Source organism: Pseudomonas hunanensis (assembly GCF_013393325.1).
GTDB classification, from domain to species: Bacteria; Pseudomonadota; Gammaproteobacteria; order Pseudomonadales; family Pseudomonadaceae; genus Aquipseudomonas; species Aquipseudomonas putida_P.
Genome location: NZ_QJRC01000098.1, coordinates 228297 through 458703 on the forward strand (window position 1 = coordinate 228297; position 230407 = coordinate 458703).

Genomic DNA, 230407 nt, shown 5'->3' on the forward strand with positions numbered 1-230407 from the left:
TCAAGCGCGCCAGCACTGGGGCATCACCACCGCTGGAAACCGCAATCACCAGCGGCGAGCGGTCGACGATCGCTGGGAAGATCACCGTGCACAGGGCCGGCGCATCCACCACGTTGACCGGCAGGCTGAGGGCCTGCGCATCGGCCGACACCTGGGCATTGAGCCCAGGGTCGTCGGTAGCCGCGATCACCAGCCGGCAACCGACAAGGTCGGCTGCCTGATAGCCACGCACCAGCACCTCACCGCCACCTTCCCGGGCCAACGCGGCCAACTGGCCGTCGACGTCCGGCGCCACCACGCGCAGCACACCGCCGGCATCGGCCAGCAGGCGCGCCTTGCGCAAGGCGATCTCACCGCCGCCGACGACCAGCACGCGGCCGCCCTGCAGCTTGTGGAACAGCGGCAGGTAATTCATTTAGCGGATGACCTCGACGCCGCCCATGTACGGCTTCAGCACTTCCGGCACCAGGATCGAGCCGTCGGCCTGCTGGTAGTTTTCCAATACGGCAACCAAAGTACGGCCTACGGCCAGGCCAGAGCCGTTGAGGGTGTGCACCAGTTCTGGCTTGCCGGTTTCCGGGTTACGCCAGCGGGCCTGCATGCGGCGCGCCTGGAAGTCGCCGCAGTTGGAGCACGAGCTGATTTCGCGGTACTTGTCCTGGCTCGGCACCCACACTTCCAGGTCGTAGGTTTTCACTGCACCAAAGCCCATATCGCCGGTGCACAGGGCCAGCACGCGGTACGGCAGCTCCAGCAACTGCAGCACGCGCTCAGCGTTGGCAGTCAGGCCTTCCAAGGCTTCCATCGATTTGGCCGGCTCTACCACCTGGACCATCTCGACCTTGTCGAACTGGTGCTGGCGGATCATGCCGCGGGTGTCGCGGCCGGAAGCACCGGCTTCGCTGCGGAAGCATGGGGTGTGGGCAACCAGTTTCAGCGGCAGTTGCTTGGCGTCGAGGATTTCACCCGCTACCAGGTTGGTCAGCGACACTTCGGCGGTCGGGATCAGGTAGAAGTCAGCCTCGCCTTCGCGGGTGATCTTGAACAGGTCTTCCTCGAACTTGGGCAGCTGGCCGGTGCCCTGTAGGGCCGGAGCCTGCACCAGGTAAGGGGTGTAGTGTTCCTCGTAGCCGTGCTCGCCGGTGTGCAGGTTGATCATGAATTGCGCCAGGGCGCGGTGCAGGCGGGCGATCGGGCCACGCAGCACAGCGAAACGGGCGCCGGACAGCTTGGCAGCCGCTTCGAAGTCCAGGCCACCGCTGACTTCACCAAGGGCGACGTGGTCCTTGATTTCGAAGTCGAACGCCTTCGGCGTGCCCCAACGGCGCACTTCGACGTTGTCGTCTTCGCTGGCACCGACCGGTACGCTCGCGTCCGGCAGGTTGGGGATGGTCAGCAGAATGCCGTCCAGCTCGGCCTGGATACCGTCCAGCTCAAGCTTGCCGGCGGCCAGTTCATTGGCCATGCGCTCGACGTCGGCCATCAGCGGCGCGATGTCTTCGCCCTTGGCCTTGGCCTGACCGATGGACTTGGAGCGGGCGTTACGCTCGGCCTGCAGTTGCTCGGTGCGGGTCTGCACCGCCTTGCGGCGTTCTTCCAGTGATTCGATGCGCGCGACATCCAGGCTGAAGCCACGGGAGGCCAGGCGATCCGCCACTTCCTGAAGTTGGCCGCGTAACAGTTTGGAATCGAGCATATCGTTCTCTCGTTATATGTAAGTGTTGGTTCAGAATCGGGTCAGGGACAGGCCAGCCCAGGTTGCAAGCAGCCCACCCACCACGCTGATACTGGTATAGCCCAAGGCAAGGGGCACTTGCCCGCTTTCCATCAGGCGCACGGTATCGAGCGAGAAAGAGGAAAAGGTTGTCAGGCCACCGAGGAAGCCGACAATCAAGCCAGCGCGCAATTCGATCGGCGCCAGCGGCTTGTGCAAGAACAAGCCATAGAGCAGGCCGATCAGCAGGCAGCCAACCAGGTTGACCGCCAGCGTACCGGCATAGAAGTGCCGTGGCCAGTGGGCCGCGACCCAATTGGCGGTAGCGAAGCGCAACAAAGTGCCAGCAACACCGCCCGCGCTGACCGCGGCAATGAGTGCGATCATGGTTTTCTCCGCTGACGGGGGCTGTTTCGGTCCAGGTCGGCCAAGTGGCGCAGTTTCTCGCCAATTTTCAGTTCCAGGCCACGGGGCACTGGCTGGTAGTACTGGCGTGGCTCCAGCTCATCGGGGAAGTAATCCTCACCGGCGGCGTAGGCGTCGGGTTCATCGTGGGCGTAGCGGTACTCGTCACCATAGCCCAGTTGCTTCATCAGCTTGGTCGGGGCATTGCGCAGGTGCAGCGGCACTTCCAGCGACCCATGTTCGGCGGCTTCTCGCAGCGCCGTCTTGAAGCCCATGTACACCGCGTTGCTCTTGGGCGCACAGGCCAGGTAGGTGATGGCCTGGGCCACCGCCAGCTCACCCTCGGGGCTGCCAAGGCGCTCCTGCACGTCCCAGGCTGCCAGGCACAGGCTGAGCGCGCGCGGGTCGGCATTACCGATGTCCTCGCTGGCCATACGCACCACGCGGCGGGCGATGTACAGCGGGTCGCAGCCGCCGTCGAGCATGCGGGCGAACCAATACAAAGCACCATCGGGGTTGGAGCCGCGCACCGACTTGTGCAACGCGGAAATCTGGTCGTAGAACGCCTCGCCGCCCTTGTCGAAACGGCGACGGCTGTCACCCAGCAGGCTCTGCAGCATCTCGACGTCGATCTCGCTGCCATCTTCGGCCAGGTCCGAAGCGTTCTCGAGGAAATTGAGCATGCGCCGGCCATCACCGTCGGCGGCGGCCATCAGCATCTTGAAAGCTTCGTCACCCACCCGCAGGTTGCGCTTGCCCAGGCCACGCTCTTCGGTCAGCGCACGGTTGACCAACTTGCGCAGGGCCGCCTCGTCCAGGCTCTTGAGCACGTAGACCCGCGCCCGCGACAACAACGCGTTGTTCAGCTCGAACGACGGGTTTTCGGTGGTGGCGCCGATGAACAGCAGTGTGCCGTCTTCCACATAGGGTAGAAAGGCGTCCTGCTGCGACTTGTTGAAACGGTGCACTTCGTCAACGAACAAGATGGTGCGGCGGCCATATTGACCAGCCTGCTGCTTGGCCACCTCCACCGCCTGGCGAATCTCTTTCACCCCAGCCAGCACCGCCGACACCGTTTCGAAGTGCGCATCGCAGAACTGCGCGAGCAGCCGCGCCAGGGTGGTTTTGCCCACCCCAGGTGGCCCCCAGAAAATCATCGAGTGCAGCGCACCCTGCTCCAGCGCCTCGCGCAGCGGTTTACCGCGCGCCAGCAGGTGCTCCTGGCCAACGTATTCATCCAGGTTGGACGGGCGCAGGCGGGCGGCCAGGGGCTGGGCGACGGGTTCGCTTCGAAACAGGTCCATGACGGGCTCTGGTTACTCCTTGATCACGTCGGCGCCTTTGGGGATGTCGAACGTGAACTTGCTGTCCGGCACCGCCTGGTTGGCCTTGACGCCATTGAACAGGATGTTGGTGCGCTGACCAACACTGTCGATCAATTGCATGTCATTGATCAGGCCCTTGCGGAACGAGACGCGCAGCGAATCGAACAGCGTGTCCTTGGTCTTGGGCTTGAGGGTGAAGTCCATTACTTCGCCCTGCTCCTTCGAGGCGATATCGAAGCTCTGGCTGATCTTCGACGCGTCACCGGACAGCAGCAGAGCCGGGGTCTGGTTCAGACGCACGTCGAGCTTCTTGATGGTGGCCTGCTCCAGGTCCGGGTCCCACAGGGTGACGTTCTTGCCATCCGACACCACCACCTGCTCCTGCGGCGCATCGGTGTGCCAGTAGAACAGGCCTGGGCGCTTGACCGTCATCTTGCCCGAGGTTTCCTGCAGGCTGGTGCCATCGGCGCCCAGGGTCAGCTGGGAAAAGTTGGCCTCGATGGTCTGCGACTTCTCCAGCAGCTGGGTCAAGCGTTGTACATCTTGCTCACCGGCATAAGCCGTAACAGTGCCCAGAGCCAGGGCAGAAACCAACAGCATGCGAATCGCGCGCATGGGAATCCTCATTGAGCGTTGAAAAGGCCGGGCACCACCGTTGGCGCCCGACAGGGTGTTCATCAGTCGCGCGGGCCACCTGGGGCAATCACTTCCCGCGAGCCGTTACTGTTCATCGGGGTGACGACGCCAGCCATCTCCATCGACTCGATCATGCGCGCAGCACGGTTGTAGCCGATCTTCAACTTGCGTTGCACTGCAGAAATGGAAGCACGACGGCTCTCAAGCACGAATTGCACCGCTTCATCATACAGTGCATCGGTTTCGGCATCGTCACCATCGCCACCACCGCCGCCGCCATCGAAGCCGCTGCCGGCCTCTTCGACGCCGTTGAGGATGTCGTCGTTGTAGTCCGGGGCGCCGCGCAGCTTCCACGCTTCGACCGTGCGGTGCACTTCGTCGTCGGAAACGAACGCACCGTGCACGCGGATTGGCAGGCTGGTGCCCGGCGGCATGTACAGCATGTCGCCGTGGCCCAGCAACTGCTCGGCGCCGCCTTGGTCGATGATGGTGCGCGAGTCGATCTTGCTCGACACCTGGAACGCCATACGGGTCGGGATGTTGGCCTTGATCAGGCCGGTGATCACGTCCACCGACGGGCGCTGCGTGGCGAGGATCAGGTGGATACCGGCTGCCCGCGCCTTCTGCGCGATACGGGCAATCAGCTCTTCGACCTTCTTGCCGACGATCATCATCATGTCGGCGAACTCGTCCACCACCACCACGATGGTCGGCAGGGTTTTCAGTGTAGGCGGCTCGTCGTCCATGCTCTCGCGGCGATACAGCGGATCATGGATGACTTCACCGGCTTCCTGGGCGTCCTTGATCTTGCGGTTGAAGCCGGCCAGGTTACGCACGCCCATGGCCGCCATCAGCTTGTAGCGCCGTTCCATCTCGGCCACGCTCCAGCGCAAGGCGTTGGCGGCGTCCTTCATATCGGTGACCACCGGGCACAGAAGGTGCGGGATGCCTTCGTAGATGGACAGTTCGAGCATTTTCGGGTCGATCATGATCAGCCGCGCGTCTTCCGGGCTGGATTTGAACAGGATCGACAGAATCATCGCGTTGACACCCACCGACTTACCAGAACCCGTAGTACCGGCCACCAGCAGGTGCGGCATCTTCGCCAGGTCGGTGATCACCGGCTTGCCGCCGATGTCGTGGCCCAAGGCCAGGGTGACCGGCGATTTCTGCTCGTCGAACTGCGGCGTGGCCAGCACTTCGGAGAAGCGCACCATCTGGCGGTTTTCGTTGGGGATCTCGATACCGACGGTGGTCTTGCCAGGGATGACCTCGACCACCCGCACGCTGGTCACGGCCAGCGAACGCGCCAGGTCCTTGGCCAGGTTGGCGATGCGGCTGACCTTCACACCGGCGGCCGGTTGGATTTCGTAGCGGGTAATCACCGGGCCCGGGTGGATCGAGTCCACCGCCACTTCCACACCGAATTCCTTGAGCTTGATTTCCAGCAGTTGACCGACACCGGCCAGAGACTCCGGCGAGTACTCGATCTTCTTCTGCTCGGCCGGGTCGAGAATGGAAATCGACGGCAAGGTGCCTTCCACGGCGCTGTCGACGAACAGCGGCGCCTGCTTCTCCTTCATCACCCGCTTGCTCGGTTCCGGCGCCTTGTCGGCTGCCGGAGGTACGATCATCGGGGTTGCAGGCTGCGCACGGGGCACCACCGCGTCACGCGGCACGACCGGCTCACGGGCGAGGGTTGGCTCGCGCGGCGGGGCGGCAGGCTCGCGGCCAAGGGTTGGCTCACGGGGTTCAACCACCGGGGCGGGCGACGCTTCACGCTTGAAGATACGTTCACGCAGCGCCGGTTTGGCCGGTTCCCGCTTCTCGGTGGCCATGGGTGCAGCCCTGACCACTGGCTCATCCTCGCGCAGCTGTGCCTCGAGGCGCTTGCGCTCGTTGCGCGCTTCCCACCAGCGATTGGCCGCCCCTTGCACCAGTTCGAACAGGTCGAGGGTGATCTTGCCGGTCAGGTCCATCACCTTGAACCACGACAGATCGGTGAACACGGTCAGGCCGAACAGGAACAGGGCAATGAACATCAGCGTGCTGCCCTGCACGTTCAGCAGGTTGCGCGCCAGGTCGCCGAGGCTTTCGCCCAGTGCACCACCGGCGGAGAACGGCAGGCTCGCCGGCGGGTGGAAGTGGATATGCGCCAGCGCCGCCCCCGACAGCACCAGGAACACCAGGCCGATCAGCCGCCAGGAGAACAACCAGCCGCTCCAATCCCACGGCTGGTGGCGCTCACGGAATATCTGCCAGGTCTTGACCGCCAGCAGCAGCGGGAAGATATAGGCGAAGTAGCCCAGCACCATGAACAGGATGTCGGCGAAGTAGGCACCGGCACGCCCGGCAGCATTCTGCACCTGGTCGACGTTGCTGGTGTGGCTGAAGCCTGGGTCCGAGGTGTCGTAGGTCAGCAGCGCCATCCACAGGTACAGGCACAGGGCGCCGACAGCGATCAACGCACCTTCCTTGAGGCGATAATGCAGCTGCTGCCGCCACAGAGGCACAGGCAAGGGAGCTGGGGTTGCGGTGGATTTCTTCAAAACGCGTCTATTCCTGCGCGTGGTGCGCGTCCAATAGTGATCGGCCGCTGCGCGACCAATGAACCACTACTTTTAACATTACTGCCCGCCAGCCGCCATGACGGCACGCCGTATGGGTGTTTGAGCGGGGGCGAATCATATAGCTGCAATTTGAGCACGCATTTTCTTTTGTGACAAAGGCTTATGCTGTGTTTTTGCACAGGTGTGACAGCAAATGTAGCGGATGGTGCCTGCGGCTTGATGAATGTGTCTTAAATTGCCTGTTTTCATCGCCCGCGAAGAAGCCAAAGAGATTGACCCTGCATTTCACCCGCGCCATGCTGCCCTCTCCCCTCCCCCACCGCACGATAGACCATGCTTACCTGGCTGACTCGCGACTCGCTGACCTTCCCACCCCTGGAAAAGGCCCTGCATGACCCCAACGGCCTGCTGGCCGCTGGCGGTGACCTGAGCCCCGAGCGCCTGGTACAAGCGTATCGCCATGGCTGCTTCCCGTGGTACCAGGACGGCCAGCCGATCCTGTGGTGGTCACCCGACCCACGTACAGTGCTGCTCCCCGACCAGTTGCACGTGTCGCGCTCGCTGGCCAAGCTGATGCGCCAAGGCCGCTACCAGGTCAGCTTCGACACCGACTTTCCGGCCGTGATCGCCGCCTGCGCTGCGCCACGCGACTACGCCGACGGCACCTGGATTACCGACACCATGCGCAACGCCTATTGCGAGCTGCACCGCCGCGGCATCGCCCATTCGGTGGAGGTACGCCAGGACGGTAAGCTGGTCGGCGGCCTGTACGGCCTGGCCATGGGCCAGCTGTTCTTTGGCGAATCGATGTTCAGCCGCGCCGACAACGCCTCCAAGGTCGGCTTCGTCACCCTGGTCAACCACCTGCGCGATGCGGGCTTTGCGCTTATCGACTGCCAGATGCCCACCAACCACCTGCACAGCCTGGGTGCCCATGCCATCAGCCGCGCCGAGTTCGCCGATTACCTGGCACGCCACCTCGACCAGCCCAACAGCGCTACATGGGTTGCCTAGGCGAGTTGCCGTAGCTGGCTTACACTTAAATCAAAGTCTCACCGAGGGGGTTGATCATGACAGAGCTGGCGCGGTTGAAGTTCTATGCCACTCAACCCCACTCCTGCAGCTACCTGCCAGACGAGCAGGCGACCACGCTGTTCCTCGACCCCAGCCAGCCGATGGACGTGAATGTGTACGCCGACTTGTCGGAAATGGGCTTTCGCCGCAGCGGCGACCACCTGTACCGCCCGCATTGCCAGAACTGCAACGCCTGCGTGCCGGCGCGCATCCCGGCGGCGCGCTTCATCCCCAACCGCCAGCAGCGGCGCATCCTCAAACGCAACGCCGACCTGACCGTGACGGCAGCTCGCCCGGCGTTCAAGGAAGAGTACTTCGAGCTCTACCGGCGCTACATCGAAACGCGCCACGCCGACGGTGACATGTACCCACCCAGCCGCGACCAGTTCTCCACTTTTCTGGTACGTGACCTGCCGTTCTGCTGGTTCTACGAGTTCCGCCTCGAAGGCCACCTGATGGCGGTGGCCGTGTGCGACCTGCTGCCCAATGGCCTGTCAGCGGTGTACACCTTCTACGAGCCGGACGAGGAACGCCGCAGCCTTGGCCGCTTCGCCATCCTCTGGCAGATCACCGAAGCCCTGCGCCAGGACCTGGAAGCGGTGTACCTGGGTTACTGGATCAAGAACTGCAAGAAAATGAACTACAAGACGCAGTATCGGCCTATCGAGCTGCTGATAAACCAGCGTTGGGTCACCCTCAACTGAAAGACATTGGCTTGACACGCAGTTTTCCGGCATAATCCACGCCACTTTTTTGCCCGGTGCGGTTATGCGTCGGGCCAACACTGGATCCGAGGGCTCTACTGCATGTCGAAAGAAGACAGCTTCGAAATGGAAGGTACTGTCGTCGACACCCTGCCCAACACCATGTTCCGCGTGGAGTTGGAAAACGGGCACGTCGTAACCGCGCACATCTCCGGAAAGATGCGCAAGAACTACATCCGTATTCTCACTGGCGACAAGGTCCGCGTCGAGCTGACGCCTTATGACCTGAGCAAAGGCCGCATCACCTACCGTGCGCGCTAAGCTCCAGCCATGAAAAAGCCCGGCCATGTGCCGGGCTTTTTTGTGCCTGCCAGATTACAAGGGGGCTGCTTTGCAGCCCCCCCTGCATCACGCGACCTCAGCCGTGGTCTCGAAGTCGAACACCAGTTCGCCATCGCGCAGGTCGACGTGCACCACGCCGCCATGCTCGGCCAGCTCGCCGAACAAGATCTCCTCGGCCAGCGGCCGCTTGATCTTGTCCTGGATCAGCCGCGCCATCGGCCGCGCACCCATCTGCGCGTCGTACCCCGAAACCGCCAGCCAGCCGCGCGCATCATCGCTGACTTCCAGCAGCACACGCTTGTCTTCCAGCTGCGCCTGCAGTTCGATAAGGAACTTGTCGACGATGCTTTTGATCGTCTCTGTGCTCAGGCGGCCAAACTGGATGATGGTATCCAGGCGGTTGCGGAACTCTGGCGTGAAGCTCTTGCGGATCACTTCCATGGCATCGGACGCGTGGTCCTGATGAGTGAAGCCGATCGACGCCCGCGCCGCGGTTTCGGCACCGGCGTTGGTGGTCATGATCAGGATCACGTTACGGAAGTCGGCCTTGCGCCCGTTGTTGTCGGTCAGGGTACCGTGGTCCATCACCTGCAACAGCAGGTTGAAGACTTCCGGGTGAGCCTTCTCGATTTCGTCGAGCAGCAACACGCAGTGCGGTTGCTTGGTAATCGCCTCGGTCAGCAAACCACCCTGGTCGAAACCAACATAACCAGGCGGCGCACCGATAAGGCGCGACACGGTGTGGCGTTCCATGTACTCGGACATGTCGAAGCGCACCAGTTCCACGCCCAGCGCTTTGGCCAGCTGCCGCGCCGCTTCGGTCTTGCCGACACCAGTGGGGCCAGCGAACAGGAACGAACCAACCGGCTTGTCTGGCGACTTGAGGCCGGCACGAGACAGCTTGATCGCGGTAGACAGCGAGTCGATTGCCTGGTCCTGGCCGAACACGGTCAGTTTCAGGTCGCGCTCAAGGTTACGCAGCAGCTCCTTGTCGGAACTGCTGACATGCTTCGGCGGAATCCGCGCGATCTTGGCGACGATATCCTCGACTTGCGGCACATCGATGCGCTTGACGCGGTTGGCCTCCGGTTGCAGACGCTGGTAGGCGCCGGCTTCGTCGATTACGTCGATGGCCTTGTCCGGCATGTGCCGGTCATTGATGTAGCGCGAGGCCAGTTCAGCGGCGGCGCGCAGGGCTTCGTCACTGTACTCGATGTTGTGGTGGCTTTCGAAACGCCCCTTCAGGCCGCGCAGAATGCCCACGGTGTCTTCGACCGATGGCTCGCTGACGTCCACCTTCTGGAAGCGCCGTGCCAGCGCACGGTCCTTCTCGAAGATGCCGCGAAACTCCTGGAAGGTGGTCGAGCCGATACAACGGATTTCACCCGACGACAGCAGCGGCTTGAGCAGGTTGGAGGCATCCATCACCCCACCCGACGCTGCACCGGCACCGATGATGGTGTGGATTTCGTCGATGAACAGGATGGCCTGCGGGCGCTTGCGCAGCTCACCGAGCAGCGCCTTGAAACGCTTCTCGAAGTCGCCACGGTATTTGGTACCGGCCAGCAGCGCGCCCAGGTCGAGGGAATACACCACGCTCTGCGCCAGCAGGTCGGGCACCTGGCCGTCGACGATGCGCTTGGCCAGGCCTTCGGCGATGGCCGTCTTGCCCACGCCTGCCTCACCCACCAGCAGCGGGTTGTTCTTGCGCCGACGGGCAAGGATTTGCGCCACCCGCTCCACTTCCTGCTCGCGGCCGACCAGTGGGTCGATGCGGCCGGCACGCGCCAGCTCGTTCAGGTTGCTGGCATAGGCGTCCAGTGGGTTGCTCGAAGAGGAGGTTTCACCGCCCTCTTCGTCCTGCATTTCCTGGTCGCTTTCAGACTGCGAACCATGCCCTGGCACCTTGGAGATACCATGGGCGATGTAGTTGACCACGTCGATACGGGCCACGCTCTGCTGCTTGAGCAGAAACACGGCCTGGCTTTCCTGTTCGCTGAAGATCGCCACCAGCACATTGGCGCCAGTCACTTCGCGCTTGCCGGAGCTTTGCACGTGGAACACGGCACGCTGCAGCACACGCTGGAAGCCCAGGGTCGGCTGGGTTTCCCGGTCTTCGTCGTTGACAGGAATCAGCGGCGTTGTGGAGTCGATGAACTCTTGCAGGTCATGCTTGAGTTTGTCGAGATTGGCGCCACAGGCGCGCAGAACGGTCGCAGCAGCCTCATTGTCAAGGAGTGCCAGCAGCAGATGTTCGACAGTCATGAACTCATGACGCTTCGAACGGGCCTCCTTGAAGGCCAGATTGAGGGTGACTTCGAGCTCGCGGTTTAACATAGCTTCACCTCATACCCAAGTGGTCGGCGATTAACCGTCCTTCTCGATTTCACAGAGTAGCGGATGCTGGCTTTCCCTGGCGTATTGGTTGACCTGCATAGCCTTTGTTTCGGCGATGTCACGGGTAAACAATCCGCACACTGCCCGCCCTTCTGTATGGACGGTCAGCATGATCTTGGTCGCCAGCTCGCGGTTCAGACTGAAGAACGTCTCGAGCACTTCGACGACGAAATCCATTGGCGTGTAGTCATCGTTGAACAAAACCACCTTGTACATCGGTGGCGCCTGCAGGATCGGCTTGGCTTCCTGAACTGCAAGACCCGAGCCGTCGTCCTCATTCGATTGCGGGCGATCCTGATTGAATGTTAGTCGAATCTCACTAGGTGCATGCATGGAAAGAATTTCATCATGAGCGTCAGGTTAAGGTTGTGGGTTGACCGCACAGGCCACCGCCAGCGCAGGCGCCGCGTGACCTTGACTATCGGCAAAACGGTGTTACAACCAATAAGAACCCACCGTGGTCGATAAAGATCCGCGCAGTCAACCAGATTTTTCGCAAGGTTCGTATGCGGATGACGTGGATGATACTCCAGTGATGGAGTCCTTTGCAGAGGGACATAGGGATGGCAAGCGGTAAAGTCAAGTGGTTCAACAATGCCAAGGGCTATGGATTCATCAATGAGGACGGCGGAACCGAAGATCTGTTCGCACACTATTCGGCGATCCAGATGGACGGTTACAAGACGCTGAAAGCCGGACAAGCTGTGACGTTCAACATCATCCAGGGCCCGAAAGGCCTGCATGCGGTTGAAATCAAGGGCATCAACGTCAGCGCTTCAACGGGAGTACCGAACTCGCCCACGACCGCTAATGCGTGAACCCTGCTTTACTGCCGGTATACGAAAAAACCGGCCGCTTCTTTACAGGAAGCGGCCGGTTTTGTATTGCCTTACATGTGCTTGATCATTTCATCGCCAAAACCTGAGCTGCTCACCAGCCGGGCCCCCTCCATCAGCCGCTCGAAATCGTAGGTCACGGTCTTGGCCGCAATCGCGCCGTTGGTGCCCTTGATGATCAGGTCGGCGGCCTCGGTCCAGCCCATGTGGCGCAGCATCATTTCTGCCGAGAGTATCACCGAGCCCGGGTTGACCTTGTCCTGCCCGGCATACTTGGGCGCGGTGCCGTGGGTGGCCTCGAACATGGCCACGGTGTCGGACAGGTTGGCGCCCGGCGCAATGCCGATACCACCCACCTCCGCCGCCAGGGCGTCGGACAGGTAGTCACCGTTGAGGTTGAGCGTGGCAATCACGTCGTACTCGGCCGGGCGCAGCAAAATCTGCTGCAGCATGGCGTCGGCAATGGCGTCCTTGACGATGACCTCGCGGCCACTCTTGGGGCTCTTGAACTTCATCCACGGGCCGCCATCGAGCAGTTCGGCGCCGAACTCGTCCCGCGCCACCTCGTAGCCCCAGTCCTTGAAGGCCCCTTCGGTGAACTTCATGATGTTGCCCTTGTGCACCAGGGTCAGCGACTCGCGGTCATTGTCCACCACGTATTGCAGGGCCTTGCGCACCAGGCGCTTGGTGCCCTCGCGGGATACCGGCTTGACGCCGATGCCGCAGTCCTGGTCGAAACGGATCTTGGTGACGCCCATTTCCTCTTTAAGGAACTTGATCACCTTGTTCGCCTCGGGCGAGCCGGCCTTCCACTCGATGCCCGCGTAAATGTCCTCGGAGTTCTCGCGGAAGATCACCATGTCGACGTCGCCCGGCTTTTTCACCGGGCTCGGCACACCCTGGAACCACAGCACCGGGCGCAGGCACACGTACAGGTCGAGCTGCTGGCGCAGCGCCACGTTGAGCGAGCGGATGCCGCCACCGACCGGGGTGGTAAGCGGGCCCTTGATCGACACCACGTAATCTCGCACGGCATCGAGGGTTTCCTGCGGCAGCCAGGTGTCCTGGTCGTATACCTGGGTGGCTTTTTCGCCGGCGTACACCTCCATCCAGGCAATCTTGCGCTTGCCGCCATAGGCCTTCTGCACGGCGGCGTCGACCACCTTGATCATCACGGGCGAGACATCGATGCCGATCCCGTCGCCCTCGATGTACGGAATGATCGGATTGTCAGGCACGTTGAGCGAATGGTCTGCATTGACGGTGATCTTGGCGCCGTCGGTCGGAACCTTGATTTTCTGGTATCCCATGCTTGCACTACTCCGCTGTCGGGTGTGGTTTGGACATCATGCGATGCAATGAGCCTAAACCACATCTGCCGACCTGCAAGGCGTGCGACAACCCGCCACATTGCCGCTTAGTCTTTGGTCTTATAAATGGGCCGATATCACTTGGCCTTGCTGATTAGCCCGAATGGTTTGGTATACTCCGCCGCGACCGAAGGGTCATCGGGGCGAATCCCAGGAAAATGCGGACCGCCCTAGGCCATGAATGGCCACTAAGCCTGGGTTGTTACCGCAGCCCAGCACTTGACGCTCGACTGATGCATCCACCATCACCGCTCGCAGCCTCTCGACTTTCCGCTCATGGCGCTGCCAGGGCGATGCGCCTACCCTGCGCACCACGAGACTCGAGCACGCTCAGCACACAGAGAGTTAACCCGCATGCCCACCCGTTCCAAGATCATCTATACCTTCACCGACGAAGCCCCCGCCCTCGCCACCTACTCGCTGCTGCCGATCGTCGAAGCTTTCACAGCTTGCGCTGACATCGCCGTCGAAACTCGCGACATCTCCCTGGCTGGCCGTATCCTTGCCGCCTTCCCGGAGCAACTGGGCGCAGAGAAGCGAGTAGGCGATCACCTGGCGGAACTGGGCCAGCTGGCTACCACCCCTGAAGCCAACATCATCAAGCTGCCGAACATCAGCGCCTCGGTACCGCAGCTCAAAGCCGCGATCAAGGAACTGCAAGGCAAGGGCTTCAACATCCCTGACTACGCCGACGAGCCGGCCACCGCGGACGAGAAAGAGTCCCGCGCCCGCTACGACCGCATCAAGGGTTCCGCCGTGAACCCGGTGCTGCGCGAAGGCAACTCCGACCGCCGCGCGCCGCTGTCGGTCAAGAACTACGCCCGCAAGCACCCGCACAAGATGGGCGCTTGGGCCGCCGACTCCAAGTCGCACGTTGCCCACATGACCCAAGGCGATTTCTACGGCAGCGAGAAGGCCGCACTGATCGAAGGTGACGACAGCCTGCGCATCGAGCTGGTCGGCAACGATGGCAGCACCACCGTGCTGAAAGAAAAGACCGCCGTCAAAGCCGCCGAAATCATCGACTGCGCCACCATGAGCCGCAAGGCCCTGAAAGCCTTCATCGCCGAGCAGATCGCCGATGCCAAGGCTTCTGGCGTGCTGCTGTCGGTTCACCTGAAAGCCACCATGATGAAGGTCTCCGACCCAATCATGTTCGGCGTCATCGTCGAAGAGTTCTACAACGACGTGCTGGCCAAGCACGCCGCAGCACTGGCCGAAGTGGGCTTCAACGCCAACAACGGTATCGGTGACCTGTACGCCCGCATCAAGGACCTGCCAGCTGACAAGCAGGCCGAGATCGAAGCCGACATCCAGGCCCTGTACGCCGACCGCCCAGCCCTGGCCATGGTCAACTCCGACAAAGGCATCACCAACCTGCACGTGCCGAGCGACGTTATCGTCGACGCCTCGATGCCAGCCATGATCCGTGACTCGGGCAAGATGTGGAACACCGCTGGCGAACTGCAAGACGCCAAGGCCGTGATCCCGGACCGCTGCTACGCCGGCATCTACCAGGCCACCATCGAAGACTGCAAGAAACACGGCGCCTTCGACCCGACCACCATGGGCAGCGTGCCGAACGTTGGCCTGATGGCGCAAAAGGCCGAAGAGTACGGCTCCCACGACAAGACCTTCCAGATCAAGGCCGACGGCGTCGTGCGCGTGGTCGATGGCAAGGGCAACGTCGTGCTGGAACAGAACGTCGAAGCCGGTGACATCTTCCGCATGTGCCAGACCAAAGACGCTCCGATCCAGGATTGGGTCAAGCTGGCCGTCAACCGCGCCCGCCTGAGCGACACCCCGGCGGTGTTCTGGCTGGACCCGGCTCGCGCCCACGACGGTGTGATGATCGAGAAGGTACAGAAGTACCTGAAAGATCACGACACCACTGGCCTGGACATCCGCGTACTGGCCCCGGTCGACGCCATCAAGTTCTCCCTGGCCCGCATCCGCGAAGGCAAGGACACCATCTCGGTGACCGGCAACGTGCTGCGCGACTACCTGACCGACCTGTTCCCGATCATGGAACTGGGCACCAGCGCCAAGATGCTGTCGATCGTGCCGCTGATGAACGGCGGTGGCCTGTTCGAAACCGGCGCCGGCGGTTCGGCGCCCAAGCACGTACAGCAGCTGGTTGAAGAGAACTTCCTGCGTTGGGACTCGCTGGGTGAATTCCTGGCCCTGGCCGCTTCCCTGGAGCACCTGGGCAACACCTACGACAACCCGCGCGCCAAGGTTCTGGCCAACACCCTGGACCAGGCTACCGGCAAGTTCCTCGACACCAACAAGTCGCCGTCGCGCAAGGTCGGTGGTATCGACAACCGCGGCAGCCACTTCTACCTGACCCTGTACTGGGCTGAAGCCCTGGCCGCTCAGGCTGACGACGCTGCCCTGCAGGCACGCTTCGCACCGCTGGCAAAAACCCTGGCCGAGAACGAAGCGACCATCGTCGCCGAGCTCAATGCCGTTCAGGGCAAGCCAGCCGACATCGGTGGTTACTACGCCCCGGATGCCGAGCTGACCGCCAAGGTGATGCGCCCAAGCCAGACCCTGAACAGCGCCATTGCCGCCCTGTAAGGTTCGCTTGAAGTAACAGCAAAAACCCCGGCCACGCACCGGGGTTTTTGCTTTCTTAAAGTGCGTACACGGCTCCCTGTAGGAGCGGCCTTGTGTCGCGAAAGGGCTGCGAAGCGGCCCCAGATTTTCGGCTTCGCAGCGGATATCGTCGGGGCCGCTTTGCGGCCCATCGCGACACAAGGCCGCTCCTACAGGACCCGCGCCAACCCTAGGAAATACTCATGTCCTGGCAACCCCACATCACCGTCGCGACCATCGTCGAACACGAAGGCAAGTTCCTTTTCGTCGAGGAGTTCAAAGCCAACCAGCACGTCTTCAACCAACCCGCCGGCCACCTCGAACCCTTTGAGACCCTGCCCCAGGCCGCCCTGCGCGAAACCCTGGAAGAAACTGCCTGGGAAGTCGAGCTCACCGGCGTTGTCGGCATCTACCTGTACACCGCCCCCAGCAACGGCGTGACCTACCAGCGCATCTGCTTCGCCGCCCGCCCTGTGCGCCACCACGAAGACCTCGCCCTGGACAGTGACATCGTCCGCGCCGTATGGCTGACCCGCGACGAGCTGCTGGCCGACCCCGCCCGCTGGCGCAGCGAGCTGGTGCCGCGCTGCCTCGACGACTATTTGAACGGCCCGCTGCATAGCCTCCAGCTGCTGCGCGACTGACGCGGCGCCACGGGTTTGATAGAATCGGCGTTTTTCCCCCTTGATCTACACCGGTACCCATGACCAGCCCAGCACTCAAAGACCCCGCCAAGACCCGCGTCATCGTCGGCATGTCCGGCGGCGTGGACTCTTCCGTCTCCGCCCTTCTGCTCATCGAGCAGGGCTACCAGGTGGAAGGGCTGTTCATGAAGAACTGGGAAGAAGACGACGGCACCGAATACTGCACCGCCCGTGAAGACCTGGCCGACGCCCAGGCCGTGTGCGACCGCATCGGCATCAAGCTGCACACCGCCAACTTCGCCGCCGAATACTGGGACAACGTGTTCGAGCACTTCCTTGAAGAATACAAGGCCGGCCGCACGCCCAACCCGGACATCCTCTGCAACCGTGAAATCAAGTTCAAGGCGTTTCTCGACTACGCCCTGTCGCTGGGTGCCGACCTGATCGCCACCGGCCACTACGTGCGCCGCCGCGACACTGGCGACCTCACCGAACTGCTCAAGGGCCTGGACCCGAACAAGGACCAGAGCTACTTCCTGCACGCCGTTGGCGGCAAGGAAATTGCCCGCACCCTATTCCCGGTCGGCGAGCTGGAAAAACCCGAAGTGCGCGCCATCGCCGAACAACACGGCCTGGCCACCGCCAAGAAAAAGGACTCCACCGGCATCTGCTTCATTGGCGAGCGTCGTTTCAGCGATTTCCTCAAGCAGTACCTGCCAGCTCAGCCGGGTGACATCGAAACCACCGAAGGTGAAGTGATCGGCCGCCACCACGGCCTGATGTACCACACCATCGGCCAGCGGCAGGGCCTGGGCATTGGCGGCCTGAAGGATGCCGGTGACGAGCCGTGGTACGTGTTGCACAAGGACCTGACCCGCAATGTGCTGGTGGTTGGCCAAGGCAACGAACACCCATGGCTGTTCTCCCGCGCCCTGCTGGCTTCGGAGATTTTCTGGGTGAACCCGATCGACCTCAGCAGCCCGCGCCAGCTCACCGCCAAGGTGCGTTACCGCCAGAGCGACCAGCAGTGCACCCTCGAACTGACCGAAACCGGCTACCGCGCCGTGTTCGACGAGCCACAGCGCGCCGTCACCCCAGGCCAGTCGGTGGTGTTCTACGACGGCGAAGTGTGCCTGGGCGGTGGTGTAATCGAAGCCGCCGAGCCGTGGAGCCCGCGCGCATGAGCAACCTGCAGGAGCAATTGATTGCCCTGGGCGGCGTATTTCAGGCCGCTGTGCTGGTCGACCGCATTGCCCGCACCGGCCAGGCCAGCGAGGCCAATATCGGCTGCATGCTGGGCAGCCTGCTGGTACGTGACCCCAAGGACACCCTGGAGGTGTTCGGCGGTGACGACCTGAACCTGCGCGACGGCTACCGCGCGCTGGTCGGCGCCCTGGAGCGTGACCCCAGCAGCCTGCAGCGCGAGCCACTGCGCTACGCCCTGTCGATGCTGGGCCTGGAGCGCCAACTGAACAAACGTGGCGACCTGCTTGACACCATCGGCAATCGCCTGCCGCAAATCCAGTCGCAGGCCGAGCATTTCGGCCTGGTTCACGAAAACGTCATCGCTTCCAGCGGAGCCTTGTACCAGGACACGCTTAGCACCTTGCGCCAGCGCATCCAGGTGCACGGCGACATGCGTTTCCTGCAGCAGGCCAGCAACGCGTCGAAGATTCGCGCCCTGCTGCTGGCCGGCATCCGTGCCGCGCGCCTGTGGCGCCAGCTGGGTGGACACCGCTGGCAGTTGGTGTTCAGCCGTCGCAAGTTGCTGAACGAACTGTACGATATGATGCGCACACCGTCCTGAAGAAAAACGCCGGACTTGTAGGAGCGGCCTTGCGTCGCGAAAGGGCTGCGCGGCAGCCCCAGAATCGCCGCCCCAGCATAGGTTGCCGGGGCCGCTGCGCGACCCTTTCGCGACGCAAGGCCGCTCCTACAGGCATTTTTCATGTATGATATGCGCCCTTCCAAAAGCCTGACTGTCCGAGAACACCCCATGCAGCTTTCTTCGCTCACTGCGGTTTCCCCTGTAGACGGCCGTTATGCCGGCAAAACCCAGGCCTTGCGCCCCATCTTCAGCGAATTCGGCCTGATCCGTTTCCGCGCCCTGGTCGAAGTGCGCTGGCTGCAGCGCCTGGCCGCCCACCCGCAGATCGGCGAAGTGCCGGCGTTCTCCGCCGAAGCCACCGCCCTGCTGGACAACCTGGCCAGCGATTTCAAGCTGGAACACGCCGAGCGCGTGAAGGAAATCGAGCGCACCACCAACCACGACGTCAAGGCGATCGAATACCTCCTCAAGGAGCAGGCCGCCAAGCTGCCTGAGCTGGCCAAAGTCAGCGAATTCATCCACTTCGCCTGCACCAGCGAGGACATCAACAACCTGTCCCACGCCCTGATGCTGCGCGCCGGCCGTGACGACGTGCTGCTGCCGCTGATGCGCCAGATCGCCGACGCCATCCGCGCCCTGGCCCACGCCCACGCCGATGTGCCGATGCTGTCGCGCACCCACGGCCAGCCGGCTTCGCCGACCACCCTGGGCAAAGAGCTGGCCAACGTCGTGTACCGCCTGGAGCGCCAGATCGCCCAGGTTGCCGCCGTGCCGCTGCTGGGCAAGATCAACGGCGCCGTGGGCAACTACAACGCCCACCTGTCCGCCTACTCGCAAATCGACTGGGAAGAAAACGCCCGCGCCTTCATCGAAGACGAGCTGGGCCTGCAGTTCAACCCGTACACCACCCAGATCGAGCCGCACGACTACATCGCCGAGTTGTTCGACGCCATTGCCCGCTTCAACACCATCCTGATCGACTTCGACCGTGACGTGTGGGGCTACATCTCGCTGGGCTACTTCAAGCAGAAGACCGTTGCCGGCGAAATCGGCTCGTCGACCATGCCGCACAAGGTCAACCCGATCGACTTCGAAAACTCCGAAGGCAACCTGGGTATCGCCAACGCGCTGTTCCAGCACCTGGCCAGCAAGCTGCCGATCTCGCGCTGGCAGCGTGACCTGACCGACTCCACCGTGCTGCGCAACCTGGGCGTGGGCTTTGCCCACAGCGTCATCGCCTATGAAGCCAGCCTGAAGGGCATCGGCAAGCTGGAAGTCAACGAAGCCCGCATCGCCGCCGACCTGGACGCCTGCTGGGAAGTGTTGGCCGAGCCGATCCAGACCGTGATGCGCCGCTTCAACATCGAAAACCCCTACGAGAAGCTCAAAGAGCTGACCCGTGGCAAGGGCATCACCCCTGAAGCGCTGCTGACCTTCATCGACGGCCTGGACATGCCAGCCGACGCCAAGGCCGAGCTCAAGCTGCTGACCCCCGCTACCTACATCGGTAACGCGGCAGCCCAGGCCAAACGCATCTAAGCTGACCGTCGCGTACAACGCCCGGCCTGGCCGGGCGTTTTTATTCCCGGACGAAAATTACGTTTTTTCAATAGGTTGAACATGAATCCTGATACTCCACTGCAGCTGCTCGGCGGCATCTCGGCCCGCGAATTCATGCGCGACTACTGGCAGAAGAAGCCGCTGCTGGTGCGCCAGGCCTTCCCGGACTTCATCAGCCCCATCGACCCCGACGAACTGGCCGGCCTGGCCCTTGAAGACGAAGTCGAGTCGCGCATCGTGCTGGAGCACGGCGCCCACCCATGGGAACTGCGTCGCGGCCCGTTCAACGAAGACACCTTCGCCGAGCTGCCGGAAAAGGACTGGACCCTGCTGGTACAGGCCGTGGACCAGTTCGTCCCGGAAGTGGCCGAGCTACTGGAAAACTTCCGCTTCCTGCCCAGCTGGCGCATTGATGACGTGATGATCAGCTTCGCCGCCCCCGGTGGCAGCGTCGGCCCGCACTTCGACAACTACGACGTGTTCCTGCTGCAGGGCCACGGCCAGCGCAACTGGAAGATCGGCCAGATGTGCAGCAGCGACAGCCCGCTGCTGGAGCACGCCGACCTGCGTATCCTGGCCGAGTTCGAGCAGAGCGAAGAGTGGACCCTGGAACCCGGCGACATGCTCTACCTGCCACCGCGCCTGGCCCACTACGGCGTGGCCGTGGACGACTGCCTGACCTACTCGGTAGGCTTCCGCGCACCTAGCGCCGCCGAAGTGCTGACCCACTTCACCGACTTCCTGGGCCAGTTCCTGCCCGACGAAGAGCGCTACAGCGACGCTGACGCCCAGCCAGCCAGCGACCCGCACCAGATCCAGCACGACGCGCTCGACCGCCTCAAGGCGCTGCTCGACAAGCACATGGGCGACAAGGACCTGTTGCTGACCTGGTTCGGCCAATTCATGACCGAGCCGCGCTACCCGGAGCAGATCGTCGGCGAAGAGCTGAGCGAGGAAGAGCTGATCGACGCCCTTGAACAAGGCGCCATCCTGATCCGCAACCCGAGCGCACGCCTGGCCTGGTCGGAATTCGAAGACGACCTGTTGCTGTTCGCCAGCGGCCGCAGCTGCCCACTGCCGGGCAAATTGCGCGAGCTGCTGAAGCTGGTATGCGCGGCCGACGCCCTGCACATCGACAACCTGGCAGACTGGCTGCAAGACGAAGATGGCCTTATGCTGGTACAGCAGTTGGTCAAACAGGGAAGTCTGGGATTCGCCAATGAATAAGATCAGCGTTCGCCTCGCCGACTGGCAGAAAGACAACGCCGACATTCGCCGTATCCGGGAAGCGGTGTTCATTGCCGAGCAGCACGTGCCACCAGAGCTGGAGTGGGACTCGGATGACCCGACCGCAGCGCACTTCCTGGCCCAGGAAGGCGACTACCCGATCGGTACTGCCCGCCTGCTGCCTGACGGCACCATTGGCCGGGTATCGGTGCTGAAGGACTGGCGCGGGCTGAAGGTGGGTGACGCGCTGATGAATGCGGTTATCGACGAAGCGCAGAACCGCGACCTGAAGCAGCAGATGCTCAGCGCCCAGGTACACGCCACACCGTTCTACGAGCGGTTGGGCTTTCGCGTAGTCAGCGAAGAGTTTCTCGAAGCCGGCATCCCGCATGTGGACATGGTGCGCGACTCGCGCGTCTGATTCATGACGTGTACCGGCCTCTTCGCGGGCAAGCCTGCGAAGAGGCCGGTACACGTCATGTATATCCTTGCTGACAAAAAACCTGTACATCCATCCAGATAAAACTTGCCTCCGCGCCCCTGCTTGCGCATCCTAGGGCCTATCAGCCCCGATAAAGCGTCCCCGGCCATGCGCCTGTTCCTCTGCGAAAAACCCTCCCAGGCAAAAGACATCGCCAAAGTGCTCGGCGCCAACCGCAAAGGCGACGGCTGCTGGCAAGGCACCGACGTCTGCGTCACCTGGTGCATCGGCCACCTGCTGGAAACCGCCCCGCCCGACAGCTATGACGAACGCTACAAGCGCTGGAACCTGGCCGACCTGCCGATCATTCCCGACAAGTGGAAGATGCTGGTCAAGCCCAAGACTGCCAGCCAGTTCAAGGCGGTCAAGCGCCTGCTCGGCGAAGCACGGGAGCTGGTGATCGCCACCGACGCCGACCGCGAAGGCGAAATGATCGCCCGCGAGCTGGTCGAGCATTGCCGCTACCGTGGCCCGGTGCAGCGCCTGTGGCTGTCGGCGCTGGATGACGCCTCCATCCGCAAGGCCTTGGCGCGCCTGCTGCCGGGCCATGAAACGTTCAACCTGTACCATTCGGCGCTAGGTCGCTCGCGCGCCGACTGGCTGATCGGCATGAACATGAGCCGGCTGTTCACCCTGCTGGGCCGCCAATCCGGCTACCAGGGCGTGCTGCCGGTGGGCCGGGTACAAACACCTACCTTGCGCCTGGTGGTCGACCGCGACCGCAGCATCGCCGATTTCGTGCCGGTGCCGTTCTGGGCCATCGAGGTGCAACTGGAACACGCCGCTCAGCGCTTCAATGCCCAATGGCGCGCCCCCGAAGACGCCTGCGACGACCAGGGTCGCTGCCTGAAGCAGGACCTGGCACAACAGGCCGCCACCGACATCGGCAATGCCGCCACTGCCCGGGCCGTCAAGGTAGCCACCGAGCGCGTCCGCGAAGCCGCGCCGCTGCCCTTCGACCTCGGCACCCTGCAGGAGCTGTGCTCGAAAAAATTCGGCCTGGGCGCCCAGGAAACCCTCGACATTGCCCAGGCCCTGTACGAAACCCACAAACTGATCACCTACCCGCGCAGCGATTGCGGCTACTTGCCGCAAAGCCAGCATGCCGAGGCACCCGCGATCCTCGCTGCACTGCAGCGAGCCGATGCCAGCCTCACGCCGCTGCAACCCTACCTCGAGCCGCAACGCCGCTCACGGGCCTGGAACGACGCCAAGGTCAGCGCCCACCACGGCATAATCCCCACTGCCGCCGCCAGTGACCCGTCGCGCCTGCCGGCCAAGCACAAGGCGGTGTATACCCTGATCCGCGCCCGTTACCTGGCGCAGTTCCTGCCCAACCATGAGTACGATCGTACCCAGGCCGACTTCGACTGCGCTGGCCATGCCCTGCGCGCGGTGGGCAAGCAAATTGTCGAACCGGGTTGGCGCCGTGCCCTGCCCGAAGCGCTGACGCCAACCAAGGGTCGCGAAGCCCCACCGGCCCAGGTGCTGCCAGCGCTGTGCGAAGGCCAGGACTGCACAGTGCATGGCCTGCAGCTGAAAGACCTGTGGACCCAGCCGCCCAAGCCGTTCACCGAAGGCGACCTGATCAAGGCGATGAAGAACGTGGCCAAGCTGGTGGACGATCCACGACTGAAACAGAAGCTCAAGGAAACCACCGGCATCGGCACCGAGGCCACCCGCGCCAGTATTATCCAGGGCCTGCTCGACCGTGGTTACCTGGTGAAGAACGGCAAGGCATTGGCGGCCACGCCAGCAGCCTTCAGCCTGATCGACGCCGTGCCGCGCGCCATTGCCGACCCAGGCACCACGGCAATCTGGGAGCAGGCGCTGGACATGGTGCAAAGCGGCGAGATGACCCTGGAAGAGTTCGTCGCCAGGCAATCAACGTGGATGGGCAAGCTGGTCGAGCGGTGCAGTGGCATGCGCATGACAATCAGCGGGCCGGCGGCCGGGGCGGCTCCCCCCTGGAAAAAGAAGCGTCGCGGTGGCGGAAAAAGCAAAGCGGCTGGAAGCAAGGCTACCGCCAGCAAGCCGCGGCAGCCTCGGAAAAAGGCTTCAACCTGACCGTCACATTGGCACCATGAAATTTACATGCTAAGTTTTCATGAAAATAACCACAATAAATTTCATGGAAGCCCGACATGTTCAAACAGTCCGCTCAGCACGTCGCCAGCTACTACGCCCAGACCTACCCCGCCAACATCCCATTACGCCCTACCCTGCAAGGCACCCACGACACCGACGTACTCATCATCGGCGCCGGCTTCAGCGGCCTGCACACTGCCCTGCGCCTGACTCAGGCCGGCAAGCGCGTCACATTGCTGGAAGCCAGCCGGGTTGCCTGGGCTGCCTCCGGGCGCAACGGGGGCCAGGCGCTGTTGGGTTGGTCGTGCGACATGCCGCCGCTGGAAAAAGCCCTGGGCATCGAACGTACCCAACGGTTGTGGGCCAGCATGTGCTGGGCCGCCGACGAAATGCGCGAACTGCCCCAGCGCCACGGCTTCGATATCGACTACCGGCTGGGCAGCCTGTGGACTGCTGTCATGCCGCGCCGAGTGAAAATACTTGAAGAAGCCCTGCACGAGGCCGAACACAAGTGGGGCTACGACGCCCTGCGCCTGATCGGCCGTGACGAGCTGCCGCAATGGGTCGACAGCCCGCGCTACCAGGCCGCGCTGTACGACGCCAAAGGTGCACACCTCAACCCGCTGAAACTGGCGCAAGGCCTGGCCAGCACCCTCGAGGCTGCTGGCGGGCGCATCTACGAGCAAAGCCAGGTGCTCAGTTACCACCAGGCTGGCGACGGCTTTGTCGCCCGTACCGACCACGGCGAAGTACGCGCCCAGGTGTTGGTGCTGGCCTGCAACGCCTACATCGACCGCCTCGATCGTGGTCTGTCGAGGCGCCTGTTGCCCGTTGGCTCCTACCAGGTAGCTACCGCGCCGCTGGACGCCGACTTGGCCCGTTCGCTGCTGCCGCGCAACAGCTGCGTGATCGACAACCAGTTCGTGCCCGACTACTTCCGCCTCACCCCAGACCACCGGCTGCTGTTCGGCGGTGGCTGCACTTATCTGGGGGGCATTCCCAAGGACGTCGCCAGCGCCACCCGCCCCTACCTGGAGCGGGTGTTCCCGCAACTGGCCGGGGTAGCCATCGACTATGCCTGGGGCGGCCATATCGACTGCAGCATCCAGCGCACCCCGGACGTCGGCCGCGAAGGCCAGCGCTACTGGCTGCAGGGCTTCTCCGGCCACGGCGTGCTGCCGACCCTGGCTGCAGCACGGGCCGTGAGCGACGCCATCCTCGGTGACGACGACCTGCTGACGCTGTACCAAGGGATCGACAACGGCCGGTTCCCCGGCGGCGATCTGCTGGCAGCACCACTGGAAGCTGCCGCCAAGGCCTGGTACAGAATGCGCGATCGCGTCTGAAGACGGCCGGGCGCTTGCTACGCTGAAATCTCTCCTATTCTCAATAGCTCCCTTAGGTGCCTGCACACAGGAGACCCGACCGTGAGCTATGTGACCACGAAGGATGGCGTACAGATTTTCTACAAGGACTGGGGCCCGCGCGATGCCCCGGTCATCCACTTCCACCATGGCTGGCCGCTCAGTGCCGATGACTGGGACGCGCAAATGCTGTTCTTCCTCGCCCAAGGTTACCGCGTGGTCGCCCACGACCGGCGTGGCCATGGCCGCTCCAGCCAGGTATGGGACGGGCACGACATGGACCACTACGCCGACGATGTGGCCGCCGTGGTCGCCCACCTGGGCACTCAGGGCGCTGTGCATGTCGGCCACTCGACCGGGGGTGGCGAGGTGGTGCGTTACATAGCCCGACACCCGGAAGACAAGGTGGCCAAAGCCGTGCTGATCGCTGCCGTACCGCCACTGATGGTGCAAACGCCCGGCAACCCAGGCGGCCTGCCCAAGGCGGTGTTCGACGGTTTCCAGGCCCAGGTGGCCAGTAACCGGGCGCAGTTCTACCGGGATGTTCCAGCCGGGCCGTTCTACGGCTACAACCGCCCCGGTGTCGAAGCCAGCGAAGGTATCATCGGCAACTGGTGGCGCCAGGGCATGATCGGTAGCGCCAAGGCCCATTACGACGGCATCGTGGCATTTTCCCAGACCGACTTCACGGAGGACCTGAAGGGTATCGAGCAGCCTGTGCTGGTGATGCATGGCGACGATGACCAGATCGTGCCGTATGAAAACGCCGGGGTGCTGTCGGCCAAGTTACTGCCCAATGGCACGCTGAAAATCTACAAGGGCTACCCGCATGGCATGCCGACTACCCATGCCGATGTGATCAACGCGGACTTGCTGGCGTTCATCCGTAGCTGATGCACCCAGCCTGTACCGGCCGTTTCGCGGGCGTGCCCGCGAAACGGCCGGTACAGACAACACACTTATCTCTATATGCACCTGGCAAATCTACCAGTTGCACACCTACCCAATTTATTCGAGGGTAATCTCATTCAATCACCTCTCCCGCTAGAGGGCCCTGACCGTGCCAACAACAATTCATCAACAACTCTATACGGCTTACGGATATTGCAACACAGCCCTCGGCACTGCGTCCTTCCTGGGTTTCACAGGCCAACGTCAAGACACCGCTACAAATTGCTATCCTCTTGGCAATGGCTACCGTAATTACAGTCCTGCACTCAAGCGATTTTACTCACCTGACAGTGCAAGCCCCTTCGGGATAGGTGGAGTTAACGCCTACGCCTATTGCACCGGAGACCCAGTAAACCATCAAGATCCTTCAGGCCATGGACTGCTTTCCGCCTTGACATCACGTTTCAGGGGCAAAACAGTAATGCAACGTCGTGACAAGGCACTTGCAGCCATTGAAAAAAATCCAGCACTAAAAACATACCAAAACATCGCGGAATCAAGCGTAACAAAGGCAGAGCTAAAAAATATCTCAGACCTTGGCAAAGCCTTGGATAAATTTAATATCGCCATAGCGAATGGCGACGTCTCCATTGATGGTAACAGCATCAAATACAGCTCGATACTTGATCCCTTCGAACAATTAAGTTTTGATCAGCTTGAGCTCAAGATGCTGGAAAAAGAAATAATGCTGGACAGTCTCTTGTCAGCTTACCCTGCTCAGCAGTCCACATCTGGCACACCCTCTGCCGTGCGCTCACTGGCCAGCCCAACCTCAGCTAACAAATCCGCCAGAACAAGCTAGGTACAGGGTATGCGAAACCCACACTGACAATAACAGTCTAGAGGCTTTAACATAGCCGCTGAAGCACAGCTTTCTCGTGCTGCCTGCCCACTGCCTGAAGCCTCCCATGCCCTTCGAACTCACCGTAGAACCCCTAACTCTGCTGATACTGGCCCTGGTCGCCTTCGTCGCCGGTTTCATCGATGCTATCGCCGGTGGCGGCGGCCTGCTCACCACCCCGGCCCTGCTCACCGCCGGCATGCCGCCGCACCTGGTACTGGGCACCAACAAGCTCAGCTCCACCTTCGGCTCGGCTACCGCCGGTTTCACCTACTACAAGCGCAAACTCTTCCACCCGGCGCAGTGGCGCCCTGCCTTGTTCGCCACCTTGATCGGGGCACTGCTCGGCGCGGTCATCGCCCACTACATGCCCGCCGAATGGCTGAACAAGATGCTGCCGGTCATCGTCTTCGCCTGTGGCATCTACCTGCTGTTCGGTGGCACGCCCAAGGCGCCGCTGGATGCCGATGCCCCCATCAAGAAGAAGTGGCAAGTGCCGCAAGGCTTCACCCTGGGCTTTTACGACGGCGTGGCCGGCCCGGGTACCGGGGCGTTCTGGACGGTCAGCACCCTGCTGCTGTACCCCATCGACCTGGTCCGCGCCAGCGGCGTGGCGCGCAGCATGAACTTCGTCAGCAACATCGCGGCGCTGACGGTGTTCATCATTTCCGGGCAGGTGGACTACATCGTCGGCCTGTGCATGGGCCTGTCGGTGATGGTCGGCGCCTTCTTCGGCGCACGCACGGCGATCAGCGGCGGCAGCAAATTCATCCGCCCTGTGTTCATCACCGTGGTACTGGCGTTGACCGTTCGCCTAGCGTGGCAGCACTGGTTCGGGCAGGCCTAAGCGGCGCGCCACGTAGAGGTCGATCAGATACCGGGCAATGGAGCGCCCGGCCGGCAGCGGCGGCAGGTCGTGGACGCTGAACCACTGGGCGTCCTCGATCTCGTCCGGTTGCATGACGATATCGCCACCAGCGTACTCAGCATGGAAGCCGAGCATCATCGAATGCGGGAACGGCCAGCATTGGCTGCCGACGTACTGAATATTCTGCACCTCAACCGCCACTTCTTCTCGCACTTCACGCACCAGGCAGTCCTCGGCCGATTCACCCGGCTCTGCAAAACCTGCCAAGGTGCTGTACACCCCGGTGACGAAGCGTGGCGAACGCGCCAGCAGGATTTCATCGCCACGGGTCACCAAAACGATCATGCTCGGCGAGATGCGCGGGTAGCTGCGCAGGTCGCAGGGCTGGCAATACATTGCCCGCTCCCAGCGAATTTGCGTCATGGCCTGGCCGCAGCTGCCGCAGAAGCGGTGCTCGCGGGCCCAGGTGCCGATTTGCGCGGCGTAGCCCAGCACCTTGTAGGTGTCGAAGTCGCCTTCGAGCATGAAGGCGCGAAGGCCGCGCCAGCTGCAGCCGGGTACATCGATGGCGCTGCGCAGTTCCAGCAGGAACACCGGCTGGCCGTCAAAATGGCCGATGCCGTGCTCGCACAGCACATCGAGGTCCTGGCGCTTGAGCCAGTCGCGGGGGAACAGCGCGCCGTTGGCGTCCACCAGAAACCCGTCCGGGCTGCGGGCCACGGCCAGCCCCCCGGTGATTTGCGGGTCGAGTACTGCGGTAGTCCAGCGTGCTGACATGTCGGGGGGTTCCTTTACTGCGCGTCCCCCGGCCCGATCAGTCGGCGAACGTCGGTTTTTGTTTGCTCATGTGCGCCGCCACGGCCACGCGCAAGTCTTCGGATTGCAGCATCGCGGCGTTCCAGGTGGCGATGTAGTCCAGGCCATCGTCGATGCGATGGTCACGCATGTAGCTGAGCATTTCCTTGGTGCCGGCCACGGCGATTGGCGATTTTGCGGCAATTTCGCGGGCGATGGCAAAGACACCGTCCATCAGTGCGGCCTGATCATCATAGACCCGGTTGACCAGGCCTATGCGCAGCGCCTCGTCGGCCGCCACATTGCGCCCGGTGAAGGCCAGCTCACGCATCATGCCGTCGCCGATGATACGTGGCAAACGTTGCAGTGTACCGACATCGGCCGCCATACCCATGTCGATTTCCTTGATCGAAAACTGCGCATCAACGCTGCAGTAACGCATGTCGCAGGCCGAGACAAGGTCGATAGCGCCGCCGATGCAATAGCCCTGCACGGCGGCCAGTACTGGCTTGCGGCACTTGTCCACGGCAGTGAACGAGGCCTGCAGGCGCTGGATGGTCTTACGCAGGAAACGCGCATTGCGGCCCACGTCCTTGCCCATCTGCCCGGCCAGGGACGCCAGCATCATCAGGTCGATACCGGCAGAGAAGTGCTTGCCGGCACCGCTGACTACCACGGCCCGCACGGCATCGGTGTCGTCGATCCACTGGAAGATTTCGACGATCTCTTCCCAGAAGGCCGCGTTCATCGCGTTGACCTTTTCCGGGCGGTTGATCTGAACGTGGGCGATGTTGTCGGTCAGTTCGACCTTGAATGCACTGTACTCGGTCACGGGCGGCACTCCTGCGGGTGAAAGGTTCATGGCCCGGATGTTAACCCAGCCCGATGACCGCACTTGTGCCAAAAGCGGGACTGCGCGACTTGCCTAAGTCGTGCTGATACGGCACCGTGCGCCATCGCCGAATTATAAGGATACATATTCATGTCACGCTCCCTGACCGGCGCCCTCGCCCATGGCTTTCTGGGCCAGTCGCCGCTTTGGTACAAGGCGATTATCTGCCTGTTCCTGGTGCTCAACCCGCTGCTGCTGGTAACCGTAGGCCCGGTTGCGGCCGGCTGGGCACTGGTGCTCGAGTTCATCTTCACCTTGGGCATGGCGCTGAAGTGCTACCCGTTGATGCCCGGCGGCCTGTTGCTGGTCGAAGCCCTGCTGCTGCAAATGACCACACCACAGGCGTTGTACGAGGAACTGCAACACAACTTCCCGGTGATTCTGCTGCTCATGTTCATGGTGGCCGGCATTCACTTCATGAAGGAGCTGCTGCTGTTCCTGTTCTCGCGCATCCTGCTTGGGGTGCGCTCGAAGGCAATCCTGTCGCTGCTATTCTGCGTGCTGTCGGCGTTTCTTTCGGCGTTTCTCGATGCGCTGACCGTGACGGCGGTAATCATCAGCGCCGCCGTCGGCTTCTATGCGGTGTACCACCGCGTCGCGTCCGGGGCCAATCCGCGTGAAGACAGTGCACTGGACAGCGACCAGCAGGTCGCCCAGCTGCACCGCGAAGACCTCGACCAGTTCCGCGCCTTCCTGCGCAGCCTGCTGATGCATGGCGCGGTGGGCACCGCCCTGGGCGGGGTTTGCACGTTGGTGGGCGAGCCGCAGAACCTGCTGATCGGCCACGAAATGGGTTGGCACTTCGCCGATTTCTTCTTCAAGGTGGCCCCCGTGTCGCTGCCGGTGCTGGGTGCCGGCCTGCTGACCTGCGTGCTGCTGGAAAAGCTGCGCCTGTTCGGCTATGGCACGTTGATGCCCGAGCCGGTACGCCAGGTGCTGGCCGCCTATGCGGCCGAAGACGACGCCGCGCGCACTCAGGCGCAACGCATCGCACTGTGGGTGCAAGGGATCGCTGCGCTGATCCTGATCATCTGCCTGGGGCTGCATGTGGCCGAGGTCGGCCTGATTGGCCTGATGGTGATCGTGCTGATCACGGCCTTTACCGGTATCACCGACGAACACCGCCTGGGCCGTGCCTTCCAGGACGCCATGCCGTTCACCTCGCTGCTAGTGGTGTTTTTCGCCGTGGTCGCGGTAATTCACCAGCAGCAACTGTTCAGCCCCTTGATCAGCTGGGTGCTGACACTGCCGACCGAGCAGCAACCGGGCATGCTGTACCTGGCCAACGGTTTGCTGTCGGCGATAAGCGACAACGTGTTCGTCGCCACTATCTATATCACCGAAGTGAAACAGGCATTTCTCAATGGCGGCATGAGCCGCGAGCATTTCGAAACGCTGGCGGTGGCGATCAACACCGGCACCAACCTGCCCAGCGTGGCGACGCCTAACGGGCAGGCGGCGTTTCTGTTTCTGCTGACCTCGGCGATTGCGCCGTTGATCCGGCTGTCGTATGGCCGGATGGTGTGGATGGCGTTGCCCTATACCGTAGTGATGGGTGGGCTGGGATGGTGGGCAGTGACCTACTGGCTGTGAGTTTGTAACGGCCCTTTCGCGGGTGAGCCCGTGAAAGGGGCCGGCACAGGTCAACCCTGTCGATTTTGCCTTTTGCCATTCGACTACCCATGAAGGCCGCCACCCCCAGGCTGCCAACCGGAGAGTCCCCATGCGCAAACTCATCGTAGCCGCCTTCATCAGCCTCGACGGCGTCATGCAAGCCCCCGGTGGCCCGCAAGAGGACACCAGCGGCGGTTTCAGTTACGGCGGCTGGATCGTGCCCTACGCCGAAGAAGTCTTCGGCCAGGCCATGCAGGCATTGTTCAGCCAGCCCTTCGAGTTGCTGCTCGGCCGGCGCACGTATGACATCTTTGCTGGCTACTGGCCAAAAATAAAAGACGACTCGCAAGACTTCTCCATCGCCAACCTGTTCAACAGCGTACCCAAGCACGTAGCCACCCACACCCCTGCTACCCTCGAGTGGCACAACAGCCACCCGCTTGGCGGGGACGTAGCCGCAGCGGTAAGCGCACTTAAACAGCAAGACGGCGCCAACCTGCTGACCCAGGGCAGCGCCGACCTTGTGCAGCAACTGCTGGCGGCCGACCTGGTCGATGAACTGCAATTGTTGATCCACCCCTTGCTGCTAGGCCACGGTAAACGCCTGTTCGGCAATGATGCGGCAGCGGCGGCTTTCACCCTGCAGCACTGGGTGGTCTCACCCAAGGGCGTGGTCATCGCCCGCTACGTGCGCGCAGGTCAAGTGCAGACCGGCTCATTCGAATAAAGGTAAACGCGTACAACTTTTGCCCCGCGCCCGCATCGAAACACAGGTAAGCCCCCATCCGCCTCAAGGAGGTTCACCATGGCGCTACGTACCACGCTGCTGCTTTCCTGCATGACCCTGGCCCTGCTCGGCTGCGCTGGCAACGATCACCCGGCACCGCCGCGCACCCAGCAGGTGGACCTGCAACGCTATCAGGGCACCTGGTACGAACTGGCACGGCTGCCCATGTTTTTCCAGCGCAACTGCGTGCAGTCCGAGGCGCACTATGGCCTGCGTACCGATGGCCGCATCGACGTGACCAACCGCTGCAAGGAAAAGGACGGCCAATGGAATGAAGCCAAGGGCATCGCCGAGGCCCAGCAACCGGGCAGCACCGACAAGCTGTGGGTACGCTTCGACAACTGGTTCAGCCGCCTGGCACCGGGCCTGACCAAGGGCGAGTACTGGGTGCTGTACCACGACAAGGACTACCGCGTGGCGCTGGTCGGGCACCCCAACCGTGAGTACCTGTGGTTGCTTTCGCGCACGCCGGCGGTCACCGACCAACAGCGCGAGCAACTGTTGACGATCGCTCGCGAGCAAGGCTATGACACCAGCAAGCTCATCTGGCGCCAGGGCGACTAGCAGGCCGTCGACGGCAGGCGGCAATCGGGCTATGGTGTGCGCCCTTTATCGCCTCGAAGGAACGAGCCCGTGACGCCCCAACCGCTGCCAACACCGCGCATCCGCTTTCTTGCCCTGTGCGTGTTCCACCATCAGGGCAAGATCCTCGTCAACGTGTTCGACGACCCGTCCAGTGGGCAGACCCTGTGCCGCCCGCTGGGTGGCGGTATCGAGTTCGGTGAGCTGGGCCGCGACGCCATCGCCCGGGAAATCACCGAGGAGCTGGGTCAGCCGATCAGCGCGGTAAAACTGCTCGGCACCCTGGAAAGCCTGTTCACCTATGCCGACAAGCCAGGGCATGAGATCGTGCAGGTGTATGACGCGCGCTTCGATGATGCCAGCCTGTACCAGCAAGACTGGCTTGACGGCCAGGAGTCCGACAGCAGCCCGTTCCGTGCGCGCTGGTGCGACAGCGCCGACTTCGCACGCATTGGCCCGCTGGTGCCACAAGGGCTGCAGGCCCTGCTGCGCGACCTGTCGCTGTTGAGCTGAAAAAGGGAACCTGAACCATGGACCTGCTGTTCCTCGGCACCTCCGCCGGGGTGCCGACCAAGGCACGCAATGTCAGCGCCACGGCCGTGATCGAAACCAACGGCAGCCACTGGTACCTGGTCGATTGCGGCGAAGGCACCCAGCACCGGCTGTTGCATACGCCACTGTCGATCCGCGACCTGCGTGCAATCTTCATCACCCACGTGCATGGCGACCATTGCTTTGGCCTGCCCGGCCTGCTGGCCAGCGCTGGCATGAGCGGGCGCACCCAGCCGCTGGAGCTGATTCTGCCCGTCGCGCTGCACGACTGGGTACGCCAGGGCCTGGTGGCCAGCGACACGTTCCTGCCATTCGAACTGCGCTTGTTGGCCGTGGAGGAACTGGCCGAATGGCGCAACGAGGCCCTGCAGGTGACCACCGTGCAACTGTCGCACCGGGTGCCCAGCGTGGGCTTCGTGTTCACTGAACTCAACCCCGAACCCCGCCTGGACACCCAGCGGCTGCAAGCCGAAGGTATCCCCCGTGGCCCGCTGTGGGGCGAACTGGCCAAAGGCCTGACGGTGCAGCACGACGGGCAGTTGCTGGACGGTCACGACTACCTGCGCCCGTCACGCCCGCCACGGCGGGTGATCGTGTGCGGGGACAACGACAACCCCGAGCTGCTGGCCGACGTCGCCAAGGGTGCGGACGTACTGGTGCATGAGGCCACGTTCACCCAGGCGGTGGTCGAACGCACCGGGGTCACGTTCGGCCACAGCACCGCCGCTGCAGTGGCGCGCTTTGCCGAGGGCGCTGGTGTGCGCAACCTGGTACTGACGCATTTCAGCGCCCGTTACCAAAGCGACCCAAGGCGTAGCCCCAACATCGACAACGTGCGCGACGAGGCCCTCGCCCATTACAGCGGGCAGCTGACCCTGGCGCAGGACCTGCAGCGCTATCACCTTGGCCGTGATGGCTGTCTTGAGCCGGTCGGATGATTTAGCATGGCCGGTTTTTTCCAAAAGGACTTGGCCATGCAACGCATCGTGATACTGGGCAACGCCGGCAGTGGTAAATCCACCCTGGCCCGGCAGATTGGCGCACGGTTGGGGGCGCCCGTGGTGCACCTCGACACGCTGTTCTGGGAGGCCGGTTGGGTGGAGGCAGATGCCAAGACGTTCCGCGCCCGCGTGCGCGAAGCGGTTGCCGGGGAAACCTGGGTATGTGAGGGCAACTATGCTCGCCGCACATTCGACCTGCGCTTGCCCCGGGCCGACCTGGTCATCTGGCTGGATACGCCACAGCTGACGTGCCTGAAAAGGGTGATCCTGCGCAGTGTGCTGAACAAGCCACGCCCGGACCTGCCTGCTGGTTGCAGCGAGCGGCTGGACCGGGCGTTTCTGGAGTTTCTCAAGTTTGTGTGGACATTCGATCGGGGCTATCGGCCTGGGATCGAGGCGATGCGCCAGGCTGTCGGGCCGCAGGTGCCGGTGGTGCATGTGCAAGGTAGGCGACAGATTGAGGCGCTGCTGGCAGACCTCAGACAGCCTGTATCAACAGCGCGCGCCCAGTAGAGACGTTCGCCCGAGGTGCTATGCCGCCAACCGCCCGCTGGCAATCGCCTCCGACGCCGCCAGCATCGCCCGCAGCAACACCGCACATCCCGCTGCCAGGTCACCAGGCGTGGCGTTCTCGATCTCGTTATGGCTGATGCCGTTTTCGCACGGCACGAAGATCATCCCCGCCGGCCCCAGCTCGGCCAGGAAGATCGCGTCATGCCCCGCACCGCTGACGATGTCCATGAGCGGCAGGCCCAAGGCCTTGGCCGATTCGCGCACGGCATCGACGCAGCCTTTGTCAAAGTACAGCGCCGGGAAGTCGGCCGTGGGCACCAGCTCATGGCTCAGGCCATGCTTGGCGCAGGTCGCTTCGATCACCGCGCGTACCTCGGCAATCATCGCATTCAGCTGCTCGCCTTCGAGGTGACGGAAGTCCAGCGTCATGCGCACTTCGCCCGGGATCACGTTACGCGACCCTGGGTACGCCTGCAGACAACCTACCGTGCCACAGGCATGCGGTTGGTGGCCAAGGCCGGTGCGGTTGACCGCCTCCACCACGGCGGCAGCGCCTACCAGGGCGTCCTTGCGCAGGTGCATGGGCGTTGGGCCGGCGTGGGCTTCGACGCCGCGCAGGGTCAGGTCGAACCACTTCTGGCCCAGGGCGCCAAGGACCACGCCGATGGTCTTGGCCTGATCCTCCAGAATCGGCCCCTGCTCGATATGCGCTTCGAAATACGCCCCCACCGGATGGCCCAGTACCGCACGCGGGCCAGCGTAGCCGATGGCGTTCAACGCTTCGCCAACGCTGACACCCTGGGCATCGCGCTTGGCCAGGGTGTCCGCAAGGGTGAACTTGCCGGCGAACACGCCTGAACCCATCATGCAGGGCGCAAAACGTGAACCCTCCTCGTTGGTCCACACCACCACTTCCAGCGGTGCTTCGGTTTCCACGCCCAGGTCGTTGAGGGTGCGGATCACCTCCAGCCCGGCCATCACCCCGAAGCAGCCATCGAACTTGCCGCCGGTGGGTTGGGTGTCGATATGGCTGCCGGTCATCACCGGTGGCAGCTTGGGGTTACGCCCAGGGCGGCGGGCGAAGATGTTGCCGACCGCGTCGATACTGACCGTGCAACCAGCGGCCTCGCTCCACTGCACGAACAGGTCTCGAGCCTGGCGGTCGAGGTCGGTCAAGGCCAGGCGGCAGACGCCGCCCTTGGCGGTGGCACCGAGGCGCGCCAGGTCCATCAGCGATTGCCACAGCCGGTTGCTGTCGACGTGCTGGGCGGTGGTCTTCAGGATCTCTTTGACGGGGGTCACGGGTATCTCCTTCAGGCTTTTTTTGTTGTTGGTGCGGGCCTCTTCGCGGGCAAGCCCGCTCCCACTGGGTTGCGTGCCGCCAGGCCGGCGAAGACGTAGTACAGCGCCCCACCCAGCAGCGAGCCGGTAAACCAGCCGTAGTCGTAGAACCAGCTGAAACTGCTGTTGCCAATTGCCAACACCGTCAGCCCCACCGGCAAGGCGAAGGCGGCAAACCCGGCCCAGTTCCACGCCGGGTACACGTCGTCGCGGTACAGCCCAGCCAGGTCCAGCTGCTGCCGGCGGATCAGGAAGTAGTCCACCACCATGATCCCGGCAATCGGCCCCAGCAGGCTGGAATAGCCCAGCAGCCAGTTGGAATACACGCTCTCAAGGCTCAGGTCGGAGACGATCAACCCCAGCTTCTTCAGCAGCTCATGGCCCATCAAGGCCAGGCCGATGAAGCCAGTCAGCCATACCGCGCGGCTGCGCCCGATCAGCCGAGGGGCGATGTTCTGGAAGTCGTTGGTCGGCGACACGATGTTCGCCGCCGTGTTCGTCGACAGCGTGGCGATCACGATCAGCGCCATGGCCAGGGCCACCCAGAACGGGCTGTGGATCTTGCCGATCAGGCTGACCGGGTCGGACACCGTTTCGCCCACCAGCGACGCCGAGGCGGCGGTCAGCACCACACCTAGCGAAGCGAACAGGAACATGGTCAGCGGCAAGCCGAAGATCTGCCCAAGAATCTGGTCCTTCTGGCTGCGGGCGTAGCGGCTGAAATCGGGAATGTTCAGCGACAACGTGGCCCAGAAGCCGACCATGGCGGTAAGCCCGGCGCAGAAGTAGCTGACCACGCTCGCCCCTTCGGGGCGCTTGGGCGGCTGCGCCAGCAGTTCGGTCATCGACATGTGCGGCAAGGCCCAGAACAGCAGGCCGACGCCCACCGCCACCAGCAGCGGTGCCGAGAGGGTTTCCAGCCACTTGATCGACTCGGCGCCGCGCAGTACCACCCACAGGTTCAGGCACCAGAAAATCATGAAGCCAATCACCTCACCGGTGCCCTCCAGGGCCTTCCAGCCGTCGAACACCGAGCCGAGGAACAGGTGAATGGCCAGCCCGCCGAACAGGGTCTGGATACCGAACCAACCACAGGCGACTACCGCGCGAATCAGGCACGGTACGTTGGAGCCCAGGATGCCGAACGACGAGCGCAGCAACACCGGGAACGGTATGCCGTACTTGGTACCGGGGAAGGCGTTGAGGGTAAGCGGTATCAGCACGATCACGTTGGCCAGCAGGATTGCCAGCAACGCTTCGCCGACACTGAGGCCAAAGTAGGCGGTGAGCACGCCGCCCAAGGTGTAGGTGGGTACGCAGATGGACATGCCTACCCACAGGGCGGTGATGTGCCATTTGTTCCAGGTGCGCTGATGCACCTTGGTCGGTGCGATGTCGTGGTTGTAGCGCGGGCTGTCGAGGACATCGCTACCCTCGGACAGCTCGAACAGGCCATTTTGCTCGACCACTTCCGATCTGCTCTGTTGCATGGGGCCTTCTCCAGATTTTCTTGTAGTTGTTTGCTCATCGGGCTAATTCGATGGCCGGAGTACACACGCGCATTGGTGCTTAGAAATCTTGACCAGAATTCCATCTTGTCAAGTAAGTCAAAAACCTCTGAAAGCCCCGCAGTCAGCAGGTCATTAAAAAATAAATGTTAAATATCAAATAGTTAAAGACCACAAATTTAATGGGAAAATTTTCTTGCTGATTTCCAGATCAGCATCTAGCCTCGAATCTTGTCAGGACTGACAGGATTAACCGCCCTGCCTGCCTGCACCCAAGACAATTCCAAGAACCGGCCAAGACCGGTCAGCCTGCGAGGAAAACGGCATGTCCCTGTTGATCCGTGGCGCCACCGTGGTTACCCACGAAGAGAGTTACCCCGCCGATGTCCTGTGTGCCGATGGCCTGATTCGCGCCATCGGGCAAAACCTCGAACCGCCCACCGACTGCGAGATTCTCGATGGCAGCGGCCAGTACCTGATGCCCGGCGGCATCGACCCGCACACCCATATGCAGTTGCCGTTCATGGGCACCGTGGCCAGCGAGGACTTCTTCAGCGGCACCGCTGCGGGCCTGGCCGGCGGCACCACATCGATCATCGACTTCGTCATCCCCAACCCGCAGCAATCCTTGCTTGAGGCCTTCCACACCTGGCGCGGCTGGGCGCAGAAAAGCGCCAGCGACTACGGCTTCCACGTCGCCATCACCTGGTGGAGCGAGCAGGTGGCCGAAGAGATGGGCGAGCTGGTGACCCAGCATGGGGTGAACAGCTTCAAGCATTTCATGGCCTACAAGAATGCGATCATGGCCGCCGACGACACCCTGGTGGCCAGCTTCGAGCGCTGCCTGCAACTGGGCGCGGTGCCCACCGTGCATGCCGAGAACGGCGAGCTGGTGTACCACCTGCAGAAAAAGCTGCTGGCCCAGGGCCTGACCGGGCCAGAGGCACATCCCCTTTCGCGCCCTTCGCAAGTGGAAGGTGAAGCGGCCAGCCGCGCCATCCGCATTGCCGAAACGATTGGTACACCGCTGTATGTGGTGCATATTTCCAGCCGTGAAGCGCTGGATGAAATCACCTATGCGCGCGCCAAGGGCCAGCCGGTTTACGGCGAAGTCTTGCCTGGCCACCTGCTACTGGACGACAGCGTTTACCGTGACCCGGACTGGGCCACCGCCGCCGGTTATGTGATGAGCCCGCCGTTCCGCCCACGCGAACATCAGGAGGCGCTGTGGCGCGGCCTGCAATCGGGCAACCTGCACACCACCGCCACCGACCACTGCTGTTTCTGCGCCGAGCAGAAAGCCATGGGGCGCGACGACTTCAGCCGCATCCCCAACGGCACCGCCGGTATCGAAGACCGCATGGCGGTGCTGTGGGATGCAGGGGTCAACAGCGGGCGCCTGTCGATGCACGAGTTCGTCGCACTCACCTCCACCAACACGGCGAAAATCTTCAACCTGTTCCCGCGCAAGGGCGCCATCCGCGTGGGTGCCGATGCCGACCTGGTGCTGTGGGACCCAGAGGGCACCCGCACCATCTCCGCCCAAACCCACCACCAGCGGGTGGACTTCAACATCTTCGAAGGCCGCACCGTGCGCGGCATCCCCAGCCACACCATCAGCCAGGGCAAGGTGCTCTGGGCCGACGGCGACCTGCGCGCCGAAGCCGGCGCAGGGCGGTATGTGGAACGACCGGCGTATCCGTCGGTGTATGAGGTGCTGGGGCGCAGGGCCGAACAGCAGCGGCCGACGCCCGTTCAGCGCTAAGCCATTGGGGCTGCTGCGCAGCGGCCCCAAAACCCATCGCATTACCTGTCGCCTGCCCCATAAAAAATAGAGAGGCTACACCCGTGATCGACGCCCTGAACCATTTGCCGCGCCCCCGGGCCGGCGCCGACCAGTTGGCCGAGCGCTTCAGCGACCTGGCCCCACCCCTCACCGCCCGCCAGGCCGCCGTCGAAAGTGCACGCTGCCTGTACTGCTACGACGCCCCCTGCGTCAACGCGTGCCCCAGCGACATCGACATCCCCTCGTTCATCCACCGCATCAGCGACGAAAACCTGCAAGGCGCCGCCGAGCGCATTCTTTCGGCCAACATCCTCGGCGGCAGCTGCGCCCGCGTGTGCCCCACCGAAATCCTTTGCCAGCAAGCCTGCGTGCGCAACAACGCCCAGGAATGCGCACCGGTGCTGATCGGCCAGTTGCAGCGCTACGCGCTGGACAACGCCCAATTCAGCGAACACCCGTTCAAGCGCTCGCCCGCCACTGGCAAGCGCATTGCCGTGGTTGGCGCCGGCCCTGCCGGGCTGTCCTGCGCCCACCGGCTGGCGATGCACGGGCATGACGTGGTGGTGTTCGAGGCCAGCGACAAGGCCGGCGGCCTCAACGAGTACGGCATCGCCCGCTACAAGCTGGTGGATGACTACGCCCAGCGCGAAGTGGAGTTCCTGCTGGGCATTGGCGGTATTGAAGTTCGCCATGGCCAGCGCCTGGGCGGCAACCTCAGCCTGGGCGAACTGCGCGACCAGTACGACGCAGTGTTCCTGGGCCTTGGCCTGAATGCCGTGCGCCAGCTGGGGCTGCCCGATGAAGAAGCCCCCGGCGTGCTCGCCGCCACCGAATACATCCGCGAGTTGCGCCAGGCCGATGACCTGAGCCAGCTGCCATTGGCCGACCGCTGCCTGGTGATCGGTGCCGGCAACACCGCCATCGACATGGCCGTGCAAATGAGCCGCCTGGGTGCCCGCGACGTCAACCTGGTGTACCGCCGTGGCCACGCCGACATGGGTGCCACCGGCCACGAGCAGGACATCGCCAAGGCCAACCAGGTGCGCCTGCACACCTGGGCCCGCCCTGATGCTGTGCTGCTCGATGACGCCGGCAAGGTGCGCGGCATGCGCTTTGCCCGCACCGAACTGGCGGACGGCCGCCTGCGCGACACCGGCGAAACCTTCGAGTTGGCCGCCGACGCCATCTTCAAAGCTATCGGCCAGCGCTTCGACGAGGCCAGCCTTGGCGACCCGGTGGCCGCACAACTGGCCCGCGACGGCGAACGTATCCGCGTTGATGAAACGATGCAAACCAGCCTGCCGGGCGTGTACGCCGGCGGCGACTGCACCGCGCTGGGCCAGGACCTCACCGTCCAGGCGGTGCAACACGGCAAGCTGGCCGCCGAAGCCATCCATGCCCAACTCATGCTCAACGTGGAGGCAGCGTAAATGGCCGACTTGTCTATCGTATTCGCCGGCATCAAGGCACCCAACCCGTTCTGGCTGGCCTCCGCACCGCCAACCGACAAGGCCTACAACGTGGTCCGCGCCTTCGAGGCCGGCTGGGGCGGCGTGGTCTGGAAAACACTGGGGGAAGACCCGGCGGCGGTCAACGTGTCGTCGCGCTATTCGGCGCACTACGGCGCCAACCGCATGGTGCAAGGCATCAACAACATCGAGCTGATCACCGACCGCTCGCTGGACATCAACCTGCGCGAAATCACCCAGGTGAAGAAGGACTGGCCCGACCGGGCGTTGATCGTCTCGCTGATGGTGCCCTGCGTGGAGGAGTCGTGGAAATTCATCCTGCCGCTGGTGGAAGCCACCGGGGCTGATGGCATCGAGCTGAACTTCGGCTGCCCGCACGGCATGCCGGAGCGCGGCATGGGCGCGGCGGTAGGCCAAGTGCCGGAATACGTGGAAATGGTCACCCGCTGGTGCAAAACCTACTGCGCGTTGCCCGTGATCGTGAAGCTCACGCCGAACATCACCGACATCCGCCAGTCGGCCCGCGCCGCCCACCGTGGTGGGGCCGATGCGGTGTCGTTGATCAACACCATCAACTCCATTACCAGCGTCGACCTGGACCGCATGGTGGCCCACCCCATCGTCGGTGACCAGAGCACCCATGGCGGTTACTGCGGCTCGGCCGTGAAGCCGATTGCCCTGAACATGGTGGCAGAAATCGCCCGCGACCCAGACACCCGTGGCTTGCCGATTTGTGGCATCGGCGGTATCGGCAACTGGCGTGATGCAGCGGAATTCATGGCCTTGGGCAGTGGCGCCGTGCAGGTCTGCACGGCGGCGATGCTGCATGGTTTCCGTATTGTCGAGGACATGAAGGACGGCCTGGCACGCTGGATGGACCAGCATGGGCACGCCAATATCGAGGCGTTCCGTGGCCAGGCGGTAGGGCACACCACCGACTGGAAGTACCTGGACATCAACTACAAGTCGGTGGCGCATATCGACCAGGAGGCCTGTATCGGCTGTGGGCGCTGCCACATTGCGTGTGAGGATACCTCGCACCAGGCGATTGCCAGCACGCTCAAGGCTGACGGTACCCATGCGTACAACGTGATCGAAGAGGAATGCGTGGGCTGCAACCTGTGCCAAATCACCTGCCCGGTTGAAAACTGCATCGAGATGGAGGCGCAGGATACCGGCAAGCCATACCTGAACTGGACGCAGGACCCACGCAACCCCTACCGCGAGGCCAGTTGAAGCAAGCTGCTACCGCACCGACTACCCCCGTGTAGGAGCGGCCTTGTGTTGCGAAAGGGCCGCAGAGCGGCCCCAGCAATCTTCGCAACGATGCAGAAATCCGGGGGCCGCTTAGCGGCCCTTTCGCGACACAAGGCCGCCCCCACAAAGGACCGAGCCAGCCCGCAACAGCGGTTCACGGCTGTAGCCCAATCCCCCGCAAGATCACGCTGGTCACCGTCTGAACCGCACTCTCGAACGCCATGTCCGACAGCACCTCGCCGCCGTTGAGCAACTGCACCTGGTAGCCAAAGTCGGCATAGTGCTGGGTAGAGGCCCAGATCATGTACAACAGCGCCGACGGCTCCACCGGCAGGATGCGCCCCTCCTCCACCCAGCGGCGGATCTTGGCTTCTTTCAACTTGGCCCAAGGCACAAGGCTGTCATCCAGGTTCACCCCCAGCACCGGCGCCCCGTGCAGCATCTCTTCGGCCCAGATCTTCGAGCCCAGCGGCCGCGAACGCGAATGGCCCATCTTCGCCCGGATGTAGCTGGTCAGCACCACGCGTGGGTCGTCGAAGTTCTCGAAGCACAGTGCATCCTGCTTCCACACATCCAGCAGGTCCTGCAAAACCGCGCGGAAAAGCTCGTCCTTGGTGCTGAAGTAATAATGCAGGTTGGAGCGCGGCAGCTCCGCCTGCTCGGCGATATCGCCCATGGAGGTGGCGCCGTAGCCCTTCTCAGCGAACACCTTCTCCGCCGCCTGCAGGATTTTCTCGATGTTGCGTCGGCGAATTTCGATCTTGTGGTTGGCCATCAGGCTTGGGCCGTCCACACGGCCAGTTCGTAACCGTCCGGGTCGATGAAATGAAAACGCCGCCCGCCAGGGAAGGCAAAGGTCGCCCGGCTGATTTTCGCCCCGGCCGCTTCGACCCGTTGCTGCGTGGCGTCAAGGTCATCGGCGTACAAAATCACCAACGGCCCGCCCGGGCGCACCGGCTCACCCGTGGTGAAACCACCCGTAAGGCGGCCGTCGCTGAACTCGGTGTATGTTGGCCCGTAGTCGGCGAAGACCCAGCCGAACACGCTGCCATAGAAAGCCTTGCTGCGTGCGATGTCGCTGACATTGAACTCGATGTTGTCGATCTGCCGATCCGTACCGCGAATGCCCATGTGTGCTCCGTGCCGAAGGGGTTTGGCCTAGTCTACTCCGGTCGTTTCACACTTTTACATCAGGCGGCCTGAAACAACCGGGTAATCACAGGTTGCTGTCGGTGACGCGCCTGCCAGATATCGTAATCAGCCTGAATGGCCAACCACAGGCGGGCGGTGCTGATACCCGCCATCTCCAGGCGTATCGCCAGGTCCGGAGAAATCGCCGCGCGGCCGTGCAATACCCGCGACAGTGCTTCGCGAGAGAACCCAAGATGCGACGCGAACGCCTTCACCGTCAGACCTAACGCGGGCAGAACATCTTCACGCAGGGTTTCACCGGGATGTGGCGGATTATGCAAAGGCATGATCAGTTTTCCTTTTCAGTGGTAATCAAGGTAATCGACCAGTTCGACATCCGAACCCACGAAGCGAAAAGTCAGCCTCCAGTTACCGGAAACACTGACTGACCAGAAATCCGATAACGCTCCTTTGAGCGGATGCAACTGCCAGCCTGGTACGTTCAAATCCTGCGCAGCCATGGCGCGGTCAAGGAACTGGAGTTGCCGTTTTAAACGCCTTGCGTGAGGGGCCTGAATCCCTCGGGTGTTACCCGTTTCATGAAAAACTCGCAGTCCCTTGTGCCGAAAACTGATGATCATGGGTAGCTCGCCGCGTCCATTTGGGAGACGAACCAAGTGTGACCCCATGCATCACACGAAGCAAAGTATCATATGTGACGCAATGCGTCACACACTGTTTGCCAATGGTAACGACGCTATCCACAACGTGCCCTGTCTCGCACCGGACACTGTGCGCGGTGCAGGTTCAGGGCGGTGTTGATGATGCCAATATGGCTAAACGCCTGGGGGAAGTTGCCGAGCATGCGCTGGCCCGCCGGGTCGTACTGTTCGGCCAGTAGGCCGAGGTCGTTGCACAGGCCGGTCAGGCGTTCGTACAAGGCCTGCGCTTCTTGCTGGCGCCCCAGCAACACGTAAACATCGGCCAGCCAGAACGAACACACCAGGAAGGTGCCCTCACCCGGGGTCAAGCCGTCGCTGCAGCTGTCGCTGTCGTAGCGCAGCAGCAGGCCGTTTTTCAATAGCCGCTGTTCTATCTGTGCCAGCGTGCGCAGAAAGCGTGGGTCATCTGCTGGCAGGAAGCCGGTCAGGGCAATCTGCAACAGGCTGGCGTCCATTTCGCTTGAACCATAAGCCTGGACAAAGTATTTGCCGCTGGCGTCCAGGCCGTTCTCGCACACTTCGCGGTGAATCTCGTCAGCCACCTGGCGGTAATGCTGCCCGCGCTCGCGGCCCTCTTCAGTGGTGTCGGCCAGCCCCGCAGCACGGTCGAAGGCGACCCAGGCCATCACCTTGGAATGCACAAACTGCTGCCGGCCGCCACGCACCTCCCAGATGCCTTCGTCCGGCTCACGCCAGATGCGCTCGACGTAGGGCAGAATCAATCGGGAGATGGCGGCGCTGCGTGGGTGACGCGGCAAGCCGCCTTTGATCGCCTGGCTCATGGCATCGGCCAGTTCGCCATAGATGTCCAATTGCATCTGCTGCGAGGCAGCATTGCCGACTCGCACGGGTTGCGAATGTTCGTAACCGGCCAGCCACGGCAAGGTGTACTCCTGCAGGTCGCGCTCACCGGCCAGGCCGTACATGATCTGCATCTGCTCGGGGTTGCCGGCTACCGAGCGCAGCAGCCACTCACGCCAGGCCTGGGCCTCGTCGAAGTAGCCGAGGTTCATGAAGGCCAGCAGGGTCATGGTGGCGTCGCGCAGCCAGCAGAAACGGTAGTCCCAGTTGCGCTCCCCGCCCACACGCTCGGGCAACGAAGTGGTGACGGCGGCGACGATGCCGCCGGTGGGGGCGTAGGTCATGGCCTTGAGGGTGAGCAGCGAGCGGCGCACCAGCGCAGTGTATGGGCCTACCTCTGGGCAACGGGCGGCGAAAGCCTGCCATTGGTCGACAGTTTGGGCCAAGGCCTGTTCGACATCGCAGTTGGGCTGTACCGACAAGTGCGAGGGTTGGTGGCGCAGACTGAAGACGTGGCGCTGGCCCGGGCCGACGCGAAAGCGGGCAACCGTATGGTGGTCGCGGGCATGCGGGGGCACGGTGCTGCACAGGATCAGCCGGTCCGGGCCTGCCACGGCGCTGAGGGTCAGTGGGTCGAGCCGCTCGACCCAAGGCACGCTGCGACCGTAGTCGAAGCGCATGACCAGGTCCATTTCGAAGTTGGTTTCGCCAGACAGGCCTTCGACGATGCGCACCACCGAATTGACCTCACCCAGGGGCATGAAATCGAGCACGCGGGCCCGGCCAGTGGCCGTCACCCAGGTGGTTTCCAGTACCAAGGTATCGTCCAGGTATTGGCGGCTGCTGTGTTCGATCGGGTCGCAAGGAGATAGGCGCCAGCGGCCATTTTCTTCGTTGCCCAACAGGGCAGCGAATACCGCTGGAGCGTCGAAGCGCGGCAGGCACAGCCAGTCGAGCGAGCCATCGCGGCTGACCAGGGCGGCGCTGCGGCAGTTGCCCAGCAGGGCGTAGTCTTCGATGTGGGCGGGCATTAAGTCTCCTTGGTGTGATCGCCTGTGGCGGCCCTTTCGCGGCTAAAGCCGCTCCCACAGGTATCGCATCGGCCCTAAGGGAAGTGGTATCCCTGTGGGAGCGGCTTTAGCCGCGAAAGGGCCGGCACAGAATTTACAAAAGTCTTACCCCAACCGGTGCCACTCGCGCTTGTCCCGCGCCAGCAATTCATTGCCCGCTTCGGGCCCATCTTCGCCGGCCGGGTAGCCATGCACATCGCCGCCCTGGGCCCAGGCATCGAGAAACGGCTGCACCGCTCGCCAGCCGTTTTCGATATTGTCGGCCCGCTGGAACAGGGTCTGGTCACCGGTCAGGCAGTCGTAGATCAGCGTCTCGTAGCCGGTCGCCGGGGTCATCTTGAAGAAGTCCTTGTAGGCAAAGCCCAGCTCGACATTCTCCATCACCAGCTCCGGCCCGGGCCGCTTTGCCTGCAGGTCGAACCACATGCCTTCGTTGGGCTGGATCTGGATTTTCAGGTAGTTGGGCTTGGGCCGCTCCAGCTCCGACTCGCGAAACTGCGCATACGGCGCGGGCTTGAAGCAAATGGCGATCTCGGTGTCGCGCACGCTCATGCGCTTGCCGGTGCGCAGGTAGAACGGCACGCCGGCCCAGCGCCAATTGTCGATCATCACCTTCAGCGCCACGTAGGTTTCGGTCTGGCTCTCAGGCGCGACGTTGGCCTCCTGGCGGTAACCGGGCAGTTGCTTGCGCCCCTGCTTGCCGGCACTGTACTGGCCACGCACGGAGTTCTTCAGGGCCATTTTTGCCGACCATGGGCGGATGGCACCGACCACTTTGGCCTTTTCACCGCGTACCGCATCGGCGCCGAACGCGGCCGGCGGCTCCATGGCCACCATCGCCAGCAACTGGAACAGGTGATTGGGTACCATGTCACGCAAGGCGCCGGTGCTGTCATAGAACGCACCACGGGTCTCGACGCCGACGGTTTCTGCTGCGGTGATCTGCACATGGTCGATGTAGTGGTTGTTCCAGAACGATTCGAACAGGCCGTTGGAGAAGCGGCTGACCAGAATGTTCTGCACCGTTTCTTTGCCCAGATAATGGTCGATGCGGTAGATCTGCCGCTCGCCCATCACCTTCAGCAGGCAAGCGTTGAGCGCCTCGGCGCTGGCCAGGTCGGTGCCGAAGGGCTTTTCCACCACCACTCGGCGAAAGCCGCCGGCAGACTCGTCAAGCAAGCCGGCCTGCCCGAGGCGCTGCGCCACTTCGGGGAAGAAGCGCGGCGACGTGGCCAGGTAGAAGATGGCGTTGCCGTGGCTGGTCTTTTCGATGCGCTTGGCAATGGCTTGGTAAGTCGCCGGGTCGAGGAAGTCGCCTGTCTGGTAATCCAGGCGCTTGGCCAAGCGGGCCCAGAGCTTATCGTCGAGGCACTGGTCGCCGCCCTCGCGGCCTTTGTCACGCTCGCGCATGAACGCCTGCAGCCGCTCAGCGAAATCCGCGGCGCTGGCCGCGTTGTGGTCGACGCCGACGATGCGCAGGTTACGGTCCAGCAGGCCGTCGCGGCTGAGGTTATACAGCGCCGGCATCAGCAGGCGCTTGACCAGGTCGCCATTGGCGCCGAACAGGAACAGGGTACAAGGGGGTGCAGCGGGAATGGTCTGTTTGGTCATTCGGCTTTCTTCTCGACGTGGCCACCGAAGCCCAGGCGCATGGCCGAGAGAATCTTGTCACCATAAGTACCCTGCTGCTGGCGCGAGCGGAAGCGCGCGAACAATGCGCTGGACAACACCGGCACCGGCACCGCCTGCTCGACCGCAGCGTCGATGGTCCAGCGGCCTTCGCCACTGTCGGACACCGAGCCACTGAACTGCGACAGCTGCGGGTCGGCCACCAGCGCATCGGCGGTAAGGTCGAGCAGCCACGAGGTCACCACGCTGCCGCGCCGCCACACTTCGGCGATTTCGGCCACGTTCAGGTCAAAGCGCTGGTCTTCCGGCAGCTCGTCGCCGCCTTTGCTGCGCAGCAGGTCGAAGCCTTCGGCATAAGCCTGCATCAAGCCGTACTCGATACCGTTGTGCACCATTTTCACGTAGTGCCCGGCGCCAGGTGGGCCGGCGTGGATATAGCCGTGTTCGGCCCGCTGGTGCTCGCCGCTGCGGCCATGGGTACGGGGGATGTCACCCACGCCTGGCGCCAGCGCCTTGAACAGGGGCTCCAGGCGCTCGAACACGTCCTTTTCGCCACCGATCATCATGCAGTAGCCACGGTCCAGGCCCCATACGCCGCCGGAGGTACCGACGTCCAGGTAATGCAGGCCGCGCTTGGCCAGTTCTGCGGCGCGGCGCATGTCGTCCTTGTAGAAGGTGTTGCCGCCGTCGATGATCGCATCGCCCGGCTCCAGCAGCTCGGCCAATTGGGCGATGGTTTGCTCGGTGGGCTCGCCGGCCGGCAGCATCACCCATACGGCACGCGGCGCTTTCAGCTTTTGTACCAGTGCACCGAGGTCGTGCGCGCCCTGGGCGCCCTCGCCCTCCAGCCCAGTGATGGCTTCACGGTTGCGGTCGTGTACCACGGTGCGATGGCCGGCGCGCATCAGGCGCCTTGCGATGTTGCCGCCCATGCGGCCCAGCCCGACGATTCCCAGTTGCATGAGCCGATGCTCCCCTTTCGAAATGGATGACAATACAGTCCAGCTGTTCAGATTAGTCCAGCATGCCGCCCGAGGGTTCAGCGACGAACGGCAAGACCACGATAAACAAAAAAGTTCCCAAGGCCTGCGAAAGAATTCAAAATGCGCCCCGCGTGAAGCGTCTACGCTTTGACTTGTCACCAGCCAAAACCGCGAGGTGTGCTCATGGGTACCTTGATGCCTGCAACCCCACCCCAGACACTCTATGTCTCCGTGCGCCGTGATGAGCTGCGTAAACTGAAGGACGAACGTGACCAACTGCGCCAACAGGTCGCCCAGCTGAACCTGCTGCTGGCGCAACAACGTGATGGCGATAAAGCTGTCAGCCTCTGATCTTCCCTTCCTCCAGTGGGGGCTGTAAGGCTCCCACCTGCTGATCTCCCCGACGTAGCTTTTTAATCCTCCACCAAGCACCAACTTGGTGCACGGCCCCCTGCTGGCCACAAATTGGCGCACCCGCCAAACACCCCCGACAAACCTTTTCACATCCAGTCACATACGCCAACGTTTGCGTCTATTCCGCACATAACAATAGTGACCAGCGGGTCACCTTTTTAGCACTTTCTCTCCTACACTCGGTTTTCGGCCCGCCATTTGCTCATCAGGAAGAGTGACCAAAATAAGTCGAACTTTCAGGAAAGCCGGCGGGTCATGAACAAAGAAGGCCAGACGCATTGGGCTACTCCCAATCCTCAGCCTACAACCCCAACCAGTCCAATCGCCTTCGGCCGGAGCGCCGATCGCGCTGTGCCTGCGCGCACGACCCTGGGGCAAGGAACGCACTACGCAGATTCAAAATTAGAGAGAACCAACACGAAACATCGCCACGGGTGCCAGCACCCGGCCAAGCATAGGGACGGAGAGAAGTATGATCAGTGCCGCTGTCGAGCCTCACGTAGATTCATTCAACCCGGACAACCGCGAGCCGCTCACCCCGGATTTCGCCACGACAGGCAAGGCACCCGGCGCCCAGCGCCAACACAACCCGAACATGCGCAAGATTCTGTTCGTGACCTCGGAAATCGCCGACCTGGTGAAAACCGGCGGCCTGGGCGACGTGTCCGCCGCGCTGCCCCGTGCCCTGGCGCACCTGCACGATGTACGGGTGCTCATCCCCGGCTACCGCCAGGTCATGGAAAGCGACAACCCGATCCATATCGTGGGTGAACTGGGCGGCCACGCGGCCCTGCCGCCGTGCAAGATCGGGCGCATGGACATGGCCGACGGCCTGGTCATCTACGTGCTGATCTGCCCCGAACTGTATCAACGCGACGGCACACCCTATGGTGCCAACAACGGCCGAGACTGGCCTGACAACCACATTCGCTTCGCTCGCCTGGGCCTGGCTGCCGCCGAAATCGCCGCTGGCGAAGGCAAGATCCACTGGACGCCGGAAGTGGTGCACGCGCATGACTGGCCCGCCGGCCTGGCCCCGGCCTACATGCACTGGCGCGGGCTGAGCACGCCCACCCTGTTCACCATCCACAACCTGGCCTACCAGGGAGTATATAGCCGCGGCTGCAGCCCGGAGCTGGCGATCCCCGACCACGCCATGCAGCAGGAAGGCATGGAGTTCTACGGCAAGTTGTCGTTCCTCAAGGCTGGGCTGGCCTACTCCAGCCACATCACCACGGTCAGCGCCACCTATGCGCGGGAAATCACCACCCCGGAATTCGGCTGCGGCCTGGACGGCTTCCTCGCCAGCAAGGCCCAGCAAGGCCTGCTAGGTGGCATCCCCAACGGTATCGACGAAAGCTGGGACTCGGCCACCGACAAGCACCTGCAGCACAACTTCAGCATCAACGATTGGGAAGGCAAGGCGCGCAACACCCATGAAGTGCGCGAGCTGTTCGGCCTGGAAGACTCCGAAGGCCCGCTGTTCGCCGTGGTCTCGCGGCTGGTCTATCAGAAGGGCCTGGACCTGACCCTGGGCGTGGCCGACTACATCGTCGAACAAGGTGGGCAGATCGCGATCATCGGCCGTGGCGAGCCGGAAGAAGAACAAGCCATGCGCGAACTGGCGCTGCGCCACCCAGGGCGTATCGGTGTGCGCATCGGTTTCAATGAAACCGATGCTCGACGGATGTTCGCGGGCAGCGACTTCCTGCTTATGCCGTCGCGCTACGAGCCTTGCGGCCTCAGCCAGATGTACGCGCAACGCTTCGGCTCACTGCCGGTGGCGCGCAATACAGGCGGCCTGGCCGACACCATCGAGTGCGGCGTCACGGGCTTCTTGTTCAACGAATCGACCGTCGAGAGCTACCGCCAGGCACTGAGCCGCGCCTTCTATGTATACGGCAAGAAGGACCTGCTCAACGCCATGCGCTGCCTTTCGATGACCCAGCCATTCAACTGGTGCCAGGCGGTGGAGCCCTACGCCCGCCTGTACGAGGACCTGGTCAAGCAGGCACAACTGAGCCACTACTGAGCGGGGGCTGGAAGATGCACAGGCATGGCGCACACTTGTTGGACGCCACGTCGGCGCGCTTCGCCCTCTGGGCACCCGATGCGCGCAGCGTGAGCGTTGAACTGGAACAGCAACCGGCCATCGAGCTGCTGCCCGGCGACGATGGCTGGTACACCGGCGTGGCCCCATGCCAGGCCGGTGACCGTTACCACTACCGAATCGACGGTGAATTGCTGGTGGCCGACCCGGCCTCACGCTACCAGCCCGACGGCGTACAAGGGCCGAGCCAGGTGGTGAATGTGGCCGGTTACGCCTGGCAACACCCGTGGCAAGGCCGGCCTTGGCATGAAGCGGTGATCCAGGAGGTGCATGTTGGCCTGCTCGATGGCTACGCCGGGGTAGCTCGGCAACTGCCGCGCCTGGCCGAACTCGGCATCAGCGCGATCGAACTGATGCCGCTGGGGCAGTTCCCCGGCGAACGCAACTGGGGCTACGACGGCGTGCTGCCCTACGCGCCGCAGAACACCTACGGCAGCCCCGAACAGCTGTGCGCACTGGTCGACCAGGCCCACGGCGAAGGGCTGATGGTATTGGTGGACGTGGTGTACAACCACTTCGGCCCCGACGGCAATTACCTGCACCAGTACGCCAGCCCGTTCTTCCGCGAAGACCGGCAGACGCCATGGGGCGCGGCCATCGACTTCCGCCGCCCGCAGGTACGCGAGTACTTCATCCAGAATGCCCTGATGTGGCTGTGCGACTACCGCTGCGACGGCCTGCGCCTGGACGCCGTGCACGCCATCGACCAGCCGGACTTCCTCGTCGAACTGGCGCAGCGCGTACGCGCTGCAGTGGAACCTGGCCGCCAGGTGTGGCTGGTGCTGGAAAACGAGCACAACCAAGCCGGCCTGCTGGAACAAGGCTTCGACGCCCAATGGAACGACGACGGCCACAATGCCCTGCACGTGCTGCTGACCGGCGAAACCGAGGGTTACTACGCCGACTACCAGCAACGCCCCATCGACCAGTTGGCGCGCTGCCTTGGCGAAGGGTTCGTGTTCCAGGGCGAACCCAACCGGCATGGCACGCCACGCGGCGAACCCAGCGCGCATCTGCCGCCCAGTGCCTTTGTGTTGTTCCTGCAAAACCACGACCAGATCGGCAACCGCGCGCTCGGTGAACGCCTGACCCGCCTGTGCTCGCCACCGGCCCTGCGTGCGGCCACCGGCCTGCTGTTGCTGGCACCGATGATTCCGCTGCTGTTCATGGGCGATGACGACGGCAGCTGCCGGCCATTTCTGTTTTTCACCGATTTCCATGATGCGCTGGCCGATGCCGTGCGCGAAGGCCGCCGAGGTGAATTCGCCCACTTCACCGCGTTTGCCGACCCCGATCAGCGTGAGCATATTCCCGACCCCAACGCCGAGCAGACCTTCGAGTCTTCGCGCCCGCAAAACAAGGAGGTGATCGCCGGCTGGCACGGCCTGTACCAGCAGCTACTCGACCTGCGCCGCCGCCACGTCATCCCGCACTTGCCCGGCAGCCGTGCACTGGGCGCCGAGGTGCACGGCGACAAGGCGCTGACCGCACGCTGGCGGCTAGGCAATGGCAACACATTGCGCATCGACCTGAACCTGGCCGACACCGCGCAAGCCGTCGAGCTGCCCGCGCCACCCGCTCGGCTGTTCGACAGCAGCGACACCCGGCACCCGGATACCCACCTGGCTGCGTACAGCTGTGTGGTCAGCCTGCTTCCCCCTGCCCAGGAGCGCCTATGAGCGAAACCGCCCTGCACCGTCTGGCGACCCTCGTCGGGCTCAGCCGCGACTGGATCGACGCCAATGCCCGGCCTCAGCGTGTCAGCGACGAAGTGCTGCGCAATATCCTCGCAGGCCTTGGCCACCCAGCCAGCGATGACACGGCCATTGCCGCCAGCCTGCGTGCGGTGGAAGCCGCCGAGGACAGTGAGCACCTGCCGCCCTTGCTGACCGCCGAGCAGGGCCAACCGCTGGCGCTGGCGCGCTACTTCAGCGCCGCCAGTGTCGCCCACTGCACCCTGGAAGACCAGGCCTCGCTTACCCTGAGCCTTGACCAGCAGGCGCGTCTGCCCGGTGATCTGCCGATTGGCTACCATCAGGTAGAAATCGACAGCCGCCGCTTCACTGTGGCCATTGCCCCGCCACGCTGCCACAGCCTGGAGGACGATGTGCAACAACCACCACCACGCTGCTGGGGCCTGGCGGTGCAGCTGTACAGCCTGCGTCGCCCCGGCGATGGTGGCTACGGCGACTGCCTGGCACTGGAGCAGTTGGCACGCTCGGCAGCCGAGCGCGGCGCCGATGCCTTGGCCATCAGCCCGATCCACGCCTTGTCGGCCATCGACCAGGAACACTACAGCCCCTACTCGCCGTCCAGTCGCCTGCTGCTCAACACCCTGTACGCCAGCCCCGCGTCCTTGCTGGGTGAACGGGAGGTGCGCATGGCCATCGAGGCCTGCGGCCTGGAACAGCAACTGGAGGAGCTGGAGCAACGCCCATTGGTCGACTGGCCACGCGCCGCCAGCGCCCGCCTGCGCCTGCTAGAAGCGCTGTACCAGGGCTTCAGCCAAGGCAACCACCCGCTACGCAGCGATTTCGACAGCTTCCGCGCAGCCGGTGGCCAGGCGCTGGAACACCACTGTCGCTTCGAGGTGCTCCAGGCCCAGGCAGTCGAGCATGGCCTGGGCGCCGACTGGCGCAACTGGCCCAAGGCCTGGCACGACCCGTACCACCCGGAAGTGGAAGCCTTTGCCAGCGCCTACCCGGCCAAGGTCGAGTTCCATGCCTTTTGCCAGTGGCTGACCGAACGCGGCCTGCAGCGTGCCCACGAGGCAGCCCGTGGCAACGGCATGGCCGTGGGCCTGATCGCCGACCTGGCGGTGGGCGCCGACGGCGCCGGCAGCCAGGCTTGGAGCCGCCAGGATGAACTGCTGGCCGGCCTGAAAGTGGGGGCGCCGCCCGACATCCTCAACCGCGCCGGGCAGGACTGGGGTATCTGCGCCTTCTCGCCCGAGGGCCTCAAGCGCAACGGCTACCGCGCCTTCATCGAGATGCTGCGGGCCAACCTCGCCCACGCTGGCGGCCTGCGCATCGACCATGTGATGGGCCTGCGCCGGCTGTGGCTGATCCCGCAGGGGGCAAAGCCCAGCGAAGGCGCCTACCTCAATTACCCGCTGGACGACCTGTTGCGCCTGTTGGCGCTGGAATCGGTGCGCCACCAGGCGATCATTCTTGGCGAAGACCTGGGCACCGTACCCGATGGCCTGCGCGAGACACTGGCCGAAAAAGCCGTGCTGGGCATGCGCGTGCTGCCCTTCGAGCAGACCCAGCCCGGCCAGTTCAAGCCGATTCTCGACTGGCCGGACAACGCCCTGGCCACCACGGGCACCCATGACCTCGCGCCATTGGCCGGCTGGCTGGAAAACCGCGACATCGACTGGAGCCAGCGCTTGCAACTGATCGACGCCGCTACCGAGCTGCACTGGCGCCACGACCGCCAGAAAGAACACGACGGCCTGCGCCGCACCCTGGAGGCCAACTATGGCGAGCTGAAGGACAATGACGCGGTAATCGACGCCGCCATCCGCTACGTTGGCCATACCCGCGCACCGCTGGTGCTGGTGCCGCTGGAAGACTTGCTGGGTTGCGACGAGCAGCCCAACCTGCCGGGGACCACCAGCGGCCACCCCAATTGGAGGCGGCGCTTCGCCCAGCCAGTGCGCGAACTGCTCGACGACGAGCATGCCGCTCGCCGCCTGGAGCTGCTGGCCCAGGCCCGCGAACAAGCCTGGGAGCGTGACCGATGAAGCCACTGACCGCGACCCTGCGCCTGCAATTTCACAGTGACTTCACCCTTGATCACGCCGTGCCGCTGGTACCGTACTTCGCTCAATTGGGCATAAGCCACCTGTATGCCTCGCCTATCCTCAAGGCCCGCGCGGGCTCGCGCCATGGCTACGACGTGGTCGACCCTACCTGCGTGAACCCGGAGCTTGGCGGCGAGGCGGCACTGCAGCGACTGGTCGCCGCCCTGCGCCAGCATGGCATGGGGCTGATCCTTGACACTGTGTCCAACCATATGGCCGTGGGCGGTGCCGACAACCCTTGGTGGCAAAGCCTGTTGGCCTGGGGCCGGCGCAGCCCGTATGCGGAGTTCTTCGACATCCAGTGGCACTCCAGCGACCCGCTGCTGGCCGGGCAACTGCTGTTGCCGTTTCTCGGCAGCGACTATGGCGTGGCGCTGAAGAACGGCGACATACCGCTTGAATTCGACAAGCAGCAAGGCACGCTGCAAATCGCCCATTACGATCACCGCTTCCCAATCTGCCCGGTCGACTATGGCTGGATTCTCGCCCTCAGCCCAGAGCCGGCACTCAAGGCCCTGGCCGAGCACTTCACGGCATTGGCCGAATCGACCACCCCACTGGCCGATGCCCTTGCGCTGCACACCGAACTGGCACGCTTGGTGCGCGAAGGTGCCGACTTGGAATCAGCGCTAGTGGCATTCGACAGCCGCGCCGAAAATGGTTTCAAGCGCCTGCACCTGCTGCTGGAGCGCCAGACCTACCGCCTGGCCAGCTGGCGCACCGCCGCCGACGACATCAACTGGCGGCGCTTCTTCGACATCAACGAGCTCGGAGGTCTGAGGGTGGAGCGCGCAGTGGTGTTCGAGGCCACCCACGCCAAGCTGTTCGAACTGATCGAACGCGGCCTGGTGGACGGCCTGCGCATCGACCATATCGACGGCCTTGCCGACCCGCGCGGCTATTGCCGCAAACTACGCCGACGGGTCGATGGCCTGCTGGCACAGCGGCCGCTGAGTGCAGCACTGGAGCACTTCCCGATCTACGTGGAGAAGATTCTTGGCGCTGACGAGCACCTGCACCGCGACTGGCTCACCGACGGCACCACCGGCTACGAGTTCATGAACCAGGTGTCGCTGCTGCAACACGATCCGGCCGGCGAAGCGCCGCTGAGCGAGCTGTGGGCCAACCTCAGCGAGCGCCCGGACTTCCCCGAAGAAGTGCGCCAGGCTCGTCACCTGGTACTCAACGCCAGCCTGGCCGGTGACTGCGAATCGGTGGCCCTGGCCCTGCTGCAAGTGGCACGCAACGACCTGATGACCCGCGACCTGACCCTGGGCGCGATTCGCCGGGCCTTGCAGGCGCTGGTGGCGCATTACCCTGTCTACCGTACCTACTTCAACGCCTGCGGGCGCCCGGCTGAAGACGAAAGGTTTTTCCAGCAGGCGCTGGTCAACGCCCGGCAAGACCTTGGCGAAGCCGACTGGCCACTGCTGGAACAACTTGAACGATGGCTGGGCGGGCAAGCCTGGCGTCACCTGCCACCGGGCCGCGCCCGCAAGCAGCTGCGCCATGCCTGCGTGCGCTTCCAGCAACTGACCGCGCCCAGCGCCGCCAAAGCCGTGGAAGACACCGCCTTCTACCGCAACGCGCGGCTGCTGTCGCGCAATGACGTGGGCTTCGAGGCCGAGCATTTCAGCGCAGCACCTGCGCACTTCCACAACGAAGCCCAGCGGCGCCTGCGCGACTTCCCCGACAACCTGCTGGCCACCGCCACCCACGACCACAAGCGCGGTGAAGACACCCGAGCGCGCTTGGCCGTACTCAGCGAGCGCGGGCCGTGGCTGGCCAGTCGGGTGGAGCATTGGCGTGAATTGGCTGCCCCCTTGCGCACACTACTGGACGACGGCCCAGCACCCAGCCCTGGCGACGAGCTGATGCTCTTGCAGACCTTGCTCGGCAGCTGGCCGCTAGCGCTCGACCTGCAGGACACGGGCGGCCTACGCACATACGCCGAGCGCATTCGCCAATGGCAGCAGAAGGCCCTGCGCGAAGCCAAGTTGCGCAGCAGCTGGAATGCACCGAACGAAGCCTATGAAAGCGCCTGCACCCGCTATGTCGATGGCCTGCTGCTGGACAGCGAGAACCAGCAACTGCGCAAGTCCGTGGCCGATGCCGCACAACTGCTGGCCTGCCCAGGCGCCCTCAACGGCCTGGTCCAAACCCTGCTGCGCATGACAACCCCAGGCGTGCCCGACCTGTACCAGGGCAATGAATACTGGGACTTCAGCCTGGTCGACCCGGATAACCGCCGCGCCGTGGACTACGCTTGCAGGCGTCGTACCCTCGACGACGCCACAGCGCCCGCCGAGTTGCTGACGCACTGGCGCGATGGCCGCATCAAGCAGGCCTTGATCGCCAAAGTGCTGGACTGCCGCCAGGCACACGCCGACTTGTTCCGCCGTGGTGCCTACCTGCCACTGAGCGTGCAGGGCCGGCACGCAGACAACGTGATTGCGTTTGCCCGCCTGGGAGAGGGCGAGCGGGCCGTCATCGTCGCGCCACGCCTGGCCAGTAGCCTGCTCGGTGGCGCCACAACCCCGTTGATCCCGGCACAGAACTGGGACGACACCCGGCTGGTATTGCCGTTTGCCTTGTCAACTGCCAACTCGACGGGACTTTTCCCCTGTGCGGCGGTCAGCTCTTCCAAGGAGCTGATGTTGAGCGCCGTGCTGGCGGAGTTTCCGGTCAACCTGTTGATACAACAATCTTGAGCATCAGGAGCGTCATGATGAGTGTCGATGAAAAGCGTATTCGCGAATTTGCCTACCAGATATGGGAGTCCGAAGGTAAACCCGCCGGCCAGGAAGACCGCCACTGGGATATGGCACGCAAGTTGGCCGAGGCTGAAGCCTTGGCACCCAAGGCGGCGCCACGCAAACGGGCACCGGCCAAGCCCAAGCCACCTGCCGAACCCAAGGTGGCCGCGCTGCCAGGGGTTAAACCGGCTGCGGCGAAAAAGCCCAGGGCGGTGAAAAAGCCTTCTGCTGGTTAAGCCTGTACTGGCCTCTTCGCGGGTAAACCCGCTCCCACAGGTACTGCACGGCTTTCAGCACCGGTGATGAACCTGTGGGAGCGGGTTTACCCGCGAAGAGGCCGGGGCAGGACTGCACAATCCCCTCCACCACGGCCATACGAGGACCGCCATGAGCCCCCGCACCCCAAAGAAAACCCGCTCGGTCGCACCGTCGCGCATCCGCGAAGGCATGCCCTTTCCCCTCGGTGCCACCTGGGATGGCCTTGGGGTTAACTTCGCCCTGTTCTCGGCCAACGCCACCAAAGTCGAGCTGTGCCTGTTCGATTCCACCGGCGAACAGGAAATCGAGCGCATCGAGCTGCCCGAATACACCGACGAGATCTACCACGGCTACCTGCCCGACGCTCACCCTGGCCTGGTCTATGGCTACCGGGTATACGGCCCGTACGAGCCGGAAAACGGCCACCGCTTCAACCCCAACAAACTGCTGATCGACCCCTATGCCAAGCAACTGGTCGGCAGCCTGAAATGGTCCGAAGCGCTGTTTGGCTACACCATCGGCCACCCCGATGGCGACCTGTCGTTCGACGAGCGCGACAGTGCGCCCTTCGTCCCCAAGTGCAAGGTGATCGACCCGGCCTTCACCTGGGGCCGCGACCAACGCGTGCTGATCCCCTGGGAACGCACGATCATCTACGAGGCGCACACCCGTGGCATCAGCATGCGCCACCCGGCGGTACCGGAAGCGCTGCGCGGCACTTTTGCCGGCCTGGCCAATGACGAACTGCTCAAGCACATCAAGGACCTGGGCGTCTCCAGCATCGAGCTGTTGCCGATTCACGCCTTCGTCAACGACCAACACCTGCTGGACAAAGGCCTGAACAACTACTGGGGCTACAACAGCATCGCCTTTTTCGCCCCGCACCCGCGCTACCTGGCCAGCGGCAAGATTGCCGAGTTCAAGGAAATGGTCGCCCACCTGCACGACGCCGGGCTCGAGGTGATCCTGGACGTGGTCTACAACCACACCGCCGAAGGCAACGAGCGCGGCCCGACCCTGTCGATGCGCGGTATCGACAACGCCTCGTACTACCGCCTGATGCCGGACGACAAGCGCTACTACATCAACGATTCCGGCACCGGCAACACCCTGGACCTGAGCCACCCCTGCGTGCTGCAGCTGGTCACCGATTCGCTGCGTTACTGGGCGGGTGAAATGCACGTTGACGGCTTCCGCTTCGACCTGGCGACCATCCTTGGCCGCTACCACGACGGCTACAGCGAGCGTCATGGCTTCCTCGTCGCCTGCCGCCAGGACCCGATGCTGAGCCAGGTCAAGCTGATTGCCGAGCCCTGGGACTGCGGCCCCGGCGGCTATCAGGTGGGTAATTTTGCCCCTGGCTGGGCGGAATGGAACGACCGCTTCCGCGACACCGCACGCGCCTTCTGGAAAGGCGATGAAGGCCAGCTCGCCGATTTTGCCGCACGCTTGACCGCCTCGGGCGACATGTTCAACAACCGTGGGCGGCGGCCGTATTCCTCGGTCAACTTCATCACCGCCCACGATGGTTTCACCCTGCGCGACCTGGTGTCGTACAACCACAAGCACAACGAAGACAACGACGAGAACAACCAGGACGGCACCGACAACAACCTGTCGTGGAACTGCGGCGTCGAAGGACCGACCGACGACCCGGGGATCAATGCCCTGCGCATGCGCCAAATGCGCAACTATTTCGCTACCCTGCTGCTGGCCCAGGGCACGCCGATGATCGTCGCCGGTGACGAATTCAGCCGCACCCAGCACGGCAACAACAACGCCTACTGCCAGGACAGCGAGATCGGTTGGGTGAACTGGGACCTGGATCAGCAAGGCGAAGAGCTGCTGGCCTTCGTCAAGCGCCTGACCCGTCTGCGCCTGGCCTACCCGGTGCTGCGCCGCTCACGTTTCCTGGTGGGCGATTACAATGAGGCGATCGGGGTCAAGGATGTGACTTGGCTGGCGCCGGATGGTAGCGAGATGACTGTGGAGCAGTGGGAAGACCCGCACGGGCGCTGCCTGGGCATGCTGATCGATGGCCGCGCACAGGTCAGCGGCATCGCCCGGCCGGGCGCCGAGGCCACGGTGCTGCTGATCGTCAATGCCCACCATGACATCGTGCCTTTCAAGTTGCCGTCCGTGCCTGAAGGCGAGTACTGGAGCTGCCTGGTGGATACCGACCGGCCAGAGTTACGCAAAGGGCAGCATTTGCAGTTCGACAGCACGTTCGAGGTCAAGGGGCGGTCGATGCTGCTGATGGTGCTGCAGCGCGACGAGGAGTGAACCTGAGTAACTGGCGCATGTCCGTTATCTGTAGAAGCGGCCTTGTGTAAACCCATTGTTCGAGGAGTTACCGTGGACCCCGAAGCCGGCAGTGAAGGTTTCGCCAGCATCAACCAGGCCCCGGCCGTAAAACGCCTGCGGGTGCTGACGGTGAATACCCACAAGGGCTTCACCGCCTTCAACCGGCGCTTCATCCTGCCGGAACTGCGCGAGGCGGTGCGCAGCACCCAGGCCGATATCGTCTTCCTCCAGGAAGTGCTCGGTAGCCACGACCGCCACGCCGCCCGTTACCCCGGCTGGCCACAGACTTCGCAGTACGAATTCCTGGCGGACAGCATGTGGAGCGACTTCGCCTATGGCCGCAACGCGGTTTACCCCGACGGCCATCACGGCAATGCACTGCTGTCCAAATACCCGATCATCGAGCACCGCAACCTTGATGTGTCAATCACCGGGCCAGAGCGCCGTGGCCTGTTGCACTGCGTGCTGGATGTACCGGGGCAAGGCCAGGTACACGCGATCTGCGTGCACCTGTCGTTGCTGGAAAGCCACCGGCAAAAACAGCTGCAACTGCTGCGCAAATTGCTGGACGCGTTACCCGCCGATGCCCCGGTGATCATCGCCGGCGACTTCAACGACTGGAAAACCCACGGCAACCGCACGCTCGGCCTGCAACGCGACTTGCACGAGGCATTCGAGCGCCACCATGGGCACCTCGCCCGCACCTACCCTGCCCGCCTGCCGCTGCTGCGCCTGGACCGCATCTACCTGCGTAACGCCGAAAGCCATGGGCCGCGGATTTTGGGGCACAAACCTTGGTCGCACCTGTCAGATCACCTGCCGTTGGCGGTTGAAGTGCGCCTCTAGCAATCATTCTTCATAGCCAGGGCACGGCAAATAGCGAACCCCGCTATACCCTACTGTTTTGCTCAACAAAACAAGGGGTTGAGCATTACCACACAACATCAACACTTCCTTCACGCTTTCTTGACGCAAGCGGCCACCTCTCCTTAGCTGAACATTACCAAGTAGTAAAGATCTCGCGCCGGGCCTCTAGCTCGCGCCTTCGTGCGCGTTTGCGAAAGCCGGCGTGCTGGTTTGGGTCGCCCACTGTTTTTGCCGTACAGCTCGTGACAACAGGCCAGGTCCTTGGGCTGTACCCCACAAAAACAAAGGAGATCCGCCATGAAAAGCACCTCGAACCCCTTGCGCTTCGACAGCATTTTCTACGCGGTTTCCACGTCGCTGCTTCTGGCAACCCCGGTGGAAACTTTCGCGTACGAACTGCAGGATGACCCTATTTCGCCCGGCTTTCTGCAGCAGACAGCAGTGCCTCAGCTGTCGCTCGACCCGATCAGCGCCAGTGGCTTGAGCATCGGCACCCTGAACGCGTTCTCCCAAGCCATGACTGCACGTCACGGGCAGGCGGCACCGGACCTGGTCGCCAGCCAGTGGGCGCAGTTCTTCCCAACCACCTCGCGCAGTGTTTCACAGCCCCCAGACCAACTGGAGGCACCCAGCCAGCAACTGACAATCGGCCCGGACCTGTTCGTGCGTGAAACTGCAGCGGGCAATGTGCACCGCGCAGGGATTTTCGTGGGGCACAACAACCTGCAAAGCAGCTTCAACGGCATGCGCCCGCTGTTGGGCGACAAGCAGCGCAATGCCGTGAACCTGAGTGGGGAAAGCCTGGGTGTTTACTGGAGCATGACCCATGAACAGGGTTGGCACCTGGACGCCGTGGCCATGGGCTCGCGCATCGATGTGCTGGGCCGTGGTGAAAGCGGCCAACGACTGGACGACAGCGGCCACGCGATGACCTTCTCGGTGGAGGGCGGTTACCCGATCCGCCTGGGCGGCAACTGGGTGATCGAACCTCAGGCACAGTTGATAAATCAACAGTTCTTCCCTGGCAACCAGGTGCAGGAAGAGACCTTGCAGGCATTTGACAGCCAGCCAACCTGGAGCGGCCGTGTGGGTGCCAAATTGTCCGGTCGCTACGAAGTGCGTGGCATGCCCATCGAGCCCTATGTACGGACCAACGTGTGGTATGACTTCAGCAATGCCGATGAAGTGAAGCTGGACCAGGTCGACAAAATCTCCAGCTCGCGCTATTCGACCACGGTGGAACTGGGCTTGGGGCTGGTGGCACGGGTAACACCTTCAGTGGCCTTGTTCGTGAGTGCCGACTACAGCAGCGATGTGGATGACAATGATTTGAATGGGTTGATTGGCAGCCTTGGGGTGCGGATGCGGTGGTAGGCCTGTGCCATTGCTGGGGCCGCTGCGCGGCCCATCGCGACACAAGGCCGCTCCTACAGGGATCGCGTCAGCCTGTAGGAGCGGCCTTGTGTCGCGATGGGCTGCGCAGCAGCCCCAACAATCTCAGGCCGGTTTCAGTATCAGAACCCCAAGCGGCGGCAGGTTCAGCGCCAGCGACAATGGCTGCCCATGGCTGGGCAATGCCTCACTGGCCACTGCCCCCAGGTTGCCCACGTTGGACCCGGCATACAGCCCGGCATCGCTGTTCAGCAGCTCTTGCCAACGCTCGCCAAGCGGCACGCCAATACGGTAGCCCTCGCGCGGCACCGGGGTGAAGTTGGCCACCACCAGCACCGGCTCACCGCTGCTGCTCCAGCGCAGCCAGGCGTAGACGCTGTTTTGCGCGTCGTCACCGATCAGCCACTGGAAGCCCTGCGGCTGGCAGTCCTGCTCGTGCAGCGCCGGCACGTCGCGGTACAGGCGATTGAGGTCACCCACCAAGCGCTGCACGCCCTGGTGCTCGGGGTACTGCAGCAGGTACCAGTCCAGTTCGCTGTCGTGGTTCCACTCACGCCACTGGCCGAACTCGCACCCCATGAACAGCAGCTTCTTGCCCGGGTGCGCCCACATGAAGGTGAGGTAGGCGCGCAAGTTGGCGAACTTCTGCCAGCGGTCGCCGGGCATCTTGTCGATCAGCGAGTGCTTGCCGTGCACCACTTCGTCATGGGAGATGGGCAGGATGAAGTGCTCGGAATAGGCATAGATCAGCCCGAAGCTCATCTCGTTGTGGTGGAAAGTGCGGTGCACCGGGTCGTTCTGGATGTAATGCAGGGTGTCGTGCATCCAACCCATGTTCCACTTGTAGGCAAAGCCCAGGCCGCCCTGCTGGGTCGGCTGGCTGACGCCGGGCCAGGCGGTGGACTCCTCGGCGATGATCAGTGCCCCAGGGGCCTCGTGGGCAGCCACGCCGTTGAGGTGGCGGATGAAGTCGATGGCTTCCAGGTTCTCGCGCCCGCCATGGCGGTTGGGCACCCATTCACCGGCCTTGCGCGAATAGTCGCGGTACAACATCGAAGCCACTGCATCGACGCGCAGGCCGTCGATGTGAAAGTGCTTCAGCCAGTGCAACGCAGAAGCCATCATGAAACCACGCACCTCGTTACGGCCGAGGTTGTAGATGAGCGTGTTCCAGTCCTGGTGGTAGCCCTCCAGGGGGTTATCGTATTCGTACAGCGCAGTGCCATCGAACCGCGCCAGGCCGTGTTCGTCGGTGGGGAAATGCGCCGGCACCCAGTCCAGCAGCACACCAATGCCACCCTGGTGGCAGGCATCGATGAAGGCTGCGAAGTCCTCCGGGCTGCCGTAGCGCGAGGTGGGCGCGAACATCGACAGTGGCTGATAACCCCAGGAACCGCCGAAGGGGTGCTCCATGATCGGCAACAGCTCGATGTGGGTAAAGCCCAGTTCCTGCACATAGGGCACCAGCCGCTCGGCCAGTTCGCGCCAGTTGTAATAGCGCCCGACTTCACCCGCCTCGTCCAGCTCGCAGCGCCATGACCCTGGGTGCAGTTCGTAGATCGACAGTGGCGCGTTGTAGGCATGGCGCTGCGCGCGTTGCGCCATCCAGTCGTGGTCTTGCCAAGCGTGGCCAAGCTCACCGGCCACCTTGGACGCGGTGCTCGGCGGCAGTTCCGTGGCACGGGCCAGCGGGTCGGCTTTCAGCGGCAGTATGCCGTCCTTGCCGAGCACTTCGAACTTGTAGGTTTCACCCACACCCAAGCGCGGAATGAACAGCTCCCACACCCCGGCGCTGTGGCGCAGGCGCATGGGGTGGCGACGCCCATCCCAGTTGTTGAAGTCACCCACCACCGACACCCGCCGAGCGTTCGGCGCCCACACCGAGAAGCACACGCCGTCGATACCATCGACCTGGGTAGGCTGGGCGCCAAAGCGCCCGGACAAGTCTCGATGATTGCCTTCGGCGAACAGGTGAAGGTCCATGTCACCCAATTGTGGGCCAAAGCTGTAGGGGTCTTCGGTAATCTGATCGCCACCGGCCCAACCGATCTGCAACTGGTAGGGTTGTGCCTCATCAAGGTGCGCGCTGAACAACCCGGGCAAGCTGCCCTGCACCATTTCGGCAAGCACGCGCCCATCGTGGCGAGCCAGGATGCGCACATTCAGGGCACTGGGCAGGAAGGCGCGGACCACCTGGCCGCCTGCGCCGTCGCCATGGGGGCCGAGTACCGCAAATGGATCGGCGTGTTCGGCGCGGGCCAGGGCATCGAGGTCCCGTTGCCGAAGGCCACCGTTTTCACGCAATGTAACGTTCATTCTGACTCTCCCCAGGTACTGATCAATCCATGCAGGCCATGCAAAGGCACGGCCAGCCAACTCGGACGGTTCTCGGCTTCGTAGGTAATCTCGTAGGCGGCTTTTTCCAGGCAGAACAGCTCCAGAGCCGCGCGCTCGCCCTCGGCCCGCTGCCAGGCGTGGGGCATGGCGGCGGTGGCCAGGCCATAGGCTTCGACAAAGGCATGCCGCGACTGGTGCAGGTACTGCCGGGCAACCCGTTGCCGGGCCTGCCGCGCCGGGTCTGAAAGGTCCACCGCAGACGCGCTGCGCAAGATCATCGCAGCAGCATAGTCGAAGGATCGCAGCACGCCGCTGACATCCTTGTACGGGCTGTGTTTTGCCCGACGCTCTTCCAGCGGCCGGGCCGGCTCGCCTTCGAAATCGATCAGGTAGGCATCGCCTTGCACCACCAGCACCTGGCCCAGGTGCAGGTCGCCATGCACCCGCATCAACAGGCCGCCCTGGGCCTGGTCGGTCAGATTGTCGATGTGCTGGGCCAGGCCGTCGCGCTGCTGCTGCAGGTCATCGACCAGGGCCTGGCTATCGCGGTCGAGCGTGTCGCGGTGTTGGGCCAGCAGGTCGAGAGCGTGGGTCAGCTCGGCGCTGATCTGCGTGCTCCAACGCTGGCTGTCCTGCGCATTGCTGGGACGTGGCTGGAAGGCCGGGTCTTCGGTTGGCGCGGCCAGCAACAGGTGCATCTCGCCCAGGCGCTGGCCAAGCAAGGCAGCGAAGCCACTGAGCTCGGCCAGTGCGTCGGTGTGCGCCTCGGGGTCGCTGGTGGTGGGCTCCATCTGGTCGCGAATGGCCCGTTCAAGGGTGTTCTGGGTCCAGCCCCAGGCATCGCCCTGGTTGTTCAGGTAACCCTGGGCAATCATCAGCAGGTGCGGTGCCTGCTGCTCATCCACTCGGCTGACCCAGGCCAGCAGCGGCGAGATGTTGGCAAAGCCGGCGGCGGTCAGGTAGGCACTCATTTCCAGCTCTGGATGAACACCTGGGTTGACCCGGCGGATCAGCTTGAGCACCACCCGGTCGCCGATCACTACCGAACTGTTGGACTGTTCGGCGCTGAGGTAGCGCACTTCACTTTCCTCGTCGAGCGCCAGGCCGGCCAATTGCGCCGTGCATTCGAAGCGCAATTCACCCTCAGCGTTGTCGCATGGCAGGCGCAGGCCATCTTGGCAGGCAAGCATCACGGCGCGGATGAACGGCTCCAGCACGAAGGCATCTGTGATCAAGCCAACCTGGTGGGCGCGGCGCACCCGCGACAAGGCCAACTGCTGCGGCAGCGCGGTAGTGATCTGCTCCTCGCGCAGCAGGCCGAACGGCAGTTGGTAGCGGGTGGCCGTGCCGTCGCTGCGCACTTCGATTTCACTGAGCAGCACCGGTGTGGTGGCAGTGCCAAAACGCACGCCGTAACACAGGCGCACGGCGTCGATCGGCCCTTCCTTGCCGGCGAACCAACGCCGCTTGGGCAGGTATTGCGGCAGGATGGTGGCTTGCAGGGTATCGCTTGAAGGTGCTTCCAGTAGTTCTTCCATGCGCTTGCGCAGTACCAGCGTGGTCAATTCAGGTAACCCCTCGGTGGGCTGGATATGCCAGCTGGGCATGCGGTCACGGCTGGCCAGCAGGAACCAGTAGAAGGCATAGGGTGGCAAGGTCAGCAGGAACGGCAACTGGCCAATGGGCGGGAAGGCGCTGCCGCCGAGCATCTCCACCGGTACTTTGTCGGCGAAGTGTGACAATTCCAGTTCTGCGGCCTGGGCAGCGCGCGACACGTTGGCCACGCACAGAATGACCTCGGTGTTGCCGTCGACATCGGTGTACTCGCGGACGTAGGCGAGAATGCGCCGGTTGCTGGGCGTGAGCGTGCGCAGGCTGCCGCGGCCAAAGGCCTTCTGCTGCTTGCGCACCGCCAGCATGCGCCGGGTCCAGTTCAGCAGTGAATGCGGGTCGTGGCTTTGCGCTTCGACATTGACGGTCTGGTAGCCGTACAGCGGGTCCATGATCGGCGGCAGCACCAGGCGCTGCGGGTCGGCGCGGGAGAACCCGCCGTTGCGGTCCGGCGACCACTGCATGGGCGTACGCACGCCATCGCGATCACCCAGGTAGATGTTGTCGCCCATGCCCAGTTCGTCGCCGTAATACAGGGTTGGCGTGCCGGGCATCGACAGCAGCAGGCTGGTGAGCAGCTCGATGCGTCGACGGTCACGCTGCAGCAGCGGCGCCAGGCGCCGGCGGATACCCAGGTTGATGCGCGCGCGGCGGTCTTCGGCGTAGTAGTTCCACAGGTAGTCGCGCTCGCGGTCGGTGACCATTTCCAGGGTCAGCTCATCGTGGTTGCGCAGGAAAATCGCCCATTGGCAGTTGGCGGGAATTTCCGGGGTCTGGCGCAGGATGTCGGTGATCGGGAAGCGGTCTTCCATGGCCAGGGCCATGTACATGCGTGGCATCAACGGAAAGTGGAAGGCCATGTGACATTCGTCGCCCTCGCCTTCACCGAAGTATGGACGCGTGTCTTCCGGCCACTGGTTGGCTTCGGCCAGCAGCATGCGGTCGGGGTAGTTGGCGTCGATTTCGGCGCGGATCGCCTTGAGCACGTCGTGGGTTTCGGCGAGGTTCTCGTTGTTGGTGCCGTCGCGTTCGATCAGGTACGGGATGGCGTCCAGGCGCAGGCCGTCGACACCCAGGTCGAGCCAGAAGCGCATCACGCCGATCACCGCCTTGAGTACTTGCGGGTTGTCGAAGTTGAGGTCTGGCTGGTGCGCGTAGAAGCGGTGCCAGAAGTACTGGCCGGCGACCGGGTCCCATGTCCAGTTGGACTTTTCGGTGTCGAGGAAGATGATGCGCGTGCCGTCGTATTTCTGGTCGTCGTCCGACCACACGTAGAAATCGCGCGCCTTGCTGCCGCGTTTGGCATGGCGGGCACGCTGAAACCACGGGTGCTGGTCGCTGGTGTGGTTGATGACCAGCTCGGTGATCACCCGCAAGCCGCGCTTATGTGCCTCGGCGATGAAACGCCGGGCATCGCCCAGGCTGCCATAGTCGGGGTGCACGGCTTTGTAATCGGCGATGTCGTAGCCGTCATCGCGCCGAGGCGAGGGGTAGAACGGCAGCAGCCACAGGGTGTTGACGCCCAGCTCGGCGATGTAGTCGAGTTTGCTGATCAGGCCGGCGAAGTCGCCGATACCATCATTGTTCGAATCGAAGAACGACTTGATATGCAACTGGTAGATGACGGCGTCCTTGTACCACAGCGGGTCGTCGATGAAGGCTGCCGTGCGGGCACGCTTGGCCATGTGCGACTCCTTGCATTTTCCAGGTTGAGCGGGCACGCCCGCTCCCACTTTCACCTAGCCTTTTCGATACGCCAGATTCCGAATGGCTGGTGCCAAGGCTCGATGCGCATGAACTGGGTCTTGCCGTACCACGACCACCGATGGCCGTTCATCAGGTCTTCGCCATGGGTTTCGGCGTTGTCATCCAAACCAAGCTCCCACAGCGGCAGCTCGAAGTGCGCTTCCTGGGCGTTGTGCGGGTCGAGGCTGATCGCCACCAGGATGTAGTTGTCGCGCTCGGCCGTGCGCTTGGCGAAGTACAGGATGTTGTCGTTCCAGCAGTTGAAAAACGCCACGCCCAGATGCGTTTGCAAAGCACGGTTCTGCCGGCGGATGCGGTTGAGCTGGGCGATCTCGGCAATGATGTTGCCGGGCTGGGTGAAATCACGCGGGCGAATTTCGTACTTCTCCGAATCCAGGTACTCCTCCTTGCCAGGCAGCGGCGTGCCTTCGCACAGCTCGAAACCCGAGTACATACCCCATAGGCCCGAGCCCATGGTCGCCAGCGCCGCGCGAATGAGGAAGCCGGCGCGTCCAGAGGTGTGCAGGAAGTACGGGTTGATGTCCGGTGTGTTGACGAAGAAGTTGGGGCGATAGCACTGGCTCCACGGCGGCTGGTTGAGCTGCTCGTAGAATTCACGCAGCTCCTGCTTGGTGTTGCGCCAGGTGAAGTAGGTATAGCTTTGCGCGTAGCCGACCTTGCCCAGGCGCGCCATCATCGCCGGCCGGGTAAACGCTTCGGCGAGGAAGATGACGTCGGGGTGCTGGCTACGCACATCGGCGATCAGCCATTGCCAGAACGGCAGTGGCTTGGTGTGCGGGTTGTCGACGCGAAAGGTTTTGACCCCCTCCTCGACCCAGCCGATGATCACATCGCGCAGGGCCAGCCACAAACTCGGCACCGCGTCGGGGGCATAGAAGTCGACGTTGACGATGTCCTGGTACTTCTTCGGCGGGTTTTCGGCATAGCGGATGGTGCCGTCGGGGCGCCAGCTGAACCAGCCCGGATGCTCCTTGAGCCAGGGGTGGTCCTGCGAACACTGGATGGCGAAGTCGAGGGCGATTTCCAGGCCGTGCTCCGCCGCAGCGGCGACCAACCGGCGAAAATCTTCGCGACTGCCCAGTTGCGGGTGGATCGCATCGTGGCCGCCTTCGGCGCTGCCGATCGCGTAAGGGCTGCCGGGGTCGCCAGGCTCGGCATGCAGGGCATTGTTGCGGCCCTTGCGGTGCTGCATGCCGATGGGGTGGATGGGCGGGAAGTACAACACGTCGAAGCCCATGTCGCGAATCATCGGCAGGCGTTCGTGCACGTCGTTGAAGGTGCCGTGGCGCTGCGGGTCGTCGGTGATCGAACGCGGGAACAGTTCGTACCAGCTGGCAAATTGCGCCGCCGGGCGGTCGACATCGACCGGAAATTCACGGCTGCGGGCCAGGTAACTGCGGTGTTCGGCTTCGCTCATCAGGCGGGCGGTGGTTGGGTCGAGAAACAACGCCACCTGGTCGTCGGGACCGAGTGTAGCCAGGCGCTGCTGCACGGCCTCAAGTTCCTCGTGCAGGGCGCCGCTGCACAGTTCGAGGCCTTTGCTCAGCAGCAAACGGCCCTCTTCCAGCTCCAGTTTCACCTCGACGCCGGCGTGGTATTTTTTCTCCAGGTCGTGGCAATAAGTGGCAAACGGGTCGATCCAGGCCTCGATACTGAACAGGTGCGGGCCAAGTTCGGTGGGGATGAACTCGGCCAGCCACAGGTCGTTGCCCGGCGAGTGCATGGGCACGCAATGCCAGCGGCGGCTGTTGGCCTGGCGCCAGTTGAGCATCACCGCCAGGCGGTCGTGGCCATCGCAATAGACCTTGCTGCCGACGACCACCGGCTGGCCACTGATGGCCTTGGCGGCGAAGGTGCCGGCTTCGAGCACCGGTTGGGTGTCTTCGATCACGATGCGTGGCGCGAGCAACGCCTGGGATAGGCTGATGGCCTGGTCCGGGTGATCGTTCGCCGTGGGCACGTTTTCAAAGGGCTCGTTACGTGACATCGACCTTGCTCCCTCAGGCTGGTGGCGGTAAGGGTTCAGAGCCAGGCACAAGCGCGGGGTTCAAAAAAATTGAGCGAACGGCAACTGCCAGCGGTCAGAGCCTGCAGCACCTCTTCATTCACCCACGCGAGGTCAGGCCATGAACATTCCCATTCCACCGGAAACCCCCGATCCCAACATCGACGACCCGAGCTTGCCGCCGCCCGTGCCAGAAGAAGAACCGGACGAGCTGCCGATCAAGCCGACCATGCCACCGACGGTGGGCGACCCGCCGAGCCAGGAGCCACCGGTGAAGGCTTAAGGGTAGACCAGGATTGTGTACTGGCAGGACCGGCCTCTTCGCGGGTAAACCCGCTTCCACAGGGATTGCGCCAACCTTGCAAGTGGCGCCGTACTGTGGGAGCGGGTTTACCCGCGAAAGGGCCGGTTGACCCAACCCATCAACCCGCAGATACCGCCGAGATTTCCGCCACACTAATCTCCCGCATGCGGAACTTCTGCACCTTGCCGGTCACCGTCATCGGGTATTCCTCAACAAAACGAATATGCCGAGGCACCTTGAAGTGGGCGATGCGTGCCTTGCACCAACCCTGCAGTTCCTCGACCGTGGCGCTATGCCCTGGGTGCAGCTTGATCCAGGCCACGATTTCTTCACCATAGCGGCTGCACGGAATGCCGATCACCTGCGCATCGGCCACCGCCGGGTGGGTATAGAAGAACTCTTCCAGCTCACGCGGGTAAATGTTCTCACCGCCACGAATGATCATGTCCTTGTTGCGCCCGACGATGCGCACGTGCCCATGTTCATCCATCACCGCCAGGTCGCCCGAATGCATCCAGCCCGCCGGGTCGATGGCGTCCGCCGTGGCCTGGGGGTTGTCCCAGTAGCCGAGCATCACGCTGTAGCCACGGGTGCACAGTTCACCGATCTCACCGCGCGGGACGATGCAGCCGTCGGCGTCCACCAGCTTGTTTTCCAGCTGCGGCTGGGTGCGGCCGACGGTGGTCACGCGCAGTTCCAGGTCGTCGTCCGGGCCGGTCTGCAGCGACACCGGGCTGGTTTCGGTCATGCCGTAGGCAATCTGCACTTCGGCCATGTGCATCTGGTCGATGACCCGGCGCATCACCTCGATCGGGCAGGTGGCACCGGCCATGATGCCACTGCGCAGGGTCGACAGGTCCATCTGCGCACGCGACGGGTGGTCGAGCATGGCGATGAACATGGTCGGCACGCCATAGAGGATGCTGGCGCGCTCCTCGGCCACGGCGCGCAGGGTAAGCTCGGCGTCGAAGGCGTCGTTGGGGTAGATCATGGTGCTGCCGTGTGTGATGCAACCGAGGTTGGCCATGACCATGCCGAAGCAGTGGTACAGCGGCACCGGGATCACCATACGGTCGCGCTCGGTCAGCCCCAGGCTTTCGCCGACCATGAAACCGTTGTTGAGGATGTTGTAGTGACTGAGGGTGGCACCCTTGGGCGCGCCGGTGGTGCCGGAGGTGTACTGGATGTTCACCGGCTGGTCGAACTGCAGGCTTTGCTGGCGAGCGCTGCAGGCCTCTGGCGAGGTCTGCCCTGCCCACTCGGGCAATGCGTGCCAGGGCAGGAAGCCGGCAGGCGGGTTGGCGGCCAGGCTGATCACACCGCGCAACGCTGGCAGGCGCTCACTGGCCAGTTCACCTGGCTTGGCGCTGGCCAATTCAGGCACCAGTTCCTGAACCATGGCATGGTAATCAGACGTCTTGAAGGCATCGGCACACACCAGCCAGCGACAGCTGGACTGGCGCAACACGTATTCCAACTCGCCCACGCGATAGGCAGGGTTGATGTTGACCAGGATGGCCCCGACCTTGGCGCTGGCCAGTTGCAAAATGCACCATTGCGCGCAGTTGGGCGACCAGATACCGACACGCTCGCCGGTGTTCACGCCCAGGGCCATGAGCGCGCGTGCATGGTTTTCGACCTGTGCGGCCAACTGCCGCCAGCTGTAGCGCAGGCCTTGATGGCGCGACACCAGCGCCTCGCTGTCGGCACAGCGGGCCACGGTGGCATCGAAGGCCTGGCCGATGGTCTGGGTCAGCAAGGCTTGGTCCTGGCGACCGCGGGTATAACTCGGTTGACTCATGGGTGTCCCTTCTTGTGGTTGTTCTGGGCACGGCTGAAGCAAGCGGGAATACTCTGGCGCAGATTTACGTTTACGTAAAGGTGATGAGTGGATTGACAGTGATCGCACGCAGGTTTACGTTAACGTAAAGGTGATGAACGACACCGGGTCTCGCAGGGCCGGCGGATTGCCCTGACGCTACGGTGTAACCCCATTTCAAGAACAAGAAGGTGCCCCAGCATGCATTACCCCTCCCTGAACTTCGCCCTGGGCGAGACCATCGACATGCTCCGCGACCAGGTGCGTACCTTCGTCGCCGCCGAACTGGCCCCGCGCGCCGCTCAAATCGACCACGACAACCTGTTCCCCGCCGACATGTGGCGCAAGTTCGGTGACATGGGCCTGCTGGGGATCACCGTCCCGGAAGAATACGGTGGCGCTGGCCTGGGCTACCTGGCCCATGTGGTCTCGATGGAAGAAATCAGCCGTGGCTCGGCCTCGGTGGCACTGTCCTATGGCGCCCACTCCAACCTGTGCGTCAACCAGATCAACCGCAACGGTACCCACGAGCAGAAGCTCAAGTACTTGCCCAAGCTGATCAGCGGCGAGCACATCGGCGCCTTGGCCATGAGCGAGCCCAATGCCGGCTCCGATGTGGTGTCGATGAAACTGCGTGCGGAAAAGCGCGGCGACCACTACGTGCTCAACGGCAGCAAGACCTGGATCACCAACGGCCCCGACGCCAACACCTACGTGATCTACGCCAAGACCGACCTGGACAAGGGCGCGCACGGCATCACCGCCTTCATCGTCGAGCGTGACTGGAAAGGCTTCAGCCGCAGCAACAAGTTCGACAAGCTTGGCATGCGTGGCTCCAACACCTGCGAGCTGTTCTTCGACGACGTGCAAGTGCCGGCAGAAAACATCCTGGGCCAACTCAATGGCGGCGTGCGCGTGCTGATGAGTGGCCTGGACTACGAGCGTGTGGTGCTGTCCGGCGGCCCGACCGGCATCATGCAAAGCTGCATGGACCTGGTGGTGCCCTACATCCATGACCGCAAGCAGTTCGGCCAGAGCATCGGCGAGTTCCAGCTGATCCAGGGCAAGATCGCCGACATGTACACCCAGCTCAATGCCAGCCGCGCCTACCTGTATGCCGTGGCCCAGGCTTGCGACCGTGGCGAGACCACCCGCAAGGACGCTGCCGGCGTCATCCTGTACACCGCCGAACGCGCCACGCAAATGGCCCTGGAGGCGATCCAGATTCTCGGTGGCAACGGCTATATCAACGAATTCCCGGCTGGCCGCCTGCTGCGCGACGCCAAGCTGTACGAAATCGGCGCTGGCACCAGCGAAATTCGCCGGATGCTGATCGGCCGCGAACTGTTCAACGAAACCCGCTGAGCATACAGGGACGGGCGCACATGGCTACCTTGCACACCCAGATCAACCCACGTTCGGCGGAATTCGCCGGCAACAGTGCGGCGATGCTCGAACAGGTCCAGGCCCTGCGCGGCCTGCTCGCCCAGGTCGCCCAGGGCGGCGGCCCCAAGGCCCAGGAACGGCATACCTCGCGCGGTAAACTGCTGCCGCGCGAGCGTATCGACCGCCTGCTGGACCCTGGCTCGCCATTCCTCGAGATCGGCCAGCTGGCCGCCCATGAGGTGTACGGCGAAGACGTGCCGGCTGCGGGCGTGATTGCCGGCATCGGCCGCGTCGAAGGCGTGGAATGCATGATCGTGGCCAATGACGCCACGGTAAAGGGCGGTTCCTACTACCCACTGACGGTGAAGAAGCACCTGCGCGCGCAAACCATCGCGCTGCAAAACCGCCTGCCGTGCATCTACCTGGTGGACTCGGGCGGCGCCAACCTGCCACGCCAGGACGAAGTGTTCCCCGACCGCGAGCATTTCGGGCGGATTTTCTTCAACCAGGCCAACATGAGCGCGCAAGGTATTCCACAGATTGCCGTGGTGATGGGGTCGTGCACCGCTGGCGGCGCCTACGTACCGGCCATGGCCGACGAAGCGATCATGGTGCGCCAGCAGGCGACCATCTTCCTGGCTGGCCCGCCCTTGGTGAAAGCCGCAACCGGTGAAGTGGTCAGCGCCGAAGACCTGGGTGGCGCCGATGTGCATTGCCGTACCAGCGGCGTGGCCGACCATTATGCCGACAATGACGAGCACGCTCTGGCCATTGCCCGGCGCAGCGTGGCCAACCTCAACTGGCACAAGCTGGGCAAGCTGCAACGCCTGGCACCGGTGGCGCCGCTGTATGCCGCCGATGAACTGTATGGCGTGGTGCCAGCGGATGCCAAGCAACCGTTCGACGTGCGCGAAGTGATTGCGCGGCTGGTCGATGGCTCGGTTTTCGATGAGTTCAAGGCCCTGTTCGGCACTACGCTGGTGTGCGGCTTCGCCCACCTGCACGGTTACCCGGTAGCGATCCTGGCCAACAACGGCATTCTGTTCGCCGAAGCGGCGCAAAAGGGTGCGCACTTCATCGAGCTGGCCTGCCAGCGCGGTATCCCACTGCTGTTCCTGCAGAACATCACCGGCTTCATGGTCGGCAAAAAGTACGAAGAAGGCGGCATCGCCAAGCACGGCGCCAAGCTGGTTACCGCCGTGGCGTGTGCCCAGGTGCCGAAATTCACGGTAATCATCGGTGGCAGCTTCGGCGCCGGCAACTACGGCATGTGCGGCCGCGCCTACGACCCGCGCTTCCTGTGGATGTGGCCCAACGCACGGATCGGCGTGATGGGCGCCGAACAAGCCGCCGGGGTTCTGGCCCAGGTCAAGCGCGAGCAAAGCGAACGCAGCGGCCAGCCGTTCAGCGCCGAGGATGAAGCCAGGCTCAAGCAGCCGATCCTCGACCAGTACGAGCATCAAGGCCACCCCTACTACTCCAGCGCCCGCCTGTGGGACGACGGTGTCATCGACCCGGCACAGACCCGCGACGTGCTCGGCCTGGCGTTGTCTGCCGCGCTGAACGCGCCGATCGAACAGAGCCGCTTCGGCATTTTCCGGATGTGACCCATGAGCGACTTCAGCACCCTCGAAGTGACCCGCGACCCGCGCGGTTTCGCCACCCTGTGGCTGAGCCGCGAGGACAAGAACAACGCCTTCAACGCGCAGATGATCCGCGAGCTGATCGTGGCCATCGACCAGTTGGCCGAAGACGCCAGCCTGCGCTTCGTGCTGCTGCGCGGCCGCGGCCGGCACTTCAGCGCCGGCGCCGACCTGGCCTGGATGCAGCAATCGGCGCAGCTGGACTTCAATACCAACCTGGATGATGCCCACGAACTGGGCGAGCTGATGTACGCCCTGCACCGCCTCAAGGCCCCTACCCTGGCGGTGGTGCAAGGTGCAGCCTTTGGCGGCGCGCTGGGTTTGATCAGTTGCTGTGACATGGCCATCGGCGCCGAAGACGCCCAGCTGTGCCTGTCGGAAGTACGCATCGGCCTGGCCCCGGCAGTGATCAGCCCGTTCGTGGTCAAGGCCATTGGCGAGCGTGCCGCGCGCCGCTATGCGCTCACCGCAGAGCGCTTCAGCGGCGTGCGCGCCCGCGAGCTGGGCCTGCTGGCCGAGGTGTATCCAGCCAGCGAGCTGGACGCCCACGTCGAAGCCTGGGTGAACAACCTGCTGCAGAACAGCCCACAAGCGTTGCGCGCCACCAAGGACCTGCTGCGCGAAGTGGACGATGGCGAACTCAGCCCGGCCCTGCGCCGTTACTGCGAAAACACCATCGCCCGTATCCGCGTCAGCGCCGAAGGCCAGGAGGGCCTGCGCGCCTTCCTGGAAAAACGCCGCCCCGCCTGGCAAACCGATGACAAGAAGGAGCCGCGCCCATGAGCCGCCCCGTTTTGACCACCCTGCTGGTCGCCAACCGCGGCGAAATCGCCTGCCGGGTGATGCGCACCGCCAAGGCCATGGGCCTGACCACCGTGGCCGTGCACAGCGCCACCGACCGTGACGCCCGGCACAGCCGCGAAGCCGACATCCGCGTCGACCTCGGCGGCACCAAGGCTGCCGAAAGCTACCTGCAGGTCGACAAACTGCTGGCCGCGGCCAAGGCCAGCGGCGCCCAGGCCATCCACCCAGGTTATGGCTTCCTGTCCGAGAACGCAGGTTTTGCCCGGGCCATCGAACAAGCCGGGCTGATTTTCCTCGGCCCACCGGCCAGCGCCATCGACGCCATGGGCAGCAAATCGGCGGCCAAGGCGTTGATGGAGGCTGCCGGCGTACCGCTGGTGCCGGGCTACCACGGTGAAGCCCAGGACCTGGACACCTTCCGCGCCGCCGCCGAACGCATCGGCTACCCAGTGCTGCTCAAGGCCAGCGCCGGTGGCGGTGGCAAGGGCATGAAGGTGGTCGAGGAAGAAAGCCAGCTGGCCGACGCCCTGGCCTCGGCCCAGCGTGAGGCGCAATCGTCGTTCGGCGACTCGCGCATGCTGGTGGAAAAATACGTGCTCAAACCGCGCCACGTAGAGATCCAGGTGTTCGCCGACCAACACGGCAACTGCCTGTACCTCAACGAGCGTGACTGCTCGATCCAGCGCCGCCACCAGAAAGTGGTCGAAGAAGCTCCCGCCCCCGGCCTCTCGCCAGAACTGCGCCGTGCCATGGGCGAAGCCGCAGTGCGCGCGGCACAAGCCATCGGCTATGTGGGCGCCGGCACCGTGGAGTTTCTGCTCGACGCCCGTGGCGAGTTCTTCTTCATGGAGATGAACACGCGCCTGCAGGTGGAGCACCCGGTCACCGAAGCCATTACCGGCCTGGACCTGGTGGCCTGGCAAATTCGCGTGGCCTGCGGCGAAGCCCTGCCGATCACCCAGGAGCAGGTGCCGCTGATCGGCCATGCCATCGAGGTGCGCCTGTATGCCGAGGACCCGGCCAACGAATTCCTGCCCGCAACCGGCAAGCTGATGTTGTATCGGGAGTCGGCGCCAGGCGAGGGCCGGCGGGTGGACAGCGGGGTCAGCGAAGGCGATGTGGTGTCGCCGTTCTACGACCCGATGCTGGGCAAGCTGATCGCCTGGGGCGAAGACCGCGAGCAGGCGCGCCTGCGCTTGCTGGCCATGCTCGACGAGTTCGCCATTGGCGGGCTGAAGACCAACATCGCCTTCCTGCGCCGCATCCTGGCCCACCCGGCGTTTGCGGCGGCGGAGCTGGATACCGGCTTCATTCCGCGCCACCAGGCGGTTTTGCTGCCGGCACCACAGGCAATGCCAGCAGGTTTCTGGGAGGCGGCGGCCGAGGCATGGCTGCAAGGCCAGGCCGGCCATCACCGCGATGACGACTGCCATTCGCCGTGGGGTGAGTGCAACGGCCTGCGCTTGGGCCTGCCAGCGCGTAGCAGCCTGCATCTGGTGAGCGGCGGGCAGGATCAGGCGGTTGCCTTGGAACGCAGTGCTGCGTCTACCTGGCAGCTAACGGGCGAACAACTGCTGCATGACCAGGACGGCGTACGTCGTCAGCACCTGGCCATCCGCCGGGGTGGCACGCTGTATCTGCAGTGGGATGGCGAGATGCATGCCATCGAAGCCTTCGACCCGATCGCGCAGGCGGAAGCCAGCCACAGTCATCAGGGCGGGCTGGGTGCGCCCATGAACGGCAGCATCGTGCGGGTGCTGGTGGAACCGGGACAGGTGGTGGAAGCAGGCACCGCGCTGGTGGTGCTGGAGGCCATGAAAATGGAGCACAGCATTCGTGCGCCGCATTCAGGCACAGTGAAGGCATTGTTCTGCCAAGAAGGCGATATGGTCAGCGAAGGGACGGTGCTGGTCGAACTGGTGGAATAAGGGTACGGGGGCCGCTTTGCGGCCCCGGCATTCTAGAAGGCGCCATGCACCCGCACGACCACACCGATAAACTCGCATCCCTCTTCACACAGGATTGTCGGATAGCGCGTATTCAGCGGCTTGAGCATCTTGTCGCCACCCTCTTCGACCAACTGCCGCAACACAGCAGGCCGCCCCGGCTGGCGCGCAATCACCAGCCTGCCGGGCTCTACCGGCAGGCCAGTATCCACCAATACGCGCATGCCCTCAGGAACACTCTTGCCGCTGGCTGCATTCATCGAGTCGTTTTCAACCAACAGCCAGAACGCATTACCTGCTGGCATGTAATCGGTCTGCTCGTTGGACTTGGCCGTTTCAGGCAAAGGCCCCTGCAAGTCGGACCAAGCCAACACCGGGAAGCGAAAGCTTGCATAAAGCAGCGCTTCGCCCGACACCGGCTGCTCGACTGCATAACGCCCAGGGGCTTCGCGCACGATGTTGCGCTCTACCACCATGACTTGTGCTTCCAAAAACACCAGGCCGAGTTTCTCGAGCTTTTCGTTGATGGTTTCCACCGTCGGCCGCCGCGTGCCGCGCAGCCAATGCCCCACGCCGCCCTGAGTCATGCCCAGGCGTTCAGCCAGCTTGAGCTGGCTGAGGTTATGTTCGCGCTTGTAGCGCTTGAGAAATGCGTTCCAGTTTTCCATGAGCGGCAACAATACGGACTGTATTACCCACAGCAATACACAATCTGAATTATTTATCTGGTATCTAACAGTACAGATTGACCTATCCTGTATTTCCAGTGTGTTTGAAGGGAAATCAGAAGGTATCGCGATGAAACCACCGAAAAACGACGAAACAGATCTCGACAGCGAAGCGGCCCGCCGCGCTCTCGATTACTACCTCAACCCGAACCCGCCACGGCCCAGCCTGGACAACAAGATCTGGACGCTGCACGAAGGCGTAACCAACGACCAGGCCCAGCAGCATGCCATCGCCCTGCTGCGTTGCGCCGCTGCAACCGCCCAGGAAACCGCAAGCCACCAGCACGGTAGCCAGCGCGAGCTGACCTTCGCCCTGATGCACATGATGGACATGGCGCGGGCACTGCTGGAGCACAAAGGCGCCGGAGAACCGGTTTTCAAGTAATGAAGAAGGGAGAAAACGTGATGGCCTGGAACGGCAAATGCCCCGATTGCCGGGACAAGGAAGCGCATCGGTAAAACTTTTTTACCGAATTAGCGAAAATTCATTTGACTGGCAAATGATAACGATTATTATTGCACTCAGCTGATCGCGAGATCTGCTGGATAACCTGGAGCTTAGGTCGCTCTCAGATTATCTCCTCATCAGGCTAATCACGGTTTTTGACCCGGCTTTTTGCCGGGTCTTTTTTTTGGCTCTTCAGGCTAATGAAGATCGTGATGGCGCGCATGATAGCAAAGGTGTTTCAGGGCGTGAACGCTCATTACAAAACTTTGCGGAATCAGCACTTGAGAATCAATCTCGTTTCGCCTACGCTGATCACGCATCAGGGAAGATGCCCCCACCCCTCCCCTTTATAGAGCAAGGAGCTGTCCATGACCCGTCTGCTGCTGCCCCTTGAACACCCAACCGCTGCCGCCGAACACAATGCCGACGATGCCCTTCTACATGCCCTGAAACGGCTGCCACGGCGCGTGCAGCAGGTGTTTCTGCTCAACCGCCTTGACCAGCTGGACTTTGCCACGATCGCTACCCGCCTTGATCTACCACTGGCAAGCATTGAACGGAACATGGACCAAGCGCTGCAGGTGGGCCGCTCGCGCCGGGATGTACTAGCGAGTGTTGCCGGGCAATGGTATGTGCGCTTGCAGAGCCCACAGGTGACAGCGTGCGAGCGGATCGACTTCCGCCGCTGGCTGGATGCGGACCCGGCTAACTTGCAAGCGTTTCATGAGACAGAGCTACGCTGGCGCAGCCTGCTGGCACCGGCACGACAACTGGGCCACGACGGCTGGTATCGGCAAGGCCGGGCTGCGCTGTCGCTGGGTGGTTGCTCGATTGCGGTGGGGCTTGGCGTTACAGCCCTGGTACTGTTCGGCTTCTGGGCCTGATCCTCGCTTCAGCCGCCCAAACACTGCTCGCATACGCCCAGCAGGCTACTGTACATTGTCAAGGAGCGGCCGCAACCGCTTGCAATTGGGTTGAAACCGGCGCGTAAGACAGCTGCCGATCACGCCCCTGTTTCGCGCCCCCTCCCGGAAACCGCCCCTCCATGCCTGTCAGCGAAAACGCATCGATCATCTGGGTCGTAGCCGCCCTCGCCACTTGCGGCGTCATCCTGCGCCCCTGGCGTATTCCGGAGTACGCCTGGGCCATGGGCGGCGCACTGCTGCTGACCGCTCTTGGCCTGATCACGCCGCACAGCGCGCTGGCTGCGGTGGCCGAAGGCAGCGACGTCTACCTGTTCCTGATCGGCATGATGGTGCTGGCCGAGCTTGCTCGCCAGGAAGGCCTGTTCGACTGGCTGGCCCACTATGCCGTCCAGCACGCGCGAGGATCGGGGCAACGGCTGTTCGACCTGGTGTTCCTGGTGGGGACGCTGGTCACTGTTTTTTTGTCCAACGATGCCACGGCGGTGGTGCTGACCCCAGCAGTCTACGCGGCGTGCAAGGCCGCCAAGGCCGAGCCTTTGCCGTACCTGTTCATCTGCGCCTTCATCGCCAACGCCGCCAGCTTCGTGCTGCCCATCTCGAACCCGGCCAACCTCGTGGTATTTGGCAGCCAGATGCCGCCGCTACTGGACTGGTTAAGACAGTTCAGCCTGCCATCACTGGCGGCAATTGCCCTGACCTACGTGGCCCTGCGCCTGTCTCAGCGCCGACAGATCCGCCAGCCGCTGGCCTTGAACGTTCAAACCCTGTCACTGAGCGCGGGCGCACGGTTGTGCGCAGTGGGTATCGCCTTCACCGCGGTCTTGCTGCTGGGCGCCTCGGCGCTGGACCAGGCGCTGGGGCTGCCGACATTCTGCGCGGGGGTAGCGACCACCGCCCTGATCCACCTGCGCCAGCGGCGCAGCCCGACGCCAGTGTTGCGCCATGTCGCGTGGGGCGTGCTGCCACTTGTAGCAGGCTTGTTCGTGCTGGTCGAAGCGGTCGCCCAAACCGGCCTGGTGGTGCGTCTTGCCCATGCGCTGGCGGCGCTCGCCGAGGGCTCGCTGAACACAGCCAGTTGGGTAGCGGGCACAGGGGTTGCTATTGCCAGCAACCTGATGAACAACCTGCCGACCGGGCTGATTGCCGGGGCCATGGGGTCGGTCGTCGAGTTGCCGCAGCAAACTACCGCGGCTTTGCTGATCGGCGTGGACCTGGGCCCGAATCTGTCGATTACCGGATCGCTGGCCACGCTGCTATGGTTGGTCGCGATCCGCCGTGAAGGAGAGCACGTGGGGGCCTGGCACTTCTTACGCCTGGGGCTATTGGTAATGCCCCCTGCCCTGGCTGCCGCGCTGCTGGCGTTGTGGGTGTAACCCAGCGCACGCCTGGGGCTCTGAAGCGGCGCTTGATCTAACCAGCGCTGAAATTGCCGGGTAAGCAGCCGCCAACCCAGCCATAGGTAAAAAATCCCCAAAAAAAAGAGGCCATTAAGGCCTCTTCTTTTTGATCCCAGCGACGCACTGAGGATCGAATTTGGAGCGGGAAACGAGACTCGAACTCGCGACCCCGACCTTGGCAAGGTCGTGCTCTACCAACTGAGCTATTCCCGCGTCGTGATGGGAGCCATTCTAGCGATTTCTAAAACAGCGTCAACCCCTTGATTCAAAAAAGTTTTATTTTTGTTCCGAGCCTTCGCGCAGGTGCGGCCAGGCAGCCAGCAGGTAATGCACCATAGACCACAGCGTCAGCCCCGCCGCCACCAGCAGCAGGCCGTAGCCCAGGATCACCCAGAAGGTCACTGCCGGCGGGTTGGCCAACAGAATCACCAGGGCGAGCATCTGCGCCGCCGTCTTCCACTTGCCAAGGTTGGACACCGCCACATGTGCCCGTGCACCCAGCTCGGCCATCCACTCGCGCAGTGCCGACACCACGATTTCGCGACCGATGATCACTGCCGCAGGCAGGGTCAGCCAGAAGTTGGCGTGGGTTTGCACCAGCAGCACCAAGGCCACCGCCACCATCAGCTTGTCGGCCACAGGGTCCAGGAAGGCACCGAACGGCGTGCTCTGCTGCAGGCGACGCGCCAGGTAGCCGTCCAGCCAGTCGGTGGCGGCGGCGACGGCGAACACACTGCTGGCGGCCATGTAGCTCCAGTGATAAGGCACATAGAACAGCAGAATGAAGATCGGGATGAGCAGGACGCGTAGAACGGTGAGCAGGTTTGGAATATTCATCGGTACGACTGGCTGCAAGTTGAGCCCGGCATTCTACTCGCTATGCAGGCTGGCATAAATTGATTCGGCAAGCTTTTTACTGATGCCGGGCGCTTTGGCTATTTCATCGATACTGGCGCGGTTGAGCTCTTGCAGGCCGCCGAAATGTTTCAGCAGGTCGCGGCGACGCTTCGGCCCTACCCCGGCTACATCTTCAAGGCTGGACACCCGACGGGCCTTGCCACGGCGGGCGCGGTGGCCGGTGATGGCAAAACGGTGGGCTTCGTCGCGGATCTGCTGGATCAGGTGCAACGCCGAGGAATCGCCTTTGAGGGTGAATTCGTGGTGCACGTCGTTCAGGTACAGGGTTTCGAAACCCGCCTTGCGCGTTACGCCCTTGGCCACACCGAGCAGGGTCAGGTCGGTAAAGCCCAGCTCCTGCATCACGTCGCGGGCCATGTTCAGCTGGCCTTTGCCGCCGTCCACCAGCAGCACATCAGGCAGTTTGCCCTCGCCGTCCTTGATACGCCCGTAGCGACGGGTCAGGGCCTGGTGCATGGCGGCATAGTCGTCACCCGCCGTGACGCCTTCGATATTGAAGCGCCGGTAATCGGATTTCAGCGGGCCTTCGGGGCCGAACACCACGCAGCTGGCCACGGTGGCTTCGCCACTGGAGTGGCTGATGTCGTAGCATTCCAGGCGTTGCGGCACTTCGTCCAGGCCCAGCACTTCGGCCAGGGCTTCGAAACGTGCGGCCATGTGCTGACGGTTGGCCAGGCGGGCATTCAGCGCCTGCTCGGCATTGGTCACCGCCAGCTGCTGCCAGCGGGCGCGGGTGCCACGCACCCGGTGGCTGATGGTCAGCTCGCGGCCACGCAGTGTGTGCAGTGCCTCGGTAATGGCGTCGAAGTCTTCGTGAACAACGTTGACGATCAACTCGCCTGGCAATTCGCGCTCTGCGTTGCCCAGGTAGTACTGGGAAAGGAAGGCGGCCATGACCTCGGCCACTTCCTCTTCGATGCCCACCTGCGGGAAGAAGTTCTTGCTACCCAGCACTCGTCCGCCACGCACGCTGATCAAGTGCACACAGGCACCACCTGGGTTGACGAAGGCCGCGATCACGTCGACATCGCCGTTGCCGCCTTCGATGTACTGCTGGTCCTGCACGCGGCGCAGCAGCGCGATCTGGTCACGAAGTTCGGCGGCTTTTTCGAAATTGAGGGCCATGGCGGCCTTTTCCATTTCGGCATTCAATTCGTTGCCCAGTTGCTGGCTACGGCCCTCCAGGAACATCACCGAATGGCGCACGTCCTCGGCGTATTCCTCAGCGCTCACCAGGTCGGTACAAGGCCCTTTGCAGCGCTTTATCTGGTACTGCAGGCATGGCCGGGTGCGGTTGGCGTAGTAGCTGTCTTCGCACTGGCGCACGGAAAAGGCCTTTTGCAGCAGGCTGAGGCTTTCGCGGATCGCCCCGGCGCTGGGGTAAGGGCCGAAGTAGCGGCCCTTGGCTTTTTTCGCCCCACGGTGAATGCCCAATCGTGGGAACTCACCGTCGGACAGGAACACGTAGGGGTAGGATTTATCGTCGCGCAGCAGAATGTTGTAGGGCGGCCGCCATTCCTTGATCAGGTTCTGCTCCAGCAGCAACGCCTCGGTTTCGTTGGCGGTGATGGTGGTTTCGACCTGGGCGATACGCGCGACCAAGGCGGCAGTCTTGGGCGCCAGGCCGGTCTTGCGAAAATAGCTGGCCAGACGCTTTTTCAGGTTCTTGGCCTTGCCCACGTAAAGCAGCCGGGCCTCGCCGTCGAACATCCGGTAAACGCCTGGGCGACCACTGCAGGTCGCCAGGAATGCGCTGGCATCAAAATCTTGGGACATGGGGGGTTACAGGCTTGCGTCAACCATACCGTGGCGAACGGCCAGCAAGGTCAGTTCGACGTCGCTGGTGACCGAGAGTTTTTCAAAGATCCGATAACGGTAAGTATTGACGGTCTTGGGCGAGAGGCACAATTTGTCAGAGATGATCTGCACCTTTTGGCAGCCGACGATCATCAGGGCAATCTGGATTTCCCGTTCGGACAATGTGTCGAACGGCGAGCCCTGTGGCTGGAACGGTTTCAGCGCCAGCTGCTGGGCAATCTGCGGGCTGATGTAACGCTGGCCGGCAAAAGCCAAGCGAATGGCCTGAACCATTTCATCGAGGCCTGCGCCCTTGGTCAGGTAGCCAGCAGCGCCGGCCTGCAGCAAACGTGTGGGGAACGGATCTTCCTCGCACACCGTCACCGCCACCACCTTGATGTCCGGGTGGCTGCGCAGCAGCTTGCGGGTGGCTTCCAGCCCGCCGATGCCTGGCATTTTCACGTCCATCAGCACCACGTCCGGCTTCAGCTCTCTGGCCAGCTTGAGTGCCGACTCGCCTGAATCCCCCTCACCCACCACCTGCAAGCCATCGATGTCGGCCAGCATGCGGGTAATACCGGTTCGTACCAGATCGTGATCATCGACCACTAAGACCCTAATCAAGCACACACCTCGTAAACAGGGCGATTGGATCCCGCCACCTTAACAAAATTTTTCCCGGTGGGCCTAGCGCATTACTTCCTTCAGAAAAGCCTGACGTTCAACGGTAAGCGGCCTCACTGTTTGCCTAGGCTTGGCGTTGTCGGCCAACCGCCCCAACAGATGCCAGAGCGCCGCCTGATCGTCCAGCGATAATTGTCGAAAAGCCCCCAGCAAACCCGACTCGTCGGTGCTCAAGCCTTGCAGCGGTGCAGGGGTACGCAGGCCGCTGAGCACGTACAGCGCGTCCACACCCCTGGCCGCCAGTGCCGCCAGGTAGTCGACCCGCGGCGTGCGCTCACCGCTTTCGTACTTACCCTGGGCATTGGGCTCGACCCCGCCGATATCGCCAAATACGCGCTGGGTCATGCCCAGCCGTTCACGCTCTTCCCGCAGCCGTGGACCGATTCCATTCATAGGGCTTCTCCTCTTCCCTGATCGCCGTCATGCACGGCCTACCCACCTGCAGGCAGCCGTAAACGTGTGGATCCACTATGCCCCTGCTCTGCAGTCGCGACAAGCCATCATTTAGCTATTGGCCGATTACCCGCTGCATACGTACGAAGCAATCGTCCGCCCCCATTTCGACGAAGCCGTGGCGCTGGTACAGCAAGCGGGCCGGGTTGCTGCGAAACACCATCAGCCGCAGTAGCGCAAGGCGCCGTTGCCTGGCCCACAGCGCCAGCTGTTCCAACACCCAGCCACCGACCCCACGCCCACGGTGCTCGGGCAACAGGTGCAACTCGCGGATGAACAGCGCCTGTCGGTCCTGGCTGAGGCTGCAAAAACCCAGCAGGGTGCTACCTTCGGTCACCAGCCACTGTTCACGCCAGCCCCAGGCTTCGTCGAAGGCCTCTTCGATCCACAGCAGGTCGTATTCGCGGTAGTACGGCAACATGGCCCGGCGAGTGAGGTCACGGGCGAAGGTGCAGTGGGTGTCGTCGGCGGGGGTTAACTGTAAGGGCATCGCTTATCGCTCATCGGGCATAACAGACTGGCGAACTACCAGGCCCACGCCGGTCCAGTTCGTCTTCCAGCCATTCGGCCAGCACTCGGGCATTGTTGTGCTCAGTGTCCTTGCCGGCAAAAAGCAATGTCAGCGTACCCTTGCCAGCCATGTCCAGTAGCGGATACCAGTGCTCGGGGTGGGCCGCCAGCTGTTGCTGGTAGCGCTGGGTAAAACCGGCAAAATCGATCTCACCCTGATGAAATGCCTTGCGCAACTCTGCCGAGGGTGCCACCTCGCGCAACCACTCCCCGTGCAGGTCTTCCTTGCGTTTGTTGCGCGGCCACAGGCGGTCGACCAGCACGCGCTGGCCATCTTCATCCGAGACCGCATCGTAGACACGCTTGCAGCGAATCATGGGTTGCTCCTGCCATTACCGTCCGTCTTGAGCCTAGATAATTCATTGATCGAGGTCACGGCCGACTCGCCAATTGTTTCTATGCTCAAGGCCTTTGGCAACTTCGCCCACGCCAACCGGAGCCCTCATGGCAACCCCGTCAGTGGCCAGCCAGCCGCAACTGGCCCAACGCGATTCCCGCCCGCAGCTCGTCCACAAGCCCGGGCGTGCCACCTTGGTGCTGTTCTTCGGCCTGTTGCTGGCAGGCATCGCCTACACCGCTTGGAGCCTCAAGCAGGATGTAACCGCCAGCGGCACGGTTATCACCACGGTCACACCCTTCCTGCTCCTGGGCCTGGCGCTGGTGATTGCCTTGGGCTTCGAGTTCGTCAACGGCTTCCACGACACCGCCAACGCGGTAGCCACGGTGATATACACCCATTCGTTGCCGGCACCGATAGCGGTGGTATGGTCCGGGCTGTGCAACTTCCTGGGGGTGCTGCTTTCCAGCGGCGCGGTGGCGTTCGGCATCATCGCCCTGCTGCCGGTAGAACTGATTTTGCAGGTTGGCTCGTCAGCCGGCTTCGCCATGGTCTTCGCCCTGCTACTGGCGGCGATCATCTGGAACCTTGGCACCTGGTGGTTGGGCCTGCCGGCGTCGTCCTCGCACACCCTAATCGGCTCGATCATCGGCGTGGGCGTGGCCAATGCACTGATGCATGGGCGCGACGGCACCAGCGGGGTGGACTGGGCCCAGGCCAGCAAGGTGGGGTATGCCTTGCTGTTTTCGCCGCTGATCGGTTTTGCCTGCGCTGCCCTCCTGCTGTTGGCCCTGCGCGCGCTGGTCAAACGCAAAGAGCTGTACCAGGCGCCAGAAGGCCGCACCCCTCCGCCTTGGTGGATCCGCGGGGTGCTGATCCTGACCTGCACCGGGGTATCGTTCGCCCACGGCTCCAACGACGGCCAGAAAGGCATGGGCCTGATCATGCTGATTCTGGTGGGCACCCTGCCGATGGCTTACGCGCTGAACAAGACCATGCCCAATGAGCAGGCCCTGCAGTTTTCTGCCGTCGCCGAAGTAACCCGCCAGGCCTTGCTGCGCAGCGACCCGCATGCGGCCCCGGCCGACCCACGCCAGGTACTCACCCTGTTCATTGCCGAACCCAAGGCCAGCCCGCAACTGGTCCCGGCATTGGCCGCACTCACCGGGATGATCGGCGAACAGGTCAAAGGCTACGGTTCGCTCAAGCGCGTCCCCGCCGAAGCCATGGCCAACGTGCGCAACGACATGTACCTGACCAGTGAAGCCATCCGCCTCATGGAGAAAAACCGGCTGGTGGCATTCGATGCCGACACCCGCAACCATGTGCAGCTGTTCAAGACCCAGTTGGACGACGCCACTCGCTACATCCCGCTGTGGGTGAAGGTGGCCGTGGCCATCGCGCTGGGGCTGGGGACCATGGTGGGCTGGCGGCGCATTGTGGTCACGGTTGGCGAGAAGATCGGCAAGACCCACCTCAGCTATGCCCAAGGGGCTTCGGCCGAAGTGGTGGCTATGTGCACCATTGGCGCAGCGGACATGTTCGGGCTGCCGGTTTCGACCACCCATGTGCTGAGTTCGGGGGTAGCCGGGACCATGGTTGCCAATGGCTCGGGGCTTCAGAAGCGCACGCTGATCAATCTGCTGATGGCCTGGGTGCTGACCCTGCCAGCGGCAATGCTGTTGGCAGGGAGCCTGTACTGGCTGCTGAACCAGATCTTCTAGTCAGCGGGGTGATCAGGCGGGGATTTTCAGGCCGCGCTGCACCGCCGGCCGCTCGAGGAACGCGGCCAGCACCCGCTGCACGTCCTTGAACTGATCAAAACCGACCAACTCCCGGGCGTTGTAACGTTCCACCAGGTTACGCACCCACGGGAAAATGGCGATGTCGGCGATGCTGTATTCGTCAACCATCCACTCCCGCCCTTTCAAGTGCCGATCCAGCACACCCAGCAGGCGCTTGGACTCGTTGACATAGCGGTCACGCGGGCGCTTGTCTTCATATTCCTTGCCAGCAAAGAAGTGAAAGAAACCGACCTGGCCAAACATCGGCCCGATGCCGCCCATCTGGAACATCAGCCACTGCAGGGTCTGGTAACGCTGGGCCGGGTCCTGGCTGAGCAACTGGCCGCTCTTCTCTGCCAGGTACTGCAGAATCGCCCCCGACTCGAACAGCGGCAGCGGCTGGCCGCCCGGCCCGTTGGGGTCGAGGATGGCGGGGATCTTGTTGTTGGCACTGAGTGAGATGAACTCGGCACTCAACTGGTCATCGTTGTCGAAGCTGACCTTGTGCGGCTCATAGGCCAGGCCGATTTCCTCGAGCATGATCGACACCTTGACGCCATTGGGCGTCGGCAGCGAGTACAGCTGCAGGCGTTCAGGGTGTTTGGCGGGCCACTTGCGGGTAATGGGGAAAGCACTGAGATCGGTCATGATCAACCTTGCCTGGGGGATGAACCTGTCACTCTAGAGACATCCCCGGCCGGTGACCATCACCGACCACTCATCAGCGCGGGCAACTCAGGCCTGGCCATGGGCCTTGAGCTTGAGTTTTTCGGTATCCACACGCACGAACACCGAGTCGGCACTCACGGTCAGCACGTCGCCAGCCCAAACTTCGCAGATAACCCGGCTCTTGCGACCCACTTCGCCCTCCACACGCGCCTTGAGCAGCAACTCGACACCCATCGGCGTAGGTTTCAGGTAGGTCAGGTTAAGTGTGCCGGTAACGCAGTCTATACGTGGCAGGCTGCCGGGCTCGCGGCCTTCGTTGCGGTAGTGGTAGGCCATGGCTGTCCAGTTGGAGTGGCAGTCGACCAGCATCGCCAGCAGGCCACCGTAAACCAGGCCGGGCCAGCCAATGAAGGTGCTGTCGGGCGAGTGCCGGCACAACAGGTGAACGCCGTCGGCGTCCCAGTGACTTTGCAGGTGCAGGCCGCTTGGGTGGGAACAGCCGCAGCCGTAGCAGGTACCCTCCGGCGCCGCGAGGGCCTGAAGGGAAAGGGGTTGGTCGTTCATACGCTTCCTGTGCTTATTGATATGGGGGCGCGCAACGCCCCCATTAAAACAGAAACATCAGGCCGTCTGGGCAACCACATTGGCACGCCGCTGGGTCAGCGAAACCAGCAGGATGAACGCAGTAACCCCCGCAGTCATCAGCGTTTCATAGCGGTAGGCATCGCTGAACAGCATGTAGCCCAGCACCATGACGATGGTGCCGATCACCAGCCAGGTCAGCCACGGGAACAGCCACATCTTCAGCTCGAGCGGGCGCCCTTCACGTTCGGCACGGGCACGCATGCGCAGCTGCGATACGGCAATCACCAGGTACACCAGCAGGGCGATGGCCCCCGTGGTGGACAACAGGAAGCCGAACACCTTGCCAGGGAACACATAGTTGACCAGGCAGCCGGCAAAGCCTGCCAGGGTAGAGAAGATCACCGCCACTGTCGGCACGCCGGAACCGGAAATGCGCTTGGTCACGCTCAGCGCCTGACCACGAGCACCCAGCGAGTAGAGCATGCGCGACGCGGTGTACAGCCCCGAGTTCATGCAACTGGTCACCGCCACCAGTACCACCAGATCGACCAGCAGCTTGGCGCCCGGCACGTTCAGCACTTCCAGCACGCGCTGGAACGAGCCGACTGCTTTGAGCGCTGGGTCGTTCCAGGCCACCAGGGACACCACCAGGAAGATCGACGCCAGGTAGAAGATGGCGATGCGATACACCACCAAGTTGGTGGCGCGGCGGATCTTGTCTTTCGGGTTGGCGGTTTCGTCAGCGGCGATGGTGACAATTTCGGCACCGAAGAACGAGAAGATGGTGATCAGTACGCCCCCCAACACCGTCCCGAAGCCATTGGGCATGAAACCACCGTTGTCCCACAGCCGGCTGACTCCAGAGACTTCAGCCAGCGGCCAGAAGCCGAACACCGCCAAGGTGCACACCCCGATGAAGCCGATGATCGCTACCACCTTGACCAGCGCGAACCAGTACTCGAAGGCACCGAAGTTCTTCACGCTGACCAGGTTGGTACCCGACAGCACCAGCATGATCAGGAAGGCGAACAGCCAGGACGGCACGCCAGGGAAGTAGGCGTGCAGGATGTCAGCGCCGGCAATGGCTTCCACCGGAATGATCAGTACCCAGAACCACCAGTACAACCAGCCGATGGTAAAGCCCGCCCAAGGGCCGATGGCCTCCGAGGCATAGGTGGAGAACGAGCCGCTGTTGGGGTTGGCGATGGCCATTTCGCCGAGCATGCGCATCACCAGCAGGACCAGCAAGCCGGTCATGGCGTAGGAAATGAGGATGGCCGGGCCGGCGGTGGCGATGGCGTTGGAAGAACCGATGAACAGGCCGGCGCCGATGATGCCGGCGATGGAGATCATGGACACCTGACGGGAGGTCAGGCCGTGTTGCAGGGAACGCTGTTTCTTGTTGTCTTGCGAAGCCATGAAGAACCCTCGAATGGGTCGGCCGCAGCAAAGCGGCTGAAGGTCGGAGCAGAATTCTTATAAATTTCTGATTGTCGTTGTTGTTGTTTTGCAGATGCCGGAAGCGGGTACTGACCTCCTCTTCGCATGACCGGTTGTAATCGTTGATCCAGGTCAGTATTAATCTATAGGCCGGGGTCAACAAACGACCTTTTCGAACCACATGATTCCGTTTTGGAATGAACTTCATCCTTTTTTGCTCGGTATTTGCCCGTCATGTCCAAACGCCTGATGCCTTCGACCACCGCCCTTCAGTGCTTCGAAGCGGCCGCCCGCCACCTCAGTTTCACCCGTGCGGCCCAGGAACTGCACCTGACCCAGAGCGCTGTCAGCAAGCAGGTGGCGCAGCTTGAGGCCATGCTTTCGCACTCGCTGTTTCAGCGCATTCGACGGCGCCTGCACCTGACCCCGGCCGGCGCGCTGTACCTCACCGAAGTGAACAAGATCCTCACCCAGATCGACATCTCCAGCCGCTACATCCTCAGCTACGGCGACGAAACCGAAGTGCTGCGCATCGCCACCCAACCCACCTTCGGCGCGCGCTGGCTGGTGCCCAAGCTCAAGGGTTTTGGCGACCGCTATCCACGCATTCACCTGGATGTACGCAATGAGTTGGAACCGTTCGACCTGGTACAGGCCAAGGCCGACATCGCCTTTTTCTTCGGTCAGGGCACCTGGCCTGGTGCAACCTGCATCGAGCTGTTCAGCGAAGAAGTGGTGCCCGTCTGCAGCCCACAGCTGCTGGCCAACCACCGATTCGACAGCGCCCAGGCGCTGACCGAGCACCGCCTGCTGCAGTGCGTGTCGCGGCCGGAAGCCTGGCATGAGTGGTTTCTGGGGCTGGGGCTGCACAGCCAGAACAGCTACCACGGGCCGCGCTTCGACACGTTCTACCTGTGCATCCGGGCGGCCATTGCCGGCTGCGGCATTGCCCTGATTCCACGCTACCTGGTGGCCGAAGAACTGAGCGAGGGCAAGCTGGTGGTGGCTTGGGACCACCCGGTGGCGAGCAATGGGAGGCACTTCATTGCCCATGCCGAGCATGCGGCCGAAGTGCCGAAGGTCAGGGCTTTTGTGCAGTGGATTCGCGAACGGGTGGCTGAGGGGGACTGATTCAACCGATACCGGCCAGATCACGAATCCAGGGAATGACCGCAATCGAATAATTCGTTTGCGAAATACCCCCCCGACACGCTTGGATAATAAGAAACTCGAACAAAGGTCCCGCGTGCCCATGAACCAGGAAAGTATCAGCCAATCCATCGCCATCGTTCACCCGATCACACTTTCCCATGGCCGCAATGCCGAAGTCTGGGACACCGACGGCAAACGCTATATCGACTTTGTCGGCGGTATCGGTGTACTCAACCTGGGCCACTGCAACCCGGCCGTGGTCGAGGCCATCCAGGCCCAGGCCACCCGCCTGACCCACTACGCCTTCAACGCGGCACCTCACGGCCCGTACCTGGCGTTGATGGAGCAGCTGAGCCAGTTCGTGCCCGTCAGCTACCCACTGGCCGGCATGCTCACCAACAGCGGCGCGGAAGCAGCGGAAAACGCCCTGAAAGTGGCCCGCGGCGCTACCGGCAAGCGCGCCATCATCGCCTTCGACGGTGGCTTCCATGGGCGCACCCTGGCCACCTTGAACCTCAACGGCAAAGTCGCCCCTTACAAGCAACGGGTCGGAGAACTGCCCGGGCCGGTGTACCACCTGCCCTACCCCAGCGCCGACACCGGGGTGACCTGCGAACAGGCACTCAAGGCCATGGACCGCCTGTTCAGCGTCGAGCTGGCCGTGGAAGACGTGGCAGCGTTCATCTTCGAACCGGTACAAGGCGAAGGCGGCTTCCTCGCCCTGGACCCGGTCTTTGCACAAGCCTTGCGCCGCTTCTGCGACGAACACGGTATCCTGATCATCATCGACGAGATTCAATCCGGCTTCGGCCGCACCGGCCAGCGCTTCGCCTTCCCACGGCTGGGCATCGAACCTGACCTGCTGCTGTTGGCCAAGAGCATTGCCGGTGGCATGCCGCTGGGCGCAGTGGTCGGGCGCAAGGAATTGATGGCAGCGCTGCCCAAAGGCGGCCTGGGCGGCACCTATTCGGGCAACCCGATTGCCTGTGCGGCGGCGTTGGCCAGCCTGGCGCAGATGACCGACGAGAACATCGCCACCTGGGGTGAGCGCCAGGAGCAGGCCATCGTCAGCCGCCACCAGCGCTGGAAGGCTTCGGGCCTGAGCCCCTACATCGGCCGCCTGACGGGCGTGGGCGCCATGCGCGGCATCGAATTCGTCAATGCCGACGGCAGCCCGGCGCCAGCGCAACTGGCCAAGGTAATGGAGTTGGCACGGGCCAAGGGCTTGCTGCTGATGCCTAGCGGCAAGGCGCGGCACATCATCCGCCTGCTGGCCCCGCTTACCATCGAGGCCGAGGTGCTCGAGGAAGGGCTGGATATCCTCGAGCAGTGCCTGATGGAACTGAACTGAGGCTTACAGGCCCAGTTCTTCGGGGGTAAGCATGTCGGACTCGAAGGCGATCCAGCCGCCTTCGAGTTCGGCGTGGCCGTTGACGATCGGGCCGTAGTAGGTCAGGCCGTTCTCCAGGGTCACGCAGATGTGCGTGGCCGGCTTCTCAGGGGCCGCGAGCGTACCGACGAAATGCACCTTCTTCAAGGTTTCGGTCACCGCTTCCAGGCCAACGCGCATCTTGGGGTTTTCCGATGCCTCGGTATCTCCGCCGCGGTCTTCGGCGCTGATGGTCACGGTGGCGGTGTACGGGTACTTGGTGCTCAAGCGGGGTTACCTCTGTGGGTGAGTCTGCGTATGGGCGCGTAGAGTATGGGAGTCTGAGGATGAATGCGAGAGCGGTGCCAACCCTCGCCTCTACCGCTCAAAAACCCACAAGCCAAGGACGCATTCCCTACAGGCACTATTGATAGCCCCTACAGCAATGAATGCGAGCGCCATTTAACGTGGCCACTCGCTTTCAATGCTGGATTTATTTCAATGCACAAACTACTGATTCTTAGCGCTTTTACTACACTGGCCTATGCTGGTGGCGCACTCGCTGACTCTTGCCCTAACGCATCTGACATCACCCAAAAACCCATGGGCCAAGGGTTCGCCTACACGGCACCGGGTGGCTGGAGTGGGGACAACCCAGTTGCAGATGAGGGCGACATCAAATCGTTCAAGTTCACCGCGGTCAAACTCAATACCGAGGTTGCCTTGTGCGACTTCGAGGGCAGTGGCCCGATGGCCGGTGTGCGCCTGGCACTGCGCGAAGCAAAGACGCCGGACCAAGGCGACTGGAAAGACGGGTTCTGTAAATCAGGCAGCAACAACCCTCAGGACTGCACGTTCAAGTAATGGCAGTTGGCGCTTGTAGCGCCACCCGCTGAGGCATTTGCGGCAGGCACAATGCGTAGCCAGCAATGACACTGACTGCTATTGTGCCTGCCGCATTACCTACGAGGACCTCACGTGAGCGCCGAAGAACCCCTGATCGCCGACCTGTTCGATGTCGACAAACGCCTGTCCCTCAAGCCTGTCGTGGACTTCAACAGTTACCTGCGCAACGCCTTCGGCGAAGGCCCGTGCCGCTGCCACCGCTGCCTTGAAGGTGCCGACCCAAGCACCTACAGCCACGCGCACGACTTCACCTTCGAGGGCCGCCAGTGGCACCGCCGCTTCGCCAGCACCGCCGGCAGCGACGTCGGCCAGGTGTTGAAAAAAGCATGGCTGTCCTACACCAAAGCCGACCTCAACCTGATCGGCGTGCTGGACCTGACCACCCTCAAGACCTTTACCGAAGACGCCCTGCACGCGCGCCTGCTGGCCTTGCTGCCGGCCAGCGGCCTGGCCCGTGAAGTGGATGGCCAATGGATGCTGCAAGCCCAGGCCGACTGACGGCCCGGCGGCACGGCAGGATTCCACCGGTCTGCTAACGTGGTGGAATCCGCCCATTCGCAGGTAGTCCGCCATGGCCCGCACAACGCCCATCGAGCTGTACCGCAATATCGGCATCGTCGCCCACGTGGACGCCGGCAAGACCACGACCACCGAGCGGATCCTGTTCTACACCGGGGTCAACCACAAGATGGGCGAGGTGCACGATGGCGCCGCGACCATGGACTGGATGGCCCAGGAGCAGGAGCGCGGCATTACCATCACCTCGGCGGCGACCACGGCCTTCTGGCAAGGCTCGACCAAGCAATTCCCCGACAAGTACCGCTTCAACATCATCGATACCCCCGGCCACGTCGACTTCACCATCGAGGTGGAGCGCTCGTTGCGCGTGCTCGATGGTGCGGTGGTGGTCTTCAGCGGTGCTGACGGGGTAGAGCCGCAGTCCGAGACAGTCTGGCGCCAGGCCAACAAATACCATGTGCCACGCCTGGCCTACATCAACAAGATGGACCGCCAGGGCGCCGACTTCCTGCGCGTGGTCAAACAGATCGACAAGCGCCTGGGGCACCACCCGGTGCCGATACAGCTCGCCATCGGCAGTGAAGAGAACTTCATTGGCCAGATCGACCTGGTGAAGATGAAGGCCATCTACTGGAACGATGACGACCATGGCACGAGTTATCGCGAAGAAGAGATCCCCGACGAGCTCAAGGCACTGGCCGACGAATGGCGCGCGCACATGCTCGAAGCGGCGGCCGAGGCCAATGACGAGCTGACCATGAAGTTTCTCGACGGCGAGGAACTTAGCATCGACGAGGTCAAGGCTGCCCTGCGCCAGCGTACTATCGCCAACGAAATCGTGCCGACCATCCTTGGTTCATCGTTCAAGAACAAGGGTGTGCCGCTGATGCTCGATGCCGTCATCGACTACCTGCCCGCCCCGTCCGAAATCCCGGCGATCAAAGGCACCGACCCGGATGACGAAGCAAAACACCTGGAGCGCCACGCCGACGACAAGGAACCATTTTCGGCATTGGCCTTCAAGATTGCCACCGACCCCTTTGTTGGCACCCTCACCTTCGCCCGCGTGTACTCCGGTGTGCTCAGTTCAGGCAACGCGGTACTCAACTCGGTCAAAGGCAAGAAGGAACGCATCGGCCGCATGGTACAGATGCACGCCAACCAGCGCGCCGAAATCAAGGACGTGTGCGCCGGCGACATCGCCGCACTGATCGGCATGAAGGATGTGACTACCGGCGACACCCTGTGCGACATCGACAAACCGATCATCCTGGAACGCATGGATTTCCCCGACCCCGTGATTTCCGTGGCCGTGGAACCGAAGACCAAGGCCGATCAGGAAAAAATGGGTATCGCCCTGGGCAAGCTGGCCCAGGAGGACCCATCGTTTCGCGTACGTACGGATGAAGAAACCGGTCAGACCATCATCTCCGGCATGGGCGAATTGCACCTGGACATCATCGTCGACCGCATGCGCCGCGAGTTCAATGTCGAAGCCAATATCGGCAAGCCGCAGGTGGCCTACCGCGAAAAAATCCGCAACACCTGCGAGATCGAGGGGCGCTTCGTCCGCCAGTCCGGCGGGCGCGGCCAATATGGCCACTGCTGGATCCGCTTTGCGCCTGGCGATGAGGGCAAGGAGGGCCTGGAATTCGTCAACGAGATTGTCGGCGGCGTAGTGCCGCGCGAGTACATCCCGGCAATCCAGAAAGGCATCGAAGAACAAATGAAAAACGGCGTACTTGCCGGTTACCCGCTGATCAACCTCAAGGCCGCGGTGTTCGACGGTTCCTATCACGACGTCGACTCCAACGAAATGGCCTACAAGATCGCCGCGTCGATGGCCACCAAGCAGCTGTCGCAGAAAGGCGGCGCGGTGCTGCTGGAGCCGGTGATGAAGGTCGAGGTGGTTACGCCCGAAGAGTATCAGGGGGACATCATGGGCGACCTGAGCCGCCGCCGAGGCATGATCCAGGACGGCGACGAGACGCCTGCAGGCAAGGTGATTCGCGCCGAAGTACCACTGGGGGAGATGTTCGGCTATGCCACCTCAATGCGCTCGATGACCCAAGGGCGCGCAAGCTACACGATGGAGTTCACCAAATACGCCGAGGCACCGGCAAACATTGTCGAGACGATCATCAGCAAGAGCCAGGGCAAAACCAAAACCTAACCCTCCGATGGCGCTCCAGTCCTCCAGTTTTCGCGAAACCCCTGGAGGGCTGGCCACCCAACCCTGCAAGCCTCAGTGCTGCTCGCCTGCCCGCTTCAACAGCTTCTTGCACCGCTCCGACAAATGCACCACCCGCAGTTGCTTGCCCGCTTTGGCATAGCGCTCACGCAGTGTTTTCAACGCCGCGATTGCCGAGTAGTCGACAAAGCTCAAATGCTGGCAGTCAAGCGTGACCTTGCCTGGGTCGTTGGCCGGGTCGAACTGGTTGAGGAACGGTGTGGTCGAGGCAAAGAACAGCGTGCCATGCACCTGGTAATGCTTGCCCCCTTCGCCATCCTCATGGCTGTCGGCATACAGCTCTCGCGCATGCTGCCAGGCAAAGTTCACCGCCGCGATGATGATACCGAACAGCACTGCCGTGGCCAGGTCGGTGAATACCGTGACCACGGTCACCGCAATGATCGCCAGCACATCGTTCACCGGCACCTTGTGGAGCACCCGCAGCGACGCCCAGGCGAAGGTCTGCTGAGCCACCACGAACATCACCCCCACCAGCGCCGCCAGCGGAATACGCTCGATCAGCGGCGACAGGAACAACACGAACAGCAAGATCATCACCCCGGCCACTACGCCCGACAACCGGCCACGGCCATTGGAGCTGAGGTTGATCACCGTCTGCCCGATCATCGCGCAGCCACCCATGCCACCGCACAGGCCCGAGACCATGTTGGCGGCACCCAATGCCACACACTCGCGGTCCGGAAAGCCACGGCTCTCGGTGATTTCATCGGTCAGGTTGAGGGTGAGCAGGGTTTCCAGCAGGCCGACCATGGCCATCAACACCGCGTAGGGGGCAATGACCTTCAGGGTGTGCAGATTCCAGGGCACATCCGGCAGCGCCAACCCTGGCAGGCCGCCGGCGATATGCGCCATGTCGCCCAGGGTACGGGTGGGCAGGCCCAACAGGTACACCAGCAGGCCGACACCGAGAATCGCCACCAGCGCCGGCGGCACCGCACGCGTCAGCCTGGGTAGCAGGTAGACCACCACCATGGTCAGTGCCACCAAACCGATCATCAAGTACAGCGGCGCGCCACTGAGCCAGTGATCGCCGTCCTTGAAATGCTCGAGCTGGGCCATGGCAATGACGATTGCCAGGCCGTTGACGAAGCCCAGCATGACAGGGTAAGGCACCAGGCGCACCAGCTTGCCCAGCCTCAACAGACCGAACAGGATCATCACCACGCCACCCAGCAGCACCGTGGCCAACAGGTATTGCACACCGTGCTGCACCACCAACGCGACGATCACCACCGCCATCGAGCCAGCGGCGCCGGAGATCATTCCGGGTCGACCGCCGAACAGCGCAGTCAGGGTACAGATGATGAACGCGCCATACAGGCCCATCAGCGGGTTGAGGTGGGCCACCAGGGCAAAAGCGATGCATTCGGGCACAAGGGCGAACGCGGTGGTCAGGCCGGCGAGCAGGTCGGCGCGTAGTCGGGCGGGCTTCATGGACATCCTGTGGTGCGGTCCGGGCGGACGTTACAAAAACGAGGGGCGCGATGTTACGGAATTTGTCTGACAGCGGCCACCGCTCTCGGCTTTGCAGCGTCAGGCACCCATGCTCGCCTGGCGCGCTGGGCAAACGTAGACAAAAGACAACTTGTGATCTGGAACCGGCACAACCCAGGCAAATTTGCCATCATGATCATTCCACCTGCGGAGATCATGGACATGCCGCTACGCCCCCTTTTCGCTTCCCTGCTGCTCGTTGCCAGCTACGCCGCCCAGGCCGCCACCGAGGTGGTGCCGCTGCAGCACCGCGCCAGCGCCGAACTGCTACCTGCCGCACAGGCATTCATCGGCAAGGACGGTACGGTCAGCGCCTTCGAGAACAAACTGATCGTCAACGCCAGCCCCGAGCGCATCGACGACCTGCGCGCCCTGCTGCAACAGCTGGACACCGCCCCCAAGCGCCTGCTGATCAGCGTCGACAACAACGACAGCAACTTCCAGGATAACCGTGGCAATGCACGCGTCATCCACTACGGCACCAGCAACCGCGACGGCGGCATGCAGCAAGTGCAAGCCAGCGAAGGCCAGCCAGCGCTGATCCAGGTTGGCCAGAGCATCCCGATCACCAGCACCAGCACCGACGGCTACGGGCGCATCCAGAGCAACACCGAATACCGCAACGTGACCCAAGGTTTCTACGTCACACCAAGCCTGAGCGGCGATACGGTTCGTCTGCAAATAAGCACCAATAACGACCGCATCAGCCAGGAACGTGCAGATGTAGTGAAAGTTCAAAGTACCGACACGACAGTCACCGGCAGGCTGGGTGAATGGATCACCCTGGCAGGCTACAACCAGCAGAGCCAAGCCGACCGGAGTACGTCAAGCCGTAGTTACAGCACCCAGCGCGGGGAAAACATGACATTACGTGTCAAAGTCGACCTTCTCGACGGATCCCAGGCAATTCAAGGCCTCGACCAAAGGCCTTGAAACTGACTGCCAAGTCGCATTAGACCAAAGATGTAGTAAGTAGAAAAAACCACTACAAAACATTTGACAGGGTCTTTTTCCCAAGGGCATGATGGCCTCGCTCCCGCTAATCAGGGGCCCTGGCAAGGGCCTTCGAGGCGTGCTCCTCCCCACCCCTGGAGGCGTCTCGTGTCTATACGGCCCACAAGGCGGTTCGACGGGATTGCGACTGCAACGAAGAAGTTGTCCCGAGGGACGGAAGCGCATCACCGCAGTACTGGCAATCGCGTAGCACCGCAGCAAGGCAACCACGAGCCGACCTGCCGGAGCACACCTTCGCCTGGCCTGCCCACCCTTCCCCTTCGAGCCTTCGCGTTCGCCGCCGCACTCCTGCGAACAGGACAGCCGCCAAGCGCCCTGATCTGCACCCGAGCATCAGCACAATTAACCCAAGATCGATGCGACGAGGTTTATTTCCATGGCACTGACACGCGAACAGCAAATTGCAGCCCTCGAGAAAGACTGGGCCGAGAACCCGCGCTGGAAAGGCGTGACCCGTACCTACACCGCCGCTGATGTCGTTCGCCTGCGTGGCTCCCTGCAGCCAGAGCACACCCTGGCCCGTCAGGGTGCAGAAAAACTGTGGAAGCTGGTCACCCAAGGTGCCCACCCATCCTTCCGCCCAGAAAAAGATTTCGTCAACTGCATGGGCGCCCTGACCGGTGGCCAGGCAGTGCAGCAGGTCAAGGCCGGCATCCAGGCCATCTACCTGTCCGGCTGGCAGGTTGCCGCCGACAACAACTCGGCCGAGTCGATGTACCCTGACCAGTCGTTGTACCCGGTCGACTCGGTACCGACCGTGGTCAAGCGCATCAACAACTCGTTCCGCCGCGCCGACCAGATCCAGTGGAAAGCCGGCAAGAACCCAGGCGACGAAGGCTACATCGACTACTTCGCACCAATCGTGGCCGACGCTGAAGCCGGTTTCGGCGGCGTACTGAACGCCTACGAGCTGATGAAGAACATGATCGAAGCAGGCGCCGCCGGCGTGCACTTCGAAGACCAGCTGGCCTCGGTGAAAAAATGCGGCCACATGGGCGGCAAGGTACTGGTACCCACCCAGGAAGCCGTACAGAAGCTGGTGGCCGCGCGCCTGGCAGCTGACGTGTCGGGCGTACCGACCATCATCCTGGCCCGCACCGACGCCAACGCCGCCGACCTGCTGACCAGCGACTGCGACCCGTACGACCAGCCGTTCGTGATTGGCGAGCGTACCCGTGAAGGCTTCTACAAGGTACGCGCCGGCCTCGACCAGGCAATTTCCCGCGGCCTGGCCTACGCGCCGTACGCCGACCTGATCTGGTGTGAAACCGCCAAGCCGGACCTGGACGAAGCCCGTCGCTTCGCCGAAGCGATCAAGAAGGAGTACCCGGACCAGATCCTGTCGTACAACTGCTCGCCGTCCTTCAACTGGAAGAAGAACCTGGACGATGCCACCATCGCCAAATTCCAGCGCGAGCTGTCGGCCATGGGCTACAAACACCAGTTCATCACCCTGGCTGGCATCCACAACATGTGGCACGGCATGTTCAACCTGGCGCACGACTACGCCCGCAACGACATGACCGCCTACGTGAAACTGCAAGAGCAGGAGTTCGCTGACGCCAGCAAAGGCTACACCTTCGTGGCGCACCAGCAGGAAGTGGGAACCGGCTACTTCGATGACATGACCACCGTGATTCAGGGTGGTGCTTCGTCGGTGACTGCACTGACCGGCTCGACCGAGGAAGAGCAGTTCCACTGATAGTGGCTTGCTGCTGAACAAAGGCCCAGGGCTCTCGCGAGCCTTGGGCCTTTCTTTTTGCCGATACCAGTCCGACCAGAAATACACGGAACCTGTAGGAGCGGCCTTGTGTCGCGAAAGGGCTGCGCAGCAGCCCCAGGGTTTCGGCGCAGATGCACAAATTGCTGGGGCTGCTACGCAGCCCTTTCGCGACACAAGGCCGCTCCTACAGGGGTGATCGTGCAGGCCTGCGGTATGTCAGTGCTTCATGCCCAGCTCTGCGTCATCCATCAGCGCCTTGGCCATTGCACTCAGGTAGTGAGCAGCCCAGATCATCATGGGCTTTTCCTCCATCAGGCCAGTGATGATCAGCTCACGGACATAGCCCATCAACTCCGACGACTGCTCACGGGCATCGCGGCAGGGAATGCCGGGTTCGATTCGGAACAGTGGGTGGGTGCCATTTTCGCCTTGATAGAAAGTGGTCTTGCCGACGGTGAGCTGGGTGTCTTCTGTTGTCATTGTTCAAACCCCTGAAAATTCTCTAATGCCTGGGCCGGCCCTTTCGCGGGCACGCCCGCTCCCACAGGTACTGTGCAAGTCTTGAAGCCTGTGGTGATCCTGTGGGAGCGGGCGTGCCCGCGAAGGGGCCGGCCCTCACAACACATTAAGCAGCCTTAGTGCGAAGTCCTGGGCTCTACGGGCATTTGCACCTGAACCAAGGCCGACTCCAGCAAAGCCCGCAGCGCCTCCAGTTCATGCATGGAGGTCATCATCAGGATCGAAGCCGGTGATCTGGGCTGAAGCAGCAACGCCTGATGCACCACGGTGGCCGCGCATAGTGCGTAGTCGGTAGCCTGGATCAGGGTGTCTTCGAGGGAATGGGGGTTGTGGGGTGGGTCGGGGACAATTTTCAGCATGACTCGCTCCTTTCTTTCCTGTTTGGCCGCCATCCGCCCGCTGTCAAACGGTTGGGTGGCAGCTATGCGCGGGTTGACAGACCGGTGGAAAGAAAGAAAGACCGGCGCACGCGAACGTGCCCACACGCACAGCCGCCATTGAGGCAAAGCGAGTGCACCTTCTTTCAATTCCAGCCTGTCAAAGCCGTGTCGTTGATGTGCAACGACAGGCCGAGACTAGAGCGCTGCCAGAGGGGCCGCAATGGAAAAAAGGCGGCAAGAGTATGTTTGGGAAATGACCTACAGGGAAGGGGTTAAATCCGACATTTCAGGTGTTCTGCGCCCGATAGCATCAGGGCGGCGAGGCGCCCGCCTTGATTGTTGCGGCGCTGCTCAAATCGAGCGCCGCCCGCGCGGCGCTCGTTCTCACAGGCGCTGCATTCCTTTCGCCAAGCCCATGGCAGCGCTAACACAATCCAAGGCATCTCCAGCAAATCCCAGGATCAGGTCTATGCTTGAGGCAGCACAGTAGCAAGGACCGCCCATGCCTCGTCCAAGCCACCTGATGATTCTCGCCCTGGCCGCCGCTGCCCTCTATCTATATGCACTGGCCAGTAACAATACCCTGCTCGCCCTGCTGGCCAAGCCCGTTCCCGTCCTGGCGCTTATCGCCTGGCTGCGCGGCGCCCCCGCCACACCGTATGGCAAGTGGATATCGATAGGCCTGGGTTTCTCGGTCATCGGCGACATACTGCTGGCTGTCCCCGCTGACCTGTTCGTGTTCGGCCTGGCCGCCTTCCTCTGTGCCCACCTGGCCTACCTGCGCGCCTATTGCGGCGTTACCCTGCGCCCTGCCCTGCCCGCACTGATAGCCAGCGCCATCACCGGCATCGTGCTGCTCGGCGTACTTGCCAGCCACGGCCTCGGCCCACTGCTGATCCCGGTCGCACTGTATGCCCTGGCCATCAGCGCCATGCTCTGGCGCGCCTTGGCATGTGGTGGAATGGCCGCGCTGGGGGCCTGCCTGTTCGTGCTCTCCGACAGCCTGATCGGCATCGACCGCTTCGTCAGCCCGTTCGCCGCCGCGCCCTACCTGATCATCCTCACCTACTGGCTCGGTCAGTGGGCGATTGCTTCATCAGCCAGTCATCGCTCAAACGATAAAGTATTGACCCAGAGCGGTGCGCACGACGCCAGCAGCTGCTAGAACAGGAGGCTTTCGCATTTGCAAGTAGAGGGAACTGCCAGATGAACTTTACAAGGCACAGTACAGCCAAATTAAAAGGCATCAGGCCAAATGATATTAATTATCATTCCGAAACTTGTAATTCGTTACCAGTCGCAAGAAACATAATTAACAAAAGCGCACGCAATGCCCGAATATCAAGGCTTTCAGCCAGTTACACGCGTGTTTTGTTCTTAATCCTACGAATAAATTTGCGACAGAAATTTTACTTGCACCGGGTTTACCCATAAAATCAGCGCGATTGATTCAGCTGCGACATTTGGTCACTGCACCTGCGACACCACGTCGCCGCTTTACTTATTTCAGACTGCAGAGCTGGGTCTCTGTATAAGGATCTCTAGCATGTCCGATTCGGCAGGACTCATCGCCCACAACTGGGGCTTTGCCATCTTCCTCCTGGGTGTCGTCGGCCTGTGTGCCTTCATGCTCGGCCTGTCCAGCCTGCTCGGTAGCAAGGCCTGGGGCCGCGCCAAGAACGAACCCTTCGAATCCGGCATGCTGCCCGTCGGCAGCGCCCGCCTGCGCCTGTCCGCCAAATTCTATCTGGTCGCGATGCTGTTCGTGATCTTCGATATCGAAGCCCTCTTTCTCTTTGCATGGTCTGTGTCCGTCCGCGAAAGCGGCTGGACCGGGTTCGTCGAAGCTCTCGTTTTCATAGCAATTCTGTTGGCAGGTCTTGTCTACCTATGGCGCGTCGGTGCTCTTGATTGGGCTCCCGAAGGTCGCCGCAAGCGGCAAGCGAAGCTGAAACAATGAGGCTTTGGCAATGCAATACAATCTCACCAGAATCGATCCGGATGCGCCTAACGAGCAGTACCCGGTAGGTGAACGGGAAACCGTCACCGACCAACTGCTGGAGGACCAGGTCCACAAGAACATCTACATGGGGAAACTCGAAGATGTGCTGCGTGGCGCGGTCAACTGGGGTCGCAAGAACTCCCTCTGGCCGTACAACTTCGGCCTGTCCTGCTGCTACGTGGAAATGACCACGGCCTTCACGGCACCCCACGACATCGCCCGCTTCGGCGCCGAAGTCATCCGGGCCTCGCCGCGTCAGGCCGACTTCATGGTCATCGCCGGTACCTGCTTCGTCAAAATGGCGCCGATCATTCAGCGCCTGTATGAGCAGATGCTCGAGCCGAAGTGGGTCATCTCCATGGGTTCGTGCGCCAACTCCGGCGGCATGTACGACATCTACTCGGTCGTTCAGGGGGTCGACAAGTTCCTCCCCGTGGACGTCTATGTGCCTGGCTGCCCGCCACGCCCTGAGGCTTTCCTGCAAGGCTTGATGCTGTTGCAGGAGTCGATCGGCCAAGAACGACGCCCGCTTTCCTGGGTTGTTGGTGATCAAGGTATTTACCGTGCCGAGATGCCAGCCCAGAAAGACCTGCGTCGTGAGCAGCGCATTGCAGTAACCAACCTGCGCAGCCCCGACGAAGTCTGATCCAGCGACCTGCCGCCCGCTCCCGAGGGAGCCGGCGGCCTGGCTTCATTCTTAACGTTGACCCAAAGCGACCGAGACCATGACAGCGGACAACGCTATTTTCATTCCGCCCTACAAGGCTGACGACCAAGATGTGGTCGTCGAACTGAACAACCGTTTTGGCGCCGAAGCATTCGTCGCCCAGGAAACCCGCACCGGCATGCCCGTGCTGTGGGTCAAACGCGCCCAGCTCAAAGAGGTGCTCAGCTTCCTGCGCGGTGTCGCCAAGCCTTACAGCATGCTGTACGACCTGCACGGCGTGGACGAACGCCTGCGCACCCAGCGCCGTGGCCTGCCGGCCGCCGACTTCAGCGTGTTCTACCACCTGTTGTCGGTCGAGCGTAACAGCGACGTGATGATCAAGGTGTCGCTCAGCGAAGGCGACCTGAACCTGCCGACCGTGACCGGTATCTGGCCAAACGCCAACTGGTACGAGCGCGAAGTGTGGGACATGTTCGGCATCGACTTTGCCGGCCACCCGCACCTCAGCCGCATCATGATGCCGCCGACCTGGGAAGGTCACCCGCTGCGCAAGGACTACCCTGCCCGCGCCACCGAGTTCGACCCCTACAGCCTGACCCTGGCCAAGCAGCAGCTTGAAGAGGAATCGGCGCGTTTCAACCCGGAAGCCTGGGGCATGAAGCGTCAGGGCGCCAACGAGGACTACATGTTCCTCAACCTCGGCCCCAACCACCCCTCGGCGCACGGTGCGTTCCGTATCGTCCTGCAGCTGGACGGTGAAGAGATCGTCGACTGCGTACCGGACATCGGCTACCACCACCGTGGCGCCGAGAAAATGGCCGAGCGCCAGTCCTGGCACAGTTTCATCCCCTACACCGACCGCATCGACTACCTCGGCGGGGTGATGAACAACCTGCCGTACGTACTGGCAGTGGAAAAACTCGCCGGCATCAAAGTGCCGCAAAAAGTCGACGTGATTCGCATCATGCTCGCCGAGTTCTTCCGCATCACCAGCCACCTGCTGTTCCTGGGTACCTATATCCAGGACGTGGGCGCCATGACCCCGGTATTCTTCACCTTCACCGACCGCCAGCGCGCCTACACCGTGATCGAAGCGATCACCGGTTTCCGCCTGCACCCGGCCTGGTACCGCATCGGTGGCGTCGCCCACGACCTGCCACGCGGCTGGGACAAGCTGGTCAAGGACTTCGTCGAATGGCTGCCCAAGCGCCTCGACGAATACACCAAGGCTGCCCTGCAGAACAGCATCCTCAAGGGCCGTACCATTGGCGTTGCCGCGTACAACACCAAAGAAGCGCTGGAATGGGGCACCACCGGTGCCGGCCTGCGCTCCACCGGTTGCGACTTCGACCTGCGTAAAGCCCGCCCGTACTCCGGCTACGAGAACTTCGAGTTCGAAGTACCGCTGGCCCACAACGGCGATGCCTACGATCGCTGCATGGTCCGTGTCGAGGAGATGCGCCAGAGTATCCGCATCATCGACCAGTGCCTGCGCAACATGCCGGAAGGCCCGTACAAGGCGGATCACCCGCTGACCACGCCGCCGCCGAAAGAGCGCACTCTGCAGCACATCGAAACCTTGATCACGCACTTCCTGCAAGTCTCGTGGGGCCCAGTCATGCCGGCCAACGAGTCGTTCCAGATGATCGAGGCGACCAAGGGCATCAACAGTTACTACCTGACGAGCGATGGCGGCACCATGAGCTACCGCACCCGGATCCGTACCCCGAGCTACCCGCACCTGCAGCAGATCCCTTCGGTGATCAAAGGCAGCATGGTCGCCGACCTCATTGCGTACCTGGGCAGTATCGACTTCGTTATGGCTGACGTGGACCGCTAAGCATGAACAGCACGCTTATCCAGACAGACCGTTTCGCCCTGAGCGAAACAGAGCGCTCGGCCATCGAGCACGAGATGCATCACTACGAGGACCCGCGCGCGGCGTCCATCGAAGCCCTGAAGATCGTCCAGAAAGAACGTGGCTGGGTGCCGGACGGCGCCATCCACGCCATCGGCGAAGTGCTGGGCATCCCGGCCAGCGACGTCGAGGGCGTGGCCACCTTCTACAGCCAGATCTTCCGCCAGCCGGTCGGCCGCCACATCATCCGTGTGTGCGACAGCATGGTCTGCTACATCGGCGGCCACGAGTCGGTCGTCAGCCAGATCCAGAGCGAGCTGGGCATCGGCCTCGGCCAGACTACCGCCGACGGCCGCTTCACCCTGCTGCCAGTGTGCTGCCTGGGCAACTGCGACAAGGCCCCGGCGCTGATGATCGACGATGACACCTTTGGCGACGTGCAGCCCGCTGGCGTCACCAAACTGCTGGAGGGTTACGTATGACCATCACTTCCTTCGGCCCGGCCAACCGCATCGCGCGTTCGGCCGAAACTCATCCGCTGACCTGGCGCCTGCGTGACGATGGCGAGCCAGTATGGCTGGCCGAGTACGAATCGAAAAACGGCTACGCCGCAGCCCGCAAGGCGCTGGCGCAGATGTCGCAGGACGATATCGTGCAAGCGGTCAAGGACTCCGGCCTCAAGGGCCGTGGTGGCGCAGGCTTCCCCACGGGTGTGAAGTGGGGCCTGATGCCCAAAGACGAATCCATGAACATCCGCTACCTGCTGTGCAACGCGGACGAAATGGAGCCCAACACCTGGAAGGACCGCATGCTGATGGAGCAACAGCCCCATCTGCTGGTCGAGGGCATGCTGATCAGCGCCCGCGCCCTGAAGGCCTACCGTGGCTACATCTTCCTGCGTGGCGAATACACCACCGCAGCGAAAAACCTCAACCGTGCCATCGATGAAGCCAAGGCCGCAGGCCTCTTGGGCAAGAACATCCTGGGCTCTGGTTTCGATTTCGAGCTGTTCGTGCACACCGGTGCCGGCCGCTACATCTGCGGTGAAGAAACCGCGCTGATCAACTCGCTGGAAGGCCGCCGCGCCAACCCGCGTTCCAAGCCGCCCTTCCCTGCCGCCGTGGGCGTATGGGGCAAGCCGACGTGCGTGAACAACGTCGAAACCCTGTGCAACGTGCCGGCCATCGTCGCCAATGGCAACGACTGGTACAAGTCGCTGGCCCGTGAAGGCAGCGAAGACCACGGTACCAAGCTGATGGGCTTCTCCGGCAAGGTGAAGAACCCAGGCCTGTGGGAATTGCCATTCGGCGTCACCGCTCGCGAGTTGTTCGAAGACTACGCCGGCGGCATGCGCGACGGCTTCAAGCTCAAGTGCTGGCAGCCAGGCGGCGCCGGTACTGGCTTCCTGCTGCCCGAGCACCTCGACGCACAAATGTACGCCGGCGGCATCGCCAAGGTCGGCACCCGTATGGGTACTGGCTTGGCCATGGCGGTGGACGACAGCATCAACATGGTTTCGCTGCTGCGCAACATGGAAGAGTTCTTCGCCCGTGAGTCGTGCGGCTGGTGCACACCCTGCCGTGACGGCCTGCCGTGGAGCGTGAAGATGCTGCGTGCGCTGGAGAAAGGTCAGGGCCGCGCCGAAGACATCGAGACACTGCTGGGGCTGGTCAACTTCCTCGGCCCTGGCCGTACCTTCTGTGCTCACGCACCAGGTGCCGTCGAGCCGCTGGGCAGTGCCATCAAATACTTCCGGTCCGAGTTCGAAGCCGGTGTCGCGCCAGCCTCCGCTGGTGACACCCTGCGCCCTAACCTGGCCAAGCCGATCGTGGTCGGCGCATAACAAGATGATTAGGCGGGTGGTCCGTGCCACTCGCCAGCTTGCCGGCAGGCCCGATTCATTCGCGGCGTGTCGCAAGCTCACCGATTTCCATTAGCCACGCCCGCTCACGCGGGCCAACGAAGAACTTTGAACAATGGCCACTATCCACGTAGACGGCAAAGCGCTCGAAGTCAACGGTGCAGACAACCTGTTACAGGCATGTCTGTCGCTAGGCCTCGACATCCCTTATTTCTGCTGGCACCCGGCGCTCGGTAGCGTTGGCGCCTGCCGGCAGTGCGCGGTCAAGCAGTACACCGACGAGAACGACACCCGTGGTCGTATCGTCATGTCCTGCATGACCCCTGCTTCCGACGGCACCTGGATCTCCATCGAAGACGAAGAATCCAAGGCGTTTCGCGCCAGCGTCGTCGAATGGCTGATGACCAACCACCCGCACGACTGCCCAGTGTGCGAGGAAGGCGGTCACTGCCACCTGCAGGACATGACGGTAATGACCGGCCACAACGAGCGCCGCTACCGTTTCACCAAGCGTACCCACCAGAACCAGGACCTCGGCCCGTTCATCGCCCATGAGATGAACCGCTGCATCGCCTGCTACCGCTGCGTGCGCTACTACAAGGACTACGCCGGTGGCACCGACCTGGGCGTATACGGCGCCCACGACAACGTGTACTTCGGCCGCGTCGAAGACGGCGTGCTGGAAAGCGAATTCTCCGGCAACCTGACCGAGGTCTGCCCAACCGGCGTGTTCACCGACAAGACCCACTCCGAGCGCTACAACCGCAAGTGGGACATGCAGTTCGCCCCAAGCATCTGCCATGGCTGCTCCAGCGGCTGCAACATCAGCCCGGGTGAACGCTACGGCGAGCTGCGCCGTATCGAAAACCGCTTCAACGGCTCGGTCAACCAGTACTTCCTGTGCGACCGTGGCCGCTTCGGCTACGGCTATGTCAACCGCAAGGACCGCCCACGCCAGCCACACCTGGCCGATGGCACCAAGCTGGGCCTGGACGCCGCCCTGGACAAAGCCGCCGACCTGCTGCGCGGCCGCACCATCGTTGGTATCGGCTCGCCACGCGCCAGCCTCGAAAGCAACTACGGCCTGCGTGAGCTGGTCGGCGCCGAGTACTTCTACTCCGGCATGGAAGCTGGCGAACTGGCACGCGTACGCCTGGCCCTGAACGTGCTGAACAACAGCCCGCTGCCAGTGCCGACCCTGCGCGACATCGAAGATCACGACGCGGTGTTCGTGCTCGGTGAAGACCTGACCCAGACCGCTGCCCGCGTTGCCCTGGCCGTGCGCCAGGCCACCAAAGGCAAGGCCGAGGCCATGGCCGAAGCCATGAAGGTCCAGCCTTGGCTCGACGCTGCGGTCAAGAACATCGGCCAGCACGCACTGTACCCGCTGTTCATCGCCTCCCTGGCTGAAACCAAGCTCGACGACGTCGCCGAAGAGTGCGTACACGCAGCCCCGGCCGACCTCGCCCGCATCGGTTTCGCCGTGGCCCACGCCATCGACCCGAGCGCACCGGCAGTCGCCGGCCTGGACGACGAAGCCAAGGCCCTGGCCCAGCGCATCGCCGACGCCCTGGTGGCCGCCAAGCGCCCACTGGTGGTTGCCGGTACTTCCCTGGCCGACCCGGCGCTGATCGAAGCCGCCGCCAACATCGCCAAGGCCCTGAAGCTGCGCGAGAAAAACGGCTCGCTGAGCCTGGTGGTGCCTGAGGCCAACAGCATCGGCCTGGCCATGCTTGGTGGCGAGTCCGTCGATGCTGCCCTGGATGCGGTCATCAGCGGCAAGGCCGACGCCATCGTCGTGCTGGAAAACGACCTGTACGCCCGCGTACCGGCCGCCAAGGTTGACGCAGCCCTGGCTGCGGCCAAGGTGGTGATCGTTGCCGACCACTCGAAAACCCCGACTGTCGACCGCGCCCACCTGGTGCTGCCGGCCGCCTCGTTCGCCGAAGGCGACGGCACCCTGGTCAGCCAGGAAGGCCGTGCCCAGCGCTTCTTCCAGGTGTTCGACCCGCAGTACCTGGACAGCAGCATCCAGATCCACGAAGGCTGGCGCTGGATGCACGCCCTGCGTGCCACCCTGCTGAACAAGCCGGTCGACTGGACCCAGCTGGACCACGTTACCAGCGCCTGCGCCGAAGCCGCCCCGCAACTGGCCGGCATCGTCAACGCCGCACCAAGCGCCGCATTCCGCATCAAGGGCATGAAACTGGCCCGTGAGCCGCTGCGCTACTCCGGTCGTACCGCCATGCGCGCCAACATCAGCGTGCACGAGCCACGTACCCCGCAAGACAAGGACACCGCGTTCGCCTTCTCCATGGAAGGCTACTCGGGCTCGGCCGAACCGCGCCAGCAGGTGCCGTTCGCCTGGTCGCCGGGCTGGAACTCGCCGCAAGCCTGGAACAAGTTCCAGGACGAAGTCGGTGGCCACCTGCGCGCCGGTGACCCAGGTGTGCGCCTGATCGAATCGCAAGGCGACCGTCTGAACTGGTTCAACGCCATTCCGGGTGCTTTCAACCCGGCCCGTGGCACCTGGACTGCCGTGCCGTTCTTCCACCTGTTCGGCAGCGAAGAAAGCTCGTCGCGCGCCGCCCCGGTGCAACAGCGCATCCCGGCTGCCTACGTGGCCCTGGCCAAGTCCGAAGCCGACCGCCTGGGTGTCAACGACGGCGCGATGCTGAGCCTGAACGTGGCCGGTGTGGCCCTGCGCCTGCCGCTGCGTATCAATGAAGAGCTGGGCGCTGGCCTGGTCGCGTTGCCGAAAGGCCTGGCCGGCATCCCGCCTGCCATCTTCGGTGCATCCGTCGAAGGCCTGCAGGAGGCAGCACAATGAGCTGGTTCACCCCCGAAGTGATCGATGTGATCATCCAGGTCGTCAAGGCTATCGTGGTGCTGCTGGCCGTGGTGGTCTGCGGCGCCCTGCTCAGCTTCGTCGAGCGCCGCCTGCTGGGCTGGTGGCAGGACCGCTACGGTCCGAACCGTGTCGGCCCGTTCGGCATGTTCCAGATCGCCGCCGACATGCTGAAGATGTTCTTCAAGGAAGACTGGAACCCGCCCTTCGTCGACAAGATGATCTTCACCCTGGCGCCGGTCGTGGCCATGAGCGCCCTGCTGATCGGCTTCTCGATCATCCCGATCACACCGGGCTGGGGCGTTGCCGACCTGAACATCGGCCTGCTGTTCTTCTTCGCCATGGCCGGCCTGTCGGTCTACGCGGTGCTGTTCGCTGGCTGGTCGTCGAACAACAAGTACGCCCTGCTGGGCAGCTTGCGTGCTTCGGCACAGACCGTGTCGTACGAAGTGTTCCTGGGCCTGGCGCTGATGGGCGTGGTGGTACAGGTAGGCTCCTTCAACATGCGCGACATCGTCGAGTACCAGGCGCAGAACCTGTGGTTCATCATTCCGCAGTTCTTCGGCTTCTGCACCTTCTTCATCGCTGGCGTCGCCGTGACTCACCGTCACCCGTTCGACCAGCCGGAAGCAGAACAGGAACTGGCCGACGGCTACCACATCGAGTATGCCGGCATGAAATGGGGCATGTTCTTCGTCGGTGAGTACATCGGCATCATCCTCATCTCGGCGCTGCTGGTAACCCTGTTCTTCGGTGGCTGGCACGGCCCGTTCGGCATTCTGCCGCAAGTGCCGTTCCTGTGGTTCGCCTTGAAGACCGCGTTCTTCATCATGCTGTTCATCCTGCTGCGCGCCTCGATCCCGCGCCCGCGCTATGACCAGGTGATGGACTTCAGCTGGAAGTTCTGCCTGCCGCTGACCCTGATCAATTTGCTGGTGACCGCTGCGATCGTGCTCTACAACACGCCAGCCGTCGCGGCCCAGTGAGGATTTGACCCATGTTCAAGTATATCGGCGACATCGTTAAGGGCACCGGCACACAGCTGCGCAGCCTGGCCATGGTGTTCTCCCACGGGTTTCGCAAGCGCGACACCCTGCAGTACCCCGAAGAGCCCGTGTACCTGCCGCCGCGCTACCGCGGCCGCATCGTCCTTACCCGCGACCCCGATGGCGAGGAGCGCTGCGTAGCGTGCAACCTCTGCGCGGTGGCCTGCCCGGTTGGCTGCATTTCGCTGCAGAAGGCCGAGACCGAGGACGGCCGCTGGTACCCGGAGTTCTTCCGCATCAACTTCTCGCGTTGCATTTTCTGCGGCCTGTGTGAAGAAGCGTGCCCGACCACCGCGATCCAGCTGACCCCGGATTTCGAAATGGCCGAGTTCAAGCGTCAGGACCTGGTGTACGAGAAAGAAGATCTGCTGATCTCCGGCCCCGGCAAGAACCCTGACTACAACTTCTACCGTGTTGCGGGTATGGCGATCGCTGGCAAGCCGAAGGGCTCTGCACAGAACGAAGCCGAGCCGATCAACGTGAAGAGCTTGCTCCCATAAGGACAGAAAGATGGAATTCGCTTTCTACTTCGCATCCGGGATCGCCGTGGTCTCCACCCTTCGGGTGGTTACCGGCACCAACCCCGTGCACGCCTTGCTTTACCTGATCATTTCGCTGATTTCCGTGGCCATGATCTTCTTCTCCCTGGGTGCGCCGTTCGCCGGCGCCCTGGAAGTGATCGCCTACGCCGGCGCCATCATGGTGCTGTTCGTGTTCGTCGTGATGATGCTCAACCTCGGGCCGGCTTCGGTCGCCCAGGAACGCGGCTGGCTCAAGCCCGGTATCTGGGCAGGGCCGGTAATCCTGGGCGCCCTGCTGCTGGCAGAGTTGCTGTACGTGCTGTTCGTCACCCCGAGCGGCGCTGGCATCAGTGGCACCACCGTGGGCCCGAAAGAAGTGGGCATCAGCCTGTTCGGCCCGTACCTGCTGGTGGTCGAACTGGCTTCGATGCTGCTGCTGGCTGCAGCCGTCACCGCCTTCCACCTGGGCCGCAACGAGGCGAAGGAGTAAATCATGGGTGCTATCCCTCTCGAGCATGGTCTGGCGGTCGCCGGTATCCTGTTCTGCTTAGGTCTGGTTGGCCTGATGGTCCGCCGCAACATCCTCTTCGTGCTCATGAGCCTGGAAGTCATGATGAACGCCTCTGCCCTGGCGTTCGTCGTCGCCGGTGCCCGTTGGGTCCAGCCCGACGGCCAGGTGATGTTCATTCTGGTGATCAGCCTGGCAGCCGCCGAGGCCAGTATTGGCCTGGCCATCCTGCTGCAGCTGTATCGCCGCTTCCACACTCTCGACATCGATGCTGCCAGTGAGATGCGCGGATGAACCTTCTCTTCCTGACTTTCGTCTTCCCCCTCGTCGGCTTCCTGCTGCTGTCGTTCTCGCGCGGGCGGTTCTCGGAGAACCTGTCCGCCCTGATCGGCGTCGGCTCGGTAGGCCTGTCGGCCGCGACCGCCGCCTACGTCATCTGGCAATTCAACGTTGCCCCGCCTGAAGGCGGCGCCTACAGCCAGTTGCTGTGGCAATGGATGTCGGTGGACGGCTTCGCGCCGAACTTCACCCTGTACCTGGACGGCCTGTCGGTCACCATGCTCGGCGTGGTGACCGGTGTCGGCTTCCTGATCCACCTGTTCGCGTCCTGGTACATGCGCGGCGAAGCGGGCTACTCGCGCTTCTTCTCGTACACCAACCTGTTCATCGCCAGCATGCTGTTCCTGATCCTTGGCGATAACCTGCTGTTCATTTACTTCGGCTGGGAAGGCGTGGGCCTGTGCTCGTACTTGTTGATCGGTTTCTACTACAGCAACCGCAACAACGGTAACGCAGCACTCAAGGCATTCATCGTCACCCGCATCGGCGACGTGTTCATGGCCATCGGCCTGTTCATCCTGTTCGCCCAGCTGGGTACCCTGAACGTGCAGGAACTGCTGGTGCTAGCACCACAGAAGTTCCAGGCTGGCGACACCTGGATGGTGCTGGCAACGCTGATGCTGCTGGGTGGTGCGGTGGGTAAATCGGCCCAGCTGCCACTGCAGACCTGGCTGGCCGACGCGATGGCGGGCCCGACCCCGGTTTCGGCACTGATCCACGCCGCGACCATGGTGACCGCGGGCGTGTACCTGATCGCCCGTACCAACGGCCTGTTCCTGCTGGCACCGGACATCCTGCACCTGGTAGGTGTGGTCGGTGGTGTGACCCTGGTGCTGGCCGGCTTCGCCGCGTTGGTGCAAACCGACATCAAGCGTATCCTCGCCTACTCGACCATGAGCCAGATCGGCTACATGTTCCTGGCCCTGGGCGTAGGTGCCTGGGACGCGGCGATCTTCCACCTGATGACCCACGCCTTCTTCAAGGCCCTGCTGTTCCTAGCCTCCGGTGCGGTGATCGTTGCCTGCCACCACGAGCAGAACATCTTCAAGATGGGCGGCCTGTGGAAGAAACTGCCACTGGCCTACGCCAGCTTCGTGGTCGGTGGCGCAGCCCTGGCTGCCCTGCCGATCGTGACCGTGGGCTTCTACTCCAAGGACGAGATCCTCTGGGAAGCCTTCGCCAGCGGCAACACCGGCCTGCTGTACGCCGGCCTGGTGGGCGCGTTCATGACCTCGCTGTACACCTTCCGCCTGATCTTCATCGCCTTCCACGGCGAAGCCAAGACCGAAGCCCACGCCGGCCACGGCATCAGCCACTGGCTGCCACTGGGCGTGCTGATCGTGCTGTCGACCGCCGTTGGCGCCTGGATTCACCCGCCGCTGGCAGGCGTGCTGCCTGAAAGCGCCGGCCACGCCGGTGGCGAAGCCAAGCATGCGCTGGAGATCACCTCCGGTGCCATCGCCATCGCCGGTATCCTGCTGTCGGCCCTGCTGTTCCTGGGCAAGCGCACCTTTGTCAGCGCAGTTGCCAACAGCGGCATCGGTCGTGTCCTGTCGGCCTGGTGGTTCGCCGCCTGGGGCTTCGACTGGATCTACGACAAGCTTTTCGTCAAACCGTACCTGCTGATCAGCCACATCCTGCGCAAGGACCCGGTTGACCGCACCATCGGCCTGATTCCTCGGATGGCGCGTGGCGGCCACGTCGCCATGAGCAAGACCGAGACTGGCCAACTGCGCTGGTACACCGCCTCTATCGCCGTGGGTGCCGTGCTGGTGCTCGGTGCCGTGGTAGTGGCTGCGGTATGACTCTGAATCTTGCGACTTTGCCAAAGGAAACCAACCCGTCATGATTTTGCCTTGGCTGATCCTGATCCCCTTCATCGGCGGCTTCCTGTGCTGGCTGGGTGAGCGCTTCGGCGCCACCCTGCCGCGCTGGATCGCGCTGCTGACCATGTCCCTGCTGCTTGGCATCGGCCTGTGGCTGTGGGGCACCGGCGACTACACCCTGGCCCCTGCTCCGGGCGCCGAACCTGCCTGGGCACTCGAATACAAAGTCGAGTGGATCAAGCGCTTCGGTATCAGCATCCACTTGGCCCTCGACGGCCTGTCGCTGCTGATGATCCTGCTCACCGGCCTGCTCGGTGTGCTGTCGGTACTGTGTTCCTGGAAAGAGATCCAGCGCCACGTCGGCTTCTTCCACCTCAACCTGATGTGGATCCTCGGCGGCGTGGTCGGTGTGTTCCTGGCCCTGGACCTGTTCCTGTTCTTCTTCTTCTGGGAAATGATGCTGGTGCCGATGTACTTCCTCATCGCGCTCTGGGGTCACAGCTCGGCAGACGGCAAGAAAACCCGGATCTACGCGGCGACCAAGTTCTTCATCTTCACCCAGGCCAGCGGCCTGATCATGCTGGTGGCGATCCTGGGCCTGGTGCTGGTCAACTACAACACCACCGGCGTGCTCACGTTCAACTACAGCGACCTGCTGAAGGCCGAGCTGCCAGCCGGCGTCGAGTACGTGCTGATGCTGGGCTTCTTCATTGCCTTCGCGGTGAAGCTGCCGGTCGTGCCGTTCCACTCCTGGCTGCCTGATGCTCACGCCCAGGCACCGACCGCAGGTTCCGTGGACCTGGCGGGTATCTTGCTGAAGACTGCGGCCTACGGCCTGCTGCGCTTCGCCCTGCCGCTGTTCCCGAATGCCTCGGCCGAGTTTGCGCCCATCGCCATGACCCTGGGCCTGATCGGTATCTTCTACGGTGCTTTCCTGGCCTTCGCACAAACCGACATCAAGCGCCTGATCGCGTTCTCCAGCGTCTCGCACATGGGCTTCGTGCTGATCGGCATCTACTCCGGCAGCCAGCAGGCCCTGCAAGGCGCGGTGATCCAGATGCTGGCTCACGGCCTGTCGGCTGCCGCGCTGTTCATCCTGTCCGGCCAGCTGTACGAGCGCCTGCACACCCGTGACATGCGTCAAATGGGCGGCCTGTGGCACCGCATCGCTTACCTGCCGGCTATCAGCCTGTTCTTCGCCGCCGCATCGCTGGGCCTGCCTGGCACCGGTAACTTCGTCGGCGAGTTCCTGATCCTGATCGGCAGCTTCGTGCATGTACCGTGGATCACCGTGATTGCCACCACAGGTTTGGTGTTCGGTTCGGTGTACTCGCTGATCATGATCCACCGCGCCTACTTCGGCCCGGCCAAGAGCGATACCGTGCTGGCCGGCATGGACGGTCGCGAACTGATCATGGTCCTGGGTCTGGCGGTATTGCTGATCCTGCTGGGCGTGTATCCGCAGCCGTTCCTCGACACCTCTGCCGCCACCATGAGTGGTGTGCAGCAGTGGCTCGGTTCCGCTTTCACTCAACTCGCTTCGGCCCGGTAAGAGCGCTATGGAATTCACCACTCAACACTTCATCGCATTGGCGCCGATGCTGATCACCACCATCACCACGGTGGTGGTGATGCTGGCGATCGCCTGGAAGCGCAACCACTCGCAGACCTTCCTGCTGTCCACCGTGGGCCTGAACCTGGCCCTGCTGTCGATCCTGCCGGCGCTGAAGGTTGCGCCGCTGGCGGTCACCCCGCTGATCACCATCGACAAGTTCGCCTGCTTGTACATGGCGATCATCCTGGTCGCCACGCTGGCCTGCGTCACCCTCGCTCACGCCTACCTCGGCGAAGGCTCCAAAGGTTTCCCGGGCAACCGTGAAGAACTGTACCTGCTGCTGCTGATGTCGGCCCTCGGTGGCCTGGTGCTGGTCAGCGCCAACCACCTGGCCGGCCTGTTCATTGGCCTGGAGCTGCTGTCGGTACCGGTCTATGGCTTGGTGGCCTATGCGTTCTTCAACAAACGCTCGCTGGAAGCCGGCATCAAGTACATGGTGCTGTCGGCCGCAGGCTCGGCGTTCCTGCTGTTCGGCATGGCCCTGCTGTACGCCGACGCCGGCAGCCTCAGCTTCGACCAGATCGGCAAGGCCCTGGCTACCACCAGCATGCCAAGCCTGGTGGCCCAGCTGGGCCTGGGCATGATGCTGGTCGGCCTGGCCTTCAAGCTGTCGCTGGTACCGTTCCACCTGTGGACCCCGGACGTATACGAAGGCGCCCCGGCACCTGTCGCCGCGTTCCTGGCAACCGCCAGCAAGGTGGCAGTATTCGCCGTGGTCGTGCGCCTGTTCATGCTCTCCCCTGCTGCCAGCAGCGGCGTGTTGAGCACCGTGCTGGCGGTGATCGCCGTGGCCTCGATCCTGATTGGTAACCTGCTGGCGCTGACCCAGAGCAACCTCAAGCGTCTGCTGGGTTACTCGTCCATCGCCCACTTCGGTTACCTGGTCATCGCGCTGGTCGCCAGCAAGGGCCTGGCCCTGGAAGCCATGGGCGTGTACCTGGTCACCTACGTGATCACCAGCCTGGGCGCCTTCGGTGTCATCACCCTGATGTCCTCGCCCTACGGCGGCCGTGACGCCGATGCACTGTACGAGTACCGCGGCCTGTTCTGGCGCCGTCCGTACCTGACCGCGGTACTGACCGTGATGATGCTGTCGCTGGCGGGCATCCCGCTGACCGCTGGTTTCATCGGCAAGTTCTACATCATCGCCACCGGCGTCGAGTCGCACCTGTGGTGGCTGGTCGGTGCGCTGGTGATCGGTAGCGCCATCGGCGTTTACTACTACCTGCGTGTCATGGTGACCCTGTACCTGGTCGAGCCAAACCTGCGTCGCCACGACGCCCCACTGAAGTGGGAACAGCGCACCGGCGGCGTCATGCTGCTGGCCATCGCCATTCTTGCTTTCGTGCTGGGCGTATACCCGCAGCCACTGCTGGAACTGGTTCAGCAAGCGGGCCTGCAACTGATCGGCTGATCGCCCCGGCAGCCTCGGTAAAACAAAACACCCCGCCTAGGCGGGGTGTTTTTTTATCTGCACGTTCTACTGCCTGCACCCAAGAGTGCCTAATCAATCGGGCTGCCCTGGCCCGCGCCCGGCAGGGCGGCTTTGCGCAAATCACCATTGGCCGAAGGCAGGTACACTTCCGGGTTGGGCATACCGCTAGGGGAGAGTTCATGGGTCATTTCGAATTCGGCGCGCACTGACCAGCCACACGCTTCGGTGGTGCATTGCAAATAAGCAATTCGCAGGAAAATATGGCGCCCTTCACTTGTACGTATGCGCATCCGGCTGTGGCAGTGCGGGCAAACCAATTTGTAAGTACTCACGGCAAGTACCTACTAGCATTGCTCAGGCCAACCTTTCTGTCAGAATTGACTGCAACTGCTAGTGTATTCTTTAACTCGATGTGTCTCATTTCAGGAATGCTCCTTAAAACGCAGGGCTGTATTCATAACGAGTAGTTTAAGCCCATGGAATATTAATAAACCAGTCATGGATATTTGTTATGAGTACTCACGTACTTGCTGCGGTGCTCACGCGCCTTAAGCTTCTCACTGGCGCCCAGACAGATGCCGAGCTGTCACGCGCGCTGTCCATCAGCCCACAGACACTGAGCAGTTGGAAGGTTCGCGACAGCGTCCCATACTCACTTTGCATAGAAATTGCCCGGCAGCATGCGTGTTCACTGGACTGGCTATTGCTAGGCCAGGCCGAGCACAACACCGCCGGCCCGGATGACGCAGGCTGGGAGTGCGACATGCTTGAACGGCTGCGCACGTTATCGCCCTGCGATCGTCAAGCCATCTTGTTGTTCGTCAAGGACAAGCAGCGTATCCAGCAACTGGAACAGCAACTGAATGCGCTTGGTGCAGTGGCCAATGGTTAACTCCGACGACGCCAACGCTGCAGCAGTTCTCGCGGGTCCAGCGTATCCACCAGGACCATGACTTTGAGGCTGATGGGAATCACCACCACTGCCGCGACGAATCCAGCCATCCCCCGGGTCAGCAAAGGCACCAATGACGAAACCAGCGGTTCGAACAAGTGGCCCACACCCACGGTCACGAAGACCAGCAACAGTTTCTTGCCCAGTTTCAGGCGCTTGGTCATGTTGGTGATCAAGCGGTCGCGCGCGGCACTCACCAGCAAAGCCCCCAGTAGCGCGGCGAACAGTACATAGCCATCCACACCCAGCAACGCCACCATTGCCGCGGGCAATTGGTCGAAAACAGATTGCTCAGGCATGGGCAAGCCCTCGGCGCGACACTGGCAGGTAGGCTGTAGAACCTAGGCTATGCATGACAGCAGCCTCGACAAAACGGATGTAGCACACCCGTAACGCGCGCCCATGCTCGTGCCCGGCCACATCCTCGAGGCGCTTGTAACCCCGGTCTCGTAATACTGCCCGCCAACGGGCGAATTCACGTGCTGCGTCGATGGCGGCGCAGCGCGCGGCAAGTTCCAGCACAGCTTCACTGACAGACCGCTGCAATTGCAGGCGCTCACGCAACCTGTCCAGGTCTACCCGTGGCCAGAAAGGGTCATGGCAATCGGCAAAGCGCGGTAACCGCAGATCGTTGGTCATGCGTCCCCCTCATTGCTCGGCCAGCAAGCCGTAGCGAATGGCTTTGATCACCGCTACCACGCGGGTAGGCACATCGAATTTGCGCAGGATGTTGGACACGTGGAAGTTCACCGTCGACTCCTTGCAGTCAAGAATCCGGCCGATCTCCCACGAACTCTTGCCGTAGGCACACCACAACAGGACCTGCCGTTCACGAGGCGTCAGACGCACCGGGGCGTCCGCCGGGGGTTGCTGCGAGTATCGAGCGTTGTCAGTCATGTATGAACTCCACAGGTGATTGAACAAGGCATCGCTGCCGATCTGCAGTCACCTTACGAAGCGCAGGCCATCCGCTTCCACTTGCGTGGCTTGTAAAGAACTTTCGTACAAAACCGTCTGACGATGGTTACAAAAGATTTGCTTACTTCCTCGTGCTCCAAGCCGCATTTCGCTCGTCTCAACGCCGTTGTCCATTCGCCTTTCGCCTGGAGTCGTACAATGCGTGCCGATTTACCCCTCTCGCCCTGCCTCGGTCTGCTGGCTGCCTTGGCCGCCAGCCAGCCCGCCCTGGGGGCGTCTTCGGTCGAATTGGGCCAGGTCCTGATCACCGACGAGGAGCAGAACGAGCTGACGGCAGCCAGCGAGCGCCTGCGTGAAATACCGGGGGCCAGCAACCTGGTGGACATGCAGCGCGTGGGGCAAGGCCGAGTGGCCAGCAACCAGGACGTGCTGGCCTACCAGCCTGGCGTGTTCGCCCAATCGGCAGGCAACGACGGCATCAAGCTGTCGATCCGCGGCTCGGGCATCAACCGTGCGCCGGGTGCGCACGGCTCTGGGGTGTACACAATGTTCGACGGCCTGCCGCTGACCGGCCCGGGCGGCACCCCTTACGAGCTGTTCGAGCCGCTATGGCTCAGCCGAGCCGAGGTGTTGCGCGGCGCCAATGGCTTCGACCAAGGCTCCCTGGCCTTGGGTGGCGCGATCAACTATGTCACGCACACTGGCTACGACGCCGCACCGCTGCAAGTACGCTATGAGGTTGGCAGCCGTGGTTACCAGCACCGGCACATCAGCTCGGGCCAAGTGCTGGGCAACCTCGACTACTACGTGGCCCTGACCGATTCGGAATACGACGGCTACCAGACGCACAGCAGCGGCAGCGCCAAGGGTGTTGCCGCCAATGTCGGTTACCGCTTCAACCCGAATCTGGAAACCCGCTTCTACCTGCGTTACCGGGAAACCGAAAACGAACTGGCCGGACGCCTGACCAAAGACCAGATCAAGCACCACCCGCGCGCGGCCAACCCGGCCTATCTGGCCCGCGACGACAGCCGCCCGCAGCCAGGCAGCACCTGGGTGGGCAACAAGACCACCTTCTACCTCGACGACGATGCGCGCCTGGAAGCCGGCCTGGTATATCACGATTACCCGATGGACCTGCGTGAAGGCCCGATGCGCCTGAAGGTCGCCTACACCGATGTCAGCGGCACGCTGAACTATTTCCGTCGCGACACGCTGCTTGGCCACGAAAGCAAGACCACCATTGGCTGGCGCACCACCAAGCACCTGCCCAACAGCGGCGCCTCACAATTTACCCGCATTGGCGATGTGTTCGGCGAGCGCACCCGCGACTTCACCTACCAGGGCTCGGACACCGTACTGCATCTCGGCAACGACCTGGAGCTGGCCCCCAACCTGTGGCTGACCACCGGCCTGGCAATGATTTACACCCGCCGGGAAAGTGACGTGACCTACCCCGCCGAAGGCGGCAAGGTGAGCATGCATGACTGGGACTATGCACCACGCCTGGGGCTGCGCTACGACATTCGCCCGGACCTGCAGGTGTACGGTAACCTGAGCCGCTCGGTAGAACCGCCGCACCCGTGGTCACTGATCTGGAGCGCCCCCAGCACAGGCGACAAGCAGATCCAGCCGATCGAAATGCAGAACCAGACCGCCACCACCCTGGAGCTGGGTGCCCGTGGCGATTCGGCGGTTGGCCGCTGGGACCTGGCCTGGTACTACTCGCAGGTGCGCCACGAATTGCTGGCCGTTGAGGTAGTGCCGAACTTCACCTCAGAATTCAACGCCAGTGACACCGTGCACCAAGGCGTCGAAGCCGGCCTTGACAGCACCCTGTGGGAACGCGCCGGTACCGGCAAACTGAGCCTGCGCCAGGCCTACACGTTCAGCGATTTCCACTACCGTGATGACGACACGTTCGGTGATAACCGCCTGCCTGGCATCCCTATGCACTACTACCAGGCCGAGCTGCGCTATGACTGGCCGAGCGGCTTCTACGCCGGGCTCAACACGCAGATGGCGTCGAAGGTGCAAGTGGACTATGCCAATAGCTACCACGCCGACGAATATGCCTTGCTCGGCGCGCGGCTGGGCTGGGACTCACCTAAGCAGGACTGGCAAACCTGGCTGGATTTGCGCAACCTGACCAACAAGCGCTATGCGGCCACGGTGACGCCGGCCTACAACGACGCCGGCAAGGACAACGCCCGCTCGACGCCGGGCGAAGGGTTTGGCGTATACGCCGGGGTTTCCTATAGCTTCCGCTAGAACTCACCGCGCACGCTTTATGTAGGAGCAGCCTCTTCGCAGCACAAGGCTGCTCCTGCAAAGCACCTACCCAACGACTGCGGATCAGACCGCCCTGTTCAACTTCACCCACGAAGCGAACTTGTCGACAAACGCCTGCAAGAATGGCCGGGTCTTGTCGTTGAGCTTGCCCGAATCCTCGAACAGGCTCGCCGCACCGCCGATATAAGCCTCTGGCATCTGCATGCAAGGCATATCGAGAAACACCAGCGACTGACGCACGGCATGGTTGGCGCCAAAGCCACCAATAGCCCCCGGCGACACACTCACCACCGCTGTCGGCTTGCCACTCCAGGCGCTTTGCCCATAGGGGCGCGAGCCCACATCGATGGCGTTTTTCAGGCAGCCCGGCACCGAGCGGTTGTATTCCGGCGTGACGAACAGCACCGCATCGCTGCGGCGGATCTCCTCGCGAAAACGCTTCCAGGCCTCTGGCGGCGCATCGGCCTCGACATCTTCGTTGTACAACGGCAAATCACCAATCTCGACGATTTTCAGGGCAAGGCTGGACGGCGCCAGCTCTGAAAGTGCGCGGGCGACCTTGCGGTTGTAGGACTCCTTGCGCAAGCTACCAACGACGACTGCTACCGAATACACCTGGCTCATGGCAATTCCAACCTTTGCGGGGTAAAGAGACGTTGTAGTTATAGATGACCGTTCCTCGGCACTTTGGTTTTTTTTCCGCAGGGCGAAAACTTCCGAGGCTGTTTCACGGTCTATGCCTTTAGACATTTCCTACGTAATTCAGAGGTTTCCACCCAAATGGCAGCAGTAATGGTCGGCCAATTCCACGCCCGTGACGCCGAAGGCCGCATCTACCCCGTGCACGAGTTCCAGGAGTCCACCCTGCAACTCGACGGCAGCACGCTGGGCGCCCCCATCACCACCTACCGCCTTGCCATCGGCGACAAGGTCAACCACTTGGGCGAAAACCGTTTCGAACTGGCGCGCTCCGGCGTCGAGATCACTCGCATTCCATGATGCAATCCACGGTGTAGCGGCCATTTTCGTTCTGCAGGCCGTGAACATCCGCGAAAAACCCCGGAAAGCCTTGGTTGAAGGCTCGGGCGAAGGCCAAGTAGTCAAGTATCGAGCGGGTCGCCTCGGTGAACCGCTCTCCCGGCATGATCAACGGAATACCGGGCGGGTACGGCACCAGCATCACCGCGGCCACACGGCCCAGCAAAGCTTCGATCGGCACCGCTTCCACCTCGCCACGTACCATCTGGTCATAAGCCCGAGCGGGGCTCACGGCCACCTCCGGCAAACGCGTGAACACCCGCTTCAGCTGCTTGGCCGTGGCATTGGCTCGGTAGCAGTCATGCAACTGTTCACACAGGTCGCGCAGGCCCATGCCCCGGTAGCGTGAGGCATCGGCAGCCCCCACACTCGGCAGGCAACTGCTCAGCGGTGTATTGCCGTCATAGTGGCGCTTGAACTCCAGCAGTTCGGTGAGCAAGGTGCTCCACTTGCCCTTGGTGATGCCCATGGAAAACAGCACCAGGAAGCTGTACAAGCCGGTTTTTTCCACCACCAGCCCGCGCTCCCAGAGAAACTTGCTGACCACCGCCGCCGGGATGCCATGCTCACCCAGCACACCGCCCGCACTCAGCCCCGGCATTACCAGGGTCACCTTCAGAGGGTCGAGCAACACGTAGCCGTCCGCCACCTCACCAAAGCCATGCCACTGCGCCCCCGGCTGCAGCAGCCAGTCCTGCGCGGCCAAGGGCTGGATGCCTTCAGTGCTGGGCGGCTGCCAAATACTGAACCACCAGTCATCCGCAGCAATGTGCTCGCGCAGGTTGGCCAGGGCACGACGAAAACTCAGCGCCTCATCGAACATTTCTTGCAACAGCGAATGCCCGGCCTGCCCTTCCATCATGGTCGAGGCCACGTCCAGCGAGGCAAGGATGCTGTACTGCGGCGAAGTCGAGATATGCATCATGAACGCTTCGTTGAAGCGGTCCCGGTCCAGCTGCCGCCTGGCCCCGTCCTGCACATGGATCATCGAGGCCTGGCTGAACGCCGCCAGCAGCTTGTGGGTGGAATGGGTGCTGAACACCAACGGGCTGTCGGCTGCACAGGCAGTGCCCATGGCATAGCGCCCGGTGAAGAAGCCGTGAAACGCCGCATAAGCGAACCAGGCCTCGTCGAAGTGCAGTACTTCCACGCTGGCACCCAGGGCCTGCTTGATCATCCCGGCGTGGTAGCACAGCCCGTCATAGGTGGAGTTGGTCACTACCGCCAGCTTGATACGTTGCCCACGGCCATGGGCAAGGGGGTTGGCCTGGATCTTCGCCTCGATTGCCTCGGGGCTGAACTCGCTGAGCGGGATCGGGCCGATGATGCCCAGCTCGTTGCGCTCTGGGCACAGGTACAGCGGAATGGCGCCGGTCATGATGATCGCGTGCACCACTGACTTATGGCAGTTGCGGTCCACCAACACCAGGTCGTCGCGACCGACCATGGCGTGCCAGACAATCTTGTTGGCTGTGGAGGTGCCATTGATGACGAAGAAGGTGTGGTCGGCACCGAAGTTGCGCGCCGCCCTGGCCTCGGCTTCGGCCAAGGGGCCTGTGTGGTCGAGCAGCGAGCCCAGCTCCGGCACTGAAACAGACAGGTCCGAGCGCAGGGTGTTTTCCCCGAAGAACTGGTGGAAGGCCTGGCCTACCGGGCTTTTATGATAGGCCACGCCACCGCCATGGCCCGGGGTATGCCAGGAATAGTTGGACTGCGCGGTATGCTGCACCAGGGCCTTGAAGAACGGTGGCAGCAGACCGTCAAGGTAGGTGTGTGCGGCACGCGCCACCTGGCGGGCGAGAAACGGCACGGTGTCTTCGAACAGGTAAAGGATGCCACGCAGCTGGTTGAGCTCGCTCATGGCTTCGGCAGGGGCGTTTTCCAGGGTCACCTGCTCGCCCAAGGCGAAGATCGGCAAGTCGGGCGCGCGCATGCGCGCCAGGCGGATCAGCTCGGCCATGTTCTGCAGCAGGTGGGTGTTTTCGCCAACTCCTTCGGCGGCAATCAGCATGCAGGCCAGGCCGTGGTGAGTGGCGGCAACCAGGCGCGCTTCGGCGTGGTCGGCGGCGGCCAGAATGGCGAAACCGTCCTGGCGCAGTTCCTCGGCGATGCCCCGCACGCGCTCCCCGGCGACACTGTCAGCCTTGATAGCACGGTGGACGATGAGGATCGGGAACTTGAGGTCCTTGTACATCAGGTGGCTACCTCCGAAGGACATGGCGTCCTTCTCAGGGTAGTAGAACCTGTGTTGTCAGTGCCCGCGAACAGACCGGGGCAGCCGAACGATCAGCCCGCTGGCGTCTCGGTCAAGGCCTGCCACATCGAAGGCCCACCCGCCGACTTGGCGATGGCCGCCAGGCGCTCGGCATGTGCCTCCAGTTCCTCGGCACTGGCCATGATCACCCGCCCCGGCGTACGCCCGGTAATACGGCGGATCTCGCTGCCGCCAGCCTCACTCCCTTCACCCTCGGCGTCTGCGCCATGCCCAGCCAACGACAGGCTGGTCTGGCCACCGGTCATGGCCAGGTAAACGTCTGCCAGCAGTTCCGAGTCGAGCAGCGCACCGTGCAGTTCACGGCCGGAGTTGTCGATGTCGTAGCGTTTGCACAGCGCATCCAGGCTGTTGCGCTGCCCCGGATGGCGCGAACGTGCCAGCAGCAGGGTATCGAGGATGGTGCAGTGCTGCGAAACGTCGGCGCGGTCCTGCTGGCCAATCAAGGCAAATTCGTTGTTGATGAAGCCAACGTCGAACGCCGCGTTGTGGATGACCAGCGTGGCGCCCTGGATGAATTCGAAGAACTCCTCGGCGACATCGCCAAAGCGTGGCTTGCCGACCAGGAAGGCATCGGTGATACCGTGGACGTTGATCGCGCCCTCGTCACTCTCGCGGTCTGGCTGCAGGTAGACGTGGAAGTGCCGCCCGGTCAGACGCCGGCCGATGACCTCGACACAGCCGATCTCGATGATCCGGTGGCCTTCGCCAACTGGCATACCCGTGGTTTCGGTATCGAGAATGACGAACCGTTTATCTTGCTGCTGCTCCACGCGGGGCGCTCCAACTTGCATCAGTTACAAAGGCCGCGATTGTACCCCAGCTCAACGCTGGGCGCGTACCTCATCGACCCCACGGTTGGCCAGCTGGTCGGCGCGCTCGTTGCCGGGGTGGCCGATGTGGCCGCGCACCCACTTCCAGGTCACCTTGTGGCGGTTGACCTGCTCATCAAGCTGCTGCCACAGGTCGGCGTTCTTCACCGGTTCCTTGGCCGCCGTCTTCCAGCCGCGCTTCTTCCAGTTCACCATCCACTCGTTGATGCCTTTCATCACGTACTGCGAGTCGGTGGTCAGCACCACCTCGCATTCGCGCTTCAGCGACATCAGGCCCTGAATCGCGGCCATCAGCTCCATGCGGTTGTTGGTGGTCTCACGTTCGCCGCCCCACAGTTCCTTCTCGACGCCCTTGTAGATCATCAGGACGCCCCAGCCACCAGGGCCTGGGTTGCCCTTGCAGGCACCATCAGTAAACATCTCGACGCTATCGCTCATGTACCACTCTTGAATTCAGTGCTTGTCAGTTTCGGGGTTGGCCGCCGTGCGGTTGACCTTGGCCAGTGGCAGCGGCAGCAATTTGCCCATCGGCTCGCGGCGCTCTGGGCGCAGTGGCCGCAACCCTACCACCATCTTGCGCGCCACCAGCAGGTACACCCCGCCACCGGAGCCCTGCCAACTGCCGGCCAGCCGTTCCCAGCCCTCCAGGCGTTGCTGCCAGGCCGGTGAAGCAAGCGGCGGACGATAGCACCCGAAGCGGCGTTTCTCCAGCGCGAAGCCCAGCAGGTTGAGCCAGTCGCCCACCCGCGACGGCGAGATGCAGCGCGCCTTGCGCAGCGCGCCATGGCTGAAGAAATGGCGCATGCCCCAGCTGCTCCACGGGTTGATGCCGACAATCAGCAGGTGCCCGCCCGGGCGCACGGCACTGGCGGCCTCGCGCAGCAGGCCATGGGGTGACAGGCAGAAATCCAGGCCATGCTGCAGCACGACCACGTCGGCAGCATGCTCGCTCAGCGGCCAGGCCTGCTCCTCGCAGACGATCTCCACCCCAGGCAGCGGCGCGCCGAGGCGCACATTGCGCTGCACCTGGGGCGCGCTCGGTGGCGGCTCGGCGCAAGGCCCGTAGTGCACCAGGTAACCGCCGAAGAAGCGCCCAAGCTCTTCTTTCAGCAGTTTTTCTTCCTCCTTGAGCATCAGCTGGCCGAGTGGCCCATTGAACCACTCACGGGCCAGGCTGATCAGCTCGACCCAGTCCGGGTCGGCCTGGGCAAAGGCTTGGTCGGTCATTGCGCTCTCCCTCGAAGGTTCTCCCACCGCGCCATCGCGGCTAAGATGCCCTCATGTGCCACGCTAGGCGAATCGGATCCGCACCATGATACAGATCGATGCTCTCCCCGCTTTCTCCGACAACTACATCTGGTTGTTACAGGATACTGCCAAACGCCGTTGTGCGGTGGTCGATCCGGGTGATGCCGCCCCGGTGGAACGCTGGCTGGCCGCCAACCCGGAGTGGGTGCTGAGCGACATCCTCGTCACCCACCACCACAACGACCACGTCGGCGGTGTGGAACGGCTGAAGCAACTGAGCGGCGCGCGAGTATGCGGCCCCGCCAACGAGCGTATTCCCGGCCGCGACCTGGCCCTGGACGAAGGCGACAAGGTCGACGTGCTGGGCGTGACCTTCCAGGTTCTGGCGGTGCCCGGCCACACCCTGGGGCACATTGCCTTCTTCAGCGACGGGCCGCCAACCCCCGTTCTGTTCAGTGGCGACACACTGTTCGCCGCCGGTTGCGGGCGCATGTTCGAGGGTACACCCGAACAGATGCAGCCCGCCCTCGCCCGCCTGGCGGCACTGCCAGAGCAGACCGAAGTGTATTGCGCCCACGAATATACCCTCAGCAACCTGCGCTTCGCCAAGGCGGTAGAGCCGACCAATACGCACGTTCAGCAACGCTTCGAGGACGTTACCCGTTTACGCGCCGAAAATCGCATCAGCTTGCCATCAACGATTGGCCTGGAGCGTCTGACCAACCCCTTCTTACGTACCTCTGAAACATTAGTTAAACAAAAAGCAGACGAATGGAAGGGACATTCAAACACCTCGCATGTCGCTGTTTTTGCTGCCTTGAGGTCTTGGAAGGACACCTTCTGATAACCGCAAGATATATCGCAAGTGATGGTCAAAGGTTGACCAGGCCCGGAGCGGTTTCTAGAATCGCCGAAATTTTTCGCCCGGATACCTGTGTCAGCCGATGTCTTCCCGTAGCCGCAGAACCTCTCATTCCGTCGCCCTGACGCGCCTGGCCCAAATCAGTGCGCTGGCCCTGGCCGCCACCTTGGTGGGCTGCCAGAGCACCCGTCAGCTCGACGAATCCGAAAGCGTTCGCGCGCACAACTACCAGGCGCGGATCAAGCACAAACCTTCACCGCTGCTGGCCAAGCCGGCCGAGCAGGCACCACAGGATGTCTGGGAGCGCATGCGCCAGGGCTTTGCCCTGCAGGACAGCATCGACGTCAACCCGCGCATCGAACAACAGCGCCTGTGGTTCGCCAGCAACCCGACCTTCATCGAAAGCGCTGGCGAGCGTGGCAGCCTCTACCTGCATTACATCGTCGAGCGTCTTGAAGAACGCGACATGCCGCTGGAGCTGGCCCTGCTCCCCGCCATTGAAAGCGCCTACAACCCGATGGCCTACTCACGCGCCAGTGCTGCCGGCATGTGGCAGTTCATGCCAGCCACAGGCCGTCACTTCAACCTGCGCCAGACCAACTTCTACGATGGCCGCCGCGACATCACCGCGTCGACCAACGCTGCGCTGGATTACCTGACCCGCCTGCACGACATGTTCAATGGTGACTGGCTGCTGGCCCTGGCCGCCTACAACGCCGGAGAAGGCACGGTCAGCCGCGCCATGGAACGCAACGAACGGCTCGGGCTGCCAACCGACTACTGGAACCTGCCGCTGCCACAGGAAACCCGCGACTACGTACCCAAGTTGCTGGCCCTGTCGCAGGTGGTGCTCACGCCTGAGGCCTACGGCGTGAACCTGAACCCGATCGCCAACGAGCCCTATTTCGAAGCGGTGGCCATCAACGACCGCCTCGACCTGTCGCGGGTGGCGGCATTTGCCAACATCGACGAAGACGAGTTGATCCAACTCAACCCGGCCTTCAAGAAACGCATGACCGTGGACGGCCCGCAGCAGTTGCTGGTACCGACCGCCAAGGCGCAATTGCTGAGCGACAGCCTGTCCAACCTCAAGCCAGAACAGCTGGTCAGCCTGCAACCGAACAAGGCCGTGTTCGCCCGCGCCGTGGCCGAAGCCAAGGCACCGGTGGCCGCGCGCAGCTACCGGGTCAAACGCGGCGACAACCTGGGCGCCATCGCCAAGGCCAACCGTGTTTCGGTCAATGACATCAAACGCTGGAACCGTCTGTCCGGCAACAACCTGCGTGCCGGCCAGGTGCTGGCACTTCGAGGTGGCAGCGGACCGAGCGCCGCCGGCAACCGGGTAGCGGCCTCCGGCAAGCGCTCCACCCAGTACAAGGTACGCAAGGGCGACTCGCTGTACCTGGTGGCCAAGCGCTTCAACGTGGAAATGCAGCACCTCAAACGCTGGAACCCACGCAGCGGCCACGCCCTCAAGCCGGGCCAAACCCTGACCGTCTACCTCTCGCATTGAGATAACGCTCAGGGCCATTGCGCGGCCCTGTGGGGCGGCCTTGTTTCGCGACAGGGCTGCGAAGCAGCCCCGGCAATGCAAGCTGCGAAGCTGAGACCCTGGGGCCGCTAAGCGCCCCTTTCGCGACACAAGGCCGCTCCCACAGGTACCACGCCGCTCACGCCGACCTGTACCACCAACCCCTCCCTCAAAACCTCTCTTTTTCCAACCCCACCAAGCTGTTACTGTACCCGATCAAAGCCCAACGCCTCTGGATCGGATGCCGACTTGATACGTCCCCTCCTGCTATCACTCAGCCTGGCCTTGAGCTTTCCCGCAGCCGCGATGGTGAGCGAAAGCCACGGATACGCGCAGTTCGGCACGCTCAAGTACCCAGCCACCTTCACCCACTTCGACTGGGTCAACCCGCAAGCGCCCAAGGGCGGCATCTTGCGGGCCATGGCTTTTGGCACCTTCGATACCCTCAACCCCTACACCTTCAAGGGGTCGAGCCCTATAACCACGCCCAATTTCCAGCAGTACGGCATCAGCGAGCTTAACGAGCCGCTGATGGTCGGCACGGGCCTGTACGACCCGTCCGGTGACGAGCCCACCTCCAGTTATGGCCTGATCGCCCGCTCGGTGGAGTACAGCGAGGACCGCAGCTGGGTGGTGTTCAACCTGCGCCCGGAAGCCCGCTGGCATGACGGCCAACCGATAACCTCGGCCGACGTGGCCTTCTCCTACCGCACGCTGCTCAAGGACGGCCACCCGATCTACCGCACCAACCTGCAGGAAGTACAACGGGTGGACATCCTGGGCCCGCTGCGCATCCGCTTCGTGTTCAAACGCGCCGGCAACCCGCTGCTGATCCTGCGCCTGGGCGAAATGCCGGTGCTGCCCAAGCACTATTGGCAAAAGCGCGACTTCAAGGCCACCACCTTCGAGCCCCCCCTGGGCAGCGGCCCCTACCGCATCACCCAGGTACAACCCGGGCGCCGGCTGGTGTTCGAACGGGTGAAGAACTACTGGGGCAAGGACCTGGCGGTCAACCGTGGCAAGTACAATTTCAAGCGGGTGGAATACGAGTTCTACCGCGACGCCACCGTGGCCTTCGAAGCGTTCAAGGCTGGTGAATTCGACATCTACATCGAGCACCAGGCAAAAAACTGGGCCAACGGTTACAACTTCCCGGCCGTGCGCCGTGGCGAGGTGATCAAAGCACAAATCCCGCACAGCATCCCCACGCAAACCCAGGGCCTGTTCATGAACAGCCGCCGGGTCACATTCAGCGACCCGCGGGTACGCCAGGCGTTGGGGCTGATGCTCGACTTCGAATGGACCAACCGCGCACTGTTCAGCAGCGCCTACCGCCGCTCAACCAGCTACTACCCCAATAGCGAATTCGCCGCCAGCGGCCTGCCCACCGGCAAAGAGTGGCTGCTGCTGGCGCCATTCCGGGACCAGTTGCCCGCCAAACTGTTCAGCGAACCCTACAAGGTCAGCCACACCGATGGCCGTGGCATCAGCCGCCAGACCCTACGCCAGGCCCTGGGCCTGCTCGCCGAGGCCGGCTGGAAGCTGAACGGCCAGCGCCTGGTCGACAGCAAAGGCCAGCAACTGCGCATGGAGCTGCTGCTGGTAAACCCCAACCTTGAACGCATCCTGCAACCTTATGTCGAAAATCTGTCCAGCATCGGCATCGATGCGCGCTTGCGCACCGTGGACCGTGCCCAGTACAAACAACGCCTGGACCAGTTCGATTTCGACATGATTCTGATGACCCTGAACCAAACCCTGAGCCCCGGCCTCGAACAATGGCTGTACTTCCATTCCAGCCAGGCCGCGACCAAGGGCAGCAAGAACTATGCTGGGGTCAAGGACCCGGTGGTCGACCACCTGCTCGACACCTTGCTCGCCGCCCGCACCCGCGATGACCAGGTCGCCGCCGCCCGTGCCCTGGACCGCGTGCTCTCATGGCAGTACTACATGATCCCCAACTGGTACCTCGACAATCACCGCCTGGCCTACCGCAACCGGTTCGCCTTCGTCACCACGCCGCCCTACACCCTTGGGCTGAACAGCTGGTGGATCAAGACTTCGGAGAAAGCCCAATGACGCCAACGCACCGTCTGCGCCGGCTGGCAGGTAGCCTGTTGCTCGCCTGCCTGAGCCTTCCCGCCCTGGCCGCACCGCAACACGCGCTTACCTTGTACGATGAGCCACCCAAGTACCCCGCCAACTTCAAGCACTTCGACTACGTCAACCCGGACGCGCCCAAGGGCGGCACCTTCCGCCAGTCCAGCTTCGGCGGCTTCGACAGCCTCAACCCGTTCATCAACAAAGGCGTGGCAGCCGAGAACATCGGTAGCATCTACGACACCCTGATGCGCCAGAGCCAGGATGAGCCGTTCACCGAGTACGGCCTGGTCGCCGGCAAGATCGAAAAGGCCCCGGACAACAGCTGGGTGCGCTTCTACCTGCGCCCCGAAGCACGCTTCCATGACGGCCACCCGATGCGCGCCGACGACGTGGTGTTCACCTTCAACGCCCTAATCAAAGACGGCGCACCACTGTACCGGCAGTACTACGCCGACGTTGCCGAAGTGGTCGCCGAGGACCCGCTGAAGGTGCTGTTCAAGTTCAAGCACACCAACAACCGCGAGCTGCCGTTGATTCTCGGCCAGTTGCCAGTACTGCCCAAACACTGGTACGAAAACCGCGAGTTCAACCGCGGCAACCTGGAGATCCCGCTGGGTAGCGGCCCGTACAAGGTCGCCGAGGTCAAAGCCGGGCGCTCGGTGCGCTACGAGCGGGTCAAGGACTACTGGGCCAAAGACCTGCCGATCAACCGTGGCTTCTATAATTTCGATGTCATGACCTTTGACTCCTACCGGGACACCACTGTCGCCCTGGAAGCACTCAAGGCCGGCGCGTTCGACTATGCCCTGGAAGTCAGCGCCAAGAACTGGGCCACCGCCTACAACGTGCCCGCCGTGCGCGACGGCCGTCTGATCAAGGAAGAACTGCCCAACGGCAACCCCACCGGCATGCAGGGTTTCATCTTCAATATCCGCCGCCCGGTGTTCCAGGATGTGCGGGTGCGCCAGGCACTGAGCCTGCTGCTGGACTACGAATGGACCAACAAGCAGCTGTTCAACGGCGCCTACACCCGCACCGGCAGCTACTTCGACAATTCGGAAATGGCCGCCCACGGCCTACCCAGCCCCAGCGAGTTGAAAATCCTCGAACCATTGCGCGGCAAAGTGCCCGAGCAGGTATTTACCGAGGCCTTCCACAACCCGGTCAGCGACGGCAGCGGGATGATCCGCGAGCAGCAGCGCCAGGCCTACAAGCTGCTACAGGAAGCCGGCTGGAAAATCGTCGACGACAAGATGGTCGACGCCCAAGGCAAGCCGGTAAGCATCGAGTTTCTATTGGCGCAGACCGAGTTCGAGCGCATCCTGCTGCCGTTCAAGCGCAACCTCGCCGACCTCGGTATCGAGCTGAACATCCGCCGGGTCGATGTTTCGCAATACATTACCCGCCTGCGATCTCGGGACTACGACATGATCGTCGGCGGCTACCCGCAGTCCAACTCGCCGGGCAATGAACAACGCGAGTTCTGGTCAAGTGCCGCCGCCGACAACCCCGGAAGCCGCAACTTCATCGGCCTGCGCGACCCGGCCATCGACCAGTTGGTGGAAGAGCTGATCAACGCCGACTCGCGCCAGAGCCTGGTCGACCACTGCCGCGCCCTCGACCGTGTGTTGCTGTGGGGCTACTACGTGATACCCAACTGGCATATCAAAACCTGGCGCGTGGCCTACTGGAACCACATCGGCCATCCGAAAGTGTCGCCCAAGTACGACATCGGCATCGATACCTGGTGGATCAAGCCCGGGGTAACCCCGGCGGTCAGCGAAGCCCCTGCGGACGAGGCCAACTAAGATGCTGGCCTACATCCTGCGCCGCCTGCTGCTGATCATCCCGACCCTATTCGGCATCCTCATCATCAACTTCATCATCGTTCAGGCCGCCCCCGGCGGCCCGGTCGAGCAGATGATCGCCAAGCTCGAAGGCTTCGAAGGCGCGACCAGCCGCATCGCCGGTGGCGGCGCCGAGGTTTCCGTTGCCGGTTCCAACTACCGCGGTGCACAGGGCCTGGACCCGGCGCTGATCGCTGAAATCGAGCGCATGTACGGCTTCGACAAGTCGCCGCCCGAGCGCCTGTGGATCATGATCAAGAACTACGCCCAGCTCGACTTTGGCGACAGCTTCTTCCGCGATGCCAAGGTCATCGACCTGATCATGGAGAAGATGCCAGTGTCGATCTCGCTAGGGCTGTGGAGCACGCTGATCATGTACCTGGTGTCGATCCCGCTGGGCATCGCCAAGGCGGTGCGCCATGGCAGCCACTTCGACGTGTGGACCAGTTCGGCGATCATCGTCGGCTACGCCATCCCGGCGTTCCTGTTCGCCATCCTGCTGATCGTGCTGTTCGCCGGCGGCAGCTACTTCGACTGGTTCCCGCTGCGTGGCCTCACCTCCAACAATTTCGATGAGCTGAGTACCACCGGTAAAGTACTGGATTACTTCTGGCACCTGGTGTTGCCGATCACCGCGCTGGTCATTGGCAACTTCGCCACCATGACCCTGCTGACCAAGAACAGCTTCCTCGACGAAATCAACAAACAATACGTGGTCACCGCCAAGGCCAAGGGCCTAAGCCGGTCACGGGTGCTGTACGGCCACGTGTTCCGCAACGCCATGCTGTTGGTGATCGCCGGTTTCCCCTCGGCGTTCATCGGCATCTTCTTCACCGGCTCCTTGCTGATCGAGGTGATCTTCAGCCTTGACGGCCTGGGCCTGATGAGTTTCGAGGCGGCCATCAACCGCGACTACCCGGTGGTCTTCGGCACCCTGTTCATCTTCACCCTGCTGGGGCTGGTGGTGAAACTGATCGGCGACCTGACCTACACCCTGGTCGATCCACGCATCGACTTCGCCAGCCGGGAGCACTGACATGGCCTTGTCCCCCCTCAACCGCCGGCGCTTCGAGCGCTTCAAGGCCAACCGCCGTGGCTGGTGGTCGCTGTGGCTGTTCCTGGTCCTGTTCGGCTTGAGCCTGGGCGCCGAGCTGATCGCCAACGACAAACCAGTTGCCGTGCGCTACGACGGCGAATGGTATTTCCCGGCATTCAAGCGCTACCCGGAAACCACCTTCGGCGGCGAATTCCCGCTGGAAGCCAACTACAAGAGCCCCTACATCCGCGAGCTGTTGGCCAAGAAAGACAGCTTCGTGCTGTGGGCGCCCATCCCGTTCAGCTACCAAAGCATCAACTACGACCTGCGCGTACCTGCCCCGGCGCCGCCCTCGGCGGACAACTGGCTGGGCACCGACGACCAGGGCCGCGACGTGCTGGCACGGGTGATCTACGGCTTCCGCATTTCGGTACTGTTCGCCCTCACCCTGACCGTGGCCAGCTCCATCGTCGGCGTCATCGCCGGCGCCTTGCAAGGCTTCTATGGCGGCTGGGTCGACCTGGCCGGGCAGCGCTTCCTGGAAGTCTGGTCGGGCCTGCCGGTGCTGTACCTGCTGATCATCCTGGCCAGCTTCGTGCAACCAAACTTCTGGTGGCTGCTGGGCATCATGCTGCTGTTTTCGTGGATGAGCCTGGTGGACGTGGTACGCGCCGAGTTCCTGCGCGGGCGCAACCTGGAATACGTACGCGCCGCCCGCGCGCTAGGCATGCGCAACGGCGCGATCATGTACCGGCACATCCTGCCCAATGCCATGATCTCGACCATGACCTTCATGCCGTTCATTCTCACCGGCGCCATCGGCACCCTCACCGCCCTGGATTTCCTCGGCTTCGGCCTGCCCGCGGGCTCGCCCTCGCTGGGCGAGCTGGTGGCCCAGGGCAAATCCAACCTGCAGGCCCCATGGTTGGGCATCAGCGCCTTTGCCGTGCTGGCGTTGATGCTGAGCCTACTGGTGTTCATTGGTGAATCCGCCCGCGATGCCTTCGACCCGAGGAAGTGACATGAGTGAACAGAACCTGATCGAAGTGCGCGATCTGGCGGTGGAGTTCGTCACCGGCGACCAGGTCAACCGGGTGGTGGACGGCATCAGCTTCGACATCCGCAAGGGCGAGACACTGGCCCTGGTGGGCGAGAGTGGCTCGGGCAAATCGGTCACCGCGCACTCGATCCTGCGCCTGCTGCCCTACCCGCTGGCCCGTCACCCCAGCGGCAGCATCCGCTACGAGGGCAAGGACCTGCTGCAGCAAAACGAGAAGACCCTGCAGCGCATTCGCGGCAACCGCATTGCGATGATCTTCCAAGAGCCGATGACCTCGCTGAACCCGCTGCATTGCATCGAGAAGCAGATCAACGAAATCCTCCTGCTGCACAAGGGCCTGACCGGCAAGGAAGCGACTGCCCGCACCCTGGAGCTGCTGGAGCTGGTCGGCATCCCCGAGCCGCGCAAGCGCCTCAAGGCCCTGCCCCACGAACTGTCTGGCGGGCAGCGCCAGCGGGTGATGATTGCCATGGCGTTGGCCAACGAGCCGGAGCTGCTGATTGCCGACGAACCGACCACGGCGCTGGATGTGACCGTGCAGTTGAAGATTCTCGACCTGCTCAAGGAACTGCAGGCACGCCTGGGCATGGCTCTGCTACTGATCAGCCATGACCTGAACCTGGTACGCCGCATCGCCCACCGCGTGTGCGTGATGCAGCGCGGGCAGATCGTGGAACAGGCTGAATGCGCCACACTGTTCAGCGCCCCGCAGCACCACTACACGCAGATGCTGATCAATGCCGAGCCCAGCGGGCTGCCAGCGCACAACCCGGTCGGGGCGCCGCTGCTGGAGGTGGATGACCTCAAGGTATGGTTCCCGATCAAAAAGGGCTTTTTGCGGCGTACGGTCGACCATGTGAAGGCGGTGGACGGGGTCAACTTCAGCTTGCCGCAGGGGCAGACACTGGGCATTGTCGGCGAGTCCGGGTCGGGCAAGTCCACGTTGGGCCTGGCGATCTTGCGGCTGATTTCCAGCCAGGGCGGCATTCGCTTCCATGGGCAGAACCTCGAAGGGCTGAACCAGAAAGCCGTGCGCCCGCTGCGGCGTGAGATGCAGGTGGTGTTCCAGGACCCATTCGGCAGCCTTAGCCCGCGCATGTGCGTGGCGGACATTGTCGGTGAAGGGCTGCGCATTCACGGTATTGGCAACGCGCAGGAACAGGAAACGGCGATTATTGCGGCGCTGGAGGAAGTGGGGCTAGACCCAAGGACTCGGCATCGCTACCCGCATGAGTTTTCCGGTGGGCAGCGCCAGCGTATTGCCATTGCCCGGGCGCTGGTGTTGAAGCCGGCGCTGATTCTGCTGGATGAGCCTACCTCCGCGCTGGACCGCACGGTGCAGCGGCAGGTGGTGGAGCTACTACGCAATCTGCAGCAGAAGTACAACCTGACGTACCTGTTCATCAGCCATGACCTGGCGGTGGTGAAGGCGCTGAGCCACCAGTTGATGGTGATCAAACATGGGCATGTTGTTGAACAAGGTGATGCGCAGGCGATATTCCATGCGCCGCAACATCCGTATACGCGGCAGCTGCTGGAAGCGGCGTTCCTGGAGGTTGAGGCTTCGTAGCAATGAATACCTCACCTTCACTTCGCAGCACCCCCATCGGCCCCCTGCTAAAGCACTGGCGCCTGTTGAACCGGGTCAAACAGCTGCACGCCGCGCAGATGTTCGGGGTGTGCCAGTCGACCATTTCTCGCTGGGAGTCAGGCGCGCAGGACGCCGAGCCCGAGCAACGGGCGCGTATCGAAGCCTTGCTCAAAGCCAAGCTCAGCAGCGCCGCGGATCACGCGTTGGCGCGCCTTGTGTCGGGCAGCTCGCAACCGGTGCACTTGGTGTGCGACCTTACCCACCGCCTGCTGGCCTGCTCGCCTTCCCGCGAAGCTGAGTTCAGTGTGCCCATCAGTGATTTGCTGGGTGTCTCGCTGTGGCCATTCGCGACAGAGGAAATCGCCAGCCAGGAACAGCGCTTGGCAGGCATCGGCTGGCACGACAACCAGGCCTCGCCGGCGCTGGAGTTCACCACCGGCACGAACGGTTCTTCGCTGGTGCCCATCCAGCACAGCCTGTGCCGTTGGACCCGGTTCACCCTGTCGGATGGCTCAACTGCCAGGCTGGTCGAAACCCTCGCGCATATTTAATGCGTGGACGCAGGCCTGCGGTGAGCCGAAGATTCACCTCTGTATCAGCAAGAGGTCACCCGCCGTGCCAAACCACAATCTTGATGGAAAACTCGACTTCCTGCGCCAAGCCGAAAAGCTCAAGAGCGTGACACGCAGCGCCCACACCTCGACAGGCCGGCGTGAAAGCACCGCCGAGCACAGTTGGCGGCTGGCGTTGCTGGCGCTGGTGTTCGAACAAGAACTGGGTGATGTCGATATCTGCAAGGTGCTCAAGCTATGCCTGGTCCATGACCTTGGGGAAGCGCTGAGTGGTGATGTACCTGCGCCGCAAGCGCATGCGGTTCCAGACAAAGGGACGAATGAGCGGCAGGACCTGGTTGCCATGACCTCAATGCTGGAACCCTCGATGCAGGACAGCATCGTTGGCTTGTTCGATGAGTACGAAGCGGCCAGTACGCCAGAGGCCAAAGTGGTCAAGGCCTTGGACAAAATCGAGACCCTGCTGCAACACACCCAAGGCGATAACCCGCCCGGTTTCGACTATGCGTTCAATCTTGAGTATGGCCGACGCTATACCGATGCCATACCGTTCCTGGCCTCGCTGAGGCGAGTAATCGATGAGGAAACACGCAAACGCCTGAATAGCTGACGTGTTGGCGGGGCCGGACTTAAGGCGCGTCACTGGCTGAGCCCCAATTGTCAGAAATTCTGAAAACAATCGTCTTCCATCGTCAGCCGAATCGGGCATAAATTCTCCACCGTCAACCCCCAGCAGCAACGGTAGAGCCTAATGTCCAGCCCACAGCACCCGCCCGCCTCCCCTGCCCTGGCCACGCTGATCCAGCGTTCTGGCCTGCCCAGCCCTTCGCTCAGCGAAACCCAGGCACACGCCGTGCTACAGAAGCACTATGGCATTGCCGGCAACCTGACCGCGCTAGGCAGCCAGCAAGACCTGAATTTCCGCGTGACCACGCCACAAGGCGGCTTTGTACTCAAGGCTTGCCATGGCAGCTACGCGCAACTGGAGCTGGAGGCGCAGCACGCCGCCCTGGCCTTCCTGCGCAATCAGGGCTTGCCGGTGCCGGCCGTACGCCCAGCCCTCGATGACCAGGGGTTGCTGACACTGGACTTGGACGGGCAACCACTGCGCATACGCCTGCTCGAGTACATCGAAGGTCAGCCGCTGACCCGCCTCAAGCACATGGCGCCACGTCTGATGGCTGAACTGGGCGGGCTTTGCGCGAAGCTGGACAAGGCCTTGGTCGACTTCGACCACCCCGGCCTTGCACGCACACTGCAATGGGACCCGCACCATGCCCAGGCGCTGATCCAGCACCTGTTGCCCGTGCTGCAGAATACCGAGCAACGCGCCCGCATCGAACAGGCTACCCAGCTGGCAGCCGAGCATCTGGCGCCCCTGGTCAATCAACTGCCAAGCCAGGCCGTGCACCTGGACATCACCGACGACAACACCGTGTGGGCCCGCGATGGCGAACGCCAGTGGCAGTTGCAAGGGGTGATCGACTTCGGCGACCTGCTGCACACCTGGCGCATCGCCGACCTGTCGGTGACTTGCGCGGCGCTGCTGCACCACGCCGAAGGCGACCCGCTGCGGATCCTGCCGGCAATCAGTGCCTACCAGGCGCTCAACCCACTGACCGAAGCCGAAGTACGTGCCCTCTGGCCACTGGTGCTCAATCGCGCCGCAGTGCTGGTGCTGAGCAGCGCGCAACAACTTGCCGTGGACCCGGGCAACCAATACACCCGCGACAACGTCGCCCATGAATGGGAAATCTTCGACACCGCCACCGCTGTGCCTTTCGCGCTGATGGAAGCCGCTATCCTGCAGGCTGCGGGCCTGCAACCCAAGGCGCCGGACTTGAGCGGTTGCGCCCCCTTGCTCCCCGAACTGGCCGGGCAGGCTGTAACACGGGTAGACCTGGGGGTGCTCAGCACATATTGCGAGGCCGGAAACTGGGAGCAACCCGGTTTCGACCAGCACCTGCTGACGTTGCAGGCCGCTCCGGCCTGCAGCCTGCACGGGCAATATCGCCTTTCGCAAACCCATATTGATCGCCCTGAAGAGCCCGCCACCTGCGCCCTCGGCGTTGAGCTGCACGTGGCCAACGGCTCCCAGGTGCAGGCGCCGGAAACCGGCATCTGGCAGCGCCATGGCGACGGCCGTGGCTGCCTGCGCACCACGCACTGGGCTTTGTGGCTGCAGGGCCTGGAGGACGCTCCGGCAGACGGCCAGGCCGTAGAAAAAGGCCAGTCCCTGGGCCGCAGTTGTGGCTTCCTCAGCGTGCAATTGTGCCTGGACAACGGCGTCCAGCCGTCGTTCTTCGCCACACCGTCCCAAGCTGCTGCCTGGCTGGCCCTGTGCCCGTCGCCAGCCGCGCTGCTAGGCTTCGATTGCGATGCCGATCCGCTGCCCGACCCACAAGCACTATTGGCCCGCCGCGATGCCAGCTTCGCCCGCTCGCAGAAGCACTACTACGCGCAACCTCCACACATCGAGCGCGGCTGGCGCAACTACTTGATCGACATGCAGGGCCGCTCGTACCTGGACATGCTCAACAATGTCGCGGTACTGGGCCACGGCCATCCGCGCATGGCCGCCGAGTCGGCGCGGCAGTGGTCGCTGCTGAACACCAACTCACGCTTCCACTACGCGGCGATCACCGAATTCTCCGAACGCCTGCTGGACCTGGCCCCCGACGGTTTCGACAGGGTCTTCATGGTCAACAGCGGCACCGAAGCCAACGACCTGGCGATTCGCCTGGCCTGGGCCTACAGCGGCGGGCGTGACCTGCTCAGCGTACTGGAGGCCTACCACGGCTGGTCGGTGGCCACCGATGCCATTTCCACCTCCATCGCCGACAACCCGCAAGCCCTGGAAACCCGCCCGGACTGGGTACACCCGGTCGAGGCGCCGAACACGTTCCGGGGGCGTTTCCGCGGTGCCGACAGCGCCGCCGACTACCTGCAGGACGTCGACGCCAAGCTGGCTGCCCTGGACGCCCGAGGCCGCCAGTTGGCGGGTATCATCTGCGAACCGGTGTACGGCAATGCCGGCGGCATCTCGTTGCCCGCAGGCTACCTGCGCGACGCCTATGCCAAGGTCCGCGCCCGAGGTGGCGTGTGCATCGCCGACGAAGTGCAGGTGGGCTATGGCCGCCTGGGCGAGTACTTCTGGGGGTTCGAAGAACAAGGCGTGGTGCCCGACATCATTACCATGGCCAAGGGCATGGGCAACGGCCAGCCGCTGGGCGTGGTCATCACCCGCCGTGAAATCGCCGAGGCGCTGGAGGCCGAGGGTTACTTCTTCTCCTCGGCCGGTGGCAGCCCGGTCAGCTGCCGCATCGGCATGGCGGTACTGGACGTGATGCAGGAGGAAGGCCTGTGGGACAACGCCCGCGACACCGGGCGCTACTTCAAGGCCCGTCTGCAGGCCCTGGTCGACAAGTACCCGCTGGCCGGCGCGGCACATGGCTCGGGTTTTTACCTGGGACTGGAGCTGGTGCGCGACCGCGCAACCCTGGAACCGGCCACCGAAGAAACCATGACGCTGTGCAATCGGCTGCGTGACCTTGGCATCTTCATGCAACCGACCGGCGACTACCTGAACATTCTCAAGATCAAGCCACCGATGTGCACCAGCCGAGCGAGTGTGGACTACTTTGTCGACTGCATCGACAGGGTGCTGGGCGAAGGGCTGTAAGTATCAAGGCGTGGACCGAATCGCCGCGGCCCACGCCTGCAACGCCTCAGTTGCTGCAATGGCAATCTGCTCATCAGTACGCCCACTGAACTGCCGCTCGATCGCATCGGCGGCAATCAGCCCGGCAATGGCAGGCTTGCCCACGGCATCGGTCAGGTCAAGCCATTCGCCCCAGCTGGCAGGTACGTCGTACCAGCGCAGGTAGCCGGAGGGTGAGCATGGCCACCAGCGCTCTTCGAACTGCAAAATCACCTTTTCCAGCATGCCCATCCCCAGATGAGCCAGCGCTTGTCGCTGAGTTACAGGTAGCGCGGGAATGAAATGCAACGCTTTCAATACCCCTACAGGGACTGTGCAAATGCAGAAATCGCATACCTCATCGTTCACCTTGACGCGCGCGCTCGACCAGTCTATCTGCGTGACCGGCGTGTTCAGACGGATATCCAGATCCTTCGCCAGCAAGTCGACAAGCTCGCTGTAACCACCTGGCAGCATCCAATCGCCATGCCCGACACCCTCCTCGTCCAGGGCACTGACCGACAGTTGCTCCACGGGCAAACATGCTTCCAGTACAAGGTTGGCGTCGATGGCGAACTGAGCGGCGCGCGCGTGCACAGGGTCGAGTGTGGCCATGTAGCGATTGATCGCCTCAGACAAAGGCAGTCGCCGGTCAAGCTGCTGGGTCAAGGCGTCCCAGGCCGCGTCGACATCCGGCAACTCTCCACCGCTTGCTGCTGCAAGCGGGAAACTGAAGTCGGTCTCGACACAAGCCAACCCATGTTGCTGCGCAACGGCGGCCAATGGATTCTCGGCGAAATGCTGAAGCCATGCCGCACCTTCATCCGCTTTCACGCCGCCCAACTCGACCGTGTGCGTGCGCCCACCTGTTCGCCCACGTGCCTCCAGCACCGTGCAATCGATACTCCACGCCCGCAAGCGTTGCGCGGCGGCCAGGCCTGCACAGCCCGCACCAATCACGATCACCTTGCGCGCGCCGGCCCTCAAGGCTGCCTCGGCGGCACGCAGCCCATCATCCCAAGCGCCATGTGTCATCGCCGGCGCAGTGGCGTTACAGGCTTCTCCGGCAATGACCAAGCGCTCGTTCAGCACTTGGCCCAAGGCACTCCGATGCTGCGGCGTCCCCCCAGGCAACAGCGCACTGTAGGCACCGAGGCTGAACGGGTCTGTACTCCAGTGAGTGACATGCCAAGCGGTTGGTCTGTGCACGCGCTTCTCCATGAGGGGACTGTCCTGAATGTGCATTAATGTTCATAATTTCTAGCAATAAAAGATGATCATCATCAGGTTTACTGACAATGGCCTTTAGCAGCGACTCCCTGGCAATATTCCTCGCGGTGCTGGATGCCGGCTCGTTCTCCGCCGCCGCCCGCAAACTGGGCCGTGTACCTTCGGCCGTGAGCATGGCGATCGCCCAGCTGGAAGCGGAGCTGGACCTGCCGTTGTTCGACCGCGCCACACGCAAAGCCTTACCCACCAGTGCCGCCCTGGCGCTGGAACCCCAAGCCAGGCAGGTGATCTGCCAACTCAACCTGCTCGACGCCCAAGCCCTGCAATTGCACAAGGGCCTGGAAAAACGCCTGACCATCGCCATGGCGCCCGAGTTGCAGACCGGCCGCTGGAGCCAGCCGCTGGAAGTCCTCGCCCAGGAATTCCCCAGCCTGGAAATCGAAGTGCGCTCCGCCACCCAGACCGAAGCCATTCGCCTGCTGCATGACGGCAGTGTGCAGTTGGCGCTGGTGTTCGAACGGCCCGGCATCGACGAGCGCGAGTCATTCCTCGAAGCCGGCAGCCAATTGCTGGTGGCCGTCGCCTCACCGCGCCATCCTGCCGGGCAAAACAGCGGTACGCCTCTGCCTGAAGAGGCCTTCGCCGAACAACGGCAGATCATCGTGGCCTCGGGCAAGGCCACCGGGTCAGACCCGCGCATGGTGCTGTCGCGGCGCATCTGGCTGACCGACAGCTACCTGGCCACGCTGGACCTGGTGCAATCAGGGCTGGGCTGGGCCTACCTGCCGCAGCCACTGGTTGAACCGCTGATCGCTTCGGGCGCACTGGCCGAGGTACGCTTTGACAACATGGCCAGCCGCCTGCGCTTGTGGGTGGACATCATCTGGATAAAGTCGCGGCCGTTGGGCCTGGGCGCCAGGCGTTACCTGGACGTCATGCGCCAATGCTTTGAAACAGAATCCCCAAGGTCCTGAGCCATACCCAACTACGCTTCGAGCAAACCAAAGGTTACCCAGTAAGGACACTGACATGACCATCACTCGACGCGACTTCCTCAATGGCGTAGCCCTCACCATCGGTGCCGGGCTCACCCCATTGCAAATACTCCAGGCCGCGCCTTCCAGCCGCTACTACCCGCCCGCCCTCACCGGGCTGCGCGGCAGCCACCCCGGTGCATTCGAAGTTGCGCACCAGATGGGCTGGGAAAAGAAAGTATTCGACACCAGCAGCCTGAAGATTGAGGAGCAGTACGATCTGGTGGTGGTCGGCGCGGGCATCAGCGGCTTGTCCGCAGCCTGGTTCTATCGGCAGCAGCACCCAACCGCGCGCGTGCTGATCATCGAGAACCACGACGACTTCGGCGGCCATGCCAAGCGCAACGAATTCCAGGCGGGAAGCCAGATGATCCTTGGCTACGGCGGCAGCGAAGCCTTCCAGTCGCCCAAGCACCTTTACAGCGCTACGGTGAACGGCCTGCTCAAACGACTGAACGTGGACGTGGACCGCTTCCAGACCGCCTTCGACCGCAACTTTTACCCCAGCCTCGGCTTGTCTCGTGGCGTATTCTTCGACAAGGCCGGCTTCGGCGAAGCGAAGCTGGTCAGTGGCGATCCGACGCCCATGGTCGCCGACGACATTGCCCCGGACAAACTCAACGCGCGCAGCTGGCGTGCGTTCATTGGCGACTTCCCACTGCCCGAGGCCGACCGCCAGGCATTGATCGATCTGCACGAAGCACCCAGAGACTACCTGGCGGGCAAAACCCTGGAACAGAAAGAGGCCTATCTGGCCAAGACCAGCTATCAGGACTTCCTGCGCAAAGACGTCGGCCTGAGCGAAGCGGCAGCGCGCTACTTCCTCAGCCGCACCAACGACTTTTCCGCGCTGAGCATCGATGCCGTGGCCGCCGCCGACGCCTATGGCGTGGGCTTCCCCGGCTTTGCCGCCATGGGCCTTGCGCCGGTCAGCGAAGCGCTGAAAGCAGAAATGGAAGAGCCCTACATCTATCACTTCCCCGACGGCAACGCCTCGCTGGCACGGCTACTGGTGCGTAGCCTGATCCCCGCTGTAGCACCCGGCAACGACATGAACGACATTGTCCTGGCGCCCTTCGATTACGCCAGGCTGGACGTGGCACAAAGCCCGGTACGCCTGCGCCTGAACAGCACCGCGGTCAGCGTCGGCAACCGCAACGGTGGCGTCGACATCGGCTACAGCCGGGCCGGCCAGCTGCACCGTGTACACGGCAAGCACTGCATACTGGCCTGCTACAACATGATGATCCCCTACCTGCTGCGCGACCTCACCGCCGAGCAGGCCCACGCCTTGGCGCAGAACGTGAAGTTCCCGCTGGTGTACACCAAAGTGGTGATTCGCAATTGGCACAGCTTTATGAAATTGGGTGTGCACGAAATCTACGCACCGAACCAGCCCTACAGCCGCGTCAAGCTGGATTATCCGGTGGACATCGGCGGCTACAGCCATCCACGCGACCCCGACCAGCCCATAGGCCTGCACATGGTCTACGTACCGACCACGCCCAACGCGGGCATGGATGCTCGCAGCCAGGCCCGCGTCGGCCGCAGCAAGTTGTACGCCATGAACTTCGAGCAGATGGAGGCCATGGTGCGAGACCAGCTACAGGCCATGCTAGGGCCGGCCGGCTTTGACTATCACAAGGATGTTCAGGCCATTACCATCAACCGTTGGCCACACGGTTACTCGTACTTCGCCAACAGCCTGTTCGATGACGAAGAAGAGAGTGAAAAGCTGATGAACCTCGCCCGCCAGAAGGTCGGCAATGTGGCCATAGCCAACTCTGATGCGGCCTGGGAGGCCTATGCGCATGCGGCTATTGATGAAGCGTCGCGTGCGGTGAACGAGTTGTTCGCGTAGCGCCTGCCAGGGGTTGCCTCGTGCTAAAGCGAAATATCCTACAACTCGTTAGGAAGCCGACGCTCCTTGGCCCTGGAGTCGAGAACAGCGCCCTGAATTGGCACTGTCCGCATAATTTCGGTTTATGCGGTCGGCGCCACCAACCTGTACCCCACTCCCGCTTCGGTGATGATAAACCTTGGCGCCGTGGGGTCATCCCCCAGCTTCTGCCGTAAATGCCCTACGACGATCCGCAAGTAATGAGTGTCCTCCACATGCGTCGGCCCCCAGATATCCTTGAGCAGTTGCTGCTGGGTGATCACCCGCCCAGGGTGCCCGGCCAACAGCGCCAGCAAGGCATACTCCTTGCGCGTCAACGCCACTTCCACACCGTCAATAGTCACCCGGCGAAAGGCGAAGTCCACGGTCAGCGGCCCAAAGCTCGCCGCCACCTCCGAGCCGCCGGCCTGTGGCACCTGGCGCAGCAAGGCCCGTACCCGCGCGAGAAACTCCTGGATGCCGAACGGCTTGGTCACATAGTCATTGGCGCCGCCGTCCAGCGCATCCACCTTTTGCACTTCACTGGCACGCACCGACAACACCATCACCGGCACCGCGCTCCACTCGCGCAGCTCACGCAGCACCTGCTGGCCGTCCATGTCCGGCAGCCCAAGGTCGAGCACCACCAGGTCCGGCTTGCCCAAAGCTGCCTGGGCCAGCCCTTCCTCGCCGGTAGCAGCTTCGAGCACTTTGTAGCCTTGCGAAGCCAGGCTGATGCGCAGGAACTTGCGGATCTGCGGTTCATCGTCGATGACCAACAGCGTGGCGGACTGGCTCATGGGGTTTCGCTTTCGGCTTCAGGTTGAGGAGGTAGCGGCAAGCATAGAGTGATGCCGGTGCCCTGGCCATCGATGCCTTCGCCCACCAGAATCTGCCCGCCATGCGCGCCGATCATGCCCTGACAGATCGCCAGGCCCAGCCCGGTGCCCTGCCCGCCTCGGTCGCCCCGAGCAGCGGTGTAGAACATGTCGAAGATCTTCTCGCGGTCGGCGACGGGAATGCCGGGGCCCTGATCGCGGACGGTAAAGCGCAACTGGTCATCCTGCACGGCCACCTGCAGCTCAAGGCGACCCTGGGTCGGGGAGAAGCGTGCGGCGTTTTCCAGCACGTTGACCAGCGCCTGTTCGATCAGCGCCGCATGTACGAACAGCAACGGCAGCTCGGCCGGTACGTCGGTGTGCACCCGCAGCGGTGCCAGCACCACGCGCAGGCGGTTAAGCGCGCTACCGACGATGTCCGCCGGGGCTACCCAGTCGCGGGCCAGCTTGAGGCCACCGTGGCCCAGGCGGGTCATGTCCAGTAGGTTCTGGATGTAGCGGTCAAGGCGTTCGGCCTCGTTACGGGTGCCTTCCAACAGCTCGCGGCGGTCTTCAGCCGGGATCGCCTCGCCCAACGCCAGCAGGCTGTCGATGCTGCCACGCATGGCCGTCAACGGTGTACGCAAGTCATGGGATACCGAGGCCAGCAAGGCGCTGCGCAGTTGCTCGGTTTCGCCGTGCAGGCGCGCGGCTTCCAGTTGTTCGGCCAGGCGAGCGCGGGCCAGGGCCTGGGCCAGTGGCTGGCCAAGGGCGGTGAGCAGGCGCCGGCGTGGGTCGCTGAGCGGCTGCCCGTTGCGCGGGCGCACGCCCAGCAGCGCCAGAGGTTGTTCGTCCACCGCCAGCGGCCACCACCACCAGCGGCCATTGGGCAAGGTGTCGCTGCCATGGCCAGCGGCCTGGCCGTGCTGCCAGGCCCAATCGGCGGCAGCCCGTTCGGTGTCACTGACGGCGTGGGCTTCGCCGCTGGCCACTTCCAGCTGGCCTTCGGCATTGCGCTCAAGTAGGCACACCTGCATGTCCTGCCAGCCGTCCAGGTGTTGGCCGGCGGCATTGAACACGGCTTGGCGATCGGTGGCCACCGTCAGCCGACGCGACAGGTCGAGCAACTGGCTGGTCTGCGCCTGGGTCTCGCGCAGTGCCTGCAACTGGCGGCGCTGGCGCGCGGCCAGGTTGCCGGTGAGTGCGGCCATCAGCAGGAAGAACACCAGGGTCAGCACATCTTCTTCGCGCTGGATGCTGAACGAGAAGTTGGGCGGGATGAACAGAAAATCGTAAGTCAGGAACGACAGCGCGGCGCAGGCCAACGCAGGCCCCAGGCTGCTGCGCACCGCCACCAGCAACACTGCCGCCAGGAACACCAGTGAAATGTTGGGCAGCGCCAGTACGCTCGACACTGCCCAGGCCAGGCCCGCCGCCATCACGGTGGCCAGCAGCGCCAGCAGGTAATGGCGCCACACCCATACCCGCCGCACCGCCGAACGCGGCGCTGGCGGCTGCACGTCGCGGTCCAGCACGTTGATTTCCAGGCCATGGCTTTCACGCAGCAGCCGCGCCGCCACACCGGCCCCGAACAGCCGCCGACGCAGGCGGTCGCGGGACTGCCCGACCAGCACCAGACTGGCCCGCCGCTCGGCAGCATGCTGGATCAACGTGCGCGCCACTTCGCCTGCACGCAGCAGCACCACCTCCCCACCCAGACGTTCGGCCAGTTGCTGCGCGGCCTGCAAACGATGCCGCGCGGTTTCGTCACGCAGGCGGCCGTTGTCCACATGCACCAGGCTCCAGGGCAGGTGGCGGCGCTGAGCCACACGGCTGGCATGACGCACCAGGCGTTCGGCCTGGTCATCGCCGTCCACGCCTACCAGCAACCGCCCGCGCAAGGCCGGGGCTTCCTGGCCGCGCTGGCGATAGCCGTGGGCCAGGTCAGCGTCGACCTGAGCAGCGGCGGTCTGCATGGCCAGTTCGCGCAGGGCGGTGAGGTTGGTTTGCGAGAAGTACGCGTCGATGGCCGCACGCGCTTGCTCGGGCACATACACCTTGCCTTCGCGCAGGCGTTCGAGCAGCTCGCGCGGGGGCAGGTCGATCAGCACCAACTCGAAGGCTTCCTGCAGCACCCAGTCCGGCAGCGTTTCGCGCACTTGCACGCCCGTAATGTCGCGCACCTTGTCGTTGAGGCTTTCCAGGTGCTGGACGTTGACCGTGGTGTACACGTCGATACCGGCGGCCAGCAACTCCTGCACGTCCTGCCAGCGCTTGGCGTGGCGGCTGCCGGGGGCGTTGGTGTGGGCCAGTTCGTCGACCAGGGCCAAGGCCGGTGAGGCTTGGAGCAGGCCGTCGAGGTCCATTTCCTCAAGGGTGACGCCACGGTACTGGCTGCGCAGCAAGGGCTGTTGCTGAAGGCCGGCAAGCAGCGCTTCGGTTTCGGCGCGGCCGTGGGTTTCGACAACGCCAGCCAGCACTTGCACGCCCTGACGCTGCTGGGCGTGTGCGGCCTGGAGCATGGCGAACGTCTTGCCGACACCGGGGGCGGCGCCAAGGAACACCTTCAGCCGGCCCCGGCCGGTTCGCGCAAGGTTAGCCAACAGCGCGTCTGCGCGGGCGGAATCACTCATGTTTCATCCTTCAGGATTTGCCACAGTCGACCAAAACCGGGCCGCAAAGCGGCCCAATTATCAGTGGCTCAGTTGCTCGATCTTCTGGTTCAACGCCAGCACATTGACCACCGGCGGGCCGATCAATGGGTGGAGGGTGGCCTCTTCCTGCAAGGCTTGCAAGCGCTCCACCGGCAGCTGCCGTGCCGCCGCCACACGCGGGATCTGGTAGGCCACAGCCTCCGGCGGCAGGTGCGGATCAAGGCCGCTGCCCGAGGTGGTGAGCAGCGCCTGCGGCACGGGCACCTGCTGTGCCTGGAACAACGTAGCCGCATCGCCCTTCACCCGCTCAGCCAGCGCCGGGTTGCTTGGCGACAAGTTGCTGGCGCTGCTGGCGACGGTAGCGTAAGCACCTGCCGAAGGCCGCGAATGGAACCAGCCATCGCCCTGGAAATCCTGGGCGATCAGTGCCGACCCCCGCACCTGGCCATGCTCATCGCGCACCAGGCTACCGTTGGCCTGGTTCGGGAAGGCGACCTGGGCAACACCCGTCACCGCCAGCGGATACAGCACGCCAGTCAGCAACGTCATCAACAAAGCCAAGCTCAACGCCGGGCGAACATAAGCATTCATGGCGGCCTCCTCAGACCAGGTTCAGTGCATTGAGCAGCAGGTCGATCAGCTTGATGCCGGCAAACGGCACCACGATGCCGCCCAGCCCGTAGACCAGCAGGTTGCGCCGCAGCAGGTGCGCCGCACTGGCGGCCTGCACCCGCACACCTCGCAGCGCCAGTGGAATCAGCACGATGATGATCAGTGCGTTGAACACGATGGCCGACAAGATCGCGCTCTGCGGGCTGGCCAGGTGCATCAGGTTGAGCACGCCCAGCTGTGGGTAAATGGCAGCGAACAGCGCCGGTAGGATGGCGAAGTACTTGGCCACGTCGTTGGCAATGGAGAACGTGGTCAACGCACCACGGGTGACCAGCAACTCCTTGCCAACCTGCACCACGTCCAGCAGCTTGGTCGGGTCGCTGTCCAGGTCGACCATGTTCGCCGCCTCACGCGCGGCCTGGGTGCCATCGTTCATGGCCATGCCGACATCAGCCTGGGCCAGTGCCGGGGCGTCGTTGGCGCCGTCACCGCACATGGCCACCAGGCGGCCGTCATTCTGCTCCTGGCGAATGCGCGCCAGCTTCTTCTCGGGCGTGGCCTCGGCCAACACATCATCCACCCCCGCTTCGGCGGCGATGGCTGCGGCGGTCAGCGGGTTGTCGCCGGTCACCATCACCGTGCGAATGCCCAGCTTGCGCAGCTCGGCGAAGCGCTCGCGGATACCAGGCTTGACCACGTCCTTGAGGTGAATGACACCCAGCAGGCGTTTATCGATGCACACCAGCAATGGCGTACCGCCGCTTTGGGCGATGCGCTCCACTTCGCGGGCCAACGCCGGGGGCATTTCCAGGCGTTGCATGCCAACGAATGCCAGCACCGCATCGACGGCGCCCTTGCGGTAGCGATGCTGCTGGAAGTCGATGCCCGACAGGCGGGTCTCGGCACTGAAGGCCACGGCTTCGAACTGCCCGGCAGGCGGTTCGACAAAGTCATGCAACTGGCGCAGGTATTCGACAATCGACTTGCCTTCGGCAGTGTCGTCGGCCAGCGAGGCCAGCAAAGCGCCCTCCCCCAGCTCGCGGGCGGTAATGCCCGGTGCAGCATGCAATGCGCTGCAGCGGCGGTTGCCGAAGGTGATGGTGCCGGTCTTGTCGAGCATCAGCGTGTGCACGTCACCGGCCGCCTCGACCGCGCGGCCCGAGCGGGCGATGACGTTCAGCCGCACCAGCCGGTCCATGCCGGCGATGCCGATGGCCGATAGCAGGCCGCCGATGGTGGTGGGGATCAGCGTCACCAGCAGCGCGGCCAGGAAGATCAGCGGCAGGCTGCCACCCACGAAGTGAGCGAACGGCTGCAAGGTCACCACCACGATCAGGAAGATCAGGGTCAGGCCGATCAGCAGGATGTCGAGGGCGATTTCGTTCGGGGTCTTCTGCCGCTTGGCGCCTTCGACCAGGGCGATCATGCGGTCCAGGGTCGACTCGCCCGGGTTGCTGGTGATGCGAATCAGCAGCCAGTCGGAGACCAGCCGCGTATTGCCGGTCACCGCCGAGCGGTCGCCGCCGGATTCGCGGATCACGGGCGCGGACTCGCCGGTAATGGCGGCCTCGTTCACGGCCGCGATGCCTTCAAGCACTTCGCCGTCACCGGGGATCATCTCGCCGGCTACCACACGTACCACGTCGTCCTTGCGCAGCGCGCTGGCAGCGACCGTCTCAAAGCTGCCATCACGCTGGCGTCGCTGAGCGGTCAGGCCTTGGCTGCCAGCCTTGAGGCTGTCAGCGCGGGCCTTGCCCCGGCCTTCGGCGAGGGCTTCGGCGAAGTTGGCGAACAGCACGGTAAACCACAACCACAGGGCGATCTGCACGGCAACGCCAGTACTCACGCCACCACCGGGGGCGAAGCACAGCACGGTGGTCAGCACCGCAGTCAGGGCCACCACCAGCATCACCGGCGAACGTTTTAGCTGGCGCGGGTCGAGCTTGACGAATGCCTGCACCAGCGCCGGGCGCCATAGCGCGGCGAAGCGGGTCTGGTCCTTGGCACTGTGCCGGGTGTTCACTTCAGGAATGGGCATGTTCATGATCGGTCCTCAAAAACCCAGGCTCAGGTGTTCGGCGATTGGCCCAAGGGCCAGGGTCGGCAGGAAGGTCAGGCCACCGACCAGCAGGATGGTCACCAGCAGCAGGCCGGTGAACAGCGGGCCGTGGGTGGGGAAGCTGTTCTGCCCCTGCGGCGCGCTTTTTTTCGCCGCCAGGCTGCCGGCCAAAGCCAGGATTGGCAGGATGTAGCCAAAGCGGCCGATGAGCATGGCCAGGCCGATCATCAGGTTGTGGTACACCGTGTTGGCAGCAAAGCCGGCGAAGGCCGAGCCGTTGTTGGCGGTGCCCGAGGTGTAGGCATACAGCAGCTGGCTGAAGCCATGCGCGCCTGGGTTGCTGACCGCCTCCGCAGGGCCAGGCAGGCTGGCGGCGATGGCGCCGAGCACCAGCACGCCGACCGGCATCACCAGCAGGGTTGCCACCAGCAACTGCACCTCACGGGCCTGCAGCTTCTTGCCCAGGTACTCCGGGGTACGGCCAATCATCAGCCCGGCCAGAAACACTGCAATCAGCACAAACAGCAGCATGCCGTACAACCCGGCGCCAACACCGCCGAAAATCACCTCGCCAACCATCATGTTGACCATGGCCACCATTCCGGTCAGCGGGTTGAGGCTGTCATGCATGGCGTTGACCGAGCCGTTGGAGGCAGCGGTGGTGGTTACCGTCCACAACACCGAACCGGTGGTGCCGAAGCGGCTTTCCTTACCCTCCATGGGTGCTGCCTGCTGCACCTGGGCGCTTTCCAGCGCCGGGTTGGGTTGGTGCTCGGACCACAGCGCCGTGCCGCCGCCGATCAGAAACAGCGCCAGCATGCAGGCGAGGATGGCACGGCTTTGGCGCAGGTCCTTCACGTAATGGCCGAAGGTGAACACCAAGGCCACCGGAATGAGGATGATCGACGCCACTTCGAACAGGTTGCTCCAGGCCGTGGGGTTCTCGAAGGGGTGCGCCGAGTTGACACCGAAGAAGCCGCCACCATTGGTGCCCAGTTGCTTGATGGCGATCTGGCTGGCGGCAGGGCCCAACGGAATGGTCTGGTCAGCACCTTGCAAGGTCAGCGCGTGGGCGTAATCGGCAAAGGTCTGTGGCACACCCTGCCATACCAGCAACAGCGCCAACAACAGGCACAGCGGCAGCAAGCCGTACAGGGTAGCGCGGGTCATGTCGACCCAGAAATTGCCCAGCGTCGTTGCGCTGCGCCGGGCAATACCACGACACAAGGCAACCAGCACGGCTAGGCCGGTGGCGGCACTGACGAAGTTCTGCACGGTCAGGCCAAGCATCTGGCTCAAGTAGCTGACCGACGCCTCACCGCTGTAGGCTTGCCAGTTGGTGTTGGTGACGAAGCTGACTGCGGTGTTGAACGCCAGCGACCATTCCTGGCCAGGCAGGTGCTGCGGGTTCAATGGCAGGTAGCCCTGCAACAGCAGCATGGCGAACAACAGCAGGAAGCCGGCCAGGTTGAACACCAGCAGGGCCAGGGTGTACTGCCGCCAGTTCTGCTCCTGGCTGGCGTTCACACCCGCCAGCCGATAATAGACCTGTTCGACCGGGCCCAGCAGCGGCGAAAGCCAGGTACGCTGGCCTTCCATGACCTTGAAGTAGAACCGCCCGAGCCAAGGTGCCGGTAGCAGCACGATGGCGAAGAATGCCAGGAGCAAGGCGAAATCGTAACTGTGCATGGCCGCTCCCTAGCTGCGATCGGCGCGCAGCAGCGCCACCAGCAGGTAAAACGCCAATGCCACCGCCAGCAGCAGTGACAGCCCGTCGAGCATGTTCATGTGTCGTTCTCCCCGTATGCGGCTTGGGCCGCTTTGGGGAAATTGTCCGTGGGAGGGGTGTAAAGGGGCGAGATCGAGGGGTAAGGGTGGGTATAAAGAATGCGTAAAGATCAGCTTCTTTGGGCTACCTGTACCGGCCTCTTCGCGGGGTTATCCACGAAGGGGCCGGTACAAGCTTACTGCTGGGGTGGCTGCTGTGCGGCGTTACGGCTCCAGTCCAGCAGCAGGCTGTAACCGACCGCCAGCAAGGTCGGCCCGATGAACAAGCCAATGAAGCCAAAGGCAAGCAAGCCACCGAACACGCCCAGCAACACGATCACCAGCGGCAGGTTGCCGCCACGGCTGATCAGGTAGGGCTTGAGCACGTTGTCCACGCCGCTGATGACGAAGGTACCCCAGATACCCAGGAACACTGCCATGCCGTACTCGCCCTTCCACACCAGCCAACCGGTGGCCGGGATCCAGGCCAGTGGCGGGCCCATGGGGATCAGGCTGAGCATGAAGGTCACCAGGCCCAGCACGATCGCCCCGGGCACCCCGGCGATCAGGAAGCCGATGAGCGCCAGCAGGCCCTGTGCGGCCGCCGTGCCGATCACCCCGTTGACCACCCGCTGCACGGTGCCGGCAACCAGTTGCAGGTAATACTCGGCACGCTCGCCCATCAGCCGGTGCAGCAAGCGCAATACGAAGGCCGCCAGGCGTGGCCCGTCGCGGTAGAAGAAGAACACGAACACCAGGCTCAGGGTCAGTTCCAGCACACCGCTGCCGATCTGTGCGCTGCGCGCCAGCAACCAGTTGCCCACCTGCCCGAAGTATGGCTTGGCCGAAGCGAGCAAGGCCGCGCCCTGTTGGTCGAGCGATTGCCACCAGTTGACCAGGCGCTCACCGACGAACGGAATGCCTCCCAGCCAGGCCGGCGCTTCGGGCAAGCCGTCGACCTGCACGTCACGTACAAACGCCGTGGCATCGCGAATATGATCGGCCAGGTTGAACCCTAGCCACACCAACGGCAGTGCCACGATCAGGATCCAGGCCGTGGTCAGCAGGCTGGCCGCCAGCGTCTCACGTCCGCCCAGCAAGCGCGTCAGCAGGCGCATCAACGGCCAACTGGCAAAGGCCAGGATGGCCCCCCACAGCAACGCCGAAATGAAGGGCGCCATCACCCAAAGGCCGGCACCCAGCAACGCCAGCAGCAGAATCTGGACCAGCAGGCGATCATTGTTAACCATGGTGGCGCTCGTTCAACGGATCAGTTCAAGGTGCAGGCCGTCTGTAGGCGCACTGCCGACTTCAAGACGGCCATTGCGCACCCCGGCCTTGATCAGCGCCTCGCGCCAGGCTTCGGCCTGGGCGCCGCTGAGGCTGGCGCGCAAGGTGCTGTCGAGGTTCAGGCTGCGGGCCAGCAGGTTCACCCAGGTGTCTTGCGGCGCAGCAAGGTCAGGGTAGTCGAGCTTGCCGGTGTCGCGCATTTCGCGCAGCACCGTGGCGGCGGTGGGCAGCAGCTCGCCCAGCGGGCTGCCGGCGACGAACTCTTCCACATGCAGGTAGGCACGGCGGTTGCCACGGGTAACGCTGTACAGCGCAACCAGGGTGTCGGCCTCGTCCGCGGAGCGGCGTAGCAGGATGAACGCCTGCTGCTCGTCGCCACCGTTGAGGCGGGCATTGGCGAACACGTCGTTGGCCCACAGGCTAGCCTCACCGCAATCGCGCCCCTGGCACCAGAACAATGGGTAGCCACCGTCGCGCTGCAGTTCTTCGCGGGCACTGGTGAAGGCTTCGCGGGCAGTACGCTCGACGGGCAACTCGTAGGTCACCGAGCTGACTTGGCCACGGCTCTCGACCTTGTCGTCGACCCGCAGGCGACCACTGATCTTGCGTAGCGGGCCCATCGGGTAGACGCGCTCCTGCTCCACGGCCGGACGCTGGTCGACAACCTTGGCGTCCTGCGGTACCGGCAAGCCGCCGGCCCACAATAGGGGGCTGGCGAACGCCAGGCAGGCGGTGATGGCGTTACGGATGGCAACAGGCGCGCTCATTGGCGAACCAGGCGGCGCTTAGCGCCGGAAAGAAGCTCCAGGATGTCTGGCAGTTGCATGGTTGTCTCCCTGTTCAACCCGCCAAGCCTCGACACTTGTCCGGTGCAAGTCAAGCAAAGCCAAAGAAGCGATTGATACAGTCTGCGACAAGGGCCGCGCCCTGCTCATCGTTCAGGTGCAGGTGATGGCCGCCGGGCAGCGTCACCTGCTCAAAGGGTAGCTGCTCCAGTAGCGCCGTGTGGCGCGCCAGCATGCCGTCGGCAGCCACCAGCAACTGCGCCGGGCAGCTCACCCGACGCACATGGGCCATGGCCTGTGCTTCACTCAGGCGCACCGGTGATGGCAGTGTCAGGCGGCTGTCGCTACGCCAGCTGTAGCCACCGGGCACCGGCATAAGGCCACGCTGGGCCAGCAGCTCGGCCGCCTCACGGCTGACCGCGACCATGCCTTTCATCCGGGCATGCACACCATCCTCCAGTGTCGCGTACACCGACTTGCGCTTGCCATCCAGCCGCAACTGGGCCTGCAGTGCCATCCCCAAGCGCTCGCCTGCATCCTGCTCGGCGCCGGTCGGGGGGATGACACCGTCGATCAACGCCAGGTGGCTGACCCGGTCGGGCAAGGCACCGGCCAGTTGTACCGAAATGATTGCGCCAAGCGAATGGCCCAGCAGGGCGAAACGCTGCCAACCCAACTGCTCGGCAACGCGCAGCACATCATGGGCATAGTCGGCCAGGGCGTAACCGGCGCCAAGCGGGCGGTGCTCCGAGTAACCGTGCCCGGCCAGGTCCAGGGCGACGATGCGCAGCCCTTTCAGTCGCGGCGCCAGGCGGGCGAAGCTATTGGCGTTGTCCAACCAGCCATGCAAGGCAATCACTGGCAGCCCGTCTTCAGGGCCGAACAAGTGCGCAGCCAGTTCGATATGGCCCAGGCTCAGGCGGATTTCCTCGACCTGCGCGCTCATGCCTGGCTCCAGCGGTCGAACAGCCCCTTGATCAGGCTGGCGGTGTCGGCCGGGCGCTCCAGCGGGAACATGTGCCCACCCGGTACGCTGTGGTATTCACCTTTGAGCATGCCGCGCACTGCCAGGGTATGGTGGCGGCGAATGACATTGCTACGGTCGCCACGCACCATGGCCAGCGGCACCTGCAACTGCCGTGCGGGGGCCGGGCTGGTATGAGGGATGCTGCGGTAGATGCTGATTTCCGTAGCCGGGTCGAAGCGCAACTGCAGGCCCTGCTCCACGGCCTGCAGGCCGTGCTCTACATAAGCGTCGAGGCAGTCGGGATCAAAATGGCGGAACAGTGACTTGCCGGCGAAATAGTCCCGGGCGCTGTCACGGTCCTTGAAGGTTTCGCGGCGCCCCAAGGTGCGCCCGGCGGGGGTGATTCGGTCGATGAAGCCCAAGCGCTTGGCCGTGCGCAGCAGCCACTGGTCGGCACGGGTGAGCACGGGGGAATCGAGCATCACCACCCCACGGTAGTACTCGGGGCAGCGCAAGGCGGCGTGCAGGTGCAGCACCCCACCCAGCGAATGGCCGACGCCCCAGATGGGCTGATCCTGTTGCGCCAGGTGATGCAACAGCTCATCGACCAGGCTTTGCCAGTTTTCGTCCACCGGAAAACGCGGATCATGCGCGTGCTGGGCCAGGTGCTGCACCTGATAGTCCGGCGCCAGCGCTGCGAACAGCTTGCCGTAGGTGGCCGAGGGGAAACCATTGGCATGGGCGAAGAAGATCTGCTGCGACATGGCGCCAGGTCCGCACGGGAGTGATGGCCTATTGTCGGCATCCCGGTGCGGTTCGGCAATGTCCGTAAAGGTCATCGGCGAGGGCTATCAGGTCATGCCGAGCGGTCGAAGCTGCTCAGCGAACGGCGCAGGCAGGCTTGCATGTAGGCCAGTTGGCTCTCCAGCGCTTCGCGGGCCAGGCGCTGGTCGTGATAGTCCAGTTGCAGCCGGCGCAAGGCCAGGCAACTGGTTTGCAACAGGTGGGAGACACGTATGCAGGCGTCCTGCAGGGCGCGCAGGTCCAGCTCGCTTTGCTGCCTGACAGCAGGTTCCAGTTCGAGGTTGCCGTTTACCGTGTGCATCAGGTGGTAAAGCTTGGCGTCGGCCGATTCGCGCAGCAGGCTGTATTGCGCGAAATCCAGCGAAGTACCCTGATCAACCTGGTCTATGGTGGGTTGCAGGTCCAGGGAGCTCAATAGCTCCCGCATCACACCGCTCATTCGCTGCTCCCTGCCTGATTGACTTTGAGCAACGCTAGCAAGAGGCCATAAAGCGCGGCAACTGGCAAAAATACCAGTTGCCTTCTTGATGGCCAGGGCCACCGTGCAACACCAAGCTCAACCCGGTGAGCTGATCACCCGAAGCGTCATGAGCCCTGCCAGTGGCCAATCCCCTTCCAGCTCCGCCAGGCTGGCAGTGCTCATGGCTGCCGGCTGCTGCTTGTGACCATGCTCCAGCACTCCGACCAAGGTGCCCACCAACGGCTGGTGGCTGACCAGCAGTACATGCTCAAGCCCCAGGCGTTCGAGCTCGCCGATGACCTGCTGCACATCACTCTCGGGCGTCAGCCAAGGCACGGTGCGCACCGGCTCGGCGAAGCCCAGGGTGTCATGCACCAGCACCGCCGTCTGCTGTGCGCGCACGTAAGGGCTGGCGATGATGGCCTGCAACGGTTGCCCCAGCAGGCGAGCGGCGCTGTGCAGCACCTGCTCGCGGCCATGGGCGGTCAGCCGGCGCTCGGCATCGGTATTGGCCCGTGGCTCCGCTTCCCCGTGGCGCAGCACCCACAGTTTCACAGCTTGGGTTCCTCGTCACGCACCGGGTGTGGGGCCGGGGCCACGGCATGGGCGGCTTCACCTTCCGGCGCACGCGGGGCCGGCCAGTCCGCGAACGGCCAGGGCTTCTGGTCGCTGTGGAAGCTGCCAAAACGGCCGATTTGCGCCAGGTACTGGCTCAAGCTATCGCCGAAGTTCATCAGGCTGGCACTGGGCGCGCCGTACACCAGACGGTAGATCAGCTGGACCAGCACCAGGCCACCCAGCAGCAGTTCGGCCAGTTGCCAGACCACCAGGAACACCAGCATCCACAGGACCCGCAGGATGATCGACTCGCGCTGGGCGCGTTCGGGCGTATCGTTCATGTGTTGCTCCTTGCTTGTGTCAGAGCCACCAAGGGCTCAGTTGAAACCGCTGATGGAAATGAAGTCGACATCGGTTTTGGGCTCGGCACGCATCAGGTGCTCGATCACTTGGTTCAAGGTGCGCCCTTCGAACAGAATGGCATGCAGGCCAGCCACCAGCGGCATGTACACCTGCACTTCCTGAGCCTTGGCCTTGAGCACCTTGAGCGTGTTGACCCCTTCGGCCACTTCGCCCAGGCGGTTGACCGCCTCTTCCAGGCTGTGCCCCTCGCCCAGCGCGTAGCCAACCTGATAGTTGCGGCTCTTGGGCGAGGAGCAGGTGACGATCAGGTCACCGACACCGGCCAGGCCGAGGAAGGTCATGGGGTTGGCACCTTGGCTGACAGCAAAGCGCGTCATTTCAGCCAAGGCCCGGGTAATCAGCATGCTCTTGGTGTTCTCGCCCATCCCCAAGGCCACGGCCATGCCGGCAATGATCGCGTAGACGTTCTTCAGCGCCCCGCCCAGTTCGACGCCAAAACGGTCGGCACTGGCGTAGACGCGGAAGGTACGCCCGTGCAGCACGGCCTGCACCTGCTGGCACAGCTTTTCGTCTTCACTGGCCACCACTGTGGCAGTCAGTGCGTGTTCGGCGATCTCGCGCGCCAGGTTGGGCCCCGACAACACGCCAATACGCGCCTGGGGGGCGATTTCTTCAAGTATCTGGCTCATCAGTTTGAAGCTTTGCGCTTCGATGCCTTTGGTCAGGCTGACCAGGCCCTTGCCGCGCAGCAACTCGGCATGCGGTGCCAGCACGCTGCGCAACGCGCTCGATGGCAGGGCCACGAAGACCAACTCGCTGGCCTGCAGGGTAGCGAGCAGGTCGTTGACCGGTTCGACGCCATCGTGCAGGCGGATGCCCTTGAGGTAGCGCGGATTCTCGCGATTGACGCGCATGGCCTCGGCCTGCGCCGGGTCGCGCATCCATTGGCGCACTGGCACACCGTTTTCCGCCAGCAGGTTCGCCACGGCGGTGCCGAAGCTGCCGCCTCCCAGAACTGCAACAGGTTGCTGTTCAGTCATATCCAATCCGTTAAAGCCAAAAGTTAAGTGGCGACCCCGCCATTATACGGCTCGCCTGCTACAGAACCAGTACAGGTAAACCAGATCACTGGCAAATACGCCAAGGTCAGTTACCATGCCTGTTTCAACTCTGATACAAGGCTGCTCCGTGTTCCCTGGCACGCCCCCGTACCCGCGCCTGCTCATACTGACTGCCCTGCTCGGTGGCCCAGCCGTGGCCGACGACCTGTTCATCGACACGTCCGACCTGCCACAGGTTCTGACCGCCACACGCCTGAAACAATCCCCGGCGGCGGTCCCGGGCAGCATGACGGTCCTCGACAGCGAGCTGATCCGCGCCAGCGGTGCCCGTGACATCCCTGAGCTGCTGCGCCTGGTACCCGGCATGATGATCGGCTACGGTGCCGGCAACCAGCCCACGGTCAACTACCACGGCAGCAACGTCAACGACGCACGCCGCATGCAGGTTTTGATCGATGGCCGCTCGGTGTACCGCGCAGGCCTGGCCACGGTGGACTGGAGCGACATTCCCCTGGCCATGGAGGATATCGAGCGCATCGAGGTGTTCCGCGGCCCAAACACCGTCAGCTACGGCGCCAACGCCCTGATGGCGGTGGTGAACATCCTCACCCGCAACCCCGCCGACAGCCATGGCACGCGGCTGAAGGTGACCCGCGGCCAGGATGGCATCAACGATTTCTACGCCAGCCACGGCTTTGGCTGGGACGGCGGTGACATGCGCCTGTCGGTGTCGGGCCAGCAAGACGACGGCTTCGATGAAAACCAGTTCGGCCAGGACTACCGCGACAGCCGCCGCCTGACCCGCTTCAACCTCAGTGCCAGCCACAACCTGGCGGTTGACCAGACCCTGGAATGGCAACTGGCGGCAAAGGAAGGTAGCAACCAGCGGCCTTATACCTATCAGCCGGTGTTCGCCAAGTACGAGGCAGGCAACAACGCAGACGTCAATGCCAAGGACTATGCCGGCTCGTTGCGCTGGACCAAGGATTTCAGCTCCGAGCACAGCCTCTATATTCAGGGTTCGGCGCAGCATTTCGATCGCCAGCAGGTATGGCGCGCCTGTGATGCCCTAGAATCGTTCAGCGCCGAACTGACCCAGCTCTGGCAAATGAACCCCGACTTTGCCGAAAAAGTAGCGCGCGGTGTCGCCCTAGGCGACCTGCCAACGACCAGCGACCCAGTGTTGAGTGCCCTCTCGAACAAAGTGCAGGAGCAATGGAAGGCCGGCGGCAACCAGCCGGTCTGCGGCGATGTCGACCAGAGCACCCGCGAAACCCGCTACGACCTGGAGATCCAGGATACCCTGAGCCTGACCGACAGCCTTCGCCTGCTCAGTGGCATGAACTACCGCTATGACCGTGCCGACTCGCAGACCTACTTCAACGGCAGCCTCGACGACCAGACCTGGCGCCTGTTTGGCCAGCTGGAGTGGCGCGCCGACGAGCACTGGATCCTTCAGGGCGGGGCCATGTTCGAAGACTCGCGCCTGTCTGGCAGCTCGCTGACGCCACGCGTCGCGGTCAACTACCTGATCACCCCACGCCATGGCCTGCGTGCGGTGTATTCCGAGGCAGTGCGCTCGCCCGACATGTTCGAGAACAACGTCAACTGGAGCTACACGGTCAAGAACCTCAGCACCAACGCGTTCGGCCAGCAGCACGGTGAATACTTCGTCAAGACCCGTGGCCCCGGCGACCTCGACCAGGAACGCATGCGCTCGCGCGAGCTGGGCTACAACGGCTTTTTCAGCGACATTGGCTTGAACATGGATGTGAAGCTGTTCTACGACGAGATCACCGGCATGATCAGTGAACCGCTGAAGAACAACCAGTACATCGCCAGCAACGCCAACAAGGCCCGGTTCAGCGGCAGCGAGGCACAATTGGATTGGCGCCCGACCCTGCGCGACCGCCTGCGCCTGACCTACGCCTACGTCGATGCCTGGGCCAGCAACCCCGACGACCGCCGCCTCAGCGCCCACAACAGCGGCTCGGCCGGGTGGATGCGCGAATGGGGTGCCGGCTGGTCGAGTGCACTGTTCTACTACGGCGACGATGCTCTCAACCAGTACCGCTATGAACGCCTGGACCTACGCCTGGCCAAGCGCTTTCGAGTGCATGGCAGCAACCTGGAGCTGGCAGCGCTGTGGCAGCAGCGCCTGGACGACGAGCCAACCACGGCAGTCCAGAACCGCTTCGACAGCCGCCACCGCCTGAGCGTCAGCGCGGAGCTGGAGTTCTGATGGCCCTGTTGCTGCGCCTATTGCTGCTGTGCCTGTGGCCGCTGGGGCCACTGTCGGCCAGTGAAATCCTGCTGGTGGGGGCTGAGGACCAGCCCGGTATCCGCAGTTTCGTCGCCGCGCTGGAAAGCCGTCGGCCCCACGATCATGTGCATTTCCAGACCACAGCCGACCTGCCGCGCCCGAGCAAGCTCAAAGCCGACCAGCGTTTGATCCTGCTCGACAGCTCCGCACTGGAGTGGCGGCTGGGCGAAACCGCCGGCCCACCGGCCCTGGCCATGCGGGTCAGCCGGGTACAGGCTGAACAGCGCCTGGGAAAGTCGCGCCCCGCGTTTCTCACCTTGCTGTGGAGTGACGCGCCGTTGGGCCGGCAATTGCGCCTGACGCGCTACCTGCTGCCGCAGGCCCAGCGCATTGGGGTGTTGTACGGTGAGCACAGCAGTTTTCTGCTCGACGAGTTGCGCCATGCCGCACGCCCCCTGGGCCTGGAGATCATCGCCCAGGACTGGTCCGACCCGCGTGACAGCCGGCCGCTGCAGCATCTGCTGGGTAGCAGCGATGTGCTGCTGGGCCTGGACGACCCCAACCTGTACAACTCCAAGACCGCGAAGAACCTGCTGCTGAGCAGCTATGGTCGACAGATGGCCCTGATCGGGCCGAACGCCGGTTTTGTTCGCGCCGGCGCCCTGGCCAGCACCTACAGCGATCAGGACGACTGGCTGGCGGAGCTCGACCAGTTGCTCGATCAGCCGCCTGCGCGCTGGCCGCGCAGCCTGTACCCGACACGCTATGGCGTCAGTGGCAACCAGCAGGTGGCCCGCGCCCTGGGCCTTGAACCGATCGATCCGAACGCCGCCGCCAAGGCCCTGGCCGCAGGAGACCCCACCCCATGACCAAGCGCTTGAGCTGGGACATTCATACCCGCACCCAGATCATCAGCCTCGGCCCTGCCCTGCTGCTGACCTTGCTGTTGATCAGCTTCTTTACCTTCGTGCGTATCCAGGACCTGCGCCAGGAACTCAACCACACCGGGCAACTGATCGCCAACCAGTTGGCACCGGCGTCGGAGTACGGGGTGATTTCGGGCAACAACGAAGTACTTGAAGGGCTGATGCGCGCCACCCTCAGCATCCCGCATGTGCGTTTTCTGGAGGTGCAGGACAGCCGCAACCACATCCTCGTGTACGTGGAGCAGTCCGACGAAAGCGCCAACCGCGCACAACAGGTAGAAGTGTTCCAGGCGCCCATCCGCCTGCAACAGATCCGGCTGGACAACGATTTCCTGCAACAGGGCAAGGCCACCACCCCGGCCATTGGTGACGACTACCTGGGCCGGGTGATAGTCGGCATGTCCGATGATGCCTTCAGCCAGCGGCAACAGGAAATCGTGATCAAGGCCGGGATCCTTGCACTGTTCGCCCTGCTGTTCACCTTTTTGCTGGCTCGCCGCCTGGCCCTGAGCCTGGCCAAGCCGATCAGCGACATGGGGCATGCGGTCAAGGCCATTCAGCAGGGCGAGTACAACACCCCCTTGCCGGTGGTGGACGACAGCGAACTGGGCCACCTGGCGCGTCACATCAACAACCTGGCCAGCGCCCTGGAACAGGCCAGCGATGAACAGAAGCAGGCCATTGCCGAATTGATCCAGGCTCGCGAGGAGGCTGAACAGGCCAACCGCGCGAAATCGGACTTCCTGGCCATGATGAGCCATGAACTGCGCACACCGATGAATGGCGTGCTAGGCATGCTGCAGTTGCTGGAAACCACACCGCTGAGCAGCGAGCAGGCCGATTACACGGCAGTGGCCAGCGAGTCCACCGGGCATTTGCTGAAGGTCATCAACGACATCCTCGACTTTTCGCGTATCGAGCGCGCCGCGCTGCAACTGGAGCACATCGACTTCAATCTCGGCGAGTTGATCACCAGCAGTGTCCAGTCGTTCCAGCACAGCGCCCAGCAGCGCGGCCTGGGCCTGCACCTGGAACTGCCGGCCGGCTTCGAGCAACTGCAGGTGAACGGCGACCCCACGCGCATCCGCCAAATCCTGCTGAACCTGATAGGCAACGCCCTGAAATTCACAGAACGCGGGCAGGTACAGGTCGAAGCACGTTGGCAGGTACTCGATCGGCAACTGATCTGGCTGACCTGCAGCGTGCGCGACACCGGCATCGGCATCGACAGCGACCGCCTGGAAATGATGTTCATCGCTTTCCAGCAGGCCGACAGCTCGATTTCCCGCCGTTATGGCGGCACCGGGCTGGGGCTTTCGATCGCCCGCACCTTGGCTGAGCGCATGGGCGGCAAGCTGCGCGGTGAAAGCCGTGAGGGCCTGGGGTCGACTTTCACCCTGGAAATGCCACTGGCCCTCGCCACCCCTGCCCCCGTCCCACTGAAGCCGCCCACCACTGCGCCAACGATAGTGCCCGACAATGATCAGGTACTGCTGGTAGAGGACAACCCGGTCAACCAAAGCGTCATCGAGGCCATGCTGCGCAGCCTGGGGCTTGCGGTATGCACGGCCGAGGATGGCCTTGAGGCGGTCGACCTGGTTGGCCAGCAGCGCTTCGCCGCCGTGCTGATGGATTGCCGCCTGCCACACCTGGACGGCTATGAAGCCACCCGGCGCATCCGCCAGTTGCCCAACGGCGCCGGGCTACCGATCATCGCCCTGACCGCCAACGCCTTGCAGGGCGACCGCGAGCGTTGCATGGCGGCTGGCATGGACGACTACCTGAGCAAACCCTTGCGCCGCACCGAACTGCAGCGGGTGCTGCAGCGCTGGTTACCCGGTCGGACAACCGCGACTGGCGATAAATGCTAAAGTGCGGCAGTCTTAAACACTGGACAGGACCTTCATCGGACCTGAAAATAGACGTTTCAGTGCACACCTGTACTTCTTTCGGCAGGTGCGCTGTGACTTTCACCACAACGCAATAGTCTACCTGTAGGCTGCCGTCTCGAAGCCATTGGTTTTCGGGCCGGCCGGGAAGATTCATCCCCTGCCACAGGGGGTTATTGAGGAGCTCGCATGACCAAACAACACGCCTTTACTCGGGAAGACCTGCTGCGCTGCAGTCGCGGTGAGCTGTTCGGCCCAGGTAATGCGCAACTGCCCGCGCCGAACATGCTGATGGTCGATCGCATCACCCATATCAGCGAAGAAGGCGGCAAGTACGGCAAAGGTGAATTGGTCGCCGAGCTGGATATCACCCCGGACCTGTGGTTCTTCGCCTGCCATTTCGAAGGCGATCCGGTCATGCCGGGCTGCCTGGGCCTTGACGCCATGTGGCAGCTGGTCGGCTTCTTCCTGGGCTGGCAGGGTCTGCCAGGCCGTGGCCGCGCGCTGGGTTCGGGCGAAGTGAAGTTCTTTGGCCAGGTATTGCCTAGCGCCAAGAAAGTCACCTACAACATTCACATCAAGCGCGTCCTGAAGGGCAAGCTGAACATGGCCATCGCCGATGGCTCGGTCAGCGTCGACGGCCGCGAGATCTACACTGCCGAAGGCCTGCGGGTCGGCGTGTTCACCTCCACTGACAATTTCTAAGGGTTATTCGCATGCGCCGCGTCGTTATCACTGGTCTGGGCATCGTATCGTGCCTGGGCAATGACAAAGAGACCGTCACCGAAAACCTGCGTAACAGCCGTCCGGGTATCCGTTTCAACCCGGAATACAAGGAAATGGGGCTGCGCAGCCAGGTTTCCGGGTCCATCGACCTCAACCTCGAAGAACTGATCGACCGCAAGGTCTACCGCTTCGTCGGCCACGCCGCGGCCTACGCCTATCTGGCGATGCAGGACGCGATCAAGGACGCTGGCCTGACCGAAGAGCAGGTTTCCAACCCGCGTACTGGCCTGGTGGCTGGCTCCGGCGGCGCCTCGACCCTGAACCAGATGGAAGCGCTGGACACCCTGCGCGAGAAAGGCGTCAAGCGCGTCGGCCCGTACCGCGTTACCCGCACCATGGGCAGCACCGTTTCGGCGTGCCTGGCCACTCCGTTCAAGATCAAGGGCCTGAACTACTCGATCTCGTCGGCCTGCGCCACTTCGGCACACTGCATCGGCACCGCCCTGGAGCAGATCCAGTGGGGCAAGCAAGACATCGTCTTCGCCGGTGGTGGTGAAGAAGAGCACTGGAGCCAGTCGTTCCTGTTCGATGCCATGGGCGCCCTGTCGACCAAACGCAACGAAACCCCGGAACTGGCTTCGCGCGCCTATGACGCCGACCGTGATGGCTTCGTCATCGCAGGTGGCGGCGGCATGGTGGTGGTCGAGGAGCTGGAACACGCCCTGGCCCGTGGCGCCAAGATCTACGCCGAAATCGTTGGCTACGGTGCAACTTCCGACGGCTATGACATGGTTGCCCCGAGCGGCGAAGGTGCCATCCGCTGCATGCAGCAGGCGCTGGCTACCGTCGACACCCCGATCGACTACCTGAACACCCACGGTACTTCGACTCCGGTCGGTGACGTGGCCGAGATCAAAGGTGTTCGCGCCGTGTTCGGCGACAAGGCACCGAAGATCAGCTCGACCAAGAGCCTGTCGGGCCACTCGCTGGGCGCCGCCGGTGTGCACGAGGCGATCTACTGCCTGCTGATGATGGAAAACAACTTCATCGCCGGCTCCGCCAACATCGATGAGCTGGACCCAGAGGTCGCCGACCTGCCAATCCTGCGTAACACCGAAGAAAACGCCAAGATCGACACGGTCATGAGCAACAGCTTCGGCTTCGGCGGCACAAACGCCACCCTGGTGCTCAAGCGCTGGGAAGGCAAGTAAGACGCTGCTGCGGTAAATGAAAACGCCCCGACTGGTTCGGGGCGTTTTTATTTTTAACCTGTCGCACTCATTTCTGCCTGGGCAGTACAGCCAGAAAGTTATCGCGGGCCACTTTGTTGGCCACCTCTATCGGCAAGGCATCCAGAAACGGCTTGAACCCGTGCATCTGCTCACCCAGGCTGCCAAACCGCCCCACCACATCCGACCCCAGCATGAACCGCTCTGGATAGCGCTCGACCAGCGCCAGCCATTCCTTGCGCGGCACGCCTTTGTCATCCAGCAGATAAGGCTGCAGCACACTCCACGACAGGTCGACATACAAGTTCGGGTAGTCCTCCAGCAATCGCGTGAGCACCGGCAACAGAAAACCCATCTGCGTCTGGTGCCGGTGTATCTCCATGCTGCTGCCCGCATGCGCCCAGATGAACCGTGTATGCGGGTGATTGCGCAGCGGCTCTTCAATCTCCGCCAGGTACAGCGGGTTGCGCTCGCGCTTGGAGGTGATGTTGGAATGCAGGAGCACCGGCAGGTCACGCTCGGCCGCCAGATGGTAGATACGCGTCATGGCCTCGTTGTTGGCGCGCGGTGTGTCGCCACTGGTCAGCGCGGTCAGGTCATCGTGGCGGGTGAACACCTCGCCAATGCCCTGCCATAACCCCGGGTTCATTTCGAGCATGCGCTCGATGTGGCTGACAGCGTTCTTGTCCACCGGGTTGAAGCCGGTCAAAAACGGATGAAAGCGTTTTCGTTGCTCAATCGGCAACTGCTCCAGGGCCGCTGCCACATAGGTGTCGGTGGCGCTGTACCAATAGGCATCGGCGTCGTCACCGGCGTAATAGCGTGGGCGCTTGGGTTCGTCTTCGTGCCATTTCTTGGCCACTGGAATGCCGGAAATCATCGACTGCTCGATGCCTGCGGCGTCCATGGCCTTGAGCAACGCCGGCATGCCTTCGCTTTCCTGAAAGAAGTCGACGTAGTGCAGGTGGGCGTCGCTGTAGCGGTAGTCGCGCGCGTGTGCCGCCTGGCAAAGCGAGGCAGACAACATTACGCAGGCCAGCGCTCTGGCAATCATGGGCTGCTTCCTTCTACAAATACGAAAACAGTAGACCGGCCGGCAAACGAGACGGTTCAGCCGAAGCGGGCAAACCGCTATGCTGGGTGCACACTCACCTCGCCTGGAACACACCCCATGAGCAGCCCCCTGATCATCCGCCCGCGCGCCGAATCGGTCGAGGGCCAGCCGATCCTGCGCCCGCTGCCTTCGGCCCAGTGCCGCAGCGTCGGCCCGTTCGTGTTCTTCGACCATATGCTCGAAACCGACTATGCCGCCGGGCATGGCATGGACATCCGCCAACACCCGCATATCGGCTTGTCGACCCTGACCTACCTGTTTGAAGGGGCGATCCTGCACAAGGACAGCCTCGGCTCGGCACAGCGTGTGCTGCCGGGTGATGTCAGCTGGATGACCGCAGGCAGCGGCGTGGCCCACGTCGAGCGCACCCCAGAAGATGCCCTGGCCCATGGCTCGCGCCTGCATGGGCTGCAGGTATGGCTGGCATCGCCGCGCGAGCATGAGCAAGGCCCGGCAAGCTACAGCCATCACCCGGCCGCGAGCCTGCCCGTCAGTGACAGCCTGGGGGTGCGCATCTGCATGATTGCAGGCAGCGGGTTCTGCCTGGAGTCACCGGTGCCGGTGCTCTCCCCTACCCTTTATGCCCATGTACGGATGCAGCCGGCAACCACCTTGCCGATACCCACCGAGCATGCGCAGCGAGCACTGTACCTGCTGGATGGCGAGTTGCAGATGAACGACGCGGACGTGGAGCCGTGCAGCCTGGTGGTACTGCCAGAGGGCGAAGACGTGACACTGTACGCGGAGGGTGAGTGCCAGCTGGTGCTGATTGGCGGGGAGCCGCTGGATGGTCCACGGCGGATGAACTGGAACTTCGTGGCCAGTGACCCGGAGCTGATCGAGCAGGCCAGGGCACGCTGGGCGGCGAGGGATTGGCCAGTGGTGCCCGGGGAAACCTCCAGGATCGAGCTGCCACGGTAATGTTGGGGGCCGCGTTACGGCCCCCTGCGATCTCAACGCTGGAACACTTCCGTCAGCAGGTTATGCATCGACCGGAACGCCCGCTCCGAGGTACGGCGGTCGTACTGCATCTTACCCGGCACATTGGCATTCGGGTCGGTGAACGAGTGCACTGCCCCGCCATAGCTCAGCAACTGCCAGTCCACCTTGGCGGCGTTCATCTCGTCCTCGAACGCCGGCAGCTGCTCTTTCGGCACCAATGGGTCGGCAGCGCCATGCAGCACCAGCACCGAGCCCTTGATGCGCTTGGCATCCTCCGGGTTCGGCGTGTCCAGGGTGCCGTGGAACGACACCGCCGCACGCAGGTCGGCGCCGGTACGCGCCAGCTCCAGCGCACAGCAGCCACCGAAGCAAAAGCCGAAGGTTGCGACCTTGCCCGGCTCCAGTAGCGCCTTCGACTGCCCCAGCAACTGCGCCAGGGCTTCCTGCATGCGCTTGCGCAGCTCGCTGCGATCATTCTTCAACGGCATCATCGCCGCACCCGCCTCGTCGGCGTTGGACGGGCGCACCGATTGACCGTACAGGTCGGCAATCAACACCACGTAGCCCTTCTCGGCCACTTCCTTGGCGATACGCTCCGCGCCTTCACCAATGCCCATCCAGTTCGGCGCCATCACCAGGCCGGGCTTCGGCAGCGCACCTGGCTCATAGACCAGGCGGCTTTCATAGGTTTTGCCGGACAGGTGATAAACCAACGATTCGACGATTACCTTGCTCATCAAGCACTCCTTAGCTCACCATGAAAAAAGCCCGCCGAAGCGGGCTTTCCTGTGCATCAACTCAAGCAGACAGCTCGACCAGCAGCTTGTTCAGGCGACGAACGTACGCCGCCGGGTCCTTCAGGCTGTCACCGGCCGCCAGGGCCGCCTGATCGAACAGGATGTGCGACAGCTCGGCGAAGCGGTCTTCGCTCTGCTCGTTGTCCAACTTCTCGATCAGCGGGTGGCTCGGGTTGAACTCGAAGATCGGCTTGGACTCCGGCACCTTCTGCCCGCTGGCTTCCAGAATCTGACGCATCTGCAGGCCCAGGTCCTGCTCGCCAATGGCCAGGATTGCCGGCGAGTCGGTCAGGCGGTGCGACACGCGCACTTCGGCCACGCTGTCACCCAGCGCGCCTTTCAGGCGCTCGACCAGGCCTTCCTTGTCCTTGGCGACTTCTTCCTGGGCTTTCTTGTCTTCTTCCGAATCCAGCTTGCCCAGGTCCAGGTCGCCACGGGCGATGTCAACGAAGGCCTTGCCGTCGAATTCATTGAGGTAGCTCATCAGCCACTCGTCGATACGGTCGGTCAGCAGCAGCACTTCGATGCCTTTCTTGCGGAAGACTTCCAGGTGCGGGCTGTTCTTGACCTGCGCGTACGACTCGCCGGTGAGGTAGTAGATCTTGTCCTGGCCTTCCTTCGCACGGGCCAGGTAGTCGGCCAGGGCGACGCTCTGCTCGCCGCTGTCGTCCTGGGTGGAAGCGAAGCGCAGCAGGCCGGCGATTTTCTCCTTGTTGGCGAAGTCTTCGGCCGGGCCTTCTTTCAACACTTGGCCGAAGTTCTTCCAGAAGCCCTTGTACTGCTCGGGTTCGTTCTTCGCCAGTTTCTCCAGCATGTCCAGCACGCGCTTGGTGAGCGCGGTCTTCATCGAATCGATGATCGGGTCTTTCTGCAGGATTTCACGCGACACGTTCAGCGACAGGTCGTTGGAATCGACCACACCCTTGATGAAGCGCAGGTACAGCGGCAGGAACGACTCGGCCTGGTCCATGATGAACACACGCTGCACGTACAGCTTCAGGCCGCGCGGTGCTTCGCGCTGGTACAGGTCGAACGGCGCACGGGCCGGCACGTACAGCAGCGAGTTGTATTCGAGCTTGCCTTCGACCTTGTTGTGGCTCCAAGCCAGCGGGTTTTCGAAGTCATGGCCGATGTGCTTGTAGAACTCCTGGTACTCCTCGTCCTTCACCTCGGTGCGCGAACGGGTCCACAGGGCGCTGGCGCGGTTGACGGTTTCCCACTCTTCGGCCGGCTGTTCTTCACCTTCAGCGCCAGCCTGCTCTTTGGGCAACTGGATCGGCAGAGCGATGTGGTCGGAGTATTTCTTGACCACGTTGCGCAGGCGCCAGCCATCAGCGAATTCCAGTTCGTCCTTCTTCAGGTGCAGGACGATGCGGGTGCCGCGCTGTGGCTTGTCGATGGTGGCGACTTCGAACTCGCCCTCGCCTTTCGACGACCAGTGCACACCCTCGGCCGCTGGCTGGCCAGCACGGCGACTGTACACGTCAACCTTGTCGGCAACGATGAACGCGGAGTAGAAGCCCACGCCGAACTGACCGATCAGGTGCGAGTCCTTCTTCTGGTCACCGGTGAGGTTCTTCATGAAGTCGGCGGTGCCGGACTTGGCGATGGTACCCAGGTGGGCGATGACGTCTTCGCGGCTCATGCCGATGCCGTTGTCCTCGAGGGTCACGGTACCGGCGTCCTTGTCGAAGCTCAGGCGAATTTTCAGGTCGGCGTCGCCTTCGAGCAGCTCTGGCTTGGCCAGGGCTTCGAAACGCAGCTTGTCAGCGGCGTCGGAGGCGTTGGAAATCAGCTCCCGCAGGAAGATTTCCTTGTTGGAGTACAACGAGTGAATCATGAGGTGCAGCAGCTGCTTCACCTCAGTCTGGAAGCCCAACGTTTCCTTTTGTGTTTCCACAGTCATGGTCTTCGAAACTCCGATCTGATGACAGTTGGCGCCTGGCGGCCAGTTCGGCCAGCGTTAACGGCGGATGTCATTCAGATGGGGGCTGCCCAGATGATTTCAAGGGCTTTTCCGGTTCGATCTTGAAATGCGCACGGGCTGTGGCAATCGGCGTCTGCTTGTCGCCTTGCCAGGCGGTAATGGCCACGTTGGTCACTCGGCGGCCCTGGCGCCACAGTTGGCACTGGGCGTAAGTGTCACGAAAATGCCCGGCGCGCAGGTAGTCGATGGAAAAGTCGATGATCTTTGGAATGCTGGCGCTCTCGCTGTAGATCAGCAGGTACAGCGCTGCCGACAACTCCATGAAGCCGGCGATCACGCCGCCATGGATGGCCGGCAATAACGGGTTGCCGATGTTGTCCGCACTGGCGGGCAGGCGGAACAACAAGTCATCGCCCTGGCGTTCACATTCGATGCCGATCAGCCCGGCATAGGGAATCAGCGCCAGCAATGGCCTGTAGTCGCCCACCGCATGGGCAGCGTTCAGTTGCTGACGAACCGCATGCGGAATCATGCCTCGCCCTCCTTCAGGCTGTTGCCGAAACGGATGCCACCCTTGATCTCCTGGCCCAGGCGCATGAACGTACCCACCACCTGGCAGATTGGCTGTGCGGGGTCATCCTGATAGGCGGTGCCACGGGTGAAGATCACGTCACGGGTAACCCGATAGCATTGTGCATGGCCGTAGATGTCCTTGCCGGCCTCGGCCGGGTGCATGTAGTCGATGCGCAGGTCCAGCGTCGGGCACACTTCGAAGCGCGGCAGCACGCACAGCGTGGCCATGCCGCAGGTGGTGTCCATCAGTGTGGTCAGCGCACCGCCATGCACGGCGCCGGTTTGCGGGTTGCCGACAATGGCCGGTGACCAGGGCAGGATCAGGGTCATGCCATCGCCATCGGCTTGCGCCACGCGCATCTGCAACAGCTGACAATGTTTCAATGCCGAAAGAAAACGCTCGGCCATGGCCATCAAGGTTGAATCACTCATTGGCGCTTCCCACTGGCTGCGCTGCAGCGGCATAAATTCGTTAAAAAGTCTATATAGAACACGGCGTTATATATCTGTAACCTTCGCGGAACTTATTCCGCGTAGTTGCACTCGAAGGAACAAGTCACTTATTCCACCAAGGAGAAACACCCCCATGCGTAAACCTTTTGCTTTTGCTCTGATGCTGGCTGCTGCCATGGGCCTGGCCGCTTGCGATAAAGCGAGCGAAGACAAAGCCCAGGACGCACAGCAACACGCCGAGCAAGCCCAGGAAAAAGCGGGCGAAGCTCAGGATAAAATGAACGAAGCCGCTAAGGAAAACGCCGAAGCCGCCAAAGATCAGGCCGAAGCCGAGCAGAAGGCTGCCGAAGAAGCCGCTCCGGCTACTCCGGCTCCAGAAGCCGCGCCAGCCACCCCGGCACCAGAAGCTACTCCAGCCGAACCTGCCAAGCAGTAATTGGCTAAAACAAAAAAACCCGACTTTGTCGGGTTTTTTTGTATCTACAACATTTGGATTAATCGTTTCAGTTGCTGGCAGCCGTACTTTCTTTGACCGGCTCGTTGGTGACACTTTCGGTAGGTGTGAACACCATCACATCCAGCACATCCGAATGGAACTCTCGCCGGTACAGAATAAGCACTACCCCGACACTCATGGCCATGAACAGCCATGGGCTGATGAACCAACTCAACATCGCCATGCCGAAGTAATACGAACGCAAACCCAGGTTGAATTGGTTAGCTGCCAACGACAATACCCGAGCCGCCCGTGAAGCGAATGCCTTGCGCTCCAGCTCATTGACCAGCCGCTCGCCGATCATCGGTGCCGAACCCACCAGTACGGCGGCGAAGTTGTATTGGCGCATGCACCAGCTGAAGGTGAAGAAGGCGTAGACAAACACCGTGGCCAGGCACAGCAACTTGATCTCCGACATGCCTTGAGAGGTCTGCTGCACCAGCGGCAAGTCGGCCAGCAACGACAGCGCCCGGTCGGACGCCCCAAGCACGGTAAGGATACCGGCGAGAATGATCAGGGTACTGGACGCAAAGAACGAGGCGTTGCGCTCGAGGTTACCGATTACGCTGGCATCGGCAATGCGGTTGTCGCGCAGCAGCATGCGGCGCATCCAGTCTTCACGGTACAGGTGCAGCACGCTGGCCAGGCATGCGGTGTCACGGCCCTTCCAGATGGCATAGCGGGTATAACCTCCCCAGCATAGGGCGAACCAAGCCACGGCCAGCAGGTTGTTGAGGTTGCTTTGGATGAAGTTCATGCAGGGTTCCCGAGAGGGCCAGGTGCCTAGAGAATAGGGACCGGGTTTCGACGCTGGCAAGCGGCAAAAGGCACACACCGTCCTGAATTTTCCTCTGATCATGCCGGCAAACAAAAAGCCCCGCATCCTTGCGGATACGGGGCTTTTCTGCCTAGGCCCTTGGCGAGCACCTTTCGGCTTGTGGCCGGTGCCGCCCTCAGGCTTCGACTTAACAGGTCAGGCCAGCGCCTCGCGCGGCTTGCCGAGCATGCGGTCGCAAGCCACGGCGCCAACCAGGGTCACCACGGAAGGCACAAGCCAGGCCAGGCCCTGGTCGCTCAGCGGCAGATGCGCCATGAAGTCCGGCAGCACATGGGCAATGCTGCTGCCCTTGATTGCGTCAACCATGCCGAACACCAGCGACACCAGCATCACCGGCGCCAGGATGCGGGTCGGCGAGTTCCACAGGTCCTTCACGAAGCTCAGGCCAACCACCACGATGCAAGGCGGGTAAATGGCGGTAAGCACCGGGATCGAGAACATGATCAGCTTGGTCAGGCCAAGGTTGGAGATCAGCAACGAGAAGCCGGCCAGGATCACCACCAATGCACGGTACGACAGCGGCAGGATCTGGCTGAAATACTCGGCGCAGGCACAGGTCAGGCCAACCGCGGTCACCAGACAGGCCAGTGCGATCAATACGGCCAGGAAGCCGCTGCCCAGCGAGCCGAAGGTGTGCTGCACGTAAGCATGCAGAACCGCAGCACCGTTGGTGGCATCAGCCGCGATGTCATGGCTGCCGGCACCCAGACGGAACAAGCTGACATACACCAGCGCCAGGCCAACACCTGCGATCAGGCCGGCGATGATGGCGTAGCGGGTGATCAACTTCGGCGACTCGACACCGCGCGAGCGGATGGCGTTGACGATGACGATACCGAACACCAAGGCACCCAGGGTGTCCATGGTCAGGTAGCCATCGGAGAAGCCCTTGGAGAACGCAGCCGCAGCATAGGCAGGCTGTGCCTCACCAATGGTCCCGGCCGGCAGCGCGAAGGCAGCGATGCCCAGCACGGCCAGAGCGATGATCTTCAACGGCGCCAGGAAGCGGCCCACGGTGTCGAGCAACTTGCCAGGGTACATGGACACGGCCAGTACCACGGCGAAGTACACCAGGCTGTAGATGAACAGCGCCAGCGGGCTTTCACCGGTCAGCGGTGCAACACCCACTTCGAACGACACGGTCGCGGTGCGCGGGGTGGCGAACAGCGGACCGACCGACAGGTAGCACACGGCTGCCAGCAGGCCGCCGAAGAACTTGCCGATCGGGCTGCTCAGGGCATCCATGCCGCCACCGACCTTGGCCAGCGCGACCACGGTGATGACTGGCAGGCCCACGGCAGTGACCAGGAAGCCCAGGGCTGCCATCCACACGTGCGGACCAGACTGCAGACCGACGATAGGCGGGAAGATGATATTGCCTGCGCCAACGAAAAGCGCAAACGTCATAAAGCCAAGCGCCAGGATATCCTGGCCTTTGAGAACTTTCATTTAAGGTAGTACCACACTGCTGAAATCGGGATTCGAGAGGGGATTTCCCTTTGGATGAGGGGAAATGCTGCCCGGCTTGATAGGCCAGACCCGTTTAGCGTGTCGTTCCCTTTTGGGGTACGGGCACAGAGTGAACGCGTAATGTAACTGTTTTGTCAGTTAAACGCACTGGCACAGTGCTGCTTGTCCGATGTGCGTACATGTTTGTCGTCTGTGCGACCGAAGACAGTAAGAATTATCCTCCACTTAAAAACTTCGTCTGTACGAAAATTCCTATCAAACTCATCAAGTTTCCTCGCCGCCCGTGATGCCCCCAGAAACGACAAAGGCCACCCGAAGGTGGCCTCTGTGCGCGTGGGGGGTGTAGCAGTATTACTTCTTGGCTTCCCAGCCAGTCAGCTCGGCCAGGGCCTTGCCGATGTCAGCCAGGGAACGCACGGTCTTCACACCAGCGTCCTGCAGGGCGGCGAACTTCTCGTCCGCAGTGCCCTTGCCGCCGGAGATGATGGCGCCAGCGTGGCCCATGCGCTTGCCCGCAGGTGCGGTAACACCAGCGATGTAGGAAACGACTGGCTTGGTCACGTGGGCCTTGATGTAGGCCGCAGCTTCTTCTTCAGCCGAACCGCCGATCTCACCGATCATGACGATCGCTTCGGTCTTCGGGTCTTCCTGGAACAGCTTCAGGATGTCGATGAAGTTGGAGCCCGGGATCGGGTCACCGCCGATGCCGACGCAGGTCGACTGGCCGAAGCCGGCGTCGGTGGTCTGCTTCACAGCTTCGTAGGTCAGGGTGCCGGAACGCGAAACGATACCGACCTTGCCTGGCAGGTGGATGTGGCCTGGCATGATGCCGATCTTGCACTCGCCCGGGGTGATGACACCTGGGCAGTTAGGGCCGATCAGGGTCACGCCCAGCTCGTCGCACTTGACCTTGGCATCCAGCATGTCCAGGGTAGGAATGCCTTCGGTGATGCAGACGATCAGCTTGATGCCGCCGAAGGCAGCTTCCAGGATCGAGTCTTTGCAGAACGGAGCCGGTACGTAGATGACCGAAGCGTCAGCGCCGGTAGCTTCCACGGCTTCCTTGACGGTGTTGAACACCGGCAGGCCCAGGTGGGTGGTGCCACCCTTGCCTGGGGTTACGCCGCCGACCATCTTGGTGCCGTAGGCGATGGCCTGTTCGGAGTGGAAAGTACCTTGCGAGCCGGTGAAGCCCTGGCAGATGACTTTGGTGTCTTTATTGATCAGGACGCTCATTACTTGCCCTCCGCAGCTTTGACAACTTGTTGAGCAGCGTCGGTCAGGCTGGTTGCCGCAATGATGTTCAAACCGCTTTCTGCCAGTACTTTAGCGCCCAGTTCGGCGTTGTTGCCTTCGAGGCGAACCACAACCGGAACTTTAACGCCGACTTCTTTCACTGCACCGATGATGCCTTCGGCAATCATGTCGCAGCGAACGATGCCGCCGAAGATGTTGACCAGAACGGCCGCGACATTGCTGTCGGACAGAATGATCTTGAACGCTTCGGTAACGCGCTCTTTGGTAGCACCACCGCCAACGTCGAGGAAGTTGGCCGGCTTGCCGCCGTGCAGGTTGACGATGTCCATGGTACCCATGGCCAGGCCAGCACCGTTGACCATGCAGCCGATGTTGCCTTCCAGGGCCACGTAGTTCAGCTCGAAGCTGGCAGCGTGGGCTTCACGAGGGTCGTCCTGAGACGGGTCGTGGAAGGTTTTCAGCTTAGGCTGACGGTACATGGCGTTTGCGTCGATGTTGATCTTCGCATCCAGGCAGTGCAGGTCGCCGTCGGCCTTGATGACCAGCGGGTTGACTTCCAGCAGGGCCAGGTCATGTTCTTTGAACAGCTTGGCCAGGCCTACGAAAATCTTGGCGAACTGTGCAACTTGCTTGCCTTCCAGACCCAGCTGGAATGCCAGTTCACGACCCTGGAACGGCTGAGCGCCGACCAGCGGATCGATAGTAGCCTTGATGATCTTCTCAGGAGTTTCGTGAGCGACTTTCTCGATGTCCACGCCACCTTCGGTGGAGGCCATGAACACGATACGGCGGCTCGAGCGATCGACTACAGCGCCCAGGTACAGCTCTTTGGCGATGTCAGTGCAGGATTCGACCAGGATCTTGGTCACTGGCTGACCGTTGGCATCGGTCTGGTAGGTTACCAGGCGCTTGCCCAACCATTGCGCAGCGAACGCCTTGGCGTCTTCCTTGCTGCGAACCAGCTTGACGCCGCCCGCTTTGCCGCGACCACCCGCGTGAACCTGAGCTTTTACAACCCACTCGGAACCGCCGATCTTGTCGCAAGCTTCTGCTGCAGCTTCAGGGGTATCGACTGCGAAACCCTTGGAAACTGGCAGGCCGTATTCAGCGAACAGCTGCTTACCCTGATACTCGTGAAGATTCATGCTTTTTACCGTCTTCGTTAGGTACTGCGCTTCGGCGCTGCGCCATTACTGGCGCCGCACCACCTGTGACCGTTGACCCCGGGTTTTCCCATGTGATCCGGTCCGGCGGACGTTCCGCGGTGAGTCATGCACGCAAGACTCACGACGGGCTGCCCGCCGTGGTTTCTTATAATTAACGCTTCTTACGGTTGGCCACGTGAATGGCGCCGCCATTCACTGCCAGCGCTGCTTCATGCAACGCTTCGGACAGGGTCGGATGGCTGAAGACCATCATGCCCAGATCCTCGGCACTGGTGCCGAATTCCATTGCGATTGCGCCCTGCTGCACCAGTTCGGCAGCCGATGGGCCAATCACGTGTACACCCAGGACGCGGTCGGTCTTGGCATCGGCGATGACCTTGACGAAACCACCGGTGTCGTTGGCAGCCATCGCACGGCCGCTGGCCGCGAACGGGAAGGTGCCCACGTTAACCTCAACGCCCTCGGCCTTCAAGGCCTGTTCGGTCTTGCCGACCCATGCGATTTCCGGGTGGGTGTAGATAACCGACGGGATCAGGTCGTAGTTCATCTGGGCCTTGTGGCCTTTGATGCGCTCGACCACCATGATGCCCTCTTCCGACGCCTTGTGGGCCAGCATCATGCCGCGTACCACGTCACCGATGGCGAACACGCCCGGAACGCTGGTGGCACAGTGATCGTCGACGAAGATGTAGCCACGCTCGTCGATGGTCACGCCGCTGTCGGCAGCCAGCAGATCGGTGGTCACCGGGCGACGGCCGACCGCGACGATCAGCTTGTCGAAGGTGATCTTCTGCTCGCCTTCGGCGTTGGTGTAGGTGACTTCGACTTCGTTGCCGTTGACTTTCGAGCCGGTGACGCGAGCGCCCAGCTTGATGTCCAGGCCTTGCTTGGTCAGGGTCTTCTGGGCTTCTTTCGACACAGCGGTGTCGGCAGCCATCAGGAAGGTGTCCAGGGCTTCCAGGACAGTGACTTCAGCACCCAGACGAGCCCATACCGAACCCAGCTCCAGGCCGATCACGCCAGCACCGATAACGCCCAGGCGCTTCGGTACGGTCTGGAATTCCAGGGCGCCGGTGGAGTCGACGATGACGTTCTGGTCGACCGGGGCCGGTGGAATGTCGATCGGGCGCGAGCCGGAAGCCAGGATCACGTTCTCGGCTTCGATGACTTCGGTGGTGCCGTCAGCCTTGGTGACTTCGACTTTTTTGCCAGCCAGCAGCTTGCCGTGGCCCTGGATCGAAGTAACGCCGTTGGCCTTGAACAGGGTGGCAACGCCACCGGTCAGGTTCTTGACGATGCCAGCCTTGCGGCCAACCATCGCGGCGACGTCCATCTTCACTTCGCCAGTGGAGATACCGTGGACGTTGAAGCTCTCTTTGGCTTCCTTGTATTTCCAGGAGCTGTCCAGCAGCGCCTTGGAAGGAATGCAACCTACGTTCAGGCAGGTGCCGCCCAGGGCCAGCTTGCCCTCGGCGTCGGTGTACTTCTCGATACAGGCAGTCTTCAGACCAAGTTGGGCAGCCTTGATGGCAGCCACATAGCCGCCAGGACCTGCACCAATCACCACTACGTCGAATTTCTGGGTCATAAAAGATTCCTTATCAGCTACAAGCTACAAGCCGCGAACCGCGCGGCATGGCTTCTTGCGAAGCCAAGGCCGGCACGGTACGCAGCCAGAGGGTTAGATGTCCAGCAGCAGGCGAGACGGATCTTCCAGCAGGTTCTTGATGGTGACCAGGAAGGTTACCGCTTCCTTACCATCGATCAGGCGGTGATCGTAGGACAGTGCCAGGTACATCATCGGGCGAATCACGACCTGACCATTGACGGCCATCGGGCGCTGGATGATGTTGTGCATGCCGAGGATCGCGGCCTGCGGCGGGTTGACGATCGGGGTCGACATCATCGAACCGAAGGTACCGCCGTTGGTGATGGTGAAGGTACCGCCGGTCATTTCTTCGATCGACAGTTTGCCGTCACGGGCTTTCTTGCCGAAGGTGGCAATGCCGTTTTCGATTTCAGCCAGGCTCATCGACTCGGCGTTGCGCAGTACCGGGACCACCAGGCCACGGTCGCTGGAAACCGCAACACCCACGTCAGCGAAGCCGTGGTAGACAATGTCGTTACCGTCGATCGAGGCGTTGACAGCCGGGAAGCGCTTCAGGGCTTCGGTGGCGGCCTTGACGAAGAACGACATGAAGCCCAGGCGTACGCCGTTATGGGTCTTCTCGAACAGGTCCTTGTACTTCGAACGCAGGGCCATGACTTCGGTCATGTCGACTTCGTTGAAGGTGGTCAGCATGGCCATGTTCGACTGGGCTTCGACCAGACGCTCGGCGATCTTGGCACGCAGGCGAGTCATCGGCACGCGCTTCTCGGTGCGGTCGCCAGCGGCGACGACAACCGGTGCAGCAGCGGCAGCAGGCTTGGCAGCCGGTGCAGCGGCAGGGGCCGACTTCTTGTTGGCAACGGCAGCCACCACGTCTTCCTTGGTGACGCGACCGCCTTTGCCAGTACCGGCAACGGTAGCCAGGTCGATGCCGTTTTCTTCAGCCAGCTTGCGCGCGGCCGGGGCAGCAACCGGGTCATCTTCGCCAGCATCAGCGGCAGCAGCGGCCGGAGCAGCAGCAGGCGCGGCAGCTGCGGCTGGAGCGGCGGCAGCACCGCCTTCAACGATCGAACCCAGCACTTCGTCGGACAGGACGGTGTCGCCCTCGCCCTTGACGATGTCGCCCAGCACGCCATCGGCGGTAGCCAGAACTTCCAGGACAACCTTGTCGGTCTCGATGTCGACGATCAGCTCGTCACGCTTGACGGCTTCGCCCGGCTTCTTGTGCCAGGTGGCAACGGTGCCATCGGCAACCGATTCCGGGAAGGTTGGGGCTTTGATCTCGATAGCCATTATCAGTGTTTCCTTAAATTCGGTTTCAGGTGCGCGAAGGCGTTAGACAGTGAAGGCGTCTTGCAGCAGTTTTTCCTGCTGTTCGGCGTGCTTCGAAGCGTAACCACAGGCTGGCGCGGCAGAAGCGTCGCGACCGGCGTACTCCAGGACCAATGCCTTGTTGTGGCGGCCCAGGATACGGCGCATGTGATGCTGACTGCTGTACCAGGCGCCCTGGTTCATCGGCTCTTCCTGGCACCATACGGCGTGCTTGAGGTTGCTGTATTGCGCCAGGATTTCGACCAGGTCGTCCTCCGGGAACGGGTACAGCTGCTCGAGACGCAGGATGGCGATGTCTTCACGGCCTTCGGCACGGCGTTTTTCCAGCAGGTCGTAGTAGACCTTGCCGCTGCACAGCACCAGGCGCTCGACCTTGGCCGGATCGATTGCGTCGATTTCCGGGATCACGGTCTGGAACGAGCCTTCTGCCAGGTCTTCCAGCGTCGAGATGGCCAGTTTGTGGCGCAGCAGCGACTTCGGCGTCAGGACCACCAGCGGCTTGCGCAGCGGACGGATGACCTGGCGACGCAGCAGGTGGTAGATCTGTGCTGGGGTGGTCGGTACGCAGACCTGGATGTTGTGCTCGGCGCACAGCTGCAGGTAACGCTCCAGACGCGCGGAGGAGTGCTCCGGGCCCTGCCCTTCATAACCGTGTGGCAGCAGCATGGTCAGACCGCACAGGCGGCCCCACTTGTGCTCACCGCTGGTGATGAACTGGTCGATCACCACTTGTGCACCGTTGGCGAAGTCGCCGAACTGGGCTTCCCAGATCACCAACGCGTTCGGCGTGGTGGTGGAATAGCCGTATTCGAACGCCAGTACCGCTTCCTCGGACAGGAACGAATCGTACAGGTCGAAACGCGGCTGGCCTGGGAACAGGTTCTGCAGCGGAATGTAGGTGCTGGCGTCCTTCTGGTTGTGCAGCACCGCGTGACGGTGCGAGAAGGTGCCACGGCCGATGTCCTGGCCGGTCATGCGGATCGGGTGACCTTCGAACTGCAGGGTGGCGTAGGCCATGGTCTCTGCATAACCCCAGTTGATCGGCAAGCCACCGGCCTGCATCTTCTGACGGTCTTCGTAGATCTTCGATACCTGACGCTGGACCACGAAACCTTCTGGCAGCTCGAGCAGCTTGGCCGACAGGTCCTGCAGGGTCTTGAGGTCGAAGCGGGTGTCGTGACGCGCGGTCCAGGCATGGCCCAGGTAAGGACGCCAGTCGACGAACAGCTCGCGGTTCGGTTCCTTGACCAGGCTCTTCACTACATGCAGGCCATTGTCCAGGGCGTTGCGGTACTCGTCGATCTTGGCCTGAGCACGCTCGGCATCGATGCGACCGGCCTGGATCAGCGCTTCTGCATACAGCTCGCGAGTGGTGCGCTGCTTGCTGATCTGCTGGTACATCAGCGGCTGGGTGCCGTTCGGCTCGTCAGCCTCGTTGTGGCCGCGACGACGGTAGCAGACCAGGTCGATGACCACGTCACGCTTGAACTGCATGCGGTAGTCGATGGCCAGCTGGGTGACGAACAGCACCGCTTCCGGGTCATCGCCGTTCACGTGCAGGATCGGCGCCTGGATCATCTTGGCAACGTCGGTGGCGTACTCGGTGGAGCGCGCGTCCAGCGGGTTGCTGATGGTGAAGCCAACCTGGTTGTTGATCACGATGTGCACGGTACCGCCGGTCTTGAAACCGCGGGTCTGCGACATCTGGAAGGTTTCCATGACCACGCCCTGGCCGGCGAATGCTGCGTCGCCGTGGATCGAGATCGGCAGCACCTTGTCGCCAACGGTGTCGTTGCGGCGATCCTGACGGGCGCGCACCGAACCTTCGACCACAGGCGAAACGATTTCCAGGTGGGACGGGTTGAACGCCATGGCCAGGTGAACTTCGCCACCGGTGGTCATCACGTTCGAGGAGAAGCCCTGGTGATACTTCACGTCACCGGAGCCCAGCTCGTTCATCTTCTTGCCTTCGAACTCGTCGAACAGCTCGCGCGGGTTCTTGCCGAAGGTGTTCACCAGGACGTTCAGGCGGCCACGGTGAGCCATGCCGATCACGACTTCCTTGGTCCCGTAGGAGCCGGAACGCTGGATCATTTCATCCAGCATCGGGATCAGGCTCTCGCCACCTTCAAGGCCGAAGCGCTTGGTGCCCGGGTACTTGGTGCCCAGGTATTTTTCCAGGCCCTCACCGGCGGTCACGCGCTCGAGCAGGTGGGCCTGCACGTCAGCGGAAAACTCCGGACGGCCGCGCACGCTTTCCAGGCGCTGCTGGAACCAGCTGCGCTGCTCGGAATCGACGATGTGGGTGAATTCGGCGCCAATGGTGCGACAATATGTCTTCTGGAGTGCATCGAAGATGTCGCGTAGGCTCGCCTCCTCTTTGCCGATGAACAGGTCGCCGGCACGGAAGGTCGTATCAAGATCGGCATTGGTCAAGCCGTAGTGATTGATCGACAGGTCTACGGGCGCAGGGCGCTGCCACAACCCCAACGGGTCGAGCTTGGCAGCCTGATGGCCGCGCATACGATAGGCCTGGATCAGTCGCAGAACTTCAACCTGCTTCTTCTCGTGTTCACTGCTCACGCTCCCGGCGGAAACCGGTTGGGCGCGGCGCTGGTTCTTTGCCAGCAGTACGAAATGGTCGCGGATTGTCGAGTGCGATACATCGGTAGCGGTGCTGCCGTCGGCTGGCAACTTCTGGAAGTAAGTGCGCCACTCTTCTGGCACAGCGTTAGGGTCGTGCAGGTAGAGTTCGTAGAGCTCTTCCACATATGCAGCGTTACCACCTGAAAGGTGGGCGCTATCCCACATGCGCTGCATCACGCTTTCTTGCATGCTTGGTCACCCTCGATTAGGGGACTGATCGGCGAGAGCCACAGCAAACCTGGAAAAGTCCGAAAACAGCGACTGAACCACGCCACTTGGATCCTGCTGATTTTCCGGGTACCAGCCCGGAAAGCCCCTGCTGGTCTCATATCTTCATAGGTAATGAACGCGGGCTTTGTGGGCCCTTGTTCGGGTTTTACCTCAGTGCGGGCTCACCACCCGCACCTCGGCTTACTGCAGGTACAACACTTTGTATCAGGTGCCGCTTTGCAGCAGCATGTTACGTACGTGACCGATTGCCTTGGTCGGGTTCAGACCTTTCGGGCAAACGTTTACGCAGTTCATGATCCCGCGGCAGCGGAATACGCTGAACGGGTCATCCAGGGACGCCAGGCGCTCCTGAGTCTTGGTATCGCGGCTGTCGGCCAGGAAACGGTAGGCCTGCAGCAGTGCAGCCGGGCCCAGGAACTTGTCCGGGTTCCACCAGAACGACGGGCAGGAAGTCGAGCAGCACGCGCACAGGATGCACTCGTACAGGCCGTCCAGCTTGTCACGATCTTCCGGCGACTGCAGGCGCTCGATGGCCGGTGCCGGGGTATCGTTCTGCAGGAATGGCTTCACCTTCTCGTACTGCTTGTAGAAGATGCTCATATCGACCACCAGGTCACGAATGACCGGCAGGCCTGGCAGCGGGCGCAGAACCAGCTTGCCGCCCTTCACCACCGCCGACAGCGGGGTGATGCAGGCCAGGCCGTTCTTGCCGTTCATGTTCATGCCATCGGAACCGCAAACGCCTTCACGGCAGGAGCGACGGTACGAGAAACCTTCGTCCTTTTCCTTGATCAGTGCCAATACGTCCAGCACCATCAGGTCCTTGCCGCCGGTATCGACGTCGAACGACTCCATTTTTGGCGCCGAGTCGGTGTCCGGGTTGTAACGATAAACTTCGACTTTCAACATAGCAGCCACCCTTAGTAAGTCCGGACTTTTGGTTCGAAGGCTGGAACAGTCTTCGGCGCAAAGTTGACGCCGCGCTTGGCAACGCGCTTCTCACCCGGGTAGTACAGGGTGTGGCACAGCCAGTTTTCGTCGTCACGGTCTTCGAAGTCTTCACGGGCGTGAGCGCCGCGGGACTCTTTACGGGCTTCGGCCGCGATGGCGGTAGCTTCGGCAACTTCCAGCAGGTTCTGCAGCTCCAGCGCTTCGATACGCGCGGTGTTGAAGGCCTGGGACTTGTCATTGATCTTGACGTTGGCGATACGGTCACGCAGACCCGCCAGCTGCTCGATACCCTTCTGCATGTATTCGCCAGTACGGAATACACCGAAGTAGTTCTGCATGCAGCTTTGCAGCTCGCGCTTCAGGCTGGCAACGTCTTCGCCAGTGGTGCGCTCGTTGAGCTTGTTCAGGCGGTTGAGGGCAACATCGATGTCGGTGTCGCTGGCGTCCAGATGCTCGATGCCGTCGCTCAGCGCCTTCTCCAGGTGCAGGCCGGCAGCACGGCCGAACACCACCAGGTCGAGCAGCGAGTTGCCGCCCAGACGGTTGGCACCGTGAACCGATACGCACGCCACTTCACCAACAGCGAACAGGCCAGGGATGATGTGATCCTTGCCTTCTTCGTCCATGGTGATGGCCTGGCCATGAATGTTGGTGGCAACGCCGCCCATCATGTAGTGGCAGGTTGGAACGACCGGAACCGGCGCGACGACAGGGTCGACGTGAGCGAAGGTTTTGGACAGTTCGCAGATACCTGGCAGGCGGCTGTGCAGCACTTCCTCGCCCAGGTGGTCCAGCTTCAGCAGTACGTGGTCCTTGTTCGGGCCCACGCCGTTGCCGGCGATGATTTCCTTGACCATGGAACGGGCAACCACGTCGCGGCCGGCCAGGTCTTTCGCGTTCGGCGCGTAACGCTCCATGAAGCGCTCGCCGTGGGCGTTGATCAGGTAGCCACCTTCACCGCGGCAACCCTCGGTGACCAGAACACCGGCGCCGGCGATGCCGGTTGGGTGGAACTGCCACATTTCGATGTCCTGCACCGGTACGCCTGCACGCAGGGCCATGCCGATACCGTCACCGGTGTTGATCAGGGCGTTGGTGGTGGAGGCGTAGATACGGCCCGCACCGCCAGTGGCCAGAACGGTGGCCTTGGACTTGATGTACATGGTTTCGCCGGTTTCGATGCAGATCGCGATCACACCGACGAAGGCGCCTTCCTGGTTTTTCACCAGGTCAACGGCATAGTACTCATTGAGGAACGTGGTACCGGCTTTCAGGTTGCCCTGGTACAGGGTGTGCAGCAGCGCGTGACCGGTACGGTCGGAAGCGGCACAGGTACGAGCAGCCTGGCCACCCTTACCGTAATCCTTGGACTGGCCACCGAACGGACGCTGGTAGATACGGCCGGTTTCGGTACGCGAGAACGGCAAGCCCATGTGGTCCAGCTCGAAGACCGCGGCCGGGCCTTCTTGACACATGTATTCGATAGCGTCCTGGTCACCGATGTAGTCGGAACCCTTGACGGTATCGTACATGTGCCAGCGCCAGTCGTCGTTCGGGTCGGCCGAAGCGATGGCGCAGGTGATGCCGCCCTGGGCGGATACAGTGTGCGAACGGGTCGGGAAGACCTTGGTGACTACGGCAGTCTTGTGGCCGCCTTGAGCCAGTTGCAGCGCTGCGCGCATGCCGGCGCCGCCGCCACCGATGATGATGGCGTCGAAGGAAATGGTTGGAATGCTAGCCATGGATCAGATACCCCAGAGAATCTGCACACCCCAGACGAAGTAAGCGAACATCGCAACGCCGCATACCGCCTGGAACAGGAAACGAATCGCAGTTGCCGACTTGCCGAACGACATAGGCGTCAGGTAGTCGGTTGCAATGGTCCACATGCCGACCCAGGCGTGAGCGCCCAGGGCAACGAGGGCCAGCAGACTGAAGATCCGCATCGCGTTGTTGGAGAACAGACCATGCCACTGGGTGTAGTCGATGCCTGGGTGGGCGACCACGTAGCCGATCAGGAAGAGGAAGTAAGCCGCGAGAACGACCGCAGAAACGCGCTGCGCCATCCAGTCATAGAGGCCCGAACGCGACAGGTTCGTGACATTGGTTACCATACCCAAACTCCCACCAGAACGATCAGCACCACGGAGATGACGATCACGATTTTCGAGCCCAGCTTGCCGCCTTCCAGCGTCTCACCGATGCCCATGTCCATGATCAGGTGACGAACACCTGCCACGAGGTGATAAAGCAGGGCGGACAGCAGGCCCCAGGTCACGAACTTGGCCAGCGGGCTGGTCAGACACGCCTTCACCTCGCCGAAGCCTTCCTCGGAACCCAGCGACTTGCCCAGTGCATAAAGCATGATGGCAAGGCCGATGAACAGGATGACGCCGGAGATACGGTGCAGGATGGACGTGTACGCAGTGACGGGGAGCTTGATGGTCCTTAGGTCTAGGTTTACAGGTCGTTGGCTTTTCACGGCTTTTTTCACACTGAAGAGCCCCTAGCGAATCAGGGCAAAGTTGTTGGTAAGTGTACTGGTCAGGTACCCACCACCCAGGGAACGGCGACCCCCAGCAGTTCGGGCTTGCAAGCCCCTGGCGGTCGGGTGCCGAGTATAGACAGTTAGGCTGCTTATGACAACGTGACGGGGTAGCCCAAATAGCGCATTGCCTTTAGCCAACAAAAGGCGTAAATGGGCGAGAATTTCGGGAAAAATCAGGCTTGAATGCCTGATTCAACAAGCCTTTAGGCAAATTGACATCTGAATTTATCCCTCTATAGTGGTGCGGGCCCTGCGTGGGGGGTCTGTCTGATGATTTCAAGCATTAATAGGAGGCCACATGGCTGACAAAAAAGCGCAGTTGGTCATCGAGGGCGCTGCCCCCGTCGAGCTGCCCATTTTAACCGGCACCGTTGGTCCTGATGTAATCGACGTCCGCGGGTTAGGGGCCACTGGTCACTTCACCTTCGACCCTGGTTTCATGGCGACCGCCTCGTGCGAGTCGAAGATCACCTACATTGACGGCGACAAAGGGATCCTGCTGCACCGCGGCTACCCGATCGAGCAACTCGCCGAACAGTCCGACTACCTCGAAACCTGCTACCTGTTGCTCAACGGCGAACTGCCGAATGCCGAGCAGAAGGCCCAGTTCGTCAGCACCGTCAAGAACCACACCATGGTTCACGAGCAGCTGAAGTCCTTCTTCAACGGCTTCCGTCGCGACGCTCACCCGATGGCGGTGATGTGCGGCGTGGTCGGCGCCCTGTCGGCGTTCTATCACGACTCCCTGGACATCAATAACCCGCAGCACCGCGAAATCTCCGCAGTGCGCCTGGTCGCCAAGATGCCGACCCTGGCCGCGATGGTTTACAAGTACTCCATGGGCCAGCCGATGATGTACCCGCGCAACGACCTGTCGTACGCGGAAAACTTCCTGCACATGATGTTCAACACCCCGTGCGAGATCAAACCGATCAGCCCGGTGCTGGCCAAGGCAATGGACCGGATCTTCATCCTCCACGCCGACCACGAGCAGAACGCCTCTACCTCCACCGTCCGCCTGGCCGGCTCGTCGGGCGCCAACCCGTTCGCCTGTATCGCCGCCGGCATTGCCGCACTGTGGGGCCCGGCCCACGGCGGTGCGAACGAAGCCGTACTGACCATGCTCGATGAAATCGGCGATGTCTCGAACATCGACAAGTTCATCGCCAAGGCCAAGGACAAGAACGACCCATTCAAGCTGATGGGCTTCGGTCACCGCGTGTACAAAAACCGCGACCCGCGCGCCACCGTGATGAAGCAGACCTGCGACGAAGTCCTGCGCGAGCTGGGCATCAAGAACGACCCGCAGCTGGAACTGGCCATGCGCCTGGAAGAGATCGCCCTGACCGATCCTTACTTCATCGAGCGCTCGCTGTACCCGAACGTCGACTTCTACTCGGGGATCATCCTCAAGGCAATCGGCATTCCGACCAGCATGTTCACCGTGATCTTCGCCCTGGCACGTACCGTGGGCTGGATCTCGCACTGGAAAGAAATGCTCTCCAGCCCGTACAAGATCGGCCGCCCGCGCCAGCTGTACACCGGCGAGCAGAAACGCGACATCGTTGCACTGAAGGACCGCAAGTAAGCTTAATGGCTGAACGCAAAAAGGCTGCCCTCGGGCAGCCTTTTTTGTTGCATTGTGGGAGCGCCGCGTTAGGCCTCAGTTCTTCTCAGCCCGCTCACGCAACCCTTTCAGGGTATTGAATGGCGCGTCGACCACGAACTTATTGGCCACCATCGCCGGCACACTACCACCGGGCTCGGTGTGCACCTGGTAGGTCACTTCCGTGCTGTCACCCTTGGGCACCAGCTTCCAGAAGCCCTCGACCTTCGCCACCCGCACGAAGCCCTTCTCTTCCGGGACATAGGTCGGCTCTTCGACCAGGTTACGGGTCAGGCTGCCATCAGCGCCCTTGACCGTGGTGACATGCAGCACGGAATCGCGCGGCGTCACTGGCCACGGCGTATTGAACTGGGTGTAGGTCCAGCTTTGATCGCCTTCATGCTTGAGCAGTTTCTGCGACTTGCACTCATGAATCCACGCGCAGGCACCGACCACGTCTTCCTGCAACGCCTGCACCTTGGCCAAAGGCGCCTTGATCAGGGTAACCCCCTGATAAGCCTTGTACTTGGAGCCGACCACTTCACTGAGGGAAACCTTGATCCCCTCCTCGTCCTTGGCCACTTGCCAATTCTCGGCCCAGGCCGCAGGTGACAGCAGAACACCCACACCACACAGCAGTGCAATACGCTTGAACGATCTCATCATGTTTATCCTTGTTGTCGAAGATCCAGCCTGTCACGCCGCCGTCATCTGCTCCCACCAACCAAGAATCCTGATTGCCTCGTCGCGATCGCTACCACACACCTCGACATCCGCCTTGAAACCACCACACACCGCCGGCCGCTCAGGCATGCCAAACAGGTCGCAGAGGTTAGCCTCAGTCAGGTGCAGGCAGCGCTCACCGGCCGGCTTGCCATTGGGCATGCGCGGCATCGCAGAAGTGATGGACGGGGCGATACAGCAGGCACCACAGCCCTCACGGCAATTCATGGCTATTCACCAAAATCAGGACTCCCTGGGACAAAACGGGACGAACGTCCCTGGATAGTAACCGCTCAAACAGGCGTTTGAAATTGCTGGCACGATGAAATCTGCCGTGACCCAGCAGTCAGTTCCACCTATTGGCGATACTCGAAATCGATGGCCGCACCTTCTACATCATGGCGGCTGTCATTGCGCAGTTGCAGTTGCATTTCGTTGTTGATCAGCCGGCCATTGAGCTGGAACGGGCTGTCGCTGGTTTCGGGCTTTTCAGTGAACATGGGCGGCAGCAAAGGTTTGCGTCGCTGGATGGGCGAAGGCGTACCCACATTCGGCTCAAGGCTGTTGACCATGTCGACTGGCAAGCTAAGGTCCAGCTTTGCCTTGGGCAGTGGCTTGCCAACCGCTTTGCTGACCGGCTTGTGTGCAGGCTTGGCCTTTTTGGTATCGGCGCGTTTTGCCGCCTGCTTCTGCGCAGGCTTGGCTGCCGCTTTTTTTGGCACCTGCTTGCCTTGGGCCGCCTGCGCCTGACTTGCCGGCTGCGCAGACAAGGCTGGGCTGCCCAGGTAGCAGAGCGGTGCAAGGCACAAGATCAGAGCAAAATGGCGTAAAGCATTCATGGCAAATGGACAGGCTGGCAGGAAAGGTGCGTATGCTCCCTGTTCCAAAGACGACTGGCAAGCCTTACAAAAGTGTGAGCGCAGGCTCCCTGCACAACTGCTGCGCCAGCAAACCAAGCGTAATCACAGCGCGCTCGGCCTCTTTGTTCCACGGAATGCCGCAATTGAGGCGGATACAGTGGTTGAACTGTTCTGTGTTACTGAATATTAACCCCGGCGCAATGCTGATACCTTGCTCCAGCGCGCGCACATGCAGCTCCTGGGTATTGACCCGCCCCGGCAGGCTCACCCAGAGAATGAAGCCACCCGTCGGCCGGGTCATCTGGGTGCCCTCAGGGAAGTGCTGTTGCACCGCCAACTGATAGGCACTGAGGTTCTTGCGATACTCCTGGCGTATGTAGCGCAGGTGCCGGTCGTAACCGCCATTTTCCAGGTAGGCTGCCACCCCCATCTGCGTCACGCTGCACGCCGAGTGCGTGGTGAAGGTCTGCAGGCGCTGAATCTCGTCCTGATAACGCCCAGCGATCATCCAACCCACGCGCACACCGGGGGACAAGGTTTTGGAGAAGCTCGAACAGTAGATCACGCGGTCCAGTCGGTCGAACGCCTTCAGCGCCTTGGTCTTGCCCTGCTCGAACATCAGCTCGCCATAGATATCGTCTTCGATGATCTGGATATCGAAGTCCGAGGCCAGGCGCAGCAATTGCTTTTGCCGTTCTTCCGGGACCGTGCCGCCCAGCGGATTACTCAGGCGCGCCGTCAGTACCAGGGCCTTGATCGACCACTGATTGGCCGCCAGTTGCAATGCCTCGAGGCTGATGCCAGTGGACGGATCGCTGGGGATTTCGATCACTTTCAGGCCCAGCAGGTCAGCCAACTGCAGCAAGCCGTAATAGGTAGGCGATTCGGCGGCGATCAGGTCTCCCGGGCGGGTCAGCACCCGCAGCGACATCTGCAGGGCATCGACACACCCATGGGTCACGATCACTTCACGCGGGTCAACCAGCACGCCGGCATCGCGCATGCGAATGGCGATCTGCCGGCGCAGCGGCTCGAAACCAGGGCTGAACATGTAGCTGAAGGCGCGAGGGCTATGGAAGCGCGTCACCTTGGCAATTTGCTGATGCAGGGCGCGCACGGGCAAGTAGTCGACATGCGGTACGGCGGCGCCGAACGGGAACACACCATCGCGGCGCGCCTCGGTCAGCACCTGCTGAATGATGCTGGCGCGCGTGACCAGGCCGGGGCGCTCCACCCGGGCAATGTCCGGGGTTTGCGCGGTCAAGGCCGGGGTCTGATGCACATAGTAGCCAGACTGCGGTCGCGCGCGGATAAGCCCCTGATCCTCGAGGTTGGCATAGGCCTGCAGCACCGTGGCATGGCTGACATTGAGCTGGGCGCTCATCTTGCGCACGGAGGGCACCCGCTCGCCTGGCTGGTAGACACCGCGACGGATGTCATCGGCCAGTTGCTGGGCGATACGCTGGTACAGCAGCAGGTTGGTCATGGCGACAGGCTCGTTGTTCTTGTACGGGGCACTGACGGTAGAGGATACCGTAACAGTTGCAAAGTGTACTGGGACAGATTGCAACATAGTCGACAATACAACAGCGTGATAGCTAGCGAAACGATCAGGCCGACAAAAAGCGGGGCCGCAATGCGACCCCTTTTTGGCAAGACTCAGCGCGCTGGCGCGAGCTTGCCCTTGTCGTCAGAAAACACGATCTCGACTCGGCGGTTCTGCGCCCTGCCCCGCTCCGAAGCATTGGCCTCGATCGGGTACTGGTCGCCATAGCCCTCCACCTGCAGGCGCTTCTCGTCGATGCCCAGGTCCACCAGCATGTCGGCCACCGATTGCGCCCGGTCGCGCGACAGCTTCAGGTTGTCCTCGGCAAGGCCAGTGCTGTCGGTATAGCCCTCGATACGCACCACGCGGCGCGGGTTGAGTTGCAGGAACTGCACCAGCTTGAGCACAGTTCGGCTGGCTGAGTTCTTCAGGTCGGCACTGCCGGTATCGAACAGCACGTCACCCAGGGTCATCACCAAGCCACGGTCGGTCTGTTCCGACGCCAACGCGGCAATCTGCGACTCGACCCACTTGCCCTGCTGCTGCACGCTGGCCAGCTTGGCCTCGCGCAAAGCCAGCTGCAGGCGCTGGCGCTCCAGGTCGAGCTTGGCCTGGCGCTCCTGGTTCAACGCCAGCTTGGCGTGCTCGCTGGCAATTTCGCTGTAGCGCTGGCTGAGATAAGCGTAATGGCGCACATCGGAACCGGTGCCGATGTAGCTGGACAAGCGCTCGGCGCGCGCCAGCGACTCGCCGGCACGGATCACGTCGCGCGGCGCACTGCGCAGCACATCGGAATCATCCTTGACCTTCTGGAAGGCAGCGCCGGCCTCATCCAGCGCGGCACTACTGCGCTGACTGGCGCAACCCTGCAAACCTGCCGCCAGCACCAGCATCGCCAGCGCAGCCAAAGGCGTACGACGCATCATGGCTGCACCTCCAGTTGCTTGCGCAGGCGCTTGACCCGCGACTGCAGCAGTTGCAGTTGCTCTTCGCTCTTCTGGTTCAGCACCTGGGCTTCGGCCAGGCGCGCATCCAGCTCGGCCTGCTCGGCGCGCATGCGCGCATCGCGGTAGTCTTCTGTAAGCATGTTGGCCTTGGCACGGGCCAGCTTGTCTTCAGCCAGTTTCAGCGTTTCGACCTGCTCGGTGGCGCCAACGGCTTTGGCCTGTTCCAGTGCCTGTTCGGAAATGCGCATCTGCTCGTCAGGGGCCGGATCATTGGCGCAGCCAGCCAGGCCGAGCACGGCCAGGGCAAGGATTAGTGGTTGGGTTCTCACGCAATCTTCCTAGTGTTTGGGGGCGTCCGCCGGTACCTGCAACTGCGCTTTCCAGCGCTCGACATTACGTTGCAGCACAGCCTCGGACGCACCGGAGATCGGCAATTCTGTCAGTTTTTTTGCCAATTGCCCACGCAACCAGCTGTCATTGCACGCCGAGTTGTGCGAGATCGCCAGGTAAAGCCCGGGCCGATCCACCGGCAGACCGCGGGCGATCAGGTCATTGTTCATACCCAGACTCTGGACCATGGCCATGCCCGAATAACGGCCAGCCAGCACATAATCCACCTGGCCGAGTACCAGTTTCTGAAACGCCTGGGTCAGGTTCTGTGCCGGCACCAGCTTGAGTTGGGCCTTGGCGAATGCCGTGAAGGCGGGGGTCAGGCGCGCACGCTCGGACAAACTGCCCTGATACCTGGCCAGGTCGGCAGGGCCATCGAAGGTCAGCTGCGCGTCATGACGGGTCCACACCAGGTACTCATTGAGTTGCAAAGGTGGATGGATGTAGTCCAGCGCAGTCAGTTGCTCCACCTGCATGGGGGTGTCGAGCAGCAGGTCCATGCGCCCGCTGCGCACCTCTTCCAGCGCCTGCTCACGGCGACCGGCATTCAACACCTCGACCTTCACGCCGAGTTCGCCAGCCACCTGGCGTAGCAGGTCGACGTTGGCACCTATCAAGTGTTTCGGGTCTTTCGGGTCTTGCCACGAATAGGGTGGCGCATCGGGGCTGCCGGTTGCCACCAGGCGCTCGCACTTGCCTGCAGCCATGGCCAGTGGCGACACCAACACCGCCAAGCATGCCAGCACCCTGCCCGTTCCGCGCAACGTCATCCCTCACTCCTTCAACCCATAAAAAAACCCGACCCTCAAAGCGAGGGCCGGGTTCTTTATAAGTGAAGCAGGCGGATCAGACCAGCTTTTCCAGCTCTGGAACCGCTTCGAACAGGTCGGCAACCAGGCCGTAGTCAGCCACCTGGAAGATCGGCGCTTCTTCGTCCTTGTTGATCGCAACGATCACTTTGGAGTCCTTCATGCCGGCCAGGTGCTGGATCGCACCCGAGATACCGACAGCGATGTACAACTGAGGCGCAACGATCTTGCCGGTCTGGCCGACCTGCATGTCGTTTGGTACGAAGCCTGCGTCGACCGCGGCGCGCGAGGCACCGACAGCAGCGCCGAGCTTGTCGGCCAGGCTGTACAGGTGCTTGAAGTTGTCACCGTTGCCCATGCCACGGCCGCCGGAAACGACGATTTTGGCAGCGGTCAGCTCTGGGCGGTCGGACTTGGCCAGCTCTTCACCCACGAAGGCCGAAATGCCAGCGTTGTGCGCAGCGCCAACAGCCTCGACGGCAGCCGAACCACCTTCGGCGGCCACGGGGTCGAAGCCGGTGGTACGCACGGTGATGACCTTGATGGCCGCGCTCGATTGCACGGTGGCAATGGCGTTACCGGCATAGATCGGGCGCTTGAAGGTGTCAGCGGACTCGACCGAGATGATCTCGGAAATCTGGTCCACGTCCAGCAGCGCGGCAACGCGTGGCAGGATGTTCTTGCCGTTGGTGGTAGCCGGGGCCAGCACGTGGCTGTAGCCCTTGGCCAGCTCGACGATCAGCGGCGCGACGTTCTCTGGCAGCACGTGGGCGTAGGCTGCGTTGTCGGCAACCAGCACCTTGGCCACGCCAGCGATCTTGGCAGCAGATTCGGCAACGCCACCGACGTTCTGGCCAGCAACCAGCACGTGCACATCACCACCGATCTTGGCGGCTGCGGCAACAGTGTTCAGGGTGGACGGGGCTACGGCACCGTTCTCGTATTCAGCGACAACCAGGATAGTCATTTAGATTACCTTCGCTTCGTTCTTCAGCTTCTCGACCAGTTCGGCCACCGATTTAACCTTGATGCCAGCGCTGCGAGCAGCCGGGGCTTCAACCTTCACGGTTTTGTTGGTGGAGGCGAGGGATACGCCCAGCGCGTCTGGAGTAACGGTTTCCAGCGGCTTTTTCTTGGCCTTCATGATGTTCGGCAGCGACGCGTAGCGTGGCTCGTTCAGGCGCAGGTCGGTGGTGACGATCGCTGGCAGGTTCAGCGCAACGGTCTGCAGGCCGCCATCGATTTCACGGGTGACGTTCAGCTTGTCGCCAGCCAGTTCGACCTTGGAGGCGAAGGTACCCTGAGCGTAGCCGGTCAGCGCGGCCAGCATCTGGCCGGTCTGGTTGTTGTCGCTGTCGATGGCCTGTTTGCCAAGGATCACCAGCTGCGGCTGCTCTTTGTCGACAACGGCTTTCAGGGCCTTGGCCACGGCCAGGGAGTTCAGCTCATCAGCGGCCTCGACCAGGATGGCACGGTCGGCACCCAGGGCCAGGGCGGTACGCAGTTGCTCCTGGGCAGTGGTCGGGCCGACGGAAACGACGACGATCTCGGTCGCAACGCCTTTTTCCTTCAGGCGCACGGCTTCTTCCACGGCGATTTCGCAGAAGGGGTTCATGGACATCTTGACGTTAGCAAGGTCGACGCCGGAGTTGTCCGCTTTGACGCGAACCTTGACGTTGTAGTCGACCACTCGTTTGACAGCTACAAGAACCTTCATGGATTCCTCGTTACTCTCCGGTGAATAGATAGTCGCCTGGGGCTGAGCCCGGCGATGCGCGTGGGTACAAGGGCACCTCTAAAGACGTGTCGGGAGGCAGTAACTTCACCGTGACCGAACAGTCTTGTTCGGACCATTGCGACAAATACTCACGGGTCATTTTCTGTCGTGGCGTGTAAACTCCACTACAAACCGGCCTAAGCCCGCAAAACCCTGCTCCACACCTGGTCTTTAGAGGTGTACCTGCGCCCGGCTGCAAGCCTACGGCGAACGTAAAACCGCTCGTATCTTGACCGCAACACCCAATCCGGTCAATACGGCAAATCGGTCACCCTCCAGCCGCGTACCTGTGATTTTACTGGCCTGCGGCAAATTCAAACAAACGTTTGTATTGGACCCGCCAAGTGGTGTAGATATAATGCGCGGCCAAGACAAAACGGTGTAGTCCGTCATTTGCGCAGCTACAGTTTCGCTCCCGTGATGAGCCACTGCGCGCAAGCACCCATAAGACCAAGCAACAGCACGAGCCTTGATGAGTAGGAGAGAACCAGTGGAACGCGAATACATGGAATTCGACGTGGTCATCGTCGGCGCCGGCCCGGCAGGCCTGTCCGCCGCCTGCCGCCTGAAGCAGAAGGCCGCCGAAGCCGGTAGCGAGATCAGCGTCTGCGTGGTGGAAAAAGGCTCTGAAGTCGGCGCCCACATCCTCTCCGGCGCGGTGTTCGAACCGCGCGCCCTGAACGAACTGTTCCCCGACTGGAAGGAACTCGGCGCGCCACTGAACACCGAGGTCAAGCGCGACGACATCTATGTGCTCAAGGATGCCGGCAGCGCGACCAAAGTGCCCGACCTGTTCGTGCCCAAGACCATGCACAACCATGGCAACTACATCATCTCGCTGGGTAACCTGTGCCGCTGGCTGGCCCAGCAGGCCGAGAACCTGGGCGTCGAAGTCTACCCAGGCTTCGCCGCCCAGGAAGCACTGTTCGATGAAAACGGCGTGGTGCGCGGTATCGTCACCGGTGACATGGGTGTGGACCGTGAAGGCCACCCGAAAGACGGTATGTATACCCCGGGAATGGAGCTGCGTGGCAAATACACCCTGTTTGCCGAAGGTTGCCGTGGCCATATCGGCAAGCAACTGATCAAGCGCTTCAACCTGGACAACGAGTCCGATGTGCAGCACTACGGCATCGGCCTGAAGGAAATCTGGGAAATCGACCCGGCCAAGCACGAACAGGGCCTGGTGGTGCACACCGCCGGCTGGCCGCTGGATGTGGTGGCCAAGGACAACACCGGTGGCTCGTTCCTCTATCACCTGGAGAACAACCAGGTGGTAGTCGGTTTGATCGTCGACCTGTCCTACGCCAACCCGTACCTGTCGCCATTCGACGAATTCCAGCGCCTGAAGCACCACCCGGTGATCAGCCAGTACCTCGAAGGTGGCAAGCGCATCAGCTACGGTGCTCGCGCCCTGGCCAAGGGCGGCATCAACTCGCTGCCGAAAATGGTCTTCAACGGTGGCGCGCTTATCGGTTGCGACCTAGGCACCATGAACGTGGCCAAGATCAAAGGCAGCCACACCGCGATGAAGTCCGGCATGCTTGCCGCCGAAGCGGTAGCAGACGCCCTGATTGCCGGCAGCGAAGGCGGTGACCAGTTGAACAGCTACGTCAGTGCCTTCAAGGCCAGCTGGCTGTACGAAGAACTGTTCGCCAGTCGCAACTTCGGCCCGGCTATGCACAAGTTCGGCCCGCTTCTGGGGGCCGCGTTCAACTATGTCGACCAAAACTGGTTCGGCGGCAAGCTGCCGTTCACCCTGCACGACACCAAGCCGGACTACGCCTGCCTCAAGCTGGCCGCCGACTCGAAAAAAATCGACTACCCGAAACCGGACGGCAAGCTCAGCTTCGACAAACTCAGCTCGGTATTCCTTTCCAGCACCAACCACGAAGAGGAACAACCCTGCCACCTGAAGCTGACCGACCCAAGCATTCCGATCGCCAGCAACCTGCCGCTGTACGACGAGCCGGCCCAGCGCTACTGCCCGGCGGGCGTGTACGAAGTGGTCACCCAGGAAGACGGCAACAAGCGCTTCCAGATCAATGCGCAGAACTGCGTGCACTGCAAGACCTGCGACATCAAGGACCCGGCCCAGAACATCACTTGGGTCACCCCTGAAGGCGCTGGCGGGCCGAACTACCCGAACATGTAAGGGCTCTGCCCTTGCGCTGACAAATAGCCCCCGGTTCTCTCGAGCCGGGTTTTTTTTGTTGTGAAAATGCGTCTGGGCTGCGAAGTGCTCGCCGTGACAGGTTCTGCGCCTATCAGATCGAACGCCGAGCGGGCGGAGCTCGGTTCATGCCCTGCTACACACTCCGAGATATGCGCCTGCTCATTTGTCACCACACATGATCGGCATCGGCTCCGCCGCAAACGCCAGCGGCTCCCGGCGCCCGAAATACAATGCGGTCAGCAACCCTACCGCGCCCATTACCAGACAAAACCCGGCACACACCCACGGACTCCACGGCATCAATGCAATCAGTGCCAGCGGGGTGGTGCTGGCCCACAGTGCATAGGCCACGTTGTAGGTGAAGGAAATGCCCGACACGCGGATCTCAGCCGGGAACAGCCCGACCATCACCGATGGCACCACCCCTACCACCCCGCAACTCAACCCCGCCAGCGCATAGGCCAGCCAGGTCATGCCCCACTGCCCCACCAGGCTGGCGTACAGCGCGCCGATACCCAGCGGCAACAGCAGGCTGTAGAGCATCAGCGCACGCCAGGCGCCCACACGGTCGACCAGCAGCCCAGCCAGCACGCAGCCGATGTTGAGGAAGACGATGCCCACACTGCTCAAGGCAAAGGTGTGCCCGGCACTCATGCCGAAACGCTGCTGCATCACCGTCGGCGTGATCACTACCAGCACCACAACCGCCGAGGTCAGCACACAGGTCAGCAGCGCGGCCGGGATCAACGCCTGGCGGTGCTCGCTCAGCACCCGCCGCAGCGGGAACTTCACCGGCTGCTCCTGACGCGCGCGCAGGGCAAGGAACACCGGCGTTTCGCTGAGCCAGCGGCGCAGCCATACGCCGATCACGCCAAATACCCCACCCAGCAGGAACGGGTAACGCCAGGCGTAATCGAGGATTTCCTGCGGGGTGAACAGCTGCGCCAGCAGGGTCGCGGTCAGTGCCCCCAACAGGTAGCCGAAGGTCAGCCCGGCCTGCAGGAAGCCAAGGGCATAGCCGCGCCGCCCGGCGGGTGCATGCTCGGCGACGAAGGTCCAGGCACTCGGCACCTCGCCCCCCACCGCCGCGCCCTGCAGAATACGCAGGGCCAGCAGGATCAGCGGCGCGGCATAACCGATGTCGGCGTAGGTGGGCATCACCCCGATCAGCAGGCACGGCAGGGCCATCATCAGGATACTCAGGCTGAAGACCCGCTTGCGCCCCAGATGATCGGCAAAGTGTGCCATCAGGATGCCGCCCAGCGGCCGCGCCAGGTAGCCGGTGACGAAGATGCCAAAGCTTTGCAACAGCCGCAGCCATTCGGGCATCTCGGGCGGGAAAAACAGCTGGCTGAGGGTCAGCGCGAAGAACACGAAAATGATGAAGTCGTAGATTTCCAGCGCGCCGCCCAGCGCCGCCAGGCCCAGGGTCCGATGGTCGCCGCGGCTGAACCGGGGCGGGCGAGCGGTATCGATGGCAGTCATGGCAGGTTCCGCAAATCGGCAAAGGGCAAGAGCATAACAAATAGCCGCCCTGTTGCCCCGACCGCGATGCCGCTAGCGGTTGAACACCGTCTGCGCGAAGTTGGCCCTCGGCCGTGGCCGCAGGGTGTTTGCCTGCAGGGTGCCCGGTAGCGGCAACTTGCCGACCAGCAGCGGTGCGTCGATGATCGCCATGAACGACTCCAGCGCCTCGTTATCGGGCACCTGTGGCAGGCTCAGGCTCACAGCCTGGCGCTCGGTCTGCGGCACCGCAGGCACTTTCAACTGGCTGGAGTGGTAAAGCAGGGCGTGCTGGATCTGAGTGCTGACGCGGCAGAAACGTGCCAGGTCAACCCCGACATGGCTGGCCAACTCGATGTTGCCCAGCAGCAGGTGAAAGGGCTGCAAGGCGCACTGCACCAGCCGCTGCAGCTCCTCGAAGCTGTCCACGGGGGCGATTCGGTAGTAGCCCAGGCCATTGAGCAGCCGCTCCAGCTGCAAGCGCTGACAGGGGTGCGCGTCGGCGATGAGAATGCGCAGGGTCTTGTTTGCCATGATCGGACCTGGGCAGTGGGGTAATGGGTGCATTCCATGACCAAACTGCGCCAATTACGGCTACTGACAGGGCCACGCCCGGCAGCGGTCTTAACTGAATAGAAGTCGGGAAAGCCGCATAAATCAAGTGATTGACTGACGGAATTTTCATTTTCCTTTAACCCGGCAATCACGATTCCCACTCTCGCATGCGCAGCCGGCAGTGCTTCATGGCATTGACGATGTGCTTTTCCACCAGGCTACGGGATATGCCCAAGTGCTCGGCAATCTGCTGGTGCGACAGGCCTTCGAGCTTGCGCAGCAGAAAGCAGTCGCGGCAGATCTTGCTCAGTTCATCCAGCGCGCGCTGCATCAGCGCCAGGCGCTGGTCCAGCTGCATGTCGTGGGCCGGCGCCGGGCTGTGCCAACGTTCGTCGCTGTCCAGCACCTCCAGCGGCTCGGCCTGGCGCACCAGGTGGCGCCGGTGGCGGTCGACCACCAGGTTGAGCGCGGTGCGGTAGAGAAAGGCGCGTGGGTGCTCGATGCGCTCGGCGTCAGTGCGCTCCAGCACCCGCAGGTAAGCATCGTGTGCCACGTCCTCGGCGGCCTGGCGACTGCCCAGGCGCGCGGAGAGGAAACCCACCAGTTCGCGATAGTAATGTTCCACGACGTTACCTGAGAGGTCCTGCCAGCTTTTGCCAGAAAGCCCTTTCAGGCAGCAACGCGGGACCGAGTGATGTCAACGTGCGATCTTACAAATTATAATTATTCTCAGCAACAAGGGCTGCAAGACGCACGTTCACTCACCCTCGCTAAATCCCCCTCTAGCGCTTTCGTCTATCTGGCACCCGGTATGCGCCTGACCCTGGCTACGCATACCCACACCCCTTGGCTGGATGTCTGCATGAGACCTTTAACCAACACCCGTCGCCGTGTGCTGCTCACTGGCCTGGGCCTGCTCGGCCTCGGCAGCCTGCTGGCCTGGAAGGCGCTGCCCTATGGCGCGCAGCCGCTGAGCACCGTCGCCGTAACCCGCGCCGACATCGAAAGCAGCGTGACCGCGCTGGGCACCTTGCAACCGCGACGTTACGTGGACGTTGGCGCCCAGGCCTCCGGGCAGATCCACAAGCTGCACGTTGAAGTCGGCGACAGTGTGCGCAAAGGCCAGTTGCTGGTCGAGATCGACCCTTCCACCCAGCAGGCGCGGCTGGATGCCGGGCGCTTCTCGATCGACAACCTCAAGGCCCAGCTGGCCGAACAACGCGCGCAGTACCTGTTGGCCCAGCAGCAGCTCAAGCGCCAGCGCGACCTGGCCGCCGCCGGCGCCACCCGAGACGAAGACGTGCAAACCGCCGCCGCGCAGTTGAAAGTCACCCAGGCGCGCATCGACATGTTCCTGGCGCAGATCCGCCAGGCCCAGGCCAGCCTGCGCAGCGACGAAGCCGAGTTAGGCTACACGCGCATCTACGCGCCCATGGACGGCACGGTGGTGGCAGTGGATGCCCGCGAGGGGCAAACCCTCAACGCCCAGCAGCAAACCCCATTGATCCTGCGTATCGCCAAGCTTTCGCCAATGACCGTGTGGGCCCAGGTGTCAGAGGCCGACATCGGCAAGGTCAAACCGGGCATGACCGCCTATTTCACCACCCTGGCCGGCGGCAAACGCCGCTGGACCAGCACCGTGCGGCAAGTGCTGCCAATCCCGCCCAAGCCCCTGGAGCAGGCCAGCCAGGGCGGCGGCAGCCCGGCCAGCGTCAGCAATGGCAGCGCCGGCAGCCAGGTGGTGCAGTACAGTGTGCTGCTGGATGTCGATAACCCGGACGGCGCGCTGATGGCCGAGATGACCACGCAAGTGTTCTTCGTTGCAGGCACCGCCAGCCAGGTGCTGACCGTGCCGCTGGCCGCGCTGGATGACGGCGACGGCCTGCGCCTGGCGCGTGTGCTGACCGGCGACGGCAAGGTGGAACAGCGCCAGGTGCGCACCGGGCTCAGCGACCGTTTGCGGGTACAGGTGCTGGACGGCCTGAGCGAAGGCGAGCGCCTGGTCATCGGCGCCCCCGCCGTGAGTGGAGGCTGAATGAGCACGCCTCTGATCGAGCTGATCGACATCCGCAAGTCCTACGGCGGTGTCGATACCCCCAAGGTCGACATCCTGCATGGCATCAGCCTCAGCATCCACCCCGGCGAGTTCGTCGCAATTGTCGGCGCCTCCGGCTCGGGCAAGTCGACCTTGATGAACATTCTCGGCTGCCTCGACCGCCCCAGCGCCGGCAGCTACCGTTTCGCCGGCAAGGACGTGGCCGAGCTGGACAGCGACGAACTGGCCTGGTTACGCCGCGAAGCGTTTGGCTTCGTGTTCCAGGGTTATCACTTGATCCCGTCGGGCTCGGCCCAGGAAAACGTCGAAATGCCTGCCATCTATGCCGGCATCGACGCCCGCGAGCGCCACGCCCGCGCCAGCGCCCTGCTCGGCCGCCTGGGCCTGGCCAGCCGCACCGGCAACCGCCCGCACCAATTGTCCGGCGGCCAGCAGCAACGGGTGTCGATTGCCCGTGCGCTGATGAACGGCGGCCATATCATCCTCGCCGACGAACCCACCGGCGCACTGGACAGCCACAGCGGCACCGAGGTGATGGCCTTGCTCGACGAGCTGGCCAGCCAGGGCCACGTGATCATCCTGATTACCCATGACCGTGAAGTGGCGGCGCGGGCGCAGCGGGTGATCGAAATTCGCGACGGTTTGATCATCAGTGACTCGGCCAGCGAACAGCCTGCGATCGACAGCGGCCAAGGCCTGCAAGCCGAGCAGTTGCGCCAGCGCCTGGACCGCGGCGCCACCTTGCGCGGGGCGTGGAAAGGCGAATTGCTCGAAGCCCTGCAGGCCGCCTGGCGGGTGATGTGGGTCAACCGCTTCCGCACTGCCCTGACCCTGCTGGGTATCGTCATCGGCGTGGCCTCGGTGGTGGTGATGCTGGCCGTGGGCGAAGGCAGCAAGCGCCAGGTCATGGCGCAGATGGCCGCCTTCGGCTCGAACATCCTCTACCTCAATGGCAAGCCGGCAACGCTGGGTGAGCCCGCCGGCACCATCACGCTCGACGATGTAGCGGCCATCGGCCAACTGCCGCAGGTCAAGCATGTAATGCCAGTGATCGGCGACAAACTGATGGTGCGCCATGGCAACAACAGCCAGAAGTTCTATGTGGGCGGCAACAACACCTATTTCCCGGAGATCTTCAACTGGCCGGCGGTGCAAGGCAGCTTCTACAGCGAAGCCGACGAGGCCAATGCGGCTGCCGTGGCGGTGATCGGCCAAAAAGTCCGAGAGAAAATGCTCGACCCTGGCCGCGATCCGCTGGGGCAGTACATTCTGATCGGCAATGTGCCGTTCCAGGTGATCGGTATCCTCGCAGGCAAAGGCGCAAGCTCCGGCGACCAGGACAGCGACGGGCGCATCGCCGTGCCCTACTCGGCGGCCGCGATCCGCCTGTTCGGCCAGCGAGACCCGGACTACATCGCCGTCGCCGCCCTCGACTCCACCCGGGTCAACCAGGCCGAAGCCGCCATCGACCAACTGCTGCGCCAACGCCACAACGGCCGCCAGGACTTCGAGCTGACCAACGACGCCGCATTGATCCAGGCCGAAGCGCGCACGCAGAACAGCCTGTCGCTGATGCTGGGCGCGATCGCCGCCATCTCGCTGCTGGTAGGCGGCATCGGTGTGATGAACATCATGCTGATGACCGTACGCGAGCGTACACGCGAAATCGGCATCCGCATGGCCACCGGCGCGCGCCAGCGCGACATCCTGCGCCAGTTCCTCAGCGAGGCGGTGATGCTGTCGATGGTCGGCGGCCTGGCCGGCATCGTTCTGGCCCTGGCCATCGGCGGAGGCCTGATGCTGGCCGACGTAGCAATCGCCTTTGCCCTGCCCGCCATGCTTGGCGCGTTCGCCTGCGCCGTTGTCACCGGCATCGTGTTCGGCTTCATGCCAGCACGCAAGGCCGCCCGCCTCGACCCGGTCAAAGCCCTTACCAGCGAATAACCCATGACATTGCCTAGCCGCATCAGCCTGTTGACGTTGTGCCTGCCCTTGTGTGCAACCCTCGCCGCCTGCAGCACGCCACCCACCCCCTCCAGCGGCATCGTCGCACCACTCGCCTGGCAAGGTGACGCCCCAGCGCCGTCGGCACATCTACCGACGGTACAGTGGTGGCACGCCTTTGCCAGCCGTGAACTGGACCGCCTGGTACAGCATGCCCTGGACAACGCCCACGACCTGGCCGGCGCCACCGCTCGGGTGCGCCAGGCCCAGGCCCGCGCGGTCATGGCCGGCGCCCCCTTGCTGCCAGAAGTGCAGTTGGGCCTGAACGGCAGCCGCCAGCGCCTGTTGCATGGCGACGGCAATGACCAGCTTGATGTCAGCCGCAGCGAGCGCACCAGCACTTCGTTCGACGCCCAGCTCAGCGCCAGCTACGAAATCGACTTCTGGGGCGGCCTACGCGCAACCCGCGACAATGCCCTGCGTAGCCTCGACGCCAGCCGCTTCGACCGCCAGACCGTGGAGCTGACGCTGGTCAGCGCGGTCGCCGACAGCTACCTGCAGGGCCTGGCCCTGCAGGAGCAGTTGCGTATCGCCCGCCTCAACCTGCGCAACGCCCAGGACGTGCTGGGCCTGGTCGAGGCACGCCAGCGCAGCGGCTCCGCCACGCGCCTGGAACTGGCCCAGCAGCGCAGCCTGGTGGCCACCCAGCAACGCCAGCTGCCGTTGCTGGAACAGCAGTGGCAAGACAGCCGCGTCACCCTGGCAACCCTGCTTGGCGACCCGGTGCAGTCACTGCCCAACAGCCAGGAAGCGATCGATGCCCTGCAATGGCCAGCCATTGGTAGTGGTGTACCCAGCGAACTGCTCACCCGACGCCCAGACATTGCCGCCGCAGAAGCGCGGTTGGCGGCCGCCAGTGCCAATGTGCAGGTCGCCCGCGCCGCCATGCTGCCCAAGCTGACCTTGGGGGCCAACCTGGGTGCTGGCTCCAATACCTTTGCCCACTTGTTGGACAGCTCCTACTACACCCTCACCAGTGGCCTGGTCGCGCCAATCTTCAACAACGGCCGGCTACGCGCAGCGCGTGAACTGGCCGAGGCTGAACAGGCTGAGTTGCTGGAGACCTATCGCAGCAGCATCCTGGCGGGTTTTGCCGATGTCGAAAAAGCGCTCAATGCAATCCAGGGCGTGGACCGTCAGCGGCAATGGCAGGACGAGGAAGTGCAGCAGGCGCGGTTGGCGTTCGACCTGGCACAGCAGCGCTATGGTGCGGGTGCCGAAACCTTGTTGAGCGTACTGGAGACCCAACGCACGTTGTATGTGGCCCAGGACCAGCAGGCGCGACTGCGTTTGGCCCGGCTGCAGGGCAGTGTGGCGTTGTACAAAGCGTTAGGGGGAGGCTGGCAACTCGAACGTTAGGCCGGGTCGCCTTCTGGGGCTGCTGCGCAGTCCAATCTGTGGGAGCGGCCTTGCGTCGCGATTGGGGCGCAACGCGCCCCCAGTCAGCCCGAACGCTTTGCCACCTTGAGGTTACGCGCATACCACGGCCGCTGCGGCACCTTGGGCCGCAGCTTGTCGAACAGGTCTTCATCGCTGTAGATGATGCGCAGCGCCAGCTTCATGGTCTCCGGGTCCATCTCCACGCTACGCCCAGGCCGCAGCCCCGGCACCGTCGAGCAGCCATGGGTGTCCGGCCCCAGCCAAGGGTCCGCCACCTCGACCCAGCGCCCCGGCGCAAACCACGGCACGCCGTTGACTTCAAGGCGCCGCACCTCACCCGGGTGCAACCGCTCATGGGCACGGAACCAGTCCTCGATGCGGTCATCGATCCAGCCGTGAAAATGCCAGAACACCGGGTTCACATGGGAAGAAAACGGGTCCCCGAGGAAGTCGTTGTCCGCCATGAACCAGCGTTCGGCAAAATCGTCCGGCGTGCGCGCCGTCGGCACCGGCATGCCGTTGGAAGGGTCGCGCGGCACCGACGCCCAGCGCATGTGCAACCAGTCGTGCAGGCCCAGCTCAACCTCCGAGCCGAACTGGCCCAAGGTCAGGGTGCTCAGGTACTGGGGGTCGGTGTAGCGCGATTCCCAGACCTGGAAGTTACCGTGAAAGGTGTCCGGGGTCTTGATGTCGCGCACCCACTGGGTGTACTCCTCGTCGCCACTGGCCAGCCAGGTGGGTGGCAGGGCGTTGCCGTCGTGGTTGTCGAAGTACCGGGCAAACCCTGCGCGGTCACGCTCCAGCTCCGGTTGCGGCAATGGGAAGCGCGACCAGGAAGGCAGGTCTTGCAGGGCACGGGCGCTGCCAAGCATGTGCCGGTGCATGAAGAAGAAGTCCTCGCCCGAGCCGTTGCGGTCCTTGTGCCGGCCGCGTGCATCACGCTCGCGGTCACGCGGCCCCGGCTGCCAGCCCAGGCCACGCAAGGCACCTTGCTTGCTCTTGTCCAGCTTGTGCCATTTGTCCCGCGAGGAGTGCCACAACTGATGGAACAGGCGATGCTCCGGGGCAATCAGCCTGGCCAGCAGTTGCGGGTTCAACGGGGTACGTTCGCGCGCTTCGGGGAAGGTGCGCTTCAGGGCCAGGAAGTGGTTGTCCTCAACCGGCAAGGTCAGCGCACGGTCCATGCGCGCGATGCGCCCGTTGAGGGTGGCCGGCCCGGCATTGCCGAAGCGGCCCCAGACTTCATCAAGCACGATATCGCACTCATAGTGCGCCTGGGTTGAAAACAGCCGCCAGCGCAAGGTGCCCGGTTTGTCCGCCAGCAGGTCGCCGACCACCCGGTAGCGCGGCTCCTCGGCCCCGCGCAGGCGTTCGGGGGTGTCCAGGTAACCGCGCAGCGCACGACCACTAGCGGCTACATCCAGAAACAACTCCAGTTCGCCTGCCGGCAGGCCATCCAGCCCCGCATCCTTGCCCTGCAGGGTCCAGCGCCAGATACCGCGCAAGCTGTCGCCCAACTGCTGCAAAGGGGTATCGGCCAGCTCGACCACGGCCTCGCCAGGGGTTTCCGGGAACGCCTCGGCTTCCTCCCGCTGGCGCTGCACATACAGTGCCCCCAGCGCACCCGGCACCACCACACCCGTCAATGCCACGCCGGCGATGAAACCGCGTCGGGAAATCGTCATTGCATACCTGTGCATTCATTGCGGCCATGGAGCACGGCCCGTCCAAGGCTAGAACGTTGCACGGTCGGCGAAATTTAGCGGCGCGCGGCTGCTGGCACTGGCTAAATTTTTGCCTGGCGAGCTCGTTCACTGCAGGTAGCGGCGGCCTCTGTGCCCATCCCTCGACGGTGAACCAACTGAGACCAAGATGACGACTCCACGCTGGAAGAAAGCCCTGTTTATCAGCCTGGCCGCGGCGCTTGTCGCCGGCGCCGGGCTTGCCGCCTGGCACTATTTCGCCACCCCAGCCGGCTATTCTCGCGAGGTGACCCGCCAGGCCAACGACCTGCAGGAACGCATCCTCTCGTTCGACAGCCATATCACCCTGCCGCTGACCTTCGGCACCGAAGGCAGCGAGGCCGACCAGGATGGCGATGGCCGCTTCGACCTGGCCAAGGCCGCACGCGGGCGCTTGTCTGGCGCTGCCCTGACCATCTTTGCCTGGCCTGAATCCTGGACCGGCAATGATGGCCCGCACCGCCCTACTCCAGGCTTCGTCGAGGCCGCCCGGCACACCCAGGAAGTGCGCTACAACGCCATTGCCGCGATGGTCCGCGACTTTCCGCAGCAGGTCGGTATTGCCTATACCTCGCAAGACATGCGGCGCCTGCACGGCGAAGGCAAGTTTGCGGTGTTTCTCAGCATGCTCAACGCCTATGCACTGGGTGACGACATCGACCAGCTCGACCGCTGGGCCGCGCGCGGCGTGCGCATGTTCGGCTTCAGCTACGTGGGCAACAACAGCTGGGCCGACTCCTCGCGCCCGCTGCCGTTCTTCAATGACACCGTCGATGCGCTGGAAGGCTTGTCACAGACCGGCAAGCGCGCCGTGCAACGGCTGAATGACCTGGGCGTGATCATCGACGTGTCACAGATGTCGAGCAAGGCGCTGGCCCAGGTGGCCGCCCTCAGCCGCGCGCCGCTGGTAGCCTCGCACTCGGCGCCACGGGCCATGGTCGACATTAACCGCAACCTCTCCGACAAAGAGCTGCAGTTGATCAAGGACAGCGGCGGGGTGATCCAGTTGGTGGCCTTCTCCACCTACCTCAAGCCGCTGAGCAGCAAGACCCAGGACAAACTCAACACCCTGCGCGCCCGCTACGACCTTCCGCCGCTGGCCAACCTCAACTACGCGTTGATGCCCGGTGACCCGGTGATCGCCGGTTGGCCCGAGCAGAAAGTCGGGCAGTACGCCAACGAACTGTACGGCATTCTCGACGAAGAACCACCCGCAACGCTCAAGGACTATGGCGATGCCATCGACTACACCGTGCGCAAGGTTGGCATCGACCATGTCGGCCTCAGTTCGGACTTCAACGAAGGTGGCGGCATCGATGGCTGGCAGAACGCGAGTGAAGCACGCAACGTCACCGCCGAGCTGATCAGCCGCGGCTACTCCGAAGCCGATATTGCCAAGCTCTGGGGCGGCAACTTCCTGCGCGTGTGGGAGCAGGTACAGCGCGCCGCGCAGCCTGTTGCCACTTCGTCTCCCTGACATTTTCGAGCACCGTGATGAACGACCGTCGAACCTTCCTCAAGCAGGCTGGCCTGCTGGCAGCCGCACTGCCACTGACCGGCCCCGGCCCGTTGCTGCCCGCCGCCCACGCGACACCTGCCAAACCCGTTTCGGCCGATGACTGGTCCGCGTTTCGCGGGCTTTTCGAGCTGGACCCGGCCTACGCCCACTTCGCCAACTTCCTGATCACCTCGCACCCAAGGCCCGTGCGCGAAGCGATCGAGGCCCTGCGCGCCCAGTTCGACCGCCAGCCGGCACGCATGGTGGACTGGGACAGCCAGTCGGAATGGAAGCACGAAGCCGCCGTGCGTGAATGGGCAGCGCGCTATCTTGAAGTCACCCCAAGGCAAATCGCCCTGACCGGCAGCACCACCGAGGGCCTGGGGCTGATCTATGGCGGGCTGAAGATTGCGCCAGGGCAGGAAATTCTCACCACCGTGCACGAGCATTCGGCGGCGCGCCATACCATGGGTTTTCGCACCACGCGCGACGGCACCCCAGTGCGACGCCTGCGCCTGTTCGAAGACCCCGCCAAGGTCAGTACCGACCAGGTACTGACCACGATCTCAGCCGCGATCGGGCCGAAAACCCGGGTATTGGGCATGACCTGGGTGCATTCGGGCAGCGGCGTGAAGCTGCCTGTGGGCGAGATCGGCAAGCTGGTGCGCGAGGTCAATCGCCAGCGCGACGAGAACGACCAGATTATTTATGTGATCGATGGCGTGCACGGTTTTGGTGTCGAAGACGTGCGCTTTGCCGACTTCAACTGCGACTACTTCATTGCCGGCACTCACAAATGGATGTTCGGGCCGCGAGGGACCGGGATCATCTGCGCGGCATCCACCGAACTGAAACAGCTGACGCCGACCATCGCCAGTTTCTCGGAAAATGAAGATTTCGCCACGATAATGACTCCAGGCGGCTACCACGCGTTCGAGCACCGCTGGGCACTGGGCAAGGCGTTCGAGCTGCACCTGCAGTTGGGCAAGGCGGCTGTGCAGGCGCGTATCCATGGGCTCAATGATTTCCTCAAGCAGCGCCTGGAGGCACTGCCGGGGATCGAGCTGGTGACACCGCGCAGCGCCCTCTACTCGGCGGGGTTCAGCTTTTTCCGGGTCAAGGGGCAGGATGCCGACGAGGTGGCCAAGCACCTTAACAGCCAGCGCATTGTGGTGGATGCGGTATCGCGGGATGCGGGACCAGTGGTGCGCACGGCGCCTGGGTTGCTGAACACCGAGGGCGAGATCGAACGGTTGGTGGAGGCATTGAAGAAGCGCGTTCGCGGGTGAGGCCCTGGGGGCCGCTTTGCGGCCCCCGGTAATCTCAAGTCAGAACTGGCCGCCAACCTGCTGCAACCACTCGCCGACATCCCGGTAAATCCCATCCACCTGCCCCACAATCCCCGACATGCGCAAAAAGTCATGGGTCAACCCCTCAACCCGCGCAAAGGTCACCGCCGTGCCCCCTGCCAGCAACCAGTCACGATACGCGATGCCTTCATCATGCAACGGGTCGTACTCGGCCACGAACAGGTAAGCCGGTGCCAGCGGTGTACGCAGCGTCGACAGCAACGGCGATACCCGCCAGTCCAGCCGCTGCTCAGGCTGCGGCGCATAGTGCTGGTAGAACCACTCCAGCGTGGGCGTCTCCAGCAGATAGCCCTCGGCATGCTCGCGGTGCGAAGCCCGTTGGCAGGAAATATCGGTCACCGGGTAGAACAGCAGCTGCCCTAGCGGCTTGAACGCCAGTGCTTCGGGTTGCTCGACCGCCGTGATGGCCAGCACTGCCGCCAGGCTGGCGCCCACGCTGTCCCCCGCCAACACCACCCGGCGGTTATCCAGGCCCAGCGTCGCTGCCTGTTCGGCCAGCCAGTTGGCGACATCCAGCACGTCGTGCAAGGCCACCGGAAACTGCTGTTCCGGTGCCAGCCGGTAATCCGCCGCCAGCACCGCAAATTCGCCCAAGGCCGCCAGGCGGCGGCAAACCGAATCGTGCGAGTCGAGGCTGCCAACCACATAGCCGCCCCCGTGCAGGTAGAAAATCACCGGCTGCAAGGCAGCGCTGGCCTCGCCTTGGCGATACAAGCGCGCACCCAGGCGGGCGCCATCGCGCGCGGTAACCTGCAGTTCGCTGACCGTGACATTGCCCGGCGGGCTCGGGTCGAGCACCTGCGAGCTGCCGGCGAACTCGGCGCGGGCCTGGGCCACGTCCATCGCGTGCATGGGCAGGCTCCTGCCCGTCAGCCGGCCAAACTCGACCAATTCCAGAAATGCCGCCAGATCAGGGTGCAGTGCCATGAGGGTTCCTTGGGTGAACAATGTGACTCGAACATCCCTACGGGACGTAGCAGCGCACCGAAAAATTACCCGCCACACGGCTAAATCGTTGGTGCAGGCGCTCGTTACTCCTGCACAACGAAAGACCGCCAGAGGCACACCGTGGACCTTCAGAGCATCCTCAGCAAACTGTTCGCCAACGCCCATGCCGTCGGCATAGAAGGCGTATTCCAGTTCGTTTTTGGCCAGGACCAGGCCTTCTGGTCGGAGGTGCGCGACAGCAGCCGCACAGGCGCCGGCCGGCACAACGCCCCGGATGTCACCATCGAGGTGGCCGAGCGCGACTTCCTGGGCATCATGGGCGGCACCGCCAACGTCGAGGAACTGTTCGCCAGCGCACGCCTGAAGATCACCGGCAACATGGGCCTGGCCACCCTGCTGCCGCAGATCATCAGTAACGCGCGCCGTGGCGCCACAGCGGCCAAAGTGTCGATGAACCAGCGTTACCCGACCCCGGCCCGCCTCAGCGAGCGGGTGTCGGCCGCGCAGCCAGTACAGCGCGAGGTGGCACGCATTGCCCGCAACGACATGCCACTGTCACGTTTCCAGAGCGAGTACCTGGTGCATGGCACACCGGTGGTCATCAGCGATGCCCTGCAGGACTGGCCACTGTTCACCATGGGCCGCCAGGCATCGCTGGAGCATTTCGCCGAACTGCAGGGCATCACCCGGCACGGTGACTACGTGAAGAAAACCTTCTCCACCGACCGTGACTTCCGCTCTACGTCCATGGCCGAATTCATCGCCTCGCTGGACACCCCGGCCAAACCCGGTGAAACCCCAGCCTACATGGGCAACAACATCGTGCCGGAGAAGCTGCTGACGCTGATCCGCCACCCGCAGTACTTCAGCCGCGACAAATTCATCGCACCGCGCATCTGGATCGGCCCCAAGGGCACCCTGACGCCCCTGCACCGTGACGATGCCGACAACCTGTTCGCCCAGGTCTGGGGGCAGAAGTCGTTCATCCTTGCCGCGCCGCATCACCGCCCTGCCCTGGGCACCTGGTCGACCAGCCCCAAGGGCGGTCTCGATGGCTGTGATTTCAACCCCGACGCACCGGATTACCAGCGCTTCCCGGCGGCGCGCGACGTGCCGTTCCTACGCGTGGTGCTGCAGGCTGGCGACCTGCTGTTCCTGCCCGAGGGCTGGTTCCACCAGGTGGAGTCGGTGTCCACGTCGCTGTCGGTGAACTTCTGGGTGAACTCCGGGCGCGGCTGGTAACTGCAGCGTCGGGGTTAATTTGCGGCGCCAGCGGCTCGTCCCTAGAGGAAACCGCTTGCAAAAGGACCCCCGCATGTCCAGCTCCGCCAGCATCACCCAAGCGCTGCAACAAGGCCTGCGCCGCCTGATCAAAGGCCGCGCACCGGCCACCGGCGCCTACCGTATCTTCGACCTGGTGCTTGCCCGGCGTATCCACCTCAGCCCGTCGCTGACCCGCCTGGTGTTCACCGGCCCGGATGTCGCCCAGATGCTCACCCTGGCGCCGGACCAGCGCGTAAAGCTGCTGTTTCCCGCCCCCGACGGCTCATTGCCCAACCTGAGCAACGAGCTGCACTGGAAGGCCGCGCACAGCGCCTTGCCACCCGCCCAACGTCCACCGATGCGCACCTATACCATCCGCGCCCTGCGTTGCGAGGCACTGGAGGTGGATGTCGACTTCGTTCTGCATGGCGTCAACGGCCCCGCCTCGGCCTGGGCCACCCACGCGCAAGTGGGTGACGGCTTGCAGATGGTGGCGCCCAACCTGGCCTACGCAGGCGACCCCGGTGGCTACGAATGGAATCCGCCGCAAGGTGTACGCAATGTGCTGCTAGTCGGTGATGAAACGGCGTTGCCAGCGATTGCCGGCATTCTTGAGCAGTTGGCCGACAACCAGCCCGACCTGGCGGTGCAGGCGTTCATCGAGGTACCGCTGGAGGCGGATTGCCTGGACCTGCGCCATGGCAACGCCACCGAGCTGCACTGGCTGCCGCGTGAGGTGTTGCAGTGCGAACACGGCCAGGCCATGCAGCATGCCGTGCGTGAGCTGGCCAGCCTGCCGCAGGGGCATGCTGCACCGCGAGCGAAGCTGGAAGAAGTGGATATCGATACGCGCATTCTGTGGGAACAGGCAAGCAGCACCCGCAGTGTGTTCCATGCCTGGGTAGCGGGTGAATCGGCGACGGTGATGGATATTCGCCGGTACCTGATCAAAACGCGCGGGCTGCAGCGGGAGTGCCTGACCTTGATGGGGTATTGGCGGGCCGGGCGGACCTTCGATTGAAGTGAAAATGCCGGGGCCGCTGCGCAGCCCCGGCGCCTGGTCACACCGATGCGATCAGCGCCTGGGCAAAGCGCTGCGCCACGTCGTCGACCTGCTCGTCGCTGATGATCAACGGCGGCAGGAAGCGCACCACCGCGCCATGGCGCCCACCCAGCTCCAGGATCAACCCTCGCTTCAGGCATTCACGCTGTACCTTCGCCGCCAGCTCGCGGTTGGCCACTGGGTGACCCAAGGCATCCAGCTTGCCCTGCGGGTCCACCAGCTCTACCCCGAGCATCAACCCGCGCCCGCGCACATCACCCAACTGCGGATACTCCCGCTGCAGCTGCAACAGGTGCTGACGCAAGCGCAGCCCCATGGCCTCGGCATGCTCGGCCAAGCGGTGCTCGACCAGGTAGTTGATCACCGCAGAACCCGCTGCCATGGCCATCTGGTTGCCACGGAAGGTGCCGGCATGCGCACCTGGCTTCCAGGTGTCCAGCCAGTCGCGGTACACCACCACCGCCAGCGGCAGGCTGCCGCCAATGGCCTTGGACAAGGTGACCACGTCCGGCACGATGCCGGCATGCTCGAAGGCGAACATACGCCCGGTACGGGCGAAGCCGCTCTGGATTTCATCAATGATCAGCGCTACGCCGGCCTGCTCGGTAATCCGGCGCACCCCCTTTAGCCACTCGATATCCGCTGGAATAACCCCGCCCTCGCCCTGTACCACCTCAAGGATCACCGCCGCCGGCAGAGGCACGCCGCTTTCCGGGTCGAGCAGCAGGTTTTCCAGGTAATGCAGGTTGGCCTTGACCCCGGCTTCGCCTCCCAGGCCGAACGGGCAGCGGTAGTCGTAGGGGTAAGGCATGAACTGCACGCCGTTACCGAGCAAGGCGCCCAGCGGCTGTTTCGGCCCGTGGCTGCCCATCAGCGCCAGCGCCCCTTGGCTCATGCCATGGTAGGCGCCATGGAACGCCAGCACCGTGCTGCGGCCAGTGGCCGTGCGCACCAGCTTGAGCGCCGCCTCCACCGCATCGGTGCCGGTCGGGCCGCAGAATTGCACCTTGGCCTCTCGGCGCAGCGCCTCGGGCAGGATGGCGAACAGGTCCTGGACAAAACGGTCCTTGACCGGCGTGGTCAGGTCCAGGGTGTGCAGGGGTAGCTCATCGGCCAGTACCCGCTGGATCGCCTCGACCACCACCGGGTGGTTATGGCCCAGCGCCAGCGTGCCGGCGCCGGCCAGGCAGTCGATGAACTGGCGGCCTTCGACATCTTCCACATAAATACCGCGGGCACGCTTGAGCGCCAGCGGAATGCGCCGCGGATAGCTGCGGGCATTGGATTCCTGTTGCTGCTGGCGTTGCAGCAAGGGCGAATCGGTGAATTCGTACAAGGACTGCGGCACGCTGGCCGGCGGAACCTGGGCAAGGCTGGAAGCGGTGGACATAGGTGAATCCTCGCAAGCAAGCGAATGAGCGGTTATCGCTTGGGAAACGCTTGAGTGCTGGGAGGATTTAGCGGTTGTTACTGAATTTTACTCTGCCTGTGCCGGCCCTTTCGCGGGGTAAACCCGCTCCCACAGGGATCCCACTCCCCTTGAACCTGTGCAACACCTGTGGGAGCGGGTTTACCCCGCGAAAGGGCCGGTACAGGCACTGGAGATCAATGCACCGAACGCGCCGGTACTTGCAACAGTACCCGCAACCCATCGCTACGGCTGTCGAACCGCAGGCTACCGGCACAACGCTGCACGATCGCCTGCACGATCGCCAGCCCCAACCCACAGCCACCACTCTGCCCATTGCGCCAGAAGCGCTCGGTCAGGTGCTCCAGATCCGCCTCGGCAATCCCCGGCCCATGGTCGCGTACCATGAAGCCCACCTGGCCGTCAGCCATCTGAACGTCCAGCTCCACCGCCGCTTCGCCGCCATGGCGCAGGGCGTTGTCCAGCAGGTTGCGCAGCGCTGCCACGGCCAAGGGTGCCGGCATGCCCAGGTAGATTTGCGTCGCTTCTTCCGGCAAGTGCAGCACGATGCGTCGGTTGTCGCCGCCACCGGCATCCTGCACAGCCTGCCGCGCCACCTGTTCGGCGCTGCACTGCACGCCATCCTCGAACGACAGGCTGCCTTCCACGCGCGCCAGCATCAGCAACTGCTCCAGCGTGCGATGCATGCGGTCGGTGCCCTGCTCGGCATGCTCCAGCGCCTGTTCGCGTACGGCACCGTCGGTCATGCGGGCCACCTGCAGATGGGTCTTGATCGCGGTCAGCGGGCTGCGCAGCTCATGCGCGGCATCGTCGGTCAGGCGCCGCTCGCGCTCGATGGTCTGGGCAATACGCAGGAACAACTGGTTCTGGGTTTCCAACAATGGCTGCAACTCGCTGGGCATGCCCGCCACCTGCAGCGGCTCGACACTGTCCGCGCGCCTTCGGCGCAACGCATCGCGCATGCGGTTGAGCGGCTCCAGGCCCTTGCCCAGGCCAATCCACAGCAGCCCCAGGCTGCCGAGCAGGGCCATCAGCACCGGCGCCGAAGCGGCCAGCAGAATCGACTGGTTCAGTGCTTCGCGTTCCATGTGCCGGTCGGCGGTAGTGATGCGCACATCGCCATGGTTGTAGGTGAAGGTGCGCCACAGCGCATCGTCGATGGTCTGGTCACGGAAACCACTGCGCTCGTCGTCCATGGCGCCATCGTGCTTGTGATTGCTGGCGAGGATCTCGCCGCGCAGCGAGCTGACCTGGCAAGCCATGCCGTCCGGTACGCTGAACTGGTCGGCGGAAAAGTGCGCCTCCCCGCCCTTGGCGGTGAGCGGCTGCGGCAGCTGGTCGATCAGCCCGGCGACCATGCGCGCCGAGGCCACCAGGCGCTGGTCGAGGGAAAACATCATTTGCTGGCGCAAGTCCCGCAGCATCCACGCGGCGGCCAGCACCCAGATGATCACGAAGGCACTGCCGAGGATCAGGCTCAGGCGTACCCGCAGGCTCATGATGCAGCCTCGTGCGGTGCCTGCGCCGGGCCCAGGCGGTAGCCCAGGCCGCGCACGGTCTCGACGATGCCGTTACCCAGCTTGCGTCGCAGGTGGTGGATATGCACGTTCAGGGCATTGCTTTCGACTTCGTCGCTGAACCCGTACACGCAGTCTTTGAGCTGCTCGCTGGACAGCACCCGCCCGGGGTTCTGCAGCAGTGCCTGGAGCAACGCCTGCTCGCGGCGGGACAGGTCGACCGGCTGCCCGGCCAGGGTCGCCTCGCAGCTGCTGGGGTCGTAACGCAGCGGGCCGTGTTCGATCACGTTCACCGCCCGCCCGGCCACCCGCCGCAGCAGGGTGTGCAGGCGAGCAGCCAGCTCGCGCAGGTCGAACGGCTTGAGCAGGTAGTCGTCGGCGCCGGCCTGCAGGCCGTCCACCCGGTCGGTGACGGCATCGCGGGCGGTGAGCACCAGCACTGGCAGCGTTTCGCCCTTCTCGCGTAGGCGGCGCAGCAGCTTCAGGCCGTCTTCATCGGGCAGGCCAAGGTCGAGGATCATCACGTCGAACTGCGCGGCCTGCAGCATCGCGCGCGCATCGGCGGCATTGCCCACCCGGTCCACGGTCAGCCCCTGGGCGGTAAGGCCGGCGCAGATACCGGCGGCGATCAGGTCGTCGTCCTCGCAGAGCAGAACGTGCATGGTGGGGCTCCCGCAGTGGTGTGGCTGGCATTGCACTATAGGGCGATTAAGGGGGGATTATGGACTGATGCGGAGTGCATGGGGATGGGCACCCGATTCGCGAATAATCACTGAACGCTGAACTTCGCCTAACACGCAGGCATATGCGTCGAATTTTCCTACAGCCAACACAGAAACCTCCGATGCGAATCCATGATGGTATTTCCCCCTGCACACGCTGTCAGGGAGACACCGCATGTATCTGGATTACCTCGTGCCTTCCTGGCATGAGATCGAGTCAAGCATCACCCATCAAATGGGCTATCAGGGAGGCGCCCATTTTCGTACTTACCTCAATCAGGAAGTGCCCTCGCTAGCACTCAACCTGCGCCGTGTGGACAGCGTCCGGCGGGCCTTTTACCAGGCCGAAACGATGGCAGGTAATTTGCTGTACCAGCGCTTCGCCGACCTTGATGTAAAAAACATCCTCGCCGACCTGCTCGGCATCGCCACGCAAATGGCGATGATCGTCGCCGGCAGCGCCGTCACCGGGGGCATGCTCGGTGCCGGTATCGGCGCCTTTGCCGGAGGAGCCGGAGCCATTCCCGGAGGTGTCGCCGGCACTGCCATTGGCTTCAAGGTAAGCGGTTGGATCCTCGGCACGCTGGGCATCGCCTCACTCGCCGAGTTCTTCGTCGAAGGCCTGCCACGCATCGGCGATTACTACCTGCGCGGTATCGGCATCGCCTGGGATGGCACGCGCGGCGAAGAAGGCTTGAATGCTTTCAGTCAAGACAGCCCATTTGCCATCAGCCAGGCGGCGCATTACATAGCCATCGGCCATGTGGAAATCGTGATGCTGCTGTTGGGGGCAATGGTTTCCTATCTAACACGCGGACGCGGTGACGCAGGTACGCTTGCCCAGCAAATGGCCGCCAGCCCGAAAGGCGCGCGGATCGGGCAATGGATGCTCAAGCATGAAGAGGCATTGAAGCAACGGCCGGACCTGCAAGTGCCGGAGCGGCGCAAAGGAGCAGCGAAAGAGCCGCAACCCATGCAGCCGAATCGGCCGGAGGGAAAAGACAAAGAGCCCCCGACGGGGAAGCCCGGTAGCATGCCGCTGCATACGGTGGCATGTTTCAAGGCAGACAAATTGCCGGCCTCCAAGCATGCCGAGTTTGAACGGCAGTTGAAGGGACAGCAGGATGGGTTGAATCGGCTGACGGTCGAGGAGTTTTTGGAGAACGTTGCCAATCCGGTAAAACGAGACCCACGTGTCGCTAAAGTCGCTAGGCTCAAGCTTCAACGTGAGCTACAAGAACGATTACAGCGAGAGCTATCTCAACATATGTCTCCACTGGAAGCAGAAAAACTTGCCTTCAACCAAGCAAAAGAAACGATGGCATCTATAGCTGCACTACATAATCCAGACCTCGTTGCCGGAGGAAAAGACATCATTTCAGGCTTCGGAGACAAGCAAGTAAACTCAACCATTGGCCCTCAATGGAAAGGCAAGGTTACCGCACTGACATCCGCAGCAAAGCAAGTTCCACTCACAGAAATAAACTCAACCAAAATGAATGTAAAGCTTCATAAATGCTAATTAAACGAGATGAACATGGACGAAATATTTTCCAGATTCCTTGAGAAAAATGGCCCCATCACCAAACGCCAGGAGCCCCCCCCGTCAAGCATTCAACGCTTTACAGGAAAACTACCAGAGCGTTTACTTGATTACTGGATAGAACACGGCTGGTGCGCGTGCGGTAACGGTCTATTCTGGCTTGTGAATCCTCAAGAGTACGAAGGGGTAGTTGCCTCATGGATAGAAGGCACAGACCTAGAAAAACAGGATACCTATCACTTGATAGGTCGTAGCGCTTTCGGTGACCTTTACTTATTCGGTGAAAAGACCGGATTCTCGCTAACCATCGATGCCGCAGTATCCAAATACTCTTTCGCAAGCCATGCATCCGCCCTCAACGACATGGACAAAGAGGTCCAAAACTTCTTCCTTTCAATTGAAAAAACCTACAACGATTTTGATGGCTTATTTACAGCAGCAAAGAAAAAACTAGGCATCCTCGACTGCGATGAAATGTATGGTTTCGTCCCCGCTTTAGCATTCGGCGGCCCCTGCGACCTTGATCACCTTGAGAAAGTCAAAGCTGTCGAGCACTTGCTATTGCTCTCTCAGATTTGCCCACTCGAACCCTACAGCTTCTCCGACTTCTAACCCCACCTAAAAGGACTTAAACAATGGACGCCATTTACAGCCTCTTCCTCGAAACCTTCGGCGAAACCATCGGCCACCAACCCGTACCGTCCTCGGTCTTCGACCATTACCAGAACAAACTCCCAGGCCAACTCCTCGACTATTGGAAGGCGCATGGCTGGTGCGGCTACGGGGGTGGTCTTTTCTGGCTGGTCGACCCGCACAAGTACGAAGCGGTGGTGGATGCCTGGCTGGCCGGCACCCCTTTCGAAGCCCACGACACCTACCACCTCATCGCCCGCAGCGCCTTTGGGGAGTTGTACCTGTGGGGTGAGAGAACCGGCGCCATCCTGACCCTTGCGGCCTATCATTCTCGCTTCTTCCTGAGCGCACCCAGCTCAAGCAGCGAAGAACGCGACAGTAAGATCCAAAGCCTCCTGGTGTGGGCCATGACTGAAAACATCGACCTGGGCCTGTTCGACGAAGCCCGGGAAGCACTCGGCGAACTGACGGTTGACGAGATGTACGCCTTCGTCCCCGCCCTTGTATTGGGGGGGCCTGCCAAACTGAGCCGCCTGCAGCGGCTCGACAGCGAAGTGCATTTGATCCTGCTCTCGCAAATGGCCGACCTCGAACCCTATGAACGCGACGAAGAGGAAGATGAATAGACACAACCCACGCGCTCAGCGATGAAGCGCTTCAGGCTGATCCACATCCTGCAAGATCCCGGCGTCCTGCACTTCAACCCTAATGCAACTCGCCAGGTGCGCCTTCACCACCGAACGCGCGCCCTCATCCCCCATCAGGCCTGAAAGCGCCGGCCAGAAATCGCGGCCAAACAGTACCGGGTGCCCCGGTTGCCCACCATGAAGTGGCAGTACAATGTTCGAGGCTTCGGCCGCAGCAGCGAGCCGGGCAAGGGTCTGCGGGGCTAGCCAAGGCATGTCCCCCAATAGTATCGCCACCGCCTGCGCCTGGCTGTCGACCAGCGAAGCGGCGCCGGCCGCCAGGCTATGGCCCATACCCAGCGTGTAGTCCGAGCTAGCAATGACCCGACAGTTCGCCGGCAGGCCCAGATCCTCACCCCGCTCACCCTCCCGCAACACCACCCGCACATCATCGAACACCGCGCAGGCCCGCTCGACGCTGTGCACCAGCAAACTGCGACCATCGGCCATCAGCGTACGGCGCTTGTCAGCACCGAAGCGCACACTGCGCCCTGCCGCCAGCACCAACGCCACCACGCTCACAGCGCAGCCCGCCCGATGCCGTTGCGCAGGCGCAGGATATCGGCCAGTACCGCCAGGGCGATTTCAGCCGGGGTCTTGCTGCCCAGGTTCAGGCCAATCGGCGCATGAATGCGCGCCAGCTCATCGGAGCACAGGCCACCAATGCGCTGCAAGCGTTCACGACGCTTGTCGGAGGTGGCCTTGGAGCCCATCACGCCGATGTAGAACGCTTCGGTACGCACCGCTTCAAGCATGGCCAGGTCATCGATTTTCGGATCATGGGTCAATGCAACCACCGCCGTGTCGGCATGGCAACCGCCGTTGGCGATAAATTCAGACGGCAGTTCACGGCGCACCTCGATGCCGTCCAGCACCACGCCGTCGAGCACTTCGTCGCGTGGGTCGCACAGGATGACCTCAAACCCCATCCCTTTACCGAATTCGGCGCAAAAATGCGCGACGCTGGAGTAGCCGGCCAGCAGCAGGCGCTGGGCGGCCCCCACGCGCAGGCGCACGCGGTCGCGTTCACGCCCGACACGCGGGCCCTGGCTGTGGTCGTCGGCCAACTGACGCAAGCCCTCGGGCAGGCGTACTTCGCGCAGCACCCGGCGCTGGCCCTGCAGTGCGCTTTCCAGCTCACGCAGGTGCGCCTGCACCTCGCACTCGGCCGGCAGGTTCTCCACCAAAACCTCAAGCACGCCACCACACGGCAAGCGAATGCTCGAACGCGAGTCGCTGCCGTCGCCGTAACGCACGATGGCCACCGGCTCCGGGAATTCACCCAGGGCTACACGTTCCAGGAAGTCGTCTTCGACGCAGCCACCGGACAACGACCCCAGCCACTGGCCGCTGGCATTCACCGCCAGCAGCGAGCCCGGCGCGCGGGGCGCCGAACCATAGGTGGCGAGCACCGTGCATAACCACACCCGCTGGCCGTTGCACGACCACTGCAAGGCCTGCCGGATCACCTGAAGATCGAGATGCTGCACGCGTTACTCCGCCTTCAGCTCGGCGAGCTGCTGTACGTTCAGGTCACCGGGCAATCCACCCCAGGCCTGGCGCAGGTAGTTGACCATGTCCGTCACCTGTTGGTCATCGAGCTTGCCGGCAAAGCCCGGCATCGGCTGCATGTGCTCGAAGCCGGTGAACTGCTGTTCACGAATACCTTCGAGAATGACTTTGACCAGATTGCGCGAATCGCCCTGGCGCAGCACGGTATTGCCACGCATGGCCACGGCGATATGCGGTTTGCCCTCACCATCGACCCCATGGCAGCCGGCGCAGACGTTGAGGTACTGCTGGTGGCCGCGCTTGGCGCTGTCGCTCATCTGCTCCAGGGCAACGGCCTGGATGGCCTTGGCCGGCGGTGGCTGGTCGCCCAGCAGGTAGGTGGCCATGGCCGCCAGGTCGGCGTCTTCCAGGTGCTGGGTGCTGTGGTGCACCACCGGGAACATTTCGTTGAACATGCTGCCTTGAGCACTGATACCGTGCTTGAGGAAGGTAGTCAGGTCCGGCTGGGTCCAGCCGCGCTCGGCCAGGTCCTGGGCCAGCAGGCTCGGCGCCAGGTAGCCACCCAGCAGGCCGCCGGTCAGGCGCTGGTCCTGCTGCAGCGCGCCGATGGGGTTGCGCGGGGTATGGCATTCGCCGCAATGGCCCATGACCTCGACCATGTACTGGCCACGCTGCCAGGCCGGGCTTTTGCCCTCGGTTGGCTGCAACTGCACACTCTTGCCATACAACATGTTCCAGCCGCTCAGCCCCATCCGCACATTGAACGGGAAGCGCAGCGCGGTCTGCGGGGCCGGGCGGTTGATCGGCGGGATGGTCATCAGGTAGGCGAGGATGGCGTCCGAATCTTCACGCTTGATCAGGTGATACGAGGTGTACGGCATTGCCGGGTACAGGTTGGCGCCGTCCTTGCGCTTGCCCTCGGTGACTGCGGCGAAGAACTCGTCGGCGCTGTAGCTGCCAATGCCGTACTGTTTGTCCGGGGTGATGTTGCTCCCATAAATGGTGCCGAACGGCGAATGAATCGGCAGGCCGCCGGCAAACGGTGCGCCGCCTTCGGCAGTGTGGCAAGCCATGCAGTCGGCCGCGCGGGCCAGGTATTCACCGCGTTTGACCTGCGCCTCGTCGGCGGCCAGGGCAAACGAGCTGACGGCCAGAGCCAAGCCCAGCGCCAATGCGCTACGTACGAAGCCCATGCTCATCCCTCCTTGACCAGGCCGAGGTCATTGAGCACCTTGCGGGTGGCGTCGTAATAACGCACATAGCCGGTGCAGCGGCAAATGTGGTGACCGAGGCTGGCCTCGATGCGGTCTTCCACCTCGCTCTTCTTCAGTGGCTGACGCTGGGCGGTTTCCACCAGCACAGTGGCGGCATTGACGAAGCCCGGTGCGCAGTAGCTGCACTGGAAGGCGAACAGGTCGACGAACTTCTGCTGGATCGGGTTCAGCGTGAGGTTGCCATTCTGGTCCGGCTTGGCGTGGCCTTCGATGGTGCGCACTTTCTTGCCCTCGAAATAATGGGCACCGGTGATGCAAGTGCGTACTTCCTCGCTGGTGCCGTCGGGGTTGTCGACGATCACCACGCAGGCGTGGCAGATGCCCTGGCCACAGCCCAGGCGCGAACCGGTGAGGTTCTGGTGTTCGTGCAGGTAGTCGATCATCGCCAGGTCAGCGGGGACCTCGACCGGGCCGACCGGTTGACCGTTGAGGGTCAGTTGCAGTGGACGGTTAGCCATTGAGGGCCTCCTTGATACGGGCTGGGGTAATGGGGAGATCGCGCACGCGCTTGCCGATGGCATGCGCGACGGCATTGCCGATGGCACCGACCACCGGGATCATCACCACCTCGGCGATGCCCTTGGACGGGTCGGTCGGTGACAGCGGCGGGAGGATTTCGCTGGTCTGCTTCCACACCGCCACGTCGCGCGCATGCGGCAGGCGGTAGCGGTTGAAGTTCCAGTCGCCCTCCCCGGGCCCGCCTTCGTACAATGGCATTTCTTCAGTCAGCGCGTGGCCGATGCCCATGGCAATACCGCCTTCGAGCTGGCCCTTGACCAGCTCCGGCACCAGCACCCGGCCGCACTCGATCCAGCTGTGGTGGTTGAGCACCTGTACTTCATGGGTGCCCTTGTTGACCTTGACCTCGACGATGGTCGCCACCGGGCTGTAGTAGGTGACCATGGCGTTGTTCAGCTGGGTGTCGGGATAGGCGGCGTTCTGCCGATCGAGCAGGTGGTAGCCGTGGCTGCTCATCTGCGCCTTCTTGGCATTCACCGCGCCGTCACCGTATTTCACCGCCACCGCGTCGAGCGGGAAGCGCTCGCGCACGCCGTCGATGACGAAGTCGGCCTCGGCCCAGCTCCAGCGGTTGAAGCCGTGCACGCTCACGCCTGTGACCAGGCCCATGTCATGGGCCTTCTGCGCCAGCTGGGCGAACGGGATCGGCGCCAGGCCGTTGCCGGTCAGCTCACCGTTGACCCACACCGCGTTCTCGCGGCGCACCACCAGCGGGTTGGCCTGGCCGCCATGTGGGCCCTGGCTCCAGATGGCCATGGCCGCCGGCCACAGGCCATGGTTGAACAGCACGCGCGCCGCTTCGCGGGTGGCATGGCTGAAGTAGAAGGCCGAGTTGGTCGCCGACGAGGGCGACGCCAGCTTGCCGACCCAGCGCGGGTTGCGCAGCGCAGCATCCTGCTCGGCCTGGCTGATCAGGTACGGGTTACCGCTGGTGCTCAGTTGCAGCTCTGGCCATTCGGTGACCGCCGTCCTGACCTCGTCCGCCGAGCGGCCCATGAAGTCGCTGACCACCAGGGCCTGGGAGGTGGACATGCCGGTGCCCAGTTCGGTGCCGATGTGGCGCAGGCTGATGCGCCCGTCGCGGCTGAATTCGATGCTGGCCATCGGTGCTTCGGAGCCGGTGCCGAAGTCTTTCTGGCAGATCGCAAAGCCTACGCCGTACCAGTGGTCCTGGTCCTGCGCGTCCAACTGCTGCTTGCGCGTGTCGCGATTGCGCCACCATTCATGCACAGCGGCTTTATCGAGAATCTCGTACAGGCGCAATGCACCCGCCGGGACCGCGCCCTGGGTGTTCTTCATACCCGACTTCAGCGCGTTGGCGCGGCGCAGGTCAATGGCATCGACGCCCAGGCGGCCGGCAATTTCGTCGACCATCATCTCAGTCGCCGCCATGCTCTGCAGGGTGCCGTAGCCGCGCATGGAGCCAGCTTCGACACCACGGGAATGGTAGGCGGTAACCGACAGATCGTTCTGCGGCATGTAATAGATCGACTGCGCTGCAGTGGCACCCACCGCCGCCACCGACGGGCTGTAGTTGATGCGCCCGCCGCCATCGCAGCTCATGTCGGCGCGGAAGATCTTGAAGCTGTTGTCCTTCTTGTCCACGGCCAACTGGTAGCGGATATCGAAGGCATGGCGCTTGATGCCGCTCTGGAACTGCTCATAACGGTCGTTGGCCAGGCGGATCGGCACGCCGGCGCCGTACAACGCGGCCACAGCGGCGTAGAAGACGAAGATGTTGTTGTCTTTCGAGCCGTAACCCACGGTGTAGCCAGGGTGCATATTCAGCGTGTTGAGGGCGAAGCGCGACGGTTTGATCATGTGCACGCATTCCTGCGCTACTTCGAACGGGCACTGGGTGGCAACCACGAAATGCAGCGTGCCTGTGGCCGGGTCGTACCAGCCATTGCCGTTGTCCGGTTCCAGTGCGGCAGGTTCGATGGACGGCGTCTTGTAGCGCTCGTCGAACACCAGCCAGTCCTCGGGCGGGTTGTCCAGTTGCTCGGCCATGCGCTTGGCGTAGAACAGCCCCTGCTCGGTCAGGTCGCCGTGCTGGTTGGGCTCTTTGGACCACACCGGTTTGCGGTTGAGGATGGTGGGGAACAACATCGAATTCTTCAGGCTGGAGAATTCATCGTCGTCGAACGGCGTGGCGCCACCCACCCGCACGAAGCGGAAGCTGCCGTAAGGGTCACGCTGATACAGCGGTGCCTGGGCACCGTAACGTATCGCCTGCTCATTGAACTGCAGCTTGCGCTTGGCCTGGCGGAAGCGCTCGAAGTCGTGCCAGATCAGGATCGCCACCGGGTGACCGATGAACATCGGCACCTTGCCGGGCGGCAGCAACGGGTCGGGCGAATGGGCTTCAGGCCAGGCGATGCCATCCTTTTCCAGGTCGGCGGCAGTGACAACCCGGTCCGGCTGCAACTCGGCACCGAGCAGGCTCAGATCATGGCCGGCATAGATACGGTCGGCCTTGGTTGCCTTGAGCAACAGCGCATGCCCCTGCTGGGCGGGCCAGCCGGGCATGTCCTTGGCACGGATGTCACGGGCGAACACTTTGTCGCCACAGACCTTGGACAAGGCATCGTTGCGGAAACGCGCCTTGCCGTCATGGTTCATCCACTTCTGCGGCGAAGTGGTGACGCGTTCCTCCATCAGTGCGGCAAATGCCTGGCTGCCAAGTGGCGCCATGGTCACGCCGACACCAGCGATCAGGCCGCCTTGCAAAAAGGCGCGCCGGGAAATATCACGGTTGGACATGCTTGATCCTCTGGGCAGCAGGGGGTCTGCCCATCTTTTTGATTCTTGTGCGGGGGACTCGGAAGGGTGAGAACCTTGTCACGCGGGTCAGAAAAAATTGACCTGTGCGTCAACTTTACAACAAGAATATGGGCATAAGCAAAGTCAAGCCGACAATATGTCGCGGTGTGTCCAAACTGACGCACGGATCTGTAGGACCGCCGTTGTAGGACCGGGTTAACCTTGGGTTAATCGACCCCAGCCAGCATGGCCCCATTCCTAGATCTGCCAAGGCGAAGACATGCGCGTCCTCCTGCTCTTCCTGACACTACTGCTGGCCGGCCCGTTGCAGGCCAACCCGTTCGAGGTAAAACCAGACTTCCTGCCGGTCAACCAGGCCTTCGTGCTCAGCCACGACCGCCAGGCCGACGGCCAGATGCGCCTGTACTTCCAGATCAAGCCGGGCTACTACCTGTACCAGAAGCGCCTGAAGTTCGACGGCCTGCCTGCCGAGCAGCACCCGCCGCTGCCACCGGCGCTCAACCACCATGACGAGTTTTTCGGTGACAGCGCGGTGTACCGCGACCAGCTCGAACTGCTGCTGCCGGCCAATGCCCAGGGGCAATTGCGCCTAGGGTGGCAAGGCTGCGCCGACGCTGGCCTGTGCTACCCACCGCAAACCACGCTGATCGACCTGGGCGGCAGTGTGACACCCGCTGCCGAGCAAGCCAGCGACCAAGCCTTGGCCAGCGGCCTGCAACAAGGCCACCTGGCCTGGAGCCTGCTGGCGTTCTTCGGCCTTGGCCTGCTGCTGGCCTTTACCCCCTGCTCGCTGCCGATGCTGCCGATCCTCGCCGGGCTGGTGCTGGGCAATGGCGCCAGCGCCCGGCGTGGCTGGCTGCTGGCCGGGGTCTATGTGTTGAGCATGGCCCTGGTATACGCCGCACTGGGTGTGGTCGCCGCGCTGCTAGGTGCCAGCCTGCAGGCTTGGCTGCAACAACCCTGGCTGCTGGGCAGCCTGGCTGGTCTGTTCGTGCTGCTGGCGCTGCCGATGTTCGGCGCCTTCGAATTGCAATTGCCCGCCGCCCTACGTGACCGCCTTGACCGTGCCGGGCAAGGTACCCGTGGCGGCAACCTGTACGGCGCAGCGCTGCTCGGGGCGCTTTCCGGCCTGCTGCTTGGCCCATGCATGACCGCGCCATTGGCCGGCGCGCTGCTGTACATCGCCCAGAGTGGCGATGTGCTGCAAGGGGCGCTGGTGTTGTTCAGCCTCGGCCTGGGCATGGGCGTGCCGCTGCTGTTGCTGGTCACTTTGGGCAACCGTTACCTGCCGCGCCCAGGGGCCTGGATGGACCGGGTCAAGGGCGTATTTGGCTTCGTGTTCCTGGCCATGGCGCTGTACACCGTGCGCAGTCTGCTGCCTGCCACCCTGTTGCTGGCATTGAGCGGTGCCTGGTTGATCGCCATGGCCTGGGCCGCCTGGCCGGCCCTGCAGCGGCTGCCAGCGATGCGCGCGGTACCTGTGCTGGGCGCCCTGTGGGGCGGCCTGTTGCTGGTAGGCGCGGCAGCCGGTGGCGACGACCTCTGGCAGCCGCTGCGCCCGTTCGCTGGCGGTGGTGCTGCACCGGTCGCCATCCAACAGGCCGAAGACAGCTTCGTCACCGTCAGCCGCCCCGAAGACCTGCAACGTGAACTGGATGCGGCCAAGGCCCGTGGCCAGTGGGTGATGCTCGACTACTATGCCGACTGGTGCGTGTCGTGCAAGGTCATGGAAAAGCAGGTGTTCGCCCGCAGCGACGTGCAAGCCGGCCTGGCCGGTGTGCACCTGTTGCGCCTGGACGTGACCGCCGACACGCCGGCCAGCAAAGCCCTGCTGCAGCGCTACCAGGTACCCGGCCCGCCAAGCATCATCTGGATTGGCCCGGAAGGCGAAGAACGCCGTGCGCGGCGCATCACCGGTGAAGTGGACGCCGCCGCGTTCCAGCAACACTGGACCCAGACCAGGAGCCAAGGCTGATGCTGACCGTAACACTTGGGCCACTGACCATGGCCCTCAACCACCTGCTGATGCTCACCGCCCTGGGGATTGCCTGCGTGGTCGGCTGGTGGGTCGCCAGGCGTGGCGGCGAGAGCCCGGAATCGGCACTGTTCAATCTGTTCCTGATCGGCCTGCTGTGTGCCCGCGCCGGGTTCGTGCTGGCTTACTGGCCGATGTACCAGGACGACCTGCTGCAAATCATCGACATCCGTGATGGTGGTTTCCTGTTCTGGTCGGGCTTGGCCGGCATCGTCCTCGGCGCCCTGTGGCAGGGCTGGCGACACCCTGGCCTGCGCCGCCCGCTGGGCTGGGCACTGTTCAGCGGTGCGCTGTTCTGGGCCCTGGCCAGCCTTGGCGGGCACCTGTACAGCAAGGGCACCGAGCTGCCCGAACTGAGCCTGCGCAACGCCGGCGGCCAACCCGTCGCGTTGCACAGCTACCGTGGCAAACCGCTGGTGATCAACATCTGGGCCACCTGGTGCCCGCCCTGCCGACGCGAAATGCCGGTGCTGCAACAGGCGCAAAGCGACTACCCGCATGTGACCTTCCTGTTCGTCAACCAGGGCGAGACCCCGGAAAACGTCAGCACCTTCCTCGCCACCACCGGCCTGAGCCTGACCCACGTGCTGTTCGACGGCACCGGCCTGCTGGCCCAGCGGGTCGGCTCCATGGCCCTGCCCACCACACTGTTCTACGACGCCGACGGGCGGCTGGTCGGCAGCCACCTGGGCGAGCTGTCCCGGGCCAGCCTGCGCCACGCCCTGGAACCTTTCGACCGGGCCATTGCGCCCGCCCCTGCCGCACAAGGAAACTGACATGCGATTGACTGCACTGCTGCCCCTGTCCCTGGCCCTGCTGGCCGCCCCTGCCCTGCAGGCCGAAGAACTGCCCAAAGCGGTTCAGCAACTGCAAGCCAAGGGTGCCGTGATCAAAGGCAGCTTCGATGCGCCAAACGGCCTGCGCGGCTACGCCGCCGAATACCAGAACAACGCCCTGGCCCTGTACCTCACCCCCGACGGCAAGCATGTGCTGGTTGGCAGCCTGTTCGACGAACAGGGTAAGGACCTTAGCGCCGAGCCGCTGGAGAAGCTGGTGTATGCGCCGATGAGCAAGGCAATCTGGGCCAAGATGGAAAAGACCGCCTGGATCGCCGACGGCAAGGCCGACGCGCCGCGCAAGGTGTATCTGTTCAGTGACCCGAACTGCCCGTACTGCAACATGTTCTGGGAGCAGGCACGGCCGTGGGTGGAATCGGGCAAGGTGCAGTTGCGCCATATCATGGTCGGTATCATCCGCGAGGACAGCCCAGGGAAGTCGGCGGCGCTGCTGGCCGCGAAAGACCCGGCCAAGGCCCTGCAGGAACACGAGAAGGCCGGCAAGGCCAGCACCCTGAAACCACTGGAGAAAGTGCCGGAGGCGGTGCAGCAGAAGCTGGCGGCCAACATGGCGTTGATGGAAGAGATGGGGTTGCAGGCGACCCCGGCAATTTTCTATAAAGACGAGCAAGGCAACCTGCAGAGTCAGCAAGGGGCACCGCGGCCGGAGATGCTTGGGAAGATACTCGGCAAACGCTGAGCCCCCATGACCTGAGGGCAAACGCAGATCCTGTAGGAGCGGCCTT

Annotated in this window: 201 protein-coding genes, 1 tRNA gene and 1 pseudogene (1 of these 203 running past the window's edge); 102 read left to right on the plus strand and 101 right to left on the minus strand. The window is 62.8% G+C overall.

The window, feature by feature from the left end; genetic code table 11:
- The 6 genes from cysG to DM807_RS22810 form a co-directional block, all read right to left on the minus strand.
- Positions 1–415 carry the beginning of a siroheme synthase CysG gene (gene cysG / locus DM807_RS22785; protein WP_012273208.1) on the minus strand. 977 nt of this gene lie to the left of the window's left edge, so 415 of the gene's 1392 nt are visible here — the first part of the coding sequence; the start codon lies at positions 413–415; the stop codon falls past the left edge of the window.
- Complete coding sequence (gene serS / locus DM807_RS22790; protein ID WP_012273209.1) at positions 416–1696, minus strand: serine--tRNA ligase; 1281 nt, start codon at positions 1694–1696, stop codon at positions 416–418.
- 30 nt (positions 1697–1726) lie between these two features.
- A complete protein-coding gene (gene crcB, locus DM807_RS22795; protein WP_012273210.1) occupies positions 1727–2101 on the minus strand; it encodes a fluoride efflux transporter CrcB in 375 nt (124 codons plus the stop codon).
- Positions 2098–3423: a replication-associated recombination protein A gene (locus DM807_RS22800; protein WP_012273211.1), complete on the minus strand. Its 1326-nt coding sequence runs from the start codon at positions 3421–3423 to the stop codon at positions 2098–2100. Before DM807_RS22800 ends, crcB begins: the two co-directional genes overlap by 4 nt.
- A 12-nt stretch (positions 3424–3435) precedes the next feature.
- Positions 3436–4059 carry an outer membrane lipoprotein periplasmic chaperone LolA gene (gene lolA, locus DM807_RS22805; RefSeq protein ID WP_179027952.1) on the minus strand — a complete coding sequence of 208 codons (624 nt, stop codon included), beginning with the start codon at positions 4057–4059 and terminating at the stop codon, positions 3436–3438.
- 62 nt (positions 4060–4121) lie between these two features.
- Positions 4122–6689, minus strand: a complete 2568-nt coding sequence (locus DM807_RS22810) for a DNA translocase FtsK (protein WP_370739312.1) — start codon at positions 6687–6689, stop codon at positions 4122–4124.
- A gap of 294 nt (positions 6690–6983) precedes the next feature.
- Here DM807_RS22810 and aat point away from each other — a divergent pair, with 294 nt between their 5' ends.
- The 3 genes from aat to infA all read left to right on the plus strand — a co-directional run bounded on the left by aat (position 6984) and on the right by infA (position 8749).
- Positions 6984–7664, plus strand: a complete 681-nt coding sequence (aat, locus tag DM807_RS22815) for a leucyl/phenylalanyl-tRNA--protein transferase (RefSeq protein ID WP_060493186.1) — start codon at positions 6984–6986, stop codon at positions 7662–7664.
- Between the two features lie 56 nt (positions 7665–7720).
- Positions 7721–8428 (plus strand): arginyltransferase, encoded by a 708-nt coding sequence (locus DM807_RS22820; RefSeq protein WP_012273215.1) that lies wholly within the window; start codon positions 7721–7723, stop codon positions 8426–8428.
- Positions 8429–8530: 102 nt separating this feature from the next.
- Entirely contained in the window at positions 8531–8749 is a 219-nt protein-coding gene (infA, locus tag DM807_RS22825) for a translation initiation factor IF-1 (protein WP_002553999.1), read from the plus strand.
- Positions 8750–8836: 87 nt separating this feature from the next.
- On the opposite strand, the gene clpA is transcribed toward infA, so the two are convergent.
- Together clpA and clpS are read right to left on the minus strand one after the other, a co-directional pair.
- A complete protein-coding gene (gene clpA / locus DM807_RS22830; RefSeq protein ID WP_012273216.1) occupies positions 8837–11107 on the minus strand; it encodes an ATP-dependent Clp protease ATP-binding subunit ClpA in 2271 nt (756 codons plus the stop codon).
- A gap of 30 nt (positions 11108–11137) precedes the next feature.
- The gene (clpS, locus tag DM807_RS22835) at positions 11138–11500 is read right to left on the minus strand and encodes an ATP-dependent Clp protease adapter ClpS (RefSeq protein ID WP_003251220.1); all 363 of its coding nucleotides are present in this window, start codon (positions 11498–11500) and stop codon (positions 11138–11140) included.
- Positions 11501–11730: 230 nt separating this feature from the next.
- Here clpS and cspD point away from each other — a divergent pair, with 230 nt between their 5' ends.
- Complete coding sequence (gene cspD, locus DM807_RS22840; protein ID WP_012273217.1) at positions 11731–11985, plus strand: cold shock domain-containing protein CspD; 255 nt, start codon at positions 11731–11733, stop codon at positions 11983–11985.
- Positions 11986–12056: 71 nt separating this feature from the next.
- On the opposite strand, the gene icd is transcribed toward cspD, so the two are convergent.
- Positions 12057–13313 (minus strand): NADP-dependent isocitrate dehydrogenase, encoded by a 1257-nt coding sequence (icd, locus tag DM807_RS22845; protein WP_179027953.1) that lies wholly within the window; start codon positions 13311–13313, stop codon positions 12057–12059.
- 414 nt (positions 13314–13727) lie between these two features.
- Between icd and DM807_RS22850 the strand changes: the two genes are divergently transcribed.
- The 13 genes and pseudogenes from DM807_RS22850 (at position 13728) to DM807_RS22905 (ending at position 27802) form a co-directional block, all read left to right on the plus strand.
- On the plus strand, positions 13728–15953 hold the full coding sequence (locus tag DM807_RS22850) for an NADP-dependent isocitrate dehydrogenase (protein ID WP_012273219.1): 2226 nt from the start codon (positions 13728–13730) through the stop codon (positions 15951–15953).
- A gap of 221 nt (positions 15954–16174) precedes the next feature.
- The gene (locus tag DM807_RS22855) at positions 16175–16615 is read left to right on the plus strand and encodes an NUDIX hydrolase (RefSeq protein ID WP_060515806.1); all 441 of its coding nucleotides are present in this window, start codon (positions 16175–16177) and stop codon (positions 16613–16615) included.
- 59 nt (positions 16616–16674) lie between these two features.
- Entirely contained in the window at positions 16675–17799 is a 1125-nt protein-coding gene (gene mnmA, locus DM807_RS22860; RefSeq protein ID WP_179027954.1) for a tRNA 2-thiouridine(34) synthase MnmA, read from the plus strand.
- Complete coding sequence (gene hflD / locus DM807_RS22865; RefSeq protein ID WP_012273222.1) at positions 17796–18422, plus strand: high frequency lysogenization protein HflD; 627 nt, start codon at positions 17796–17798, stop codon at positions 18420–18422. Before mnmA ends, hflD begins: the two co-directional genes overlap by 4 nt.
- 189 nt (positions 18423–18611) lie before the next feature.
- On the plus strand, positions 18612–19982 hold the full coding sequence (purB, locus tag DM807_RS22870; RefSeq protein WP_041166755.1) for an adenylosuccinate lyase: 1371 nt from the start codon (positions 18612–18614) through the stop codon (positions 19980–19982).
- 81 nt (positions 19983–20063) lie between these two features.
- On the plus strand, positions 20064–21230 hold the full coding sequence (locus tag DM807_RS22875) for a ribosomal protein uL16 3-hydroxylase (protein ID WP_012273224.1): 1167 nt from the start codon (positions 20064–20066) through the stop codon (positions 21228–21230).
- Positions 21223–21651, plus strand: coding sequence for a GNAT family N-acetyltransferase (locus DM807_RS22880; RefSeq protein ID WP_012273225.1), 429 nt, complete (start codon positions 21223–21225; stop codon positions 21649–21651). The genes DM807_RS22875 and DM807_RS22880 overlap by 8 nt, the downstream gene beginning before the upstream one ends.
- A gap of 168 nt (positions 21652–21819) precedes the next feature.
- Positions 21820–23778 (plus strand): DNA topoisomerase III, encoded by a 1959-nt coding sequence (locus DM807_RS22885; protein WP_179027955.1) that lies wholly within the window; start codon positions 21820–21822, stop codon positions 23776–23778.
- Between the two features lie 77 nt (positions 23779–23855).
- Positions 23856–25145 carry an NAD(P)/FAD-dependent oxidoreductase gene (locus DM807_RS22890; RefSeq protein WP_060493994.1) on the plus strand — a complete coding sequence of 430 codons (1290 nt, stop codon included), beginning with the start codon at positions 23856–23858 and terminating at the stop codon, positions 25143–25145.
- An 81-nt stretch (positions 25146–25226) separates the two neighbouring features.
- Positions 25227–26057 carry an alpha/beta fold hydrolase gene (locus tag DM807_RS22895; protein ID WP_069942322.1) on the plus strand — a complete coding sequence of 277 codons (831 nt, stop codon included), beginning with the start codon at positions 25227–25229 and terminating at the stop codon, positions 26055–26057.
- 166 nt (positions 26058–26223) lie between these two features.
- A pseudogene (locus DM807_RS27810) lies at positions 26224–26478 on the plus strand (RHS repeat-associated core domain-containing protein); the annotation flags it as partial.
- Between the two features lie 57 nt (positions 26479–26535).
- Complete coding sequence (locus DM807_RS27815; protein WP_060515023.1) at positions 26536–26916, plus strand: hypothetical protein; 381 nt, start codon at positions 26536–26538, stop codon at positions 26914–26916.
- Between the two features lie 106 nt (positions 26917–27022).
- Complete coding sequence (locus DM807_RS22905; protein ID WP_012273229.1) at positions 27023–27802, plus strand: TSUP family transporter; 780 nt, start codon at positions 27023–27025, stop codon at positions 27800–27802.
- Here DM807_RS22905 and nudC read toward each other — a convergent pair.
- Together nudC and DM807_RS22915 are read right to left on the minus strand one after the other, a co-directional pair.
- Complete coding sequence (gene nudC, locus DM807_RS22910) at positions 27770–28600, minus strand: NAD(+) diphosphatase (protein WP_179027956.1); 831 nt, start codon at positions 28598–28600, stop codon at positions 27770–27772. The genes DM807_RS22905 and nudC overlap by 33 nt on opposite strands.
- A 37-nt stretch (positions 28601–28637) precedes the next feature.
- A complete protein-coding gene (locus DM807_RS22915) occupies positions 28638–29450 on the minus strand; it encodes a crotonase/enoyl-CoA hydratase family protein (protein WP_069942321.1) in 813 nt (270 codons plus the stop codon).
- A gap of 150 nt (positions 29451–29600) precedes the next feature.
- Between DM807_RS22915 and nhaB the strand changes: the two genes are divergently transcribed.
- From nhaB to DM807_RS22945, 6 genes are all read left to right on the plus strand, one after another.
- The gene (nhaB, locus tag DM807_RS22920; protein ID WP_179027957.1) at positions 29601–31103 is read left to right on the plus strand and encodes a sodium/proton antiporter NhaB; all 1503 of its coding nucleotides are present in this window, start codon (positions 29601–29603) and stop codon (positions 31101–31103) included.
- A 130-nt stretch (positions 31104–31233) separates the two neighbouring features.
- Positions 31234–31851, plus strand: a complete 618-nt coding sequence (locus tag DM807_RS22925) for a dihydrofolate reductase family protein (protein ID WP_069942319.1) — start codon at positions 31234–31236, stop codon at positions 31849–31851.
- Between the two features lie 78 nt (positions 31852–31929).
- Positions 31930–32475: a lipocalin family protein gene (locus DM807_RS22930; protein ID WP_012273234.1), complete on the plus strand. Its 546-nt coding sequence runs from the start codon at positions 31930–31932 to the stop codon at positions 32473–32475.
- Positions 32476–32559: 84 nt separating this feature from the next.
- On the plus strand, positions 32560–33006 hold the full coding sequence (locus DM807_RS22935; protein ID WP_171577258.1) for an NUDIX hydrolase: 447 nt from the start codon (positions 32560–32562) through the stop codon (positions 33004–33006).
- Between the two features lie 17 nt (positions 33007–33023).
- A complete protein-coding gene (locus DM807_RS22940) occupies positions 33024–33983 on the plus strand; it encodes a ribonuclease Z (protein WP_012273236.1) in 960 nt (319 codons plus the stop codon).
- A 36-nt stretch (positions 33984–34019) separates the two neighbouring features.
- The gene (locus DM807_RS22945; RefSeq protein WP_179027958.1) at positions 34020–34559 is read left to right on the plus strand and encodes a P-loop NTPase family protein; all 540 of its coding nucleotides are present in this window, start codon (positions 34020–34022) and stop codon (positions 34557–34559) included.
- 18 nt (positions 34560–34577) lie between these two features.
- Here DM807_RS22945 and DM807_RS22950 read toward each other — a convergent pair whose 3' ends face one another.
- Together DM807_RS22950 and DM807_RS22955 are read right to left on the minus strand one after the other, a co-directional pair.
- Positions 34578–35861, minus strand: a complete 1284-nt coding sequence (locus DM807_RS22950; protein ID WP_179027959.1) for an allantoate amidohydrolase — start codon at positions 35859–35861, stop codon at positions 34578–34580.
- An 11-nt stretch (positions 35862–35872) separates the two neighbouring features.
- Positions 35873–37390 carry an NCS1 family nucleobase:cation symporter-1 gene (locus DM807_RS22955; protein WP_012273239.1) on the minus strand — a complete coding sequence of 506 codons (1518 nt, stop codon included), beginning with the start codon at positions 37388–37390 and terminating at the stop codon, positions 35873–35875.
- Positions 37391–37733: 343 nt separating this feature from the next.
- Between DM807_RS22955 and hydA the strand changes: the two genes are divergently transcribed.
- From hydA to preA, 3 genes are all read left to right on the plus strand, one after another.
- A complete protein-coding gene (hydA, locus tag DM807_RS22960) occupies positions 37734–39173 on the plus strand; it encodes a dihydropyrimidinase (protein ID WP_012273240.1) in 1440 nt (479 codons plus the stop codon).
- Positions 39174–39256: 83 nt separating this feature from the next.
- Positions 39257–40624, plus strand: a complete 1368-nt coding sequence (locus DM807_RS22965) for an NAD(P)-dependent oxidoreductase (RefSeq protein WP_012273241.1) — start codon at positions 39257–39259, stop codon at positions 40622–40624.
- Entirely contained in the window at positions 40625–41899 is a 1275-nt protein-coding gene (gene preA, locus DM807_RS22970) for an NAD-dependent dihydropyrimidine dehydrogenase subunit PreA (protein WP_012273242.1), read from the plus strand. It abuts the gene before it with no gap.
- A gap of 175 nt (positions 41900–42074) precedes the next feature.
- On the opposite strand, the gene DM807_RS22975 is transcribed toward preA, so the two are convergent.
- The 7 genes from DM807_RS22975 to gnd all read right to left on the minus strand — a co-directional run bounded on the left by DM807_RS22975 (position 42075) and on the right by gnd (position 48268).
- Positions 42075–42695 carry a TetR/AcrR family transcriptional regulator gene (locus DM807_RS22975; RefSeq protein ID WP_012273243.1) on the minus strand — a complete coding sequence of 207 codons (621 nt, stop codon included), beginning with the start codon at positions 42693–42695 and terminating at the stop codon, positions 42075–42077.
- Positions 42695–43051: a VOC family protein gene (locus tag DM807_RS22980; RefSeq protein WP_060493999.1), complete on the minus strand. Its 357-nt coding sequence runs from the start codon at positions 43049–43051 to the stop codon at positions 42695–42697. The genes DM807_RS22975 and DM807_RS22980 overlap by 1 nt, the downstream gene beginning before the upstream one ends.
- A 59-nt stretch (positions 43052–43110) precedes the next feature.
- The gene (locus DM807_RS22985) at positions 43111–43398 is read right to left on the minus strand and encodes a HigA family addiction module antitoxin (protein ID WP_012273245.1); all 288 of its coding nucleotides are present in this window, start codon (positions 43396–43398) and stop codon (positions 43111–43113) included.
- 15 nt (positions 43399–43413) lie between these two features.
- Positions 43414–43692, minus strand: coding sequence for a type II toxin-antitoxin system RelE/ParE family toxin (locus DM807_RS22990; protein WP_082425804.1), 279 nt, complete (start codon positions 43690–43692; stop codon positions 43414–43416).
- A gap of 116 nt (positions 43693–43808) precedes the next feature.
- The gene (locus DM807_RS22995; RefSeq protein ID WP_012273247.1) at positions 43809–45605 is read right to left on the minus strand and encodes a glycoside hydrolase family 15 protein; all 1797 of its coding nucleotides are present in this window, start codon (positions 45603–45605) and stop codon (positions 43809–43811) included.
- A 144-nt stretch (positions 45606–45749) separates the two neighbouring features.
- Positions 45750–47255: a glucose-6-phosphate dehydrogenase gene (gene zwf, locus DM807_RS23000; RefSeq protein ID WP_060494001.1), complete on the minus strand. Its 1506-nt coding sequence runs from the start codon at positions 47253–47255 to the stop codon at positions 45750–45752.
- Positions 47252–48268 carry a phosphogluconate dehydrogenase (NAD(+)-dependent, decarboxylating) gene (gnd, locus tag DM807_RS23005; RefSeq protein WP_223296387.1) on the minus strand — a complete coding sequence of 339 codons (1017 nt, stop codon included), beginning with the start codon at positions 48266–48268 and terminating at the stop codon, positions 47252–47254. Before gnd ends, zwf begins: the two co-directional genes overlap by 4 nt.
- Positions 48269–48439: 171 nt before the next feature.
- Here gnd and DM807_RS23010 point away from each other — a divergent pair, with 171 nt between their 5' ends.
- The 9 genes from DM807_RS23010 (at position 48440) to DM807_RS23050 (ending at position 62144) form a co-directional block, all read left to right on the plus strand.
- Positions 48440–48607, plus strand: coding sequence for a DUF6026 family protein (locus DM807_RS23010; RefSeq protein ID WP_012273250.1), 168 nt, complete (start codon positions 48440–48442; stop codon positions 48605–48607).
- A 535-nt stretch (positions 48608–49142) separates the two neighbouring features.
- Positions 49143–50702, plus strand: a complete 1560-nt coding sequence (gene glgA, locus DM807_RS23015; RefSeq protein ID WP_012273251.1) for a glycogen synthase GlgA — start codon at positions 49143–49145, stop codon at positions 50700–50702.
- A 14-nt stretch (positions 50703–50716) separates the two neighbouring features.
- Entirely contained in the window at positions 50717–52459 is a 1743-nt protein-coding gene (treZ, locus tag DM807_RS23020; protein WP_060494002.1) for a malto-oligosyltrehalose trehalohydrolase, read from the plus strand.
- Positions 52456–54525: a 4-alpha-glucanotransferase gene (gene malQ, locus DM807_RS23025; protein ID WP_012273253.1), complete on the plus strand. Its 2070-nt coding sequence runs from the start codon at positions 52456–52458 to the stop codon at positions 54523–54525. The genes treZ and malQ overlap by 4 nt, the downstream gene beginning before the upstream one ends.
- On the plus strand, positions 54522–57296 hold the full coding sequence (locus DM807_RS23030; protein WP_179027960.1) for a malto-oligosyltrehalose synthase: 2775 nt from the start codon (positions 54522–54524) through the stop codon (positions 57294–57296). The genes malQ and DM807_RS23030 overlap by 4 nt, the downstream gene beginning before the upstream one ends.
- Positions 57297–57310: 14 nt before the next feature.
- A complete protein-coding gene (locus tag DM807_RS23035) occupies positions 57311–57577 on the plus strand; it encodes a DUF2934 domain-containing protein (RefSeq protein ID WP_012273255.1) in 267 nt (88 codons plus the stop codon).
- A 151-nt stretch (positions 57578–57728) separates the two neighbouring features.
- Complete coding sequence (gene glgX, locus DM807_RS23040) at positions 57729–59882, plus strand: glycogen debranching protein GlgX (RefSeq protein ID WP_012273256.1); 2154 nt, start codon at positions 57729–57731, stop codon at positions 59880–59882.
- A gap of 72 nt (positions 59883–59954) precedes the next feature.
- Complete coding sequence (locus tag DM807_RS23045) at positions 59955–60749, plus strand: endonuclease/exonuclease/phosphatase family protein (RefSeq protein ID WP_012273257.1); 795 nt, start codon at positions 59955–59957, stop codon at positions 60747–60749.
- A 318-nt stretch (positions 60750–61067) separates the two neighbouring features.
- Entirely contained in the window at positions 61068–62144 is a 1077-nt protein-coding gene (locus DM807_RS23050) for an autotransporter domain-containing protein (protein WP_012273258.1), read from the plus strand.
- A gap of 123 nt (positions 62145–62267) precedes the next feature.
- Here DM807_RS23050 and glgB read toward each other — a convergent pair whose 3' ends face one another.
- Genes glgB through DM807_RS23065 form a run of 3 tightly spaced genes read right to left on the minus strand, consistent with a single transcriptional unit; the run spans position 62268 to position 69864 of the window.
- Positions 62268–64478: a 1,4-alpha-glucan branching protein GlgB gene (gene glgB, locus DM807_RS23055; RefSeq protein WP_179027961.1), complete on the minus strand. Its 2211-nt coding sequence runs from the start codon at positions 64476–64478 to the stop codon at positions 62268–62270.
- Entirely contained in the window at positions 64475–67795 is a 3321-nt protein-coding gene (gene treS / locus DM807_RS23060) for a maltose alpha-D-glucosyltransferase (RefSeq protein WP_179027962.1), read from the minus strand. Before treS ends, glgB begins: the two co-directional genes overlap by 4 nt.
- A gap of 50 nt (positions 67796–67845) precedes the next feature.
- Positions 67846–69864, minus strand: a complete 2019-nt coding sequence (locus tag DM807_RS23065) for an alpha-1,4-glucan--maltose-1-phosphate maltosyltransferase (RefSeq protein WP_179027963.1) — start codon at positions 69862–69864, stop codon at positions 67846–67848.
- Between the two features lie 139 nt (positions 69865–70003).
- Here DM807_RS23065 and DM807_RS23070 point away from each other — a divergent pair, with 139 nt between their 5' ends.
- Entirely contained in the window at positions 70004–70165 is a 162-nt protein-coding gene (locus tag DM807_RS23070; protein ID WP_012273262.1) for a hypothetical protein, read from the plus strand.
- 139 nt (positions 70166–70304) lie between these two features.
- Here the strand turns inward: DM807_RS23070 and DM807_RS23075 are convergent, their stop codons facing one another.
- Complete coding sequence (locus DM807_RS23075) at positions 70305–71987, minus strand: AMP-binding protein (protein WP_012273263.1); 1683 nt, start codon at positions 71985–71987, stop codon at positions 70305–70307.
- A gap of 219 nt (positions 71988–72206) precedes the next feature.
- Here DM807_RS23075 and DM807_RS23080 point away from each other — a divergent pair, with 219 nt between their 5' ends.
- From DM807_RS23080 to DM807_RS23095, 4 genes are read left to right on the plus strand one after another with little or no spacing between them, the layout of a single operon-like run.
- Positions 72207–73370: an isovaleryl-CoA dehydrogenase gene (locus DM807_RS23080; protein ID WP_012273264.1), complete on the plus strand. Its 1164-nt coding sequence runs from the start codon at positions 72207–72209 to the stop codon at positions 73368–73370.
- 20 nt (positions 73371–73390) lie between these two features.
- Positions 73391–74998 carry a carboxyl transferase domain-containing protein gene (locus DM807_RS23085; RefSeq protein ID WP_012273265.1) on the plus strand — a complete coding sequence of 536 codons (1608 nt, stop codon included), beginning with the start codon at positions 73391–73393 and terminating at the stop codon, positions 74996–74998.
- Positions 74999–75001: 3 nt separating this feature from the next.
- The gene (locus tag DM807_RS23090) at positions 75002–75817 is read left to right on the plus strand and encodes a gamma-carboxygeranoyl-CoA hydratase (RefSeq protein ID WP_012273266.1); all 816 of its coding nucleotides are present in this window, start codon (positions 75002–75004) and stop codon (positions 75815–75817) included.
- Entirely contained in the window at positions 75814–77766 is a 1953-nt protein-coding gene (locus DM807_RS23095; RefSeq protein ID WP_071984562.1) for an acetyl/propionyl/methylcrotonyl-CoA carboxylase subunit alpha, read from the plus strand. The genes DM807_RS23090 and DM807_RS23095 overlap by 4 nt, the downstream gene beginning before the upstream one ends.
- Positions 77767–77798: 32 nt before the next feature.
- On the opposite strand, the gene DM807_RS23100 is transcribed toward DM807_RS23095, so the two are convergent.
- A complete protein-coding gene (locus tag DM807_RS23100; RefSeq protein ID WP_012273268.1) occupies positions 77799–78452 on the minus strand; it encodes a LexA family protein in 654 nt (217 codons plus the stop codon).
- Positions 78453–78582: 130 nt separating this feature from the next.
- On the opposite strand from DM807_RS23100, the gene DM807_RS23105 reads away from it, so the two are divergent.
- From DM807_RS23105 to DM807_RS23115, 3 genes are all read left to right on the plus strand, one after another.
- The gene (locus DM807_RS23105) at positions 78583–78897 is read left to right on the plus strand and encodes a DUF6124 family protein (protein ID WP_012273269.1); all 315 of its coding nucleotides are present in this window, start codon (positions 78583–78585) and stop codon (positions 78895–78897) included.
- A gap of 431 nt (positions 78898–79328) precedes the next feature.
- A complete protein-coding gene (locus tag DM807_RS23110; RefSeq protein WP_060494513.1) occupies positions 79329–79844 on the plus strand; it encodes a DUF4880 domain-containing protein in 516 nt (171 codons plus the stop codon).
- Positions 79845–80005: 161 nt separating this feature from the next.
- Positions 80006–81259, plus strand: a complete 1254-nt coding sequence (locus DM807_RS23115) for an arsenic transporter (protein WP_179027964.1) — start codon at positions 80006–80008, stop codon at positions 81257–81259.
- 161 nt (positions 81260–81420) lie between these two features.
- Here DM807_RS23115 and DM807_RS23120 read toward each other — a convergent pair.
- From DM807_RS23120 to DM807_RS23150, 7 genes are all read right to left on the minus strand, one after another.
- Positions 81421–81496: transfer RNA gene (locus DM807_RS23120), tRNA-Gly, on the minus strand.
- A gap of 63 nt (positions 81497–81559) precedes the next feature.
- Positions 81560–82120 (minus strand): CDP-diacylglycerol--glycerol-3-phosphate 3-phosphatidyltransferase, encoded by a 561-nt coding sequence (pgsA, locus tag DM807_RS23125; RefSeq protein WP_060492890.1) that lies wholly within the window; start codon positions 82118–82120, stop codon positions 81560–81562.
- A 33-nt stretch (positions 82121–82153) separates the two neighbouring features.
- On the minus strand, positions 82154–83977 hold the full coding sequence (uvrC, locus tag DM807_RS23130) for an excinuclease ABC subunit UvrC (protein ID WP_041166546.1): 1824 nt from the start codon (positions 83975–83977) through the stop codon (positions 82154–82156).
- A gap of 6 nt (positions 83978–83983) precedes the next feature.
- Positions 83984–84622 (minus strand): response regulator transcription factor GacA, encoded by a 639-nt coding sequence (gacA, locus tag DM807_RS23135; RefSeq protein ID WP_023047491.1) that lies wholly within the window; start codon positions 84620–84622, stop codon positions 83984–83986.
- 63 nt (positions 84623–84685) lie between these two features.
- Positions 84686–85075, minus strand: coding sequence for a helix-turn-helix domain-containing protein (locus DM807_RS23140; RefSeq protein ID WP_012273275.1), 390 nt, complete (start codon positions 85073–85075; stop codon positions 84686–84688).
- A gap of 115 nt (positions 85076–85190) precedes the next feature.
- Positions 85191–85625 (minus strand): GNAT family N-acetyltransferase, encoded by a 435-nt coding sequence (locus DM807_RS23145; RefSeq protein ID WP_179027965.1) that lies wholly within the window; start codon positions 85623–85625, stop codon positions 85191–85193.
- A 10-nt stretch (positions 85626–85635) separates the two neighbouring features.
- Entirely contained in the window at positions 85636–86022 is a 387-nt protein-coding gene (locus tag DM807_RS23150; RefSeq protein WP_179027966.1) for a DUF488 domain-containing protein, read from the minus strand.
- Between the two features lie 127 nt (positions 86023–86149).
- Here DM807_RS23150 and DM807_RS23155 point away from each other — a divergent pair, with 127 nt between their 5' ends.
- Entirely contained in the window at positions 86150–87766 is a 1617-nt protein-coding gene (locus tag DM807_RS23155; RefSeq protein ID WP_179027967.1) for an inorganic phosphate transporter, read from the plus strand.
- Positions 87767–87778: 12 nt separating this feature from the next.
- Here the strand turns inward: DM807_RS23155 and DM807_RS23160 are convergent, their stop codons facing one another.
- The 3 genes from DM807_RS23160 to DM807_RS23170 form a co-directional block, all read right to left on the minus strand.
- On the minus strand, positions 87779–88474 hold the full coding sequence (locus tag DM807_RS23160; RefSeq protein WP_060492891.1) for a glutathione S-transferase N-terminal domain-containing protein: 696 nt from the start codon (positions 88472–88474) through the stop codon (positions 87779–87781).
- An 87-nt stretch (positions 88475–88561) separates the two neighbouring features.
- Positions 88562–89059: a PaaI family thioesterase gene (locus DM807_RS23165; protein WP_012273280.1), complete on the minus strand. Its 498-nt coding sequence runs from the start codon at positions 89057–89059 to the stop codon at positions 88562–88564.
- A gap of 57 nt (positions 89060–89116) precedes the next feature.
- Entirely contained in the window at positions 89117–90499 is a 1383-nt protein-coding gene (locus tag DM807_RS23170; RefSeq protein WP_012273281.1) for an amino acid permease, read from the minus strand.
- Between the two features lie 255 nt (positions 90500–90754).
- Here DM807_RS23170 and DM807_RS23175 point away from each other — a divergent pair, with 255 nt between their 5' ends.
- Together DM807_RS23175 and DM807_RS23180 are read left to right on the plus strand one after the other, a co-directional pair.
- Positions 90755–91651: a LysR substrate-binding domain-containing protein gene (locus DM807_RS23175; RefSeq protein ID WP_179027968.1), complete on the plus strand. Its 897-nt coding sequence runs from the start codon at positions 90755–90757 to the stop codon at positions 91649–91651.
- A 121-nt stretch (positions 91652–91772) separates the two neighbouring features.
- Positions 91773–93023, plus strand: a complete 1251-nt coding sequence (locus DM807_RS23180) for a 2-aminoadipate transaminase (RefSeq protein ID WP_179027969.1) — start codon at positions 91773–91775, stop codon at positions 93021–93023.
- A gap of 3 nt (positions 93024–93026) precedes the next feature.
- Here DM807_RS23180 and DM807_RS23185 read toward each other — a convergent pair whose 3' ends face one another.
- Positions 93027–93329, minus strand: a complete 303-nt coding sequence (locus tag DM807_RS23185; RefSeq protein ID WP_086978402.1) for a hypothetical protein — start codon at positions 93327–93329, stop codon at positions 93027–93029.
- A gap of 213 nt (positions 93330–93542) precedes the next feature.
- Between DM807_RS23185 and DM807_RS23190 the strand changes: the two genes are divergently transcribed.
- From DM807_RS23190 to fusA, 3 genes are all read left to right on the plus strand, one after another.
- Positions 93543–93905, plus strand: coding sequence for a hypothetical protein (locus tag DM807_RS23190; RefSeq protein WP_179027970.1), 363 nt, complete (start codon positions 93543–93545; stop codon positions 93903–93905).
- Positions 93906–94019: 114 nt separating this feature from the next.
- Entirely contained in the window at positions 94020–94445 is a 426-nt protein-coding gene (locus DM807_RS23195; RefSeq protein WP_012273285.1) for a hypothetical protein, read from the plus strand.
- Positions 94446–94518: 73 nt separating this feature from the next.
- A complete protein-coding gene (gene fusA / locus DM807_RS23200) occupies positions 94519–96639 on the plus strand; it encodes an elongation factor G (protein ID WP_060492893.1) in 2121 nt (706 codons plus the stop codon).
- A gap of 72 nt (positions 96640–96711) precedes the next feature.
- Here the strand turns inward: fusA and DM807_RS23205 are convergent, their stop codons facing one another.
- On the minus strand, positions 96712–98154 hold the full coding sequence (locus tag DM807_RS23205) for a SulP family inorganic anion transporter (protein WP_179027971.1): 1443 nt from the start codon (positions 98152–98154) through the stop codon (positions 96712–96714).
- A 192-nt stretch (positions 98155–98346) separates the two neighbouring features.
- Between DM807_RS23205 and DM807_RS23210 the strand changes: the two genes are divergently transcribed.
- On the plus strand, positions 98347–99147 hold the full coding sequence (locus DM807_RS23210) for a secretin N-terminal domain-containing protein (RefSeq protein ID WP_171577256.1): 801 nt from the start codon (positions 98347–98349) through the stop codon (positions 99145–99147).
- A gap of 457 nt (positions 99148–99604) precedes the next feature.
- Complete coding sequence (gene aceA / locus DM807_RS23215) at positions 99605–100930, plus strand: isocitrate lyase (protein WP_012273289.1); 1326 nt, start codon at positions 99605–99607, stop codon at positions 100928–100930.
- Between the two features lie 237 nt (positions 100931–101167).
- On the opposite strand, the gene DM807_RS23220 is transcribed toward aceA, so the two are convergent.
- On the minus strand, positions 101168–101431 hold the full coding sequence (locus tag DM807_RS23220; RefSeq protein WP_012273290.1) for a DUF3077 domain-containing protein: 264 nt from the start codon (positions 101429–101431) through the stop codon (positions 101168–101170).
- Between the two features lie 155 nt (positions 101432–101586).
- Positions 101587–101829, minus strand: coding sequence for a hypothetical protein (locus tag DM807_RS23225; RefSeq protein WP_012273291.1), 243 nt, complete (start codon positions 101827–101829; stop codon positions 101587–101589).
- A gap of 523 nt (positions 101830–102352) precedes the next feature.
- Between DM807_RS23225 and DM807_RS23230 the strand changes: the two genes are divergently transcribed.
- The 14 genes from DM807_RS23230 (at position 102353) to nuoN (ending at position 118355) form a co-directional block, all read left to right on the plus strand.
- Entirely contained in the window at positions 102353–103015 is a 663-nt protein-coding gene (locus DM807_RS23230) for a lysoplasmalogenase (RefSeq protein WP_069942306.1), read from the plus strand.
- Positions 103016–103396: 381 nt separating this feature from the next.
- A complete protein-coding gene (locus DM807_RS23235; RefSeq protein ID WP_003251427.1) occupies positions 103397–103810 on the plus strand; it encodes an NADH-quinone oxidoreductase subunit A in 414 nt (137 codons plus the stop codon).
- A 10-nt stretch (positions 103811–103820) separates the two neighbouring features.
- Positions 103821–104498: a NuoB/complex I 20 kDa subunit family protein gene (locus tag DM807_RS23240; RefSeq protein WP_008096180.1), complete on the plus strand. Its 678-nt coding sequence runs from the start codon at positions 103821–103823 to the stop codon at positions 104496–104498.
- A gap of 79 nt (positions 104499–104577) precedes the next feature.
- Complete coding sequence (gene nuoC, locus DM807_RS23245) at positions 104578–106359, plus strand: NADH-quinone oxidoreductase subunit C/D (RefSeq protein WP_012273293.1); 1782 nt, start codon at positions 104578–104580, stop codon at positions 106357–106359.
- Positions 106360–106361: 2 nt separating this feature from the next.
- On the plus strand, positions 106362–106859 hold the full coding sequence (gene nuoE, locus DM807_RS23250; protein ID WP_012273294.1) for an NADH-quinone oxidoreductase subunit NuoE: 498 nt from the start codon (positions 106362–106364) through the stop codon (positions 106857–106859).
- Positions 106856–108220, plus strand: coding sequence for an NADH-quinone oxidoreductase subunit NuoF (gene nuoF, locus DM807_RS23255; protein WP_012273295.1), 1365 nt, complete (start codon positions 106856–106858; stop codon positions 108218–108220). Before nuoE ends, nuoF begins: the two co-directional genes overlap by 4 nt.
- A gap of 133 nt (positions 108221–108353) precedes the next feature.
- Positions 108354–111068, plus strand: coding sequence for an NADH-quinone oxidoreductase subunit NuoG (gene nuoG / locus DM807_RS23260; RefSeq protein ID WP_012273296.1), 2715 nt, complete (start codon positions 108354–108356; stop codon positions 111066–111068).
- Complete coding sequence (gene nuoH / locus DM807_RS23265) at positions 111065–112072, plus strand: NADH-quinone oxidoreductase subunit NuoH (protein ID WP_012273297.1); 1008 nt, start codon at positions 111065–111067, stop codon at positions 112070–112072. Before nuoG ends, nuoH begins: the two co-directional genes overlap by 4 nt.
- 11 nt (positions 112073–112083) lie before the next feature.
- Entirely contained in the window at positions 112084–112632 is a 549-nt protein-coding gene (gene nuoI, locus DM807_RS23270; protein WP_003251442.1) for an NADH-quinone oxidoreductase subunit NuoI, read from the plus strand.
- Between the two features lie 10 nt (positions 112633–112642).
- Entirely contained in the window at positions 112643–113143 is a 501-nt protein-coding gene (nuoJ, locus tag DM807_RS23275) for an NADH-quinone oxidoreductase subunit J (RefSeq protein ID WP_060494616.1), read from the plus strand.
- Positions 113144–113146: 3 nt separating this feature from the next.
- On the plus strand, positions 113147–113455 hold the full coding sequence (gene nuoK / locus DM807_RS23280; protein WP_003251446.1) for an NADH-quinone oxidoreductase subunit NuoK: 309 nt from the start codon (positions 113147–113149) through the stop codon (positions 113453–113455).
- The gene (nuoL, locus tag DM807_RS23285; protein WP_071984569.1) at positions 113452–115305 is read left to right on the plus strand and encodes an NADH-quinone oxidoreductase subunit L; all 1854 of its coding nucleotides are present in this window, start codon (positions 113452–113454) and stop codon (positions 115303–115305) included. Before nuoK ends, nuoL begins: the two co-directional genes overlap by 4 nt.
- Positions 115306–115345: 40 nt before the next feature.
- A complete protein-coding gene (gene nuoM / locus DM807_RS23290; RefSeq protein WP_012273300.1) occupies positions 115346–116878 on the plus strand; it encodes an NADH-quinone oxidoreductase subunit M in 1533 nt (510 codons plus the stop codon).
- Positions 116879–116885: 7 nt separating this feature from the next.
- Complete coding sequence (gene nuoN, locus DM807_RS23295) at positions 116886–118355, plus strand: NADH-quinone oxidoreductase subunit NuoN (RefSeq protein ID WP_012273301.1); 1470 nt, start codon at positions 116886–116888, stop codon at positions 118353–118355.
- Positions 118356–118444: 89 nt separating this feature from the next.
- Here the strand turns inward: nuoN and DM807_RS23300 are convergent, their stop codons facing one another.
- Entirely contained in the window at positions 118445–118708 is a 264-nt protein-coding gene (locus tag DM807_RS23300; protein ID WP_012273302.1) for an Ogr/Delta-like zinc finger protein, read from the minus strand.
- Positions 118709–118887: 179 nt separating this feature from the next.
- Between DM807_RS23300 and DM807_RS23305 the strand changes: the two genes are divergently transcribed.
- Positions 118888–119268 (plus strand): helix-turn-helix domain-containing protein, encoded by a 381-nt coding sequence (locus DM807_RS23305; RefSeq protein ID WP_012273303.1) that lies wholly within the window; start codon positions 118888–118890, stop codon positions 119266–119268.
- Here the strand turns inward: DM807_RS23305 and DM807_RS23310 are convergent.
- The 3 genes from DM807_RS23310 to DM807_RS23320 are packed head-to-tail and all read right to left on the minus strand — an operon-like array spanning position 119265 to position 120225.
- Positions 119265–119627: a hypothetical protein gene (locus tag DM807_RS23310; protein ID WP_012273304.1), complete on the minus strand. Its 363-nt coding sequence runs from the start codon at positions 119625–119627 to the stop codon at positions 119265–119267. The genes DM807_RS23305 and DM807_RS23310 overlap by 4 nt on opposite strands.
- Positions 119620–119967, minus strand: a complete 348-nt coding sequence (locus tag DM807_RS23315) for a head completion/stabilization protein (protein WP_060514460.1) — start codon at positions 119965–119967, stop codon at positions 119620–119622. Before DM807_RS23315 ends, DM807_RS23310 begins: the two co-directional genes overlap by 8 nt.
- Positions 119968–119976: 9 nt before the next feature.
- Entirely contained in the window at positions 119977–120225 is a 249-nt protein-coding gene (locus DM807_RS23320) for a LuxR family transcriptional regulator (protein ID WP_012273306.1), read from the minus strand.
- Between the two features lie 219 nt (positions 120226–120444).
- Between DM807_RS23320 and DM807_RS23325 the strand changes: the two genes are divergently transcribed.
- Positions 120445–122517 carry a TonB-dependent receptor family protein gene (locus tag DM807_RS23325; protein ID WP_179027972.1) on the plus strand — a complete coding sequence of 691 codons (2073 nt, stop codon included), beginning with the start codon at positions 120445–120447 and terminating at the stop codon, positions 122515–122517.
- Positions 122518–122601: 84 nt separating this feature from the next.
- Here DM807_RS23325 and chrR read toward each other — a convergent pair whose 3' ends face one another.
- Positions 122602–123162 carry a class I chromate reductase ChrR gene (gene chrR, locus DM807_RS23330; RefSeq protein WP_012273307.1) on the minus strand — a complete coding sequence of 187 codons (561 nt, stop codon included), beginning with the start codon at positions 123160–123162 and terminating at the stop codon, positions 122602–122604.
- A 156-nt stretch (positions 123163–123318) separates the two neighbouring features.
- Between chrR and DM807_RS23335 the strand changes: the two genes are divergently transcribed.
- Positions 123319–123537, plus strand: coding sequence for a hypothetical protein (locus tag DM807_RS23335; RefSeq protein WP_010954911.1), 219 nt, complete (start codon positions 123319–123321; stop codon positions 123535–123537).
- Here the strand turns inward: DM807_RS23335 and DM807_RS23340 are convergent.
- The 4 genes from DM807_RS23340 to DM807_RS23355 all read right to left on the minus strand — a co-directional run bounded on the left by DM807_RS23340 (position 123521) and on the right by DM807_RS23355 (position 127908).
- The gene (locus tag DM807_RS23340; RefSeq protein WP_179028002.1) at positions 123521–125770 is read right to left on the minus strand and encodes an Orn/Lys/Arg family decarboxylase; all 2250 of its coding nucleotides are present in this window, start codon (positions 125768–125770) and stop codon (positions 123521–123523) included. The two genes, DM807_RS23335 and DM807_RS23340, sit on opposite strands and share 17 nt — an antisense overlap.
- Positions 125771–125862: 92 nt before the next feature.
- Positions 125863–126621 carry a DNA polymerase III subunit epsilon gene (gene dnaQ / locus DM807_RS23345; protein WP_012273309.1) on the minus strand — a complete coding sequence of 253 codons (759 nt, stop codon included), beginning with the start codon at positions 126619–126621 and terminating at the stop codon, positions 125863–125865.
- A gap of 51 nt (positions 126622–126672) precedes the next feature.
- Positions 126673–127119: a ribonuclease HI gene (gene rnhA, locus DM807_RS23350; protein ID WP_003251460.1), complete on the minus strand. Its 447-nt coding sequence runs from the start codon at positions 127117–127119 to the stop codon at positions 126673–126675.
- A 15-nt stretch (positions 127120–127134) separates the two neighbouring features.
- On the minus strand, positions 127135–127908 hold the full coding sequence (locus tag DM807_RS23355; RefSeq protein WP_179027973.1) for a class I SAM-dependent methyltransferase: 774 nt from the start codon (positions 127906–127908) through the stop codon (positions 127135–127137).
- Positions 127909–127993: 85 nt separating this feature from the next.
- Between DM807_RS23355 and gloB the strand changes: the two genes are divergently transcribed.
- The 10 genes from gloB (at position 127994) to DM807_RS23405 (ending at position 142213) form a co-directional block, all read left to right on the plus strand.
- Positions 127994–128773 (plus strand): hydroxyacylglutathione hydrolase, encoded by a 780-nt coding sequence (gloB, locus tag DM807_RS23360; protein WP_012273311.1) that lies wholly within the window; start codon positions 127994–127996, stop codon positions 128771–128773.
- 100 nt (positions 128774–128873) lie between these two features.
- Positions 128874–130304: a lytic transglycosylase domain-containing protein gene (locus tag DM807_RS23365; RefSeq protein WP_012273312.1), complete on the plus strand. Its 1431-nt coding sequence runs from the start codon at positions 128874–128876 to the stop codon at positions 130302–130304.
- A gap of 267 nt (positions 130305–130571) precedes the next feature.
- Positions 130572–132401, plus strand: coding sequence for an extracellular solute-binding protein (locus DM807_RS23370; RefSeq protein WP_218648031.1), 1830 nt, complete (start codon positions 130572–130574; stop codon positions 132399–132401).
- Positions 132398–134233: an extracellular solute-binding protein gene (locus tag DM807_RS23375; protein ID WP_060514465.1), complete on the plus strand. Its 1836-nt coding sequence runs from the start codon at positions 132398–132400 to the stop codon at positions 134231–134233. The genes DM807_RS23370 and DM807_RS23375 overlap by 4 nt, the downstream gene beginning before the upstream one ends.
- 1 nt (position 134234) lies before the next feature.
- Positions 134235–135308 carry a microcin C ABC transporter permease YejB gene (locus tag DM807_RS23380; protein ID WP_060493897.1) on the plus strand — a complete coding sequence of 358 codons (1074 nt, stop codon included), beginning with the start codon at positions 134235–134237 and terminating at the stop codon, positions 135306–135308.
- Position 135309: 1 nt separating this feature from the next.
- The gene (locus tag DM807_RS23385) at positions 135310–136329 is read left to right on the plus strand and encodes an ABC transporter permease (RefSeq protein ID WP_012273316.1); all 1020 of its coding nucleotides are present in this window, start codon (positions 135310–135312) and stop codon (positions 136327–136329) included.
- Position 136330: 1 nt separating this feature from the next.
- On the plus strand, positions 136331–137938 hold the full coding sequence (locus DM807_RS23390; protein WP_012273317.1) for an ABC transporter ATP-binding protein: 1608 nt from the start codon (positions 136331–136333) through the stop codon (positions 137936–137938).
- A 2-nt stretch (positions 137939–137940) separates the two neighbouring features.
- Complete coding sequence (locus tag DM807_RS23395) at positions 137941–138510, plus strand: helix-turn-helix domain-containing protein (protein ID WP_060514467.1); 570 nt, start codon at positions 137941–137943, stop codon at positions 138508–138510.
- Positions 138511–138574: 64 nt separating this feature from the next.
- Positions 138575–139141: an HD domain-containing protein gene (locus DM807_RS23400; RefSeq protein ID WP_012273319.1), complete on the plus strand. Its 567-nt coding sequence runs from the start codon at positions 138575–138577 to the stop codon at positions 139139–139141.
- Between the two features lie 141 nt (positions 139142–139282).
- Entirely contained in the window at positions 139283–142213 is a 2931-nt protein-coding gene (locus DM807_RS23405; RefSeq protein WP_179027974.1) for an aminotransferase, read from the plus strand.
- 3 nt (positions 142214–142216) lie between these two features.
- Here the strand turns inward: DM807_RS23405 and DM807_RS23410 are convergent, their stop codons facing one another.
- Positions 142217–143452 carry a flavin monoamine oxidase family protein gene (locus tag DM807_RS23410; protein ID WP_012273321.1) on the minus strand — a complete coding sequence of 412 codons (1236 nt, stop codon included), beginning with the start codon at positions 143450–143452 and terminating at the stop codon, positions 142217–142219.
- A gap of 77 nt (positions 143453–143529) precedes the next feature.
- On the opposite strand from DM807_RS23410, the gene DM807_RS23415 reads away from it, so the two are divergent.
- Positions 143530–144435, plus strand: coding sequence for a LysR family transcriptional regulator (locus tag DM807_RS23415; RefSeq protein WP_012273322.1), 906 nt, complete (start codon positions 143530–143532; stop codon positions 144433–144435).
- Positions 144436–144490: 55 nt separating this feature from the next.
- Entirely contained in the window at positions 144491–146356 is a 1866-nt protein-coding gene (locus DM807_RS23420; protein ID WP_179027975.1) for an FAD-dependent oxidoreductase, read from the plus strand.
- Between the two features lie 122 nt (positions 146357–146478).
- On the opposite strand, the gene DM807_RS23425 is transcribed toward DM807_RS23420, so the two are convergent.
- The 14 genes from DM807_RS23425 to DM807_RS23490 form a co-directional block, all read right to left on the minus strand.
- Positions 146479–147174, minus strand: a complete 696-nt coding sequence (locus tag DM807_RS23425) for a response regulator (protein ID WP_012273324.1) — start codon at positions 147172–147174, stop codon at positions 146479–146481.
- The gene (locus DM807_RS23430; RefSeq protein WP_179027976.1) at positions 147171–149825 is read right to left on the minus strand and encodes a sensor histidine kinase; all 2655 of its coding nucleotides are present in this window, start codon (positions 149823–149825) and stop codon (positions 147171–147173) included. Before DM807_RS23430 ends, DM807_RS23425 begins: the two co-directional genes overlap by 4 nt.
- 60 nt (positions 149826–149885) lie before the next feature.
- Positions 149886–150437, minus strand: a complete 552-nt coding sequence (gene kdpC, locus DM807_RS23435; protein WP_060514470.1) for a potassium-transporting ATPase subunit KdpC — start codon at positions 150435–150437, stop codon at positions 149886–149888.
- A 10-nt stretch (positions 150438–150447) separates the two neighbouring features.
- Complete coding sequence (kdpB, locus tag DM807_RS23440) at positions 150448–152502, minus strand: potassium-transporting ATPase subunit KdpB (protein WP_060493904.1); 2055 nt, start codon at positions 152500–152502, stop codon at positions 150448–150450.
- A 9-nt stretch (positions 152503–152511) separates the two neighbouring features.
- Complete coding sequence (gene kdpA, locus DM807_RS23445) at positions 152512–154206, minus strand: potassium-transporting ATPase subunit KdpA (protein ID WP_179027977.1); 1695 nt, start codon at positions 154204–154206, stop codon at positions 152512–152514.
- A 9-nt stretch (positions 154207–154215) separates the two neighbouring features.
- The gene (kdpF, locus tag DM807_RS23450) at positions 154216–154305 is read right to left on the minus strand and encodes a K(+)-transporting ATPase subunit F (protein WP_003251485.1); all 90 of its coding nucleotides are present in this window, start codon (positions 154303–154305) and stop codon (positions 154216–154218) included.
- A gap of 176 nt (positions 154306–154481) precedes the next feature.
- Positions 154482–155534, minus strand: a complete 1053-nt coding sequence (locus DM807_RS23455; protein ID WP_012273329.1) for an AI-2E family transporter — start codon at positions 155532–155534, stop codon at positions 154482–154484.
- 12 nt (positions 155535–155546) lie between these two features.
- A complete protein-coding gene (locus tag DM807_RS23460) occupies positions 155547–156341 on the minus strand; it encodes a DUF4892 domain-containing protein (protein WP_012273330.1) in 795 nt (264 codons plus the stop codon).
- 109 nt (positions 156342–156450) lie between these two features.
- Positions 156451–157305, minus strand: coding sequence for an alpha/beta hydrolase (locus DM807_RS23465; RefSeq protein WP_012273331.1), 855 nt, complete (start codon positions 157303–157305; stop codon positions 156451–156453).
- Entirely contained in the window at positions 157302–158090 is a 789-nt protein-coding gene (locus DM807_RS23470; protein ID WP_060493905.1) for an alpha/beta fold hydrolase, read from the minus strand. The genes DM807_RS23465 and DM807_RS23470 overlap by 4 nt, the downstream gene beginning before the upstream one ends.
- Positions 158091–158182: 92 nt before the next feature.
- Positions 158183–158557 (minus strand): hypothetical protein, encoded by a 375-nt coding sequence (locus DM807_RS23475; RefSeq protein WP_041166758.1) that lies wholly within the window; start codon positions 158555–158557, stop codon positions 158183–158185.
- Between the two features lie 129 nt (positions 158558–158686).
- The gene (gene sixA / locus DM807_RS23480) at positions 158687–159145 is read right to left on the minus strand and encodes a phosphohistidine phosphatase SixA (RefSeq protein ID WP_060514472.1); all 459 of its coding nucleotides are present in this window, start codon (positions 159143–159145) and stop codon (positions 158687–158689) included.
- A complete protein-coding gene (locus DM807_RS23485) occupies positions 159142–159489 on the minus strand; it encodes a DUF4389 domain-containing protein (RefSeq protein WP_060514473.1) in 348 nt (115 codons plus the stop codon). The genes sixA and DM807_RS23485 overlap by 4 nt, the downstream gene beginning before the upstream one ends.
- Positions 159490–159525: 36 nt before the next feature.
- Positions 159526–160551: an NAD(P)H-dependent glycerol-3-phosphate dehydrogenase gene (locus DM807_RS23490; protein ID WP_060493908.1), complete on the minus strand. Its 1026-nt coding sequence runs from the start codon at positions 160549–160551 to the stop codon at positions 159526–159528.
- Positions 160552–160666: 115 nt separating this feature from the next.
- On the opposite strand from DM807_RS23490, the gene DM807_RS23495 reads away from it, so the two are divergent.
- The 5 genes from DM807_RS23495 to fabB all read left to right on the plus strand — a co-directional run bounded on the left by DM807_RS23495 (position 160667) and on the right by fabB (position 167587).
- Positions 160667–162814: a TonB-dependent receptor plug domain-containing protein gene (locus DM807_RS23495; protein ID WP_179027978.1), complete on the plus strand. Its 2148-nt coding sequence runs from the start codon at positions 160667–160669 to the stop codon at positions 162812–162814.
- Positions 162814–163704 carry an ABC transporter substrate-binding protein gene (locus DM807_RS23500; RefSeq protein ID WP_012273338.1) on the plus strand — a complete coding sequence of 297 codons (891 nt, stop codon included), beginning with the start codon at positions 162814–162816 and terminating at the stop codon, positions 163702–163704. The genes DM807_RS23495 and DM807_RS23500 overlap by 1 nt, the downstream gene beginning before the upstream one ends.
- A complete protein-coding gene (locus DM807_RS23505) occupies positions 163701–165632 on the plus strand; it encodes an ATP-binding protein (protein WP_012273339.1) in 1932 nt (643 codons plus the stop codon). The genes DM807_RS23500 and DM807_RS23505 overlap by 4 nt, the downstream gene beginning before the upstream one ends.
- 207 nt (positions 165633–165839) lie before the next feature.
- Positions 165840–166355: a 3-hydroxyacyl-[acyl-carrier-protein] dehydratase FabA gene (fabA, locus tag DM807_RS23510; protein ID WP_012273340.1), complete on the plus strand. Its 516-nt coding sequence runs from the start codon at positions 165840–165842 to the stop codon at positions 166353–166355.
- Between the two features lie 11 nt (positions 166356–166366).
- Positions 166367–167587 carry a beta-ketoacyl-ACP synthase I gene (gene fabB, locus DM807_RS23515; RefSeq protein ID WP_012273341.1) on the plus strand — a complete coding sequence of 407 codons (1221 nt, stop codon included), beginning with the start codon at positions 166367–166369 and terminating at the stop codon, positions 167585–167587.
- 67 nt (positions 167588–167654) lie between these two features.
- Here fabB and DM807_RS23520 read toward each other — a convergent pair whose 3' ends face one another.
- Positions 167655–168659 (minus strand): amidohydrolase family protein, encoded by a 1005-nt coding sequence (locus tag DM807_RS23520; RefSeq protein ID WP_060514477.1) that lies wholly within the window; start codon positions 168657–168659, stop codon positions 167655–167657.
- Positions 168660–168776: 117 nt separating this feature from the next.
- Here DM807_RS23520 and DM807_RS23525 point away from each other — a divergent pair, with 117 nt between their 5' ends.
- Positions 168777–169640, plus strand: a complete 864-nt coding sequence (locus DM807_RS23525; RefSeq protein WP_060493835.1) for a pirin family protein — start codon at positions 168777–168779, stop codon at positions 169638–169640.
- Between the two features lie 32 nt (positions 169641–169672).
- On the opposite strand, the gene DM807_RS23530 is transcribed toward DM807_RS23525, so the two are convergent.
- From DM807_RS23530 to DM807_RS23545, 4 genes are all read right to left on the minus strand, one after another.
- Entirely contained in the window at positions 169673–170398 is a 726-nt protein-coding gene (locus DM807_RS23530; protein ID WP_012273344.1) for a dienelactone hydrolase family protein, read from the minus strand.
- Positions 170399–170459: 61 nt separating this feature from the next.
- Entirely contained in the window at positions 170460–172364 is a 1905-nt protein-coding gene (gene htpG, locus DM807_RS23535; RefSeq protein WP_012273345.1) for a molecular chaperone HtpG, read from the minus strand.
- A gap of 70 nt (positions 172365–172434) precedes the next feature.
- Complete coding sequence (locus tag DM807_RS23540; RefSeq protein WP_012273346.1) at positions 172435–172917, minus strand: PaaI family thioesterase; 483 nt, start codon at positions 172915–172917, stop codon at positions 172435–172437.
- Positions 172914–173390, minus strand: coding sequence for a PaaI family thioesterase (locus tag DM807_RS23545; RefSeq protein WP_012273347.1), 477 nt, complete (start codon positions 173388–173390; stop codon positions 172914–172916). The genes DM807_RS23540 and DM807_RS23545 overlap by 4 nt, the downstream gene beginning before the upstream one ends.
- A gap of 154 nt (positions 173391–173544) precedes the next feature.
- Between DM807_RS23545 and DM807_RS23550 the strand changes: the two genes are divergently transcribed.
- Positions 173545–173847, plus strand: a complete 303-nt coding sequence (locus DM807_RS23550) for a hypothetical protein (protein ID WP_012273348.1) — start codon at positions 173545–173547, stop codon at positions 173845–173847.
- Positions 173848–173914: 67 nt separating this feature from the next.
- On the opposite strand, the gene DM807_RS23555 is transcribed toward DM807_RS23550, so the two are convergent.
- The 11 genes from DM807_RS23555 to sdhC all read right to left on the minus strand — a co-directional run bounded on the left by DM807_RS23555 (position 173915) and on the right by sdhC (position 187901).
- On the minus strand, positions 173915–174664 hold the full coding sequence (locus tag DM807_RS23555; RefSeq protein WP_012273349.1) for a DUF599 domain-containing protein: 750 nt from the start codon (positions 174662–174664) through the stop codon (positions 173915–173917).
- Positions 174665–174880: 216 nt separating this feature from the next.
- A complete protein-coding gene (gene brnQ, locus DM807_RS23560) occupies positions 174881–176194 on the minus strand; it encodes a branched-chain amino acid transport system II carrier protein (protein ID WP_012273350.1) in 1314 nt (437 codons plus the stop codon).
- A gap of 372 nt (positions 176195–176566) precedes the next feature.
- Positions 176567–177451: a succinate--CoA ligase subunit alpha gene (gene sucD / locus DM807_RS23565; protein ID WP_003254203.1), complete on the minus strand. Its 885-nt coding sequence runs from the start codon at positions 177449–177451 to the stop codon at positions 176567–176569.
- Positions 177451–178617, minus strand: coding sequence for an ADP-forming succinate--CoA ligase subunit beta (sucC, locus tag DM807_RS23570; RefSeq protein ID WP_008091914.1), 1167 nt, complete (start codon positions 178615–178617; stop codon positions 177451–177453). Before sucC ends, sucD begins: the two co-directional genes overlap by 1 nt.
- Before the next feature lie 172 nt (positions 178618–178789).
- Entirely contained in the window at positions 178790–180226 is a 1437-nt protein-coding gene (gene lpdA, locus DM807_RS23575) for a dihydrolipoyl dehydrogenase (RefSeq protein WP_012273351.1), read from the minus strand.
- Positions 180227–180319: 93 nt separating this feature from the next.
- Positions 180320–181540: a 2-oxoglutarate dehydrogenase complex dihydrolipoyllysine-residue succinyltransferase gene (gene odhB / locus DM807_RS23580; protein ID WP_012273352.1), complete on the minus strand. Its 1221-nt coding sequence runs from the start codon at positions 181538–181540 to the stop codon at positions 180320–180322.
- A 42-nt stretch (positions 181541–181582) separates the two neighbouring features.
- Positions 181583–184414 carry a 2-oxoglutarate dehydrogenase E1 component gene (locus DM807_RS23585; protein ID WP_012273353.1) on the minus strand — a complete coding sequence of 944 codons (2832 nt, stop codon included), beginning with the start codon at positions 184412–184414 and terminating at the stop codon, positions 181583–181585.
- A gap of 246 nt (positions 184415–184660) precedes the next feature.
- On the minus strand, positions 184661–185365 hold the full coding sequence (locus DM807_RS23590) for a succinate dehydrogenase iron-sulfur subunit (RefSeq protein WP_003254212.1): 705 nt from the start codon (positions 185363–185365) through the stop codon (positions 184661–184663).
- Between the two features lie 11 nt (positions 185366–185376).
- Complete coding sequence (sdhA, locus tag DM807_RS23595) at positions 185377–187149, minus strand: succinate dehydrogenase flavoprotein subunit (protein WP_012273354.1); 1773 nt, start codon at positions 187147–187149, stop codon at positions 185377–185379.
- Positions 187150–187152: 3 nt separating this feature from the next.
- Entirely contained in the window at positions 187153–187521 is a 369-nt protein-coding gene (sdhD, locus tag DM807_RS23600) for a succinate dehydrogenase, hydrophobic membrane anchor protein (protein ID WP_003254214.1), read from the minus strand.
- Complete coding sequence (gene sdhC, locus DM807_RS23605) at positions 187515–187901, minus strand: succinate dehydrogenase, cytochrome b556 subunit (RefSeq protein ID WP_008091902.1); 387 nt, start codon at positions 187899–187901, stop codon at positions 187515–187517. Before sdhC ends, sdhD begins: the two co-directional genes overlap by 7 nt.
- Positions 187902–188253: 352 nt before the next feature.
- Between sdhC and gltA the strand changes: the two genes are divergently transcribed.
- The gene (gene gltA, locus DM807_RS23610) at positions 188254–189543 is read left to right on the plus strand and encodes a citrate synthase (RefSeq protein WP_003254218.1); all 1290 of its coding nucleotides are present in this window, start codon (positions 188254–188256) and stop codon (positions 189541–189543) included.
- Between the two features lie 75 nt (positions 189544–189618).
- On the opposite strand, the gene DM807_RS23615 is transcribed toward gltA, so the two are convergent.
- From DM807_RS23615 to DM807_RS23655, 9 genes are all read right to left on the minus strand, one after another.
- Complete coding sequence (locus DM807_RS23615; protein WP_179027979.1) at positions 189619–190224, minus strand: START domain-containing protein; 606 nt, start codon at positions 190222–190224, stop codon at positions 189619–189621.
- Positions 190225–190257: 33 nt separating this feature from the next.
- Positions 190258–190512, minus strand: coding sequence for a YkgJ family cysteine cluster protein (locus tag DM807_RS23620; protein ID WP_012273356.1), 255 nt, complete (start codon positions 190510–190512; stop codon positions 190258–190260).
- Positions 190513–190640: 128 nt separating this feature from the next.
- Positions 190641–191123 carry a hypothetical protein gene (locus DM807_RS23625; RefSeq protein WP_179027980.1) on the minus strand — a complete coding sequence of 161 codons (483 nt, stop codon included), beginning with the start codon at positions 191121–191123 and terminating at the stop codon, positions 190641–190643.
- A 64-nt stretch (positions 191124–191187) separates the two neighbouring features.
- Positions 191188–192630 (minus strand): aminotransferase-like domain-containing protein, encoded by a 1443-nt coding sequence (locus DM807_RS23630; RefSeq protein WP_012273358.1) that lies wholly within the window; start codon positions 192628–192630, stop codon positions 191188–191190.
- Between the two features lie 173 nt (positions 192631–192803).
- Positions 192804–193616: an OmpA family protein gene (locus tag DM807_RS23635; protein WP_012273359.1), complete on the minus strand. Its 813-nt coding sequence runs from the start codon at positions 193614–193616 to the stop codon at positions 192804–192806.
- Entirely contained in the window at positions 193613–193966 is a 354-nt protein-coding gene (locus DM807_RS23640) for a DUF4398 domain-containing protein (RefSeq protein ID WP_012273360.1), read from the minus strand. The genes DM807_RS23635 and DM807_RS23640 overlap by 4 nt, the downstream gene beginning before the upstream one ends.
- Positions 193967–193975: 9 nt before the next feature.
- Entirely contained in the window at positions 193976–194797 is an 822-nt protein-coding gene (locus tag DM807_RS23645; protein ID WP_060514479.1) for a substrate-binding periplasmic protein, read from the minus strand.
- Positions 194798–194873: 76 nt separating this feature from the next.
- Positions 194874–195803 carry an electron transfer flavoprotein subunit alpha/FixB family protein gene (locus DM807_RS23650; RefSeq protein ID WP_179027981.1) on the minus strand — a complete coding sequence of 310 codons (930 nt, stop codon included), beginning with the start codon at positions 195801–195803 and terminating at the stop codon, positions 194874–194876.
- Entirely contained in the window at positions 195804–196553 is a 750-nt protein-coding gene (locus tag DM807_RS23655) for an electron transfer flavoprotein subunit beta/FixA family protein (RefSeq protein WP_012273363.1), read from the minus strand.
- Positions 196554–197085: 532 nt separating this feature from the next.
- Between DM807_RS23655 and DM807_RS23660 the strand changes: the two genes are divergently transcribed.
- Positions 197086–198768 (plus strand): electron transfer flavoprotein-ubiquinone oxidoreductase, encoded by a 1683-nt coding sequence (locus DM807_RS23660; protein WP_071984592.1) that lies wholly within the window; start codon positions 197086–197088, stop codon positions 198766–198768.
- 180 nt (positions 198769–198948) lie between these two features.
- Here the strand turns inward: DM807_RS23660 and DM807_RS23665 are convergent, their stop codons facing one another.
- From DM807_RS23665 to DM807_RS23675, 3 genes are all read right to left on the minus strand, one after another.
- A complete protein-coding gene (locus tag DM807_RS23665; protein WP_179027982.1) occupies positions 198949–200274 on the minus strand; it encodes an MFS transporter in 1326 nt (441 codons plus the stop codon).
- Between the two features lie 72 nt (positions 200275–200346).
- The gene (locus DM807_RS23670; protein ID WP_179027983.1) at positions 200347–200826 is read right to left on the minus strand and encodes a histidine kinase; all 480 of its coding nucleotides are present in this window, start codon (positions 200824–200826) and stop codon (positions 200347–200349) included.
- Positions 200827–200995: 169 nt separating this feature from the next.
- Entirely contained in the window at positions 200996–201472 is a 477-nt protein-coding gene (locus DM807_RS23675; protein ID WP_012273369.1) for a sigma-70 family RNA polymerase sigma factor, read from the minus strand.
- A gap of 237 nt (positions 201473–201709) precedes the next feature.
- Between DM807_RS23675 and DM807_RS23680 the strand changes: the two genes are divergently transcribed.
- Genes DM807_RS23680 through DM807_RS23690 form a run of 3 tightly spaced genes read left to right on the plus strand, consistent with a single transcriptional unit; the run spans position 201710 to position 206266 of the window.
- Positions 201710–202882: an efflux RND transporter periplasmic adaptor subunit gene (locus DM807_RS23680; RefSeq protein WP_041166759.1), complete on the plus strand. Its 1173-nt coding sequence runs from the start codon at positions 201710–201712 to the stop codon at positions 202880–202882.
- Positions 202883–204847 (plus strand): MacB family efflux pump subunit, encoded by a 1965-nt coding sequence (locus DM807_RS23685; RefSeq protein WP_179027984.1) that lies wholly within the window; start codon positions 202883–202885, stop codon positions 204845–204847.
- A gap of 3 nt (positions 204848–204850) precedes the next feature.
- Positions 204851–206266: an efflux transporter outer membrane subunit gene (locus DM807_RS23690; protein ID WP_060494296.1), complete on the plus strand. Its 1416-nt coding sequence runs from the start codon at positions 204851–204853 to the stop codon at positions 206264–206266.
- A gap of 83 nt (positions 206267–206349) precedes the next feature.
- On the opposite strand, the gene pvdP is transcribed toward DM807_RS23690, so the two are convergent.
- Positions 206350–207972, minus strand: a complete 1623-nt coding sequence (pvdP, locus tag DM807_RS23695) for a pyoverdine maturation tyrosinase PvdP (protein WP_179027985.1) — start codon at positions 207970–207972, stop codon at positions 206350–206352.
- Between the two features lie 187 nt (positions 207973–208159).
- On the opposite strand from pvdP, the gene pvdM reads away from it, so the two are divergent.
- The gene (gene pvdM, locus DM807_RS23700; RefSeq protein ID WP_069942287.1) at positions 208160–209506 is read left to right on the plus strand and encodes a pyoverdine-tailoring dipeptidase-like protein PvdM; all 1347 of its coding nucleotides are present in this window, start codon (positions 208160–208162) and stop codon (positions 209504–209506) included.
- A 17-nt stretch (positions 209507–209523) separates the two neighbouring features.
- On the plus strand, positions 209524–210816 hold the full coding sequence (pvdN, locus tag DM807_RS23705; RefSeq protein WP_069942286.1) for a pyoverdine-tailoring periplasmic protein PvdN: 1293 nt from the start codon (positions 209524–209526) through the stop codon (positions 210814–210816).
- A gap of 39 nt (positions 210817–210855) precedes the next feature.
- Here the strand turns inward: pvdN and DM807_RS23710 are convergent, their stop codons facing one another.
- A complete protein-coding gene (locus DM807_RS23710; RefSeq protein WP_060514486.1) occupies positions 210856–211824 on the minus strand; it encodes an alpha/beta hydrolase in 969 nt (322 codons plus the stop codon).
- Between the two features lie 141 nt (positions 211825–211965).
- On the opposite strand from DM807_RS23710, the gene DM807_RS23715 reads away from it, so the two are divergent.
- Positions 211966–213087: a cupin-like domain-containing protein gene (locus tag DM807_RS23715; RefSeq protein ID WP_012273377.1), complete on the plus strand. Its 1122-nt coding sequence runs from the start codon at positions 211966–211968 to the stop codon at positions 213085–213087.
- A 73-nt stretch (positions 213088–213160) separates the two neighbouring features.
- On the plus strand, positions 213161–214129 hold the full coding sequence (locus DM807_RS23720; RefSeq protein ID WP_060514487.1) for a siderophore-interacting protein: 969 nt from the start codon (positions 213161–213163) through the stop codon (positions 214127–214129).
- Between the two features lie 40 nt (positions 214130–214169).
- On the opposite strand, the gene DM807_RS23725 is transcribed toward DM807_RS23720, so the two are convergent.
- From DM807_RS23725 to DM807_RS23735, 3 genes are all read right to left on the minus strand, one after another.
- Entirely contained in the window at positions 214170–215561 is a 1392-nt protein-coding gene (locus DM807_RS23725) for an aspartate aminotransferase family protein (protein ID WP_060494302.1), read from the minus strand.
- A gap of 215 nt (positions 215562–215776) precedes the next feature.
- On the minus strand, positions 215777–217099 hold the full coding sequence (locus tag DM807_RS23730; RefSeq protein WP_060514488.1) for an ATP-binding protein: 1323 nt from the start codon (positions 217097–217099) through the stop codon (positions 215777–215779).
- Positions 217096–217779 (minus strand): response regulator, encoded by a 684-nt coding sequence (locus DM807_RS23735; protein ID WP_012273381.1) that lies wholly within the window; start codon positions 217777–217779, stop codon positions 217096–217098. Before DM807_RS23735 ends, DM807_RS23730 begins: the two co-directional genes overlap by 4 nt.
- Before the next feature lie 235 nt (positions 217780–218014).
- Between DM807_RS23735 and DM807_RS23740 the strand changes: the two genes are divergently transcribed.
- Genes DM807_RS23740 through DM807_RS23750 form a run of 3 tightly spaced genes read left to right on the plus strand, consistent with a single transcriptional unit; the run spans position 218015 to position 220641 of the window.
- Positions 218015–219361: a DUF6861 domain-containing protein gene (locus DM807_RS23740; protein WP_179027986.1), complete on the plus strand. Its 1347-nt coding sequence runs from the start codon at positions 218015–218017 to the stop codon at positions 219359–219361.
- A gap of 15 nt (positions 219362–219376) precedes the next feature.
- A complete protein-coding gene (locus tag DM807_RS23745; RefSeq protein ID WP_041166760.1) occupies positions 219377–219994 on the plus strand; it encodes a GAD-like domain-containing protein in 618 nt (205 codons plus the stop codon).
- Positions 219995–220017: 23 nt separating this feature from the next.
- Complete coding sequence (locus tag DM807_RS23750) at positions 220018–220641, plus strand: GAD-like domain-containing protein (RefSeq protein ID WP_179027987.1); 624 nt, start codon at positions 220018–220020, stop codon at positions 220639–220641.
- A gap of 15 nt (positions 220642–220656) precedes the next feature.
- On the opposite strand, the gene DM807_RS23755 is transcribed toward DM807_RS23750, so the two are convergent.
- Genes DM807_RS23755 through DM807_RS23775 form a run of 5 tightly spaced genes read right to left on the minus strand, consistent with a single transcriptional unit; the run spans position 220657 to position 226769 of the window.
- Positions 220657–221223, minus strand: coding sequence for a nucleotidyltransferase family protein (locus DM807_RS23755; protein WP_041166551.1), 567 nt, complete (start codon positions 221221–221223; stop codon positions 220657–220659).
- Complete coding sequence (locus tag DM807_RS23760; protein ID WP_179027988.1) at positions 221220–222191, minus strand: XdhC family protein; 972 nt, start codon at positions 222189–222191, stop codon at positions 221220–221222. Before DM807_RS23760 ends, DM807_RS23755 begins: the two co-directional genes overlap by 4 nt.
- A 3-nt stretch (positions 222192–222194) precedes the next feature.
- Positions 222195–223406, minus strand: a complete 1212-nt coding sequence (locus tag DM807_RS23765; protein WP_179027989.1) for a cytochrome c — start codon at positions 223404–223406, stop codon at positions 222195–222197.
- Positions 223407–223408: 2 nt separating this feature from the next.
- Positions 223409–223945 carry a (2Fe-2S)-binding protein gene (locus tag DM807_RS23770; RefSeq protein WP_012273388.1) on the minus strand — a complete coding sequence of 179 codons (537 nt, stop codon included), beginning with the start codon at positions 223943–223945 and terminating at the stop codon, positions 223409–223411.
- On the minus strand, positions 223938–226769 hold the full coding sequence (locus DM807_RS23775) for a xanthine dehydrogenase family protein molybdopterin-binding subunit (RefSeq protein WP_179027990.1): 2832 nt from the start codon (positions 226767–226769) through the stop codon (positions 223938–223940). Before DM807_RS23775 ends, DM807_RS23770 begins: the two co-directional genes overlap by 8 nt.
- Positions 226770–227049: 280 nt before the next feature.
- Here DM807_RS23775 and dsbD point away from each other — a divergent pair, with 280 nt between their 5' ends.
- Genes dsbD through dsbG form a run of 3 tightly spaced genes read left to right on the plus strand, consistent with a single transcriptional unit; the run spans position 227050 to position 230361 of the window.
- Complete coding sequence (gene dsbD, locus DM807_RS23780) at positions 227050–228765, plus strand: protein-disulfide reductase DsbD (protein WP_179027991.1); 1716 nt, start codon at positions 227050–227052, stop codon at positions 228763–228765.
- The gene (locus DM807_RS23785; RefSeq protein ID WP_012273391.1) at positions 228765–229601 is read left to right on the plus strand and encodes a TlpA disulfide reductase family protein; all 837 of its coding nucleotides are present in this window, start codon (positions 228765–228767) and stop codon (positions 229599–229601) included. Before dsbD ends, DM807_RS23785 begins: the two co-directional genes overlap by 1 nt.
- Before the next feature lies 1 nt (position 229602).
- On the plus strand, positions 229603–230361 hold the full coding sequence (dsbG, locus tag DM807_RS23790) for a thiol:disulfide interchange protein DsbG (protein ID WP_179027992.1): 759 nt from the start codon (positions 229603–229605) through the stop codon (positions 230359–230361).
- The last annotated feature ends 46 nt before the right edge of the window (positions 230362–230407 follow it).

Coding starts and splice junctions, on each gene's coding strand:
- serS (WP_012273209.1), bottom strand. CDS start 1,696: ATGCTCGATTCCAAACTGTTACGCGGCCAACTTCAGGAAGTGGCGGAT.
- crcB (WP_012273210.1), bottom strand. CDS start 2,101: ATGATCGCACTCATTGCCGCGGTCAGCGCGGGCGGTGTTGCTGGCACT.
- DM807_RS22800 (WP_012273211.1), bottom strand. CDS start 3,423: ATGGACCTGTTTCGAAGCGAACCCGTCGCCCAGCCCCTGGCCGCCCGC.
- lolA (WP_179027952.1), bottom strand. CDS start 4,059: ATGCGCGCGATTCGCATGCTGTTGGTTTCTGCCCTGGCTCTGGGCACT.
- aat (WP_060493186.1), top strand. CDS start 6,984: ATGCTTACCTGGCTGACTCGCGACTCGCTGACCTTCCCACCCCTGGAA.
- DM807_RS22820 (WP_012273215.1), top strand. CDS start 7,721: ATGACAGAGCTGGCGCGGTTGAAGTTCTATGCCACTCAACCCCACTCC.
- infA (WP_002553999.1), top strand. CDS start 8,531: ATGTCGAAAGAAGACAGCTTCGAAATGGAAGGTACTGTCGTCGACACC.
- clpA (WP_012273216.1), bottom strand. CDS start 11,107: ATGTTAAACCGCGAGCTCGAAGTCACCCTCAATCTGGCCTTCAAGGAG.
- clpS (WP_003251220.1), bottom strand. CDS start 11,500: ATGCATGCACCTAGTGAGATTCGACTAACATTCAATCAGGATCGCCCG.
- cspD (WP_012273217.1), top strand. CDS start 11,731: ATGGCAAGCGGTAAAGTCAAGTGGTTCAACAATGCCAAGGGCTATGGA.
- icd (WP_179027953.1), bottom strand. CDS start 13,313: ATGGGATACCAGAAAATCAAGGTTCCGACCGACGGCGCCAAGATCACC.
- DM807_RS22850 (WP_012273219.1), top strand. CDS start 13,728: ATGCCCACCCGTTCCAAGATCATCTATACCTTCACCGACGAAGCCCCC.
- DM807_RS22855 (WP_060515806.1), top strand. CDS start 16,175: ATGTCCTGGCAACCCCACATCACCGTCGCGACCATCGTCGAACACGAA.
- mnmA (WP_179027954.1), top strand. CDS start 16,675: ATGACCAGCCCAGCACTCAAAGACCCCGCCAAGACCCGCGTCATCGTC.
- hflD (WP_012273222.1), top strand. CDS start 17,796: ATGAGCAACCTGCAGGAGCAATTGATTGCCCTGGGCGGCGTATTTCAG.
- purB (WP_041166755.1), top strand. CDS start 18,612: ATGCAGCTTTCTTCGCTCACTGCGGTTTCCCCTGTAGACGGCCGTTAT.
- DM807_RS22875 (WP_012273224.1), top strand. CDS start 20,064: ATGAATCCTGATACTCCACTGCAGCTGCTCGGCGGCATCTCGGCCCGC.
- DM807_RS22880 (WP_012273225.1), top strand. CDS start 21,223: ATGAATAAGATCAGCGTTCGCCTCGCCGACTGGCAGAAAGACAACGCC.
- DM807_RS22885 (WP_179027955.1), top strand. CDS start 21,820: ATGCGCCTGTTCCTCTGCGAAAAACCCTCCCAGGCAAAAGACATCGCC.
- DM807_RS22890 (WP_060493994.1), top strand. CDS start 23,856: ATGTTCAAACAGTCCGCTCAGCACGTCGCCAGCTACTACGCCCAGACC.
- DM807_RS27815 (WP_060515023.1), top strand. CDS start 26,536: ATGCAACGTCGTGACAAGGCACTTGCAGCCATTGAAAAAAATCCAGCA.
- DM807_RS22905 (WP_012273229.1), top strand. CDS start 27,023: ATGCCCTTCGAACTCACCGTAGAACCCCTAACTCTGCTGATACTGGCC.
- nudC (WP_179027956.1), bottom strand. CDS start 28,600: ATGTCAGCACGCTGGACTACCGCAGTACTCGACCCGCAAATCACCGGG.
- nhaB (WP_179027957.1), top strand. CDS start 29,601: ATGTCACGCTCCCTGACCGGCGCCCTCGCCCATGGCTTTCTGGGCCAG.
- DM807_RS22925 (WP_069942319.1), top strand. CDS start 31,234: ATGCGCAAACTCATCGTAGCCGCCTTCATCAGCCTCGACGGCGTCATG.
- DM807_RS22930 (WP_012273234.1), top strand. CDS start 31,930: ATGGCGCTACGTACCACGCTGCTGCTTTCCTGCATGACCCTGGCCCTG.
- DM807_RS22940 (WP_012273236.1), top strand. CDS start 33,024: ATGGACCTGCTGTTCCTCGGCACCTCCGCCGGGGTGCCGACCAAGGCA.
- DM807_RS22945 (WP_179027958.1), top strand. CDS start 34,020: ATGCAACGCATCGTGATACTGGGCAACGCCGGCAGTGGTAAATCCACC.
- DM807_RS22955 (WP_012273239.1), bottom strand. CDS start 37,390: ATGCAACAGAGCAGATCGGAAGTGGTCGAGCAAAATGGCCTGTTCGAG.
- hydA (WP_012273240.1), top strand. CDS start 37,734: ATGTCCCTGTTGATCCGTGGCGCCACCGTGGTTACCCACGAAGAGAGT.
- preA (WP_012273242.1), top strand. CDS start 40,625: ATGGCCGACTTGTCTATCGTATTCGCCGGCATCAAGGCACCCAACCCG.
- DM807_RS22975 (WP_012273243.1), bottom strand. CDS start 42,695: ATGGCCAACCACAAGATCGAAATTCGCCGACGCAACATCGAGAAAATC.
- DM807_RS22980 (WP_060493999.1), bottom strand. CDS start 43,051: ATGGGCATTCGCGGTACGGATCGGCAGATCGACAACATCGAGTTCAAT.
- DM807_RS22985 (WP_012273245.1), bottom strand. CDS start 43,398: ATGCCTTTGCATAATCCGCCACATCCCGGTGAAACCCTGCGTGAAGAT.
- DM807_RS22990 (WP_082425804.1), bottom strand. CDS start 43,692: ATGATCATCAGTTTTCGGCACAAGGGACTGCGAGTTTTTCATGAAACG.
- DM807_RS22995 (WP_012273247.1), bottom strand. CDS start 45,605: ATGCCCGCCCACATCGAAGACTACGCCCTGCTGGGCAACTGCCGCAGC.
- zwf (WP_060494001.1), bottom strand. CDS start 47,255: ATGACCAAACAGACCATTCCCGCTGCACCCCCTTGTACCCTGTTCCTG.
- DM807_RS23010 (WP_012273250.1), top strand. CDS start 48,440: ATGGGTACCTTGATGCCTGCAACCCCACCCCAGACACTCTATGTCTCC.
- glgA (WP_012273251.1), top strand. CDS start 49,143: ATGATCAGTGCCGCTGTCGAGCCTCACGTAGATTCATTCAACCCGGAC.
- treZ (WP_060494002.1), top strand. CDS start 50,717: ATGCACAGGCATGGCGCACACTTGTTGGACGCCACGTCGGCGCGCTTC.
- malQ (WP_012273253.1), top strand. CDS start 52,456: ATGAGCGAAACCGCCCTGCACCGTCTGGCGACCCTCGTCGGGCTCAGC.
- DM807_RS23030 (WP_179027960.1), top strand. CDS start 54,522: ATGAAGCCACTGACCGCGACCCTGCGCCTGCAATTTCACAGTGACTTC.
- DM807_RS23035 (WP_012273255.1), top strand. CDS start 57,311: ATGATGAGTGTCGATGAAAAGCGTATTCGCGAATTTGCCTACCAGATA.
- glgX (WP_012273256.1), top strand. CDS start 57,729: ATGAGCCCCCGCACCCCAAAGAAAACCCGCTCGGTCGCACCGTCGCGC.
- DM807_RS23050 (WP_012273258.1), top strand. CDS start 61,068: ATGAAAAGCACCTCGAACCCCTTGCGCTTCGACAGCATTTTCTACGCG.
- glgB (WP_179027961.1), bottom strand. CDS start 64,478: ATGAACGTTACATTGCGTGAAAACGGTGGCCTTCGGCAACGGGACCTC.
- treS (WP_179027962.1), bottom strand. CDS start 67,795: ATGGCCAAGCGTGCCCGCACGGCAGCCTTCATCGACGACCCGCTGTGG.
- DM807_RS23065 (WP_179027963.1), bottom strand. CDS start 69,864: ATGTCACGTAACGAGCCCTTTGAAAACGTGCCCACGGCGAACGATCAC.
- DM807_RS23070 (WP_012273262.1), top strand. CDS start 70,004: ATGAACATTCCCATTCCACCGGAAACCCCCGATCCCAACATCGACGAC.
- DM807_RS23075 (WP_012273263.1), bottom strand. CDS start 71,987: ATGAGTCAACCGAGTTATACCCGCGGTCGCCAGGACCAAGCCTTGCTG.
- DM807_RS23080 (WP_012273264.1), top strand. CDS start 72,207: ATGCATTACCCCTCCCTGAACTTCGCCCTGGGCGAGACCATCGACATG.
- DM807_RS23085 (WP_012273265.1), top strand. CDS start 73,391: ATGGCTACCTTGCACACCCAGATCAACCCACGTTCGGCGGAATTCGCC.
- DM807_RS23090 (WP_012273266.1), top strand. CDS start 75,002: ATGAGCGACTTCAGCACCCTCGAAGTGACCCGCGACCCGCGCGGTTTC.
- DM807_RS23095 (WP_071984562.1), top strand. CDS start 75,814: ATGAGCCGCCCCGTTTTGACCACCCTGCTGGTCGCCAACCGCGGCGAA.
- DM807_RS23100 (WP_012273268.1), bottom strand. CDS start 78,452: ATGGAAAACTGGAACGCATTTCTCAAGCGCTACAAGCGCGAACATAAC.
- DM807_RS23105 (WP_012273269.1), top strand. CDS start 78,583: ATGAAACCACCGAAAAACGACGAAACAGATCTCGACAGCGAAGCGGCC.
- DM807_RS23110 (WP_060494513.1), top strand. CDS start 79,329: ATGACCCGTCTGCTGCTGCCCCTTGAACACCCAACCGCTGCCGCCGAA.
- DM807_RS23115 (WP_179027964.1), top strand. CDS start 80,006: ATGCCTGTCAGCGAAAACGCATCGATCATCTGGGTCGTAGCCGCCCTC.
- pgsA (WP_060492890.1), bottom strand. CDS start 82,120: ATGAATATTCCAAACCTGCTCACCGTTCTACGCGTCCTGCTCATCCCG.
- uvrC (WP_041166546.1), bottom strand. CDS start 83,977: ATGTCCCAAGATTTTGATGCCAGCGCATTCCTGGCGACCTGCAGTGGT.
- DM807_RS23140 (WP_012273275.1), bottom strand. CDS start 85,075: ATGAATGGAATCGGTCCACGGCTGCGGGAAGAGCGTGAACGGCTGGGC.
- DM807_RS23145 (WP_179027965.1), bottom strand. CDS start 85,625: ATGCCCTTACAGTTAACCCCCGCCGACGACACCCACTGCACCTTCGCC.
- DM807_RS23150 (WP_179027966.1), bottom strand. CDS start 86,022: ATGATTCGCTGCAAGCGTGTCTACGATGCGGTCTCGGATGAAGATGGC.
- DM807_RS23155 (WP_179027967.1), top strand. CDS start 86,150: ATGGCAACCCCGTCAGTGGCCAGCCAGCCGCAACTGGCCCAACGCGAT.
- DM807_RS23160 (WP_060492891.1), bottom strand. CDS start 88,474: ATGACCGATCTCAGTGCTTTCCCCATTACCCGCAAGTGGCCCGCCAAA.
- DM807_RS23165 (WP_012273280.1), bottom strand. CDS start 89,059: ATGAACGACCAACCCCTTTCCCTTCAGGCCCTCGCGGCGCCGGAGGGT.
- DM807_RS23170 (WP_012273281.1), bottom strand. CDS start 90,499: ATGGCTTCGCAAGACAACAAGAAACAGCGTTCCCTGCAACACGGCCTG.
- DM807_RS23175 (WP_179027968.1), top strand. CDS start 90,755: ATGTCCAAACGCCTGATGCCTTCGACCACCGCCCTTCAGTGCTTCGAA.
- DM807_RS23180 (WP_179027969.1), top strand. CDS start 91,773: ATGAACCAGGAAAGTATCAGCCAATCCATCGCCATCGTTCACCCGATC.
- DM807_RS23190 (WP_179027970.1), top strand. CDS start 93,543: ATGCACAAACTACTGATTCTTAGCGCTTTTACTACACTGGCCTATGCT.
- fusA (WP_060492893.1), top strand. CDS start 94,519: ATGGCCCGCACAACGCCCATCGAGCTGTACCGCAATATCGGCATCGTC.
- DM807_RS23205 (WP_179027971.1), bottom strand. CDS start 98,154: ATGAAGCCCGCCCGACTACGCGCCGACCTGCTCGCCGGCCTGACCACC.
- DM807_RS23210 (WP_171577256.1), top strand. CDS start 98,347: ATGATCATTCCACCTGCGGAGATCATGGACATGCCGCTACGCCCCCTT.
- aceA (WP_012273289.1), top strand. CDS start 99,605: ATGGCACTGACACGCGAACAGCAAATTGCAGCCCTCGAGAAAGACTGG.
- DM807_RS23220 (WP_012273290.1), bottom strand. CDS start 101,431: ATGACAACAGAAGACACCCAGCTCACCGTCGGCAAGACCACTTTCTAT.
- DM807_RS23225 (WP_012273291.1), bottom strand. CDS start 101,829: ATGCTGAAAATTGTCCCCGACCCACCCCACAACCCCCATTCCCTCGAA.
- DM807_RS23230 (WP_069942306.1), top strand. CDS start 102,353: ATGCCTCGTCCAAGCCACCTGATGATTCTCGCCCTGGCCGCCGCTGCC.
- DM807_RS23235 (WP_003251427.1), top strand. CDS start 103,397: ATGTCCGATTCGGCAGGACTCATCGCCCACAACTGGGGCTTTGCCATC.
- DM807_RS23240 (WP_008096180.1), top strand. CDS start 103,821: ATGCAATACAATCTCACCAGAATCGATCCGGATGCGCCTAACGAGCAG.
- nuoC (WP_012273293.1), top strand. CDS start 104,578: ATGACAGCGGACAACGCTATTTTCATTCCGCCCTACAAGGCTGACGAC.
- nuoE (WP_012273294.1), top strand. CDS start 106,362: ATGAACAGCACGCTTATCCAGACAGACCGTTTCGCCCTGAGCGAAACA.
- nuoF (WP_012273295.1), top strand. CDS start 106,856: ATGACCATCACTTCCTTCGGCCCGGCCAACCGCATCGCGCGTTCGGCC.
- nuoG (WP_012273296.1), top strand. CDS start 108,354: ATGGCCACTATCCACGTAGACGGCAAAGCGCTCGAAGTCAACGGTGCA.
- nuoH (WP_012273297.1), top strand. CDS start 111,065: ATGAGCTGGTTCACCCCCGAAGTGATCGATGTGATCATCCAGGTCGTC.
- nuoI (WP_003251442.1), top strand. CDS start 112,084: ATGTTCAAGTATATCGGCGACATCGTTAAGGGCACCGGCACACAGCTG.
- nuoJ (WP_060494616.1), top strand. CDS start 112,643: ATGGAATTCGCTTTCTACTTCGCATCCGGGATCGCCGTGGTCTCCACC.
- nuoK (WP_003251446.1), top strand. CDS start 113,147: ATGGGTGCTATCCCTCTCGAGCATGGTCTGGCGGTCGCCGGTATCCTG.
- nuoL (WP_071984569.1), top strand. CDS start 113,452: ATGAACCTTCTCTTCCTGACTTTCGTCTTCCCCCTCGTCGGCTTCCTG.
- nuoM (WP_012273300.1), top strand. CDS start 115,346: ATGATTTTGCCTTGGCTGATCCTGATCCCCTTCATCGGCGGCTTCCTG.
- nuoN (WP_012273301.1), top strand. CDS start 116,886: ATGGAATTCACCACTCAACACTTCATCGCATTGGCGCCGATGCTGATC.
- DM807_RS23305 (WP_012273303.1), top strand. CDS start 118,888: ATGAGTACTCACGTACTTGCTGCGGTGCTCACGCGCCTTAAGCTTCTC.
- DM807_RS23310 (WP_012273304.1), bottom strand. CDS start 119,627: ATGCCTGAGCAATCTGTTTTCGACCAATTGCCCGCGGCAATGGTGGCG.
- DM807_RS23315 (WP_060514460.1), bottom strand. CDS start 119,967: ATGACCAACGATCTGCGGTTACCGCGCTTTGCCGATTGCCATGACCCT.
- DM807_RS23320 (WP_012273306.1), bottom strand. CDS start 120,225: ATGACTGACAACGCTCGATACTCGCAGCAACCCCCGGCGGACGCCCCG.
- DM807_RS23325 (WP_179027972.1), top strand. CDS start 120,445: ATGCGTGCCGATTTACCCCTCTCGCCCTGCCTCGGTCTGCTGGCTGCC.
- chrR (WP_012273307.1), bottom strand. CDS start 123,162: ATGAGCCAGGTGTATTCGGTAGCAGTCGTCGTTGGTAGCTTGCGCAAG.
- DM807_RS23335 (WP_010954911.1), top strand. CDS start 123,319: ATGGCAGCAGTAATGGTCGGCCAATTCCACGCCCGTGACGCCGAAGGC.
- DM807_RS23340 (WP_179028002.1), bottom strand. CDS start 125,770: ATGTACAAGGACCTCAAGTTCCCGATCCTCATCGTCCACCGTGCTATC.
- rnhA (WP_003251460.1), bottom strand. CDS start 127,119: ATGAGCGATAGCGTCGAGATGTTTACTGATGGTGCCTGCAAGGGCAAC.
- DM807_RS23355 (WP_179027973.1), bottom strand. CDS start 127,908: ATGACCGACCAAGCCTTTGCCCAGGCCGACCCGGACTGGGTCGAGCTG.
- gloB (WP_012273311.1), top strand. CDS start 127,994: ATGATACAGATCGATGCTCTCCCCGCTTTCTCCGACAACTACATCTGG.
- DM807_RS23365 (WP_012273312.1), top strand. CDS start 128,874: ATGTCTTCCCGTAGCCGCAGAACCTCTCATTCCGTCGCCCTGACGCGC.
- DM807_RS23375 (WP_060514465.1), top strand. CDS start 132,398: ATGACGCCAACGCACCGTCTGCGCCGGCTGGCAGGTAGCCTGTTGCTC.
- DM807_RS23380 (WP_060493897.1), top strand. CDS start 134,235: ATGCTGGCCTACATCCTGCGCCGCCTGCTGCTGATCATCCCGACCCTA.
- DM807_RS23385 (WP_012273316.1), top strand. CDS start 135,310: ATGGCCTTGTCCCCCCTCAACCGCCGGCGCTTCGAGCGCTTCAAGGCC.
- DM807_RS23390 (WP_012273317.1), top strand. CDS start 136,331: ATGAGTGAACAGAACCTGATCGAAGTGCGCGATCTGGCGGTGGAGTTC.
- DM807_RS23395 (WP_060514467.1), top strand. CDS start 137,941: ATGAATACCTCACCTTCACTTCGCAGCACCCCCATCGGCCCCCTGCTA.
- DM807_RS23405 (WP_179027974.1), top strand. CDS start 139,283: ATGTCCAGCCCACAGCACCCGCCCGCCTCCCCTGCCCTGGCCACGCTG.
- DM807_RS23410 (WP_012273321.1), bottom strand. CDS start 143,452: ATGGAGAAGCGCGTGCACAGACCAACCGCTTGGCATGTCACTCACTGG.
- DM807_RS23415 (WP_012273322.1), top strand. CDS start 143,530: ATGGCCTTTAGCAGCGACTCCCTGGCAATATTCCTCGCGGTGCTGGAT.
- DM807_RS23420 (WP_179027975.1), top strand. CDS start 144,491: ATGACCATCACTCGACGCGACTTCCTCAATGGCGTAGCCCTCACCATC.
- DM807_RS23425 (WP_012273324.1), bottom strand. CDS start 147,174: ATGAGCCAGTCCGCCACGCTGTTGGTCATCGACGATGAACCGCAGATC.
- DM807_RS23430 (WP_179027976.1), bottom strand. CDS start 149,825: ATGAGTGATTCCGCCCGCGCAGACGCGCTGTTGGCTAACCTTGCGCGA.
- kdpC (WP_060514470.1), bottom strand. CDS start 150,437: ATGAATGCTTATGTTCGCCCGGCGTTGAGCTTGGCTTTGTTGATGACG.
- kdpB (WP_060493904.1), bottom strand. CDS start 152,502: ATGAACATGCCCATTCCTGAAGTGAACACCCGGCACAGTGCCAAGGAC.
- kdpA (WP_179027977.1), bottom strand. CDS start 154,206: ATGCACAGTTACGATTTCGCCTTGCTCCTGGCATTCTTCGCCATCGTG.
- kdpF (WP_003251485.1), bottom strand. CDS start 154,305: ATGAACATGCTCGACGGGCTGTCACTGCTGCTGGCGGTGGCATTGGCG.
- DM807_RS23455 (WP_012273329.1), bottom strand. CDS start 155,534: ATGGTTAACAATGATCGCCTGCTGGTCCAGATTCTGCTGCTGGCGTTG.
- DM807_RS23460 (WP_012273330.1), bottom strand. CDS start 156,341: ATGAGCGCGCCTGTTGCCATCCGTAACGCCATCACCGCCTGCCTGGCG.
- DM807_RS23465 (WP_012273331.1), bottom strand. CDS start 157,305: ATGAGCGCGCAGGTCGAGGAAATCCGCCTGAGCCTGGGCCATATCGAA.
- DM807_RS23470 (WP_060493905.1), bottom strand. CDS start 158,090: ATGTCGCAGCAGATCTTCTTCGCCCATGCCAATGGTTTCCCCTCGGCC.
- DM807_RS23475 (WP_041166758.1), bottom strand. CDS start 158,557: ATGCGGGAGCTATTGAGCTCCCTGGACCTGCAACCCACCATAGACCAG.
- DM807_RS23485 (WP_060514473.1), bottom strand. CDS start 159,489: ATGAACGATACGCCCGAACGCGCCCAGCGCGAGTCGATCATCCTGCGG.
- DM807_RS23490 (WP_060493908.1), bottom strand. CDS start 160,551: ATGACTGAACAGCAACCTGTTGCAGTTCTGGGAGGCGGCAGCTTCGGC.
- DM807_RS23495 (WP_179027978.1), top strand. CDS start 160,667: ATGCCTGTTTCAACTCTGATACAAGGCTGCTCCGTGTTCCCTGGCACG.
- DM807_RS23500 (WP_012273338.1), top strand. CDS start 162,814: ATGGCCCTGTTGCTGCGCCTATTGCTGCTGTGCCTGTGGCCGCTGGGG.
- DM807_RS23505 (WP_012273339.1), top strand. CDS start 163,701: ATGACCAAGCGCTTGAGCTGGGACATTCATACCCGCACCCAGATCATC.
- fabA (WP_012273340.1), top strand. CDS start 165,840: ATGACCAAACAACACGCCTTTACTCGGGAAGACCTGCTGCGCTGCAGT.
- fabB (WP_012273341.1), top strand. CDS start 166,367: ATGCGCCGCGTCGTTATCACTGGTCTGGGCATCGTATCGTGCCTGGGC.
- DM807_RS23520 (WP_060514477.1), bottom strand. CDS start 168,659: ATGATTGCCAGAGCGCTGGCCTGCGTAATGTTGTCTGCCTCGCTTTGC.
- DM807_RS23525 (WP_060493835.1), top strand. CDS start 168,777: ATGAGCAGCCCCCTGATCATCCGCCCGCGCGCCGAATCGGTCGAGGGC.
- DM807_RS23530 (WP_012273344.1), bottom strand. CDS start 170,398: ATGAGCAAGGTAATCGTCGAATCGTTGGTTTATCACCTGTCCGGCAAA.
- htpG (WP_012273345.1), bottom strand. CDS start 172,364: ATGACTGTGGAAACACAAAAGGAAACGTTGGGCTTCCAGACTGAGGTG.
- DM807_RS23540 (WP_012273346.1), bottom strand. CDS start 172,917: ATGATTCCGCATGCGGTTCGTCAGCAACTGAACGCTGCCCATGCGGTG.
- DM807_RS23545 (WP_012273347.1), bottom strand. CDS start 173,390: ATGAGTGATTCAACCTTGATGGCCATGGCCGAGCGTTTTCTTTCGGCA.
- DM807_RS23550 (WP_012273348.1), top strand. CDS start 173,545: ATGCGTAAACCTTTTGCTTTTGCTCTGATGCTGGCTGCTGCCATGGGC.
- DM807_RS23555 (WP_012273349.1), bottom strand. CDS start 174,664: ATGAACTTCATCCAAAGCAACCTCAACAACCTGCTGGCCGTGGCTTGG.
- brnQ (WP_012273350.1), bottom strand. CDS start 176,194: ATGAAAGTTCTCAAAGGCCAGGATATCCTGGCGCTTGGCTTTATGACG.
- sucD (WP_003254203.1), bottom strand. CDS start 177,451: ATGAGCGTCCTGATCAATAAAGACACCAAAGTCATCTGCCAGGGCTTC.
- sucC (WP_008091914.1), bottom strand. CDS start 178,617: ATGAATCTTCACGAGTATCAGGGTAAGCAGCTGTTCGCTGAATACGGC.
- lpdA (WP_012273351.1), bottom strand. CDS start 180,226: ATGACCCAGAAATTCGACGTAGTGGTGATTGGTGCAGGTCCTGGCGGC.
- odhB (WP_012273352.1), bottom strand. CDS start 181,540: ATGGCTATCGAGATCAAAGCCCCAACCTTCCCGGAATCGGTTGCCGAT.
- DM807_RS23585 (WP_012273353.1), bottom strand. CDS start 184,414: ATGCAAGAAAGCGTGATGCAGCGCATGTGGGATAGCGCCCACCTTTCA.
- DM807_RS23590 (WP_003254212.1), bottom strand. CDS start 185,365: ATGTTGAAAGTCGAAGTTTATCGTTACAACCCGGACACCGACTCGGCG.
- sdhA (WP_012273354.1), bottom strand. CDS start 187,149: ATGGCTAGCATTCCAACCATTTCCTTCGACGCCATCATCATCGGTGGC.
- sdhD (WP_003254214.1), bottom strand. CDS start 187,521: ATGGTAACCAATGTCACGAACCTGTCGCGTTCGGGCCTCTATGACTGG.
- gltA (WP_003254218.1), top strand. CDS start 188,254: ATGGCTGACAAAAAAGCGCAGTTGGTCATCGAGGGCGCTGCCCCCGTC.
- DM807_RS23615 (WP_179027979.1), bottom strand. CDS start 190,224: ATGAGATCGTTCAAGCGTATTGCACTGCTGTGTGGTGTGGGTGTTCTG.
- DM807_RS23620 (WP_012273356.1), bottom strand. CDS start 190,512: ATGAATTGCCGTGAGGGCTGTGGTGCCTGCTGTATCGCCCCGTCCATC.
- DM807_RS23625 (WP_179027980.1), bottom strand. CDS start 191,123: ATGAATGCTTTACGCCATTTTGCTCTGATCTTGTGCCTTGCACCGCTC.
- DM807_RS23630 (WP_012273358.1), bottom strand. CDS start 192,630: ATGACCAACCTGCTGCTGTACCAGCGTATCGCCCAGCAACTGGCCGAT.
- DM807_RS23635 (WP_012273359.1), bottom strand. CDS start 193,616: ATGATGCGTCGTACGCCTTTGGCTGCGCTGGCGATGCTGGTGCTGGCG.
- DM807_RS23645 (WP_060514479.1), bottom strand. CDS start 194,797: ATGACGTTGCGCGGAACGGGCAGGGTGCTGGCATGCTTGGCGGTGTTG.
- DM807_RS23650 (WP_179027981.1), bottom strand. CDS start 195,803: ATGACTATCCTGGTTGTCGCTGAATACGAGAACGGTGCCGTAGCCCCG.
- DM807_RS23655 (WP_012273363.1), bottom strand. CDS start 196,553: ATGAAGGTTCTTGTAGCTGTCAAACGAGTGGTCGACTACAACGTCAAG.
- DM807_RS23660 (WP_071984592.1), top strand. CDS start 197,086: ATGAGTAGGAGAGAACCAGTGGAACGCGAATACATGGAATTCGACGTG.
- DM807_RS23665 (WP_179027982.1), bottom strand. CDS start 200,274: ATGACTGCCATCGATACCGCTCGCCCGCCCCGGTTCAGCCGCGGCGAC.
- DM807_RS23670 (WP_179027983.1), bottom strand. CDS start 200,826: ATGGCAAACAAGACCCTGCGCATTCTCATCGCCGACGCGCACCCCTGT.
- DM807_RS23680 (WP_041166759.1), top strand. CDS start 201,710: ATGAGACCTTTAACCAACACCCGTCGCCGTGTGCTGCTCACTGGCCTG.
- DM807_RS23685 (WP_179027984.1), top strand. CDS start 202,883: ATGAGCACGCCTCTGATCGAGCTGATCGACATCCGCAAGTCCTACGGC.
- DM807_RS23690 (WP_060494296.1), top strand. CDS start 204,851: ATGACATTGCCTAGCCGCATCAGCCTGTTGACGTTGTGCCTGCCCTTG.
- pvdP (WP_179027985.1), bottom strand. CDS start 207,972: ATGACGATTTCCCGACGCGGTTTCATCGCCGGCGTGGCATTGACGGGT.
- pvdM (WP_069942287.1), top strand. CDS start 208,160: ATGACGACTCCACGCTGGAAGAAAGCCCTGTTTATCAGCCTGGCCGCG.
- pvdN (WP_069942286.1), top strand. CDS start 209,524: ATGAACGACCGTCGAACCTTCCTCAAGCAGGCTGGCCTGCTGGCAGCC.
- DM807_RS23710 (WP_060514486.1), bottom strand. CDS start 211,824: ATGGCACTGCACCCTGATCTGGCGGCATTTCTGGAATTGGTCGAGTTT.
- DM807_RS23720 (WP_060514487.1), top strand. CDS start 213,161: ATGTCCAGCTCCGCCAGCATCACCCAAGCGCTGCAACAAGGCCTGCGC.
- DM807_RS23725 (WP_060494302.1), bottom strand. CDS start 215,561: ATGTCCACCGCTTCCAGCCTTGCCCAGGTTCCGCCGGCCAGCGTGCCG.
- DM807_RS23730 (WP_060514488.1), bottom strand. CDS start 217,099: ATGAGCCTGCGGGTACGCCTGAGCCTGATCCTCGGCAGTGCCTTCGTG.
- DM807_RS23735 (WP_012273381.1), bottom strand. CDS start 217,779: ATGCACGTTCTGCTCTGCGAGGACGACGACCTGATCGCCGCCGGTATC.
- DM807_RS23740 (WP_179027986.1), top strand. CDS start 218,015: ATGTATCTGGATTACCTCGTGCCTTCCTGGCATGAGATCGAGTCAAGC.
- DM807_RS23745 (WP_041166760.1), top strand. CDS start 219,377: ATGGACGAAATATTTTCCAGATTCCTTGAGAAAAATGGCCCCATCACC.
- DM807_RS23750 (WP_179027987.1), top strand. CDS start 220,018: ATGGACGCCATTTACAGCCTCTTCCTCGAAACCTTCGGCGAAACCATC.
- DM807_RS23765 (WP_179027989.1), bottom strand. CDS start 223,406: ATGGGCTTCGTACGTAGCGCATTGGCGCTGGGCTTGGCTCTGGCCGTC.
- DM807_RS23770 (WP_012273388.1), bottom strand. CDS start 223,945: ATGGCTAACCGTCCACTGCAACTGACCCTCAACGGTCAACCGGTCGGC.
- DM807_RS23775 (WP_179027990.1), bottom strand. CDS start 226,769: ATGTCCAACCGTGATATTTCCCGGCGCGCCTTTTTGCAAGGCGGCCTG.
- dsbD (WP_179027991.1), top strand. CDS start 227,050: ATGCGCGTCCTCCTGCTCTTCCTGACACTACTGCTGGCCGGCCCGTTG.
- DM807_RS23785 (WP_012273391.1), top strand. CDS start 228,765: ATGCTGACCGTAACACTTGGGCCACTGACCATGGCCCTCAACCACCTG.
- dsbG (WP_179027992.1), top strand. CDS start 229,603: ATGCGATTGACTGCACTGCTGCCCCTGTCCCTGGCCCTGCTGGCCGCC.